The 227,241-nt window shown below is 31.1% G+C and carries 248 protein-coding genes, 6 tRNA genes and 2 riboswitches (2 of these 256 cut by a window edge); of the genes, 169 read left to right on the top strand and 85 right to left on the bottom strand.

Going from position 1 to position 227,241, the window contains the following annotated elements; translation table 11 throughout:
- From mrdA to msrB, 6 genes are all read left to right on the top strand, one after another.
- Nucleotides 1–982 carry the end of a penicillin-binding protein 2 gene (mrdA, locus tag AC5SL0_RS04900; protein WP_494618001.1) on the top strand. Its footprint begins 986 nt before the window's first position, so 982 of the gene's 1,968 nt are visible here — the last part of the coding sequence; the start codon falls outside the window, past its left edge; it ends in the stop codon at nt 980–982.
- Nucleotides 983–2,104, top strand: coding sequence for a rod shape-determining protein RodA (gene rodA, locus AC5SL0_RS04895; protein WP_494617999.1), 1,122 nt, complete (start codon nt 983–985; stop codon nt 2,102–2,104).
- A gap of 68 nt (nt 2,105–2,172) precedes the next feature.
- A complete protein-coding gene (locus AC5SL0_RS04890; RefSeq protein WP_494617998.1) occupies nt 2,173–3,414 on the top strand; it encodes an NAD(P)/FAD-dependent oxidoreductase in 1,242 nt (413 codons plus the stop codon).
- The gene (locus tag AC5SL0_RS04885; protein WP_006997917.1) at nt 3,415–4,314 is read left to right on the top strand and encodes a DMT family transporter; all 900 of its coding nucleotides are present in this window, start codon (nt 3,415–3,417) and stop codon (nt 4,312–4,314) included. It begins immediately after the preceding gene.
- Nucleotides 4,307–5,257, top strand: coding sequence for a D-2-hydroxyacid dehydrogenase family protein (locus AC5SL0_RS04880; RefSeq protein WP_494617997.1), 951 nt, complete (start codon nt 4,307–4,309; stop codon nt 5,255–5,257). Before AC5SL0_RS04885 ends, AC5SL0_RS04880 begins: the two co-directional genes overlap by 8 nt.
- 4 nt (nt 5,258–5,261) lie before the next feature.
- The gene (msrB, locus tag AC5SL0_RS04875) at nt 5,262–5,636 is read left to right on the top strand and encodes a peptide-methionine (R)-S-oxide reductase MsrB (RefSeq protein WP_494591420.1); all 375 of its coding nucleotides are present in this window, start codon (nt 5,262–5,264) and stop codon (nt 5,634–5,636) included.
- Nucleotide 5,637: 1 nt separating this feature from the next.
- Here the strand turns inward: msrB and grxC are convergent, their stop codons facing one another.
- Complete coding sequence (gene grxC / locus AC5SL0_RS04870) at nt 5,638–5,892, bottom strand: glutaredoxin 3 (protein WP_494617995.1); 255 nt, start codon at nt 5,890–5,892, stop codon at nt 5,638–5,640.
- Between the two features lie 3 nt (nt 5,893–5,895).
- A complete protein-coding gene (locus AC5SL0_RS04865; protein ID WP_271625945.1) occupies nt 5,896–6,192 on the bottom strand; it encodes a TIGR03643 family protein in 297 nt (98 codons plus the stop codon).
- A 137-nt stretch (nt 6,193–6,329) separates the two neighbouring features.
- Here AC5SL0_RS04865 and AC5SL0_RS04860 point away from each other — a divergent pair, with 137 nt between their 5' ends.
- The 16 genes from AC5SL0_RS04860 to AC5SL0_RS04785 all read left to right on the top strand — a co-directional run bounded on the left by AC5SL0_RS04860 (nt 6,330) and on the right by AC5SL0_RS04785 (nt 20,431).
- On the top strand, nt 6,330–6,944 hold the full coding sequence (locus tag AC5SL0_RS04860) for a LysE family translocator (RefSeq protein WP_494617993.1): 615 nt from the start codon (nt 6,330–6,332) through the stop codon (nt 6,942–6,944).
- 89 nt (nt 6,945–7,033) lie between these two features.
- Nucleotides 7,034–8,275, top strand: a complete 1,242-nt coding sequence (locus AC5SL0_RS04855; protein ID WP_006997923.1) for an amino acid ABC transporter substrate-binding protein — start codon at nt 7,034–7,036, stop codon at nt 8,273–8,275.
- Nucleotides 8,276–8,343: 68 nt separating this feature from the next.
- Nucleotides 8,344–9,237, top strand: a complete 894-nt coding sequence (locus AC5SL0_RS04850) for a branched-chain amino acid ABC transporter permease (protein ID WP_006997924.1) — start codon at nt 8,344–8,346, stop codon at nt 9,235–9,237.
- Entirely contained in the window at nt 9,237–10,289 is a 1,053-nt protein-coding gene (locus AC5SL0_RS04845; RefSeq protein ID WP_006997925.1) for a branched-chain amino acid ABC transporter permease, read from the top strand. Before AC5SL0_RS04850 ends, AC5SL0_RS04845 begins: the two co-directional genes overlap by 1 nt.
- Complete coding sequence (locus tag AC5SL0_RS04840; protein WP_006997926.1) at nt 10,289–11,029, top strand: ABC transporter ATP-binding protein; 741 nt, start codon at nt 10,289–10,291, stop codon at nt 11,027–11,029. Before AC5SL0_RS04845 ends, AC5SL0_RS04840 begins: the two co-directional genes overlap by 1 nt.
- Entirely contained in the window at nt 11,029–11,814 is a 786-nt protein-coding gene (locus tag AC5SL0_RS04835; protein WP_020169637.1) for an ABC transporter ATP-binding protein, read from the top strand. The genes AC5SL0_RS04840 and AC5SL0_RS04835 overlap by 1 nt, the downstream gene beginning before the upstream one ends.
- Entirely contained in the window at nt 11,814–12,518 is a 705-nt protein-coding gene (locus tag AC5SL0_RS04830) for an AzlC family ABC transporter permease (RefSeq protein ID WP_006997928.1), read from the top strand. The genes AC5SL0_RS04835 and AC5SL0_RS04830 overlap by 1 nt, the downstream gene beginning before the upstream one ends.
- Nucleotides 12,508–12,831 carry an AzlD domain-containing protein gene (locus tag AC5SL0_RS04825; protein WP_006997929.1) on the top strand — a complete coding sequence of 108 codons (324 nt, stop codon included), beginning with the start codon at nt 12,508–12,510 and terminating at the stop codon, nt 12,829–12,831. The genes AC5SL0_RS04830 and AC5SL0_RS04825 overlap by 11 nt, the downstream gene beginning before the upstream one ends.
- The gene (gene glaH / locus AC5SL0_RS04820) at nt 12,831–13,742 is read left to right on the top strand and encodes a glutarate dioxygenase GlaH (protein WP_494617991.1); all 912 of its coding nucleotides are present in this window, start codon (nt 12,831–12,833) and stop codon (nt 13,740–13,742) included. The genes AC5SL0_RS04825 and glaH overlap by 1 nt, the downstream gene beginning before the upstream one ends.
- Nucleotides 13,743–13,774: 32 nt before the next feature.
- Nucleotides 13,775–14,542, top strand: a complete 768-nt coding sequence (locus AC5SL0_RS04815) for a pyrroline-5-carboxylate reductase (protein ID WP_494617989.1) — start codon at nt 13,775–13,777, stop codon at nt 14,540–14,542.
- A 5-nt stretch (nt 14,543–14,547) separates the two neighbouring features.
- Complete coding sequence (locus tag AC5SL0_RS04810) at nt 14,548–15,342, top strand: ABC transporter ATP-binding protein (RefSeq protein WP_006997932.1); 795 nt, start codon at nt 14,548–14,550, stop codon at nt 15,340–15,342.
- Entirely contained in the window at nt 15,342–16,049 is a 708-nt protein-coding gene (locus tag AC5SL0_RS04805; protein ID WP_006997933.1) for an ABC transporter ATP-binding protein, read from the top strand. The genes AC5SL0_RS04810 and AC5SL0_RS04805 overlap by 1 nt, the downstream gene beginning before the upstream one ends.
- A 1-nt stretch (nt 16,050) precedes the next feature.
- Entirely contained in the window at nt 16,051–17,061 is a 1,011-nt protein-coding gene (locus AC5SL0_RS04800) for a branched-chain amino acid ABC transporter permease (protein ID WP_006997934.1), read from the top strand.
- A 35-nt stretch (nt 17,062–17,096) separates the two neighbouring features.
- Nucleotides 17,097–18,428 (top strand): branched-chain amino acid ABC transporter permease, encoded by a 1,332-nt coding sequence (locus AC5SL0_RS04795; RefSeq protein WP_006997935.1) that lies wholly within the window; start codon nt 17,097–17,099, stop codon nt 18,426–18,428.
- A gap of 76 nt (nt 18,429–18,504) precedes the next feature.
- Complete coding sequence (locus AC5SL0_RS04790; protein ID WP_018414314.1) at nt 18,505–19,668, top strand: MFS transporter; 1,164 nt, start codon at nt 18,505–18,507, stop codon at nt 19,666–19,668.
- Between the two features lies 1 nt (nt 19,669).
- A complete protein-coding gene (locus AC5SL0_RS04785; RefSeq protein WP_027307105.1) occupies nt 19,670–20,431 on the top strand; it encodes a sulfite exporter TauE/SafE family protein in 762 nt (253 codons plus the stop codon).
- A gap of 56 nt (nt 20,432–20,487) precedes the next feature.
- Here AC5SL0_RS04785 and AC5SL0_RS04780 read toward each other — a convergent pair whose 3' ends face one another.
- The 6 genes from AC5SL0_RS04780 to AC5SL0_RS04755 all read right to left on the bottom strand — a co-directional run bounded on the left by AC5SL0_RS04780 (nt 20,488) and on the right by AC5SL0_RS04755 (nt 26,631).
- Nucleotides 20,488–21,672, bottom strand: a complete 1,185-nt coding sequence (locus AC5SL0_RS04780) for an ABC transporter substrate-binding protein (RefSeq protein WP_494617985.1) — start codon at nt 21,670–21,672, stop codon at nt 20,488–20,490.
- A gap of 75 nt (nt 21,673–21,747) precedes the next feature.
- Entirely contained in the window at nt 21,748–22,605 is an 858-nt protein-coding gene (locus AC5SL0_RS04775; RefSeq protein WP_494617983.1) for a DMT family transporter, read from the bottom strand.
- Between the two features lie 3 nt (nt 22,606–22,608).
- Entirely contained in the window at nt 22,609–24,090 is a 1,482-nt protein-coding gene (locus AC5SL0_RS04770; protein WP_494617981.1) for an aldehyde dehydrogenase, read from the bottom strand.
- The gene (locus AC5SL0_RS04765; protein ID WP_494617979.1) at nt 24,091–24,873 is read right to left on the bottom strand and encodes an alpha/beta fold hydrolase; all 783 of its coding nucleotides are present in this window, start codon (nt 24,871–24,873) and stop codon (nt 24,091–24,093) included. It abuts the gene before it with no gap.
- A gap of 4 nt (nt 24,874–24,877) precedes the next feature.
- A complete protein-coding gene (locus AC5SL0_RS04760) occupies nt 24,878–25,465 on the bottom strand; it encodes an amino acid synthesis family protein (protein WP_494617977.1) in 588 nt (195 codons plus the stop codon).
- On the bottom strand, nt 25,465–26,631 hold the full coding sequence (locus AC5SL0_RS04755; RefSeq protein WP_006997943.1) for an LLM class flavin-dependent oxidoreductase: 1,167 nt from the start codon (nt 26,629–26,631) through the stop codon (nt 25,465–25,467). The genes AC5SL0_RS04760 and AC5SL0_RS04755 overlap by 1 nt, the downstream gene beginning before the upstream one ends.
- 167 nt (nt 26,632–26,798) lie before the next feature.
- Here AC5SL0_RS04755 and AC5SL0_RS04750 point away from each other — a divergent pair, with 167 nt between their 5' ends.
- From AC5SL0_RS04750 to AC5SL0_RS04720, 7 genes are all read left to right on the top strand, one after another.
- Nucleotides 26,799–27,545 (top strand): maleate cis-trans isomerase family protein, encoded by a 747-nt coding sequence (locus AC5SL0_RS04750; protein WP_027307101.1) that lies wholly within the window; start codon nt 26,799–26,801, stop codon nt 27,543–27,545.
- On the top strand, nt 27,546–28,712 hold the full coding sequence (locus tag AC5SL0_RS04745; protein WP_011282320.1) for a M24 family metallopeptidase: 1,167 nt from the start codon (nt 27,546–27,548) through the stop codon (nt 28,710–28,712). It abuts the gene before it with no gap.
- 58 nt (nt 28,713–28,770) lie between these two features.
- Nucleotides 28,771–29,859, top strand: a complete 1,089-nt coding sequence (locus tag AC5SL0_RS04740) for an ABC transporter ATP-binding protein (protein ID WP_011282319.1) — start codon at nt 28,771–28,773, stop codon at nt 29,857–29,859.
- Nucleotides 29,860–29,993: 134 nt separating this feature from the next.
- On the top strand, nt 29,994–31,115 hold the full coding sequence (locus tag AC5SL0_RS04735; RefSeq protein WP_494616946.1) for an extracellular solute-binding protein: 1,122 nt from the start codon (nt 29,994–29,996) through the stop codon (nt 31,113–31,115).
- Between the two features lie 83 nt (nt 31,116–31,198).
- A complete protein-coding gene (locus AC5SL0_RS04730) occupies nt 31,199–32,446 on the top strand; it encodes an ABC transporter permease (protein WP_494617975.1) in 1,248 nt (415 codons plus the stop codon).
- Nucleotides 32,447–32,449: 3 nt separating this feature from the next.
- Nucleotides 32,450–33,304: an ABC transporter permease gene (locus AC5SL0_RS04725; RefSeq protein ID WP_006997949.1), complete on the top strand. Its 855-nt coding sequence runs from the start codon at nt 32,450–32,452 to the stop codon at nt 33,302–33,304.
- 56 nt (nt 33,305–33,360) lie between these two features.
- Nucleotides 33,361–35,583 carry a 3-hydroxyacyl-CoA dehydrogenase/enoyl-CoA hydratase family protein gene (locus tag AC5SL0_RS04720; RefSeq protein WP_494617973.1) on the top strand — a complete coding sequence of 741 codons (2,223 nt, stop codon included), beginning with the start codon at nt 33,361–33,363 and terminating at the stop codon, nt 35,581–35,583.
- Here AC5SL0_RS04720 and AC5SL0_RS04715 read toward each other — a convergent pair.
- Both AC5SL0_RS04715 and AC5SL0_RS04710 read right to left on the bottom strand, forming a co-directional pair.
- Nucleotides 35,576–36,220 carry a peptidylprolyl isomerase gene (locus tag AC5SL0_RS04715; RefSeq protein WP_494617971.1) on the bottom strand — a complete coding sequence of 215 codons (645 nt, stop codon included), beginning with the start codon at nt 36,218–36,220 and terminating at the stop codon, nt 35,576–35,578. The two genes, AC5SL0_RS04720 and AC5SL0_RS04715, sit on opposite strands and share 8 nt — an antisense overlap.
- Nucleotides 36,220–36,957: a putative zinc-binding metallopeptidase gene (locus AC5SL0_RS04710; RefSeq protein ID WP_494616939.1), complete on the bottom strand. Its 738-nt coding sequence runs from the start codon at nt 36,955–36,957 to the stop codon at nt 36,220–36,222. The genes AC5SL0_RS04715 and AC5SL0_RS04710 overlap by 1 nt, the downstream gene beginning before the upstream one ends.
- Before the next feature lie 57 nt (nt 36,958–37,014).
- Between AC5SL0_RS04710 and speB the strand changes: the two genes are divergently transcribed.
- A complete protein-coding gene (gene speB, locus AC5SL0_RS04705) occupies nt 37,015–37,980 on the top strand; it encodes an agmatinase (RefSeq protein WP_271499193.1) in 966 nt (321 codons plus the stop codon).
- 14 nt (nt 37,981–37,994) lie between these two features.
- Nucleotides 37,995–39,431 carry an aldehyde dehydrogenase family protein gene (locus AC5SL0_RS04700; RefSeq protein ID WP_494587174.1) on the top strand — a complete coding sequence of 479 codons (1,437 nt, stop codon included), beginning with the start codon at nt 37,995–37,997 and terminating at the stop codon, nt 39,429–39,431.
- On the opposite strand, the gene argE is transcribed toward AC5SL0_RS04700, so the two are convergent.
- Entirely contained in the window at nt 39,428–40,618 is a 1,191-nt protein-coding gene (gene argE, locus AC5SL0_RS04695; protein ID WP_011282310.1) for an acetylornithine deacetylase, read from the bottom strand. The two genes, AC5SL0_RS04700 and argE, sit on opposite strands and share 4 nt — an antisense overlap.
- A 27-nt stretch (nt 40,619–40,645) precedes the next feature.
- Here argE and AC5SL0_RS04690 point away from each other — a divergent pair, with 27 nt between their 5' ends.
- Genes AC5SL0_RS04690 through AC5SL0_RS04655 form a run of 8 tightly spaced genes read left to right on the top strand, consistent with a single transcriptional unit; the run spans nt 40,646 to nt 48,094 of the window.
- Entirely contained in the window at nt 40,646–40,987 is a 342-nt protein-coding gene (locus AC5SL0_RS04690; protein WP_027307097.1) for a tRNA-binding protein, read from the top strand.
- Nucleotides 40,988–40,992: 5 nt separating this feature from the next.
- Nucleotides 40,993–41,580, top strand: coding sequence for a LysE family translocator (locus AC5SL0_RS04685; RefSeq protein WP_027307096.1), 588 nt, complete (start codon nt 40,993–40,995; stop codon nt 41,578–41,580).
- A gap of 5 nt (nt 41,581–41,585) precedes the next feature.
- Complete coding sequence (gene acnA, locus AC5SL0_RS04680) at nt 41,586–44,255, top strand: aconitate hydratase AcnA (protein ID WP_494617969.1); 2,670 nt, start codon at nt 41,586–41,588, stop codon at nt 44,253–44,255.
- Between the two features lie 2 nt (nt 44,256–44,257).
- Nucleotides 44,258–44,902 (top strand): hypothetical protein, encoded by a 645-nt coding sequence (locus AC5SL0_RS04675; RefSeq protein ID WP_494617967.1) that lies wholly within the window; start codon nt 44,258–44,260, stop codon nt 44,900–44,902.
- Nucleotides 44,895–46,193: a PQQ-binding-like beta-propeller repeat protein gene (locus tag AC5SL0_RS04670; RefSeq protein ID WP_494598620.1), complete on the top strand. Its 1,299-nt coding sequence runs from the start codon at nt 44,895–44,897 to the stop codon at nt 46,191–46,193. Before AC5SL0_RS04675 ends, AC5SL0_RS04670 begins: the two co-directional genes overlap by 8 nt.
- Before the next feature lie 2 nt (nt 46,194–46,195).
- Nucleotides 46,196–46,633, top strand: a complete 438-nt coding sequence (locus AC5SL0_RS04665; protein ID WP_011282304.1) for a hypothetical protein — start codon at nt 46,196–46,198, stop codon at nt 46,631–46,633.
- A complete protein-coding gene (zapE, locus tag AC5SL0_RS04660; RefSeq protein ID WP_494617965.1) occupies nt 46,620–47,678 on the top strand; it encodes a cell division protein ZapE in 1,059 nt (352 codons plus the stop codon). The genes AC5SL0_RS04665 and zapE overlap by 14 nt, the downstream gene beginning before the upstream one ends.
- Nucleotides 47,675–48,094, top strand: coding sequence for a secondary thiamine-phosphate synthase enzyme YjbQ (locus AC5SL0_RS04655; RefSeq protein WP_027307090.1), 420 nt, complete (start codon nt 47,675–47,677; stop codon nt 48,092–48,094). Before zapE ends, AC5SL0_RS04655 begins: the two co-directional genes overlap by 4 nt.
- Here the strand turns inward: AC5SL0_RS04655 and AC5SL0_RS04650 are convergent.
- The 17 genes from AC5SL0_RS04650 to AC5SL0_RS04570 form a co-directional block, all read right to left on the bottom strand.
- Nucleotides 48,091–49,512: a cryptochrome/photolyase family protein gene (locus AC5SL0_RS04650; RefSeq protein ID WP_494617962.1), complete on the bottom strand. Its 1,422-nt coding sequence runs from the start codon at nt 49,510–49,512 to the stop codon at nt 48,091–48,093. The two genes, AC5SL0_RS04655 and AC5SL0_RS04650, sit on opposite strands and share 4 nt — an antisense overlap.
- A gap of 6 nt (nt 49,513–49,518) precedes the next feature.
- The gene (locus AC5SL0_RS04645) at nt 49,519–50,661 is read right to left on the bottom strand and encodes a diaminopropionate ammonia-lyase (RefSeq protein ID WP_494617960.1); all 1,143 of its coding nucleotides are present in this window, start codon (nt 50,659–50,661) and stop codon (nt 49,519–49,521) included.
- Nucleotides 50,662–50,664: 3 nt separating this feature from the next.
- The gene (gene glnT, locus AC5SL0_RS04640; RefSeq protein WP_494617958.1) at nt 50,665–51,990 is read right to left on the bottom strand and encodes a type III glutamate--ammonia ligase; all 1,326 of its coding nucleotides are present in this window, start codon (nt 51,988–51,990) and stop codon (nt 50,665–50,667) included.
- 43 nt (nt 51,991–52,033) lie between these two features.
- Nucleotides 52,034–53,350: an FMN-binding glutamate synthase family protein gene (locus tag AC5SL0_RS04635; protein ID WP_006997972.1), complete on the bottom strand. Its 1,317-nt coding sequence runs from the start codon at nt 53,348–53,350 to the stop codon at nt 52,034–52,036.
- A 2-nt stretch (nt 53,351–53,352) separates the two neighbouring features.
- Nucleotides 53,353–54,033 carry a GltB/FmdC/FwdC-like GXGXG domain-containing protein gene (locus AC5SL0_RS04630; RefSeq protein WP_011282299.1) on the bottom strand — a complete coding sequence of 227 codons (681 nt, stop codon included), beginning with the start codon at nt 54,031–54,033 and terminating at the stop codon, nt 53,353–53,355.
- Between the two features lie 3 nt (nt 54,034–54,036).
- Nucleotides 54,037–54,915: a class II glutamine amidotransferase gene (locus tag AC5SL0_RS04625; protein WP_494617956.1), complete on the bottom strand. Its 879-nt coding sequence runs from the start codon at nt 54,913–54,915 to the stop codon at nt 54,037–54,039.
- A 12-nt stretch (nt 54,916–54,927) separates the two neighbouring features.
- Nucleotides 54,928–55,080: a hypothetical protein gene (locus AC5SL0_RS04620; RefSeq protein WP_271499107.1), complete on the bottom strand. Its 153-nt coding sequence runs from the start codon at nt 55,078–55,080 to the stop codon at nt 54,928–54,930.
- Nucleotides 55,081–55,140: 60 nt separating this feature from the next.
- Entirely contained in the window at nt 55,141–55,365 is a 225-nt protein-coding gene (locus AC5SL0_RS04615) for a hypothetical protein (RefSeq protein ID WP_006997976.1), read from the bottom strand.
- A 12-nt stretch (nt 55,366–55,377) separates the two neighbouring features.
- Nucleotides 55,378–56,778 (bottom strand): ammonium transporter, encoded by a 1,401-nt coding sequence (locus AC5SL0_RS04610; RefSeq protein WP_494617954.1) that lies wholly within the window; start codon nt 56,776–56,778, stop codon nt 55,378–55,380.
- A 125-nt stretch (nt 56,779–56,903) separates the two neighbouring features.
- Complete coding sequence (locus AC5SL0_RS04605) at nt 56,904–57,305, bottom strand: hypothetical protein (protein ID WP_006997978.1); 402 nt, start codon at nt 57,303–57,305, stop codon at nt 56,904–56,906.
- 9 nt (nt 57,306–57,314) lie between these two features.
- Nucleotides 57,315–58,739: an FMN-binding glutamate synthase family protein gene (locus AC5SL0_RS04600; RefSeq protein ID WP_271616929.1), complete on the bottom strand. Its 1,425-nt coding sequence runs from the start codon at nt 58,737–58,739 to the stop codon at nt 57,315–57,317.
- Entirely contained in the window at nt 58,739–59,593 is an 855-nt protein-coding gene (locus tag AC5SL0_RS04595; RefSeq protein ID WP_011282296.1) for a GltB/FmdC/FwdC-like GXGXG domain-containing protein, read from the bottom strand. The genes AC5SL0_RS04600 and AC5SL0_RS04595 overlap by 1 nt, the downstream gene beginning before the upstream one ends.
- The gene (locus tag AC5SL0_RS04590) at nt 59,581–60,525 is read right to left on the bottom strand and encodes a class II glutamine amidotransferase (RefSeq protein ID WP_011282295.1); all 945 of its coding nucleotides are present in this window, start codon (nt 60,523–60,525) and stop codon (nt 59,581–59,583) included. The genes AC5SL0_RS04595 and AC5SL0_RS04590 overlap by 13 nt, the downstream gene beginning before the upstream one ends.
- Before the next feature lie 24 nt (nt 60,526–60,549).
- Complete coding sequence (locus AC5SL0_RS04585) at nt 60,550–62,019, bottom strand: glutamine synthetase family protein (protein ID WP_494617952.1); 1,470 nt, start codon at nt 62,017–62,019, stop codon at nt 60,550–60,552.
- A gap of 71 nt (nt 62,020–62,090) precedes the next feature.
- Nucleotides 62,091–63,419 carry an NAD(P)/FAD-dependent oxidoreductase gene (locus tag AC5SL0_RS04580; RefSeq protein WP_494617950.1) on the bottom strand — a complete coding sequence of 443 codons (1,329 nt, stop codon included), beginning with the start codon at nt 63,417–63,419 and terminating at the stop codon, nt 62,091–62,093.
- Between the two features lie 100 nt (nt 63,420–63,519).
- Nucleotides 63,520–63,870, bottom strand: coding sequence for a hypothetical protein (locus tag AC5SL0_RS04575; RefSeq protein ID WP_494617948.1), 351 nt, complete (start codon nt 63,868–63,870; stop codon nt 63,520–63,522).
- 3 nt (nt 63,871–63,873) lie between these two features.
- The gene (locus AC5SL0_RS04570) at nt 63,874–66,201 is read right to left on the bottom strand and encodes a trimethylamine N-oxide demethylase (protein ID WP_494617946.1); all 2,328 of its coding nucleotides are present in this window, start codon (nt 66,199–66,201) and stop codon (nt 63,874–63,876) included.
- Between the two features lie 115 nt (nt 66,202–66,316).
- On the opposite strand from AC5SL0_RS04570, the gene tmoX reads away from it, so the two are divergent.
- The 6 genes from tmoX (at nt 66,317) to tmoV (ending at nt 72,064) form a co-directional block, all read left to right on the top strand.
- A complete protein-coding gene (gene tmoX, locus AC5SL0_RS04565) occupies nt 66,317–67,261 on the top strand; it encodes a trimethylamine N-oxide ABC transporter substrate-binding protein TmoX (RefSeq protein ID WP_006997986.1) in 945 nt (314 codons plus the stop codon).
- Between the two features lie 90 nt (nt 67,262–67,351).
- Entirely contained in the window at nt 67,352–67,831 is a 480-nt protein-coding gene (locus tag AC5SL0_RS04560) for a hypothetical protein (RefSeq protein ID WP_006997987.1), read from the top strand.
- A 34-nt stretch (nt 67,832–67,865) separates the two neighbouring features.
- Nucleotides 67,866–68,243 (top strand): MORN repeat-containing protein, encoded by a 378-nt coding sequence (locus AC5SL0_RS04555; protein ID WP_006997988.1) that lies wholly within the window; start codon nt 67,866–67,868, stop codon nt 68,241–68,243.
- Nucleotides 68,244–68,254: 11 nt separating this feature from the next.
- The gene (locus AC5SL0_RS04550; protein ID WP_011282290.1) at nt 68,255–68,803 is read left to right on the top strand and encodes a hypothetical protein; all 549 of its coding nucleotides are present in this window, start codon (nt 68,255–68,257) and stop codon (nt 68,801–68,803) included.
- A gap of 72 nt (nt 68,804–68,875) precedes the next feature.
- Nucleotides 68,876–69,901, top strand: coding sequence for a trimethylamine N-oxide ABC transporter ATP-binding protein TmoW (gene tmoW / locus AC5SL0_RS04545; RefSeq protein ID WP_006997990.1), 1,026 nt, complete (start codon nt 68,876–68,878; stop codon nt 69,899–69,901).
- Nucleotides 69,902–69,910: 9 nt separating this feature from the next.
- Nucleotides 69,911–72,064 carry a trimethylamine N-oxide ABC transporter permease protein TmoV gene (gene tmoV / locus AC5SL0_RS04540; RefSeq protein ID WP_494617944.1) on the top strand — a complete coding sequence of 718 codons (2,154 nt, stop codon included), beginning with the start codon at nt 69,911–69,913 and terminating at the stop codon, nt 72,062–72,064.
- Nucleotides 72,065–72,096: 32 nt separating this feature from the next.
- Here the strand turns inward: tmoV and AC5SL0_RS04535 are convergent, their stop codons facing one another.
- Nucleotides 72,097–73,428, bottom strand: a complete 1,332-nt coding sequence (locus AC5SL0_RS04535; RefSeq protein ID WP_027307082.1) for a trimethylamine monooxygenase — start codon at nt 73,426–73,428, stop codon at nt 72,097–72,099.
- A gap of 79 nt (nt 73,429–73,507) precedes the next feature.
- On the opposite strand from AC5SL0_RS04535, the gene AC5SL0_RS04530 reads away from it, so the two are divergent.
- The 5 genes from AC5SL0_RS04530 to AC5SL0_RS04510 all read left to right on the top strand — a co-directional run bounded on the left by AC5SL0_RS04530 (nt 73,508) and on the right by AC5SL0_RS04510 (nt 77,782).
- Entirely contained in the window at nt 73,508–74,536 is a 1,029-nt protein-coding gene (locus AC5SL0_RS04530; RefSeq protein WP_006997993.1) for a glycerol-3-phosphate dehydrogenase, read from the top strand.
- On the top strand, nt 74,530–74,724 hold the full coding sequence (locus AC5SL0_RS04525) for a hypothetical protein (protein WP_011282287.1): 195 nt from the start codon (nt 74,530–74,532) through the stop codon (nt 74,722–74,724). The genes AC5SL0_RS04530 and AC5SL0_RS04525 overlap by 7 nt, the downstream gene beginning before the upstream one ends.
- 6 nt (nt 74,725–74,730) lie before the next feature.
- Nucleotides 74,731–75,240 (top strand): TRAP transporter small permease subunit, encoded by a 510-nt coding sequence (locus AC5SL0_RS04520; protein ID WP_494617942.1) that lies wholly within the window; start codon nt 74,731–74,733, stop codon nt 75,238–75,240.
- The gene (locus tag AC5SL0_RS04515; protein ID WP_494617940.1) at nt 75,240–76,571 is read left to right on the top strand and encodes a TRAP transporter large permease; all 1,332 of its coding nucleotides are present in this window, start codon (nt 75,240–75,242) and stop codon (nt 76,569–76,571) included. Before AC5SL0_RS04520 ends, AC5SL0_RS04515 begins: the two co-directional genes overlap by 1 nt.
- A 134-nt stretch (nt 76,572–76,705) precedes the next feature.
- Nucleotides 76,706–77,782 carry a type 2 periplasmic-binding domain-containing protein gene (locus AC5SL0_RS04510; RefSeq protein ID WP_011282284.1) on the top strand — a complete coding sequence of 359 codons (1,077 nt, stop codon included), beginning with the start codon at nt 76,706–76,708 and terminating at the stop codon, nt 77,780–77,782.
- Nucleotides 77,783–77,829: 47 nt separating this feature from the next.
- On the opposite strand, the gene AC5SL0_RS04505 is transcribed toward AC5SL0_RS04510, so the two are convergent.
- The gene (locus tag AC5SL0_RS04505; RefSeq protein WP_027307077.1) at nt 77,830–78,585 is read right to left on the bottom strand and encodes an SDR family NAD(P)-dependent oxidoreductase; all 756 of its coding nucleotides are present in this window, start codon (nt 78,583–78,585) and stop codon (nt 77,830–77,832) included.
- 1 nt (nt 78,586) lies between these two features.
- The gene (locus tag AC5SL0_RS04500; protein WP_027307076.1) at nt 78,587–79,963 is read right to left on the bottom strand and encodes an aldehyde dehydrogenase family protein; all 1,377 of its coding nucleotides are present in this window, start codon (nt 79,961–79,963) and stop codon (nt 78,587–78,589) included.
- Between the two features lie 71 nt (nt 79,964–80,034).
- Between AC5SL0_RS04500 and AC5SL0_RS04495 the strand changes: the two genes are divergently transcribed.
- Both AC5SL0_RS04495 and AC5SL0_RS04490 read left to right on the top strand, forming a co-directional pair.
- Nucleotides 80,035–81,201 carry an iron-containing alcohol dehydrogenase gene (locus AC5SL0_RS04495; RefSeq protein ID WP_020169583.1) on the top strand — a complete coding sequence of 389 codons (1,167 nt, stop codon included), beginning with the start codon at nt 80,035–80,037 and terminating at the stop codon, nt 81,199–81,201.
- Nucleotides 81,198–81,989 (top strand): type 1 glutamine amidotransferase, encoded by a 792-nt coding sequence (locus tag AC5SL0_RS04490; protein ID WP_020169582.1) that lies wholly within the window; start codon nt 81,198–81,200, stop codon nt 81,987–81,989. The genes AC5SL0_RS04495 and AC5SL0_RS04490 overlap by 4 nt, the downstream gene beginning before the upstream one ends.
- A gap of 3 nt (nt 81,990–81,992) precedes the next feature.
- Here the strand turns inward: AC5SL0_RS04490 and AC5SL0_RS04485 are convergent, their stop codons facing one another.
- A complete protein-coding gene (locus AC5SL0_RS04485; RefSeq protein ID WP_020169581.1) occupies nt 81,993–83,678 on the bottom strand; it encodes a formate--tetrahydrofolate ligase in 1,686 nt (561 codons plus the stop codon).
- A 126-nt stretch (nt 83,679–83,804) separates the two neighbouring features.
- On the opposite strand from AC5SL0_RS04485, the gene AC5SL0_RS04480 reads away from it, so the two are divergent.
- The 4 genes from AC5SL0_RS04480 to AC5SL0_RS04465 are packed head-to-tail and all read left to right on the top strand — an operon-like array spanning nt 83,805 to nt 88,910.
- A complete protein-coding gene (locus tag AC5SL0_RS04480) occupies nt 83,805–85,061 on the top strand; it encodes a sarcosine oxidase subunit beta family protein (protein ID WP_011282278.1) in 1,257 nt (418 codons plus the stop codon).
- Nucleotides 85,062–85,328, top strand: coding sequence for a sarcosine oxidase subunit delta (locus AC5SL0_RS04475; RefSeq protein WP_006997999.1), 267 nt, complete (start codon nt 85,062–85,064; stop codon nt 85,326–85,328). It begins immediately after the preceding gene.
- Nucleotide 85,329: 1 nt separating this feature from the next.
- Nucleotides 85,330–88,326, top strand: coding sequence for a sarcosine oxidase subunit alpha family protein (locus AC5SL0_RS04470; protein WP_494617937.1), 2,997 nt, complete (start codon nt 85,330–85,332; stop codon nt 88,324–88,326).
- Nucleotides 88,323–88,910, top strand: coding sequence for a sarcosine oxidase subunit gamma family protein (locus AC5SL0_RS04465; RefSeq protein ID WP_494617935.1), 588 nt, complete (start codon nt 88,323–88,325; stop codon nt 88,908–88,910). The genes AC5SL0_RS04470 and AC5SL0_RS04465 overlap by 4 nt, the downstream gene beginning before the upstream one ends.
- Nucleotides 88,911–88,914: 4 nt before the next feature.
- Here the strand turns inward: AC5SL0_RS04465 and AC5SL0_RS04460 are convergent, their stop codons facing one another.
- Entirely contained in the window at nt 88,915–89,766 is an 852-nt protein-coding gene (locus AC5SL0_RS04460) for a DMT family transporter (protein WP_271579833.1), read from the bottom strand.
- Nucleotides 89,767–89,875: 109 nt separating this feature from the next.
- Between AC5SL0_RS04460 and AC5SL0_RS04455 the strand changes: the two genes are divergently transcribed.
- Nucleotides 89,876–90,187, top strand: coding sequence for a hypothetical protein (locus tag AC5SL0_RS04455; protein ID WP_494617933.1), 312 nt, complete (start codon nt 89,876–89,878; stop codon nt 90,185–90,187).
- Here AC5SL0_RS04455 and AC5SL0_RS04450 read toward each other — a convergent pair.
- From AC5SL0_RS04450 to AC5SL0_RS04440, 3 genes are read right to left on the bottom strand one after another with little or no spacing between them, the layout of a single operon-like run.
- Nucleotides 90,177–90,617: a hypothetical protein gene (locus tag AC5SL0_RS04450; protein ID WP_006998004.1), complete on the bottom strand. Its 441-nt coding sequence runs from the start codon at nt 90,615–90,617 to the stop codon at nt 90,177–90,179. The two genes, AC5SL0_RS04455 and AC5SL0_RS04450, sit on opposite strands and share 11 nt — an antisense overlap.
- A gap of 3 nt (nt 90,618–90,620) precedes the next feature.
- A complete protein-coding gene (locus tag AC5SL0_RS04445; RefSeq protein ID WP_494617931.1) occupies nt 90,621–91,367 on the bottom strand; it encodes an aspartate/glutamate racemase family protein in 747 nt (248 codons plus the stop codon).
- A gap of 37 nt (nt 91,368–91,404) precedes the next feature.
- Nucleotides 91,405–91,752: a cupin domain-containing protein gene (locus AC5SL0_RS04440; protein ID WP_006998006.1), complete on the bottom strand. Its 348-nt coding sequence runs from the start codon at nt 91,750–91,752 to the stop codon at nt 91,405–91,407.
- A 59-nt stretch (nt 91,753–91,811) separates the two neighbouring features.
- Between AC5SL0_RS04440 and AC5SL0_RS04435 the strand changes: the two genes are divergently transcribed.
- Nucleotides 91,812–92,570, top strand: coding sequence for an alpha/beta fold hydrolase (locus AC5SL0_RS04435; protein ID WP_006998007.1), 759 nt, complete (start codon nt 91,812–91,814; stop codon nt 92,568–92,570).
- Between the two features lie 81 nt (nt 92,571–92,651).
- Here AC5SL0_RS04435 and AC5SL0_RS04430 read toward each other — a convergent pair whose 3' ends face one another.
- The 4 genes from AC5SL0_RS04430 to purE all read right to left on the bottom strand — a co-directional run bounded on the left by AC5SL0_RS04430 (nt 92,652) and on the right by purE (nt 95,003).
- The gene (locus tag AC5SL0_RS04430; protein WP_006998008.1) at nt 92,652–92,858 is read right to left on the bottom strand and encodes a cold-shock protein; all 207 of its coding nucleotides are present in this window, start codon (nt 92,856–92,858) and stop codon (nt 92,652–92,654) included.
- A 118-nt stretch (nt 92,859–92,976) separates the two neighbouring features.
- The gene (locus tag AC5SL0_RS04425) at nt 92,977–93,444 is read right to left on the bottom strand and encodes a GNAT family N-acetyltransferase (RefSeq protein ID WP_018414294.1); all 468 of its coding nucleotides are present in this window, start codon (nt 93,442–93,444) and stop codon (nt 92,977–92,979) included.
- Between the two features lie 11 nt (nt 93,445–93,455).
- Nucleotides 93,456–94,502 carry a 5-(carboxyamino)imidazole ribonucleotide synthase gene (locus AC5SL0_RS04420; protein ID WP_494617929.1) on the bottom strand — a complete coding sequence of 349 codons (1,047 nt, stop codon included), beginning with the start codon at nt 94,500–94,502 and terminating at the stop codon, nt 93,456–93,458.
- Between the two features lie 9 nt (nt 94,503–94,511).
- Complete coding sequence (gene purE / locus AC5SL0_RS04415) at nt 94,512–95,003, bottom strand: 5-(carboxyamino)imidazole ribonucleotide mutase (protein WP_006998011.1); 492 nt, start codon at nt 95,001–95,003, stop codon at nt 94,512–94,514.
- Between the two features lie 114 nt (nt 95,004–95,117).
- On the opposite strand from purE, the gene AC5SL0_RS04410 reads away from it, so the two are divergent.
- Genes AC5SL0_RS04410 through AC5SL0_RS04395 form a run of 4 tightly spaced genes read left to right on the top strand, consistent with a single transcriptional unit; the run spans nt 95,118 to nt 98,518 of the window.
- A complete protein-coding gene (locus AC5SL0_RS04410; protein ID WP_494587157.1) occupies nt 95,118–96,089 on the top strand; it encodes a membrane dipeptidase in 972 nt (323 codons plus the stop codon).
- Nucleotides 96,086–97,738: a hypothetical protein gene (locus AC5SL0_RS04405; RefSeq protein ID WP_494587156.1), complete on the top strand. Its 1,653-nt coding sequence runs from the start codon at nt 96,086–96,088 to the stop codon at nt 97,736–97,738. The genes AC5SL0_RS04410 and AC5SL0_RS04405 overlap by 4 nt, the downstream gene beginning before the upstream one ends.
- Nucleotides 97,739–97,743: 5 nt before the next feature.
- Entirely contained in the window at nt 97,744–98,355 is a 612-nt protein-coding gene (locus AC5SL0_RS04400; RefSeq protein WP_271564501.1) for a DUF3726 domain-containing protein, read from the top strand.
- The gene (locus tag AC5SL0_RS04395) at nt 98,348–98,518 is read left to right on the top strand and encodes a hypothetical protein (protein WP_271563586.1); all 171 of its coding nucleotides are present in this window, start codon (nt 98,348–98,350) and stop codon (nt 98,516–98,518) included. The genes AC5SL0_RS04400 and AC5SL0_RS04395 overlap by 8 nt, the downstream gene beginning before the upstream one ends.
- Here AC5SL0_RS04395 and AC5SL0_RS04390 read toward each other — a convergent pair.
- The 3 genes from AC5SL0_RS04390 to AC5SL0_RS04380 form a co-directional block, all read right to left on the bottom strand.
- Nucleotides 98,515–99,060 carry a hypothetical protein gene (locus tag AC5SL0_RS04390; RefSeq protein ID WP_006998016.1) on the bottom strand — a complete coding sequence of 182 codons (546 nt, stop codon included), beginning with the start codon at nt 99,058–99,060 and terminating at the stop codon, nt 98,515–98,517. The genes AC5SL0_RS04395 and AC5SL0_RS04390 overlap by 4 nt on opposite strands.
- A gap of 149 nt (nt 99,061–99,209) precedes the next feature.
- Nucleotides 99,210–100,568, bottom strand: a complete 1,359-nt coding sequence (locus tag AC5SL0_RS04385) for a glycine cleavage T C-terminal barrel domain-containing protein (protein ID WP_494587155.1) — start codon at nt 100,566–100,568, stop codon at nt 99,210–99,212.
- The gene (locus tag AC5SL0_RS04380) at nt 100,561–101,289 is read right to left on the bottom strand and encodes a methylenetetrahydrofolate reductase (protein ID WP_006998018.1); all 729 of its coding nucleotides are present in this window, start codon (nt 101,287–101,289) and stop codon (nt 100,561–100,563) included. The genes AC5SL0_RS04385 and AC5SL0_RS04380 overlap by 8 nt, the downstream gene beginning before the upstream one ends.
- A gap of 100 nt (nt 101,290–101,389) precedes the next feature.
- Here AC5SL0_RS04380 and AC5SL0_RS04375 point away from each other — a divergent pair, with 100 nt between their 5' ends.
- The 7 genes from AC5SL0_RS04375 to AC5SL0_RS04345 are packed head-to-tail and all read left to right on the top strand — an operon-like array spanning nt 101,390 to nt 105,411.
- Nucleotides 101,390–102,583, top strand: a complete 1,194-nt coding sequence (locus AC5SL0_RS04375; protein ID WP_494617926.1) for an aromatic ring-hydroxylating oxygenase subunit alpha — start codon at nt 101,390–101,392, stop codon at nt 102,581–102,583.
- Nucleotide 102,584: 1 nt separating this feature from the next.
- Complete coding sequence (locus AC5SL0_RS04370; RefSeq protein ID WP_020169568.1) at nt 102,585–102,992, top strand: P-loop nucleotide/nucleoside kinase family protein; 408 nt, start codon at nt 102,585–102,587, stop codon at nt 102,990–102,992.
- On the top strand, nt 102,992–103,366 hold the full coding sequence (locus tag AC5SL0_RS04365; protein ID WP_006998022.1) for a hypothetical protein: 375 nt from the start codon (nt 102,992–102,994) through the stop codon (nt 103,364–103,366). Before AC5SL0_RS04370 ends, AC5SL0_RS04365 begins: the two co-directional genes overlap by 1 nt.
- On the top strand, nt 103,350–104,135 hold the full coding sequence (locus tag AC5SL0_RS04360) for an enoyl-CoA hydratase (protein ID WP_020169567.1): 786 nt from the start codon (nt 103,350–103,352) through the stop codon (nt 104,133–104,135). The genes AC5SL0_RS04365 and AC5SL0_RS04360 overlap by 17 nt, the downstream gene beginning before the upstream one ends.
- Nucleotides 104,135–104,572: a CoA-binding protein gene (locus AC5SL0_RS04355; protein WP_494617924.1), complete on the top strand. Its 438-nt coding sequence runs from the start codon at nt 104,135–104,137 to the stop codon at nt 104,570–104,572. The genes AC5SL0_RS04360 and AC5SL0_RS04355 overlap by 1 nt, the downstream gene beginning before the upstream one ends.
- Nucleotides 104,573–104,992 (top strand): YeeE/YedE family protein, encoded by a 420-nt coding sequence (locus AC5SL0_RS04350; RefSeq protein ID WP_494617922.1) that lies wholly within the window; start codon nt 104,573–104,575, stop codon nt 104,990–104,992. It begins immediately after the preceding gene.
- Nucleotides 104,989–105,411: a DUF6691 family protein gene (locus tag AC5SL0_RS04345; protein WP_494617920.1), complete on the top strand. Its 423-nt coding sequence runs from the start codon at nt 104,989–104,991 to the stop codon at nt 105,409–105,411. The genes AC5SL0_RS04350 and AC5SL0_RS04345 overlap by 4 nt, the downstream gene beginning before the upstream one ends.
- Here AC5SL0_RS04345 and AC5SL0_RS04340 read toward each other — a convergent pair.
- Entirely contained in the window at nt 105,369–105,566 is a 198-nt protein-coding gene (locus AC5SL0_RS04340; RefSeq protein ID WP_011282259.1) for a DUF4170 domain-containing protein, read from the bottom strand. The genes AC5SL0_RS04345 and AC5SL0_RS04340 overlap by 43 nt on opposite strands.
- Before the next feature lie 38 nt (nt 105,567–105,604).
- Between AC5SL0_RS04340 and AC5SL0_RS04335 the strand changes: the two genes are divergently transcribed.
- Genes AC5SL0_RS04335 through AC5SL0_RS04310 form a run of 6 tightly spaced genes read left to right on the top strand, consistent with a single transcriptional unit; the run spans nt 105,605 to nt 112,456 of the window.
- The gene (locus AC5SL0_RS04335; protein WP_494617918.1) at nt 105,605–106,174 is read left to right on the top strand and encodes an NAD(P)H-dependent oxidoreductase; all 570 of its coding nucleotides are present in this window, start codon (nt 105,605–105,607) and stop codon (nt 106,172–106,174) included.
- A complete protein-coding gene (locus tag AC5SL0_RS04330) occupies nt 106,119–106,619 on the top strand; it encodes a hypothetical protein (RefSeq protein ID WP_494617917.1) in 501 nt (166 codons plus the stop codon). The genes AC5SL0_RS04335 and AC5SL0_RS04330 overlap by 56 nt, the downstream gene beginning before the upstream one ends.
- Nucleotides 106,620–106,678: 59 nt before the next feature.
- A complete protein-coding gene (locus AC5SL0_RS04325) occupies nt 106,679–109,111 on the top strand; it encodes a GcvT family protein (protein WP_011282256.1) in 2,433 nt (810 codons plus the stop codon).
- A complete protein-coding gene (locus AC5SL0_RS04320; RefSeq protein ID WP_018414290.1) occupies nt 109,111–109,860 on the top strand; it encodes an electron transfer flavoprotein subunit beta/FixA family protein in 750 nt (249 codons plus the stop codon). The genes AC5SL0_RS04325 and AC5SL0_RS04320 overlap by 1 nt, the downstream gene beginning before the upstream one ends.
- Complete coding sequence (locus AC5SL0_RS04315; protein WP_011282254.1) at nt 109,860–110,813, top strand: electron transfer flavoprotein subunit alpha/FixB family protein; 954 nt, start codon at nt 109,860–109,862, stop codon at nt 110,811–110,813. The genes AC5SL0_RS04320 and AC5SL0_RS04315 overlap by 1 nt, the downstream gene beginning before the upstream one ends.
- Before the next feature lie 23 nt (nt 110,814–110,836).
- Nucleotides 110,837–112,456 (top strand): electron transfer flavoprotein-ubiquinone oxidoreductase, encoded by a 1,620-nt coding sequence (locus tag AC5SL0_RS04310; protein WP_018414289.1) that lies wholly within the window; start codon nt 110,837–110,839, stop codon nt 112,454–112,456.
- Here the strand turns inward: AC5SL0_RS04310 and AC5SL0_RS04305 are convergent, their stop codons facing one another.
- Nucleotides 112,457–112,675: a hypothetical protein gene (locus AC5SL0_RS04305; RefSeq protein WP_494617915.1), complete on the bottom strand. Its 219-nt coding sequence runs from the start codon at nt 112,673–112,675 to the stop codon at nt 112,457–112,459.
- Between the two features lie 104 nt (nt 112,676–112,779).
- Between AC5SL0_RS04305 and AC5SL0_RS04300 the strand changes: the two genes are divergently transcribed.
- Nucleotides 112,780–113,751: a hypothetical protein gene (locus tag AC5SL0_RS04300; protein WP_494617914.1), complete on the top strand. Its 972-nt coding sequence runs from the start codon at nt 112,780–112,782 to the stop codon at nt 113,749–113,751.
- A gap of 5 nt (nt 113,752–113,756) precedes the next feature.
- Here AC5SL0_RS04300 and AC5SL0_RS04295 read toward each other — a convergent pair whose 3' ends face one another.
- Together AC5SL0_RS04295 and hisI are read right to left on the bottom strand one after the other, a co-directional pair.
- Nucleotides 113,757–114,131, bottom strand: a complete 375-nt coding sequence (locus AC5SL0_RS04295) for a DUF2237 family protein (RefSeq protein ID WP_011282250.1) — start codon at nt 114,129–114,131, stop codon at nt 113,757–113,759.
- Entirely contained in the window at nt 114,132–114,599 is a 468-nt protein-coding gene (gene hisI / locus AC5SL0_RS04290; RefSeq protein WP_041185798.1) for a phosphoribosyl-AMP cyclohydrolase, read from the bottom strand.
- 77 nt (nt 114,600–114,676) lie between these two features.
- Between hisI and folE the strand changes: the two genes are divergently transcribed.
- Genes folE through AC5SL0_RS04275 form a run of 3 tightly spaced genes read left to right on the top strand, consistent with a single transcriptional unit; the run spans nt 114,677 to nt 117,197 of the window.
- Complete coding sequence (gene folE / locus AC5SL0_RS04285) at nt 114,677–115,285, top strand: GTP cyclohydrolase I FolE (protein WP_018414284.1); 609 nt, start codon at nt 114,677–114,679, stop codon at nt 115,283–115,285.
- 20 nt (nt 115,286–115,305) lie between these two features.
- Complete coding sequence (locus AC5SL0_RS04280; protein ID WP_494617913.1) at nt 115,306–116,307, top strand: oxidoreductase; 1,002 nt, start codon at nt 115,306–115,308, stop codon at nt 116,305–116,307.
- Nucleotides 116,307–117,197 (top strand): LysR family transcriptional regulator, encoded by an 891-nt coding sequence (locus AC5SL0_RS04275; protein WP_006996652.1) that lies wholly within the window; start codon nt 116,307–116,309, stop codon nt 117,195–117,197. Before AC5SL0_RS04280 ends, AC5SL0_RS04275 begins: the two co-directional genes overlap by 1 nt.
- Here the strand turns inward: AC5SL0_RS04275 and AC5SL0_RS04270 are convergent, their stop codons facing one another.
- Nucleotides 117,198–118,631 carry a helix-turn-helix domain-containing protein gene (locus AC5SL0_RS04270; RefSeq protein ID WP_494617912.1) on the bottom strand — a complete coding sequence of 478 codons (1,434 nt, stop codon included), beginning with the start codon at nt 118,629–118,631 and terminating at the stop codon, nt 117,198–117,200.
- Between the two features lie 111 nt (nt 118,632–118,742).
- Here AC5SL0_RS04270 and AC5SL0_RS04265 point away from each other — a divergent pair, with 111 nt between their 5' ends.
- The 10 genes from AC5SL0_RS04265 to AC5SL0_RS04220 all read left to right on the top strand — a co-directional run bounded on the left by AC5SL0_RS04265 (nt 118,743) and on the right by AC5SL0_RS04220 (nt 127,362).
- Nucleotides 118,743–118,904 carry a hypothetical protein gene (locus AC5SL0_RS04265; protein WP_006996654.1) on the top strand — a complete coding sequence of 54 codons (162 nt, stop codon included), beginning with the start codon at nt 118,743–118,745 and terminating at the stop codon, nt 118,902–118,904.
- A 45-nt stretch (nt 118,905–118,949) separates the two neighbouring features.
- The gene (gene aceA, locus AC5SL0_RS04260; RefSeq protein ID WP_494598608.1) at nt 118,950–120,224 is read left to right on the top strand and encodes an isocitrate lyase; all 1,275 of its coding nucleotides are present in this window, start codon (nt 118,950–118,952) and stop codon (nt 120,222–120,224) included.
- A gap of 435 nt (nt 120,225–120,659) precedes the next feature.
- Nucleotides 120,660–121,679 carry a Fe(3+) ABC transporter substrate-binding protein gene (locus AC5SL0_RS04255; protein ID WP_011282242.1) on the top strand — a complete coding sequence of 340 codons (1,020 nt, stop codon included), beginning with the start codon at nt 120,660–120,662 and terminating at the stop codon, nt 121,677–121,679.
- Nucleotides 121,680–121,753: 74 nt separating this feature from the next.
- Entirely contained in the window at nt 121,754–123,370 is a 1,617-nt protein-coding gene (locus AC5SL0_RS04250) for an ABC transporter permease (protein ID WP_006996658.1), read from the top strand.
- Between the two features lie 4 nt (nt 123,371–123,374).
- Nucleotides 123,375–124,433, top strand: coding sequence for an ABC transporter ATP-binding protein (locus AC5SL0_RS04245; protein WP_494617910.1), 1,059 nt, complete (start codon nt 123,375–123,377; stop codon nt 124,431–124,433).
- Between the two features lie 19 nt (nt 124,434–124,452).
- Nucleotides 124,453–125,151 (top strand): AzlC family ABC transporter permease, encoded by a 699-nt coding sequence (locus AC5SL0_RS04240; RefSeq protein WP_027307051.1) that lies wholly within the window; start codon nt 124,453–124,455, stop codon nt 125,149–125,151.
- Nucleotides 125,151–125,468 (top strand): AzlD domain-containing protein, encoded by a 318-nt coding sequence (locus AC5SL0_RS04235; RefSeq protein ID WP_006996661.1) that lies wholly within the window; start codon nt 125,151–125,153, stop codon nt 125,466–125,468. Before AC5SL0_RS04240 ends, AC5SL0_RS04235 begins: the two co-directional genes overlap by 1 nt.
- The gene (locus AC5SL0_RS04230) at nt 125,438–126,385 is read left to right on the top strand and encodes a DMT family transporter (RefSeq protein ID WP_027307050.1); all 948 of its coding nucleotides are present in this window, start codon (nt 125,438–125,440) and stop codon (nt 126,383–126,385) included. The genes AC5SL0_RS04235 and AC5SL0_RS04230 overlap by 31 nt, the downstream gene beginning before the upstream one ends.
- A 44-nt stretch (nt 126,386–126,429) precedes the next feature.
- Nucleotides 126,430–126,798: a TlpA family protein disulfide reductase gene (locus AC5SL0_RS04225; RefSeq protein ID WP_006996663.1), complete on the top strand. Its 369-nt coding sequence runs from the start codon at nt 126,430–126,432 to the stop codon at nt 126,796–126,798.
- Between the two features lie 138 nt (nt 126,799–126,936).
- Nucleotides 126,937–127,362 (top strand): SprT-like family protein, encoded by a 426-nt coding sequence (locus tag AC5SL0_RS04220; protein ID WP_494617909.1) that lies wholly within the window; start codon nt 126,937–126,939, stop codon nt 127,360–127,362.
- A gap of 9 nt (nt 127,363–127,371) precedes the next feature.
- On the opposite strand, the gene AC5SL0_RS04215 is transcribed toward AC5SL0_RS04220, so the two are convergent.
- The 3 genes from AC5SL0_RS04215 to AC5SL0_RS04205 are packed head-to-tail and all read right to left on the bottom strand — an operon-like array spanning nt 127,372 to nt 130,695.
- A complete protein-coding gene (locus tag AC5SL0_RS04215) occupies nt 127,372–128,385 on the bottom strand; it encodes an MBL fold metallo-hydrolase (protein WP_006996665.1) in 1,014 nt (337 codons plus the stop codon).
- A gap of 39 nt (nt 128,386–128,424) precedes the next feature.
- A complete protein-coding gene (locus tag AC5SL0_RS04210) occupies nt 128,425–129,741 on the bottom strand; it encodes an MATE family efflux transporter (RefSeq protein ID WP_006996666.1) in 1,317 nt (438 codons plus the stop codon).
- Complete coding sequence (locus AC5SL0_RS04205) at nt 129,742–130,695, bottom strand: ADP-ribosylglycohydrolase family protein (protein WP_006996667.1); 954 nt, start codon at nt 130,693–130,695, stop codon at nt 129,742–129,744.
- Between the two features lie 51 nt (nt 130,696–130,746).
- Between AC5SL0_RS04205 and AC5SL0_RS04200 the strand changes: the two genes are divergently transcribed.
- Nucleotides 130,747–131,460: a class I SAM-dependent methyltransferase gene (locus AC5SL0_RS04200; protein ID WP_494617907.1), complete on the top strand. Its 714-nt coding sequence runs from the start codon at nt 130,747–130,749 to the stop codon at nt 131,458–131,460.
- Nucleotides 131,436–132,140: a formylglycine-generating enzyme family protein gene (locus tag AC5SL0_RS04195; protein ID WP_011282232.1), complete on the top strand. Its 705-nt coding sequence runs from the start codon at nt 131,436–131,438 to the stop codon at nt 132,138–132,140. Before AC5SL0_RS04200 ends, AC5SL0_RS04195 begins: the two co-directional genes overlap by 25 nt.
- A gap of 3 nt (nt 132,141–132,143) precedes the next feature.
- On the opposite strand, the gene AC5SL0_RS04190 is transcribed toward AC5SL0_RS04195, so the two are convergent.
- Nucleotides 132,144–132,671: a cytochrome b gene (locus AC5SL0_RS04190; RefSeq protein ID WP_494616904.1), complete on the bottom strand. Its 528-nt coding sequence runs from the start codon at nt 132,669–132,671 to the stop codon at nt 132,144–132,146.
- Between the two features lie 18 nt (nt 132,672–132,689).
- Between AC5SL0_RS04190 and AC5SL0_RS04185 the strand changes: the two genes are divergently transcribed.
- The 4 genes from AC5SL0_RS04185 (at nt 132,690) to AC5SL0_RS04170 (ending at nt 136,034) form a co-directional block, all read left to right on the top strand.
- Nucleotides 132,690–133,133 (top strand): cytochrome c, encoded by a 444-nt coding sequence (locus AC5SL0_RS04185; RefSeq protein WP_006996671.1) that lies wholly within the window; start codon nt 132,690–132,692, stop codon nt 133,131–133,133.
- 46 nt (nt 133,134–133,179) lie between these two features.
- Nucleotides 133,180–135,624, top strand: a complete 2,445-nt coding sequence (locus AC5SL0_RS04180; protein ID WP_011282231.1) for a GcvT family protein — start codon at nt 133,180–133,182, stop codon at nt 135,622–135,624.
- Between the two features lie 41 nt (nt 135,625–135,665).
- Nucleotides 135,666–135,893, top strand: coding sequence for a hypothetical protein (locus AC5SL0_RS04175; RefSeq protein WP_006996673.1), 228 nt, complete (start codon nt 135,666–135,668; stop codon nt 135,891–135,893).
- Between the two features lie 64 nt (nt 135,894–135,957).
- A tRNA-Met gene (locus tag AC5SL0_RS04170) sits at nt 135,958–136,034 on the top strand.
- A gap of 141 nt (nt 136,035–136,175) precedes the next feature.
- Here AC5SL0_RS04170 and AC5SL0_RS04165 read toward each other — a convergent pair.
- The 4 genes from AC5SL0_RS04165 to AC5SL0_RS04150 all read right to left on the bottom strand — a co-directional run bounded on the left by AC5SL0_RS04165 (nt 136,176) and on the right by AC5SL0_RS04150 (nt 139,047).
- Nucleotides 136,176–136,934 (bottom strand): pilin, encoded by a 759-nt coding sequence (locus AC5SL0_RS04165; protein ID WP_011282230.1) that lies wholly within the window; start codon nt 136,932–136,934, stop codon nt 136,176–136,178.
- Between the two features lie 3 nt (nt 136,935–136,937).
- Nucleotides 136,938–137,804, bottom strand: a complete 867-nt coding sequence (locus AC5SL0_RS04160; protein ID WP_494617904.1) for a PP2C family protein-serine/threonine phosphatase — start codon at nt 137,802–137,804, stop codon at nt 136,938–136,940.
- A gap of 39 nt (nt 137,805–137,843) precedes the next feature.
- Nucleotides 137,844–138,203 (bottom strand): group I truncated hemoglobin, encoded by a 360-nt coding sequence (locus AC5SL0_RS04155; protein ID WP_006996981.1) that lies wholly within the window; start codon nt 138,201–138,203, stop codon nt 137,844–137,846.
- A 316-nt stretch (nt 138,204–138,519) separates the two neighbouring features.
- Entirely contained in the window at nt 138,520–139,047 is a 528-nt protein-coding gene (locus tag AC5SL0_RS04150) for an adenine phosphoribosyltransferase (protein WP_006996677.1), read from the bottom strand.
- A gap of 37 nt (nt 139,048–139,084) precedes the next feature.
- Between AC5SL0_RS04150 and AC5SL0_RS04145 the strand changes: the two genes are divergently transcribed.
- The 5 genes from AC5SL0_RS04145 (at nt 139,085) to AC5SL0_RS04125 (ending at nt 143,087) form a co-directional block, all read left to right on the top strand.
- Complete coding sequence (locus AC5SL0_RS04145; RefSeq protein WP_011282224.1) at nt 139,085–139,609, top strand: 5'-methylthioadenosine/S-adenosylhomocysteine nucleosidase; 525 nt, start codon at nt 139,085–139,087, stop codon at nt 139,607–139,609.
- A gap of 112 nt (nt 139,610–139,721) precedes the next feature.
- Nucleotides 139,722–140,762: an adenosylmethionine decarboxylase gene (speD, locus tag AC5SL0_RS04140; protein WP_011282223.1), complete on the top strand. Its 1,041-nt coding sequence runs from the start codon at nt 139,722–139,724 to the stop codon at nt 140,760–140,762.
- 61 nt (nt 140,763–140,823) lie between these two features.
- Nucleotides 140,824–141,675, top strand: coding sequence for a transporter substrate-binding domain-containing protein (locus AC5SL0_RS04135; protein WP_026225080.1), 852 nt, complete (start codon nt 140,824–140,826; stop codon nt 141,673–141,675).
- Nucleotides 141,676–141,720: 45 nt separating this feature from the next.
- The gene (locus AC5SL0_RS04130; RefSeq protein ID WP_006996681.1) at nt 141,721–142,413 is read left to right on the top strand and encodes an ABC transporter permease; all 693 of its coding nucleotides are present in this window, start codon (nt 141,721–141,723) and stop codon (nt 142,411–142,413) included.
- Nucleotides 142,413–143,087 carry an ABC transporter permease gene (locus AC5SL0_RS04125; RefSeq protein WP_006996682.1) on the top strand — a complete coding sequence of 225 codons (675 nt, stop codon included), beginning with the start codon at nt 142,413–142,415 and terminating at the stop codon, nt 143,085–143,087. The genes AC5SL0_RS04130 and AC5SL0_RS04125 overlap by 1 nt, the downstream gene beginning before the upstream one ends.
- On the opposite strand, the gene AC5SL0_RS04120 is transcribed toward AC5SL0_RS04125, so the two are convergent.
- The gene (locus AC5SL0_RS04120; protein WP_006996683.1) at nt 143,081–143,470 is read right to left on the bottom strand and encodes a DUF6165 family protein; all 390 of its coding nucleotides are present in this window, start codon (nt 143,468–143,470) and stop codon (nt 143,081–143,083) included. The genes AC5SL0_RS04125 and AC5SL0_RS04120 overlap by 7 nt on opposite strands.
- Before the next feature lie 32 nt (nt 143,471–143,502).
- On the opposite strand from AC5SL0_RS04120, the gene AC5SL0_RS04115 reads away from it, so the two are divergent.
- Nucleotides 143,503–144,435, top strand: coding sequence for a glycosyltransferase family 9 protein (locus tag AC5SL0_RS04115; protein ID WP_011282221.1), 933 nt, complete (start codon nt 143,503–143,505; stop codon nt 144,433–144,435).
- Here AC5SL0_RS04115 and AC5SL0_RS04110 read toward each other — a convergent pair.
- Complete coding sequence (locus AC5SL0_RS04110; protein ID WP_148193096.1) at nt 144,427–145,503, bottom strand: AbrB family transcriptional regulator; 1,077 nt, start codon at nt 145,501–145,503, stop codon at nt 144,427–144,429. The genes AC5SL0_RS04115 and AC5SL0_RS04110 overlap by 9 nt on opposite strands.
- A 221-nt stretch (nt 145,504–145,724) precedes the next feature.
- Between AC5SL0_RS04110 and AC5SL0_RS04105 the strand changes: the two genes are divergently transcribed.
- From AC5SL0_RS04105 to AC5SL0_RS04095, 3 genes are read left to right on the top strand one after another with little or no spacing between them, the layout of a single operon-like run.
- The gene (locus AC5SL0_RS04105) at nt 145,725–146,705 is read left to right on the top strand and encodes a tripartite tricarboxylate transporter substrate binding protein (protein ID WP_494593871.1); all 981 of its coding nucleotides are present in this window, start codon (nt 145,725–145,727) and stop codon (nt 146,703–146,705) included.
- 29 nt (nt 146,706–146,734) lie between these two features.
- Nucleotides 146,735–147,205 (top strand): tripartite tricarboxylate transporter TctB family protein, encoded by a 471-nt coding sequence (locus AC5SL0_RS04100; RefSeq protein ID WP_494617901.1) that lies wholly within the window; start codon nt 146,735–146,737, stop codon nt 147,203–147,205.
- The gene (locus AC5SL0_RS04095) at nt 147,202–148,704 is read left to right on the top strand and encodes a tripartite tricarboxylate transporter permease (protein ID WP_011282217.1); all 1,503 of its coding nucleotides are present in this window, start codon (nt 147,202–147,204) and stop codon (nt 148,702–148,704) included. Before AC5SL0_RS04100 ends, AC5SL0_RS04095 begins: the two co-directional genes overlap by 4 nt.
- Here the strand turns inward: AC5SL0_RS04095 and AC5SL0_RS04090 are convergent.
- Together AC5SL0_RS04090 and AC5SL0_RS04085 are read right to left on the bottom strand one after the other, a co-directional pair.
- A complete protein-coding gene (locus AC5SL0_RS04090; RefSeq protein ID WP_494617900.1) occupies nt 148,701–149,783 on the bottom strand; it encodes a glycosyltransferase family 4 protein in 1,083 nt (360 codons plus the stop codon). The two genes, AC5SL0_RS04095 and AC5SL0_RS04090, sit on opposite strands and share 4 nt — an antisense overlap.
- On the bottom strand, nt 149,783–150,337 hold the full coding sequence (locus AC5SL0_RS04085) for a thioredoxin family protein (protein WP_494617898.1): 555 nt from the start codon (nt 150,335–150,337) through the stop codon (nt 149,783–149,785). Before AC5SL0_RS04085 ends, AC5SL0_RS04090 begins: the two co-directional genes overlap by 1 nt.
- Nucleotides 150,338–150,357: 20 nt before the next feature.
- On the opposite strand from AC5SL0_RS04085, the gene AC5SL0_RS04080 reads away from it, so the two are divergent.
- Entirely contained in the window at nt 150,358–150,870 is a 513-nt protein-coding gene (locus AC5SL0_RS04080) for a gamma carbonic anhydrase family protein (RefSeq protein ID WP_006996692.1), read from the top strand.
- On the opposite strand, the gene AC5SL0_RS04075 is transcribed toward AC5SL0_RS04080, so the two are convergent.
- A complete protein-coding gene (locus AC5SL0_RS04075; RefSeq protein ID WP_494617896.1) occupies nt 150,867–151,466 on the bottom strand; it encodes a flavin-binding protein in 600 nt (199 codons plus the stop codon). The genes AC5SL0_RS04080 and AC5SL0_RS04075 overlap by 4 nt on opposite strands.
- 6 nt (nt 151,467–151,472) lie before the next feature.
- Nucleotides 151,473–152,339: an NAD(P)-dependent oxidoreductase gene (locus tag AC5SL0_RS04070; protein WP_271627163.1), complete on the bottom strand. Its 867-nt coding sequence runs from the start codon at nt 152,337–152,339 to the stop codon at nt 151,473–151,475.
- Between the two features lie 14 nt (nt 152,340–152,353).
- Between AC5SL0_RS04070 and AC5SL0_RS04065 the strand changes: the two genes are divergently transcribed.
- The 10 genes from AC5SL0_RS04065 to AC5SL0_RS04020 all read left to right on the top strand — a co-directional run bounded on the left by AC5SL0_RS04065 (nt 152,354) and on the right by AC5SL0_RS04020 (nt 160,974).
- Nucleotides 152,354–153,562 (top strand): MFS transporter, encoded by a 1,209-nt coding sequence (locus AC5SL0_RS04065; RefSeq protein WP_011282211.1) that lies wholly within the window; start codon nt 152,354–152,356, stop codon nt 153,560–153,562.
- A 43-nt stretch (nt 153,563–153,605) separates the two neighbouring features.
- Nucleotides 153,606–154,148 carry a DNA-directed RNA polymerase subunit omega gene (rpoZ, locus tag AC5SL0_RS04060; RefSeq protein ID WP_494577188.1) on the top strand — a complete coding sequence of 181 codons (543 nt, stop codon included), beginning with the start codon at nt 153,606–153,608 and terminating at the stop codon, nt 154,146–154,148.
- A gap of 22 nt (nt 154,149–154,170) precedes the next feature.
- Complete coding sequence (dusA, locus tag AC5SL0_RS04055) at nt 154,171–155,163, top strand: tRNA dihydrouridine(20/20a) synthase DusA (protein WP_018414250.1); 993 nt, start codon at nt 154,171–154,173, stop codon at nt 155,161–155,163.
- 40 nt (nt 155,164–155,203) lie between these two features.
- Complete coding sequence (locus tag AC5SL0_RS04050; RefSeq protein ID WP_006996698.1) at nt 155,204–155,989, top strand: sulfite exporter TauE/SafE family protein; 786 nt, start codon at nt 155,204–155,206, stop codon at nt 155,987–155,989.
- A 2-nt stretch (nt 155,990–155,991) separates the two neighbouring features.
- Nucleotides 155,992–156,396, top strand: a complete 405-nt coding sequence (locus AC5SL0_RS04045; RefSeq protein ID WP_011282207.1) for an HIT domain-containing protein — start codon at nt 155,992–155,994, stop codon at nt 156,394–156,396.
- 162 nt (nt 156,397–156,558) lie between these two features.
- Nucleotides 156,559–158,169, top strand: coding sequence for a SulP family inorganic anion transporter (locus AC5SL0_RS04040; RefSeq protein ID WP_494617894.1), 1,611 nt, complete (start codon nt 156,559–156,561; stop codon nt 158,167–158,169).
- Nucleotide 158,170: 1 nt separating this feature from the next.
- The gene (locus AC5SL0_RS04035; protein ID WP_271481457.1) at nt 158,171–158,464 is read left to right on the top strand and encodes a hypothetical protein; all 294 of its coding nucleotides are present in this window, start codon (nt 158,171–158,173) and stop codon (nt 158,462–158,464) included.
- Nucleotides 158,461–158,949 (top strand): hypothetical protein, encoded by a 489-nt coding sequence (locus AC5SL0_RS04030; RefSeq protein ID WP_494617893.1) that lies wholly within the window; start codon nt 158,461–158,463, stop codon nt 158,947–158,949. Before AC5SL0_RS04035 ends, AC5SL0_RS04030 begins: the two co-directional genes overlap by 4 nt.
- A gap of 17 nt (nt 158,950–158,966) precedes the next feature.
- Nucleotides 158,967–160,367, top strand: a complete 1,401-nt coding sequence (locus AC5SL0_RS04025) for a Glu/Leu/Phe/Val family dehydrogenase (RefSeq protein WP_494617891.1) — start codon at nt 158,967–158,969, stop codon at nt 160,365–160,367.
- A gap of 70 nt (nt 160,368–160,437) precedes the next feature.
- On the top strand, nt 160,438–160,974 hold the full coding sequence (locus tag AC5SL0_RS04020; protein ID WP_494617890.1) for a pentapeptide repeat-containing protein: 537 nt from the start codon (nt 160,438–160,440) through the stop codon (nt 160,972–160,974).
- A 14-nt stretch (nt 160,975–160,988) separates the two neighbouring features.
- On the opposite strand, the gene AC5SL0_RS04015 is transcribed toward AC5SL0_RS04020, so the two are convergent.
- Nucleotides 160,989–161,873: a DMT family transporter gene (locus AC5SL0_RS04015; RefSeq protein WP_494587112.1), complete on the bottom strand. Its 885-nt coding sequence runs from the start codon at nt 161,871–161,873 to the stop codon at nt 160,989–160,991.
- A gap of 78 nt (nt 161,874–161,951) precedes the next feature.
- Between AC5SL0_RS04015 and AC5SL0_RS04010 the strand changes: the two genes are divergently transcribed.
- Genes AC5SL0_RS04010 through AC5SL0_RS03995 form a run of 4 tightly spaced genes read left to right on the top strand, consistent with a single transcriptional unit; the run spans nt 161,952 to nt 163,174 of the window.
- Nucleotides 161,952–162,380 carry a c-type cytochrome gene (locus AC5SL0_RS04010; RefSeq protein ID WP_011282201.1) on the top strand — a complete coding sequence of 143 codons (429 nt, stop codon included), beginning with the start codon at nt 161,952–161,954 and terminating at the stop codon, nt 162,378–162,380.
- A gap of 5 nt (nt 162,381–162,385) precedes the next feature.
- The gene (locus AC5SL0_RS04005) at nt 162,386–162,823 is read left to right on the top strand and encodes a DUF4396 domain-containing protein (RefSeq protein WP_018414244.1); all 438 of its coding nucleotides are present in this window, start codon (nt 162,386–162,388) and stop codon (nt 162,821–162,823) included.
- 7 nt (nt 162,824–162,830) lie between these two features.
- Complete coding sequence (locus tag AC5SL0_RS04000) at nt 162,831–163,013, top strand: hypothetical protein (protein WP_494587111.1); 183 nt, start codon at nt 162,831–162,833, stop codon at nt 163,011–163,013.
- The gene (locus AC5SL0_RS03995) at nt 163,010–163,174 is read left to right on the top strand and encodes a hypothetical protein (RefSeq protein ID WP_006996709.1); all 165 of its coding nucleotides are present in this window, start codon (nt 163,010–163,012) and stop codon (nt 163,172–163,174) included. Before AC5SL0_RS04000 ends, AC5SL0_RS03995 begins: the two co-directional genes overlap by 4 nt.
- Before the next feature lie 107 nt (nt 163,175–163,281).
- Here AC5SL0_RS03995 and AC5SL0_RS03990 read toward each other — a convergent pair whose 3' ends face one another.
- A complete protein-coding gene (locus tag AC5SL0_RS03990; RefSeq protein WP_494617888.1) occupies nt 163,282–164,247 on the bottom strand; it encodes a hypothetical protein in 966 nt (321 codons plus the stop codon).
- Nucleotides 164,248–164,323: 76 nt separating this feature from the next.
- On the opposite strand from AC5SL0_RS03990, the gene AC5SL0_RS03985 reads away from it, so the two are divergent.
- The 13 genes from AC5SL0_RS03985 to AC5SL0_RS03925 all read left to right on the top strand — a co-directional run bounded on the left by AC5SL0_RS03985 (nt 164,324) and on the right by AC5SL0_RS03925 (nt 176,488).
- Nucleotides 164,324–165,367: an ATP-binding protein gene (locus tag AC5SL0_RS03985; protein WP_027307026.1), complete on the top strand. Its 1,044-nt coding sequence runs from the start codon at nt 164,324–164,326 to the stop codon at nt 165,365–165,367.
- Nucleotides 165,368–165,482: 115 nt separating this feature from the next.
- Nucleotides 165,483–166,499, top strand: a complete 1,017-nt coding sequence (locus AC5SL0_RS03980; protein WP_494617886.1) for a substrate-binding domain-containing protein — start codon at nt 165,483–165,485, stop codon at nt 166,497–166,499.
- A 117-nt stretch (nt 166,500–166,616) separates the two neighbouring features.
- On the top strand, nt 166,617–168,017 hold the full coding sequence (gene pstC / locus AC5SL0_RS03975) for a phosphate ABC transporter permease subunit PstC (protein ID WP_011282195.1): 1,401 nt from the start codon (nt 166,617–166,619) through the stop codon (nt 168,015–168,017).
- On the top strand, nt 168,010–169,269 hold the full coding sequence (gene pstA, locus AC5SL0_RS03970; protein WP_494617885.1) for a phosphate ABC transporter permease PstA: 1,260 nt from the start codon (nt 168,010–168,012) through the stop codon (nt 169,267–169,269). The genes pstC and pstA overlap by 8 nt, the downstream gene beginning before the upstream one ends.
- The gene (gene pstB, locus AC5SL0_RS03965) at nt 169,269–170,036 is read left to right on the top strand and encodes a phosphate ABC transporter ATP-binding protein PstB (RefSeq protein ID WP_020169518.1); all 768 of its coding nucleotides are present in this window, start codon (nt 169,269–169,271) and stop codon (nt 170,034–170,036) included. The genes pstA and pstB overlap by 1 nt, the downstream gene beginning before the upstream one ends.
- A 2-nt stretch (nt 170,037–170,038) precedes the next feature.
- Nucleotides 170,039–170,737 (top strand): phosphate signaling complex protein PhoU, encoded by a 699-nt coding sequence (phoU, locus tag AC5SL0_RS03960; RefSeq protein WP_011282192.1) that lies wholly within the window; start codon nt 170,039–170,041, stop codon nt 170,735–170,737.
- Entirely contained in the window at nt 170,737–171,417 is a 681-nt protein-coding gene (phoB, locus tag AC5SL0_RS03955; RefSeq protein ID WP_011282191.1) for a phosphate regulon transcriptional regulator PhoB, read from the top strand. Before phoU ends, phoB begins: the two co-directional genes overlap by 1 nt.
- A gap of 85 nt (nt 171,418–171,502) precedes the next feature.
- Nucleotides 171,503–171,709 carry a DUF1737 domain-containing protein gene (locus tag AC5SL0_RS03950; RefSeq protein ID WP_494617884.1) on the top strand — a complete coding sequence of 69 codons (207 nt, stop codon included), beginning with the start codon at nt 171,503–171,505 and terminating at the stop codon, nt 171,707–171,709.
- A gap of 292 nt (nt 171,710–172,001) precedes the next feature.
- Nucleotides 172,002–172,066, top strand: a riboswitch (SAM riboswitch).
- A gap of 66 nt (nt 172,067–172,132) precedes the next feature.
- Nucleotides 172,133–173,194: a homocysteine S-methyltransferase family protein gene (locus tag AC5SL0_RS03945; protein WP_020169516.1), complete on the top strand. Its 1,062-nt coding sequence runs from the start codon at nt 172,133–172,135 to the stop codon at nt 173,192–173,194.
- A 3-nt stretch (nt 173,195–173,197) separates the two neighbouring features.
- Nucleotides 173,198–173,262: riboswitch (SAM riboswitch) on the top strand.
- A 4-nt stretch (nt 173,263–173,266) separates the two neighbouring features.
- On the top strand, nt 173,267–173,818 hold the full coding sequence (locus tag AC5SL0_RS03940) for an OsmC family protein (RefSeq protein ID WP_494617883.1): 552 nt from the start codon (nt 173,267–173,269) through the stop codon (nt 173,816–173,818).
- A 117-nt stretch (nt 173,819–173,935) separates the two neighbouring features.
- Complete coding sequence (locus AC5SL0_RS03935) at nt 173,936–175,279, top strand: NAD(P)/FAD-dependent oxidoreductase (RefSeq protein ID WP_494617881.1); 1,344 nt, start codon at nt 173,936–173,938, stop codon at nt 175,277–175,279.
- A 25-nt stretch (nt 175,280–175,304) separates the two neighbouring features.
- Nucleotides 175,305–175,490 (top strand): hypothetical protein, encoded by a 186-nt coding sequence (locus AC5SL0_RS03930; protein ID WP_020169514.1) that lies wholly within the window; start codon nt 175,305–175,307, stop codon nt 175,488–175,490.
- 92 nt (nt 175,491–175,582) lie between these two features.
- Nucleotides 175,583–176,488 carry an aminotransferase class IV gene (locus AC5SL0_RS03925; RefSeq protein WP_494617880.1) on the top strand — a complete coding sequence of 302 codons (906 nt, stop codon included), beginning with the start codon at nt 175,583–175,585 and terminating at the stop codon, nt 176,486–176,488.
- 449 nt (nt 176,489–176,937) lie between these two features.
- Here AC5SL0_RS03925 and AC5SL0_RS03920 read toward each other — a convergent pair whose 3' ends face one another.
- Nucleotides 176,938–177,294: a hypothetical protein gene (locus AC5SL0_RS03920; RefSeq protein ID WP_494617879.1), complete on the bottom strand. Its 357-nt coding sequence runs from the start codon at nt 177,292–177,294 to the stop codon at nt 176,938–176,940.
- A gap of 162 nt (nt 177,295–177,456) precedes the next feature.
- On the opposite strand from AC5SL0_RS03920, the gene AC5SL0_RS03915 reads away from it, so the two are divergent.
- The 4 genes from AC5SL0_RS03915 to AC5SL0_RS03900 all read left to right on the top strand — a co-directional run bounded on the left by AC5SL0_RS03915 (nt 177,457) and on the right by AC5SL0_RS03900 (nt 179,672).
- Nucleotides 177,457–178,044 (top strand): hypothetical protein, encoded by a 588-nt coding sequence (locus AC5SL0_RS03915; protein ID WP_494617877.1) that lies wholly within the window; start codon nt 177,457–177,459, stop codon nt 178,042–178,044.
- A 62-nt stretch (nt 178,045–178,106) separates the two neighbouring features.
- Nucleotides 178,107–178,538 (top strand): hypothetical protein, encoded by a 432-nt coding sequence (locus AC5SL0_RS03910; protein ID WP_494617876.1) that lies wholly within the window; start codon nt 178,107–178,109, stop codon nt 178,536–178,538.
- Between the two features lie 5 nt (nt 178,539–178,543).
- On the top strand, nt 178,544–179,317 hold the full coding sequence (locus AC5SL0_RS03905; protein WP_494617875.1) for a hypothetical protein: 774 nt from the start codon (nt 178,544–178,546) through the stop codon (nt 179,315–179,317).
- Nucleotides 179,318–179,321: 4 nt separating this feature from the next.
- The gene (locus tag AC5SL0_RS03900) at nt 179,322–179,672 is read left to right on the top strand and encodes a hypothetical protein (protein ID WP_494617874.1); all 351 of its coding nucleotides are present in this window, start codon (nt 179,322–179,324) and stop codon (nt 179,670–179,672) included.
- A 394-nt stretch (nt 179,673–180,066) separates the two neighbouring features.
- Here the strand turns inward: AC5SL0_RS03900 and hydA are convergent, their stop codons facing one another.
- Both hydA and AC5SL0_RS03890 read right to left on the bottom strand, forming a co-directional pair.
- Complete coding sequence (gene hydA / locus AC5SL0_RS03895; RefSeq protein ID WP_494617873.1) at nt 180,067–181,470, bottom strand: dihydropyrimidinase; 1,404 nt, start codon at nt 181,468–181,470, stop codon at nt 180,067–180,069.
- A gap of 6 nt (nt 181,471–181,476) precedes the next feature.
- Complete coding sequence (locus AC5SL0_RS03890) at nt 181,477–182,199, bottom strand: maleate cis-trans isomerase family protein (RefSeq protein ID WP_494617871.1); 723 nt, start codon at nt 182,197–182,199, stop codon at nt 181,477–181,479.
- A 245-nt stretch (nt 182,200–182,444) separates the two neighbouring features.
- On the opposite strand from AC5SL0_RS03890, the gene AC5SL0_RS03885 reads away from it, so the two are divergent.
- From AC5SL0_RS03885 to AC5SL0_RS03865, 5 genes are all read left to right on the top strand, one after another.
- The gene (locus AC5SL0_RS03885) at nt 182,445–183,452 is read left to right on the top strand and encodes a TRAP transporter substrate-binding protein (protein ID WP_494617869.1); all 1,008 of its coding nucleotides are present in this window, start codon (nt 182,445–182,447) and stop codon (nt 183,450–183,452) included.
- 70 nt (nt 183,453–183,522) lie between these two features.
- Nucleotides 183,523–184,071 carry a TRAP transporter small permease subunit gene (locus tag AC5SL0_RS03880; protein WP_494617867.1) on the top strand — a complete coding sequence of 183 codons (549 nt, stop codon included), beginning with the start codon at nt 183,523–183,525 and terminating at the stop codon, nt 184,069–184,071.
- A complete protein-coding gene (locus AC5SL0_RS03875; protein ID WP_494617865.1) occupies nt 184,064–185,377 on the top strand; it encodes a TRAP transporter large permease in 1,314 nt (437 codons plus the stop codon). Before AC5SL0_RS03880 ends, AC5SL0_RS03875 begins: the two co-directional genes overlap by 8 nt.
- A gap of 544 nt (nt 185,378–185,921) precedes the next feature.
- Entirely contained in the window at nt 185,922–186,464 is a 543-nt protein-coding gene (locus AC5SL0_RS03870; protein ID WP_006996763.1) for a hypothetical protein, read from the top strand.
- The gene (locus AC5SL0_RS03865) at nt 186,464–186,979 is read left to right on the top strand and encodes a hypothetical protein (RefSeq protein WP_494617863.1); all 516 of its coding nucleotides are present in this window, start codon (nt 186,464–186,466) and stop codon (nt 186,977–186,979) included. The genes AC5SL0_RS03870 and AC5SL0_RS03865 overlap by 1 nt, the downstream gene beginning before the upstream one ends.
- 110 nt (nt 186,980–187,089) lie before the next feature.
- Here AC5SL0_RS03865 and AC5SL0_RS03860 read toward each other — a convergent pair whose 3' ends face one another.
- The 3 genes from AC5SL0_RS03860 to AC5SL0_RS03850 are packed head-to-tail and all read right to left on the bottom strand — an operon-like array spanning nt 187,090 to nt 189,991.
- A complete protein-coding gene (locus tag AC5SL0_RS03860) occupies nt 187,090–188,232 on the bottom strand; it encodes a glycine cleavage T C-terminal barrel domain-containing protein (RefSeq protein WP_494617861.1) in 1,143 nt (380 codons plus the stop codon).
- 45 nt (nt 188,233–188,277) lie between these two features.
- Nucleotides 188,278–188,553: a hypothetical protein gene (locus AC5SL0_RS03855; protein ID WP_494617859.1), complete on the bottom strand. Its 276-nt coding sequence runs from the start codon at nt 188,551–188,553 to the stop codon at nt 188,278–188,280.
- Entirely contained in the window at nt 188,537–189,991 is a 1,455-nt protein-coding gene (locus tag AC5SL0_RS03850; RefSeq protein ID WP_494617858.1) for a phosphomannomutase/phosphoglucomutase, read from the bottom strand. Before AC5SL0_RS03850 ends, AC5SL0_RS03855 begins: the two co-directional genes overlap by 17 nt.
- 155 nt (nt 189,992–190,146) lie before the next feature.
- Between AC5SL0_RS03850 and AC5SL0_RS03845 the strand changes: the two genes are divergently transcribed.
- The 3 genes from AC5SL0_RS03845 to AC5SL0_RS03835 are packed head-to-tail and all read left to right on the top strand — an operon-like array spanning nt 190,147 to nt 193,734.
- On the top strand, nt 190,147–192,084 hold the full coding sequence (locus tag AC5SL0_RS03845; RefSeq protein ID WP_494593932.1) for a ribonucleoside-diphosphate reductase subunit alpha: 1,938 nt from the start codon (nt 190,147–190,149) through the stop codon (nt 192,082–192,084).
- A 5-nt stretch (nt 192,085–192,089) separates the two neighbouring features.
- Entirely contained in the window at nt 192,090–193,103 is a 1,014-nt protein-coding gene (locus AC5SL0_RS03840; RefSeq protein WP_011282174.1) for a ribonucleotide-diphosphate reductase subunit beta, read from the top strand.
- A gap of 4 nt (nt 193,104–193,107) precedes the next feature.
- Complete coding sequence (locus tag AC5SL0_RS03835; protein ID WP_494617856.1) at nt 193,108–193,734, top strand: class I SAM-dependent methyltransferase; 627 nt, start codon at nt 193,108–193,110, stop codon at nt 193,732–193,734.
- On the opposite strand, the gene AC5SL0_RS03830 is transcribed toward AC5SL0_RS03835, so the two are convergent.
- Genes AC5SL0_RS03830 through AC5SL0_RS03815 form a run of 4 tightly spaced genes read right to left on the bottom strand, consistent with a single transcriptional unit; the run spans nt 193,735 to nt 197,997 of the window.
- The gene (locus tag AC5SL0_RS03830) at nt 193,735–194,859 is read right to left on the bottom strand and encodes a bifunctional 2-methylcitrate synthase/citrate synthase (protein ID WP_494617854.1); all 1,125 of its coding nucleotides are present in this window, start codon (nt 194,857–194,859) and stop codon (nt 193,735–193,737) included.
- Nucleotides 194,859–195,755, bottom strand: coding sequence for a methylisocitrate lyase (prpB, locus tag AC5SL0_RS03825; protein ID WP_494617852.1), 897 nt, complete (start codon nt 195,753–195,755; stop codon nt 194,859–194,861). The genes AC5SL0_RS03830 and prpB overlap by 1 nt, the downstream gene beginning before the upstream one ends.
- Nucleotides 195,755–197,257, bottom strand: a complete 1,503-nt coding sequence (locus AC5SL0_RS03820) for an MmgE/PrpD family protein (RefSeq protein WP_494617850.1) — start codon at nt 197,255–197,257, stop codon at nt 195,755–195,757. Before AC5SL0_RS03820 ends, prpB begins: the two co-directional genes overlap by 1 nt.
- Before the next feature lie 50 nt (nt 197,258–197,307).
- Nucleotides 197,308–197,997, bottom strand: coding sequence for an HAD hydrolase-like protein (locus tag AC5SL0_RS03815; protein WP_494617848.1), 690 nt, complete (start codon nt 197,995–197,997; stop codon nt 197,308–197,310).
- A 70-nt stretch (nt 197,998–198,067) separates the two neighbouring features.
- Here AC5SL0_RS03815 and AC5SL0_RS03810 point away from each other — a divergent pair, with 70 nt between their 5' ends.
- The 9 genes from AC5SL0_RS03810 (at nt 198,068) to AC5SL0_RS03770 (ending at nt 208,409) form a co-directional block, all read left to right on the top strand.
- Nucleotides 198,068–198,691 (top strand): DapH/DapD/GlmU-related protein, encoded by a 624-nt coding sequence (locus AC5SL0_RS03810; protein ID WP_027307015.1) that lies wholly within the window; start codon nt 198,068–198,070, stop codon nt 198,689–198,691.
- A gap of 1 nt (nt 198,692) precedes the next feature.
- On the top strand, nt 198,693–200,513 hold the full coding sequence (glmS, locus tag AC5SL0_RS03805) for a glutamine--fructose-6-phosphate transaminase (isomerizing) (protein ID WP_494617847.1): 1,821 nt from the start codon (nt 198,693–198,695) through the stop codon (nt 200,511–200,513).
- 35 nt (nt 200,514–200,548) lie between these two features.
- Nucleotides 200,549–201,928, top strand: a complete 1,380-nt coding sequence (locus AC5SL0_RS03800) for a class II 3-deoxy-7-phosphoheptulonate synthase (protein WP_006996777.1) — start codon at nt 200,549–200,551, stop codon at nt 201,926–201,928.
- A 39-nt stretch (nt 201,929–201,967) separates the two neighbouring features.
- The gene (nadE, locus tag AC5SL0_RS03795; RefSeq protein WP_271616368.1) at nt 201,968–202,705 is read left to right on the top strand and encodes an NAD(+) synthase; all 738 of its coding nucleotides are present in this window, start codon (nt 201,968–201,970) and stop codon (nt 202,703–202,705) included.
- A 45-nt stretch (nt 202,706–202,750) separates the two neighbouring features.
- Nucleotides 202,751–204,112 (top strand): cysteine--tRNA ligase, encoded by a 1,362-nt coding sequence (cysS, locus tag AC5SL0_RS03790; RefSeq protein WP_494618758.1) that lies wholly within the window; start codon nt 202,751–202,753, stop codon nt 204,110–204,112.
- Nucleotides 204,109–205,710 (top strand): citramalate synthase, encoded by a 1,602-nt coding sequence (gene cimA, locus AC5SL0_RS03785; protein ID WP_494617845.1) that lies wholly within the window; start codon nt 204,109–204,111, stop codon nt 205,708–205,710. Before cysS ends, cimA begins: the two co-directional genes overlap by 4 nt.
- Complete coding sequence (locus AC5SL0_RS03780; RefSeq protein WP_006996781.1) at nt 205,710–206,423, top strand: RNA methyltransferase; 714 nt, start codon at nt 205,710–205,712, stop codon at nt 206,421–206,423. Before cimA ends, AC5SL0_RS03780 begins: the two co-directional genes overlap by 1 nt.
- Before the next feature lie 40 nt (nt 206,424–206,463).
- The gene (gene rpsD, locus AC5SL0_RS03775; RefSeq protein ID WP_006996782.1) at nt 206,464–207,081 is read left to right on the top strand and encodes a 30S ribosomal protein S4; all 618 of its coding nucleotides are present in this window, start codon (nt 206,464–206,466) and stop codon (nt 207,079–207,081) included.
- Nucleotides 207,082–207,218: 137 nt separating this feature from the next.
- Nucleotides 207,219–208,409 carry a class I SAM-dependent methyltransferase gene (locus tag AC5SL0_RS03770; RefSeq protein WP_494587094.1) on the top strand — a complete coding sequence of 397 codons (1,191 nt, stop codon included), beginning with the start codon at nt 207,219–207,221 and terminating at the stop codon, nt 208,407–208,409.
- Nucleotides 208,410–208,413: 4 nt separating this feature from the next.
- On the opposite strand, the gene grxD is transcribed toward AC5SL0_RS03770, so the two are convergent.
- The 9 genes from grxD to sfsA are packed head-to-tail and all read right to left on the bottom strand — an operon-like array spanning nt 208,414 to nt 215,643.
- Nucleotides 208,414–208,746: a Grx4 family monothiol glutaredoxin gene (gene grxD / locus AC5SL0_RS03765; protein WP_494617843.1), complete on the bottom strand. Its 333-nt coding sequence runs from the start codon at nt 208,744–208,746 to the stop codon at nt 208,414–208,416.
- On the bottom strand, nt 208,746–208,976 hold the full coding sequence (locus tag AC5SL0_RS03760; protein WP_006996786.1) for a BolA/IbaG family iron-sulfur metabolism protein: 231 nt from the start codon (nt 208,974–208,976) through the stop codon (nt 208,746–208,748). The genes grxD and AC5SL0_RS03760 overlap by 1 nt, the downstream gene beginning before the upstream one ends.
- Before the next feature lies 1 nt (nt 208,977).
- On the bottom strand, nt 208,978–211,170 hold the full coding sequence (gene purL / locus AC5SL0_RS03755) for a phosphoribosylformylglycinamidine synthase subunit PurL (protein ID WP_494617842.1): 2,193 nt from the start codon (nt 211,168–211,170) through the stop codon (nt 208,978–208,980).
- On the bottom strand, nt 211,170–211,853 hold the full coding sequence (gene purQ / locus AC5SL0_RS03750; RefSeq protein WP_006996788.1) for a phosphoribosylformylglycinamidine synthase I: 684 nt from the start codon (nt 211,851–211,853) through the stop codon (nt 211,170–211,172). Before purQ ends, purL begins: the two co-directional genes overlap by 1 nt.
- 6 nt (nt 211,854–211,859) lie before the next feature.
- Entirely contained in the window at nt 211,860–212,102 is a 243-nt protein-coding gene (gene purS, locus AC5SL0_RS03745; protein ID WP_006996789.1) for a phosphoribosylformylglycinamidine synthase subunit PurS, read from the bottom strand.
- Nucleotide 212,103: 1 nt separating this feature from the next.
- On the bottom strand, nt 212,104–212,886 hold the full coding sequence (gene purC / locus AC5SL0_RS03740; RefSeq protein WP_006996790.1) for a phosphoribosylaminoimidazolesuccinocarboxamide synthase: 783 nt from the start codon (nt 212,884–212,886) through the stop codon (nt 212,104–212,106).
- Nucleotides 212,886–214,178, bottom strand: coding sequence for an adenylosuccinate lyase (gene purB, locus AC5SL0_RS03735; protein ID WP_006996791.1), 1,293 nt, complete (start codon nt 214,176–214,178; stop codon nt 212,886–212,888). Before purB ends, purC begins: the two co-directional genes overlap by 1 nt.
- A 3-nt stretch (nt 214,179–214,181) precedes the next feature.
- Nucleotides 214,182–214,952 (bottom strand): type I methionyl aminopeptidase, encoded by a 771-nt coding sequence (gene map / locus AC5SL0_RS03730; RefSeq protein WP_006996792.1) that lies wholly within the window; start codon nt 214,950–214,952, stop codon nt 214,182–214,184.
- Nucleotides 214,945–215,643: a DNA/RNA nuclease SfsA gene (gene sfsA / locus AC5SL0_RS03725; RefSeq protein WP_006996793.1), complete on the bottom strand. Its 699-nt coding sequence runs from the start codon at nt 215,641–215,643 to the stop codon at nt 214,945–214,947. Before sfsA ends, map begins: the two co-directional genes overlap by 8 nt.
- 21 nt (nt 215,644–215,664) lie before the next feature.
- Here sfsA and AC5SL0_RS03720 point away from each other — a divergent pair, with 21 nt between their 5' ends.
- The 4 genes from AC5SL0_RS03720 (at nt 215,665) to AC5SL0_RS03705 (ending at nt 217,768) form a co-directional block, all read left to right on the top strand.
- Nucleotides 215,665–216,414 carry a competence/damage-inducible protein A gene (locus tag AC5SL0_RS03720; RefSeq protein WP_006996794.1) on the top strand — a complete coding sequence of 250 codons (750 nt, stop codon included), beginning with the start codon at nt 215,665–215,667 and terminating at the stop codon, nt 216,412–216,414.
- A gap of 4 nt (nt 216,415–216,418) precedes the next feature.
- Nucleotides 216,419–216,820 carry a gamma-glutamylcyclotransferase family protein gene (locus AC5SL0_RS03715; protein ID WP_011282161.1) on the top strand — a complete coding sequence of 134 codons (402 nt, stop codon included), beginning with the start codon at nt 216,419–216,421 and terminating at the stop codon, nt 216,818–216,820.
- A 79-nt stretch (nt 216,821–216,899) separates the two neighbouring features.
- A tRNA-Leu gene (locus AC5SL0_RS03710) sits at nt 216,900–216,984 on the top strand.
- Nucleotides 216,985–216,988: 4 nt separating this feature from the next.
- Complete coding sequence (locus AC5SL0_RS03705; RefSeq protein WP_006996796.1) at nt 216,989–217,768, top strand: NAD kinase; 780 nt, start codon at nt 216,989–216,991, stop codon at nt 217,766–217,768.
- 4 nt (nt 217,769–217,772) lie between these two features.
- Here the strand turns inward: AC5SL0_RS03705 and AC5SL0_RS03700 are convergent.
- Together AC5SL0_RS03700 and rlmB are read right to left on the bottom strand one after the other, a co-directional pair.
- Nucleotides 217,773–217,848: transfer RNA gene (locus AC5SL0_RS03700), tRNA-Thr, on the bottom strand.
- A gap of 33 nt (nt 217,849–217,881) precedes the next feature.
- Nucleotides 217,882–218,625: a 23S rRNA (guanosine(2251)-2'-O)-methyltransferase RlmB gene (rlmB, locus tag AC5SL0_RS03695; protein WP_006996797.1), complete on the bottom strand. Its 744-nt coding sequence runs from the start codon at nt 218,623–218,625 to the stop codon at nt 217,882–217,884.
- Between the two features lie 131 nt (nt 218,626–218,756).
- Here rlmB and AC5SL0_RS03690 point away from each other — a divergent pair.
- From AC5SL0_RS03690 to rpoC, 12 genes are all read left to right on the top strand, one after another.
- Nucleotides 218,757–218,842: transfer RNA gene (locus AC5SL0_RS03690), tRNA-Tyr, on the top strand.
- A gap of 46 nt (nt 218,843–218,888) precedes the next feature.
- Nucleotides 218,889–218,962 (top strand) — tRNA-Gly (locus AC5SL0_RS03685).
- 47 nt (nt 218,963–219,009) lie between these two features.
- On the top strand, nt 219,010–220,200 hold the full coding sequence (gene tuf, locus AC5SL0_RS03680; protein WP_006996798.1) for an elongation factor Tu: 1,191 nt from the start codon (nt 219,010–219,012) through the stop codon (nt 220,198–220,200).
- 7 nt (nt 220,201–220,207) lie between these two features.
- Nucleotides 220,208–220,283, top strand: a tRNA-Trp gene (locus tag AC5SL0_RS03675).
- Nucleotides 220,284–220,302: 19 nt separating this feature from the next.
- Nucleotides 220,303–220,494, top strand: a complete 192-nt coding sequence (gene secE, locus AC5SL0_RS03670) for a preprotein translocase subunit SecE (RefSeq protein WP_006996799.1) — start codon at nt 220,303–220,305, stop codon at nt 220,492–220,494.
- Nucleotides 220,494–221,024 carry a transcription termination/antitermination protein NusG gene (gene nusG / locus AC5SL0_RS03665; RefSeq protein ID WP_006996800.1) on the top strand — a complete coding sequence of 177 codons (531 nt, stop codon included), beginning with the start codon at nt 220,494–220,496 and terminating at the stop codon, nt 221,022–221,024. Before secE ends, nusG begins: the two co-directional genes overlap by 1 nt.
- On the top strand, nt 221,024–221,449 hold the full coding sequence (gene rplK, locus AC5SL0_RS03660) for a 50S ribosomal protein L11 (protein ID WP_006996801.1): 426 nt from the start codon (nt 221,024–221,026) through the stop codon (nt 221,447–221,449). Before nusG ends, rplK begins: the two co-directional genes overlap by 1 nt.
- Entirely contained in the window at nt 221,449–222,138 is a 690-nt protein-coding gene (gene rplA, locus AC5SL0_RS03655; RefSeq protein WP_494593970.1) for a 50S ribosomal protein L1, read from the top strand. Before rplK ends, rplA begins: the two co-directional genes overlap by 1 nt.
- A 5-nt stretch (nt 222,139–222,143) precedes the next feature.
- Nucleotides 222,144–222,644: a 50S ribosomal protein L10 gene (gene rplJ / locus AC5SL0_RS03650; RefSeq protein WP_006996803.1), complete on the top strand. Its 501-nt coding sequence runs from the start codon at nt 222,144–222,146 to the stop codon at nt 222,642–222,644.
- 27 nt (nt 222,645–222,671) lie between these two features.
- Nucleotides 222,672–223,037: a 50S ribosomal protein L7/L12 gene (gene rplL, locus AC5SL0_RS03645; protein ID WP_006996804.1), complete on the top strand. Its 366-nt coding sequence runs from the start codon at nt 222,672–222,674 to the stop codon at nt 223,035–223,037.
- 55 nt (nt 223,038–223,092) lie between these two features.
- Nucleotides 223,093–227,184 carry a DNA-directed RNA polymerase subunit beta gene (gene rpoB / locus AC5SL0_RS03640; RefSeq protein WP_494617839.1) on the top strand — a complete coding sequence of 1,364 codons (4,092 nt, stop codon included), beginning with the start codon at nt 223,093–223,095 and terminating at the stop codon, nt 227,182–227,184.
- Between the two features lie 2 nt (nt 227,185–227,186).
- Nucleotides 227,187–227,241, top strand: partial view of a DNA-directed RNA polymerase subunit beta' gene (rpoC, locus tag AC5SL0_RS03635; RefSeq protein WP_006996806.1) — the 5' end (the start) only. Its footprint extends 4,115 nt past the window's final position; the window shows 55 of its 4,170 coding nt (coding positions 1–55); the start codon lies at nt 227,187–227,189; its stop codon lies off the right edge, out of view.

Below are 227,241 nucleotides of genomic sequence, written 5' to 3'. Positions count from 1 at the left end.
AATGGTAGCTTTATCAGCACTAGAAAATAAAATTATTGATGAAAATTTCAAAGTTAACTGTAAAGGAAAAATTGAAATGTATGGTCAAACTTATCATTGTTGGAAAAAAAAAGGACATGGCATTGTAGATTTAAAGAGCGCAATGAAGCAGTCTTGTGATACATATTTTTATGAGATTGCGAGAAAACTTGGTGTGGATCGATTAAAAGAAACATCTATAAAATTTGGCCTTGGTGAAAAAGTTTTAAATGAAACATTTAGTATTGAGAAAAAAGGGTTAATTCCTGACACCAAATGGAAAAAAAATAATTTAGGAAAAGGTTGGGTTATAGGTGAAACATTAATCACAGGAATTGGACAGGGCTATACTCAAACAACACCTCTACAATTATGCCAAATGACAGCTCAGCTTGCAAATGGAGGATTTAAGATTTATCCAAAAATAATAGTAGATGAGGATAGTAAAACTGCAGAAGAAATTAAATTCATAATGAATAAAAACAAAAAACAATTAAATAAAAAAGACAGTGGACTAAAAGAAACAACAGAAGAACTTTTAGAGTTTTTAGATAAAAAAGAACATGAAACTTTATTTAAAAGTTCTAAAAATATAAACTTAGTTCGTGAAGCGATGTTTGCATCTACAAATGAGGTCAGAGGGACTTCTTACAATTCACGTATCGAAGATCCCAAATACCAATTTGCTGGAAAGACAGGAACATCACAGGTTAAAAGAATAACTGAAGCTGCAAGAGAACTTGATTTAAGTACTTCTGAAATTCCATACAATGAGAGGGATCATGCTTTATACATAGCTTTTGGTCCATATAAGAATCCAAGATACGCATTAAGTATTGTTATAGAGCATGGTGGATCAGGTAGTTCAACTGCTGCACCGATTGCAAAAAAACTATTTAAATTAATTGTAGATAGACATGAACTAAGAGAGAAACAAACTAAGCAAAATGATTTAAAAATATAAATGCAATACAATTCATTTAATACACAACCCACTTTTTTTCAAAAATTAAGAAATTTTGATTACATTTTGTTAATTTGTATTTTATTACTTGGGTTAATTAGTGCTTTGTCCATGTACTCAACAGATGGGGGGGAAATCTTGTTTCATAGTAAAAGTCATATTTCAAAATTTTTAATTTTTTTCACAATGATGATTTTTATGTCATTTTTTAATATTAAATTTTGGCATTACTTTGCTTACTTATTTTATATTGTAGTTTTATTTTTTCTAGTCTGGGCTTCTTTATATGGCATTAAAGCTTCAGGATCACAAAGATGGATCAATCTATATTTTATTAATTTACAGCCATCTGAATTAATGAAAATTGCAATAATAGTATGCCTTGCTAAATATTATCACCGTATACAATTGAATAAAGTTAATAGTTTTCAGGTTATGTTTGTTGCTTTGGTAATTTTAATTTTACCAATCATGCTTGTTATTACTCAACCTGATTTGGGAACTTCAATTTTAATTGCTTTAAGTGGATTAGTTGTCATATGGCTTGCAGGAATTAATATTAAATATTTTGTTTATTCATTTATAACTTTATTAATTTCAATGCCTTTTGCCATTGCTTTTTTACAACCTTATCAAAAGCTTAGAATTTTGACTTTTCTTAATCCAGATAGGGATCCTCTAGGTGCAGGTTACCAAATTATCCAATCTAAAATAGCAGTTGGATCTGGAGGTTTAACTGGTAAAGGTTTTTTAAAAGGAACTCAAAGTTATTTAGAATTTTTACCAGAAAAACATACAGATTTCATTTTCACTTTATTTGCTGAGGAGCATGGTTTTTTAGGTTCACTAGTTTTATTGTTAATTTATATAATCATTATTCTTAGAGTATTAAGAGTTGGTGCAATCTCGAGGAGTTATTTCGCTAAACTTTTTTGCTACGGCTATGGGTCTGCAATATTTTTTTACGTAACAGTAAATATGTCAATGGTTTTAGGTTTACTGCCTATCGTTGGATCTCCCCTGCCAATTATGTCATATGGAGGGTCTTCAATGCTTGCAACCATGATTGGATTTGCAATTGTTATGAGCGCTAAAATTAATCATAAACAGCTAATAGCGTAAGTATTTTAATGTTTTACTTGTCGAATTTGTCGCGAGAATATTTAATTTTAAGAATTATATAAAGTGTCATGGAAAAAAATTTAAAAATTGGAATTGTTGGTGCTGGTATACAAGGTATTTCGAATGCTTTATTTTTACAAAAAAAAGGTTTTAGTGTAACAATTTTTGATAGAGATGAACCGGGAAGTCCTGCTGCATCCTACGGTAATGCAGGTCACTTTTCTCCATATGCTTCTGTTCCTATAAATAGACCTGATGTATTAACTGATGTCCCTGCAATGCTTTTAAGTTCTACAGGTCCACTTGCTTTAAAATGGAACTATGTTCCAAAAATGATGCCTTGGTTTTTACAATTTATAAGAAACTGTACTACAAAAAGAATGATGCATACCGCTAAAAACATGCATCAAATTTTAGATTTAGCATTACCTGCTTATGATGAATTATTTGATGAAGTAGAGCTTGGAGGACTGGTTGAAAAAAAAGGTATTTTATATATTTGGAACGATCAAAGTTTAAAAAGCAGGGAACTAGAGATTAAAGTTAGAAATGAACTGGGGGTTGATCAACAAGTAATTACTCCAAAAGAAATTCATGACTTAGAACCGAATATAAAACCTATCTATCATGGAGGTGTTTATTATCAATATGGCAGACATGCGAGAAACCCTAAGAAAATTCTTTTAAAACTTTATGATCTTTTTTTGAAAAAGGGGGGTAAGTTTTTAAAAATGAATATTAAAGACATAAATTTTAATGATGAAAAGCCAGTTATAAAAGCTGAATCACAAAGTTTTCTATTTGATAAAATTGTTATTGCCTGTGGTTCATTTTCAAAAAAATTAACAGATAATTTAGATGAAAAAATACCTCTAGATACTGAAAGAGGATATCATGTGCATTTTAAAAATTGTGATCATCTTTTAAGTAGACCCGTAATTTTCCAAAATAGAGGATTTGGTATTACACCCATGGAACAGGGACTTAGAGTTGTAGGTACGGTTGAATTTGGTGGATTAGACAACCCATTATCAAAATCAAGAGTTAAAAATTTAATTAATAATGCAAAATACATGATGGGTGATTTACCCGAACATGAAGATGAGTGGCTTGGTTTTAGACCTACATTACCAGACTACTTGCCTGTAATAGGACCTTCAAAAAAATATAAAAATGTTTTTTATTGCTTTGGTCATCATCATTTAGGATGGACATTAGGACCTATTTCAGGGAAAATAATCTCTGGAATGATTGCTGAAGAAAATACAAACTTAGATTTAAAGCCATATAGCTCTCTTAGGTTTAGCTAAGTGATAAATAAAAATAATGTTGCTTATATTTTTTTATTTTTAGCAGCTTTATTTTGGTCAGGAAATTTTTTAGTTGGAAAATTTGCTAGTCAATATCAAGTACCTCCATTTTCATTAAATTTTTATAGATGGCTTTTTGCTTGGTTGATCTTAGCTCCATTTACAATTCAAGAACTATTTAACAAAAGAAGTTATATCTTAGAAAATTATAAATATTACACAATTCTTGGAATAACGAGCGTTACTATCTTTAATTCAATTGTCTATTATTCTTTAAACTTTACGCAAGTAATCAGTGGAGTGTTGATGATATCAACAATACCAGTGATGATCATTTTCATTTCTTCAATTTTAAAAATTGAAAAAACTAATACTTTTCAAATAATGGGCGTTACATGTTCTTTTATTGGAGTTGTTTTAATTATAACCAAAGCAAATCTTGGAATATTAATGAATTTAGACTTTAACAAGGGTGATATCACGATGGTTTTTGGAATGCTTTCTTGGGCTACTTATTCAGCTCTTTTAAAGAAAAAAAAACACGAACTATCTCAACTAGGTTTACTAGAAGTAGTAATTTCATTTGGCTTTATTTTTTTAATACCAATTTACTTTATAGAGTATCAAATGGGCTTTAGAATTGTTTTAAATCAAAACTTTTACATGATTTTATTTTATGTAGTTCTATTTCCAGGTCTTGCTTCTTTTATTTTTTGGATAAAAGGAGTTGCTTTAATTGGTGCCAATAGAGCAGGTGTTTTTTTACACATGATGCCTATTTTAAGTGCAATTATGGCAATGATTATTTTTAATGAAAAATTTATGTTTTATCATATGTTAGGCGCAATATTTATTTTAACAGGAATTCTTTTATCAAATAGAAAAATTAAAAATGCTTAAAGTTGCTATCTTAGATGATTACCAAAACGTGTCTCATGAATTTGTTGATCTAAAAAAACTGTCAGGAGAATATGAATTTAAAATATTCAGTGAACCCTTTGAAGATGAGGCAGACGCCATAGAACAACTATCAGACTTTGAAGCATTATTGATAATGAGAGAACGAACTCCTATTACTAAAAATTTAATTGATAATTTAAATGATCTTAAATACATCATCACCAGTGGTTCAAGAAATAAAGCAATAGACCTAGCTGCTGCTAAAAAGAGAAAAATTACAGTGTGTGGAACGGAGATTAATTTTACTCCAACTTCAGAATTAACTTGGGGTTTAATTTTAGGATTGGCTAGAAACTTTAAGGAAGAAATCGACAATATGTATCAAGGGTACTGGCAAACAACTATTGGCTTTGAACTTAAGGGAAAGATTTTAGGGTTAGTTGGACTTGGAAGGGTTGGTTCACAAGTTGCTAAAATTGGTAAAGCTTTTGGCATGGAAGTTATGGCTTGGAGTGAAAATTTAAACTTGGATACCTGTAAAGAATTAGATGTTCTTCCATGCAGTAAAGAAGATTTACTTCAAAATTCTGATTTTCTATCTATCCATGTTCAAGGTGGTGAGAGATATAAAGAATTAATAAAATTAAAAGAGCTTGATATGATGAAGAAAACTGCTTTTTTAATTAACACATCAAGAGGATCAATTATTAATGAAGATGATTTAATTATCGCACTATCAACCAATGTTATTGCTGGAGCAGGACTTGATGTTTATGAAAAAGAACCTTTACCAGAAGGTAATAAACTAAGATTTTTACCAAATGCATTGTTAATGCCCCATGTTGGTTATGTAACAGCAGAAAATTATAGTATGTTTTATACACAAATGATTGAAGGTTTAGAGGCTTGTGTTGCAGGTAAACCCTTAAGAGTATTAGAATAAATTTATGACAAAAAAAATTAACAAAGATCTTACAGCTGAACAAAAATTAGTTTTATTTGAAGATGGAACTGAAGCACCAGGCACGAGTGAATTAAATCATGAAAAAAGAGAAGGTAGCTATCACTGTACTAATTGTGGTGAAAAATTATTTGATTCAAACACTAAATATGAAAGTGGTTCAGGTTGGCCATCGTTTTATCAATCATTACCAGATGCTTTTGAAACTAAAACAGATACTTTATTAGGGTACGAAAGAGTAGAATATCATTGTAAGAAATGTGGTGGTCATCATGGTCATATCTTTGAAGACGGACCCAAACCAACTGGTAAAAGATATTGTAATAATGGTGTTTGTCTGACTTTTAAACCTAAAAACTAATTTATTTTAAAAGTTCTAGTAATTTATTTTCTTTTTCAAGAGCCCTAACATCATCGTAACCACCAATATGATTTTCATCAAAAAAGATTTGAGGAATAGTTCTTTTTCCATTAGCTTTAGTAATCATTTCATCCATGGCACCATCGACTGTAGCAATGTTGATTTCTTTATATTCAACGTTGTTTCTAGTTAATAATTTCTTCGCTGCATCACAAAAAGCGCAAAGTGGACCTGTATAAATAGTTACTGATTTCATATCTTATAAATAATCATTCTTTTTAATTTTACTAGTAATTTCTTTTCTAGAGTATTCAAATTTTTTTCTATGTTTAATACTTTTTTGATTAACTCTTTTTCTCCACAATCTAAAAGAAACAGGCTTTATAGATCGTCTCATAATTTTGATTACTTCAGCTTCAGTCTTCCCAGTTTTTTGTTCTATTTCTTCAAAGGTAATTCGGTCAGCCCAAGCAGCCCAAATAATCCAATCAGGATCTGATATATGAGGTTCTGGGTTTTTAACTCTAGTTATGGGGGTGTGACCTTTTTTTTTCATAAATCCTTTATTTTCATTATATTTGAAAAAAATGATTAATGCATTTTATTTAGGCTCATGATAATATCATATTTAAGATAGTCCTATTTAGCCATCTTTAGCTCCCGGTTTTATTTAGGACTATCCAAACCTTTAAAATGCTTCCTTTAAATTATTTCCTTTTTTTACAGATTATTTTATTTATGTTTATCACTCCTGGTACTCCCAGAATTGTGATCATTTCTTACTCGATGAATTATGGAGTTCAAAAATGTATCTGGACTGCATTAGGGGATGTTACCGCAAATACAATTCAAGCAATTTTAGTGATTTTTTTTCTTGGATCTTTTTTTGTTGATAACCCAAATTTTCTAAATACCTTTAAATGGATAGGAATTGCATACTTACTCTATCTTGCTTATGATATTTATAACTCAAGACCTAAAGAGATAAATTCAAATAATAATTCTTCAAAAAGTATCTTTTCATTTTTTAAAGATGGATTTTTAGTTGCAGGATTAAGTCCTAAAGCTTGGATGTTTTTTCCTTTAATCTTTCCACAGTTTATAGATTTTAATTCAAATTATATTATCCAGTTTATAATTTTAACCACAACTTATGTTGTGTTAGATTTTTTATCTTTAATTGCTTACGCTGTGCTTGCTAAAAAATTAATTGTTTGGATAAAAGCAAACCCAAAAGTTATAAATACAATTTCAGCGTGTGTATTACTTATAATTGCAATAATTATAGCGTTTATTCAAAAATATTAGGTCGCATCTTTCCACTTGAGGGTTGTATGAAGTTTAATTTAAAGGTTTAATAATTTTTTAAATTTAAAACTAATAGAGGAAGAAATAAAATGAAAATCAGAAATATAATTATTACTTTAGTTTCTGCAATTGCTCTTTTAATTTCAGCTTCAACAATATCTTTCGCGAAGGTTGTTGGGGATAAAATTATTTTAGGTGCAGCTATTTCATTGACTGGAAAATACTCGTCAAATGGTGTTCATACTCAAAACGGCTATAACTTAGCAGTTGACAGAATAAATGACATGGGTGGTATTAAAGTTGGTGGAAAAACTTACAAGTTTGAAATCATTTATTACGATGATGAATCAAACTCTGGAAGAGCAGCACAACTTGCAGAAAGATTAATTCAACAAGATGGTGTTCAATATATGCTTGGACCTTATAGCTCAGGTTTGACTAAAGCTATGGCTCCTGTAACTGAAAAATATCAAGTTCCTATGGTTGAAGCAAACGGTGCGTCTAGATCGTTATTCACTAAGGGCTATAAATATTTATTTGCAGTACTAGCTCCAGCGAACTTATATCTTGATGTAGCAATTGATCTTGCAGTTGAAAAAAATGGTGGAAAACCAGTTAAGATTGCAATGGCATTTGAACAAGACGCTTTCTCTCAAGATGTGAGATTAGGTATTCTTGATGCTGCTAAAAGAACAGGTTCTAAAATCATTATAGATGACAAGTTACCAAAAGAGCTTAACGATATGGCTGCTACTTTATCTAAAGTAAAAGCTACTAATCCGGACGTTCTTGTAGTTTCAGGTCATACTAAAGGTGCTTTGACAGCTGTTAGACAAATCTCAGAGATGAAAGTTGATGTGAAAATGTTAGCAATGACTCACTGTGATGCTGCTAAATTATCTAAGCAACATGGTAAAGCATCTGAGTACGCGCTTTGTGCTTCTCAATGGCATAAGTCTCTATCTTACACAGATAACTTCTTTAAAGATGGTATGACATATGATGCAGACTTTACTAAAGCTTTCGGATATGCACCGCCATACCAAGCTGCTGAATCTTCTGCTGCTTTATTAGTTTTTAAAGATGCGTTCGAAAGAGCACAATCATTTGATACTAAAAAAGTTAGAGATGCTTTAGCTGCAACTGACATGCAAACTTTTTATGGAAACATAAAATTTGCTGAAGGTGGTCAAAACGTATCTAAGCCAATGGTGCTTTTCCAAGTATCATGTAACGATGATGGTAGTAAGTGTGAAAATAAAGTTGTTGCTCCTACAAAATGGGCATCAGCTGAGTTGGTACACCCAATTCCATCTTGGTCAAAAAGATAATACCTAATATGTAAAATGCTCCCTAGAAATAGGGGGCATTTTTTTATAAATAATAGAAAATAAAATTTATGGATTTCTTAATTTTCCAAGCCCCAATACTAATGGTCCAAGCTTCAATGGATGGAATACTACTTGGTATTTTATTTGCATTAATTGCTTATGGAATGGCTTTGCAGTGGGGAGTAATGAATATAATAAACATTGCTCAAGGAGAATTAGTAATCATGGGTGGATACATCGCTTACTTCATGTATTTATCAGGAATTCACCCAGCCTTTGGAGTAATTGTATCACCAATCATTATGTATTGTGTTGGTTGGGGAATGTACAAGCTTGTTATTAATAAAGTAGTAGACAAAGATTTATTTACATCAATTCTTGCAACTTTTGGAATTAGTATTTTAGCACAACAATTAATGAACTTTGCATTTGGTGCCGATGTAGTTGTTGCTCAATCAAATTTTGGAACAACAATGTTGTTTGATAATTCAGTGACACTACCTAATGCTAAGATATTTTCAGGAGCAATTTGTGTGATATCGGCAATTATTCTTGTCATCTACATGAAAAAATCAAAATTAGGCAGAGCTATTAGAGCAACCGCTCAAAATGCAAGAGCTGCTAAAATTTTAGGTGTTGATACTGAAAAAGTTTATGCAGCAACATTTGGAATAAATGCAGCACTATGTGGAATAGCAGGAGCATGTATTGCAATCACATTCACGTTGCACCCTTACACAGGACTACCTTACACAGTTAGATCTTTCATGATTGTAATTATTGCAGGACTTGGAAATTTACCAGCTGTTGCAATATCTGGTATGGGCCTTGGAATATTTGAGGAATGGGCAGATTATCTACTTGGAACAGAATTTAGAATAGCAGCTGTATTCTCGTTACTCGTATTAATCCTTGTTTATAGAAGATTTAAACTATCAAGAAAAAGAGAATATCTGAAATAATGAGTAAAAATACATTTCTATATGCAGGTTTAATAATTCTTGGTTTGGCTGGAGCATTCATATTCCCAGCTTATAAACTTCAGATGTCGTTTCTTTATATTTTAATTGTACTTGCGATGACTTGGGATGTTCAAGGGGGACAAATGGGTTACAACACATTTGGTAATATATTATTTTTTGGTGTTGGAATGTATGTTGCATCAAGCACTCAGATAGCAATGTTCTTTTCACTAGCTGAGTGGACAGATGCAGGGGGAGAAAAAACTTTTGTTCACACTATCCCACAATTTTTTCAAGGGTTCGGAGTTGGAATATTGTTAGCTGGAATTATTCCAACAATAATTGCTGGAGTAATTGGTTATGGAATTTTAGGTTTAAGAGGACACTACTTTGCAATTTGTACATTAGCTTTAGGAATAGCTGCTGGTGAAATTGCTGGTGGAATTGAAATTATTGGAGCAGGGCAAGGTATGACAGTTCCAGTTTGGCCAAAAGGTTTTGGAACGAATGCATCATCATCACAGTTTATGTACTATTTAAGTTTTGGTTTAGCAGTTGTAACTTTTATTACTTTAAAGTGGGCCTACAGCACAAGATTTGGATTGGTTTTAAACGCAATTAGAGACAATGAAGATAAAGCTGAAGCAATGGGTATTCATACTATGAGATATAAAATTATAGGTTGGATGGTATCAGCTTTCTTTGTTGGAATTGCAGGAGGACTAATGGGTCACATCAATGGTTATATTGAACCTACAGAAATTGCATTTGCAGGACCTACATTTGGAGTGTTCATGGTGTTAATGGCAATTCTTGGTGGTAAAGGAACTTTATGGGGACCACTAGTTGGTGCTGTTCTATTTCATTTATTTAAAGAAGGTTTTTGGACTTACTTCTTAGGCTGGCAGTATGTAGCTCTTGGAGTTTTAATTATTGTAATCGTTGTTTATTTTCCTGAAGGATTAATGGGATGGTTAAGAGAAAAATATCCTGAAAGATTTGGAGAAGTAATTGATGAAGCTGACCGAAAGGCACAGGTAGAATTAAAATAATGGCCATATTAGATATATCAAATGTAAGTAAATCTTTTGGCGGTGTTAAAGCCAACGTAGATATCTCTATGTCAGTTGAACAAGGTTCAATTGTAGGACTGATTGGCCCAAATGGTTCTGGAAAAACTACTTTATTTAACTCAATAGTTGGAACTTATCCAATTGATGGTGGATCAATTAAATTTAACGACAGAGAGGTATCTGAGTTACCAGTACCCGTTATTGCTAAACTTGGATTACTTAGAACTTTTCAGCAAACTCGAATTTATGGAAAATTAAACTGTATTCAAAATATGCTAATAAGCCACAAACCTGAAAACGATGGGATTTTAACAGTTTTCCAAAAAATACCTTCAGATTTAACTGATAAAGCAGAAACATTATTAAAGTTTGTAGGACTTCATCAAAAAAGAAAACTTAGAGCAGGAGATCTTTCTTTTGGTCAGCAAAAATTATTAGAACTAGCAATGGCCTTAATGAATGAGCCTAAAATGCTCTTGTTGGATGAGCCAACAGCTGGAATTAATCCAACATTAATTAATGGAATTATAGATCGTTTAATTAGTGTTAATAAAGATTATGGGATTACCCTGTTAGTTATAGAGCACAATATGAAAGTAATTATGAATTTAGCACAAAGAGTTTTTTGTTTAGCACATGGTCAAATGTTGGCAAACGGAACTCCAGATGAAATTAAAAATGATAAGCGTGTGCTAGACGCTTACTTGGGAGCACAATAATGTCAAATCAATATGATGTATTAGGAAAAGCACCAGGACCTGAAGAATTAAAAAAACTATCTCCAGACAATAACCACGTAACAATAAAAAAATTATCTGCTGGTTATGGTAAGATGGAAATTCTACATGATTTTGATTTGTGTGTAAGTAAAGCTCAATCACTATGTTTAATTGGTCCAAATGGAGCAGGTAAATCTACGATCCTTCATTCTATTTATGGATTTACAAACATTTTTTCAGGACAAATTGAAATTGATGGTAAAGAAATTACTCACTTAACCCCAGCTGAAAAACTTAGGTCATGTGGAATAGCATATATCCTACAAGATAATTCAGTCTTTCCAGATATGACTGTTGAAGAAAATTTACTAATGGGTGGTTATGCCAAAGAAAATACAGACGAGTCTTACCAAGAAGCAGAAAGAATTTTTGAAAAATATGAAAGATTAAGAAATAGAAGAAATCAACCAGCAAAAGTTTTATCTGGTGGTGAAAGAAGACTATTAGAAATTTCTAGAGCACTAGTTATGAAACCTTCTGTATTACTTGTTGATGAACCTTCAATTGGATTAGAGCCAAGATATATAGATATGGTTTTTGAAATATTAAGAGACCTTCAACAAACTGAAAAGAAAACTATTATCCTAGTGGAACAAAATGCAAAAAAAGGATTAGAGTTTGCAGATATTGGTTATGTTTTAGTATCAGGACAAACTGCTATTGCTGGCAAAGGGGATGATTTATTAAAAAATCCTGATGTTGGTAGATTATTCCTTGGCGGTTAATGATTAATAAAGAATTTTTCTTTAAAGGTTTCAAGTCTATTTTAGCTCCAGACAGTCCAGCCCTTGCGTTAGGATGTTGCTTCATCGCTATAGGTGCACTACTTAAAAATTTAGGATTTAATATTCAAGAAAGTATTTTTTCAACGATGCTTACTTATGCTTTGCCTGGATCACTAGTCATGGCTGAGTCGTTATTAGTTGGAGCTTCATTATTAAATATTTTTTTAGCTGTTTGGTTTGTTAATGCTCGTCTTTATCCAATGGCTGTTTCTTTGTTTCCATTAATGATGCATAAAAGCCAACCAAAATGGAAATATTACTTTTCATGTCATTTTATAGCAGTATCTGCATGGCTGATAATGAAGAGTAATTATAAAAGTATTGATAAAAAACATAGAATAGATTTTTGGATTGGAATTGGTTGTGCTACTTGGACTACAGCAGTAATAGGAACATTTATAGGTTTTTACGCGTCTGATTATTTGGATAAAAATATGATGATGGGTTTAGCAATTTTAAATCCAATTTATTTTTTATGCATGATGGTAGGTGCAATGAAAACTATTCAAATTACAGCTGCAGTAATTTTAGGTCTGGTATTAGGACCAATTTTTTATTTTCTATCTCCAGAGTGGTCAATTTTACTGGGTGGGCTTGTTGGTGGAACAATTGCTTATTTTATAGGAGAACTAAATGTCAACTAGTGTATTTCTTGCAATCTTAGTCACGTCCCTTGCAACTTTCTCTTCAAGGTTTTTAGGTGCAATTTCTTCACAAGGAATAAAAGAAACTTCAAAATTATTTAAGTGGTTTAACTGTCTTGCCTACTCAACTCTAGCAGCATTAATAGCAAGAACAATTATATTTCCAGTAGGTGTTTTGTCTGATGCAAGTTATTTAAGTAGAGTAACTGTTGTTTTATTTTGTTTATTTATATTTTTTATATCTAAAAGAAATTTTGTTTATCCTACTGTTATTTCTGCTATCATGATGGCGCTACTAAGTAATTATCTCTAATGGAAAATATCTCTGGAATAACAATAACAGAACATCAAAATTCAAAAAGAATAATTGATATTAGAATTGAAGATGAAATTTTAGATAAATTAATATTTCCATTTAATAAATTTGATATTACTGCTTTAGAGTACAAACCATTTACTAGATTTACTATTGCCAAAAGTTTAGATGATTTAACTTCTAATAAATTAAGCAAATTACTTAATTCAATAATTAGAGACAGAAACACAGGTTGTTTTATAATAGGACCAAAAAATATAAGTCCAAAAATTAATGATACTTTTTTAGTTAAACTATCAACAGCAATTGCATATTTAATTGGTAATCCAAACCATGACGCAATGGCTGGAAAATATTATGCAAGATTTTTCGTAAAGCATGAAGATAAAAGTGACTCGTATTTGAGAAAAGCTTACACAAATATGGATCTTCATACAGACGGGACATATGTCAAAGAGATCACAGATTGGCTGCTTATGACCAAAATTGAAGAACAAAATGTGCAGGGTGGAGAAACGGCAATGTTGCATCTTGATGACTGGGAACATTGTGAGGATTTATTTAATGATCCCATTGGAAAGCAAAAATTTGTATGGGGATCTCCTAAAAGTAAAAATATAGAATATAAAGTTGAGCATCCAGTTTTCACGACTGATGATAAGGGCAAGCCAAATATTTCATATATCGATCAATTCCCTGAGCCAAAAAATATGGATCAAGGAATTTTCTTACAAAAATTATCAGATGGTTTAGAGGAGAGTAAGAACAAGGTAATCACTAAATTAGGACCTGGATCAACTATTGTAGCTAATAATTATTTTTGGCTACATGGAAGAAAACCTTTTAAAGAAAATAAAGATTTAAGCAGAGAACTGTTGAGAATTAGAGGTTCTTTTTTTATTAATTAATTCACTAATATCACTATAAAGTAACTATATTTATGAAATTAGGCTTTATAGGAACAGGTAAAATTACATCTGCTGTCATCACTGGAATTTGTAGTTCTAGTATTTCATATAACAAAATAATCATCTCTCACAGAAATAAATCTACATCTAGTACTTTAAAAAAAAAATTTAAAAAGATAACTATTAGTAAAGATAACCAGGAAATTATTAATTCATCTGATTGGATATTTTTATCAGTAACTCCAACGGTGGGTGAAAAAATTATTAAAAATTTAAAGTTCAGATCAAATCAAACTATAATCAGTTTCATATCAACAATTACTTTAGCTCAACTTAAAAAAGCAATTAAAGTTAAAGCAAAAATTATAAGAGCTATACCATTGCCGCCAATATCTTTAAAAAAAGGACCCGTTCCTATTTGTCCACCCAATAAAAAAGTAAAAGATTTTTTTAATAAAATTGGCACTACTGTTGAAATAAAAAATGAAAAATCTTCAATCAATTTTTGGTCAACCTCTGGAATGATGGCACCATTTTATGAATTATTAAGAGTGATGACTGACTGGTTAGTTAAAAGAGGAGTTAAACGAAATAATGCTCAAAAATATATAACATCTTTATTTTTAGCATTATCAGAAGACGCGGTTGCAAACTCTAAAAAAGATTTAAAATATTTAGTAAAAGAGTCTCAAACACCTAAAGGATTAAACGAACAAGGTGTTAAAGAACTTACCAAAGCAGGTTTTTATAAATCTTTAGAAAAAACACTCAACAGTATACACAAAAGATTAAATAAATAAATTTCATGGATCAAGAGCAGAATATTTTACAAATTGAAAATCTATCTAAATATTTTGGAGGGTTGGCAGCAGTTTCAGATTGTTCTTTAAAGATTAAAAAAGGATCTATTACAGGTATCATAGGACCCAACGGCTCTGGTAAAACTACCTTATTTAATTTAATTGCTGGCAATTTAAAATCTTCACAAGGAAAAGTATTATTTAATAATGAAGACGTGACGGATGTTCCTTCATATGAATTATTTTCTAAAGGAATTTTAAGAACTTTTCAAATAGCACATGAGTTTACTAATCTTTCAGTACTTGAAAATTTAATGATGGTTCCTGCAAATCAGTCAGGTGAAAATTTAATGACAGCCTTACTGAAACCAAGTTTGGTTAGAACTGAAGAACTTAAAGTTAAACAAAAAGCTCAAGACGTAGTTGATTTTTTAAATCTGACGCATCTATCAAATGAATTAGCTGGCAACTTATCAGGGGGTCAAAAAAAATTATTAGAACTTGGAAGAACCATGATGGTTGATGCAAAACTAGTATTGCTTGATGAAGTAGGAGCGGGGGTTAATAGAACACTCCTTAAAGATCTAGGAACTGCAATTCTTAAGTTAAATAAGGAAGAAGGTTATACATTCTGTATGATCGAGCACGACATGGAGTTTATAAGCAGATTATGTGACCCAGTTATTGTTATGGCAGAAGGTTCAGTTTTATTTGAAGGGACTGCTGAAGAAGCTAAGAAAGATGAAAAAGTTATAGAAAGCTATTTAGGTAGAGGATCAAAATTAAAGGATGAGAATTAATGGCTTTTTTTGAAGGTTTAAAAATGACGGGTGGTTATGGTACTGGACCTGATATCATCAATTCTTGTTCTGTTGATGTGAACAGAGGTGAAATAGTTTCAATTCTTGGACCTAATGGTGCTGGTAAATCAACAGCCATGAAAGCAATGCTTGGTCTATTAAATTTAAAATCAGGCTCAGTAATAATTGATGGCAAAGATATTTCACAACTTTCACCACAAGATAGAGTGAGAGAAGGTATTTCATTTGTACCTCAGACAAAAAATGTATTTTCTGGAATGAGTGTTGAGGAAAATTTAGAGATGGGAGCTTATTTAAGAGATGACAATTATCAAAATATTATAGAAGAAATTTATGAACTATTTCCAATACTTAGGGAAAAAAGAAATCAATTAGTTGGAGAATTATCAGGAGGTCAAAGACAACAAGTGGCTCTTGGAAGAGCATTAATGATCAAACCATCTGTGTTAATGTTAGATGAGCCTACTGCTGGTGTTTCTCCAATAGTAATGGATGAATTATTTGATCATATCATCAAAGTAAAAAGAACTAATGTTGCAATTTTAATGGTAGAACAAAATGCTAAACAAGCGCTTAATATTTCTGATCGTGGATATGTACTAGTTACAGGTGAAAATAAGTATTCAGGAACAGGAAAAGAATTATTAAACGACCCAAGAGTAAGAAGCTCTTTTTTAGGTGGATAGTATGGAATTCTTAAACGCAATTATATTATTATTAAATTATATTTTTATGCCAGCTCTTACGTATGGCTCTCAACTAGCACTAGGTGCAATATTTGTAACTTTAATTTATGGAATTTTAAGGTTTGCTAATTTTGCAACTGGGGACATGATGGCTTTTGGTACGATGGTCACCATATTATTTACTTGGTATTTTCAATCACTTGGAATTTCTTTAGGTGTTTTACCAACAGCGTTACTTGCTATCCCTTTTGCAATTGTTTTAACAATTGGATATATGCTCTTAATTGATAAATTTGTTTTTAGATATTATAGAGTGAGCAAAAGTCCTCCTGTTCAACTTGCAATGGTTAGTATTGGTGTAATGTTTGTAACTCAAGCTGTTGTTAGAATAATAATCGGTCCATCAGATCAGAGGTTTTTTGATGGAGAAAAATTTATTATCAAAGCAGGTGAGTTTAAAGAAATGACAGGACTTAATGAAGGTTTAGCAATTAAATCTAGTCAGGTATTAACTATATTTGTAACAATTGTATTGGTTTCTATTTTATTTTGGTTTTTAAACAAAACTAAGACAGGAAAAAGCATGCGTGCTTATTCTGATAATGAGGATTTAGCTTTATTGTCTGGAATTGATCCTAAAAGAGTAGTTATGATTACTTGGATTATTGCAGGAATTTTAGCGACAATTGGTGGAGCTTTATATGGATTGGACAAAAGTTTTAAGCCATTTACCTACTTTAATAACATGTTGCCAATTTTTGCTGCAGCAATTGTTGGAGGTATTGGAAACCCCTTTGGAGCATTTTTAGGAGGATATGTCATAGCATTTTCAGAAATATTCCTAACTTATGCTTATAAAAAATTCTTTATGTATGTTTTGCCAGCAAGCATGGAGCCAGAAACGTTAGTTCAGTTATTATCAACAGATTATAAATTTGCTGTCTCATTTTCTATACTGGTGATTGTCTTACTTTATAGACCTAATGGAATATTCAAAGGGAAGGTACTGTGAGAAAGCACTTAAATGTAATTATAGCTTACGCAATCATGTTGGGGCTTATTATTTTAGTTGGAATATTTCAATCTTGGAATGTAGCTCTATCAATTTTTAATATGTGTTTAATTTCTGCTGTAATGACTATGGGAGCAAATATTCAATGGGGGTATGCAGGGTTAATCAATTTTGGTCTAATGGGTTATGCGGCATTAGGTGGATTAGCTGCAGTTTTAATTTCTGTTGAACCTGTACAAGAAGCATGGGTTGCGGGAGGTTTTAGTATTCTAATGTCTTTATGGTTAATTGTTGCAATGGTCCTTGCAATACGTTTTGTATTAAAAAATTTTGAAAAATCTAAAATTAGAACTTATGGTATTGCTACAATTATTATTGCTGGAATTATAATTATAAGAGTTACATCAGAGACAAGTATTGAAGCTATTGAAAATGTTAACCCAGCAACAACAGGATTTCTTGGTGGATTAGGATTGCCAATTATGTTTTCTTGGATCGTAGGTGCATTTTTTGCAGCAGGTCTAGCATTTATAGTTGGTAAAGTTGCTTTAGGTTTACGTGCAGACTATTTAGCTATTGCCACACTATTAATATCAGAAATAGTTATAGCCATAATCAAGCATGAAGATTGGTTAACAAGAGGTGTTAAAAATGTAATTGGACTGGATCGACCAGTGCCTTATGAAATTGAACTCCAAACTAAAGAATGGTTTATAAATTTAGTTGCAAAATTTAATTCTGGGAAATTAGATTTAATCTCCAGTATTACTGATAAACAATCAGCTCTTAACCAATTAGTAATTGAGGGATCATCAGTTTTTGTAAAACTTTGTTATTCAGGTTTATTTTTAATTGTTGTTATAGCTTTATTAATAGTCACTCAAAAAGCTCTTTACTCTCCATGGGGAAGAATGATGCGTGCGATAAGAGACAATGAAGAAGCTGCTAATGCAATGGGAAAAAATGTCGTCAAGCAACATTTATTAATCTTTATTTTAGGCTCAGCTATAGTTGGAATTGCTGGCGCTATGTTAGTCACTCAAGATGGTTTATTTACTCCAGGTAGTTACCAACCTATGAGATATACTTTTTTAATCTGGGTTATGGTTATTGTTGGAGGAAGTGGGAATAATTTTGGAGCAATTTTAGGAGGTTTTGCAGTCTGGTTTCTATGGATTGAGGCAGCGCCAATTGCATTATTCTTGATTAATTTATTTACAGCAGGTTTAGCAGATACACATTCATTAAAAATTCATTTAATTGAAAGCGTTCCTTACTTTAGATATTTAATGATGGGGATGGGTCTTCTGTTGATCATGAGGTATAGACCTAAAGGTATACTTCCTGAAAAAATCGAAATAAAATAAACCTTATTATGAAATATATTTTATTAGGGATGGCTCTAGGTTTTGCTCTTTATCTTAGTGATAAATACATTTTTTAATGAATAAAAATTTATGGTTGCTAATTTTAAGTCAAATTTTTGCTTTTACAGCAGCACCCGTAACAGTTTTCTTAAGTGGAATAATTGGCTCTCAGTTTAGTCCAGTAAAATCTTTAGCAACTTTACCGATGGCTTTATCAATTGTTGGTATTGCAATTTTTGCAATCTTTGCAGCAAAGGTTATGAGTATAATTGGTCGAAGAGCAGGCTTTATGTTTGCTTCTGTAGTGAGTTCCTTATCATCTGTTCTAGCGGCGTACTCAATAATTATTGAAAGTTTTATTCTTTTTAATTTTTCATGTTTTTTACTTGGTGCAGGAGTAGCCTTTAGTCATCAATATCGTTTTGCAGCAGTTGAGACTGTTAAAAAAGATATGGCACCAAAAGCTATTTCAATAATATTATTAGCAGGAATAGGTTCGGCTTTTATAGGACCAAATGTTGCTAATATAACAAAAGGTTTTATAGCCGAACATTTATATGCCGGATCTTATATTGCGCTTGCTGCTTTAACTCTTACTTCAACAATTTTTCTATTATTTTATGAGGATGGACATAAACCCAATCATGTTAACAAGAAAATCAAACGTAGTTATTTGGAGTTAATTTCTCAACCAAGATTTCTACAAGCATTAGTGGCTTCGGCATTTGCTTATGCAGTGATGTCATTTTTAATGACTGCAACTCCAATAAGTATGCATGTAATGGAAAAAATAAGTTTAACTAAAACAGGTTTTGTAATTCAACTTCATATCGCAGCTATGTTTTTACCTTCATTGATAACAGGTAATTTGATAAAAAAATTTGGACATAGTAAAATTATGTACGCTGGTGTTGTTTTATTTTTTATAACAATTTTGACTAGTTTATTTGAGCAAAATTTTATTAATTATTTAATTGCATTAATATTTTTAGGATTTGGTTGGAACTTTTTATTTATATCTGGAACAAGTTTACTAGTTTTATCTTATAGAGAGGATGAAAAATTTAAAGCACAAGGCTTTAATGATTTAATTGTTTATTCTATTCAGGCAGTAGCAAGCTTATCGGCTGGAGTTTTTTTAACCTTAACAAGTTGGAAAACAATGAATTTAGTTTGTATAATATTTTTAGTAATAATTATTTTATCAACATTAAGAGCAGACTTTAAAGAGAGAAAATAGAGTGGATTTTTTATCTAATCTTCAACTTAGTTTAATTGAAATCTATTTTGTAATATTTACCGTATTTATTGCATCTATTATAAGAGGTTTTAATGGCTTTGGCTTTTCCGCAACATGTATTTCTGGCTTTTCTTTTATTCTTCCAGCAATAGAGATAGTCCCAATTATTCTAATACTTGAGGTTATTATTAGTATTTTTATGGTTCCATATATATGGAACAAAATAGACTGGAATTTTGTTTTAAAATTATTGATAGGAATAATCATTGGGTCACCTATTGGGCTTTATTTATTGAAGTATTTATCTCCAGATACAACACACCTGTCAGTTTGCGCATTAGTTATATTTTTTTCATTTTTATTAATGAAAGGATATGAGAATAAAAAAATTAATAATAATTATGGAAAACTTATTACCGGAATAGTCTCTGGAACATTAAATGGATTAACCACATTAGGTGGAATGCCTGTGGCACTTTTTTTATTAGTTACAAGTATTCAACCAGCAGTAATTAGAGGTTCATTAGCAGCCTTATTCTTTTTAACAGATATTTATGCATTTACTCTTAGTTTTTTTGCAGGAATTGTAGATCTCACAACTATTTATAGAACTATTCCACTGATTATTATTTTACCAATAGGTGTTTATATTGGTGATAAATTTTTCGTTAAAAGCAAAGAGGAAACTTATAGAAAAGTTGTTTTTTATTTTCTTATATTAATTTCGATATTTGGTTTTTTTAGGATTATTAGTAATTTTTAAATAAAAAAAACCCCCAGCAATTTTCACTGCTGAGGGTTTTAAAATTAAGATTTTAATTATCTTTGTTTTTTATTTTTGAATTTTCCGCCTTTGATTTCTTTTTCTAGGAAAGAACCTTCAGCTTCACCTACGTTAGTAAAAGTAACACCAGTTGCACCTTCGTAGTCAACTTTTTTACCTTTAGCTAGTAAGTCTAAACCTTTTTTAAGTTCACCTGGATAAATCTTAGTTCCAGGGGCGTTAGCAACATCCATTACATTTTTTGCAATAGAAGCTCTATCAGCTGATCCACCTGCTTGCATCGCAAGAACGATTAAAGCTGCTGCATCATAAGATTCACCAGTGTAAGGTCCAGATGAGTCGATACCAGCTGCTTTAGCAACAGATGCAAAAGTACCTGCTGTTTTTTTATTCATTGAACCAGGCATTGAACCAAAAGATTTATTTAAATCTTTTCCAAAAGCATCAGTTAACGAGTCACCGATCATACCATCAGATAAAATAAATTTATCAAACGCACCAGAGTCTAAAGAACCTTGAATAATTCCTTTTCCACCTTGGTCTAGGTAACCAATTACTGCTACTGCATCACCACCTGCTGAAGCTAAAGTTGCTACTTCAGATGAGTAATCTGCTTTTCCATCTTCGTGTGCAGATACAGTTGTTACTTTAATACCATGAGCTTTTACTGCTGCTTCATAAACATCAGCTAAACCTTTTCCATAGTCATTGTTAGTGTAAGTAATCGCTACACTTTTGATTTTTCTGTCTTTAGTAATATCAGCTAAAATCTGACCACCTCTAGCATCAGATGGTGCTGTTCTAAAAAAGAACCCTTTATCATCTAAAGCTGTAAGTCCTGGCGAAGTTGCTGATGGTGAAATCATTACTACACCATTTGGTACAGCAACATTAGATGCGATAGCACCAGTTACACCTGAACAGTCAGCACCCATAATTGCTGCAACACCTTGTGCGATAACACCTTCTGCTGCTGCTGTTGCTGCTGCTGAATCAACACAAGTTGAGTCTGCTCTTACTACTGAAATAGTTTCTCCACCTAATAGTGAACCTGAATCAGAAGCTTCTTTAAATGCAAGCTCTGCAGATGCAGCCATAGCTGGTGTTAGAGATTCAATAGGACCAGTAAATCCTAAGATAATTCCCATCTTAACTTCTGCGAATGTATTCGTTGTAAACGTAGAAACGAATATAAATGCAGCAATAAATAGTTTTTTCATTATTTTCCTCTTTGATTGTTAACAATTTATAAAAATCAAATTAAAGACTATTTAGATGAATTTTCAATAGGAGAATTATCTAATTTTTTGAAGCCTATATACAGAAAATATTACAATTAAGCTGCCAATTGCACTAAGTAAAGTTGGGATTTCACCAAATATAAAGAATGTTAAGATTAAGCCAAATACAGGAAATAAAGAATAAAAAGGCATAACCTTATTAACTGAATAAAACTTATATAAGTAAAATAATGAGGTGTGTGCAATTACAGAAACCATTACCCCATTATGGAGTAATAAAAGCCAAGTATAAAAATTAATATTTAGTAATTGATTAACTGTATTTCCTTCAAAAAAAATTGAAAAAAGAAAAAGAAGTGTAAAACCAGTAAAGCCCATAATCGTATTAGTTAATTTCACATCTATATCTTTAATATATCTAGAAAATACATTCGCAACACCATAGAAAAAAGCAGAAATTGCACAAAGAAAAATTGCAAAAATTTCACTTTTTAAATTTGGATCATATCCAATTAGAAAAATTCCAAAAAAAGAAATAAATATTAATCCCCACATTTTAGGAGTTACCTTTTCACCTAAAAATAAAGAGCTTGCAAGAACTGCAAAAGGTATTGCTAGTTGAGCTCCAATAATTATAGGCGCTACCATAGTAGCTTTTTGTAGTGATAAATTTAAAAAGATAAAAACACCAAACCCCATGGTCAGAGAAAAACCGGCTAAGGGCAAATAGTATTTTTTATTTGGAATTTTAAATTTACAAAAAGGAACAAGACAAACAAAAAGTATAAACATTCTTAAGGAGGCTGCTAATACAGGCGTTAGAGATGTGTTTAATGCAAGTTTATTAATTGGATAAGAGCTTCCAAAAAGAAACATAATAAACAAAACTAATAAATAATGTCTGACAGTCAATTATTAACCCATTGTAAATGGATCAGTCATCGGTTTATCTGATGAATTTAACCATGTCGTTTTTATTCTTGTGTATTCTTTAATTGACTCAATTCCTGCTTCTTTTCCATATCCGCTATCTTTAATTCCTCCAAAAGGAGCCATTGGTGATATTAATCTATAAGTGTTTACAAAAGTTATTCCAGCTCTAATTGCCTTTGAAACTCTCAGGCCTCTACCAAAGTTAGATGTGTAAACTCCAGAGGATAATCCATATTTATTATCATTCATTAATTTAATAACTTCCTCTTCTGTTTCAAATTTCATAACAGATAAAACTGGACCAAATAGTTCATTTTCTGCTGTAGGTAAATTATGATTTTTACATTCAATAATTGTAGCTGGAAAATAATAACCTTTATTAGATATGTTAGATCTTTTACCTCCACATTTAATTTCCCCACCTTGCTCAACAGTAGCTTTAATGTTTTTTTCTATATTTTCTAATTGTTTGAAGCTATTTAAAGGACCCATTTGAGTATCCTTATCCATTGGGGCGCCTAATTTTATTTTTTCTGCTTTCGCGACTAATTTATCTAAAAATTCATCATAAATTTTTGATTGAATATAAAGTCTTGATCCAGCAATGCAGCTTTGTCCACTTGCAGCAAAAATACCAGCTGTTATTCCGTTCAATGCATTTTCTTGATCTGCATCATTAAAAAGAACTACGGGACTTTTCCCACCTAATTCTAAGCTTACTTGTGATAAATTTTCTGCAGAATTTCTGACTATATGTCTGGCGGTTTCAGGTCCTCCTGTGAAGGCAATTTTTTCCACCAAATCATGAGTGGTTAAAGCTTTTCCACATGGATCACCTAGCCCTGTAATTACATTTACTACACCCTTAGGCATACCTGATTTTTCAACCAATTTTGCAAATTCCAATAATGTTACAGGTGCAAGTTCTGAAGCTTTTATTACAACTGTATTACCCATTGCTAAAGCGGGTGCTAATTTTACAGCAGTCAAAAGCATCTGAGAGTTCCAAGGAATTATTGCTGCTATTACACCAATAGGTATTCTTGTTGTAGTAACTTGCATGTCTGGTTTATCAATTGGTACTACAGTTCCTTCAACTTTATCAGCAAGACCTGCAAAGTAATCATAGTATTCAGCAATATAATTAGCTTGTGTTTTAGTTTCTCTAAAAATTTTTCCTGTATCAATAGTTTCTATAGTACCAAGATGTTCAGCATTCTCTCTCAGTAATTTTGCTAGAGATCTTAAATATTTTGCTCTATCTCTTGGATGTAAATTAGACCAAGAGTTATCAAAAGCTTTTTGTGCAGCTTTAACCGCTTTATCTACATCTTTTGCATTTGCTTCAGGTACAGTTGCCCAAACTTCATTATTCTCTGGGTTTAAAGTTTCAATAGTTTTACCAGACTCAGATTCAACCCATTGACCATCTATATACATTTTAAAGTTTTGAATTTTTGTCATTTAATTACTAATAAAATTTTTAAGTCTTATATTTACATCATCCGCGCATTCTATACTACAAAGATGTTTTCCATTATTTATCTCAGTAAAACTTGAATTTATTAAATCATTAGATAAGGATTTTGACATTTCAACTGTTGAACCTAAATCATCTGATCCTGTCATCACCAGAGTTTTAGTTTTTATATTTTTAATCATACCGATATCATCTTGATGATAAGTAAATAGTTTATAGGCCTTTAAAAAATTTAAATGATCTTCATCTTTTTTTGTTAAGATCTTTATAAATTGATCATAAATTTCTGGATGGTCATTTAGATATTGATCTGTGAACCATCTTTTTAGTGCTTGTTTTGAAATAGGTTTATTTAACTTTGCTTGCTCAAATCTTTCTATGACTAAATTTCTTTGCTCTATAGTTCTTCCATATGTAGTTCCAAGTAATGTTAAGGTCTTTAATCTATCTTGAAATTTTGAAGCAAAGTCTAATGCAATTAATGAACCTAGAGAGAACCCAATTAGATTAATTTTATCTATTTTCAAAAATTGTAATAAATCATCTAATTGGTTTGAAAAATCATTCAAAGTAATTTCCTCTTTATCATAAGGAGTTCTTCCATGACCTAACAAGTCATAAGCAATTATTGAATGATCGTTTAAAGATTTAATTTGAGGCTCCCACATTCTATGATCTAGTCCAACACCATGAATGAATACTAATGGATCTGTATCATTATCAATAAATGAATAATAATTTTGATTTGAGTCAAAATTTTGAGACATTAATTTATTTAGGGTCTAGTCCCATTTCTTTCATATCTTGGTAACGGTCTCCTGTTCTAGCATGAGCTCTTCCAGAAGAGGCACCACCAATTGCTATAACAATTTCATCATCAAAAGGAGCATCATGAATCGTAAATTCATGAGTTAAATAATAAGGCCTTAGACCTGAATCTGTTTTATGCATCATTGGAATAGACATTTTTGATCCAGCAGGACCTCTGGTATTGGTAAAGCTTAAATAAGATGTTCCGCCAACCGCATCTCTAAATTTATTTCCAAATCTTAAAGTGTGAATAAATGCTGAGGCATGCTCAATTTCACCATCAAGTCCGACCGTACCAGCTTTTCCATACGCCAAAATTTTTTCAGGTGATCCAATCTCCTTTATTAACTCTGGAACTAAAATATCACCTAATTTAGGTGCTAAATCTAAAATAATTGGTTTTAAATCTTCAACAAAGCCTTTTCCATGCCATGGATTTTTAAATACAGCTGCAACAGAAACCATCAAAACAGGCTCTTTAGCTTCCTTACCACCTTCGATAAAAGTTTTATCTACAAATTTTGTAAACTTTCTAAGCTCTAATTTCATTAACTTGCCTTTTCGATACTTGAATTGTCTAAATTAATCTTTGGTATAACCTCATCATTAAACAGTTTTATACTTCTCATGCAAGCCTCATGATCTATTCCAGGAAAATTAGACCAAACTTGAAGATTTTGTAAATTTAATTCTGATTTTAATTCATTTATTTTATTAACAACATATTCTGGTGTTCCAAATAATAAATTTCTTTTATGTAAAAAATCATAATTAAGTAAGTCTAATTTATGTTTTGTTTCTGGTAGTTCTTCTCCTGGATCCATATGATTACCCAAACCTCTCCAATGACAAACCCATTTCATATAATTGATAATATGCTCACCAGCCATTTTTTCAGCTTCTTCCATAGTTTCAGCAACAAACATATCTCTAACTAAAGATATACCTTCTCCAAGCGGCACTTCTCTATTTTCAGTTTTTGATTTTGCATCTCTATAAATTTCAAACCTTTTCTTTAATGCTTTAACTGTAGGTATCCACATTATTGTATTTAAGCCATTCTGTGCCGCCCATTCAATTGAACGTGCACCATCCACAACTTGCCATATTGGCGGATGTGGCTCTTGTTTTGGTTTTGGTACAACGCTAATTTTTTTAATTTCATTTGTTTTTGTATCTAAAAACTTTTCACTAGGTGGACTCATGTCATGTTGCCAAGTAAAATTTGGTGATGGATAAGTGTAAAACTCACCCTGGTGACTAAAAAATTCTTCTGTCCAAGCTTTTTTCATTATGGTTAATGACTCATCAAACAACCTAAAATTTTTTGCCTGATCTTTTAAGTCAGCTTCTTTATTCATATTGATAGCTTCTCTTCCGTAAATTCCTCTTCCAATACCAACATCAACTCTTCCTCCAGACAATTGATCTAGCAAAGCTATATCTTCAGCTAGTCGGATAGGATTATGAAATGTAATTACATTACAAGCTTGACCAATTCTTATTTGTTTTGTTCTAGCGGCAGCATCCACTCCCATCATTAACGGGTTAGTACAAGATTCCATTCCTTCATGATTGAAGTGATGCTCTGTATACCAAATAGAGTCCCAATTATTTTCATCACAGTAAATTGTGATCTCTTGGGTTTCTTTTAATAGTTGATTGTATGGTTTATGATTCCAATTAGTAGTGTTACAAAAATATCCAAATTTCATTCAAACCCCCTTAAATAGTTAAATTTAAAGACGACTGATCCCACTTTCGTATTCTTTAGTACCGTTTAAACCTTAGGTAACGACGAGTTATGTACGCTTTTGTTAAACTTTATTTTAACTAGACTCCTTATTCAATATATATTTAATCCAAATATTACACATAATTTATGAAATTAAACAAGGTTGAGCCAAAATATATTTCAAAATCGAACCCAAGAATTGGTCTTATAACGCTTGGTAGCGATTTTAGAATTGAAAAGGATTTTAATAATGTGATCTATGGAAGAGATGTAGATCTGTATGTTAATCGAATACATTGTTACAATCCCTTGACCAACGAAACGTTAGCTAAAATGGCAGATGATATTACCGATGTCACTAAAGATATTTTACCAGATCAAAAAATAGATTGTGTTGCTTATGGATGTACATCAGGAACAATTGCAGCAGGTTATGATGTGATTGAAAAAAATGTGAAGTTAGCCAAGCCTGAAGCAAAAGTTACCACCCCAATTACATCTGCTATTAAGGCTTTAAAAGCTTTTAACATTAACAAAGTATCGGTTTTTACCCCTTATACAAAAAGTATAAACGATTCAGTTATAAATTATTTTAATAAAGAAAATATTGCAGTTAATGGATTAACATATTTTGATATTGAGTCTGATTTAGATATTGGAAAAGTAGATGAAGAATATTTATTTGAAGTTTTGTCAAAAATTAATTTAGAAGATAGTGAGGCATTATTTGTGTCTTGTACGGCATTACCAGTATTATCGATAATCGATAAGCTTGAAAAAAAAATGAATAAAGTCATTTTATCTAGCAATCAAACATTAATTTGGGAAAGTCTAAATGCTATTGGCTATAAAAATAGTATTGAAGGTTTTGGAAAACTATTTAAATTTAACTAAATGAATTTTACAAAAGAAGAATACAAAAATAGATTAAAGAAGGTTCAAAAATCAATGCAAGATAAAGGCATTGATGTATTAATCTCTCAGGATCCATCGAACATGAATTATTTAACAGGTTATGATGCTTGGTCATTCTATTATGCCCAATGTGTCATAGTTCATATTAATGCAGATGAGCCCTTATGTTTTGTTAGAGACCAAGATGCTGGTGGAGCATATATTAAAACTTATTTGAAAGATGAAAATATTATAAAGTATGGTGAAAAATATATTCATAATTGGCCGCTTCACCCTTATGAAGCTTTAACAGATATTATTAAAGAAAGAAAATGGGATAAACTTTCTATTGGAGTTGAAATGGACAGTCATTATTTTACTGCCTACTGTTATGAAAAAATAAAATCAGGTTTACCCAATGCAAAAATTTCAGATTGTGAAAGATTAGTCAACTGGGTTAGAGTTGTAAAATCAGATACTGAAATTAATTTAATGAAAGCTGCATCATTAATCGTTCAAACAGGAATGAAGAAAGCTTTTGAAGTAATCAATCCTGGGGTAAGACAATGTGATGCTGTATCAGAAATACAAGCGGCTCTAATAAAGGGAACTCCTGAGTTTGGTGGAGATTATGCGTCTATTGTTCCAATGCTTCCAACTGGCAAAGGTACATCAGCATCTCATTTAACATGGACAGAAGATAAATTTGTAGAAGGCGAAGCAACAATTATTGAACTTTCAGGTTCTCATAAAAAATACCATTGTCCTATGGCAAGAACAGTGCTTCTTGGAAAAGCTGACCAGCTTAAAATTGATACAATGAAAAAAACAAACGAAGCCTTGCAGGCAGGTATTGATGCTATCAAACCAGGAAAAACTGCAGATGATGTGGCTCAGGCATTTTGGAAGGTTCTAGATAAGTACGGTATAGAGAAAACCTCTCGTACTGGATATTCTATCGGAATTGGTTACCCACCTGATTGGGGGGAACACACTTTAAATATATCAAAAGGAGATATGACAATTTTAGAGCCAAATATTACTTTTCATATGATTGCTGTTATGCAATTTGGAAATTGGGGAGTTGAAGCTTCTGAAGCAATAAGAGTTACGGATCAAGGAAGTGAGCTATTTTGTAATTTTTCAAAAGATCTTCACATTAAATAATTAAAATAAAAAAACTTGATAAATAAGCTCACAAATGTTTTAAATCCATTTAGAAAATATGACTAAAAACAAAGAATTTGTAAAATTTGACAATGTAGACAAGAGCTATGATGGCAAAGTATTGGTCGTTAAAGGATTAAATCTAGACATTGAAGAAGGTGAGTTTGTAACTATGCTAGGACCCTCTGGTTCTGGTAAAACAACTTGTCTTATGATGCTGGCTGGTTTTGAAACACCAACTCATGGAGAAATTTATTTAGATGGTAAGGTTATTTCAAATATTCCACCTCACAAAAGAGGAATAGGAATGGTATTCCAGAACTATGCTTTATTTCCACACATGACTGTTTATGAAAATTTAGCTTTTCCATTAAGAGTTAGAAAAATTCCAAAAGATGAAGCTGATAAAAAAATAGATAAAGCTTTATCTATGGTTTCACTTCATGGTTTTGAAGCAAGAATGCCGATGCAATTATCAGGTGGACAACAACAGCGTGTTGCTGTTGCAAGATCATTAGTTTTTGATCCACAAGTAGTATTAATGGATGAACCACTTGGAGCATTAGACAAAAATTTAAGAGAAAGCATGCAATATGAAATTAAACATATTCACGAAAGTATTGGTGTAACAGTTGTGTATGTTACACACGATCAAACTGAAGCATTAACAATGTCAAACCGTATTGCAGTTTTCAATGATGGTAAAGTTCAGCAACTATCAAGTCCTGATGAATTGTATGAAAAACCGGTTAATTCGTTTGTTGCTGAGTTCATTGGAGAAAATAATAAATTTTCAGGACAAGTTTTAGATATTTCAGGAGATAAATGTAAAGTTAAATTAGAAAATGGCACAGAAATTTTAGCAAATCCAGTTGCTGTAAAAGCAAAAGGAGATAAGACTAAAGTTTCACTAAGACCTGAAAGAGCAATTATAGATCCTTCAGATAAGATGGATAATAATCATAAAGGAAAAATAGAAGAAATAATTTATCACGGCGATCACACAAGACTTAGAGTTGACTTACTAGGTAATAAAGATTTTATCCTTAAAGTACCAAATAGTACTGCAAGATTAGACCTTAAAAAGGGTAATGTACTAGATATAGGCTGGAATAGTATTGACTGTAGAGCCTTAGATCCAAAATAATTTAAAAACTATCCTAATAAAATATAAATAAAATAAAGGCAAATTAGCCATAATTGCCTGTTGACTAAAGTATCCTATATTGTTTTACTTTCACTTTATAAAATAACAAACGTTAACGTTAAATAGGAGAGAAAATGAAAAAATTAAGTAAATTATTACTTGCTCTATCTTTTGTACTTTCTATCACGACTTCAGCATTTGCAGTTACTGTAGTGTCTTGGGGTGGTGCTTATACTGAAAGTCAAAAATTAGGGTATGGTGATCCTACTGCTGCTAAATTAGGTATACCTGTAAACTGGGTAGACTACACTGGTGGATTATCAGAGATTAAAGCTCAAAAAGAAGCTGGAAAAATCACTTGGGACATCATTGATGTGTACGCAAAAGACACTATCATTGGATGTGACGAAGGTATTTTCCATGAATTCGATTTTGATAAAGACTTTGCACCTGCTCCAGATGGAACACCTGCAAGTCAGGACTTCTTTACAAGCATGCCTTCAAAATGTGCAGTTGGAAACATTCTGTACTCTTGGAACTATGCTTATAACGATGCAACAATCGGTGCTAAAAAGCCTAACTCATTGAAAGACTTTTTTGATACTAAAAACTTCCCTGGTAAAAGAGCAATTTACAAAGGTGCAATGTCTAACTTAGAGATTGCTATCACTGCAGACGGTGTAAACCCTGGTAAAGGTTCTGACTTAACTTACAGAAAACTTGAAGCAGATGGCGGTATTGATAGAGCTATGAACAAGCTTAAAGCACTTTGTACAGATCCAAATGGTGGATGTGTATTCTGGAATGCTGGAGCTCAACCACCAGAACTACTAGCTAATGGTGAAGTAGTAATGGCAACTGGTTGGAACGGTAGATTCTTTAATGCGCAAATGGAAGGAACTCCACTTGTACAAGTATGGGATGGACAAATTCTTGACTATGAATATTTTGCATTAGTTAAAGATGGTCCAGGTTATGCTGACGGTAGCGCTATGAAAGTACTTAGAGAAATGACTAGCTCAGAAGGTTTAGCTGGAAGTGCTAAGTATATTGCATACGCACCTTGGAGAAAATCTTCAATTGCTGTTATGGAAGCTGGAGAGCCTTGGTTTAAAGATGGTAAAACAAGTATGGTACCACATATGCCAACAGCACCTGCTAACACAAAAAGATACATTCTTATGAACCCTGATTTCTGGGCAGATAACCAAGATGAAATCGGTGAAAAATGGGAAGCAATGAAAGCTGGTCTATAATTTAGTTTTATAGATTAAGTTTTTGTTATAAAATATTAGGGCGGTTATAAAATAACCGCCCTTTTTTTTTAAGAATTTTAAATATGAGTACAGAAAAAATATTATCATCAGACGGGATACCTCTAGAGATAAGCCTAAAAAAAGCTGAGAGAAAAAATAAGCTAAAGGCTTTAATGCTTGTAGGTCCGTTATTTTTATTCCTTATAATTACATACATATTTCCAATAGGAGACATGCTATTTAGAAGTGTAGATGATCGTATGATCACACAAAAATTACCTAACACATTTGCTGCTTTAGAAAAATGGGATGGAAAAGAATTGCCTGATGAAGCAACTTATGAGGCGTTTTATAAAGATTTCTATCCATTGGCTATAAACAAAGAAGCTGGAAAATTATATCAGAGATTAAACTATGAAAAATCTGGTTTTAGTAGTGGATTAAAAAAAACAAATAGAAAAATTCAAAAATTTGAAAAAGCTAATTATAAAGAACAATTTATGGCAACCCATAAAATATGGAAAGACGTGGATTATTGGATTGCTTTAAAGAATACTGCTCCAAATTGGTCTTATGCAAAATATCTAAAAGGTCTTGATTTAAAATTTGATCAAGACAGAAATATTATTCAACAAGATGAAGACAGGAGAATTCATAAAATCCTCTGGTTAAGAACTATAAAAGTTGCATTTTGGGTAACTGTATTCTGCTTTTTGCTTGCTTACCCAATTTCACATTTATTGGCCACACTACCAATGAAATATAGTAATTTATTGATGATATGTGTGTTGTTGCCCTTTTGGACATCACTATTAGTTAGAACTTCTAGCTGGATGGTTTTACTTCAACAACAGGGCCCTATAAACGATCTAATTGTTTGGCTAGGTTGGGCTGCTGATGATAATAGACCTGAGTTAATGTATAATGTTGTTGGCACTTTTGTTGCAATGACACAAATTTTATTACCTTTTATGGTTTTGCCACTTTACAGTGTGATGAAAACAATATCTCCAAGTTTAATGAGAGCTGGAAAATCATTAGGTGGAACTCCATTTACTGCATTTAGACAAATTTATTTTCCATTAACAATTCCAGGAATTGGTGCAGGCTGTTTATTAGTTTTTATTTTAGCTATAGGTTACTATATCACTCCAGCATTAGTTGGTGGAGCGAGTGGATCATTGATTAGTAATACGATTGCGTATCATATGAAGAGTTCTTTAGATTGGTCGTTTGCTGCAGCATTAGGTTCTATGCTGTTAGTTGGAGTGTTAACAATCTACTGGATCTATAATAAATTAGTGGGAATTGATAATATTAAACTAGGATAAATTATGGCATTACCAACTTACACATCCTGGAATTATAGAATTTGGCATTATACTTATTTAACAATTTGTGGGTTGGTATTTTTCTTTTTAATAGCACCGCTATTTGTAATTTTACCACTTTCATTTAATGCAGAACAATACATTCACTTTTCCAAGGGAATGATAGCCCTTGACCCAGACGCATTTTCATTAAGATGGTACGAAGACATGATCTATGGGACTAAAAATCCTTGGGGACTTGCGACAAAAAACAGTTTAATAATAGCTTTCTTTGCTACAATTGGATCTACAGTACTTGGAACGGTAGCTGCTCTAGGGTTAAGTAGTAGGCATATGCCATATAAAGCAGCGTTCATGGCTTTATTAATATCTCCAATGATTGTGCCATTAATTATCTCAGGAACAGCAATATTCTTCTTTATGGCAAAAGTAGGTTTAGCTGCAACACATACAGGAATAATTTTATCTCATATTATTTTGGGTACACCGTTTGTAGTTATTACAGTTACAGCAACTTTAACAGGTTTTGATCATAGTGTAACACGTGCTGCATCAAGTTTAGGTAGTAATCCAGTTAATACTTTTATGAAAATAACATTGCCATTAATTTTACCTGGTGTTATTTCTGGTGCATTATTTGCCTTTGTAACTTCATTTGATGAAGTTGTTGTTGTGTTATTCTTAGCAGGACTTGAAAACACTACTATTCCAATTCAAATGTGGGTTGGTCTAAGGGAACAGCTAAGCCCAACAATAATGGCAGTGGCAACTTGTTTAATTATAATGTCCACATTAATTCTTGTTAGCGCAGAACTTTTAAGAAGAAGGTCTGAAAGACTAAGAGGAATTAATAGGTAATTGATTTACTAAGATTATTTTTTTTATTATAAACAATTCTTCAATTTTTAAATCTTATGGAAATTAAAAAAGTAGTAGTTATAGGTTCAGGAACTATGGGTAGTGGAATTGCAGCACATTTGTGTAATGCAAATATTCCAGTAACTTTATTGGATTTAAAAACTGAAATAAGTGAGCAAGCACGGGATAAAATTTACAAATCGAGACCACCACTTTTGTTAGATAAGTCCAAAATAAAAAACATTAAAGTAGGAAACATTTTAGATAATTTTGATGAAGTAAAAGAAGCTGACTGGGTAGTAGAAGCTGTTGTTGAAAGAATAGATATTAAACATGATATCTATAAAAAAATATTCAAAGAAAGAAAAAAAGGTGCGATAGTATCTTCAAACACATCATCTATTCCTATCAAAATATTATCTCAACACTTATCAGAGGAAGAAAAAAAAGATTTTTGTATTACTCACTTTTTTAATCCAGTCAGATACATGGGATTATTAGAGATAGTTAAAAATGAAAATAATGATTTAGATAAAATAAACTCTCTAAAAGCTTTTTGTGAAACAGAACTTGGAAAAGGTGCAATTATTTGTAATGACACGCCAGGCTTTTTAGGAAATAGAATAGGTGTTTATGCAATGCAAGTTGCAATGACTGAAGCTTTTAAAATGAAACTTAGCATAGAAGAAGCTGATGCAATTTTTGGAAGACCAATGGGTATACCAAAAACAGGTGTGTTTGGTCTTTATGACTTAATTGGTATTGATTTAATGGCTGATGTTTTAAAAAGTTTTATTAAAGAATTATCAGAAAATGACCCTTTTCAAGTAGTTGCAAAAGAAATTCCTTTAGTAAAAAAATTAATTGAAACAGGATATACCGGCAGAAAAGGCAAGGGTGGATTTTATAGAGTTAATAAAACTGGTGAAGTTAAGTTTATGGAAGCAATTAATCTTGAAACTGGAGAATACTCTGCAAGTAAAAAAATTAATATTAAATCAGACAAAATAGACCTTAAAGAATTAATTTCTAGAGAGGATAAGTATGGTGAGTATGCTTGGTCTGTTATTTCTAAGATTATCAAATATGCTTCTTCTTTAGTTCCATCAATTACAAAAGATTTCAATGATATTGATGAAGCAATGAGATTAGGTTTTAATTGGACTAAAGGTCCATTTGAAATGTTAGAAGAAATCGGAGTTGAAACTTTTTTTGGTAAAATAGACGACTTTAAGGGAAATGCTTTTTTAGAAAATTTATCTAAAAATAGAAATCAAGATTTTTATGGATCTAGACAAAAATACACTGACATTGAAACGTTTGGAAAAGCTAAAAAGAAAGCATTAAGTGTAGATGGAAACAGTTCAGCACAGATATATAGATTTAATGATTATAATATTGTTGAGTTTACCACTAAAGCAAATGCTCTAGATTATGATTCAATGGATGCTTTAAAAAAAGCTACAGACAAACCTTTGATTATAATAAATGAAAGCATGCAGTTTTCTGCTGGAGTAAACTTGAGTTATACAATGGATTTTGCGAACAAAAATGATTTTAAATCCATAGAAAAATTTATTAGATATTTTCAAGAAACCTGCAAGCATCTTAAGTATTCTAATCACCCGGTGATATCTGCACCATCAGGTTTAACTCTTGGAGGTGGATTTGAAGTAATGGTCCAAAGTAATTTTGTTGCTTCACATACAAATATTGTAGTTGGATTAGTGGAAACAATAGTTGGACTGATACCAGCTGGAGGTGGATGTAAGGAAATGTTGGCAAGATGGCTTGATACAGACGAGGCTAAAAAAGATCCTCATTATGCACCACTTAAAGTATTTGATATTATTGGTTATGGAAAAACAGCAACTTCACCAATTGAGGCAGAACCATTAAAATATTTAAGACCAGAAGATAAAAAAATAATGAATAGAAATAGTTTACTAGAAGTTTCAAAAAAGATCTTAGACGACAATAAAGAATTTAAAACTCCATCAGAGACTGAATTTAAACTACCAGGAAAAGAAATTTTAATAGAAATGAATAAAATTATAGAAAACCTTTATAATGAAAAAATAATTCGTGATCACGGTGTTACTGTTGCAAAAGAACTCGCTCATGTTTTGAGTGGAGGAGATACAACTATAGATAAAACTTTATCAGAAGATGATTTATTTAAATTAGAATTGGATGCTTTCATGAGATTAATAGAGACAAAAGAAACTCAAGACCGTATTAAACACACACTAGCAACAGGCAAACCTTTAATTAATTAAGCATTTTAAAGGAATTAATAAAATCTGGTCTTAATATATACTCTGAGCGTTTATCAGATTTTATCTTTTTCAATGCTTCGAAACCATAAAGAACTTTTCCAACAGGTGTATATTCACCTTCAAATAATGGTTCATCCTGTAGGATTATAAAAAATTGACTGTCTTCAGTATCATTCTTAAATGTTCGAGCTAACCCGACACTACCTATGGTATAATTAAACTCATTATCAATTTCTGATTTAATTGTACCTAAACCTGATTTTCCAGTTCCAATTTTTCCATAATCTAAATTTCCTTTTTTTCCAAACTCTAGGTCACCAGCCTGGATAAGTTTATTTTCGATTACTCTATGAAAAGCAATATTTTCATAAGCGTTAGATCTAATTAAAGTTACAAATCTTTGAACTGCATTAGGTGAAATGTTAGGATAAAGTTCTATAATTACATTTCCACAAGGTACATTTAAAATTGCAATATTATTTGGATTCTTAAAAGTAATATTCTTTGGATCAATATTTTTAACAAATAAACATTTATTTTTAATTATAAAATATGTGAAGAAAGTTGTGATAGCTAGTAGGATTAAAAAAATAAAAATAAGTTTTTCTGATTTAGAAGCTTTAATTTTTTTTATCATTAGAAAGTAAAAGAATTATCTATTTCTTTTACTTTATTTTCAATATATGAAATTTTATTATTTAAAATAGGATCTAATTTACGAATTTGATTAATTTCTTTTTTCTCTAAGAAGATCATATGCGAATAAACTTCTGCCATATCTTCTGAGGCTGTTGATTTAGAGTATTCTGTAAAAAACCCATCAGTCTCTTGATATTTTTCTAAAGATATATTCTTTGTGCATGTAGAGCATTCAGCGTATTTAAATTCAAAATTATTAAATTTAGCCCATTCTTCTTCATTAAAAATATTTTTGTGCTGAAGATGCATTACATGAAAAACTTCATGATGAATTACTCTTTCAAAATATTTCTCATTAAATTTGATATCTAGTATTAATGTTTTCATTATATTATCTGGAATACCAGCTGTATATAGTTCTGAGATAGATAAATTTTCACACATTACAATATATTTGAGATTAATTTTTTTTAGATAGTCATAAGAGTATCTATTAAGATTTTTATGAATAATCTTATATTTTAATTCTAAATCTTTCTTATTCGGATTTGAACAAACAATGTTTTTTTGAGTGCCTAGTTGGAAGGGTCTTGCTGCATAAAAATATCTAAGTTTATTTTTGGTATTTATTTCATAAATCTCTAAGTTAGGTATCTTAATTAAATTATAAATAGTATTTGCTTTTAGGGGTGTACTTAAAAAAATTAATAGTAAAATAGCTCTTATTAAGTTCATAATTTTAAAGATAGAAGATATTCCATTCTTAAAGAATGTGGTACATTTTATTTATAAATGAAAAAAGAAAGAAACAAAAATCCAGTACAACCAATAAGTGGAACTAAAGTTCCAAGATTTGCTGGGCCATCTACATTTGCGAGATTACCAGAATTAAGAGATGTTGAGAGTTGTGACGTAGCAATTGTTGGAATTCCATTTGATGCAGGCACCAGTTATAGACCTGGTGCGAGATTTGGACCCATGAGTATTAGACAGGCATCAAGACATTTAAGAACTAATTATCATCCAAGTTACGATGTTGAGCCATTTAAAGTTCAGCAAGTTGCTGATGCAGGCGACATCACATGTAACCCATTTAACATTGATGAAGCCATCAAACAAATAGAAGAGGGGGCTACGGAACTTTTAAATAAAGTAGGTGGCATTATTAGTTTAGGAGGTGATCACACAATTGCTCTTCCTTTGCTAAGAGCTATTAATAAAATGAATAATGGGCCAGTTGCTTTAGTACATTTTGATGCTCACCTAGATACATGGGACACATATTTTGGAGCGCCCTATACTCATGGAACTCCTTTTAGAAGAGCAAGAGAAGAAAATTTATTTTTAGATGATGCTTCAATGCATGTTGGGATTAGAGGTCCTCTTTACAGTAGAGATGATATTAAAAATGATGAAGAGTTTGGTTTTAAAATCATTCACTGTGATGAATTTCAAACACAAGGTACAGATAAAATTGCTGAAAGAATAAGAAAAAGAGTTGGTAACAATCCACTTTATTTATCTATTGACATAGATGTTTTGGATCCTGCTTTTGCACCAGGAACGGGTACACCCGAAATTGCAGGAATGACTACAAGAGAAATGGTTAATGTTATAAGAGGCCTTTCAGGTTTAAATTTAATTTCTGCGGATGTAGTTGAAGTGTCTCCAGCATATGACCATGCAGAAGTTACATCTTTAGCAGCAGCTACAATTGTTTATGAATTAACTAATTTGTTTGCAAAAGTTAAAAGATAATATAATTTTTAGAAATGCTAGATAAAAAAAAATTTTATATAAATGGAGAATGGGTTTCTCCAAAAAAATCAAATGATTTCAAAGTAATTGACCCTTCAACTGAAGAGGAATGCGCAGTTATATCTTTAGCTGGAGTTGATGATGTAAATGATGCTGTAAGTGCTGCAACTAGAGCATTTGAAACTTGGGCCTTTTCCACTAAAGAAGAAAGATTAAAGTATTTAGAAGCCCTTTATGAAGTTTATAAAAAAAGATGGAATGATATGGCTGAGGCAATCTCACTTGAAATGGGATCGCCGATAGATTTTTCAACACAATTACAAGCGGGAACTGGAGCTAGCCACATAAAATCCTATATAAAAGTTTTAAAAGAATACACATTTGAAGCAAAATTAGGAGAACATGCTCTTAATAATAATATTTTGCATGAACCAAAAGGAGTTTGTGCATTAATTACTCCATGGAATTGGCCAATGAATCAGGTTTGCTTGAAAGTGATTCCTGCTATAGCAGCTGGATGTACAATGGTTCTTAAACCATCTGAGATAGCTCCATTATCATCAATAATTTTAGCAGAAATGATTGACGAAATTAAACTACCAAAAGGCGTTTTTAATCTTATTAACGGAGATGGTGCTGTTGCTGGTAATGCACTTACTAGTCATCCAGATGTAAACATGGTTTCATTTACAGGATCAACTAGAGCAGGTGCTTTAATTTCTCAAAATGCTGCAAGTGATTTTAAAAGAATTAGTCTTGAACTTGGAGGGAAAGGTGCAAATATCATATTTAAAGATGCTGACGCTGAAGCAGTTGAAAGAGGTGCTTTAAGATGTTTTAGAAATTCAGGGCAATCATGTAATGCTCCAACAAGAATGTTAGTTGAAAAATCAATCTATGCAGATGCAGTGGAAAGAGTTAAAAATTTTGCTAACTCAATGAAAGTTGATGTTGCAACAAAAAATGGTGATCATATTGGTCCTGTTGTTTCAAAAACTCAATTTGAAAAAATTCAAACATTAATACAGATTGGAATTGACGAAGGTGCAAAATTAGTTGCTGGTGGAACAGGCAAACCAGATGGCCTTGATAAAGGTTATTTTGTTAAACCTACAGCATTTGCGGATGTTAATAACCAAATGCAGATTGCAAGAACAGAAATATTTGGTCCTGTTTTGTCAATTATACCTTTTGAAACTGAAGAAGAAGCTATTGCTATAGCTAATGACACTCCGTATGGATTATTAAATTTTATTCAAACTCAAGATCAAGAAAAAGCGAATAGAGTTGCTAGAAAATTAAGATCAGGAATGGTCGATATTAATGGTGCAGGCTTAGCTCCTGATGCCCCTTTTGGTGGATACAAACATTCAGGTATTGGCCGTGAAGCTGGTAAATTAGGTTTAGAAGAATATTTAGAAGTTAAGGTAGTTAGTGGTTGGAACGATTAATTTATTACAGATTTTTCTTTAATGCCATCAAGCAAGCTTAAACATTTTTTAAGCTCATCAAGAATTATAAATTCATCAATTTTGTGAGCTTGCTCAATCGAGCCTGGTCCACACACAACTGTGCTTATTCCTATTTCTTGAAATAAACCAGCTTCAGTTCCAAATGACACAACTTCTCTTGTGTTGTCTCCTGTTAAACTTGAAACTAGTTCACAAGCATTCGATTTTTCATCTCTATCAAAACCAGTGACTTCACCAATAATTTTTTTTTTAATTGATGCGTTAGGAAAAACTTTTTTCATATCTGGTAAAAGTATTTCATTTGCATATTTATCTATTTTTGCATTTAAAAAAACACCATCTTCTTTGACGACAGGTCTTGTTTCCCAATTCACATGACATTTATCCGCTATTACATTGTGTGCTATACCGCCAAAAATCCCTCCAATTGATAAAGTAGAGTGAGGAGGGTCAAAAATAGAGTCTTTAGGTGATCTTTCTTTTAATTCTTCTCTTAATTCAATTAGTTTATTCACATATCTTGATGCGTATTCAACAGCACTAACTCCCTTGTGTGGAGCAGAACTATGACCTGCTAAACCCTCAAAATAAGTTGTGTATTCGTAGCATCCTTTGTGTGCATCTATTATTTTCATATTAGTAGGCTCACCAATTATACAAATTCCATCTTTAACTCCTCTTTTTTTTAACTCTTCAATTAAAATTGGAGCCCCTATACAGGCAGTTTCTTCATCAAACGTATATGAGAAATGAATATCTCTATCCAAATTAGCTTTTGCATAAATAGGAGCAAAAGCTAATGTGCAAGCTATAAAACCTTTCATATCACAAGAACCTCTACCAAAAAGTTTGTCATCTTTTATTGTTGCAACAAATGGATCGGTACTCCATCCCTTAGAAACTGGAACAACATCAGTATGACCTGATAAAATTATAGGTTTTTTATTACTAGGTTTCTTTGCTTTAAGTGTAGCAAAAAGATTAACTCTTTTTTTTTCATCGTCAAAAGTTTTAAATGAAGTAGCACCTAGTTTGTTTAGAATTTCATCACAATAGTTAATTAATGAACTATTGTCTTCTCCAGATATAGTTTTGAAACTAATTAAATCAGTTAAGATTTTAACAGAGTTGTTGAATAATTGATCTGAACTATTTTCTGTACTCATAATATAGTTGTATTATATATTAAATTTATGAAAGAACAAATAACCTATGATATTTTTGACAAAATAGACATTAGAGTAGGCACTGTAATATCAGTTAAAAAAAATGAAAAAGCTAGAAAACCTTCACTAGTAATTGAAGTGGATTTTGGAAAAGATATAGGTGTTAAGCAATCATCCGCACAAATTACACATTATTACAATGAAGAAAATTTAAAAGGTAAACAAGTTATTGGCGTTTGTAACTTTCCAGAAAAAAATATTGCAGGTGTAGTTTCACAAGTTCTTATTTTAGGTTCGATTGATGATGAAGGCAAAGTTATACTAGTTCACCCATCTCAACAATCAGAGAATGGGCTTCCAATAGCTTAAACTTTATGCATCCTGAATTATTTTTATTGATTGGAATTTCTTGTTCATTAGGTTTTACACCAGGACCTAATAATGCTGTTGCTTCTTACTCAGGTTTTAATTTTGGTATAAAAAAAACAATTCCATTAATAATGGGAGTTTGGTTGGGTTATACTGTGTTAGTAATTTTGATCAATTTTGTATTGATATCAACTTTTATTAAATATCCACTAATCCAGGAAGTGATCAGAATATTAGGAACTTTATTCCTCATATATTTAGCTTATAAAATTTCATTTTCTGAAACATCCAAAGAGGGTAAAAAAATTAATCCAGTAAAATTTATTGATACTTTTACATTCCAGTTTTTAAATCCTAAAGGAGTAATGGCAGCTATTACATTAATCTCAAAATTTGTATTAGAAAACGATTACTTAAATAGTTCTTTAACAGTTATTGTCGTTTGCTCTTTGACAGCTCTAACAAGTATTACAGCATGGGCTTTTTTAGGTAAGTTTTTAAGGAATTTTGCGACAAATAATAATTTTATTAAACGATTTAATTATGCTATGTCCTTGCTACTTATTGTTTGTATAATAGGCTTCTATATCTAAATTAAATGAAACCAGGAAATCAAAATTCTTATAACTCCCTAAAAACTATCAGTATTAATGATAGGGACTACAAATATTATTCTTTAGTAGAAGCAGAAAAGAATGGTTTAGATGGAATTTCAAAACTTCCAAAGTCATTAAAAGTTTTGTTAGAAAACCTTTTAAGATACGAGGACGATCTGTCAGTAACTAAAAGTCAAATAGAAGCAATTAAAGAATGGCTAAAGACAAAAAAATCATTAACTGAGATAGCTTATAGACCAGCTAGAGTTTTGTTACAGGACTACACGGGAATACCAGCCGTTGCTGATCTTGCAGCTATGAGAGAAGCGGTTAAAGAAAAAAATAAAGATCCCAATACAATCAACCCACTTTCTGCAGTTGATCTAGTTATTGATCACTCTGTACAAGTAGATAAATCTGCAAACTCAGATTCATTTGAAAAAAATGTTGATATTGAATTTAAAAGAAATGGTGAGAGATATTCTTTTTTAAAATGGGGACAGCAAGCTTTTAATAACTTTAGAATTGTTCCTCCTGGAACTGGGATTTGTCACCAGGTTAATTTAGAATATTTATCAAAAGTAGTCTGGTCTGAAAAATTTCAAAACGAGAACTATTTATTTCCTGACACGTTAGTTGGTACTGATAGTCACACTACTATGGTTAATGGTTTATCAGTTCTTGGTTGGGGTGTTGGTGGAATAGAAGCTGAAGCTGGAATGTTAGGTCAGCCAATTTCAATGTTAATTCCAGAAGTAATAGGATTTGAAGTTAAAAATAAAATGCCAGAAGGTACTACTGCGACAGATTTAGTTTTAACAGTTGTAAAAATGTTAAGAGATAAAGGAGTTGTTGGAAAATTTGTTGAATTTTATGGAGAAGGCTTAAAGAATTTAACTCTTGCTGATAGAGCAACAATTGCAAATATGGCACCAGAATATGGAGCAACATGTGGCTTTTTCCCAATTGATGAAGAGACATTAAAGTATTTAAGATTCTCAGGTAGAGATGAGATCACAGTAAATATAGTTGAGAAATATGCAAAAGAACAAGGTTTATGGGCTAATGACCAAGTTGAATTTACTGATACCTTATCGTTAGATATGTCTACAGTTGTTCCAACTATTTCAGGACCTAAAAGACCTCAGGACAAAGTTTTATTAACAGATGCATCTACTGGATTTAAAAAAGTTTTTGAAGATGCAACTAATAGAAAAGAACAGCATATTTCAAAAGTATCAGGAACAGATTATGAAATTAAAGATGGCTCAATATTAATTGCAGCTATTACTTCATGTACAAATACATCCAATCCAAATGTATTAATTGGTGCTGGGTTATTAGCAAAAAAAGCAGTTGAACTTGGTTTAGAAACCAAACCTTGGGTTAAAACATCATTAGCACCAGGCTCACAAGTAGTTACAGATTATTTAGCAAAAGCAGGACTGAATGTATTTTTAGATAAACTTGGTTTCAATTTGGTTGGATATGGTTGCACGACTTGCATAGGAAATTCAGGCCCTTTACCAGAGGAAATTGTTAAAGCAATAGACAAGGAAAACATCTACGCTGTGTCAGTTTTATCTGGAAATAGAAATTTTGAAGGAAGAATTTCTCCACATATAAAAGCTAATTACTTAGCATCACCACCACTTGTAGTAGCTTATGCACTTGCTGGTCACATGGAATTTGATTTATACAAAGAGCCTTTAGGAAAAAGTAAAGATGGTAAAGATGTATTTTTAAAAGATATTTGGCCATCTAATAAGGAAATTGAAGACACATTAAGAGAATCTCTAAATGCAGAGATGTTTGTTAAAAGATATTCAAATGTTTCAGAAGGCCCTAAACAGTGGCAAGAAATTAAAACTGAAAATACCAGTATTTACAATTGGGATTCAAGTTCAACTTATGTAAAAAAACCACCATTTTTTGAAAATTTATCTGATCAACCTGAGGGATTTAAACCTATTAAAGATGCAAGACCACTTTTAATTTTAGGGGATATGGTTACAACTGATCATATTTCTCCAGCAGGAAATATTCAAAAAGAAAGCCCGACAGGTGAATATTTTATGGAACATCAAATACTTCCAACAGATTATAACTCTTACGGATCAAGAAGAGGAAACCATGAGGTAATGATGAGAGGAACTTTTGCAAATATTAGAATAAGAAATGAAATGGCACCAGGAACAGAAGGTGGGTTTACAAAATTATATCCAGAAGAAAAAGTAATGCCAGTTTATAATGCTGTAGAGGAATATAAAAAAAGAGGCACAGACCTTGTTGTTATAGGTGGAAAAGAATATGGAACAGGATCGTCAAGAGATTGGGCTGCCAAAGGAACAAAACTATTAGGTGTTAAAGTTGTAATAGCAGAAAGTTTTGAAAGAATTCATAGATCTAATTTAATTGGAATGGGTGTTTTACCTCTACAATTTACCGAAGGACACGATAGGGTAAACTTAAAATTAATTGGTTCAGAGTTGATAACAGTTCTTCAAATTGAAGAGGGTATAAATGCATCAGATCATGTTCAAGTTGAAATAAAATATGCCTCGGGAGACATTAAAAAGATCAAAACGCTATGTAGAATAGACACTAAAAACGAATTAGAGTATTATAAAAATGGTGGAATACTTCAGTATGTATTAAGGAATATGATATAGAAATGGACGAAGAAATTACAATCATAGATACAAACGCAAGAAATGAGAGAATAAAGAATTTTTTTATAGATAATAAAAAAAAACTTATAATAATTATTTCAATAATATTAATAATTATAATTGGCTATCTATCATTTGAAAATTCTAAAGAAAAAAATAAAATTAAATTAGCTAATCAATACAACTTAGCACTAATAGATCTTAATCCTGAAAATAAACAAAAAACAATTGATGAAATGGTTAATGTTGTAAAAAGTAATGATGCAACTTATTCTCCATTAGCTTTATACCATCTACTAGACAATAATTTATTAGAGAACAATGATGAGATAAATATATTATTTAATGAGTTAATTGAAAATACAAAACTTGATAATGAAATTAAGAATTTGATTATATATAAAAAAGCATTATTTAATTCAGACTTTGTTAGTGAAAATGAATTATTGAAAATACTTAATCCAGTAATTAATTCTGAAAGTATCTGGAAGTCCCATGCATTATACTTACTTGCAGAATTTTTTTATTCAAAAGATGAAAAACAAAAAGCTAAAGAATTTTTTAACCAAATTATAATTTTACCTAATGCTAACAGCACAATTAAAACTGAGTCACAAAAGAGACTAAACAGAGACCTTGGTGAATAAAGTACTATTATCAGTCCTAATCCTCTTAATTTTAAACAATTGCTCAACTAGTAAAAAAGCAGGTTTTTGGAATAAAGATGACAAAAATCAACAGCAAATTGAAAATAACAAAACTATTTTAACCAAACAAATAAGACCTGAAGAAGAATTTAATTCAAATCTTTATGTTAAAATATCAAATGGCAAGCTAAATCAAAACAGCTTGAATGATCAAAATGATACTGGCGAACTAACTTATGAAGGGGTCTTAGAAAAAATTGGAAAATATAACTTTTCTAAATTTAATGATTTTGATTTTATAAGTCCCAGCCCTTTATTTTATAATAATAATTTAGTTTTTTATGACAACAAAGGTGAAATAACTCTTTACGATGAAAACCAAAAAACTTTATGGAAAAATAATTTTTATAATAAAAGTGAAAAAAAAATTAGGCCAAGACTAAATTTTGCATTAAAAAACAATATATTAATTGTAACAGATGATGTGGCAAAATATTATGCAATTAATATTGATACAGGAGAGCTATTATGGACAAAAACAAACATAGTTCCTTTTAACTCTAACATTAAAATAAAAAATGATGTTTTTTATGTGGTCGATTATAAAAATATTCTAAGATCAATATCAATAAAAGATGGATCAGAAATATGGAATTTAAAAACTGAAGAGTCTTTAACAAAATCAAATACCCAAATATCAATTGCGCTCGATGATAAAAATATTTATTTTAATAATTCAATTGGAGACATCACAGCGGTAGATATAAAATCTGGTCAACTGGTGTGGCAACTACCCACACAAAATAATAATATTAGTCAAAATGCATTTCAATTATCTAATTCAGAATTAGTTATCAATGAAAACACAATATTTTTCTCTAATAATAAAAATGAATTTTATTCTATTGATAGTGCTACAGGATTAATTAATTGGAAAACTGAGATCAGCTCAGATCTTAAACCTGTTGTTATTGGCAAACTTATAATAACCATATCTGAAAAAGGATATTTATATATTATTGACAAAAAATCAGGGAATATAATAAGAATTAACGATTTATATAAAAACTATAAAGATAAAAAAAGAAACCAAATAAAACCTACTGGTTTTATCGTAGCTTTGAATAAAATATATTTAACTAATAGTGATGGAAAATTAATTATTGTAAATAGTAATGAAGGTAACATCTTGAATGTAGTAAAAGTTTCAGGAAGTAAAATTTTGCAGCCATTTATAAATGAAAATAATCTTTTTTTAATAAGCAACGGTTCTATTATTAAATTTAATTAGTAATGTTTCTTAAGTTACTCGATAAATTAGGAAGAAAAAAAGTTGTTTTAGATCGTGGACCTTCCCACCCCAAATTTAATGAAGCTAAACCCTGGATGAATAGATATTATGTTTTATTAAGACATAGGCCTAAATGGTTTCCATTTAATATTTTATTACATGAAATGTTAGCAGACGATCATGGGGAAGGGGTTCATAATCACACATTTCCTTACATAACTGTTATATTAAGAGGGGGGTATTGGGAAACGTTAAAAAATGGAAGATTTTGGAGACCGCCAGGATATATTGGTTTTAGATCAGCAAATAATTTACACAGAGTTGATCTTAAACCAGGAACAAGACCGCTTACATTATTTTTATCTGGTCCATTTGGATTAAGAAAAGGCCCTAGATCAGAATATGGTATAGATTTTAAAACAACAAATGAATTTAAATAAATTATTTCTTAGTTATTGTAAAATTAACAATTTAGAAATTAATTCCAATCAATTAGGCTCAATTGAAGATCTGAATTTATTTTATAATCAAAACTTTAATAAATCATTTTTAAAAAAAATATTTACTAAACAAAATTATAAAACAGGGTTTTATTTACAAGGAGATGTGGGTGTGGGTAAAACCATGATACTAAATTTTTTTTATAATAAATTTGATAAAACTAAACAAAGATTTCACTTTAACGAGTTTATGATTAGTTTTCATGACTTTGTATTTAAAAACAAAGAAAATAAACAAGAAAATATTATAGATAAATTTGTTCAAAAACTAAAAAATAAATCTAAATTAATTTATTTAGATGAGTTTCAGGTTACAAATATTGTAGATGCTATGATTTTAGGTAGCTTATTCAAAAAAATATTTGATGAGAATATTAAAGTTTTATTTTCATCAAATACTAAAATAAATGATCTTTACAAAGATGGATTACAAAGAGATCAATTTCTTCCCTTTATTAAAATAATGAAGGAAAGGTCTTATGAGACACAATTAATTATCCAAGATGATTATAGAAAGTCTGTAAAAAACAGAAATGAAAGATATTTTTATCCATTAAATGAATCAACTAATTTTAAACTTAATAAATTTTTTAGAAAAATAACAAAAAATCTTACTAATCAAGAAATGATCTTAAGTATTAAAGGTAGAAAGCTTACTATTAAGAATTACTTTAATGGAATAGCACGTTTTGATTTTAAAGAGTTATGTTCTAAAAATATTGGAGCTGAAGATTACATTAAAATAACTGAAGTATGCAATTTTATTGTTATAGAAAATATTCCAATTTTTAATAGTGATAATTCTAATCAACAACAAAGATTTATTACTTTAATTGATATTCTTTATGAAAAAAATATACCACTTATGATAACTTCTCAATTACAATTAGATTTATTAAGCTCTTCTGAAGATTTAAAAAAAATATTTAAAAGAACTATTAGTAGGTTGTATGAATTAACATCTATTAAGTATACAAAGTTATGAGACAAGAGTTTTTTAACTTAGAATTGAGTACTAATGGCCAGAGTCTCTATGAATTTACAAGTCAAACTAACAAATGGATCAAGGATAATGAATTTAATAATGGAATTATCAATATAAGCATTCAACACACCAGTGCTTCTTTAATAATTCAAGAGAATGCTGATCCAGATGTTCAAAGTGATTTAGTAAATTTTTTTAATAAGCTCGTACCTATGGACAATTCCCTTTACATCCATACAGCTGAGGGAAAAGATGACATGCCTGCACATATAAAATCTGCGTTAACTAATAATCAAATCTCTTTAAGCGTTAAAAACAATGAGTTATTACTTGGTACCTGGCAGGGTTTATATCTTTTTGAGCACAGAATTGAGAAGCAAAAAAGATTGATTATTCTTCATTATTTAGGAGATTAGTTTTTTTTAATTGTTTTAAAAGCATCTAGAGCAGCATTTCTTGCTTCAACGTGATCTATAATTGGTTTTGGATAGTTGATACCAACAATTACTTTAATCTGTTCTTGGTATTTGGTTTCAAGTTCCCATGGCTTGTATAAAAATTTATTAGGCATGTTTTTAAGTTCAGGAACCCACTTTTTTGTATAAATCCCATCTTTGTCAAATTTTTCACCCTGGAGAATAGGATTGAAGATTCTAAAGTAGGGAGCTGCATCTGCACCACATCCTGCAACCCATTGCCATTGAGCAACGTTACTAGCTTCATTATAATCAACTAAACAATTTTTAAAATGTTTTTCACCCTCCATCCAATGAATTCTTAAATGCTTAACAAGAAAAGAAGCAACAATCATTCGAACTCTATTGTGCATCCATCCTGTTTCGTATAGTTCTCTCATTCCAGCATCTACAATAGGGTATCCTGTCATGCCTGCTTTCCAAGCTTTAAGAAATTTATCATTTTTAACCCAAGGAAAATTGTCAAAATCTTTTCTAAGATTACCTTTTAACATTTGTGGAAAGTAATTAATTAAACTATGAGAAAATTCTCTCCATCCTAATTCATTAATATACTTTCTATATCCAATTTTTTTAACTTTAATGTCTTGGCATTTCTTCCAAATTGTTTCTACATGTATTTGACCAAATTTTAAGAAAGGAGATAACTTGGAGGTTCCATTAACACCTGGAATATCTCGTGCATCACCATAGTTCTCAATTTTATTATTTATTAATTCTTGTAAATATTTTTTAGCTTCTTTTTCAGATGGGTCCCAGTATTTCTCAAATTTTTTATGCCAATTTTTTTTAGGCAAAATTTTTTTTATAGAAATTGAATTTTTGAATATGTTTATCTTTTTAATTTTTGATTTAACTCGTATTAATTTTGAAGGAGCTTTTGAAATATAGTGCTGTTCAGTTTTTTTCCAAAATGGAGTGAATACTTTATAGGGAGTGCCATCGTCTTTAGTCATTTCTTGAAATTCTACAAGAATGTTTCCTTTAAAATATTTATATTGAATTTCATTCTTAATAAATAGATCTCTTATTTTTTTACCTTTATTAATTACATCTGGCTCATAAACCTTACTCCAATAAACAGTAACATCATCTTTCTTTTTTAAAATTGATAATACCTCTAGTTCATCACCTAACTGAACTTCCAATGTGATATTTAATTTCTTTAGATCTATACTTAAATTTTCTAATGATTTAGACAGCCACCATTTTTGGGCCTCTCTTTTTTTATCAAAGTTTTTTGGGTTATATATATAAATAGCACTTACATACTCATGATTTTGAGTTGCTGTCGCTAAGGCTTCGTTATATTCAATTCTAAAATCTTCTCTAATCCAAACAATGGCTTTTTTTGTCATATTTACTCAGATTTTTTGCAATCCATCACTTAGTAGTTTTTGATACATTGCACTATCAGTTAAACCTTCACAACCAAATAAAAGTACATTTGATTGTTCATTTAACTCTAGCTTATCTAAGTATTCTTTATTGTTAAATGAGCTTATTAACGCGATTATACCTGGGACCGCACATTCACCAGCTATTATTTTTTCATCGGATAAACGCTTTTCTGCTAGCAATGCTACAGTAGTTGAGATTGCTTCATCAGATATAGTTAAACAATAATTTGAAGAATTTTTTAAAATTTCCCAGGCAATACTTGATACATCACCACAAGACATTCCACCCATTACTGTTTCCTTTTTAATATCAACACTTGTGGGTTTATTATTCTTAATACTTTGAAATACACAGTCTGCATTTTCTGGTTCAACAATAATAAATTTCGGAATATTTTGTGATAATTTTGCAAAGCCAGCAATCATTGCTGCAGCCATCCCACCAACTCCAGCTTGAAGAAATACGTGTGATATTGAATTAGATTTTACTTCATCTAAAATTTCTTTAATCATTATAGTGTATCCAGCCATAATTAATTTTGGTACTTCCTTGTAACCTTCCCAAGACACATCTTGTACAATTTCCCAATTATTTTCTTTAGATTGTTTTATGCATTCTTTTAATGAATTATCATAATTACCTTTAACTCTAATCACTTCAGCATCCAATTTACGCATTGCTTCAGCTCTAGATTCACTAACAAATTCACTTATAAATATTTTACATTTTAATCCAAGTCTTTGAGCTCCCCAGGCTACAGATCGACCATGATTTCCAGCTGTTGCTGTTGATACAGTTATATTCTTTTTTTCACTGGCAATCTTATAAACAGCAAAAGCTCCACCTAAAGCTTTAAAAGATTTTAGATCAAACCGTTTATCCTCATCTTTGTAGTAAATATTTTTAAATTTTAATTCATCATTTAGTTTATTTAATTTAACCAATGGAGTGGGGGCATAATTATCCCAACTAGATATAGCCTTAATTGCTTCATCTATAAATTTTTCTGGAAGTTGCGTAAATATATTTTCTTTATTAAATTTATAATTTTTATTCTCTAAAAATGATGTAATAGACCAAAGGTTTTTCTGCATGATTGATTTCATTTATTAACAATCAAGAGTGCTATTTTTTTCCCAGTGAGTTACCGAACTTTTTTTATCAAATTTTTCTTCTTGATTAAAATCATTAATTTCAGACCTTTTTAACTTTAGATAGCTTTTAATAGTATCACCGCCAAATGCTTCCTTAATTTCTTTACTATTTTCTAGTTGATCTAATGCATCTTCAATTATGTCAGGTAATTTTTTTAGGTGAGGGTAATTTTTATGATCAGTGTACATATTACAAGATAAAGGTTCACCAGGATTTATTTTATTATTTATTCCATGTAAACCAGCAGCTATTACTCCAGCTTGAAGTAAATAAGGATTTACTGCTCCATCCATTAACCTTAATTCAAATCTACCTTTATCAGGAATTCTTATCATATGAGTTCTATTATTTCCTGTATAAGAAATACTACTAGGTGACCATGTAGCTCCTGATTTTGTTGGTGGTGCATTTATTCTTCTATAGCTATTAATTGTCGGATTAAAAAAAGCAGTTAAAGGCTGAGTAAGTTTCATAATTCCACCTAGAAAATTATATGCTAATTTGCTCAAACCTAATTTGTCTCCATTATCTAGAAATTTATTAATTTTTCCATTCCATAAAGAAATGTGAGCATGACAGCCATTACCAGTTAGATTGCTAAAAGGTTTTGGCATAAATGTTGCTCTAAGACCATGTTTTTCAGCTAATGATTTCACCATATATTTAAAGAATACATGTCTATCAGCAGTAGTTAAACAATCTGTATAATCCCAATTCATTTCAAACTGGCCATTAGCATCTTCATGATCATTTTGGTATGGGTTCCAACCCATAGTAATCATGCTATCACATATTTCTTTGATTAAATCATATCTCCTCATTAAAGCAGACTGATCGTAACAAGGTTTTGATTGAGTGTCTCTTGCATCAGCAATTTTACTCCCATCTTCTGATATCAAAAAATATTCACACTCTACACCTGACTTCATGACCAAATCTTTTTTATGTAATTTATTAATTTGCTCTTTGAGCATTACTCTAGGTGAAGCCTTAACAGGCTTACCATACATATATAAATCAGAAGCTAACCAGCCAATTTCTTTGTTCCAAGGCAATTGAATTAAACTTTTAGGATCTGGTAGAGCAAACATATCCCCATCTGCAGGAGACATATCTAGCCAAGTTGCAAAACCCGCAAAACCCGCCCCATTCTTTTGCATGTCTGCAATCGCTTGTGCTGGTACTAATTTTGATCTCAAGACACCAAAAAAATCTACAAAACTAATCAAAAAATATTTTATTTTTTTAGCTTTAGCAATTTTAGATAAATTAATAGGCATATTTTATTTCTTAATTTACAACTGTTAATTAGTCTTCACAATACTATTTTTTATTTTTTAGTCCTGGTATCCAATCTGTTCCAGCCAGCGGAACTCTTGCCATTGCTGCAGCTTCTACTGTTAAAGCTGCTAAATCTTCAGGTTCTAAATTTCTTACATCTGATTTTCCATTTGCTCTTGCTAATGTTTGCAACTCTAGGGTTAATGTGGATAAATAATTTTTTAATCTTTTACCCCCCTCTATAGGATTGAGTCTTTTTTCTAGTATAGGATCTTGTGTAGCAACACCTACAGGACATTTTCCTGTATGACAGTGATGACAGTAACCTGGCTCTGTTCCAAGTTTTTCGTAATCTTTTCTATAAAGATCTGCATTACAATTTAAAGCCATCATAGCAGCAGATCCTATTGATACAGCATCTGCTCCCATTGCAATTGCTTTTGCAACATCAGCACCAGTTCTAATTCCACCAGAAACAATTAATTGAACTTTTCTATGCATGTTCAATTCTTTTAAAGCATCTACAGATTCTCTTAAGGCACCAAGAGTTGGTATACCCACATGTTCTATAAAAACATCTTGTGTTGCAGCTGTTCCACCTTGCATTCCATCTAACACAACAACATCAGCGCCAGCTTTTACTGCTAAAGTCGTATCATAGTATGGTCTTGCTGCTCCAACTTTTATATAAATTGGTTTTTCCCAATTTGTAATTTCTCTCAATTCTTGAATTTTTATTTCTAAATCGTCAGGTCCTGTCCAATCTGGATGTCGACAAGCACTTCTTTGATCTATGCCCTCAGGTAAAGTTCTCATACCAGCAACTCTTTTATTAATTTTTTGTCCAAGAAGCATTCCACCCCCTCCAGGTTTTGCACCTTGTCCCACAACTATTTCTATAGCATCTGCTTTTCTTAAATCATCCGGATTCATACCGTATCGAGAAGGTAATAATTGATATACTAGATATTTAGAAGATCCTCTTTCTTCTTTTGTCATGCCTCCATCTCCAGTGGTTGTCGAAGTTCCCATAGCAGAAGCACCTCTGCCTAAAGCTTCCTTTGCATTGGCACCTAAAGCTCCAAAACTCATTCCAGCAATAGTAATTGGTATATCTAATTTAATAGGATTTTTTGCAAAACGGTCTCCAAGTATTACAGAGGTATTACATTTCTCTCTATAACCTTCTAATGGATATCTAGACATGGAAGCTCCTAAAAATACCAAGTCATCAAAGTCTGGAACTTTTCTTTTAGCACCCAATCCTCTAATTTGGTAAATTCCTTCCTTAGCAGCTCTTTGAATTTCTTTAATTGTTGAAGATGGAAACGTTTTAAATTCTTTTAAATCTTTTTTCATAACTAATATGAGCTCACATTATCAATTTTAAAATTATATAAATTTCTTGCAGATCCATATCTTTTAAATTTTTTTGCATCTTCAGATATATTCAAATCTTTAAAAATTTTATTTAATTCTTTTATATTTTTATCATCCATTTGTTTTTCTATACAATCAGAACCTAAACTTTTAACCTTACCTTTAACAAATATTTTTGCCTCATAAATTGAGTCTCCTAAATCAGCATCAGCGTCTCCCAAAATAATTAAATTACCTTTTTGTGCCATAAATGCTGACATATGACCAACAGACCCCTTTACTATAATGTTAATCCCCTTCATTGATATGCCACATCTTGAGCTAGCGTCTCCTTCAATAATTAAAGAACCGCCATGACCAGTTGCTCCAGCAGATTGAGAAGCATTGCCTTTGATAATTACTTTACCAGACATCATGTTTTCAGCTACACCCGTTCCAACATTTCCGTGTACGGTAATAGAAGCATTTTTATTCATCCCAGCACAATAATAGCCAGTGTGTCCTTTTATTGAAACTTCAATATCATCTTTTAAACCTGCACAAATAGCGTGTTGACCTTGGGGATTTAAAATTTGGAAACTTCTGTTATTTTTTTCTCTACCAACGTTTTGTAGTAGTTGATTAATTTCTCTTAGTTTTTTTTTATTTAGATCTAAATTCATAATTTACCAGTGATAAACAATACCAGGTTTTGGTTCAAAAATTTTAGCTGTGTTTACATTTGGCAAGTGCGCCATACATTGAAATTCTGAAGCAACCGCTACATAATCTTTTGTTTCTGCAACAACTGCTGGCTTGCAAGCTATTTCATCTCTCAACAATGCAAAACCATCTTTAGTACCAGCTATAAAGGTGTAGAAACCATCTAAATCTTTTAGGCTATTTTTTAGGGTTTCTTCTAGATTTTCTCCTTTTGAAATTTGATTAGAGATGTAACCAGCCGCAACCTCAGTATCATTTTCTGAATTAAATTTCTGACCTTCTTTTTTTAAAGACCTTCGTATGTTGTTATGATTTGAAAGAGATCCATTATGAACCAAGCACTCATCCTCTGATGTAGAGTAGGGGTGAGAACCTTGAGTTGTAATTGCACTTTCTGTTGCCATCCTAGTGTGTCCTATAGCATGAGTTCCTGAAAAAGAAGATAATTTAAATTTTCTAACCACGTCTTTAGGATTTCCTGTTTGTTTGAAGATATTAATACTTTTACCATAACCCACCAAAGAAACTTCTTTTAATTTAGAATCTAGGATTTCTAATACCTTTTCGGGTTTTTCCTCTGTTTCAAGAATTACATGATCCGAAAAAGTTTTAAGTGTTATTTTTTTTAAAAATTCAGATATTTTTTTTTTAAATTCTTTATCTGTTAATTGATTTAAACAAATAGAGTATTTAAATTTGTTTTTATTTTGTTTTGTGTATATTGCAAATCCAGCACTATCAGGGCCTCTAGTCGCCATACCATCAAGCATTCCAGATAAAAATTTACCAAGATCTTTTTCGTATTTTTTTGTTTTAAGATAAATTCCTACTATTCCACACATAGATTTTTAAGTTTATTTAATTAAGGATATTAAGAATTCTTTATAGTAGAAAATATTTCCTACTACAATGATGATAATAGCTGCTATTACTCCGTACTTTGCTTTTGGAAAAACAACACCTCTCATCTTACTTGGTCTTTGATTTTCTTGATTATTCTCATTCATATTGAATTTTTATAAAAAAAAGGGCGCCACAATTAAGTAGCGCCCAAAGTTTATTTAATATTACCAGTCGGTAATATTGCTTTTATGATCATTTGCACCATGTCTTTTCTTAGCTAATCTTGAAAGTTTTTCACTCTCAGATTTAGCTGTGATGACATGCCATCCAATCCAAAAAACTACACCAAGAATAACTAGCAAAGTTTCAGTGGATCCAGCTCCCGGATAAATGGCTCCGACAACCTCTTCTGCACTTAAATGATCTATCCAGTTTGTAACTGTAGCCATATTTTTTCTCCTTTACCTAGTTGAAGAGGCGACCGCTTTTTCAGCTTCTCTATCGTCCTCCATTATTTCATAGTCTAGTCCTGCTATTTCAACTTCACGCGGTATTCTTAATTTACCAAAAGCGCTTAGTATTCTAGCAATAACGTAGCCTGGTAACATTCCAAGAACTCCGAACATTATAATTGCTCCAAGGAATTGTCCCAGTGGATTGATTGATGCATAAGTTGATCCGTCCCACATAGCTCCAACACTGTATCCAGATGAAGGATAGCCATTTAAAACAAACCCACAAATTACAAGACCAACAAATCCTGCGTAACCATGTACCGCTACTGCACCAACTGCATCATCAATTTTGAACTTACGTTCAACCCAGTAATGCATTTTATATGAAATAACTACACCGATTGCACCAATAAGCATTGCTTGTATCGGGTGATACAAATCATTACCTGCAGATGCACAGATGATACCAGCCAGTCCACTTGAGTAAGTCCAGAATGGATCACCTTTAGCGACCACGTATCCAGCCAATAATCCACCTGATAGTGACATCAAGAAGTTATAGGTTATTCCACTCAGTGTGGTTGGGGTTACATATATGTTTGTTGCTGTCCAGTACGTTACGCCTTCCATTCCATACTCAGGTCCAAGATCAAATATTGGTATATTACATGCCGCATAAAATCCCCAGAAACCAGTATAGATTAAAAATAATCCAACTGTAACTAGCCATGGGTTTCTTGGTCCTATATTTCTTGGCTCACCACTTGATGAGAACTTTCCAATTCTAGGTCCTAAAACGATTAGAACACCTAAAGCAAACCCACCCGCAATTGCGTGAATTACTCCTGATGCGTAAGCGTCATGATACCCTAAAATTTTAAGCATCCATCCATCAAAGTGCCATCCCCAAGCAGCATCAATTACCCAGAAGCACGAACCAATTGCAATTGCTAAAATTCCAAATGCAAAAGTTGTAATTCTTTCAATGATTGCCCCAGAAACAATTGAAGCAGCTGTCCATGAAAATAGTAAGAATGCAGCCCAGAATACTCCACTTATACGATCACCTAAATTGACCGCCATAAATTCAGTATTTGCTACATACCATTTCGCACTAAAAGTACTTTCGTCAGTAATTAATGCTGAACTCTCATTCATTATTGAAGGTGCTATTCCCGGTCCTGTTGGGAAAGCCCAATAAATCCACCAACCAAAGAAAAACCAGGTTACCGTTACTAATGGTATTACCATGGTATTTTTCATTAAAGTATGTTGGTGATGTTTATATCGTGAGGCTCCAACTTCATACATACAAAACCCGACGTGAATCAGGAACATTAATACTACTGTTACCCAGTAGTAAAATTCTGTAAATATAACTGTAAGAGCGCCTAATTGATCATCCATAATCTCTCTCCTATTAGTTTTAAGAAAGACTATAAAATTTATAGAGACGTGACAAACTATACATTGCTTAAATAAGCAAGTAATAACTACAAGTTTTGAAAAATAATCAACCTTTGATTGAGGTACTAAAACTTAAGGTAAGCTTTTTTCAAATCAACAAGAGGGTGCTTTTTAGACATTTGAAACTTAACTAAAAGCTCTCTTGCGATCATATCTCTGTCTTGTTGGTTGTTTGGCAATTTGATTGATTTTGGAATTGTAACCCAGCCATTTGCATTTCTACAAAATACAGCAGGTCTATCTTCTTCATAACCCATGTGTATATCTTCTAGCCAATTAAGATCATCCCATCCCATTGCCTCAATATACTTTTTTAAGAATGGAGTAATTTTTTTATAATCAGGGAGTAAGTTAACATCATATCTATAACCAATATGTTGCCCAATCATTTTTTCTCTAGCAGTTTCTTTAGACTTTCCACCTAGATTTTCTTTTTTTACTTTTATTTTTGTTTTTTTCTTAACCATATTTACCTCTTATATTTTGTGATAGTTATCAACACCAACAGTGAAGTTGGTTCCTGTTAAAGGAACTTTTGCTAGTGCAGAAGCTTCCATTGTTAGAGCAGCTAAATCCTCTGGTTCTAATGAGTGAATATTAGTTTTACCACAAGCTCTTGCTAAAAGTTGAGCCTCTAATGTCATTGCATGCAAGTAATTATAAACTCTTAAAGCAGCATCATCAGGATTTAATCTAGCTCTTAATTTAGGATCTTGGGTTGCAACACCAACTGGACAACGACCAGTGTGGCAGTGATAACAGTCACCAGCCTTAACACCCATTTCTTTTTCAAAGTTTGCTTCTGGAATATCTTTATTACAGTTTAAGGCTATTAAAGCACCAGTTCCAATTGCTATTGCATCAGCACCTAGGGCTAAAGCCTTTGCCATATCAGCACCATCTCTAATACCACCTGCATAAATTAAAGTTACCTGTCCAGTTTTACCAACATCATCAATAGCTCTTCTTGCTTCTCTGATTGCAGCAATTCCAGGGATACCAGTGTTTGCAGCAGCTATATGTGGACCAGCTCCAGTTGAACCCTCCATACCATCTAAAAAGATTGAGTCAGGATTACATTTTGCAGCCATACGAACATCATCATAAACTTTTGATGCACCTAGTTTTAACTGAATTGGTACTTTGTTTTTTGTAAGTTGTCTTAATTCTTCAACTTTTAAAGCTAAATCATCTGGGCCTAGCCAGTCAGGGTGTCTTGCTGGAGATCTTTGATCAATACCAGATGGTAAAGACCTCATTTCTGCAACTTGATCAGTAACTTTTTGACCCATTAAATGTCCACCCATTCCAACTTTTTGTCCTTGACCAATAAACACTTCTATTGCATCAGCAAGTTGAGCGTGGTGAGGGTTAAACCCATATCTTGATTGAATACATTGGTAATACCATTTTTCGGAATACCTTCTTTCATCTGGAATCATTCCACCTTCTCCTGAACAAGTAGCACTTCCAGCCATTGTTGCTCCTCTTGCTAAAGCAGTTTTAGCTTCATAAGAAAGCGCACCAAAACTCATACCTGTAATATATACTGGTATATCTAGTTCAATTGGGTTTTCACAATTAGGACCAATAATAGTTTTTGTTTCACATTTTTCTCTATAACCTTCAATTACAAATCTAGTAAGAGTTCCTGGTAGGAATACTAAATCATCAAATGTTGGAATTTTTTTCATTAATGCCATTCCACGCATTCTGTATCTTCCAAGTTGAGCTTTGATGTGAATATCGTCTATAACCTCAGGAGTAAAAATAGCGTTGTGACCTAATAGACTTTTGTTTCTTTTACCATCTTCGTGTGTATGAACATCAGCTTTTCCACCAACACTTCCATTAGTTTTTTTTAATTTTTTACTATTTTTTTTAACTTTCTTTTTAGCCATTAGATAGCTCCTTTCTTTTCATGAGGTTCTAGATTGTCATAGTTCCAAAGTTTTTTACCAGCTACAATTTTAGTCATTTTACTAACATCAAATTTTTCACCAATTTCTGCAACTTTTAATTTTCGTTTTAACCAATCTTGATCACTAGCAGTTAGATCAGCAGGCACAGCATCACTTCCAAATGATCCTATTTTTCCACCAATAAAGATTGTGCCATCATACATAGAGTCACCCAAGTTTATTCCAACATCACCAAGAATAATTATTCTTCCTCTTTGCATCATAAAACCAGTGAACGCTCCAGCATCACCACCAACAATGATAGTTCCACCCTTCATGTCAATTCCAGTTCTTGCACCAACACTTCCTTTGCAAATTAAATCACCACCTCTTATAGCGGCACCAAAGCAAGACCCTGCATTTTTCTCTATAACAACTTTTCCTGCCATTAAGTTTTCTGCACAAGACCAACCAACTCTACCATTAATTCTAACAGTAGGTCCATCACACGAACCCATACCAAAATAACCTAAACTTCCCTCAAAAATTAAATTTAATTTATTTAAAATACCAACCCCTAAACTATGTTTACCTTGAGGGTTTTTAATAACAATTGTGCCAAATCCTTGGCTCATTAAGTTATCAATTTCTTTATTAGCTTCTGGAGCTGTCATATCTTTAACATCTAGCTCTGTTCTTTTATTAAAATCTACATCGTAAGTTCCAAAATAATAAAGGTTTTCACCTTCATCAGGATTAAAAAACTTTTGTTGAGTTCTTCCTGTTAAAACTTCTGAGTGCATACCCATTGACTGGGCTTTAGTTTTTTTCTCTGTATTCTTTAAATTTGCCATACTTTTACCTCTCCATCAAATGGATCATATGTATCTATCTCTTGTGGTAGAACTGATCTGATTGCTATTTCTTCTGAGCCCATTGCCACTAAATCATCTGACTCATAAAGAACCAAAGGTTTTGCAGCCATAGTATCTTTTGCCATTCCTAAAGAATCTTTAGTTGCAACAAAATATGTAAACACTCCATCAAGACCTGTTAATGAAGCTTTCATGCCCTCTTCAAGGCTTGCTCCTTCTTTCATTTTTTGAGCAATATAAACCGCTATTAATTCTGAATCGCACTCAGACATAAATCTCATGCCTTTATTTTCAAGCATTCTTCTATTGTTCCAATAGTTAGTTAACTGACCGTTATGAACTACTGATACATCACTGAAAGGATAACCCCAAAAAGGGTGGGCTGATTTAATATCTACACCAGATTCTGTAGCCATTCTTGCATGGCCAATTGCATGAGTTCCAACTACTTTACCTAAATCATACCTATCAAGAACCATTTGAGCATTTCCTAAATCTTTAATTACCTCTAAGGATTTTCCCATAGATAAAATTTCAACACCTGGAATACTTTCAATCTTTTGTGAAAATTCTAGTAGATCTTTTACATCATAATCAAGCTCATATCTCAAAGAGTAGGGTAAAATTCTTTCCTCTTTTACTATTTTAGCACCTAGTTCAGATAAATATTGATCAACAATTTTCTTTCTTTTGTCATAAACAGAAACATCTTCCATTATGGATGAACTTCCTTCACCAACATTTTCTCCAACTTTAAAACGCATGATAAAATTTTTACCATCAGTATCTCCATACAAAGCATAACCTGTAGAATCTTCTCCTCTATGTTTTAAAGCTTGAAGCATTCCTTGTAGTTCACTTCCTACATTTGATGATTTTCCTCTATGTATTAATCCTGCTATTCCACACATATATTTCCCCTATTTTATTAAAGATTACGGTAGACAATCTAGATAAGTATCTAGGTCCCACTGAGTTGTTGCCCCTAAAAATCTTTCCCATTCATCATTTTTATACCAATGGAAAACTTTATACATTTCATCTGGCATAGCCGCTTTGATCACTTCATCTTCTGCCAGACGATCTAAAGCTTCACCTAGACTTAAAGGTAATTTTTTAACTTCTTTACCAGCTGCCTGAGCATCGTACATACTTCTAGATTCTGGTTTTCCTGGATCAATATTATTTGTTATCCCATCATCAAAACATTTCAATAATCCTGAACCCATCAAGTAAGGATTATGCATTGAGTCAACTGAACGATATTCAAATCTTCCTGGTGCAGAAACTCTTAATCCACATGTTCTGTTTTGAAATCCCCAATCAGCATAAACAGGAGCCCAAAAACCTGTATCCCATAATCTTCTATAAGAGTTTACAGTTGATGATCCAATTGCAGTTAATGCACCTAAATGTTTCATTACTCCACCAATTGCTTTTAATCCAACCTTACCTGGTAACTGAATATCTTTAGTATCAGGCATAAAGTAATTAGTTCCACCTTCAACATAAGTGAAAACATCATCCATCGCTGGTATTGATTTGTGGGATAGTTTATTAACTTTATCTTTTCCACCTTTCCACAAAGACATATTAGTATGACAACCACTTGCAGATACTCCCATAAAAGGTTTTGTCATAAAGCAAGCTATCAAATTAAACTCTCTAGCAACCTGCGCACAAATTTGTCTATAAGTTGAAAGTCTATCTGCATTTCTTAATACGTCATCATACATCCAGTTTAATTCTAATTGTCCTGGTGCATCCTCATGGTCACCTTGAATCATGTCAAAGCCCATTGCTCTAGCGTATTCAAAAACTTTCATAAACACTGGTCTTAACGACTCGAATTGATCAATATGATAACAATAAGGTTTTGAAAAACCTTTTCCTGTTGGAGACCCATCTTCATTTTTAGTCAACCACATCATTTCTGGCTCTGTTCCAACTCTTAATTGGTAGCCGTGTTTCTTTTTAAATTCTTGAGCGTGTATTCTTAAATTTCCACGACAATCTGATGTTAAGTGTGCACCTGGGTTTTCTCTTTCTTCTCTATTTCTAAAGCAAGTAACAAACACTCTTGCAACTTTTTTATCCCAAGGGAGTTGGCAAAAAGTTTCAGGATCAGGAATACCAACTAGCTCTTTTGCTTCTGGACCATAACCAATATAATCTCCATGACGATCAACAAATAAGTTAGCTGTAGCACCGTAAACTAATTGAAAACCTTTTTCGCAAGTTCTTTCCCAGTGATCAGTAGGAATACCTTTACCTACAACTCTTCCAGTTACTGAAATAAATTGAAAAAAAATATATTCAACACCTAGTTCATTAATCTTAGCTCTAACTTGTTTTACTAATTTATCTCTACCAGGTTGCCTAACGTGTCTATCTAAATCTGTCATTATCTCTCCCTCTAATGAATTTTTATTTAACGAACCGTAACTGAAAAATTTATTAGTGTCTAGGCTTGAAGTTAACTCCAAGGGAATGGACTGTTAGAAGTTGGGTGAAGTTCACCTTTCTCGTAACGGTTGAATCTAAACGGTTTTAATAAATCACTTTCAGTTCCAAGAATTTCTTTTGCAACAAGTTCACCCACACCAATCATTTTGTAACCGTGGTTAGCATCAGCAATCATATAAACATTTTCTAAAAATTTATCAAAAATTGGAAACGAGTCTGGTGTCATACATCCAAGTCCACCTGAAGGACCTTTTCTATAAAGATCAGATTTTCCTTCAAATCTTTTTTGACAATGCGCTAAAGCAGAACACCACATGTCATTAAAAGCTTCAGTGGTTTGAAACTCTGGAGATTCAATTCCATATGGGTCAACATTAACTTTGTCAAAATGTTTATCAACTATGTAAGGGGATGTTCCGCCTTGTACACCTAAACCTTCAATATCAGGTTTATAATAAATTCCCCAAATCTTATCTGTAATTAATTTTTTTGTTTTATCTGAATATAAAGGAGCCGTAGAGTCGACATGAATTACAGGTGGTTGACCACCATTATCCATTTTTAAAAAATCTGCATCAACCCCAATTACACCTTCTTGTAACATCCAGTATTTCCACATTTCAGTTTCATGAAATTTACCGTCTTTATCTTTAATATTAGCTGTTTTTGGAAGCTCTAACATATTCCAAAAATCTCTCACCCAAGGACCAGCACCAACAACAACTTGATCGCACTCAATAATACCTTTGTCAGTTTCAACACCTGTAACAGCTTTACTGTTACTGCCTCTTTTAAAACCTGTGACAGTTACCCCTTTAACAACCTTAACACCATTTGATGTTGATTTTTCTTCAAGCGCTTTAATAGAATCTTTATTAAATGCATAACCACCTTTTTTTTCATGAAGAACTGAAGTTATCCCTTGAGCTTGCCAGTCACCAAACATATTTTTCATATACTTCATGCAGTCAGCTTCACCTTCTATAAATTCTGAATCATATCCTATTGCTTTTTGTTGTTTAGCTATTGAAGCAACATCTTCGTGCATAACTTCCGGTGAAATTTGCAAATAACCGACAGAGTTATATTTAAATGCTTTGGGATCACTTTCCCAAACCGATACTGAGTGAGCCATTAATTCTCTCATAGCGGGCTGAAAATAATTATTTCTAACAACACCACAAGCAATTCCACTTGCACCTGCTGCGATATCTTTTTTTTCTAGAACAACTATGTCATTTTCGTTTTTATAAGTTTCAGAAAGTTTCCATGCTGTACTTAAGCCATGAATTCCACCACCTATAATTACTACTTTTGCTTTTTTTGGTAAAGTTGACATACCCAAACATTATTTTTATGGATAAAAAAAAATACAATTTTTTATAGATCTATAAATTATATATATAAATTATATATTATAGATTTTTTTTAAAAAGTGACTAATAACTTATCTTTTTCAGCGTATCTAAATATTCTTTAAACTCATTAATAAAAGACTCGCTAGGCATTATGTTTTTTATTCGCTGGTCAGTTGAAGTCTTTTCAAGACGAAAGAATCCTTTTTCACAAGCTTCATTAATAATCAATGCAGATTTTGGTCTAGAAGTTTTGAATAGTTTTGTCTTTAGCCCTTCAACAGATAACTTTTCATTATGTTTGTAAGCTGACATTACAAGTAGCATCATATGATAATGAGAAGGGGATTTTCTAAAAAAATAGTTGCTTGAAGTATGGGATTGCTTCATTTGGTCTTCCCAAAAACTTAAAAGATCTTTACTGTTATTAGGCATTTATTACGCTCTAACTCTTGATTTTGTTGGATCGTAGAAAGGAAAAGGTACAACTTTCGCTCCAATTCTTTTTTGATGACCATCAAGTTTACCAATTTCAACTTCAGTTCCAATCTCAGAATATTTTACATCTATTCTACAAAGCGCAATATTTTTTCCAAGTTTAGGGGATAGCATTCCACTTGTTATCACACCTACTTGACCACGACCTACATGAACACAATCTCCATGTAATGCCGGTTCATGACCTACTAATTCCAGACCAACTAATTTTTTTTGTGGATTTGCTTTTCTTTTAATTAATTCTTCTTTACCTATAAAATCATCTTCCTTAGTTTTAAGTGGAACTGTAAAACCAATTCCTGCTTCAAAGGGATCTGTTTGATCATCAAACTCATAACCATAAAAAATAAGTCCAGCTTCAATACGAACCATATCTAAAGCTTCTAAACCTAATGGAGTAATATTAAATTCTTTTCCTGCTTCCCAAACTTTATCCCAAACTTCAGAAGCATCTTTTGGATGACACCATATTTCATAGCCAAGTTCACCAGTATACCCTGTTCTTGAAATCATAATTGGAGTTCCTGTTTCATGATCTATTCTTGCAATATTAAATTTAAACCATTCAAGTTCAGTGATTGATGGTTGGATTGGCGCCGTCCATACAAACTTTTCTAAAATTTTTCTACTATTTGGACCTTGAACGGCAATGTTATGAATATGATCTGTTGCAGATTTTATCCAAACTTTGTAATTTTTCTTCTTAGCTTGTTCTTTTAACCATTCACCACTGTATTCATCTCCACCGATCCACCTAAAATTATCTTGCCCCATTTTAAATAAGGTTCCATCATCCAGCATGCATCCATTTTCATAACACATAGCTGTATAAACAACTTGTCCGATAGATAGTTTTTTAACATTTCTAGTAAGAGTGTATTGCATTAAATTTTCTGCATCAGGTCCAAGAATTTCAAACTTTCTAAGAGGTGATAAGTCTGTTGCAATCGCACTTTCTCTACAAGCCGTATACTCTTTTATTGTTCCTGAATTTGTAAAATTATTAGCAAGCCAAAAACCTTTATACTCAACAAAATTTCTTGTTAGCTCAGAAGTTTTTTTATGAAACCCTGTCTCTTGTGTTAATTTAGGCTCTGAGTCTGTTTTCATTCTAAATGCTATTGCTTTTGAATATTTTTTTTCCTTTGAATAAGTCCTAACAAAAATATCAGTTGGATTCCAGCCATTTGCAGCATCTACATCACATGGGCAAGCAGAGGATATACAAGTTAAATCTTTTAAAGCCCTAAACAAAACATAATCCCCTGGTCTTGACCAAGGCTCATCAAAAGATGCAACATTATTAGCGTCAATAGCAGTATTGAAAAAAAGATTTATTGCAGACCAGCTTTTTCGAGAATTGATGTCATATTTATCCAGCCTATTATTAAAATTATCTGTACAATTTATGTGCCCCATATATCCCATGTCTTCATAGTATTTTGATGTGCAAGCAAGATTGAAAGTATCATGTCTTCCAACGGTATCTCTCACAACTTCAATCATAGCTTCATGATCGCCGTCATAAAACTTTGAAAATAATCCTGGCCCAGGGTAGGCACCACCCATAAAGGTTCGTGTTGTTTTATCATCAATAATGCTTTCAATACCGTCATTTAATTTTTGTGTATCAAAAGCTAAAAAATCAGAACACTGTCTTCCACCTGGATCAATTATTTGAATATATTCACCAGCTTTAACACTGTAGGTTTCAGCAGTTCTTCTTTTTACAAGTTGTTCTATAATTGGATCACTAAGTGGATCTGGTAAGATAAATTGTTCATCAGTTTCAATAAATTTAGCTTTATTTAAATAAATTGTTAAATCTGTTGGAGGATTTTGTTCATGAACATTCATTGCATCACCAGGTGCAGCAATCATTACAATGCATTTATCTTTTGAGGTTAGTGTTATTTTTTCACCCATCAAGCAATCATCGTTAAAAATGATAGATGCTTTAGCATTACTTAAATTTAAGTTTTTTTTCTTTAAAATTTTTGAAATTTTTTCATCGTTTGAGATAGTTTTTTTTGAAAAATCTGCGTTAGAATTTTCTTTTAAATTTAAAATAGACAAATCAGATTTACCTTTTGAATTAAAAACAATTATTTCACAAATTTGTTTTCCTTCTTCATTTATTATTTCTATTTTATCTTCTGGTAAAACTTCTATAATTGATAAACCTCCACCTCTTACAAAATATCTTTCAACTCCAGGTGGTAACGTTCTTAAACCAGGACTTCGTATATCTTTACTAGTATGTAGCATTGCCAGTGTAAATTTTGATAAATTACCTTAAGCATAATATATTCATAAGGGATTGACTATAAATTTAATAAATGAGAACATACTTTTATAACTTAATATTAAGGGAGAGAGAATAATGAAAAAAATAGTATCATTAATGTCTGCCCTAGTAATTTCAGTAGTAAGTTTCGCTGGAATTTCTAACGCAGCAGACAGTAAAAAGCCCATCGTAATTCCAACTCATAACTGGTCAAGCCAAATTGTAATGGCTCACGTTATTGGTGGAATTTTCGAAAGTATGGGAAATAACGTAAAATACGTAAATACTGATTCACAAGCTGTGTATGAGTCAATTCGTCTAGGTGATGTAAGTTTATCTCATGAAGTTTGGGAATCTGCTTTTGGTAAATCATTTACTACAGCGCTTGATAAAGGTGGTTTAGTTGATTGGGGAGATCATGAAGCTCGAACGCTTGAAGATATGGGATATCCAAACTGGGTTGCTGAAAAAGGATTATGTCCAGGTCTACCAGATTGGACTGCTTTAAAAAATCCAGCTTGTGCTAAAAACTTTACAACACCTGACTCAGGTGGAAAAGGAAGAATGTTAGAAGGACCTCAAACTTGGCATGGAGATTTGATACCTCAAAGGGTTGATGCTTTAGGCTTAGGAGATCTTTGGACAGTTAAATTTGCTGGAAGTGCAGATGCACTTTGGGCAGAATTAGTAGCTGCTGAAAAAGAAGGAAGAGGAACTATAATATTCAACTGGACACCAAACTTTACAGATGGTGCTGGTTTTACATTTATAGACTTCCCTCCATATACTGCTGGTTGTAGACCAGAAGATGGTGGTGACGGTAAATGTGGTTCGCCTGATGGTTACTTGAAAAAAGCTGTAAATGCAGACTTTCCAAAAACTCATCCAGCTGCGGCTGCAACGTTTAAAAAGATGTCATTCTCTACAAGTCACATTGGTGCAATGGCTGCTTTAGTTGACGTTGACAAAATGACTCACGAAGATGCAGCTAAAAAGTGGCTTGCAGATAATAAGTCAGTTTGGACTCCTTTTACTAAATAAGGATATAAACAAATAATTTAAGATCTCCCCCAATATTTATTGGGGGGGATTTTTTTATAGGTAATTTTTCAAGAAACATTCATATTATTAATGAAAAAAATTATACAAGTTATGAAATATTTTTTTTACATTTCCATAAGTTTATTTGTTTTTAATTTTTCTTTAGCACAAGATGTGAATATAGAGGAAAATATTAGTCTTAGCTTTGTATGTGAATTAGAAAAAAAAATAGTTAAGAATGCAGAATATAATTATCAAACTTTTTTAGCTAAGGATTTAGAGGATAAAGATTTAGATAAATTTGAAATCAATGCAAAACAACCAAAAACACTTTTAATAAATGGATTATCTTCATTTCTTTCAAAAAAAGAAAAACTAACAGTTAGAATAGTAAACAAAGACGTAGTTTTATTTAAAGCTATTGATGAAGAAAAAAACTACTCTGAATCAGGAATTATAAATAGAAAATCTGGTGAATTAATTCATGAAATTACAAGAGACATGAAAAGTGAAAACTCTGAAAAAGATATTTCTTTTTATTCATGTAAAAAAAATGAGAAAAAAGTCTGATTTTTTTTTATCTAATTTTGTGTAAAATATAATAATGAAAAAATATCTTATTTGTATTATTTTAAGTTTTTTAACCACATCTATAGCCCTAGCCCGAAGTACCGGATGTAAAGAGGGAAACTGTGAAAACGGCTTTGGAAAATGGGTGTACACAGATAAAACCACCTATGAAGGAGAGTGGGTTCAGACGCAAAAAGAGGGTAATGGAACTGAAACTTGGCCAAATGGCTATATTTATAAAGGTGAATTTAAAAATAGCGAATGGAGTGGTCAAGGTATTTTAACTTTTCCTGATGGCTCAACTTATGATGGGGAATGGACTAATGGCTTCATGAATGGTGAAGGAAAATTTACCTGGTCCGATGGAAAGGAAAAAATAGGAATTTGGAAAAATGGGAAGTTACAAGAATAATTAAAATAATAATGGAAAAAAAATATTTAGATAAATTAAGAAACTTACCTCATGCACTTAATCAATTTGTTGGTCTTATTTCAGTTACCGTTGTTGTAATTTTATTTTTTGTAACTCTAAATATCTTTTTTGGTCAAGGAGATGAATTAGTTAAAAAGATGAAAATAGAAGAAGAAAGAATTGCAAAAGAAAGAAAACTAAGTGAACTGACATCAAGTCTTCCATCAGGTATTTTAGTAACTTTTGATGGAACGAATCATTTTAAATTAACAGATGAATTGTATGAGGCAGTTTGTAATGCAACAAAACTTATTCCACAACGTGCAATTATGGGTGCAAATTTTTTAAATTTTAAGGCACATGAAATTTATACTAAGAATGGAAATCTAATTGATGAAACATTTGTTAAATGGGACAAAGACAAAAACAAATGTATTACAGGTTATACGGTAAGTGGAAATAACATTGGGATAGATGAAACAATTACTGTTACTGGTGAAGCTTTAAGTTTTTTAAGTACTGGTATTGATACAAGAGTTTATTTTATTAAAAATTTTTAAGGAGGAAAAACAATAAATAAAAATAATATACAGTGTATTTTATTTCTATTTCGTATAACTTATTAATACATTATGAGCGATCCTGTAATTAAATGTGAATCAGTTTACAAAATTTTTGGCTCTAACGCCAAGAAGATGCTTCATGAAGCAAATGGAAATGTGGATGCAAAAACATTTCAAGATAATGGGTGTATAGTTGGTGTAAATAATGCCTCTTTTGAAGTTGTAAAAGGTGAAATGTTAGTTGTGATGGGGCTATCTGGTTCAGGAAAATCAACATTACTAAGATGTATTTCTAGATTAACAGATGCAACAAGCGGAAAAATTTATATAGACGGTCAAGATTTACTTACACTAAATAATAAAGAATTAATTGAACTTAGAAGAAATAAGATGGGAATGGTTTTTCAAAGTTTTGCTTTACTGCCTCATAAAACAGTTGTTGAAAATATTGCTTTTCCACTTCAAATCAAAGGGATTAAAACTCAAGATAGCATCAATAAAGCAATGGAAATGGTTAAACTTGTAGGTCTTGATGGAAGAGAAAACTACTTTCCAAGAGAACTTTCTGGTGGACAACAACAAAGAGTAGGTATTGCTCGATCATTAGCGGTTGAGCCCGATATTTGGTTTTTAGATGAACCATTTTCTGCATTAGATCCATTAATTAGAAAAGAAATGCAGGATGAATTTTTAAGACTTCAAGAAAAGTTACAAAAAACAATTATGTTTATTACTCATGATTTTGATGAGGCATTAAGACTTGCTGACCGTATTGCAATTATGAAGGATGGAGTTATTGAGCAATTGGATACACCCGCCAACATTGTCTTAAATCCAGCAACTGAATATGTAAGAAAATTTACCGAAGAAGTACCTAGGGGAAAGGTTCTAAAAATAGCAGATCTAATGGAAAAACCAGAAACTGAAAATTTAAGTGATTTCAAAGTTTCGAAAAATGAAATAATTGAAAATGTGGCTGAAAAAATTTTAACTCAAGAAAAATCTGTAGCTGTTACAGATGAAAATAATAAAATTGTTGGAAGCGTTCACCCCTCAAAAATAATTCATACTGTTTTTTCAAGGGAGAAAAAATAAAGGCAAAATATGGAATTATTAAAAAAATATCCAAAATTTTTTCAATGGTTATTTTTGTTAATTGTATTTTTTAGCTTATGTTTTGCAATAGAAGTTCCTGAAACTTATAATTTTATAAGAGGCCAAGCCGAATTCATTAAAGACCCTAATCAAAGTACTTATACATTGTTTGGTGCAGAGGTAAGGTATTTTGCTTTTGATGTTTTATGGAGATTACCTCCTTTATTAGGATGGTTACCTATTTGGATTAACGATTCATTATTCTTTTTAATGAATGATTGGATGCCAATAGAATTTTGGAATGAAGACACTCAAGAATTTAGAACTCAACCCTTAGTCTTACAAATAACAAGAAATTTAACTTCATTTATGACATTTCTCATAGAGTTAATTAGAGAAATTTTATTAGGTGGAATGGAAACTATTGTTGCGTTCACTAGTTGGGATTGGATTGATGCTAATCCCTGGGCAGAATTACCAGGACTTCCATGGACAATTGTAGCGGCAGGAGCAGCTATATTAGGCTACAAGTTAAGTGGTAAGGGTCTTGCTTTGTTTGCAGGTTTAGTAATGATTTATATTTCTGTTTTTGGTCAATGGAAGCCATCAATGCAAACTCTTTCTTTTATATTGGTAGCCGCACCACTTTCTTTTATTTTTGGTTTAACTTTGGGTGTTATGGCATTCAAAAGCAAACGTGTTGAAAAACTTTTATATCCAATACTTTTAGTTATGCAGACTATGCCTCAATATGCTGTATTAGTTCCTGCAATTGTTCTTTTCGGTATTGGTGACCATGCTGCTGTTATCATAACTATGGTTGTGGCTGTTCCACCAATGATATTATTAACTTTGTTGGGTCTAAGAGGAATACCCCCTGAAGTTATTGAGGCCGGTAGAATGAGTGGGTGTAATAATTGGCAACTTATGACTAAAGTGTTAATTCCTACTGCTAGAAGAGACATTTTAATTGGAGTTAACCAGGTCATAATGGTGTGTTTTTCTATGGCAGTTATTTCAGCATTTATAGGCGCAAAAGGTTTAGGGTTTAATTTATTATTAGCATTAAACCAGCTAAATATTGGATTAGCATTAGAGGCTGGTTTATGTATTAGTTTGATTGCAATACTTTTGGATAAGATGTCCTTAGCTTGGGCAAATAAGCAAATAGATTATTTTGGTAACTTGACTTATTTTCAGCGTAATAAAAATATATTATTTTTTGCAGCTGCTGTAATTCTAGGAATTATTTTTTCATATCTGGGGTCATTTTATTTTAAAGATGGGTCTAATTATTTATTTGAAGTTCCTCACAATAAAGGAATATCAACAGCAGATTTTTGGAATAAAGGTGTGGATTGGATTTGGGATACTTTCTTTCATACTTTAAAGATTTTTAATACTTGGTTGATAGTAGATGTGTTGCAACCCATGAGAGCTTTATATTTAAGAATGCCAGCAGTTGCTACTTTAGTTTTAGTCATTGGGGCGGGTTATATAATTGGAGGAATTCGTTCAGCTATTGTTGTGGGTGGATTAACTTTATTTATCGCATTGAGTCCTTGGTGGGATAGAGCTTTAGTTACATTGTACATGGCAACTTTTGGAGTTTTTATATCCACTATAATTGGATTTACAGTTGGAATTATATCATTTCAAAACAAGCATACTGCAAATTTTATGCTGGGCGTTTGTGATATCTTTCAAACCTTCCCTTCGTTTGTATACTTAATTCCTGTGATGATGCTTTTTGGAGTTACAGATACTTCAGTATTAATTGCTGTAATAGTTTATGCAACTATACCTGCAACAAGGTATACTATTGAAGGTTTAAGAAGTGTTCCAGAAGCTTTACATGACGCTGCCACAATGTCAGGTGTAACTAAAGTACAAAGGTTATTAAAAATTGAATTCCCTTTAGCTTTTCCTCATATGATGCTTGGTTTAAATCAAACAATTGTATTTGCTTTGTTCATGGTAATTATCGGGGCTTTTATTGGAACAGAAGATTTAGGACAGTACATTCTAAAAGCTCTATCTGATAAAAAGGGTGCAGGTATAGGATTGACATTGGGACTTTGTGTTGCTTTTATTGGCCTAATATTTGACCATTTAATCAGAACGTGGGTTGGAAAAAGAAAAAAACACCTTGGTATAGGATAGCTAACATTTTCTTAAACTAGTTAATAAATTTTTTATTTATTTAAAAATGTTTTTAAAGAGTCGTCCATAGCTTCTTCCCATGGTGTATGGTGAATTGGTCCAACAGAGCCTGTCACTGGTGAAGCAAATGATTTATTTCTATAAGTCATTATATTTTCCACTTTATGATGTTCCCATTCTTTAAAAGTTTTTCTAATTAATTCAAAATCAATTTTAGGATAATCAGATAAATCATGAAGTTCTTTGGTGTACTCAGTTTGAAAATCTATCATTTGTTCAGGATTTTCTAATTTTTCTTCCATTGATACCCATTTATTAATATCTTTTTCAATTTCAGATTCATTTGGAACTTTAATTTTCCCCATTATAACATCCCTTGCAAACCAAGCCTGACAATCAAACATATTAAAAGTATGAAATTGATCTTGCATACCTAAATACATTAATTTGTGATTATTTTGCCAAACCACACCTTTGTATAGCATCGGAGGATACAATCTATTGCCAGTTTTTAATTTAAGATCTTCAGATATAAAAGGGAAATGATGAAGATATCCAGTACATAAAATTACAGCATCTGCTTCTTGCACGTGGCCATCTTTAAATATTGCCTTATTCCCCTCAAGTCTATCTAGATGAAAAACTTCTTTCATACCTTTGGGCCATTTAAATCCCATTGGATTGTGTCTATAACCAATAGTAACACTTTTTGCCCCATACTTATGACACTGAAGAGCAACATCTTCAGCAGAATAACTACTTCCTAAAACAACAACATTCTTGCCTCGAAATTCTTCTGCATCTCTAAAATCATGAGAATGCATTATTCTTCCAGGAAATGATTTCATTCCAGGATATTCTGGGATGAATGGAACCGAAAAATGACCAGTAGATACAATTACGTAATCAAAAATATCTTTCGAAATTTTGTCATTTTTTTTATCTCGATAAGTAACCTCAAAGTTACTGTTTACATAAGAAATATTAGTAACAGAGGTGTTAAATTTTATTTTAGATTTTATATTTCCCTTTTTAACTCTACCTAAAATATAATCATATAAAACTGCTCTAGGTGGAAAAGAAGGAATTGGTTTTCCAAAGTGTTCATCAAATGAGTAGTCAGCAAATTCTAAACATTCTTTAGGGCCGTTTGACCAAAGATATCGATACATACTATTAGGTACAGGGTCACCGTATTGATCAGATCCAGTTCTCCAACTGTAGTTCCATAATCCTCCCCAATCTTCTTGCTTATCAAAACAAACTATTTCAGGTATTTTTTCACCATTTTTTTCTGCTTGTTCAAAGGATCTTAAAGCGGACAAACCACAAGGGCCAGCGCCAATAATAGCTACTTTTGTCATAATATCATCTCTCTCTATAAATTTATAACTGTACTTTACCAACAAAATGCTAAAAATTAATATAAAAAAATACTAAATTATGAAAAAAATTATTATTATTGGTGCTGGAGCAATGGGATCAGCTTTTGCTGTACCATGTCTTGAAAACCAAAATGAGGTAACACTCGTTGGTACGCATTTAGAAGATGATTTAATAAATAATATTAAATCTAATAACAATCTTCATCCAGCTTTAAATATTGAATTACCATCAAAATTGAAGGTAGAAAAATTTGAAAAATTACAATCAATACTTGAAGAGGGAGTAGACATCATGGTTGCTGGAGTTAGCTCGGTAGGAATTGAATGGTTTGTTAAGCAAATTACAAAGAGCTACAAAAAAAATCTTCCCATTATTTTATTAACCAAAGGCCTGGCTATTGAGGGTAATGAATTAATAACACTTTCAGATAAAATTAAAAAACTTCTCAAAGATGAAGGTCATACACAAGTAAATATTTCAGCGATTAAAGGACCCTGTTTGGCAGCAGGTCTTGCATATAAAATGAGGACAGGCACAGTTATTGCAAACCCAGATATTAAAGAAACTGAAAAATTAAAAAAAATTATATCAACAGATTACTATTCAACAGAAGTATCAGATGACTTAACTGGCATTGAATTATCAGGTGCAATTAAAAATATTTATTCTATGTTAATTGGAGCCTCAGAAGGGTTAAGTAATTCAAAAGCACCTAAAGAAATTCAATCTAAATATTATTTAAATACATCAGCCTCATTAATTCATAGATCAATATCTGAAATGGTTGAGTTTGTTTCTTTCTATGGAGGAAGACCTGAAACTGTTTATGGCCTAGCTGGTTTAGGTGATTTATATGTTAGTGCAATAGGAGGAAGAAATAGCTTGATGGGAAAATATTTAGGTGAAGGATACCTTTATAAAGAAGCTAAAGAAAAATTTATGAAAAATATTACAGTTGAAGGTGCACAACTTGCATTGGAAATTGGTCCTAAAATTTTACAAGATCTTAATTCTAAACATTTTCCATTAATGTTTAGTATGTTAAATACTATATGCGATAATAAGAAATTAGAAATTCAATGGTAAAAAATATATTAATATTTGTTTTTATAATACTTGGAATGGTGGTTATTTTAAATTTTAGCGACCATAATCTTAAAAGAGCAGTAGATGCCTGTTTAGCTGGAAGCCAAAAACTATCTAAATCTAAAATTACTGATCTTGCGGAAGCTAAAAAATTTTGTGAAGAAGAAATTAAAAAAAATAAAAATTAGAAATTTATGCCAAAAATATTTTCAATTTATGTAAATATAATAGACAACATTTGTGTCAAAGTTGGCAGATTTGTAATGTACGGTGTTTTTTTTATGATGTTTCTTTTAATATTATCTTTCGTTACGAGAAACATTATTAACTATCCTTTAATGTGGATTATAGAGATGGCTCAATTTACTCTTACAGCGTATTATTTACTTGGGGGTGGCTACTCGATGATTACTGATGATCATGTTAGAATGGATTTATTCTATGGGAAACTATCTGCAAAAGGTAAAGCTAAAATGGATGTTTTTACCAGTATTTTCTTGATTTTTTTCTTGGTAATTCTCCTTTATGGCTCTATTTCAAGTTTACAATATACATTAGAGTATAAACAAAAACTTTTTACTGCATGGGCACCTTATCTTTGGCCAATAAAATCTTTGATGTTATTAGGTATTCTTTTGATGTTATTACAAGCTTTCTCAATGTTGATTAAAGACATTGCAAAAATTAAAAATATTAAAATATAATGTTAGCTCAATATCTAAGTTATGAATTTATTGCATTGTTTATGTTCATAACGATGTTGGCAATGATGTTTACTGGTCAAAGAGTATTTGGTGCAATTGGGTTTGTAGCTGTTATTTCAGCATTATTAGTTTGGGGAAATGGAGCTATCGAAATGCCATATACGGCTACATGGAAACTTTTTAAGTGGTATCCAATGCTTACACTTCCACTTTTTATTTACATGGGTTTTATGATTTCGGAGTCAGGTATTGCTAGTGATTTATATAAAATGTTTCATGTATTTTTTGGTGGAATAAAAGGAGGTTTAGCAATTGGCACAATGTTCATGATGGTTGGAATCTCAGCTATGAATGGATTAAGTGTTGCTGGTATGGCTATAGGGGCAACTATTGCTCTCCCTGAAATGTTAAAACGTAATTATGATAAAAGAATGATTACTGGTGTTGTTCAAGCAGGAAGTTCGTTAGGAATTTTAATACCTCCAAGTGTTGTAATGGTTCTTTATGGAATGATCGCACGTCAACCAGTAAGTAAACTTTGGCTTGCAGGACTTTTACCAGGTCTTTTAATGGCTACCTTATTTATAATTTATATTTATGTAAGATGTCGTCTTCAACCTGAGTTAGGTCCAGTATTAAGCGAAAAAGAAAGAGATATTCCATTTAAAGAAAAACTAAAACTTTTAACAGCTGGAATAATTCCATTTGTAATATTCATGTCTATGACTGGATTATTCTTAATGGGTATAGCAAGTTTAGTTGAATGTTCTGCTGTAGGTGCTTTACTTGCAACTTTAGCATCTATCTACAAAAAAAGATTTACTCGAAAAGTTCTTGATACAACACTTAGAAAAACTCTTGGTGTTTCCTGCATGTTTATGTGGATAATATTAGCTGCACTATGTTTTGGAGCGGTATTTGATGGCCTTGGTGCTGCGCGTGCAATTGAAACTTTATTTATAGAAAGATGGCATTTAACTCCTTGGGGAGTTTTAATTATGATGCAACTTTCATATATATTTATGGGAATGTTTTTAGATGATACAGCTATGTTAGTTATAGTGGCACCACTTTATGTACCTCTAATTATCTCACTGGGATTCGATCCTATCTGGTATGGTGTTCTTTATACAATTACATGTCAGATTGCGTATATGACTCCTCCGTTTGGTTATAATTTATTTCTTATGAGAGCTATGGCACCAAAAGAAATAACCTTATCTGATATTTATAGATCTATTACCCCGTTTCTCTTGGTGATGCTCTTAGCATTAATCTTGGTTATGGTTTTTCCTCAAATTGCAACTTATCTTCCAAATAAGTACTTATAAAAATAATAATGCAACTTTAAGTTTTAAAGTTGAAAAAATTAAGGTTTAATAAAAAAATAAATCATTTTTTAGTTTAATCATAATTTTTTTTATAATAGGCTTAACAAATACTTTTTAACTAACAGGGAGAGTTAATGAAAAAAGAAAAAAAAATAATAACAAGTAAAAGGCGATCGTTTATTAAGAAAGCTGGCTTGTTAACTTTTGGTGTAGCAGGAGCAAGTGTTGTTAAAGCACCTTACGCTTATTCTGCATCAAACCCAATTAAATGGAGGCTTCAAACATATTCAGGAGCTCCGCTTGGTGCACATGTTATCAAACCACAAATAGAAGCATTTAATAAAGCAGCTTATGGCGAAATGGAAATTGAACTGTATTATGCGGATCAATTAGTTCCTACCGATGAACTATTCAGAGCCATGCAAGCAGGAACTCTAGATGCCGTACAAAGTGATGATGCTACAATGGGATCACCAGTTGATATCTCAGTGTTTGGTGGATACTTTCCATTTGCAACTAGATACAGCTTAGACGTTCCAGCTTTATTTAAATATTATGGTTTAAATGAAATTTGGGATGAAGCTTATAGTGAGGTTGAAGGTGTTAAATGGTTGAGCACAAGTGCTTGGGATCCATGTCATCTTTTCACTGTAAACAAAAAAGTTACTTCTTTAGCAGATATGAAGGGCCTAAGAGTTTTTGGTGTTCCTACTGCTGGAAAATTCTTGGCGCAATACGGTCTAATACCAGTTACGGTTCCTTGGGATGATGTGGAAGTTGCTATGCAAACCGGAGAACTAGATGGTGTTGCTTGGTGCGGGTTTACTGAGGCATATGAAGTGGGTTGGGCTGATATCTGCAAGTATGCATTAACTAACTCTGTTACAGGAGCATGGTTTGGATCTTACTTTGCTAATCAAAAAGCTTGGGACAAATTAAGTCCAAAACTTCAAGCACTTTACAGAATGTCTATTAATGACTCTCATTATTATAGACAAGTTTGGTATTGGGGTGGAGAAGCTGATCTTCGTGTTAATGGGAAAAAAATGGAACTAACAAGTCTTCCTGATAATGAATGGGCTAAAGTCGTAAACGACTCTAAAGCATTCTGGGATGAGACTTCAAGTATTAGTCCAAGAGCTAAAAAAGTTGTGGATGCATTTAAGTTATATGCAAACACAATGGAAAAAGCTGGATACCCTTATAGATAATAAATATTTTTTAGGCGCCTCAAGAAAGAGGCGCCTAAAGTTAATAACTACGGATTAGCCGTAAGACCCCCATCAACAATCAATTCAGTTCCAGTAATATAATCTGCTTGATCACTTAATAAGAATAAAGAAGCATTTGAAATATCTTCGGGTTTACCTACTTTATTTAAAGGAATAAATTTTTCTAAATTTTTCTTTGTATTAGGATTTTTTTTCCATCTAATCTGCATACCCGTATCTATTGGCCCAGGTAAGATTATATTTGATCTAATTTTGTTAGATGCAAATTGAATGGCAAAGGACTTTGAAAGTCTAATCATTGCTGCTTTTGAAGCACCATAAGCGTCTTGAGGTTTGTCATCACCAGATAATGCATCAATGGAAGATATATGCACCATTGAACCAAATTTATTTTTAATCATTTTAGGTACAATAATTTTTGAAAGATACATCATAGATTTTAAATTTATTTCAAAAACTTTATCCCATACATTAAAATCTATATTTACCGCTGATACATCTTTATCAAACCAAAGAACACCAGTTGTATTAACTAGGTAGTCCAATCTTTTGTGTTTTTTATAAAAATTATCGATATATACTTTCAATTTATTAAAATTAGTTACATCAACTTTTTTAAATTCACATTTTTTATTATTATCTAAAAATTCTTTACTAGGACTTTTTAAATCTAACATTAAAACTGAAATATTGTTTTGAGATAGTTTTTTTGACATCTCTAAACCCATACCACCACTTGCACCAGTGATTACAGCAGTTTTACCTTTAAAATTTAATTTCATTTTATTGTTCTTTTCTTAAGTGAAAGCTTTTTGGTGAAGTTAATTTTTCATAAGCTACCTCAGATAGCGAACAACCTTTTCCGGTTTCATTAACACCAGTCCATGATAATGCAGGATCTAGATAATCACATCTATTCATATAAAACGTGCCTGTATTAATTTGATTGCCAATTTTTTGAGCAACATCAAGATCTTTTGTCCAAACTGAAGCTGTTAATCCATAAGGACTATCATTCATTAATTTAATTGCTTCATTATCATCTTTAACCTTCATAATCCCAACACAGGGTCCAAAAGTTTCTTCAGTCATAAAAGCCATATCATGGTTCACGTTTGTTAAAACCTGAGGAATTAAATAATTTTTATGTTCTTTTGAAAAGTTAAATTTACTTTCATCAATCATTTTTTTTGCACCTTTATCAATTGCAGAGTTTATTTGTTGTAAAATAAAATCAGCAGCTGATAGTTTAACCACAGGACCTAAGTTGGTTTCTTTTTCTAATGGATTTCCAAGTTTGTAATTATAAGTTTTTGAAACAAACAATTCTAAAAAATTATTATAAATTTTTTCATCAACATAAATTCTTTCTATTCCACAACATGATTGACCTGAGTTAAAAAAAGATCCATCAACCAAATTTTCAACTGTTTTTTCTAAGTCACAATCATATCTGGCATAAGCTGGATCTTTACCACCCAATTCTAAAGTCATATCAATAAATTTATTCTGAGTTGCTCTTTGAACATCGTAACCTGCTTTTACTGATCCAGTGAATGAGACAAAATTAATTCGCTTATCAGAAACAATTTTTAAACTATCTTCATGGTTTAAATGTAAATAATTAAAAATATCCTTAGGCAGAATTTTTTTAGCTGATTGGTAAAGTTGCTCAGAACATAAAGGGGTTTGAGCAGAATGTTTTAATATAACAGAATTACCTGCTGCCATAGCTGGTATTATAGAGTTTACTGCAACGAGGTATGGATAGTTCCATGGCGCTATTACAAAAACTACACCAAGAGCTTTTCTTTTTATATAACTTTTAAAATTATCATCTTTTGCTACATCAATATTTGATAATTTCTTTTCTGCAATAGATAGCATGTAATCGGCTCTTTCTTTAAAGCCCTTTAATTCACCAGCCGCTTGAGAAATAGGTCTACCAATTTGTCTACTTAGTTCTTCACAAATCAGATCGCTTCTTGATAAAAAATCTTCAACAAAACTTGTTAATAGTTTTACTCTTTCTTTAATATCTAGATCGGCCCACATTTTTTGAGCTTTCATTGAGCCATTAATAGTTTCTTCTATTTTAGCTCCATCATAATTTCTTTCGATATAAAGGGTATTATCAATAGGTGTAATAGTTTTTTGCATAAATATTTCGGTTAAAATTATTTTAGAAAGTGATATACATCAACCAACTTTATAAAACACTAAAACATAATATGCAAAAATACAACTGGAATTATCCTACTACAATGTGGGTAGGTGAAAATAGAATTAATGATGTTGCTTCAGCATGTAAAAATTTAAACATTAAAAAGCCACTGCTTGTTACTGATAATGGATTAGCTCAATCAGTTATTGTTAAAAACACTTTATCGATTTTAAAAGAGGGTGGAATTATTGCTGCATTATATTCAAATGTTGTTGGTAACCCAACTGGCACGAATGTTAATGAAGGTGTTGATAGTTATAAAAAAAACAATTGTGATGGTGTTATTGCGTTTGGAGGTGGTAGTGGTTTAGATGTTGGTAAAGCAGTTGCTTTTATGTCAGGTCAAAATCTACCTATTTGGGATTTCGAAGATGTTGGAGATAATTGGACTAAAGCAAACTCTGATAAGATTGCTCCCATTATTGCAGTACCTACTACTGCTGGCACTGGTTCTGAAACTGGCAGAGCATCAGTAATATTAAATGAAGAAACAGGCGTGAAAAATATTATTTTTCATCCAAAATTTTTACCCTCAATAGTTATTTTAGATCCAATTTTAACAGTTGGATTACCAGCAAAAATGACTGCAGCAACTGGAATGGATGCACTAGCACATAATTTAGAAGCCTATTGTGCACCAGGCTATCATCCGATGGCAGATGGAATTGCTTTAGAAGGAATGAGATTAATTGATAAGTGGCTATTAGAAGCTGTTAGCAATGGATCTAATATTGAAGCAAGAATGAATATGTTAACAGCAGCTAGTATGGGCTCAACTGCATTTCAAAAAGGACTAGGAGCAATTCACTCTCTAAGTCACCCTGTCAATGCATTAAATAATATTCATCACGGTTTATCTAATGCAATATTTATGCCTTACGTATTAACTTTTAACAAAGATGTAATTGAAAAGAAAATAATTAAAATTTGTGACTATTTAGAACTTAAAGACAGATCTTTTGATGGTTTTGTTAACTGGGTTTTAGATTTAAGAAAAAAACTTGATATGCCTCATAAATTATCAGAAGTGATTGATGAAAAAGATTTTGATATTGATAGATTATCAAAAATGGCTTTAGCAGACCCATCTACTGGAGGAAATCCAAAAAAATTAACTGAGGATGATATGAGGATAATGTACCAGAACAGTATGACAGGTGAATTGTTTAAATGAGTGATTTAAATATTTTAATTGTTGAAGGAAATATTAGAGAAGATAGTGAGTTTTTTATTAAAGCAGCTGGAGCTTCTGCAGCAGATAATTTAAAAAATTTAATCTTAAAAATAGAACCATCTGCAATTACTGAAATTATAAATCCTGGTAATGATGATGAGACTACGAATGCTCTAAAAGACATGAGTAAATATAATGGTATTGTCTTTACGGGTGGTGCAATGCGAATAAATGATATGACGGATGTGATTAAGAAACATATTAATTTTGCATCAAATTGTTTTACTCAAAAAAAGAAGATTTTAGCTATTTGTTGGGGATTACAAGTTTGTTCTACAGCAGCTGGAGGCAAGGTAAACCCTGGTAAAAATGGTGCTCACATTGGAATTGCATCAGATGTAATTATTAATAATGAAGGTGAGAAGCATTTTATTTACAAAGATAAGAAAAAGATTTTTACATCACCAGCATTTAATTTTGATGAAGTAAGTGAATTACCGGAAAATGCTATTCTTCTATCAAGTGATAAAGTTAACAATGTAATGGGCGTTAGTTTTAGTGCGGGAAACTCTGAAATTATTGGCTTACAGTATCATCCTGATTATGAGTACTTTCAGATGCTTAAACTTATTGAAGGTCGTAAAGAACGACTATTTGTAAATAAAAATTTTTTAAATGAAGAAGAGTATGAAAGTCATATCTCATACATAAAATCTCAAAACGAACTATTAGATTTTAATGACAGAACATGTGAAGTTAGAAACTGGCTTAATTATCTGCGTAACTAGTTTCTAAAATAGACCTTCAATTTCACCATCTTTATTTAGCTTAATTGAATCTGCTGCTGGAACTCTTGGTAACCCAGGCATCGTCATAACAGCTCCACATATAACAACAATAAACTCTGCTCCAGAAGAAAGTTTAATCTCCCTAATTGGTAAAGAGTGTCCTTTTGGTGCACCTTTTAAGCTTGGATCTGTTGAGAAGCTGTATTGGGTTTTTGCAATACAAATTGGAAAGTCACCATATCCAGCATCTTCAAAGCTTTTTAATTGATCTCTAATTTTAGTATCTGCAATAACCTCATCTGCTCTATAAATTTCTTTTGCAATTGTTTCTATTTTTTTAAATAGAGGAGTTTTACTTTCATATAAGAATTTGAATTTATCCTCATTTTTCTCACATAATTCAGCAACATGACTTGCAAGTTCTTTTGTACCTTCACCACCATTTGCCCAATGAGTACAAAGACTTGCTTTAACTCCAATAGTGTCACAAAATTCTATCAAAGCTTTTACTTCATTCTCTGTATCTTTAATAAAATGATTAACAGCTACTGCAACTGGTAAACCAAATTTTTTTACATTTTCTACATGTCTTTGAAGGTTAACTAGACCTTTTTTTAAGGCTTCTACATTTTCTGTTTTAAGATCATCTTTTGCTACACCACCATGCATTTTTAACGCTCTAATAGTTGCAACAATTACAACACAGCTAGGTTTTAAATCTGATTTTCTACATTTAATATCAAGGAATTTTTCTGCACCAAGGTCTGCACCAAATCCTGCTTCTGTAACAACATAGTCAGCAAGTTTTAGTCCAGTCTTTGTTGCAATTACAGAATTACAGCCATGAGCAATGTTAGCAAAAGGGCCACCATGAATAATTGCAGGATTATTTTCTAAAGTTTGAGTAACGTTAGGTCGAATTGCATCTTTTAATAATACTGTCATTGGACCTTGTGCTTTTAAATCTTTAGCATAAACAGGTTTTTTATCTCTAGTATAAGCAATTGTAATATTTCCTATTCTCTTTTCTAAATCTTCTAAATCATTTGATAAGCAGAAAATTGCCATGATTTCAGATGCAACAGTAATATCAAAACCATCTTCTCTTGGAAAACCATTTGCAACTCCACCTAAGTTTATATTTATAGATCTTAAAGAACGATCGTTCATATCCATTACTCTTTTCCAGACAATTCTTCTAACATCGATATCTAGTTTATTTCCCCAATAGATATGATTATCAATTAAGGCTGACAACAAATTATGAGCTGATGTTATTGCGTGAAAATCACCAGTAAAATGTAAATTAATTTGTTCCATTGGAACTACTTGAGCATAACCGCCACCAGCTGCTCCACCTTTCATTCCAAAAGAGGGACCAAGGCTTGGCTCTCTTAAACAAACAATAGATTTTTTTCCAATTTTGTTTAATCCATCATTTAAACCAACTGAAGTTGTGGTTTTTCCTTCACCAGCTGGTGTAGGAGTGATTGCCGTCACTAATACAAGTTTTCCATTTGGTTTATCTTTTAAAGTATCTAAATATTCTAAATTAATCTTTGCTATGTGTCTTCCCATTGGACTAAAAGCTGAGCTTTCATCAGGCACATTTATCTTGGCTAAAATATCATTTATAGGTTGCATTTTAGCTTCTCTAGCTATTTGAATGTCTGACTTAACTTCGCTCATTTTAAACTCCTATAAAATTAATTTTTAATGCCCAATTGATATCTTATTTTAAATTTTTGGAAACTTCTAAAAAATATATATAAAAAAAATAAGAACTATTTATATTCCTTTGTATAAAATTATTTTATGCAAAAATATTCTATATTTAATTTGATCAAAAATGCCTTCTCTGGTCATCAAAATTGGGATTTGGCTTGGAAAGATCCAACTCCTAAAAAAGAATATGATGTAGTTATAATTGGTGGAGGTGGTCACGGCCTAGCAACTGCTTATTATTTAGCTAAAGAGCACAATATTACAAACGTTGCTATCATCGAAAAAGGTTGGATCGGCGGTGGAAATGTTGGAAGAAATACCACAATCATTAGATCGAACTACATGCATGACGATAATGCATTGTTCAGTGAGTTTGGAATGGATTTGTGGAGAAAGATGAGTCAGGATTTAAATTACAATGTAATGTTTTCTCCAAGAGGAATTATTAACCTTGCTCACTCAGATGCCCAGATGAATGTTTTCGCAAGAAGAGGAAACTCAATGCGATTAAATGGTATCGATGCAGTTTTATTAAATAGAGAAGAGGTAAAAGAAATTATTCCAATGGCTGACTTTTCAGACAATGTAAGGTTTCCTATATTTGGTGGACTGATGCAACCAAGTGCTGGAACAGCAAGGCATGATGCTGTTGCATGGGGTTATGCACGTCAAGCAGATTCAATGGGTGTAGATATTATTCAAAATTGTGAAGTAACAGGTTTTGATGTCGTAGGTGGAAAAATTCAAGGTGTTAGAACTTCACGAGGGGATATTAAAGTTAAAAAAATTGGACTATGTGTTGCAGGTAGTACAAATATTTTAGCAGAGAAATTAAACATGACAGTACCAATTGAAACACATCTTTTACAAGCTTGTGTTTCAGAACCCGTTAAACCTGTTTTAGATAAAGTTGTAACTTTTGGTGCAGGACACTTTTATATTAGTCAGTCGGATAAAGGTGAGATGGTAATGGGAGGAGATTTGGATGGCTATAATAGCTATGCGCAAAGAGGAAACCTTCCAACCCTTCAACATGTTTTAACTGAAGGAATTGCGATGATGCCTTTTCTTAGCAAACTAAAAATGCTTAGAACTTGGGGTGGGATAATGGATATGTCTATGGACGGCTCGCCTATAATAGATAAAACTCATATTGAAGGATTATATTTAAATTGTGGATGGTGTTATGGTGGATTTAAAGCAACACCAGCATCAGGATGGACATTTGCACATACAATTGCACAAGATAGAGTTCACAAATTAAATGCTGGATATAGTTTAAATAGATTTCACACAGGTCACTTATTAGATGAAAAAGGACTTGGAACTAAAACGTGGATTTCATAAATGCTTCATATTAAATGTCCTCACTGTGGGATGAGATCTCAAAATGAATTTTCATATGGTGGTGATGCAACTGTTAAAAGACCAGAACTTAATAAAGAAGTTTCAGATCAAGATTGGGATAATTTTGTCTATAATAGAAAAAGTTTAAGAGGAAAACACAAAGAGCTATGGCAACATATATCAGGATGCAGACAGTGGATTAAAGTAGAAAGAGACACTGCAACTCACGAAATATTTAAAACCGTTAAAGCTAGCGAAGATATTTAATATGACACAAAATTATAGATTAGATAATATTGGACTAATAAATAGAGATAAAAAAATCTCATTTAAATTTAATGGTGTAACGTACTTTGGCTATGAGGGAGACACGTTAGCATCAGCATTACTTGCTAATGGAGTTCATTTAATAGGAAGAAGCTTTAAATATCATAGACCCAGAGGTTTTTTTGGTGCAGGTGTAGATGAGCCATATGCAATTGTTCAATTATACAGAAATAATGAAACTGAACCGAATGTAAAAGCTACAGAACAAGAGCTCTTTGAAGGTTTGGAAGCAACAAGTGTTAATTGTTGGCCAAGTGTTAATTTTGATATTGGTGCTATCAACAATTTGTTAAAAATATTTCTTCCAGCAGGATTTTATTACAAAACGTTTATGTGGCCAAAAAGTTTTTGGTACAAAGTTTATGAGCCATTTATAAGAAAAGCTGCAGGACTTGGAGTTGCATCAATCGAACATGACAAGGAAAGATACGAACATAAATATGAGTATTGTGATTTACTCATTGCAGGTTCAGGGCCTTCTGGTTTAGCAAGCGCATATGCTGCTGCTAAAAATGGAGCAAGAGTAATTTTGGCCGAAGATAAACCCAGATTTGGTGGAACTTTATTAACTAGTGAAGTTAATATTGGCAATCAAACAGGAAAAGAATGGGCAGAAAATATTATTTCTGAACTTAAAGAAATGCCTAATGTTATTGTTAAAAATAGATCTCAAGTATTTGGTTACTACGATCACAATATGTTAGTGATGTCAGAAAAATTAAGTGACCACTTACCTAAAACTAAAAAATATAATCCAAAACAAAGACTTTGGTATATTAGAGCAAAAGAAGTTTTAATTTCATCAGGATCAATTGAAAGACCTTTAGTATTTGGAAATAACGATACACCAGGTGTGATGCTGTCTTCTGCAGCAAAAGAATATTTAAAAGTTTATGGAGTGTTAGTTGGTAAAAAACCTTTAATATTTACCAATAATGATAGCGGATATGAAACGGCTATAGAGTTTAAAAAAAATGGTGTTGATCCAATTATTTTAGATACAAGAAAAGAACCAAAGTCAGAAATTATAGATGAAGCAAAAAAACTAGATGTTAAAATTAAATTTTCTTACGTAGTAGTTGCGGCTAAAGGGTATAAAAAAGTTAAATCTGCTGAAGTTGCTAAAATTTCTGATGATAAAAACGAACTAGGAACTTTAGAAAATATTAATTGTGATTGTATTTGTGTTTCAGGCTTTTGGACACCAACAATACATTTAGCTTCTCAATCGGGAAACAAAACTACTTTTAATAAGGATATAGATGCATTTGTACCTGGATTATCAAAACAAAATGAAACAACTTTAGGTGCTGCTAATGGAACTTTTACATTAGAAGAAACTTTAAAAAGTTCATTTGAAACTGGATATGAACTTTCAAAAAAAATTACTAATAATGATAACAAAACATCATCGCCAACAGTTATGGAAAAAAAATCTACCACACATGATAAATTTTGGTGTGTGCCTTTGCCTAAAGGAAAAACATATAAAAGATTTTTAGATTTTCAAAACGACGTAGCTGTTTCAGATGTAGAAATTGCACTAAAAGAAGGATATCGATCCATAGAACATGTAAAAAGATACACGACACTAGGAATGGCCACAGACCAAGGAAAAACAAGTAATCTCAACGGTTTGCAATTAGTTTCAAACATTGAAAATAAAATAGTGCCAGAAGTAGGTCATACAACTTTTAGACCTCCGTATACACCAGTTACTATTGGTGCAATTGTTGGAAGAGAAGTTGGAAAACATTCAAAACCAACAAGAAAATCACCAATGCACACTTGGCATGAAAAAAATAATGCTGTGTTTGTAGATGCAGGTGTTTGGTTGAGACCAAGATATTATAAAATTGGAGAAGAAACTTTATTTGAAGGTTCAAAAAGAGAAGCTAAAAACGTTAGAACAAATGTAGGTGTTTGTGACGTAACTACTTTAGGTAAAATTGACATTAAAGGACCTGATGCAGCAGAGCTACTAAATAGAGTTTACACTAATGCTTGGTTAAAACTACCAGTTGGTAAAGCAAGGTATGGTGTAATGTTAAGAGAAGATGGAATTGTTATGGATGATGGAACAACAACAAGAATTTCTGAAAACCATTATCATATGACAACAACCACAGCACAAGCAGCAAATGTTTTATCTCATCTTGAATATTATCTACAACTTGTATGGCCAGAACTAAATGTAAATGTGGTTTCAACTACAGAGCAATGGGCAGGAGCTGCAATTGCTGGGCCAAAATCTAGAGATTTATTACAAAAATTATTTCCAAATATTGATGCTTCAAATGAAGGATTACCTTTTATGGGATATTTAGAAGCAGATTTATTTGGAGTTCACGCACGAATTTTTAGAATTTCATTTTCAGGAGAGCTTGCTTATGAAGTTAATGTCGAATCTGATAATGGAAACTTTATGTGGGAGAAGATAATGGAAGTAGGACAAGAATTTAAAATTCAACCTTATGGCACTGAAGCATTATCAACTCTAAGAATTGAAATGGGTCACATTGCAGGATCAGAACTTGATGGCAGAACCATTCCTTATGATAACTCTTTAGAAGGACTTGTTAGTAAAAAGAAAGATTTTATAGGAAAACGCTCATTAGAAAGAGAAGCATTTATAGCTGAAGATAGACAAAAAGTAGTAGGGGTTGTTCCAATTGATAAGAAAACAAGTATCCCGGAAGGGTCTCATTTAGTTAAAGATGCAATGGCTCCAACACCAAATCCTAAATTAGGATATATTTCAGCATCTTGTTGGAGTGTTGAATACGATAATCCATTTTCACTAGCAATTCTTAAGGATGGAAAAAATATGATAGGGAAAAAACTATTTGCAATGTCTCCTTTAAAAAATAAAACAATACCAGTTGAGATTGTTTCATCGCATTATGTTGATCCAAAAGGTGAAAGAGTAAGATCATGACTTCAATTTCTGCTTTAAAGAATATTCATATCAAAGGTTTATTTGGTGATCATGAAGGAAAAAATGATAAAGAGCTGTTAAAAATAAGCGAATTAAGCGACTATCTAATCATTCAAATTGTTAAGTATAATAGTTCAGCAATAACTATTGAAAATATTAAGTTAGATGATTTGAACTTAAAAAATGAAACTCAAAATATAAGCTGTAACACCAATACAAGAATTTTATGGAATGGACCAAATAACTGGCTTTTAGTTTCTTCAAAGAAAGAAATTTTAAAAGAAATTAATGAAAAATTACCAGAAACAGATTTTGCCATAACAAATATATCTCATAGCAGAGCGATAATTCAAATAGAGGGAAAAAATACAAAAGAGATATTAAAAAAAGGATGTCCTTTTAATTTTAATGAATTGAAAAAAAATACTTGTTTAAATTCAATTTATAACGGAATGTCAGTCACAATTGATATGGTGTATGATAATCCAGACAAAGTTAGAATATTCACATTAAGAAGTTTTGGAGAATCTTTTTATCATTCTATTACTGATGCTTGCTTAGAATTTGGTTATAAAGGAATTTAAAAATTTATTGCTTTCTTGTTGCTATATAAACACCAAAAGTTGCCACAGCAAAACCAACTAAATCTAGATTATTCAATTTTTCATTCAAAAATATCCAAGCCATTATTGCGGTAGTAGGGGGTATTAAAAAAAATATAGAAACAGTTTTACTTGCTGAGTTGTTCTTAATTAAAAACATTAAGATTGTAAAAGCTCCAAAAGATACAAGGAATATCTGATGACTCATTGCTATTAAGAATGTGGATGTAAAATTAATATAAGGTTCACTAAAAATTAAAATAATTATTATGTGAAAAGAACAGCCACCTATTGCTTGATACATATTACTGACAGACAAAGGTAAATTATTACTTATTTTTTTTTGCCATAAAGTAGAAGTTGTGATCGCTAGAAGAGCCATAAAAGAAGCTATCACTCCAAAAACAGGAAGACTTGATCCAATATCAAAACCTAAAACTAAAGCTGCACCAATAAACCCAAGGATCACTCCAATCCATTGTTTAAAAGTAACTTTTTCACCTAAAAATTTTCCTGCTAAAGCATTGGTTAAAATTGGCTGTAAGGTTACAATTAATGCAGCGATACCGGTAGGCATTCCGATTGAAACTGAATAAAAAACACCTCCCAAATACACACCATGAAAAAGTACTCCACTAAAAAGTGATTGTAGAAGGTTTCTTAAATTTGTTAAAATTTTTTGTTTTGTATAAATTGAATAAATATAGAAACCAAAAGCTACCACAAAAAATCTAAATGCCAATGCTGCGAAGGGATCACTGTTATCTATTATTGGTTTTGTTGTCACAAAAGCTGAGGACCATAAAACAATAAAAATGAATGGAAAAATTTTAACCATACCAAGGTTATAGGCTATATTTTATACCAATATTAGAGATTAATATCCAAAATGAACACTTTCTCTCTTGAGTTGTGCTTTTAAATACTTAGGATTAAGGGGGAGTATAATGATTTTAAAAAAGATTTTCGCTGGATTATTTTTGCTATTTTTTCTTAATGGTTGTGTGCAAAGTACAGCCTTATTAGGACCTGCTTATACATTAGCTAGCTCTGGTAATATCTATCAAGCTGGCCTTTCATATGGTTCTAATCAAGCAGTTAAAGAAATTACTGGTAAGTCTCCTACTGAAAATATTAAAAGCTTTGTAGAAGATAAAAGATTAAAAGTTGAAGAAGAAGAAAGCCAAGAAGAGTTTTTTGCTTTAGTAAAAAGTAGAATAGAAAAAACAAGTAAAATTATTCAATTAGCTAATCAGTAATACCTAATAATAGCTGCTCTGATTGCCCAGTTTCTTTACACCACAGTTCATAACTTTCACACATACGCCATAAAAATTGTTGTGCTCTATTTGATGCTTCGATGAGAGTATTGTTTTCAGTCTCGTAAAGTTTAGGAATTTTAATTAAATTTTTAATAGTCATATCTTTTTGAATTTCTAAAAGTTTAATGGTTTCATCTGGTATTTTATTTCCAGTATCTTTGTCTAGATACTCATTTTTTTTTAATTCACCAAACCATTCGTCATGTAATGCACCAGTGCTTAATTTTATAAATTCATTAGTTTCCATGAATTTATTAATAGCTTGTTTTACATCAAGCTCCGGATCTTTATTTTTTTCAATAGAAACGTAGGAGTAAATAATTTCAGCCATATATATAACATATGGTTTTTTGACTTTTATATTCATTATCTATTTTTTATATTTTGCCATACAGGAGTTGGCTAATATTAAATTAGGATCAAGGTACAATTTTGAAACTTTAGCATTTTGTAAAGATTTATATGCAAAAATTGCAATAGGTATCTCAGTGCAGCCAAGTATTATTTTTTTACATTTTTGTTTGATTAAATATTTAATTGCAGGCTTAATAGTTTTTTCTGCTAGTTTTATATTGCCCATTTTTACATGTTTGATTGTTTTGTTTACTGAACTTGTTTGTAAATTACTTAAAGGTTTAATCAATACATAATCCTTTTTAAAAATTTTATCATAAATCTCAGTTTTTAAAGTTCCCTCTGTTGCAAGAAGTCCAATTTTAGAATTTTTTTTACAACTTTTTTTTGTTTGTATAAAAACTTCTTTAGGCATGTTAATGATCGGTATCTTGATTTTTTTCTTTAAATCTTCATACCAATAGTGTGCAGTGTTACAGGGTATAACAATAAATTTGCACCCACTTTTTTCTAATGATTTACATCCATCTAACAAACTTTTTAAAACTCTATTATATTTTTTTGTATTTTTTGAGTTTCTTGGAATTGTAGATAATGATTTAGTTTGAACACCAATAGATTCTGGTCTTCCAGGAATATTTGATTTGTTATAAAGTATGAATAAAGGGTATTCTTGATCACTTTTTCCTCTATTTAACATTGCGAGTTTATTGCAAAAATCAAGTCCCGCTTGAGTTCCCATTCCGCCTAAAATTCCAATCATAAATATATATTTTCTATTAAATTTATTTAATAATTCCTTAAAGAGGTTTGTTGATACCTCTCATAAAAACTAAAATTAAGCAACCATCTTTAGTAAAGGATGAGTGTGTAGAGCCTGGTTCAAAAGTAACAAAATCACCTTTTTTAAAAACTTTATTATCTGGATCAGTTAATTCACCTTCTAACATCAAAAATTCCTCAAAGCCTGTATGCACATGGGGCAAACTTTTAGCATTTGGTTCCATCTTTAAAAGATAAGTTCCATTACCACCATTTTCTTTATTATAGCTAATTTTATGCCAACTCATTCCAGGCACAACAACCCCATAATTATCAAATGGAGTGAATTCAACATCATAAAGGTCAGTTATTTTTCTATTTGTCATACTTGTTAGTTACTTATTATTAAATTGTTATATTCGATGATTATTAATAAAATATAAATATGCAAGATATATTTATTGAAGATATGGGAAGTGGCACTCCACTAGTGTTAGTGCATGGTTTTTTAGGATCATCTGAGATGTGGACTTTGCAAACTGACTTTTTTAAAAAGAATTTTAGAGTTTTGGCACCAGCATTACCCGGTTTTGGAAAAAGTAATAAAGTTAACTCATATAATTCAATTGAAGGTATGGCTAAATCTATATTGACAAGTTTAGAAAAAAAGAAAATAGAACGTTTTTATTTATTAGGTCACTCAATGGGTGGCATGATTGTGCAAGAAATGGCAAAGTTAGCAGGTGAAAAAATATTAAAGTTAATTTGTTATGGCACAGGACCAAGAGGAAATATACCTGGCAGGTTTGAAACCATAGATGCTTCCAGAGACAAACTAAAAACTAATGGACTGGATAATACAGCTTATAGAATTGCAAAAACATGGTTCATTGAAGAGGATAAATCTAAATATTTTTATTTATGTGAAGAAGCGGGTAAACAAACTTCTTTAGAGGCTGCGGACAATGCTCTTGTTGCTATGAAAAATTGGAGTGGTATTGAAAATTTAAAAAATATTAAGAACGAAACTTTGATAATTTGGGGAGATCAAGACAAAGCCTATAACTTCAACCAAGTAGAAACTTTAAAAGAAAATATTATAAATAGTGATCTAAGAATAGTTAATGGCTGCTCTCACAATGTTCATTTAGAGAAGCCAGATGAATTTAATACAATAGTGAGTGAATTTCTTAAAAAAAACTGATTGGTATTGGCTGAAATATTTAGCTAAATAATTAAAAAATTAATTTAATTAAAAAATCGCAGCCAATAGAAAGTGTGAATATTATGCAGTTTTTAAATTTACCGCTGAAGGACCTTTTGGACCATCTTCAACTTCAAAAGTCAAAGCTTGACCTTCATCTAAACCGTTCATACCAGCATCTCTAACAGCTGAAACGTGAACGAATACATCTTTTTCTTTATCTTCTCTTTCAATAAAACCAAAACCTTTAGTTGGATTGAACCATTTTACTTTTCCTTGTAGACTCATATTTATCTTCTTACTTTTTATTGTGTTACTTTTATTACTTATAATTAAGTAATTCACGCTTTGTTTAGATTTATTGAGGTTTTGTCAACTAAATTTAAAAGAATAAATAATTAAAGACTTATTTGTTGCTTATTAGCATGGTCATATAAATAGAGTTGATATCTTTTTTATAATGAGAGAAGGGCTCGCAGGGCTCAAAACCACACTTACTAAATAGTTTTCTGGCATTTAAAAAGAACTCACCAGCACCTGTTTCTAAACTTAATCTTTTAATATTAAGTTTTTTTGCCTCATTAATTAGATGATTTATGACTTTTGTACCATTTCCTTTACCTCTAAAGTTGTCACTAACCCTTATAGATTTGAATTCACCATGTTCATTATCTAGGAATTTTAATGCGCCACTTCCCATTAGGTTATTTTCTTCCCACAGGCTCCAAAATTTAATAGTTGGATCTTTTAATCCAGCTATATCAAGTACGTGAGCACTACCTTCAGGTGACACAGATCTTAACTCAATGAAATGCTTTATAAGTAGCTCATGAACTTCTGGATTATCAAAATTTCCTTCGATTGATTTTAGCATATGAGTAATATCTACTTAAGAAGAGTTGTTAGGTGCCCCATTTTTCTTTTTGGTTTAATTTCTTTTTTAAGATAATCAAAGAAAAATTCATTTTCATTGTGTTCTTTATTTCTGTAATTAGTAATTTGATCTCCAATTATATTTGTCATCATTGCATTGGATATTTTTTTAAGAGGTATTTGCTCTAGTTTACAAACTGCTCTTACATGATTTTCAAATTGACTTACATTATACGCATTAATTGTTAGATGCCCTGAGTTATGAACTCTTGGTGCAATTTCATTTACATAAAGGTTATCATTCCTGTCAATGAAAAACTCAACACACAAAGTTCCAACATATTTTAATTCTTCTGCAATTGTTGTAGCCCATAGTTTTGATTGTTCTAATATTTTATCACTAATCTCTGCTGGAATTTTAGAATTTCTTAAGATTTGATCTTCATGTTCATTTTCAATGGGTTCATAAATTTCATATTTTTGAATACCAAACCTAGTAATGATTATTGAAATTTCTTTTTTTAATTTTACTAATTTTTCTAAAATATAACCTTTTGAATAATCAACATCAATTGAGTCTAAATTTTCTAAACTGTTAATAGGGTGTTGACCTTTGCCATCATATCCTAATTTAGTAGTTTTGAGTATACCAGGTAATAAATCTTCAACAGAATCCATTTCAGATTTTTTTTCAATAGATACATATCTTGTAGTTCTTATATTTAGATTATTGATAAAATCTTTTTCTGCTAATCTATGCTGAATTATTCTATTTACAGAAGGTTTTGGTAAAACAGGTTTTATTTTATTAATTTCATTTAATGTTTCATAGGGAATATTTTCAAATTCATAAGTTACAACATCAACTTTACTCAAAAACTCATTAATCTTGTTTTTATCATTATATTCACCCTGTACAAAATCATTAGAAAAATTTTGGGCAGGAGCATCAATATCATTGCAAAAAATAACTGTTTTAATTTCAAGTTTATTTGCAGCAATAGCAAGCATACTACCTAACTGACCTCCCCCTATAATTCCAAGAATTGGTTTAGACATATTTTACAACTATTTGGGTTTTTTTTTAACAGATTTGCTTTGATTTAAACGAAACTGATTTAATTTTCTCTTAACAGTTAAATCACTAAGACCAATAATAGATGCAGCTAATAAGGCAGCATTAATTGCACCATCTTCTCCAATTGCTAATGTTCCAACAGGTATTCCTTTTGGCATTTGTGCAATGGATAGAAGACTATCAAGACCTTTCAGCTTTTTACTTTCAATTGGAACACCTAGTACCGGTAGAGAAGTAAGGGCTGAAATCATTCCTGGTAAATGTGCAGATCCACCAGCTCCAGCAATAATTACTGCAATACCATTTTTTTCAGCATTAATAGCAAATTCATACATTCTTTTAGGGGTTCTATGAGCTGATATTATTTTTGTTTCAAATTTTATGTTTAATTTTTTAAGAATATTTTGACAAAATGTCATGGTTTTGTAGTCAGATTGACTACCCATAACAATTGATACTTTGTTTAATTTATTTTTAGCCATTTGTTGTAATTTTATTCTAACGTAAATTGTTATTTCAAATTAAGCCTAAAATTTCAATAAAATTAATAGAATTTATCTATCTTATTGGTATTCTTTAAAACAAAGAAGATCACAATGAATTTTAAAATTGATAATTTACAATATTGTAACTGGTCTAGAGAAATTTTTCAGATCAATAAACAAGCAGGACTGGATGCAATCCATGTAACTATTGTTTACCACGAAGATTTTGATGAGCTAAAAACGGTATTAAAAAATTGGGAAAATCACTTTTCAGAAAATTCCGACTTAATTTTTCACGGTAAAAGTTTTAAAGATATTGAAAAAGCTAAATCTGAAAATAAAACTGCAGTTTTTTTTGGTTTTCAAAATTGTTCACCTATAGAAGATGATATTGGATTGGTTGAAAAAGTTTATGATTTAGGATGTAGGTTTATGCAGCTTACTTATAATAATCAGTCCTTACTAGCGACTGGATGTTATGAAGCAATAGATAGTGGGGTTACTAATTTTGGTAAAGAGGTAATTAAAGAGATGAATAGATTAGGTCTTGTAATAGACATGTCTCATTCAGCAGAAAAAAGTACAATTGATGCAATTGAGATAAGTGAAAAACCAATTGCAATAACTCATGCAAATCCATCATTTTGGCACCCAGCTAAGAGAAACAAATCAAACGAACTATTAAAAATTTTATCAGAACACAAAGGAATATTGGGCCTCTCTTTATACCCTCATCATTTAAAAGATGGAACAGATTGCTCTTTAGAAAGCTTTTGTGAAATGACAGCTAAGACAGCTGAGATTATGGGAGTTGAAAAAATTGGAATAGGTTCAGATCTTTGTTTAAACCAACCAGATACTATTGTTGAGTGGATGAGAAATGGTACTTGGACTAAAAGCAAAAATTATGGAGAAGGGTCTAAAAACAAACCTGGTTTTCCAAAACAACCTGATTGGTTTTTAGATGCAAGAGGATTTGAAAACTTAGAGATAGGACTTAAAAAAGTTGGTTTTTCAGAAAGTGAAGTAAATGGAATTCTTGGAAACAACTGGTACAATTTTTACAAAGAAATGAATCAATGAATATTTCTTTAAGAGATCCCAATGTAGTAATGAAGCTATCAAGACTTGGGTCTTTTCATCAATCTAAACTTTCATTTTTAAGAAGTTTTTTAAAAGAGTTTAAGGATTGGAATTACAAAAGAGATTTATTTGAATTAAACGAACATGGCTATGGTACTGCAGTTTATTCATTTAAGAAAAAAAATAGAGTGTATTCATTAATTTGTTTTGCAAATGAATTAGATGATAATGAAAGATCAGATAGAGTTATAGCTACCAAATGGGATGCAGCCTTCACACTTTTTGATGGTGTTCCAAAAAAACAAGATATTGAAAGATTAAAAAACGAAGTACCAAAACAAGAATTTGGCAGACTTTCTTATAAAGAATTAACTCTTTCAAGAGCTAATAAATCAGTAAGAGTTTTCAATCATGTGGTTGAATGTTTAAGCGAAGGTAAGCAGCCTGATAATGATTTGTTAACTAGTGTTGGTTATTTATATAGAACCACAGCAGTTTATGGGTCAGGTAAATTTGGCTTAGCAGACAGATTTAGAATTAAAGACCGAGAAGAAATATATGGTCCATTTAGATTGGAAATGATGTTGGTTTATCTGGTAAGACAATTTACTTTTGATCAAGTTAATCACGTTGCAAAAAGTAAGAATCCAAAAAAAGCTGTAAATCTTGATATAAATATTTGTAAAGGTTTAGGAATAGGAAATTCTACAGGTCTTGGAATGGCTCCATTTATTGTTAATCATCCAACTCTTTTAAATAACTGGATTTCAGCAAGAGAAATTTCTTTAAAAAAAATAAGAGAGATAAAAACAATATCAGAGAAAGATAAAAACTTATTTTTAGAATGTTTAAAAAAATCAATAAAGAATATCACTTCTTGGAATACTGAAAGTGAATATCAAATAAATAAGATTAAATCTTTATTGAAAGATCTTAATGAATTTATTGTCTATCTAGATAATGAATTTAATTTTAAGCAAGATTATGCCTTTAACGAATTATATCTGTATTTAGAAAAAAAATATTGTGAAGAATGCATTGAATATGTCGTCTCAATGATGATGGAACCTTATGATGATATAACGTCCCCGTTAATTAAAGAAATGAGCTCTGAAGAAGAAAAATATTTCAATATTCCAACTGAGCGAACGGTAGAAGACTTAAAGCTAATTTTAGAAAAAAAATATCCAGATATCTTAACAATAGATTTTACCAAAGATGAAAATAATTTAAATTTTTGGTTTATCTCAAAAAATAAAGAGGAACCTAGACTAGCAAATAGATTTGATGAAGTGGGTGCTGAGTTAGAGCAACCCTTAGCAATTGCAAGAGATATTAAAAAACTTTATGAATCGTTATCGGTTACTAAAAATAGTTGGACTATTGCTAAATTTTTATCAACCAATAATGAGTTAAGACACGTTGTAAGAAGAGCATTTATAGTGGAGAAATTTCCTTATTCGGAAATACAAGACAATACCATTGGCCAAAAAATAATGCCTATTGATATGCTGAGATTAAAGTTATCATTTTTTGGAGCTTTAAAATTTGATCCACGTTCTGATAAATGGTTAAGAATATGTATGTTTCAAGGAGCACCCTTACCAGAACAATTAAAAAACTATGATGAACATTGGGTTTATAATTAATCAACATGAGATCATTAAGTGAAATAGATACAGTTTCTAAAAGATCGAGCAGGGCTGCTGGATATTCATGGGGGATTGCGGAAGAGATTGGAAAAAATATAAGATTACTTGAGATTTTTAGCCTACCTGGAATTAAAAACTTAAATAGTTTTTTTAAGAAAAAAAAAGAATTAAGATTAGAGAATATCAGCATCATAAAGCAAGACAATGAAGCTAATAAAAATGAATATTGTCCAATAATTGCAGGGGTAAATTTTTTAGATCAGATTAAAACTTTAGAAACTTTAAACGAGATAACATTTAAAAAAGTCTCATATCCGTTACTTTTCTTACCATTTGTAAGTAGAGCAGCTGAGGTAATCGGTAAAAGAATATTCTTAAAAATTGATGACAGGGAGTTTTTATTAAACTTTAATAATAATATTTATTCTAATTACACTAAAAACGAAATAATCGAATCTGCTGAAAATATTTATTTAAAAATTTTAGAAAACAGAGACTCGTTTGAAGAAAAAGAATGGAATGAGCTTTATAAGCTTTCAGAAGAAACGTTTGTTGAAGAAAATGAAAGCTTAAAACAAGGTGGAGCAGGAGCTGGCCTTACTGATAATGACTAAAGACTTTAATGATCAAGATAATAGTGATGAAGAAGTTCTTCAATTAGATAATTTTTGTGAAGAGTGTAAAAAAGAAGACCCGAGTGTTTCTCAAAATTTAATTTTAACAGGATTTAAAACCTGTAATTCTTGTAAGCTTTCAAAAACTATATTTCCAATTTAACTGATATTGCTTATAGGCAAAGCATTCATTTTGCTCATTACAAAAGATATTGAAAGAAAAGCAATTATTAAAAAAGCTAAAAAGACTATTCCAAATGATTTAAAATTAGACTTTAGATTTAAAACTTGTTTTGTTGAAATGATTAATCCAGCAAATATCCAGAACTGAGTTAAAAATATAATTGGGATCATTAAATCTGGTGTTACAGCAAAAAATCTTAAAAGCCCTGGTGCATGAGCAAACCCAACAGCTGTTAAAACTTTTTTAAATGAAACTTTAGTATCTTTATCTGGAAATAATTTTACACCGATCACATAAATAAATAGTCCCCATACAAACCAAGTAAGAATGGCAGTTAAACCAGACATTGCAACAGCAGTTTTAATAACAGTGTTTGCTGCAACAGCTCCTGCTAACCCGTCTAGTATCATGATAAGGCCTGCAAAATATATTGCAGCTTCACCAAAGTTCTTATTATCTTTGTAAAGAGATTTATCTAATTTAATAGACCGAACAACTATATTTAAAAATTGACCAAACATTATTTATTTTTTTTACTATTTTTCTGCGCTTTATAAGAAACAAATAGTGGAAAGAGTATTAAAGCAATTATTATTATTATGCAAATTACGATTAGGAATGATTTTGTCATTATTAGTGGGGGAGAATTAACCTCCCCCAAATAATTAATTTAACCTTTAACGACTTCTCTTGTGTTTGCGTTAAACGATTCTGTAAATGGAATATCCACTACCACAGCATCAACAGGCGTTCCTGGTGTGTCAGAATATTTAGCAGGTAAGTGAACTTTGTACTTAGTTCCAACTTTACCTTTAGGGAAACCATTAGCATTTAATGTTCCATCAAATGGCACATATCCCATTGCTATATTTTGACCTTTTTCAGGGTGATACCAAGGTGATGTGATAAATCCTACAGGATCTCCACCACTCTCAGGTGACACTAACCAAAAGTCAGGAGCATATTCTTCAATTGGTTTTCCACCCAACTCAAGACCTACTAACTGAAGTTTATAAGGTTTTTGACCAGCCTTAAGATCTGCACCCATTTTCTCTAATGCAGCTTTTCCAACATAGTCAGCTTTTTTATTCCACTCGCCTTTACCTGATAGTGATACTTGGTAACCAAGGTTACACTGGAAAGGATTGTGTTGATGATCCATATCTTGTCCCCAAGAAAGAATTCCAGCTTGAATTCTTCTGTGGTGAGCAGGGGCTATAACCATTAGGCTATGTTTTTTTCCAGCTTCAAGAACAGCATTCCACATATCATCAGCGTATTTAGTTGCCTCTCTTAAGTAGATTTCATATCCAGCTTCACCTGAGAAACCAGATTGTGAAATAACACAACTTCTACCACCAACTTTTGCTTCAGCTAAACCATAGAAAGGCATGTTATCTAGATCCACTTGATCTCCAATAAGATCCTTCATTAAAGCTTTTGATTTAGGTCCTTGAATTTGCACTGGGCAAACATCAATTTCCTCAATAGTACAATCAAATCTTCCATCAGCGTTAACACCTTGAAGATACATTCCAATATCAGAGTCTGATAGAGAGAACCAAAATTCATCTTTTGAAATTCTAAGAAGAATAGGATCATTTAAAACGCCACCATAAGCATTACATAGAATTACATATCTTGCTCTCATGGGTGAGATTTTAGTTGCATCTCTAGTTATAACGTAGTCAGTAAACTTTTCTGCATCCGGACCTTTAACTCTAATTTGTCTTTCAACAGCAACGTTCCACATTGTAACGTGATTTTTAATTGCTTCATACTCAACCATCGCTCCACCATCTTCGGGCTTTACATATCCTCTTGGGTGATAAATACGATTGTATACAGTTGCTCTCCAACAACCTGCTTGCATTGATAAATGCCAATACGGAGATTTTCTTACTCTTGTTGAAATTAACATTTCAACTTTTGTAGGCCCACTCTGTCTTAAGTTGTATGGTACTTCACGATCTGATTGATCAACTGAAGTTACATGATTTAGTTTAGTATAGTCAAATTCATTAGACATAACCGTTCTCCTTCAACCACTTGTTTGTTTCCTTCAAGCCGCCGAATGTATAAATGTGGAAGTTACCAGTAAACTCTTTCACTTTCCCAATTAATTCATTAGGGTCTTTAGGTTTCAATAAATCTAATGCCTTACTAAAATTAGACTTAAGAAAATTTATAGAATTTTTCGCCCCGACAATATTAGCAAATTTAATTAAGCTAGTTATTTTCATTGGCCCAGTAATTCCTACATGCACTGGTACTGACTGCTTAGAAATGAAATCTACGATAGGTTGACTCTCTAATAACCACTGGGTCACTATATAGTCGGCGTAAGGTTTTTTATCTATCATAGCCTTTTCTAATTCTTTATCAGAAATATCCTGACTTCCCTCTGGATGTCCTGCTATTCCTATTTTAATTCCATCAAAAAATCCTGTTTCTAAAATTTGAATTGAACTATCAAATTTTCCAACTGGCTCTCTACTTCCTCCAATAACTAAAGCTTGTTTAGCACCCACATCTTTACATCTTACAATGTAATCTTTAAGCTGAGCATCATCCGTAATTGATCGTGCTGGAAAATGTGGAACTGGATTAAATCCTTTTTTAACTAACGCCGCTGTTTGGTTAGCTGTCTCTTTATAGTCTCCTCCTGGAAGCATAGTTACATAAACATCCTTAACGGGAGGCAGTGTATTAAGATCTGTTTGAGGTCCAACCTCAAGTGAAAAATTCATTTTTCCTGATGATTATCTTTTTTGTATATGCTGTCAAAGAAATTCATCTTGTGGATAAAATATTTGTTGCCAAAAATTGTGCTGGTGATAATTTTTTTTAATGTCTGAAAATCTTAAAAATCTTCAACTTTCAAAAATCTTGGACTTGGAAAAAATTAGAGTGGTTGGGAACCTCATCGAGAAAGCCCATGGCCTACCAAACGAGTGCTACACTAGCTCTGACTATCTAAGCATTGAAAGAGAGAGGATTTTCAGGGATAAATGGACGGTGATTGGCGTTGGAAGTTCTGTGCCAAATGTAGGAGATGCTCAACCTTATAATTTACTAGGCATCCCTCTTATTATTTTAAGAGATAAAGAGAAAAAAATAAGGGTATTTCACAATGTCTGCAGCCATAGAGGCTTCAAGCTTTTAGATGAGCCTTGTGCTTTGAAAAATGTCTTAAGATGTCCATACCACTCCTGGTCCTACGATTTTGATGGAAAGTTGGTTGCGACACCTCACATAGGAGGCTTAAATGTTCATGAGACAGAAAAATTCGATAAATCATCGAGCAATTTAAAAGAGGTTAAAACCAAAATTTGGATGGATATAATATTTGTCAATATAAATAGTAATGAATTAGAGTTTGATGAATATATCAAGCCTCTCGAAGAAAGATGGTCAAAATTTATATCTAAGGAAGATCAAAAATTACTTAAGCACTCAAAAGATCATGGATACTTCAGTCTTGATGTTAAGTGTAATTGGAAGTTTGCAATAGAGAATTACTGTGAAAGTTATCACTTGCCTTGGATACATCCTGAATTAAATAAAGTTTCAAATATTAGTGATCATTACGATATTCAAGGTTTACCAAATAGATTTGCTGGCCAAGGAACAAATAAATATGATCAACCTGTTAAAGGAAATCAAAGTTTCAATAATTTTCCAAATTGGCCTAAAGACTTATCCAGCAAAGCTGAGTATATTGCTTTATTTCCAAACGTAATGATTGGTCTTCATGTAGACCATTTTTATGTTTTTTGGTTAGAACCTAAATCTATTAGTGAAACTAAAGAGCATTTAATGATGTATTATGTTGGTGATGATAGTGCAAATGGATCTGAGTTTGCTGAGATGAGAAAAAAAAATTCAGAATTTTGGAAAGAAGTAATGATTGAGGATATAAAAGCTATTGAGGGTATGCAAGAAGGTAGAAATTCACCAGTATATAATGGTGGGAATTTTTCACCGATAATGGATAACCCTACACATGAATTTCATAAATGGGTTGCAACAAACTTAGTTTAAAATGAAAATAATATTAATTATGGGTCTTCCAGGATCTGGCAAAACAACTTTAGCCAATGAAATTGCTCCATTACTAAATGCTAAAAGACTTAATGCTGATGAAGTTAGAAAAGAAGCTAATGATTGGGATTTTTCAGAAGAAGGCAGAACAAGACAAGCAAGTAGAATGGCAGATTTTGCAAAAAAATTAAAAGATGATGGAAATTATGTTGTAGCAGACTTTGTTTGCCCAACACCGGAGGCAAGAAACTTGTTTCCTGCAGATTATATAGTTTGGGTAAATACAATAAAAGAAGGACGTTTTGACGATACTAACAAGATGTTTGTAAAGCCTGAAAAATTTGATTGTCAGGTTACAACTCAAGATGCTAAACATTGGGCACCAATAATAGTAAAGGAGATAAAATAATGGCTTACGAATGGGATAATAAAAAACCAACAGCACAAATGCTTGGCAGATGGCAACCATTTCATGATGGTCACTACGCTTTATTTCAAGAAATTATTAAAAAAACGGGACAAGTTTGCATTCAAATAAGAGATGTTCAAGGTGTTGACGATAATCCATTTGATTTTGACACAGTTAAAAAAAATATTGAAGAAAAGTTAAACCCAGAATTTGAAGGAAGATTTAAAATAATGATGGTTCCTAATATTACTAATATTTGTTATGGAAGAGGAGTTGGTTACAAAATAGAAGAAGTTGTTTTGTCAGAAGAAATTCAACAAATCTCTGCAACAAAAATTAGAGCCAAAATGAGAGAAGATGGCAAACTTAAGTAATATTAAAATTAAACTTTTAAATAAAGATATTGCCTCAATCATCATTAATGAACCAAAAACATATAACGCTCTTTCATTAAAAAATTTAGGAGATTTAATTAAAGCTTTTAAAAAATTAGATGAAGACAAAAATATTAAGGTAATAATTATTGAAGGGTCTGGAAAAGGTTTTAGTGCGGGTCACAATTTAAAAGAAGTAAGTGGATTAAAGAAAAGAGAAAAATATCAAAAACTTTTTAATCTTTGTTCAAAGTTGATGCTTCAAATAGTTGAAGGAAAAAAGCCAGTTATTGCAAAAGTTCATGGAGCAGCATTTGCAGCAGGTTGTCAGTTAGTTGCAAGCTGTGATCTAGCTTATAGTTCTAATGATGCAATTTTTGCAACACCAGGTGTAAATATCGGTTTATTTTGCAGCACGCCGATGGTTGCTGTTAGTAGAAAGGTTAATAGAAAAAGAATGATGCATATGCTGTTAACGGGAGAGCCTATTAAAGCAGATTACGCAAAAGAAATTGGACTAATTAACAATCATTTTTCTAAATCAAAATTAAACAATGAAGTGTTAAAAGTTGCTAAAACTATTGCTTCAAAATCAAGTCTTACAATTAAAATTGGAAAACAAACTTTTTATAATCAATTAGAAATGCCATTGAGAAAAGCTTACGCATACACTAGTAAAATGATGACTAAAAATATGATGGCAATGGATGCTAAAGAAGGCATATCAGCGTTTCTACAAAAGAGAAAACCTAAGTGGAAACATAAGTAGTGAACGATAAAATAAAAGAAATTCTCTCAAAGTATAAAACAATAGCGATGGTGGGTGTTAGTAAAGATGATAAAAAGCCATCAACAATAGTGATGAAGTATATGCAAAAATATGGTTTTAAAGTTATTCCAGTTAACCCAAGTGCCAAAGGTCAAAAGATTTTAGGAGAAGAGGTTTTTGAAAAACTTGAAGATATCAATATACCTATTGATATCGTAGATGTATTTAGACCATCAATAGAAGCTAACAAGTATGCTGAAGAGAGTGTTAAAATTGGAGCAAAAGTTCTTTGGTTACAACTTGGAATTAGAAGTAATGATGCCAAAGAATTGGTGGAGAGTAATGATATTGAGTATATTGAAAATAGATGTACAAAGATGGAATATCAAAAGCTTTTTTTAAATATAAACCCAGCTTTTCCAGTGTTACAAAGTTAAATGAATATAGTTAATTTTACTCCAATCTCTGCATTTCTAGGTGGATCCTTAATTGGTTTAGCGGTAGTTATTTTTTTTGTATTTAACGGTCGATTAATCGGAATAAGTGGAATTGCCAGTAATTTTTTAACCTCGAAAGTTAATAGATTTGATAATTTTTTATTTTTAATTGGATTAATTATTGGACCTATTGTTTATAAAATATTTACTCAACAGGAAATCAATATCACAATTTCAAACTCATTTTATTTATTAGCAGTTGCAGGCTTATTGGTTGGAGCTGGTACAAGAATAGGGGGAGGCTGTACTAGTGGACACGGCATCAGTGGTATTGGAAGATTTTCTTTAAGATCAATTATTGCAACAGTAACATTTATGATTGTTGGAATTTTAACTGTTTTGATAAAAAATTTAATATGAATAAGATTATATCTTTAATTTGTGGAATAATTTTTGGAATAGGTCTTACTGTTTCACAGATGATAGATCCCGCTAAAGTCTTAGGTTTTTTAAATATTTTTGGAGAATGGGACCCATCATTAGCATTTGTTATGATTGGAGCTTTAACAATATCCTCACCATTTTTTCATTTATTTAAAAATAATAAGAAACCAATTTTTGCTGATAAATTTTCTTATTCAAATAATAAAGAACTAAATAAGAAATTAATTATAGGTTCATCGCTTTTTGGTGCAGGCTGGGGCTTAGCTGGATTATGTCCAGGACCTGCAATAGCCTCACTGGCTTTATTAAATTTAAATTCTGTAAGCTTTGTAATTTTTATGTTTGTTGGGTTTTATTTGGTTAAATTATTAGATTTAACAATCCAAGCACGATGATAAAAATCATCTATATTTTTTTGAATTAAACTCTTAGCTAAATTATTAGCTTCAATCTCCTCAAAAGGTCCAAATTTTTTTTCTGTATCTTTAATGATAGTTTCAATTTTATTTGGATCTTTATGAATACCAGCAACTACGTAAAAATTTTTCATAGATTTTTAATTTTTCTAGTCTATACACCCTTAATGTAATGAAAAAAATATTTCTTTTATACGGACATTATAATGAAAATTCTTTTAATGCAGCTATTAGAGATACATTTATTAAAACAGCAGAAAAAAACGGTAATACAGTTGATTGTGTAGATTTATACAAAGATAAATTCAACCCAGTTTTTGCTGGTGAACAAGCTGGAGAAGATGTTCTAGATCATAGAAGACGTATTGAGAAATGTGATACTATTGTTCTAATTGCACCTATTTGGAACTTTAGAATGCCAGCTATTGTAGAAGGCTGGATAGATAAAGTTTTGTCACCCCCATGGGCTTACACATTTAAAAAATTAGTTGGAAATTATGGTTATCCAATGGGAAACTTAAAAGATAAAAAAGCTATAATCTTTTGTACCTATGGATCCCCAAGATTAGCTATTACAACATTTTTTTTGAACCTACCTATTAGAAGGCTAAAAAGAGGTGTATTTCACATGTGTGGCATTTATAATATTGTATACAGAAGATATTTTGCAGTACCGTTTGTAACAGATGAAAAACGAAAAGAATTTCTTGAGGACGTTAAAAAGACAGCAAATAATATATAAAACCTTATTAATTTACTTTCTAGGTCTTGCAATTTCACAAGCAGAATTAATAAAGCCTAATAGTAATATTGAGCCATACCAGGTTGTAGAAATTCAGTTGAAAAGTTTACAAAAAAACAACTCTCCCACTATAGATAATGGCATTGAACAAACCTGGGAATTTGCTCATCCTAGTAATAGAAAAAGCACAGGACCTTTAGATAGATTTAAGACCATGCTGAAGGGCAAGTCATATAAAATATTATTAGATCATTTAGATCATGAAATTGTTCAAGAAAACCTTAACAATTCAGTAGCCTTGTTTGAAGTTAGTGTTCTTGGAAAAGACAAATCCTATTACAAATTTAAATGGCAGGTTGAAAAGTATAAAATAGATGGTCCCTTCAAAGACTGCTGGTTGACCACAATGGTGTCCGCTCCAATGCCCCTAGGATCTTCAATTTAATTTAGAGGGTAAACGAATTTTGTTTCGTTCGTAATGAAAATTTAGTAGGAATCGTGTTAATGAAATCTAAAGCTAAAGTTGTTGTAGTTGGTGGTGGTGTAGTAGGAGTTAGTGCTCTTTATCACTTAGCAAAAAAAGGCTGGTCTGATGTTGTTTTAATTGAGAGAAAAGAATTAACATCTGGATCTACTTGGCATGCAGCAGGTCTACTTCCATTATTTAATATGAGTTATTCGGTTGGACAGCTTCATAAGTATGCAGTGGATCTTTATAAAAAATTAGAAGAAGAGACAGGACAAAATGTTGGTTTTAGTGTCGTATCAAATATTCGTTTAGCAAGCACTAAAGATAGAATGGATGAGTATCATCAATATGCAGGTGTTGCTCAAACAATTGGTGTGGATGTAAAATTTTTAACACCAGATCAAGTAAAAGAAATTTGGCCATTGTGCCGTACAGAAGATTTACTTGGAGCAATCCAACACCCTGAAGATGGATACATTCAGCCAGCTGACTTAACACAAGCAATGGCAACAGGTGCTAGAAATTTAGGTGCAGAGATTTATAGAAACACAGCTGTAGTTGGAATGAAACAAACTAAAGATGGCTGGATTGTTGAAACAGATAAAGGTGCTATTGAATGCGAACATGTAATTTCTTGTTCTGGAAACTTTGCTAGACAAACTGGAAAAATGGTTGGATTAGATATTCCAGTAATACCAGTTGAACACCAATATATTGTAACAGAACCTCATCCAGATATCGTAAAAAGAAAAAAAGATGGCTTACCTGAAATGGGAGTTTTAAGAGATAGCGACAGCAGATGGTATATGAGAGAAGAAGCAGGTGGATTAATATTAGGACCATACGAAGATGGTGCGCCAGCTTGTTATGTTGATGGGCCATCAAAAGATTCAGAGTATGAACTATTTCAAGAAGATTTAGATAGATTAGCACCGCATATAGAAGGAGCTATTCATCGTGTACCAGCTTTTGGAGAAGTTGGAGTTAAGAAAGTTTATAATGGTGCAATTTGTTATACACCAGATGGAAACCCAATTGTTGGACCTGCATGGGGATTGAAAAATTTTTGGATTAATGAAGGACACAGTTTTGGAATAACTGCAGCAGGAGGAGCGGGTTGGCAACTTGCAGAATGGATAATTGATGGTGAGCCAACAATAGATATGCTTGGAGTTGAACCAAGAAGGTTTGGTGATTATGCAACAAAATCTTATTTAAAAGAAAAAAATGAAGAAGCTTACAATCATGTATTTAAAGTTCACTACCCAGATGAAGAAAGAGAGGCTGCTAGAGAATTAAGAACATCACCTTGTTATGACAGAATGAAAGCATTAGGTGCAGTATTTGGTCAAAAATTTGGTTGGGAAAGACCTAACTTCTTCGCAATCGATGGGATGGAGCAAAAAGATGATTGGTCATTTAGAAGATCAAAATGGTTTAAAGCAATTGAGCAAGAATGTAAAAATGTAAAAGAGAATGTTGGTCTTTTAGATATGACGGCATTTGCTAAATGTAGAATTAAAGGACCTGGTGCTGAAGAGTTTTTAGATTATTTAGTTGCAAACAAACTTCCTAAAAAAATTGGAAGAATTGGATTATGTCATGCACTTAATACTAAGGGTGGAGTGCACTCTGAATTTACAATCATGAAAGAAGCTGATGGAAGTTACTATTTAGTTTCTGCAGGAGCAAACCAAAGATTAGATCATGACTGGATTCAAAAGTGGATGCCAACTGATGGTAGTGTTCAATTTGAAAATTTAACAAACAGTATGGGAGTTCTAGTTGTATCTGGTCCTAAAGCTAGAGAACTAATGAAAAGAGTTTCAAGAGATGATTTTTCAAATGAAAATTTTAAATGGTTGAGTGCAAAAAATATTGATGTTGGTAATGCACCAGTTAACGCTATGAGAGTAAACTTTGTAGGTGAGCTTGGCTGGGAATTGCATCATCCAATTGAATATCAAAATCACATCTTTGATAGATTAATGGAAGCTGGAAAAGATTTAGGTCTTAAGCCTTATGGAATTAGAGCAATGAATAGTTTGAGACTTGAAAAATCTTATAAACTTGTTGGCACAGAATTATCAATTGAATATTCACCTTACGAATCTGGGTTAGATAGATTTGTTCATCCCAACAAAGGAAATTTTATAGGATTGGATGCTTTGAATAAATGGAGAGAAAAAGGATTTTCAAATCAATTGGTTACCTTGGAAGTTCACAATATAGAGGATGCAGATGTTTTAGGGAATAATCCAATTTATGATAATGAAAAAGTTATAGGACGTGCAACTGGTGGAGATTTTGGATTTAGACTTGGAAAATCAATCGCATTAGGAATGGTCAAACCAGAGATTGCGACACCAGGGCAAAAATTGAAAATTGATATTCTTGGTAAAATGTACGATTGTACAATTTTAGAAGAAAGCCCATATGATCCTGAAAACAACTTATTAAGAGCATAATGAAAATATTAGTCGCTGTAAAAAGAGTTATTGATTACAATGTTCAAATCAGAGTTAAAGAAGATGGCACAGGAATTGTTACGGATAATGTTAAGATGTCAACCAACCCACCTGATGATAATGCAATTGAAGAGGCTGTAAAAATTAAAGAAGCAGGTAAAGCAACTGAAATAGTTGCGGTTACTATTGGTGAAGAAAAAGCACAAGAAACAGTTAGAAAAGCATTAGCTGTTGGTGCTGATCGAGGAATTCATGTTAAAGTAGATGGCGTAGTCGAACCCTTAGCAGTAGCTAAAATATTACAAAAAATTGTTGATAAAGAAAAACCTGATCTAGTATTTATGGGTAAACAAGCAATTGATGATGATTGCAACCAAACAGGACAAATGTTGAGTGCTTTATTGAACTGGCCTCAAGCAACTTTTGCATCAAAAATTGACATTAAAGACAATAAATTAGAAATAATTAGAGAAATTGATGAAGGCTTAGAAACTATTGAAGTTAACGTTCCAGCGGTAGTTACTTGTGATTTAAGATTAAATGAACCGCGTTATGCATCTCTACCAAATATTATGAAAGCTAAGAAGAAACCAATAGATCAAATGACAGCTGCAGATTTAGGTGTTGATGCAACACCAAGAGTTCAACAAATTAAAGTTGAAGAGCCACCAAAAAGAAAAGCTGGAATTAAAGTATCAAGTGTAGCTGAACTTGTGCAAAAGCTTAAAAATGAGGCGAAAGTTATATAATGTCAATTTTATTAATTGTTGAACATAACAATAAAGAATTAAGACCATTTACTCTTAACGCTATTACAGCTGCCTCTCAAATTGATGGCGATGTTCATGCATTACTAATAGGAAACAATTGCTCTGATGTTGCAAAAGTTTTATCTGAAATACCCTTGGTTAAAAAAGTAATACAAGTTGAAGCCACTCATTACGAAAATTTTCTACCGGAAAATTTTGCACCATTGATTGTTAAAGTTTCTGAAAATTATTCCCATGTAATTAGTTCGGCTAATACATTTGGTAAAAACTTAATGCCAAGAATAGCAGCTTTAATGGACACATCACAAGTTAGTGACATAATCAAAGTGGTATCTCCAGATACATTTATCAGACCTATTTATGCGGGAAATGCATTTGCAACTGTAAAAAGCACTGATGCAAAAAAATGTGTAACTATTAGACCAACTTCATTTGAACCTTGTGAAACTTCAGGTGGATCAGCACCCATTGAAAAAATGGATTCGGTAAAAGAGTTTACGTTATCTAAATTTATTAAAAGAGAAGAAGTTAAATCAGATAGACCAGAACTTGGAACTGCAAGAATTGTGATCTCAGGTGGAAGAGGTATGCAAAATGGTGACAATTTTAAATTAATTACTGATATTGCAGATAAATTAAATGCTGCAATAGGAGCTTCGCGTGCAGCTGTTGATGCAGGTTACATAAGTAACGAACATCAAGTTGGCCAAACGGGTAAAGTTGTAGTGCCAGATCTATATATTGCAGTTGGTATTTCTGGAGCAATTCAACATTTAGCTGGTATGAAAGAAAGTAAAATTATTGTCGCAATAAACAAAGATGGAGAGGCACCTATTTTTAGTGTTGCTGATTACGGTTTAGAAGCTGATTTGTTTGAAGCCCTTCCTCAATTCCTAGAAGAATTGAATAAATTAAACACTATACAAAAATAACAAATAATATAAAAAATTACCATATGCCTAGAGAAGCAATGGAGTATGACGTGGTAATTGTTGGTGGTGGCCCATCAGGACTATCGACTGCTATTAAACTCAAACAATTAGATCCAGAATTAAATATTTGCCTACTAGAAAAAGCATCCGAAATAGGAGCTCATATTTTAAGTGGCAATGTTTTTGAAACTAGAGCATTAGATGAGTTATTACCAAACTGGAAAGAACTTAATTCACCTATAAAAACTAAGGTTTCTAAAGAAAAATTCTTATTTTTAGGAAAATCTAAATCATTAAGCTGGCCAACATGGCTGCTTCCATCAGTTCAACAAAATCATAATAATTACATAATTAGTTTAGCAAATCTATGCAGATGGCTAGCAGAACAAGCAGAAGCTTTAGGTGTTGAAATATTTCCAGGTTTTCCCGCAAGTGAAATTTTATACAATGAAGATGGATCTGTTAAGGGAGTTGCAACTCAAGACATGGGAGTTGATAAAAATGGAAATAAAAAAGATGGCTTTGAACCAGGCATAGAACTATTAGGAAAAGTTACTGTGTTTGCAGAAGGATGTAGAGGGCATCTTGGAAAACAATTAATAGAAAAATATAATTTATCAGAAGGTAAAGATCCTCAACAATATGGAATAGGTTTTAAAGAAATCTGGGAAATCAGTGAAAAAAATCATGAAGAGGGAATGGTCATGCATACTGCAGGTTGGCCACTTGATAACAATACTTATGGTGGTAGCTTTATGTATCATGCAGAAAATAAACAAGTTTTTTTAGGATATGTAATTGGTCTTGATTATAAAAACCCACATCTTTCACCGTTTGATGAATTTCAAAGATTTAAAACTCACCCTGCAATTAAAAAGATAATTGAAGGTGGAAAACGTATTTCATATGGAGCAAGGGCTTTAATTGAAGGTGGACTTCAGAGTTTACCAAAAATGTTTATGCCTGGAGCTTTATTAATTGGTTGTGATGCGGGAACTTTGAATATGCCTAAGATTAAAGGATCACATACTGCAATGAAAAGTGGAATGATTGCTGCAGAAACAATAAACGAACATTTAAAAGAAAATAAAGATTTATCAATTTATGAGGATAAATTTAAAAAAAGTTGGATTTATGAGGAGCTCCACCAAGCTCGAAATGTTAAACCAAGTTTTAGCTGGGGTTTAATTCTTGGAATAATATTTACAGGAATTGATCAAATATTATTTAGAGGAAAATTACCTTTTACCTTAAGACATAAGCATGCTGACCATGAAACATTAAAACCAGCAAATGAAATGCCAAAAATTGATTACCCTAAACCAGATAATGTGATTACATTTGATAAAACAAGTTCTGTTTATTTAACAGGAACCAATCACACTGATAATCAACCTGTACACTTACAATTAAAAGATCCGAACTTACCGATAAATTATACTTTAGAAAAATTTGATGAACCTGCTCAAAGATATTGCCCCGCTGGCGTTTATGAAGTTCAAAATGAAAATGGTGTAAATAAATTTGTTATAAATTCTCAAAATTGTATTCATTGCAAAACTTGTGATATTAAAGAACCTTCTCAAAATATTACTTGGGTAACACCCGAAGGAAGTGGTGGGCCTAAATATGGAAATATGTAGTTAAAAGGATAAGATAATACCGGCAACAATAATTAAGCAAGACGTTAATCCAACAAAAACTAGGTTTGTTAGATTTTCTTTTTCTTTTTCTTTTCTAGCTCTATTTAAAAGAATATTAATATCTACTCTTCCAGATGATGAAACTTTCTCACTCTTTTCAGGGGTTGCTAAAGGAGGAAGATCATTTAACTCTATAGAACTTATTTTTTCAGCACTCATGCAGATAATAAACCATCAAAATACAAACAACACAAATCACTAGATGTTCATTTTGGGTTGACTATTGCTTAAATCATGTCCATTTTGGGTGGAAATATAATTTTATGAAGAAATTATTACCCGAAGTATCAAAGCAAATCCACAGTGAGAATATAAGAGAAGTAATTGAGAAAAACTTTGTTTCGATAATGCCTGTTTGGGTACCACTACAATTAGCTTGGGTTAATAATGTTTACAGAACTTTTCATGATTATGAAAAATTTATGATCATTATGCATTTATTAATGAACACATTTGAAGCTTATTCAAAGAATTTTGTGAAGTTAAATTATGAGGAGTATTTTGATCAAAATGAGGTTGAAATAGAAACAATAAATGTAATAGAGATATCCAAATCACTTAATATACCAAAAGAAACTACTAGAAGAAAAATTAATGAATTAGAAGAAATCGGTGTAATAAAAAGAGTAAATAGAAAGATTATAATTGATAGAAACACTTGGCCAAGCATTAAACCTGAAGAAACAATAAAAAGAATGACGAGATTTTTATCAACTCTTTCAAATATATGTGTTGAAGAAGGGATAATATCAGAACCATTCAGCAGTGAACGTTTAACAGAAACAAGCAAGGAATATTTTTCATTTGTTTGGAAACTTTATTATGAAATGCAAATGCCTATGTTATTAGGATATAAAAAAGTTTATGGCGATCTAGAATCCTTTCATATTCATGGCATTTGTTTAGTCAATCACGCTTTGCACTCAAAAAAAAATGATAATAGTGAAATGAATAAAGAATTTTACTTAGAAAAGTACTTCTTTGCTGAGCAAAAGGATGAAGTAGGTGTTAACGCAATGTCTATCTCAGATATTACAGGTATCCCAAGAGCTACAGTTATTAGAAAATTAAATATATTATTAAAACAAAAATTTTTAACAATAGATAGTAAAAAACATTATTTTATAACAGGAGTTTACCAAAAAAAAATATTAGACGTACAAAAAAACACCCTAAACAACTTATCTAAATTTTCTGCACGTATTTATAATTTAAGTTTAATGAAAGATAATTAAATTAATTAAGATAAATCAATAGCATTTTTCTTTAAAACCTCCATTGAAACAAGCTTTAAAGTTTTTTCATGTGTTCTTTTTAAATAAACAGGGCATGGTTTTCCAGCATCAGCAGCTCTTGCATACCAACTAGCACATACACACCAACCATCTCCAGCTTTTAGACCTGGAAACCCAAATTCAGGATGAGGAGTTATTAAATCATTACCAGCTTCTTTACACCACTCTAAAAATTCTGTTGTAACCTTTGCACAAACTGTATGAACACCGTGATCATTTTCATCAGTACTACAACAACCATCTCTATGCCATCCAGTTAAAGGATCGTTAGAACACTCTTCTAGATCTTCACCTAGAACATTTTTTTGATTGTCACTCATTTAAATTTTTGTAGGATTAGGTTGGCCTTTGTAGACAACCTCTGGATCAAATGATTTTTCTTTTTCTTCAAATTTCATTTCAATTTCTCTACCATTTTCAATTGGGCCGAGTGGAATTGATCTATAGAAACACGATCTATAACCAACATGACAGCTTGAACCATCTCCAATATCAACCGTTAACCAAATAGAGTCTTGATCATCATCAATTCTAATTTCAGTTACTTTTTGAGTAAAGCCACTAGTTTTGCCTTTGTGCCAAATTTGCTGTCTAGATCTACTAAAATAATGAGCTTCTTTAGTCTCAATGGTTTTTTTAAAAGCTTCAACATTCATGTAACCATGCATCAAAACATCTTTAGTTTTTGAACACATTGTAATAACTGGAATTAATCCATCATTATCAAATTTTGGTGAAAGGAGTTTGCCCTCTTCGATTTCAACTATATTTTCTCTTTTTTTAAACATAATTAGGTAATTATGTAGCATATTGTTAGATATATTAAATATTTTAAAAACAATGATTTACTGTATAAAGTTGCCTTATGAAATTAGTCGAAGACACAGATAGCAAGATTTTAGATACCAAAAAAGTTTCTGACAAAGAAGCTGAAGAGGCTTTTAAAACTATTTTAACTTGGATGGGTGAAGACCCTAGTAGAGAAGGGTTATTAGAAACTCCAAAAAGAGTTGTTAAAGCATTTAAAGAATATTTTGGTGGATACACTGAAGATGCTGAAAAAATTTTAGAGAAAACTTTCGGCGATGTTGAAGGTTATGATGACATGGTTGTTGAAAAAAATATTTCAGTATCAAGTCATTGTGAACATCATATGGCACCAATAGTTGGTACAGCACATGTTGCTTATATTCCAAATGAAAGAGTTGTAGGTTTAAGTAAACTTGCAAGAGTAGTAGAAGTTTTTTCAAAAAGATTACAGACACAAGAAAGATTAACAATGCAAGTTGCTCAAGCTTTAATGACTTCATTAGATGCAAAAGGAGTTGCTGTTACAATTGATGCAGCACACCAATGTATGACAATGAGAGGCATTAAAAAAGAAAATGCAACAACAGTTACAAATTATTTCTTAGGAGAATTTAAAAAAGATTTAAGTATTCAGAATAGATATTTAAGATTTATTAGTAAGTAACCTTCCTAAGGGAGAAAAGCATGTCGGATAATTTTAAAGCACTAGTTCTTAATCAAGAAGGTGAAAATTTTACACGAGAAGTAAAATCAATAGATAAATCATTTTTAAAACATGGTGATGTACTTGTTCAAGTAGATTATTCAGACTTAAACTATAAAGATGCACTTATTTTAAATAATGGGGCAAAATTAGTAAAAGAATTTCCACATATCCCAGGAATTGATTTCGCAGGCACTGTTTTAGAAAGTGATAATTCTAAATTTATAAAAGGGGATGAAGTAATCCTTACAGGTTGGAGAGTTGGCGAAATTTACTTTGGTGGCTATTCTCAGTTTGCTAAAGTTAATGGAGATTACTTAGTTAAAAAACCAAAAGATATCTCATCTAAACAAGCAATGATCTTAGGGACTGCTGGATTAACAGCATTGTTATGTTCTTTTGCAATCAAAGCTAGAGAAGAACTTTTGTTAGGTGAAAAAATAAAAGATGTTTTAGTTACTGGTGCATCCGGTGGTGTTGGAAGTATTGCAGTGATGATTTTAAATAAATTTGGTTATGATGTTACAGCTGTTACTGGAAAGGCAGAAAATGAAAAATATTTAAGATCATTAGGCGCTAAAAATATAATAAATAAAGCAGATTTAGATAAAGACGCTAGACCATTAGACAAAGGTTTATGGGACGGTGTTGTTGATACTGTTGGTGGAAAGATACTTGCTAATGCGCTTGCACAAACAAGAGACAATGGAATTGTTGCAGCTTGTGGAAATGCTTCTGATTATAAATTAAATACAACAGTTATGCCTTTTATTATTAGAGGTGTTAAACTTTGGGGAATTAATTCTGTTACAGCATCAATTAAAAGAAGAGAGTTTGTTTGGGGTGAAGTTAAAAGTCTTATTGATTTCGAACAATTAGAAAAATCAATAAAGACAGTAAGCTTAGAAGATTTAATAGACATATATCCAAAAATGTTAAAAGGTGAAACATCTGGAAGATATATAGTTGATCTTAATAAATAATGGATTGGGATAAATTAAAAATATTTCATGCAGTTGCAGAAGCGGGAAGCTTCACTAACGCAACAATAAACCTAAATTTAAGTCAATCAGCAATTAGTAGACAAATTCAATCGTTAGAACAAGATCTTAAAGTGCAACTCTTTGAAAGGCACGCTAGAGGTCTTACATTAACTGAAAATGGCGAATATTTATTCAAAACTGCTCATGATGTAATTAGTAAATTAAAAGAGGTTGAATCAACCCTGGGAGATCAAAAAAATAAACCAACAGGTAAATTAACCATTACAACAGTTAGAAGTTTTGGTACCCACTGGTTAACACCTCGTATTCAAGAATTTATGACTTTAAACCCTGAAATAGAAATTGAATTAATTTTTGAAGATAAGGAATTGGACTTAAGTACGAGACAGGCAGATATAGGTATTTTCATGAGAAGACCTAAGCAGCTTAATTATATTCAAAAAAAATTAGTGGATTTAAAATATTATATTTATGGCTCTAATAAATATTTAGAAAAACATGGGATGCCTAAAACCATTTCAGATCTTAATAAACATAAATTTATTTCATTTGGAAAAGGAGCTCCATCTCCCGTCTATGATCCAGATTGGGCTTTAAAGCTTGGAATTAAAGATGGTAAAAAAAGAAAACCAGTAATGAAAGTTAATAGTGTTATGGGTTTACTTTTAGCAGTTGAAGCTGGTGTAGGTCTTGCAGCACTTCCAGAGTATTTAGTTTCAAATTCAAATAATATAATAAAAGTACTTCCTAGTTCGGAAGGACCTATAACAGAGGCTCACTTTGTCTATCCTCAATCACTTAAAAACACAGCAAGAATAACCGCTTTTAGGAACTTTTTGTTTAGTAAAATTGGTGATTGGAAGTCTTAATTAACTAGACTTATCATTAACATAAACTGAAACACCTCTAGAATTGATATCTACATCAAATTTTTTGTGTAAAGGTGGAAACGCTCTTTGTGGACAATCCAATCTATCACAAGTTCTGCAAGATACACCAATGGGGATCTCTGACGTTTTATCACTTACATTAATGTTTTCAGTATAGACAAAATCTTTTGCATACTTTGCGTCACAACCTAGTCCAATTGATAAAATACTTTTTGATTGACCAAATCGTCCGACACCTTTTTCAACTGTTCTTGCAATACACACATATTTTTCACCATTAGTCATTTTACTAACTGCTGCTTGAATAACACCGGGTCTTGTGAAGGCTGAATAAACATTCCATCTAGGACATGCACCACCATATCTTGGTATATCAATTCCTGATAATGAAAATCTTTTTGAAATATTTCCAGCCATATCAACTCTTAACATGTGAAAAGGAATTCCAGGTAATTTTGGGTCTTGTAAACATGTTACACGGTGAGCAACTTGCTCAAAAGAAGTTGCAAATGTATTTTGTAAAAGTTCCAAGTCATATTTTAATTTTTTACATTCAGCATGAAAGGGCTTGTAAGGCATTAAAATTGCAGCACCACAATAATTCAATAATGCAACTTTAGTTAATTTTTTAGACTCATCTGATGGAAAAGAAAATTTTGATAAATAAATATCAATATCTTTCATTGCTCCTTCTTGAGCTATCTGAGCTGCTGCATGAAGTTTTTTTGTTTCTAGGGAACTATAATCACTTAACAAAAGTTCTTTTTTGCTCTTATTATAGATTTTAGAAAAAGGCTTTCCTTCTTCAGGTAAAATATCTTTTACTGTAATTGAATATTCTTTATTTAAATACTCACATAACGCAATATATCGAGTTCTATTATTTTTTTGAATTTTATCAAAAACTTTATTTGCAAATTCTTCTAATTTTGGAAAATAGTTTTTATGCTGTTGAAGAAAATCAGATATTACTTCGCCAGGAAAAGAGTTTTTTCTATTATCCACTATCTTACCTGAAATTTTTTCTATTTTATCAATTAGTTCGTGATCTTTCTTTTTAAGAATATCTCCTAATCTAACAAGGGCTCTACCGATCTTTGGGTTTGTGCCAACAAGGTCTTTAACTTCAGGACCAAGAATATCTAAGTCTTCAAATAATTTATCATCTAAAATTTCTGAAATTGTATTTTCTAAATTAATATCTGATTTTGAAGTTAAGTCTGAAAGTTGAATATTTAATTTTTCACAAACCTTAAGTAATAAATCTCCATCTATTTTTCTTTTTCCACTTTCAATTAAATTCAAATAGCTTGGAGAAATTCCTAGATCCTCTGAAAGTTTATTAGCTTGCAGTCCTAACTGCCTTCTAAAAGCTTTTATTTTTGGACCTATTTTAATATCTAATTGACTCATATAAGTTATTTGTAAATTTTGTAAATTTTAATTTACAATAAATTATGTTGTTTTACAAGGTTTTTAACGATTTTGTTGGAATTTGTAAATTTAGTAAATTATAAAGTTTACATGGACGATAAAATTAAAAATACTGAAAATGAAGCTCAAATCATAAGAGAAGAAGACATTTCTCAATATAATGCAAAAGGCATTTATATGAGAGATGATCACTGTGATTGGGGCTCAAGTGGAATGGATGCTTTAGTTGATCAAATCAACGACAGTAATTAATTCGTTCACTTAAAATATTTTCACAACATAACAGTAAAGGACTAAATGAGTGCTGAGAACATCTCATACGATTTAAAAAGATTTGCAGGAATTAAAAGAGATTATACCCCAGAAGAGGTTGAGAGATTAAGAGGTTCATTTAAAATTGAATACTCTATGTGTAAACACCAATCCAAAAAATTATGGGATTTGTTAAATTCAGAAAATTATATTAATACATTGGGATCTCTATCGGGAAACCATGCTATTCAACATGCAAAAGCTGGATTAAAAGCAATTTATTTAAGTGGATGGCAAGTAGCAGCTGATGCAAATACGGCTGGTGAAATGTATCCAGATCAATCCTTATATCCATATGATAGTGCGCCAAAATTAGTTGAGTCGATGAATAATGCATTAATTAGAGCAGATCAAATTCAGCATATGGAATTACAAGATGGTGAAATGAAATCAAAAGATAGAACAGATTATATGTTGCCTATTATTGCAGATGGTGAAGCAGGTTTTGGTGGTCCATTAAATGTTTTTGAATTAGCAAAAAAATTTATTAAAGCAGGTGCGGCTGGAGTTCACTTTGAAGATCAATTAGCTAGCGAAAAAAAATGTGGCCATATGGGTGGAAAAGTTTTAGTTCCAACTGGCACTATGATTAAAAACTTAAAAGCTGCAAGACTTGCAGCGGATATCGCAGATGTACCCTTAATAATTTTAGCAAGGACTGACGCTAATGCTGCAAAATTAATTACGAATGATTTTGATGAAAATGATAAACCATTTTTAACTGGTGAAAGATCACCAGAAGGTTTTTATTATGTTAAACACGGAATTGATCAAGCAATTTCCAGAGGTTTAGCATACGCGCCTTATTCAGATTTAATCTGGTGTGAAACTGCAACACCAAACTTAGAAGAGGCAAAAAAGTTTGCAGATGCAATTCATAAAAAGTTTCCTGGTAAATTATTAGCTTACAATTGCTCTCCCTCGTTCAATTGGAAAAAGCATTTATCAGATGCTGAGATTGCAACATTTCAGCAAAAAATTAGTGAGATGGGATATAAATTCCAATTTATAACCCTTGCAGGATTTCATACTCAAAATATTGCAATTTTTGAACTTGCTGAAAAATATAAAACAGAAGGAATGACTGCTTATTCTAAAATCCAAGAGCTTGAGTTTGCTAGAGAAAAAGATGGCTATACAAGTGTTAAACACCAACGAGAAGTTGGAACATCTTATTTTGATGCAGTTTCAAATACCATAAGTAGTGGAAAAAGTTCTACAACTGCTATGGCAGGATCAACAGAATCTGAACAGTTTTAATTAGTCTTTAATAAGCTTTCTAAATATGATTATATATTTGGATGTTTATAAGTAGTTTACTTTTAATTATTCTCTATATTTCTCACAGATACATTGTTGCTTGGATTATCTACTACAATAAGACAGATGAACGTTTTGGTAATTCTGTATGGCGTTGGTCATATGACTATCAAGTAATTGGAGAAAGAGATGTTTCAGACCTTGATGATAAGCCATTTGTAAGAAAAAGAAGAGTTAGAAACCGCACTGTTTCAATAATGTACTGTAATTTCTTTATAGGGTTCCTTGTATTCATGTCTTTTCTTAGTAATCTGCTTATCCGGATATTAACTTAATTAACCATTGTAAACTGCGTCAATAAATGCGATTGATAATCATTCGCAATGTTAATAATAAGCATTCTAAACTAATCAAGGGTAAAAAATAAAGGAAAAAATGAAAAAAATTATACTTATTATATTAACCTTGAGTTTTTTTAAAAGCATGACATTAGCTAATGAAGTTAATGTTTTTAGTGCAAGACATTACGATTCAGATATCCAGCTTTACAATAAATTTACATCTCAAACTGGAATTAAAGTGAATGTCATATCCGGCAAAGATAAATCTCTTCAAAAAAGAATTATAGAAGAAGGAAAAGATTCAAAAGCTGATCTTTATATTACAGCTGATGCTGGAAAGTTAGGACTTTTCGATTTAAAAGGGATGTTTCAAAACTCTATGTCGCCAGCAATTAAATCTGCAGTACCGGCAAACTTTAGATCTAAAAATTGGACAGGAATAGCTAAAAGAGCACGAATAATTTATTACTCTCCAGAGAGAGTAAGTGACAATGATCTTAATGGATTGACTTATGAAGGTCTTGCTGATCCTAAGTGGAAAGGTAGAATTGTTATAAGACAATCTAATAATATTTATAATCAATCTCTAGTAGCTTCATTAATAGATAATAATGGAAAAGAGAGAACTACTATTTGGGCAGAAAATTTGGTTAAGAATATGGCTAGAGACTCAAAGGGAAATGATAGAGCTCAGATTTTAGCTGTAGCAGCTGGCGAAGCTGATATTGCTGTTGCAAATACTTATTATTACGCACTTATGCTTTCTGGTAGTAAAGGTGCAGAGCAACAAGAGGCTGCAAAAAAAGTATTACCATTTTTCCCAAATCAGGGTGATAGAGGAACACATATGAATATTAGTGGAGGTGGAATATTAAAATATGCTCCAAATAAAGATAACGCAATTAAACTGTTAGAGTTTTTATTAACTAAAGATGCTCAACAACATATTGTTAATAATACGTATGAATATCCAATGATTGAAGGTGTTGAGCCTCATGGATTAATTACACAAATGGGGTTTAATTTTAAACAAGACCTTAAAACTAAAGTAGCTAATTACGGAAAAAATCAAGCTATCGCATTAGAGATAATGCTTAACGCGAAGTGGAAATAAAGAGGTTATAACACAGCGCGCTTTTAATATTAAGTTAATTACCCTGCTTGATGTTATTAGTGCGTTGTTAAAAAATGGGTAATAAGATTAACATTTGGTATTTTAGTTCTTTTGTCATATCCATAATTGTAGCTGTACCCATTATAACTGTATTCAGTAGTTTCTTTGAAACAACTGGAGACTACGTTTCAGTTTTAAAAAATACTTTTCTTTTAGATTATATTTATAATTCATTAATACTTTTGACAGGTGTTTTAACCTTAACTTTTATTATAGGAGTTGGTTGTGCTTATTTAGTTTCATTTTATAAATTTCCTGGTGTTAATTTCTTTAAATGGGCTTTAATCCTATCTTTTGCAGTACCAGCCTATATTTATGCATATTCATTAACTGCTTTTTTTGAAAACTATGGAACGGCTTTTTCAATTTTAAAAAACTTATTGGGCGAGGGAAATTACAACGCTCATATTCCAAAGTTTGATGGAATGTTAGGCGCAATAATTTCAATATCATTTTCACTATTTGGTTATATTTACGTATTAACTAGAGCATCATTTCATTATCAGTCACAAAACTTAATAGAACTTGGTAAAAACCTTGGCTTTTCTAAGCAAAAATCATTTTTTAAGATAATCTTACCTTCGGCAAGACCTGCAATAGTTGCTGGCCTTTCTTTGGTTGCAATGGAGACCTTATCAGATTTTGGTTCTGTTTCATTTTTTGGAGTGTCGACTTTAACAACAGGTATTTATAATGCATGGATATCTTTTGACGATCTTACTTTAGCAAACAGGTTATCATCTTACTTGTTAATTTTTATACTTGGACTTTTTGTTATAGAAAATCTATCTAGAAAAAAAGCTCAATATCACACATCATCAAAAGGAGGGTTTAAATCAAAATCTGTAGTTCATTTATATAATTATAAATCAATTTTAGCGTTTTTATTTTGTACGTTAGTATTTTTCTTAAGCTTTTTATTTCCAGTTTTTCAAATGTTATATTGGACAATTATTTTTCCAAAACACTTTTTAGATTTAAATTTAATTGAATTATTCTCAAATACAATGTTGTTAGTTTTTTTATCGTGTTGCTTATTAATATTATTAGCCTTTATTTCAAACTATGGAAACAGAGTTTCAAAAAGTAAATTTTTAGAAGCATTAAATACATTTTCTATTTCCGGATATGCAATACCTGGAATTATTTTAGCTGTTGCTTTTATAACATTTATTTCATGGCTAGATCTTAATATGATTAATTACCTTGGAACAGAATCGATAAAATCTATTTTCATTGGATCTATTTTAGGATTGGTTATAATTTATTTTATAAGATTTTATTCATTAGCTAATAACGGAATTAAATCTGGCTATCTAAAAATTAATTATTCTATAGATGAGAGCGCATATCTTCTTGGTTATTCAAAATTTAAAACATTTAGAAATATTCACCTTCCTTATTTAAAGAATTCAGTTTTATTAATAGGTATTTTGTTAACAATTGAAATAATCAAGGAATTACCGATTACCTTGATTATGAGACCATTTAACTTTGAAACCTTTGCAACAAAAGCGTATATTTATGCTTCCCAAGATTTACTTGAAGCTGCAGCAGCGCCATCATTACTGCTTATACTTATTGCAAGTTGCTTTATTTTAATTACATCTAGATATATCCTTAAAGATTAAACTTATGACAAAAAATTTCTTAGAAATAAATAATGTAACATTTGCAGCAAGTGCACAAAGTAAAGTGAACAATGTTTCTCTAACGATTGAAAATCAAGGAGACATTGTTTGTTTGTTAGGACCATCTGGTATTGGTAAAACTACTATACTTAGAACAATTGCAGGTTTAGAAAAAGTACAGTCTGGGAAAATTATCTTAAAAAATAAAATTTTGTCATCTGATAATACTCATATTGAACCTGAAAATAGAAATATTTCTATGGGGTTTCAGGACAATTCCCTTTTTCCCCATTATACAGTTTTAGAAAATATAAAATTTGGTGCAGATAGAAATAAAAAGAAGAAGAAAGGTTTAAATTTAAATGAAATAAATAAGCTTCTTCATATCGAGCACATTGTTGGTAAATACCCACACCAGATAAGTTCTGGAGAAGCTCAAAGAGCCTCATTAGCAAGGTCTTTGTTATCTAATCCTGATTTATTGTTATTAGACGAGCCTCTTTCAAATGTAGATCAGAACTTTAAAGAAGAAATACAGGTTAAATTAAAGCAAATTTTAACAGAGCATAAGATTACAACAATTATTGTAACACACGACTCTTATGAGGCTTTTTATTTGGGAACTAAATGTGGAATAATTTTAGATGGTCAACTTAAGCAATATGATGACCCATATAATGTTTACCATTTTCCAAACTCAATAGAGGTGGTTAATTTTCTAAATCGAGGGATCTTAATCCCAGCAAAAGTTACAGGTGAAAATAGTTTAGAAAATGATGATCTTGGAACAATAACTGGAGATTTTATAAAACATTATCCAAAAGGATCTGAAGTTCAGCTTTTATTACAGCCTGAGGATCTTGAGCATGATGACAAAAGTAATTTAAAATTAGAAGTTGTGGATAGAAAATTTAGAGGAACAAATTTTATCTATACTCTTAAAACTGCAAGTAATAGATTAGTACCTGTTTTTGTTCATTCACATCATATTCATCAGCATGAAGTTGACGAAAAATTTGGTATAAAGAGACCAATTAATATTGATCATATAGTTTGTTTCTAATACAAAATCCTAAATTAAAATGAATAAAAGATTTAAAACATTGTCCAAGGGGATTATTGATGTAAGCCCTTTAATGATACCGGTAGTTCCGTTTGGAATTATATACGGCGTTATTGGAATGGAAGTGGGTTTGAGTGCCTATATGACATTTGGTATGTCTATTATAATTTTTGGTGGAGCTTCTCAAATTGTTTTATTACAATTATTCTCTGGCGGTGCATCATCATTAGTTACAATCACATCAGTTACCGCAGTAAACTCTAGACATTTACTATATGGTGCGGTTTTTTCTGAATATCTTTCTCACTTAAAACTGAGATGGAAAATTATATTATCCTATGTATTAATTGATCAAGCATTTGCTGTTTCAAATATTTATTTTAAAAAAAATAAAGAAAATAAATTTAAACACTACCATTTATTAGGAGCTGGTTTTACCTGTTGGACTATTTGGCAGATATCAACAATTTTAGGTATAGTTCTTGGATCGGTAGTACCTGAAGAGTTAGGTTTAAGTTTTACTATTTCTTTAACATTTTTAGCTTTGTTAATTGATGATTTTAGAAAGTATAAAAATATTATTGTAATGTTAGTCTCAGGAATTGTTGCTACTGTTGGGTATAATACAATACCATTTCAAGCTTACATTATTATAGCAACACTGTCAGCTTTATCGGTTGCTACTATAATCACATTAATTGACCGGAAGAAAAAGTAATGCATTGGACGACAATTATTTATTGTGGAATTTTGACTTACCTAACTAGATTTTCTATGATTTTTTTCTTAAAAAAAGATATTCTAAACGAAAAGACAAAAAAAGTTTTGTCTTACGTTCCATCAGCCATTTTTCCGGCAATAATATTCCCTCCTATATTTCTTGATGCCACAGGATCTATAGATATTGATAGTAATCCCAAGATACTAGCAGCTATAATTGCGATAATTATTGGATATTTTAGTAGAAGTATTATTGTAACTATTCTTGTTGGACTTGCCTCATATTGGTTCTTGATTTTTGTATATTACCAATAAAAAAGCCTATATTTACTCACAAAATGTTTCCTAAAGTTAAAATTAACAATGAGTTATTGGGCATACTTTATATGCTTTTATGTCAGTTTTCATTTGCAACAAATGATGCTTTTGTAAAAAACATATATGAACATTTCGATGAAATATTTGTTTTAAATCAAATAATTTTTATAAGAGGGATTTTTACACTACTATTTATAGTATTATTTCTTTACATAAAAAAACAATTAAATTTTAAGTTAATTTTTTCTTCGACAGAACTAAAGATAAGAGGGCTTCTTGAATCTTTAGCCGCATTATTTTTTTTTATTGGTATTGCCTTACTACCGTTTGCAAAAGTTTATATTCTATTAAGTATGGCACCAATTATCTTAACTGCATTTGGGGCAATCTTTATGAATGAAAAAGTAAGATGGAGAAGATGGAGTGCTGTAATTTTAGGTTTTATTGGAGTGGTAGTAGTTGTTAATCCAGGGAAATTAGAGTTTGGTTATTATTTTATATTTCCAATCTTAGCAGCAATCATGCTTTCAATTAGAGACATGTACACAAAAAATTTTAAAAAAGATTATCACAGTCTTCAAACTGCATTTATGACATGTTTTGTTGTGACTATTTTTTTTGGAATATTAAGTATTTACAAATTTTATGATTTTACGTTAAAAGATATTTTTATTTTATTTATTTCTGCTTTTTTTTTAGCAATGGGTTATATTTTTTCAATTGCAACTATCAAGATTGCACTTGTGTCTGTTACATCAACTTTTAGATATTCAGTGATTTTATGGGGCATAATTTATGGATATTTTTTATTTGATGAAGTTCCTTCGACTAATAGTTATATTGGAGCATTAATTATTATAATTAGTGGTTTAATTATCATATCGAGACAGAAACAAATTGGGGTTATAAAATAAAACAATGAGTTGTTAATTAACCATGTATCTTATACATTAAGACTATGAAAAAAATATTCATCATAATTTTTACACTGATTTCATTTAACTCATTTGCTGTAGATAAAAGTACTACTTTTAATAATGAAATTTTTGAAAAAGCGCAACTTGATGGAAAAATAGTTGTTATAAATTCTTGGAATGAAACATGCACAACCTGTAAGGCTCAAATTAAGATCCTAAATCAAGCTGAAAAAGATTTCGAGGACATCCTCTTTTTAAGCTTCGAGCAAGAAAAGCATAAGACTATTGCAAAACAGCTAGGAATTGACTATTGGACAACAATTGTAATTTACCAAAATAACAAAGAGGTCTATAGAAGCATTGGTCAAATGAATAAAGACAAAATTTATTCTGCTATAAAATCTCTTTAATTTTTAAACAACATCAACATAGTAAAGTTAAAAATAATCGTATTTTAAAGATTTTATTATCTTGTATATTACAGTTTTAGTAGTAGATAATCAGAAATTATACCCATTTAATAACACTTATTTACACACTCTATAAAAATGCAAAAAAAGAAAATTGTTAAAGATAGCTACATTGTAAGAACAAAAAAAAGAATACTTAGAGACACAATAGAAACAGAAAAAAAATATACTACTAATTTTAAAGACATTAGAAATTACTTTAAGATTTTTAATAAATCTTTATTTAATAATAAACTCAACCCTTTTAATGATGTAATGATTAAAAGAATAGTAAGAGGATCAGGGCAATGTGTTGAATATATCTCTTATAGAAAAGGTACAAATAAATTTGTACTTGAGATGATGCCTAAATATAAAAATAAAATGGAATTTTTAAATACCTTGTCACATGAAATGGTTCACTTATGGCAACAAACAATTAAAAAAGATACTGGTAATCATAATAAATTATTTTTTAGTTTTAGAAATAAATTTAAAAGATTAAATTTAAAGTTAAGTTATTAAATTCTAATTTTATAAATCTAAACCTTCTTTTTTCCAATTCTTAAGACCACCAATTAAGTGAAAACAATTGGTAAATTGATAAGATTTTGATAATTGAACTGCTAGAGTTGATCTATGACCATGTGCGCAATAAAATAAAATTCTTTTATCTTTTAAAGTATTTTTGTTTTGTTGTAGATACTCGTTAATTTCTGGAAAACGAACCACTGTACTATTTTTAATCATACCATCTTTATCTATTTCATTTTGCTCTCTAAGATCAATTAAAATTGACTGAGCATCATTTTTAATTTCATTAAATTTTTCTGGTTCGACACCGTTATTTACTTTTTGTCTATTAAAATCTATTCCTAATTGTAAATTACTAGGAACTGCAACATCCATCATACTTGGATTAGGCAAATTTAAATTATTCATAATTTCGATATATTGATCTGCAGAACTTACCTGCAGTCTTGGGTTGAATTTTTTTTCTTCTATTATGGTACTGACCATCTCTCCTTTATAATCATGAGCAGGGTAAATTAATGTTTCATCTGGAAGTTTTAAAAGTTTATTAAAAATAGAATTATACGAATCTCTTGCATTTCCATTTTGAAAATCTGTTCTACCGGTTCCTCTAATTAATAATGCATCTCCAGTGAAAACCCTATCATTCATTAAGAAGCTAAAACTTTCTATGGTGTGACCTGGGGTATAAATTGCCTGTAATTCTAAGCCATCAATTTTAATTGTCTCTTCATCGGCAACTTGCATTGCAACCACATCAGCAGGGGTTTTGTCACCCATTACTGTAACGCAATTCGTTTTATCTCTTAGTTCGGCAATACCTGAGATATGGTCAGCATGGATATGAGTATCAATAACTTTTACTAACTTTAAATCTAGTTCTTTAAGGAGCTTAATATATTGTTCAACATTTTCTAACACTGGATCAATGATTAAAGCCTCTCTTCCTTTTGCAGAAGCTATTAGGTATGTAAATGTACTTGAGACTTTATCAAATAATTGTCGAAATAACATTGATTTACAATATCATTTTATTGAGGGTAGTTGAATTTATTAAGTAGTACGAAATCTTAAATAAATTTTGTCTAAATAATAAAATAAAGATAAAGCCCTTAGCACCATAAACAAGCATAGAGATATCCAGATACCTGTATTACCCATTAATTTTGTTAAATATAAAGACATTAATAGATAAGAAAATACAGAAAAAATCATGGCATTTCTAAGCTCTTTTGTTTGTGATGCACCAATAAATATTCCATCAAATTGATAACAAAATGATGAAATTAAAGGCATTAGTATTAGCCATACTGCATAAGAAGAACTTAGATTTCTAATAGTTTCAATATCAGACATTAGTGTAATGACGTGTTTGTTAATAAAAAAATAAATTATCGAAATAATTAATCCAGTAAGGGTGCTTAAAATAAAAGAGTTTTTAACAATTTTTTTAAACAAGCTTATATCTTTTTTACCTAAGGAATAACCAACCATACCTTCGGTTGAAAATGCATAAGCATCAAGAATGAAAGCAGACAAAAAGACCAGGTTAATAAGAATTGCATTTGCTGCAATGTAATCTTCACCTATTTGACTGCCAAGGTAAGTAAACCAAAAAAATGAAAAAGTTAGTAAAATGGTTCTAATAAATATATTTAGATTAATATTAAAAATGTTTTTAAGTTTATTTAGATCTATTAATTCATTAATATTGATATTGATTTTAGACATTTTATTTAGATACCAAAATGTATAAATTAAAAAAGATGTAGATATCAAAAGTGCAGAGACTAAAGTCCCATAAGCAACCCCTTTGATATTTAAATCAAATTTTGAAACAAAAATAATACTTAAAATTATATTTAGAATCGAAAAAAGACCAACAGCTAAACTTGAAATTTTAGTTTTCTGTAATCCAACAAATAAACCAGTTATAATGTAAAGGGTTAACTCACCAGGCGCTGAATAAATTCTTATTTGAAAGTAATCCTGGTAAAATTCCCTAGTAGTGTCTGATAAATTAAAAATACCCGCACTTAGATTAAATATAAAACTTTGTAATAAAATTAAGATCAATGAAATTAGCAAAACAAAAACTAAATTTCGAATAACAATATTAAATATTTCTGTATAATCTTCTTTTCCATAGGCTTGTGAAACCAATCCAACGGTTCCCATTCTTAAAAAACCAAAGCTCCAAAAAATCATAGAAAATAAATTAGCAGCCACTGAAGTTGCTGATAAATATGATAAGTTACCAAGGTTACCCATTAAACCAGTATCAATAATACCAACTAATGGAATAGCCAAATTTGCAAAGAAAATTGGAATAGATAATTTTAAAATGTATTTAATGGATGGGTTTTGCATTTAAGCAATAAATTTCAGTATAGATTTTGCAGGATTTGTTTTTTTTATCCAATCCTGAGGAATACCTTTTAAACCTTTATAAGCTGCAAAATAAGCACCGACAAAATTAGCACGAGAACAATTGCATCCACCAGCTTTAATTGTTTTAATAACCGCAGTTTTAAAACTTTTAGAGGTTATGATTGCATGTATTCCTCCATTAAAAGTACCTGGATAACTACATGCTTTACCAAATTTCTTTACAACAAAATTGTGGGGTTTTGATTTTACCTTTTTAACTTTTTTGATGTTTTCAATGACATTTTTAAAGTATTTATTTTTTATATTTTTTCTTAAAAAGCTATTAACTGGATCCTTGTCCCCCTTATCAGCTAAATCAATAATCTTAAGTTTTGCCAATGCAAATTGTTCGCTAATTTTACCATTAGCAACCGTTCTTATAATTTGTTTTGTTTTGTGGTCAGAATTATTTGAAAAATAAAAGGGTAGGCTTGCACAATACCCATCGGACTCGTTAACTTTAGTCCCACCTGTGATAGTTTTTTTTAATTTAATATTTTTGATAGTTTCTAAAATATTTTGATGGATCCATGGACCTTTCATGGCTGTTTTCCACTTAATCTTTTTGTATTTTTTTCTTAAAGATAAATTTTTCCAATATTTTGACCCTGGTCCAAAATTTTTGACAATATTCTTTTTAAAAAGTTTAATAACCTCTTTATGATTAGTGGTCTTAGTTAATGTTTTAAACATTACTTGACCCACATCATTATATCCTGAAACTTCACCTGTTTTAATAGAGTAGAATGGGGATCTATTTTGTTTAAAGAAAGCAATATTTTTTTTTCCTTTAATATAAGATTTTAGTTTTTTTTCATCATAGACCCAATGCAAAGGTCGGGCTGCTGCATCTGCAACAGTTGCGCCAAGAAATATATGCAACTTTTTAAACATGAGTTACTAATACTTTATTTAAATATAAGTTAAAATGTTTTAAATTAGGTAATGTTAAGTATAAAAAATTGGGATAATAAAACTTGGATTTCATCAGCTAAATATATCCAGTCCTTTAATAATTTTTTATTAAAGCAAAAAAAACTAACTAAATACTCAAAAATTCTAGATATTGGTTGTGGCCGAGGTAAGATAATGGGTTCGTTATCCTCTAAACTCAAATTAATTAATAAGCCTGTTGGACTTGATATTGAAAATCACAAAGATTTTGACAAAAGAATTAGTTTTAAAAAAATAAATGCAATTCAATATCTAGGAAATAATAAAAAGAAATTTGATTTAATATTAATTAAACAAACTATTCATTTATTTAATCTAAAAGATATTAAGAAAATTTTAACTTATGCATACTCTAGTTTAGAAGTAGGAGGGATTATTTTAATTTTAACTTTAGATACAAAAGATAATGAAATACCCACATTTTCCTTGATGAAACAAAAACTTAACCAATCTTTTAAAAGAGATAGTCTTATTTGGAAAAAACTACTTAAGCTTAATATAAAAAAAAGTACTGCTAGCTTTAACTTTAAAGTTAATATTAAGAAAAACGTATATTTAAAAATGATAAAACAACGCTATATATCTACTTTATTAAAATTTAATTCACTTCAAATTTCTAACGGAATTAATGAGATTAATCTAAATTATAAAAAAAATATTTTATTCAACGATAAGCTTAAATGCATAATATTTACAAAACTATAAAGTATTTCTCGATATTTATATTAATCTTACCAATTAAAGTATTTAGTTTTGAAAATGAGAAAATTAACTTTGGAAAATTTTCACTAAATAAATATGAAGTAACAATTATGGAGTTTAATAATTATACAATTAAAAACGAAGTCATTACAGAAGCTGAAAAAAATGGTGGAGGTTACGAATGGGGTGCTGGTTGGGTTAAACGTGATAATTGGAATTATAAAACACCTTATGGAAAAAAACCTGATAGTGAATTAGAGCCCGCTGTTCATCTAAGTAGATTTGAAGTTGAGAATTATTGCAAATTTATAAATGGCCGATTGCCTACATTTGAGGAATGGTCTTATGCAGCTTACACTCAAATATTTGCATCCAATAAATTTGATAAAGATAAAACTTATAGATACCCTAGTGGAGATATAGCTAAAGAAATGAACTCCCAAGGTTTATTAAATTATGACAAGCATGTTGATGTAACAACATTACCAGAAGGTATAAATGGGCTAGTCGCAATGGGTGGTAATGTGTGGGAATGGGTCGATGATCAGGAAAAAAATAACTCTTTAACAGCAGGGGCCTCCTGGTGGTATGGAGGTTCAAAGACCAGTATTAATGGAGCTCAATATAAACCCTCGAACTTTTATGCAATCTATGTTGGTTTTAGATGTGCATTTGATAATTAAAAATTATAAAATTCTCTTTAAAATATTTTCCCTTAATAAAAATTTATGAAACAGTACTGCTAAAATATGTAATGCAATTAATCCAATTAATACATAATTTGCTAATACATGAATTGAATAAAACTGTTCTGAGAGTTCAAAATTATAAGTTAGATTAACTTTTTTGAAAAAAATAACTAAACTTTCACCATTAAATAATTTCTTAAAAATACCCGATATAGTTATTGTTAATAAAGCTAAATATAAAAAAAAGTGGTTTAACTTTGCTAAAACTTTTTGACCAGGAAAAGCATTGTCATTGAAATTTGGTGTAGGAGATAATAGTTTAAAAGTTAGCCTTATTAGAGTTGTGTAAAATAGGATTAATCCAAATAATATATGATAATTTTCTATATCAACCCTAAATTGATCAAAGTCTAAATCAACCAAATAAAACCCCAAAGGTATTTGAATTAGTAATCCTGCGGCAGTTAGCCAATGGATTAATTTGGCAAGTAATCCATATTTTGATATGTTATTAAATATAGACATGTTTAAATTAAACATATTATGACATTAATTAAAAACACTTTATTTTTTATATTTATATTATTTTATAGCTTCAGTGCTTTTTCAGAACAAACGGTTGAAGAGATTATCAAAGAAAGAAAATCTATTTTTAGTAAAAATTACAAAACTGCCAAAAGAGTCCAAGGTCTTGCTTCTAATGGAAGTTTAGACGAAGCAAAAAAACTAATGATTGAAATGAGCGATAATTATAAAAGATTAATTGATCTTTTTCCTGAAAATTCAAAAGTAGGATTTAAAACAGAGGCTTTACCTTCTATTTGGGAAAATAAAGATGAATTTAATTTATTAATGACAAAAGCTTCAAGCAATATGATCGAGTTAACGTCTGTCATTGATGGGGCAGAAGATATGAAGGCAACTCTTGGAAAATATATGTGGAGTAGCTGTAAAGCTTGTCACTCAAAATTTAGAGCTGAACATTAAGATTTAGTTGTTTGTATTTAAAAATTTTAATATTGTTTAAATATAAATGTCAGCCGTATTACCAAAATCAGCTAAAGTAGTAGTTATTGGAGGGGGTGTTGCTGGCTGTTCTGTTGCTTATCACCTTGCAAAATACGGTTGGAAAGACACTATATTATTAGAAAGAGATCAACTTACTTCAGGAACTACTTGGCATGCAGCAGGACTTGTTGGTCAATTAGGAGCATCAGCCACTATTACACGGCTTAGAAAATATTCCTTAAATCTTTATAAAGAATTAGAAAAAAAAACTGGATTATCAACTGGATTAAAACAAAATGGTGCAATCACAGTTGCAAGTACACCCGAAAGATTACAAGAATTATTAAGACAAGCAACAGCTGCGCAGTTGTTTGATGTTAATGTTGAAAGCGTTAATAAACAAAGAATAAAAGAACTCTATCCCGTTATAAATGATGATGACATTTTAGGTGGAGTTTATATGCCAGAAGATGGTCAGGCAGATCCTATAGGGGTTACTAATGTATTAGCTAAAGCTGCAAAGATGGAAGGGGCTCAGATATTTGAGAAAACTCCTGTTGAAAAAATATTGGTTAAAGACAAAAAAATTGTTGGTGTTCAAACTAAATTTGGCAAAATTGATTGTGAATACGTTGTAATTGCAACTGGGATGTGGTCGAGGCAAATTGGAGAAGATATTGGTGTAAGTATTCCATTATATCCAAATGAGCACTTTTACATAATCACAGAACCATTAGATAAATTACCTAAAAACTTACCAGTTTTGAGAGACTATAATTCCTGTCTTTATTTAAAAGAAGATGCTGGGAAAATGTTAGTTGGAATATTTGAACCTAATGCAAAACCTGCATTTAAAGACAAAGGAGTGGTGCCACTGGACTTTTCTTTTGGAGAGTTTCCAGATGATTTTGATCACTTTGAGCCTTATCTTGAAAAATCATTTCAAAGATTACCCATGTTAGAAACTGCTGGAATTAGAAAATTTTTTTCAGGGCCTGAATCTTTTACCCCTGACACGCAATATCTTTTAGGAGAAACTCCTGAAGTGAATAACCTTTTTACGTGTTGTGGATTTAATAGCATTGGGATCGCAAGTTCTGGGGGTGCGGGCAGAGTTACTGCTGAATGGATGATTAATGGATATATGAATGAAGATTTATTTTCACTCGATATTAAAAGATTTCAAAAATTTCATTCATCTAAAAAATTTATTATGGAAAGGGTAACGGAAACTCTTGGTGATTTATATGGAATGCACTGGCCCTATAAACAACATAACACATCAAGAAATCAAAGACTTTTACCTTATCATGAAGAGTTAAAAAAAGAGGGAGCATGCTTTGGTGTATCAGGTGAATACGAAAGACCGATGTGGTATGCAAAAAGTAATGAAAAAGCAGAATACAAATATAGTTTTGATTATCAAAATTGGTACCCTTCAGTTGAATTTGAAACAAAAAATACAATCACCAATGTTGGTCTTTTTGAACTCTCTCCTTTTTCTAAATATGAAATAAAAGGAGAAAATGCACACAGTGAATTACAAAGAATATGTACAGCAAATATTAAAAATGAAATAGGAAGATCAACTTACACCCAAATGTTAAATGAGGGTGGAGGAATTGAAACAGACTTAACAGTTATTTGTATTGATAAAAATCATTTTAGAATAATAAGCTCAGCTGCAACAAGAACTCACGACAAAGCACATATTTTAAAACATTTATCACCTAATTTAGAATTTAAAGATATTACGGATGATCTTGTTTGTTTGGGAATTTTTGGACCAAAAAGTAGAAATTTAATTTCAAAAATTTCAAATGATGATTTTAGCAATGAAACATTTAAATTTGGTTATGGCAAATTTGTAACGCTTGGTTCAAAAAAAATTTGGGCCCAAAGATTATCTTATGTGGGTGAGTTAGGATTTGAACTTTATATTGAAAATAAAGATGCTAAAGAAATTTATCAATTAATTATTGAAGAGGGAAAAAATCATAATTTATCTCATTGTGGTTCTCATGCAATGGATACTATGAGAATGGAAAGTGGTTTTTTACATTGGGGTCATGATATTTCACCTGAAGAAAACCAATACGAGGCAGGATTAAATTTTGCAATAAGCTATAAAAAAGAAACCAATTTTATTGGTAAAGAAAGCTTATTAAAAATAAAAGATCAAAAGCTAAATAGAAGATTTATTATACTGTCACTTAAAGATAGTAAGCCAGGCACACCTCTATTACTACATGAAGAGCCAATTTATCTAGAAGATAAGATTATTGGGAGAACAACATCCGGCAATTATTCCTTTAATTATAAAAAAAACTTGTCTTTTGGATATGTAAGCTCAATACATTCAAATGAAGAACTTTCAAAAATGAACCTATATATTGAAGTTGCTAAACAGAAATTACCAGCACTAGTAGAGATCGCTCCCCTAAAAGATAAACGTGCTAGATTGTTATAATTTTAGTTGCCGAGTTTAATAATTGATGGTTAAATAATCTCATGCAAAAAACTTATTTTCATGACAGAAAACATACCAGTGAAAAAAAAGTTCATAAAAAAACTATTCCAGTACAGTATATTGATCAAAAGAGAATTGTAGACATCAATAAATTATTGAACCGAGTAAAAATAGATAAGAAAAACGAAACTAAAAGACAAATCGTTTTTTATAGTTCAGTAATTTTAGCATTAACTCTTTTTTCAACTTTTATAGTGGTTATAAAATAATCATATTGATCAAAAGTTGATTGATCTAAATTAAAAACCTATTATAAATCATCAAGAATTAAGTGGCGGGGTAGCTCAGTCGGTTAGAGCGCAGGACTCATAAGCCTGAGGTCAGTGGTTCGATTCCACTTCCCGCTACCAATTAACAAGCCTTATTTAAGGTTGAACATTTTCAAATATTAATTGCTCCACTCATGCTCCAATGAGAATTGGTCATTGCGTTATCTAGAAGAAGAAATAACAAGTGAGAAGCACGTGTTAGATAACAGATTAATTAAAAATTTAAGAACAAGGTGTTCCACTTGAACCTGAACATTTTCCACCTGCTTCATCTCTGATACTATTTTGATTTACTGCCCAAGAGCCATGGATACTTGAATCCCAACCACAATCAGATTGTGCTTGAGCTTGACTTTCTCTTTGGTCTCCACCTACAAGTATTTGATTATAACAATCATTTACAAATTCTCTCTTATTACGTTGCCAGCCATCACCAGTGGTTGAAACAATTGTATTATCACACTTTCCATCAGGTGTATTCCATCGTCCTCTATCTTCTTTATAAGCAATCAACAACAATCTACATGCATCAGATGAAATAGGACATCCTCCACCGTCACCGAAACTTGCAAAATGTGAATAGCACACTAATTGAATTTGTCCTTTCCTATGTTGTGATTGCGCTAATGTATCAACTGTTACAGATTCCCATTCTAGATTGTATGGGTTTTTAAAATGACTAAAATGTTGTTGGACTGAAAATGCAAAATTATTACAAGTTGTATTTCCATCCATTTTTTCACTAACCATATTTCCATCTTCATCATATTCTGCAATAAAACTATCAAGACCATTGTTTGCAGCAGCTAATTCTAACTCAATTACTTTTGAAATTGTTTTCCAATTTGCAACAAGCACCCTATTCTTTGCCATTTTAGTGTAACCTTGAAAACTAACAATACCTACACTTGCAAGAATACCAATGATGGCAACTACCACCAATAATTCAATTAAGGTAAAACCATTTTTAATTTTTTTCATTGATTAAATATTTTTCCCATTAATAGCTAAAATTGTAAGATCATCCTTAATTATACTTTGTTCTTCATTTGACATATTTTGCAATGCACCAAACGCGGAAATTTCTATAAAAATATTTTCCAATTGTGTTGCAATATCGTGATCTTTATTCTTATTTAACAAATCTATTATACCCTCAGCTTCAATTTCATTTCCTTCAAAATCTTTACTTTCGCTTAAGCCATCGCTGTATATATAAAAAATTTTATCCTTCAATGAAATTTTATTTAAAACACTATTTAAATCAAGATTAATAGGCTGAACTCCAAGCGGCGGAATTTTGCTAGAAACATGTTCGGTAATTTTTTTATTCTCTGAAATTATACTTTCTGAATGGCCAGCATTAATAAATTCAAGATTTTTAGATTTTTTATCGTATACAGCAAATATTCCTGTTAAAAATTTTCCTGAACGTAAATTATATAAATTATCATTTATTAATGACACAATTTCAATAAGACTCTTTTTTTCCTCAACAAGGATTTCAAACAATGAGGTAACTCTTGCCATAATGAGTCCTGCATCCACTCCTTTGCCAGAAACATCGCCAAGAGTAAAAAAGATTTTATCTTCTAAATTTTTGAAATTATAAAAATCACCAGAAACATCCAAAGAAGGTACATTTTTTGCTAAAAGAATATTTTTCTCATTATTCTTTGGAAACATGAGTCTTTGTACTCTTGTTCCTTTTTTAAGTTCTTTTTCTGCTGAACTTTTTCTATTTAAAAATTTTAGATTTGTTTTTTCAATTCTTTCCCATGCTTCCTTAGGTGTAAGCCCTTGTTCTTTTGCTAACGCTATTAAGTCTTCCCAATTATTTATTTTTATCATTAAATAAATATTATCAAAATTTATTAATTATGAATTCTGTTATTTTGATACAATATGTTCTGAAAGTGGAGCGACAACACCAATGATGGTGTCAACATCTTGGCTTTCAACATTTAGTTCTTCCAAGGTTTGTTTTAGATGTCCAGCAACTCCATTAAAGTCTTCTTGAGATATTTTCATGCCTTGATGAGCAGTTTTCATATCAAGACCAGTATATTCTTTTGGTCCACCTAAAGCTTGAGAAATGAAATTAGTTTGGTGTGAAATTAAAACTTTCATGTCAGAATTTGTAAAAAACTTTTTCAAATTTTCATCAGCCATAAGCTTTTGATAAAAGTTAATAACAATTTGACCAACTGTTTTTTTTCCACCATATTTTTCAAAAAGTGTTTGAGTCATATTTTTAAAATATACTTATGTTTAATGTAATTAAAGTCATATTATGTTTATTTTGGGTTTTATTTGAAAGCTTTTAATAATTTTGATAAGTTAAAGCTGTTAGTGATTGGAACTAACTTTTTTTGCTCCACTCATGCTCCAATGCTCCAATAGAAGTTGACTAGAGTCTAAGTTTATGTAAATCTGAGTCTAGAAAGAAAAGAGCAGAGACAAAGAAGTTTTGAAGATGTTCTTGCAGGATGCGTTGGCTCCAAGGGTCATGGCGCAGGACTCATAAGCCTGAGGTCAGTGGTTCGATTCCACTTCCCGCTACCAATTAATGCCCTGGAAAATCCATTAAGTTTTCAACCTTATAACCTTTTTTAACTAAATTATCAGATCCACCTAGGTCAAAAAGATTAATTGCAAAAACAAATGCAGCAATTTTGGCATTAGACATTTCCACAAGTTTAGCTGCTGCTTCAGCTGTTCCACCTGTTGCTATTAAATCATCTATAATTAAAACTGAATCATCTTTGTCAATTGAATCTTTATGAACTTCAATAGTTGCAGTTCCATACTCCAATTCAAAATCAACTGAATGAGTTTCAGCCGGAAGTTTGTTTTTCTTTCTAAACATAATAAAAGGTTTTTTAAGAAGATAAGAAACAGCAGAAGCAAATACAAATCCTCTTGACTCAATTGCAGCAATTTTATCTATTTTATAATTTTTTGATCTTTCAATTATTTGATTAATACATTCTTCAAATGCATCTGCGTCTTTAATTAAAGTTGTAATATCTCTAAATAAAATTCCTTTTTTTGGATAATCTGGAATAGATCTAATATAATCTTTTAAATTCATGATATTAATATATTTATATCTTTAGTAAAAAAAATCTATGGACAAATTATTCCTAGCAGCAATTAAAGAAGAAACGATTGGATTAGACTATTTTAACCATGTTGGAGTTGGAAAAATTAATGCAACTTATAACACATTAAAGTTAATCAATATTTACAAACCAAAACTAATTATCAATTATGGTACTGCAGGTGCAATTAATACTAAGTTAAAAGGAATCGTTGAATGCACCAAATTTTATCAAAGAGATATGGATGTTAGAGGGTTAGATTTTGAATTAGGTGAGACACCTTTTGATAAAATTAAAGAAATTATTACATCAAAAGAAGGTTATTCTTGTGGAACAGGAGATAGTTTTGTTAATAAAAAAATAGATATAGAAGTTGATGTAGTTGATATGGAGGCCTACGCTATTGCAAAAGTTTGCAAGTTAGAGAAAATTGAATTTAAATGTTTTAAATACATATCTGATAATGCAGATGAAAATGCTGATAATGATTGGAACAAAAATCTAGCAAAAGGGGCTAGTGCATTTGCTAGTTTAATTAATACTCAGTTTTAATTTAATTAAGTAAAATATCAAAAAATTGATTAATTGTTGAAAATTATCAATACACCTATATAAAACCGAGCAACTTAATATTAATAAAAAATTATAAGAGGGAATAATTTTTATGACTAAAGTAGGCGAGCATATAACTTTAGACATCATAGGCACTACTCAAGAGTATGACCCTTCAGTTTACGAGAACGTAATTCGTAAAATTGCAAAAGCTGCAGAAGTTACAATTCTTGAAATTTCAAAGTATAAATTTGAACCGCAAGGTTTTACTATCCTTGCCTTATTAGCGGAAAGTCATATCAGTTTTCATACGTTTCCAGAAAAAGGAATTATTAGTTTTGATTTTTTCACATGCGGGAAGGTAAGTCCTTCTATCGCCCTCGATATTGTTAAAAAAGAATTTAAACATAAGAGAATTGTCACAAAAGCTTTTGATAGGGATACTAAGTCTTTATATCATGACATTTACAGTTCGCCTGGATTACAAAAATCGTATGTTGTAAATGAAGTTTTAGAGGATTTTAAATCTAAAGTAGGTCAACATATTGAAATATTAGATTTAGAACAATTTGGTAAATCATTATTTATTGATAACGAAATTCAAGTCGCAACAAATGATGAAGTTTTGTATAGCTCAACATTTGTAAACGCTGCTTTAAAATTAAATAAAGACATGGGAACAGCTGCTATCATTGGTGGTGGTGATGGAGGAGTTGCAAGAGAGTGTACGTCTAAAGGTTTTGATTTTATAGACTGGTATGAACTTGATCCAGAAGTAGTTGAGGTTTGCAATAAACACCTTGGAAGCATTGGCAATAAATCAACTGAGAAAAATTCAGTTAAATGTATTTGGGGAGATGCTTTTGAAAGTATAAAGTCTGTTGAAGACGATAAGTACGATAAAATTTTTGTAGATCTTAACGATGATCAGTTTTGTATTGATCTTGCTGCCAAAAATATGGACTCATTAATTAGAATATTAAAACCTAATGGAGTAATTACCGCTCAAGTGGGTAGCCAAGATAAGAAACCAGAGCAAGTAGAGAAATGGTTAGATGTTTTCAATAAGAATTTTGGAAATACAACTTTGGATAGGGTTTACATCCCAAGTTTTGACTGTTCTTGGAACTTTTCATCATCAATTAATCACTAAAAATTTCTTTTTAAATTATTAAAATTGTGAAATAAATCCTCATAATCATATGGAGGAAAAAATGAATATATTTAAAAAAACAATATTAAGTGTTCTTGCTTCTTTATTATTAATCGGAAATGTTTACGCTGATAAAATAAAGATTGGAACAGAAGGTGCTTACCCACCATGGAACTCTAAGGATGCTTCAGGTGCTCTTATTGGTTTTGAGGTTGAGTTAGCAGAAGAGCTATGCAAAATCATGGGTCACGAGTGTACTATCGTTGAACAAGATTGGGATGGAATGATTCCAGCCTTGTTAATGAGAAAGTTCGATGCGATCATGGCAGGAATGTCAATTACTGCTGAAAGACAAAAAACAATTACTTTTTCACAAGGTTATGCAGACGAAGTTGCAGCCCTTGCGGTAATGAAAGGTTCTAGTTTAGAGGGCATGGATACACCAGAAGGAATTAATTTAACTTTAGGTGGAAGTGCTGTTAAGAAAACTCTTAAGACTTTAACTGCTGCGCTTGCTGGAAAAACTGTTTGTACACAAACTGGAACTATTCACCAAAACTTTTTAGAGTCTGGTGATGTAGGTAAAGTAAATGTTAGAACTTACAAAACTCAAGATGAAGTAAACTTAGACTTAACTTCTGGTAGATGTGATGTTGCATTAGCTGCAGCTGTTGCATTCACTGATTATGCGGATAAATCAGGAAAACCAGTAGTATTAGTTGGACCTACTTTTTCAGGTGGTGCTTTTGGTAATGGTGTTGGTGTTGGAATTAGACAAGGTGGAGATGATGCAATCGGTACAAGAGATGCAAAACTTCTTAAAGATTTCAACAAAGCAATTAACACTGCTAGAAAACAAGGAATCATCAGCAAATTAGCGATCAAGCATTTTGGCTTTGACGCTTCTATGTAAATAATATTTTGAAAAGGCGACTATTTAATTAGTCGCCCTTTCGATATGGATCTTTTATCATTCGGAAAAACAGGCTGGGGAGATGAGTTGTTTTATGCAACTCTAATGACAATTGCAGTAGCAGTTACTGCAATGTTAATTGGTTTTTTATTTTCATTAATCTTTACGCCATTAAAATTATCAAATAATAAATTTTTAAATTTTATTGGCAATACGTACACCACAGTCATCAGAGGGGTTCCAGAATTATTAGTAATTTACCTTTTCTTTTTTGGGGGAAGTGGAGCGATTATGTATGTTGCTTCAATTTTTGGATACTTTGAATACATTGAGATTAATGCATTTATTACTGGTTCAGTTGCAATCGGTATTATATCTGGCGCTTATTCAACAGAAGTATTTAGAGGAGCGATACAATCAATAGATAAAGGTCAATTTGAAGCTGCTAAAGTTTTAGGGGTTAGTAAATTTGTACAATTTTATAAAATAATTCTACCTCAAATGTTAAGACTTGCTATTCCAAACTTAAGTAATGTTTGGCAAATCACTTTAAAAGATACATCTTTAATATCAGTTACAGGTTTAGTTGAGATTATGAGACAATCTTATATTGCAGCAGGTTCTACTAGAGATCCCTTATTCTTTTACTGTTTTGCGGCAGTTTTATATTTGATGCTTACGTTTTTAAGTATGAAGTTAATTAATAGACTTGAAGTCAAATATAGCAGGGGCTTTTAATGGATTTTGATTTAATGATCACAAGTTTACCAAAGTTACTTAGTGCTGCAGTTATAACTTTAAAATTGTTATCAGCATCATTAATCATTGGTTTATTTATTGGATTTTTATTTGCAGTTTTAAGATTAAACAAAAACCCATTTATTAATAAATTTGCTTATGGATATTCTTATTTATTTAGAGGAACTCCATTACTAGTTCAAATATTTATAATTTATTATGGTCTTGGACAAATCGAGTGGTTAAGATCAACTTTTCTTTGGGTCATTTTAAAAGAACCCTATTGGTGCGCAATTATTGCATTTGCCTTAAATACTGGGGCCTATACTTCAGAAATTTTAAGATCAGCTTTTCAAACTATAAAACCTGGAATAATTGAAGCGGGTAAAAGTTTAGGGATATCAAGTAAAATTATTTTATATAAAATTCAAATTCCTGTAGCGATCAGACAATCTTTACCAGCTTATGGTAATGAGATTATATTAATGATGAAGGGCACATCTCTTGCAAGCACGGTAACCTTAATGGATATTACAGGAGTTGCAAAACATATTGTATCAACGACTTATAAACCTTTAGAAGTGTTTCTTTTAGCAGGTGGAATTTATTTATTTATGACTTTTATTTTTCACAACTTGATAAAATATTTAGAAAAGAAATATAGTTTTCAATAAGAAGTATATTCTTTAATCTCTTTAATCTTAGAGCCTGTGTGATTATTCATCTCTAATTTTATTTTAGCACGATCATCATTTAAAAAATGAACATCCCTTGATAATTTTATAAATTTTTCAGTAAAATCAGAATTTTTTTCACACAATCGTTTGTCATCTTCTATCACCCATAATTTTGCATTAATATCTTTCAGGGATTGAAAAAGTGTATTAAGTTTTTCATCAGATTTAACATTGCTATCTAATTGATTTTTTAAAATACTGTGCTCATCATTAATAAATTTTAATTTTTCAGGATCTTTAATTTTTTCTTGTTTAATCTCTAAAATAGAAATTTTATCTAAAAGTTCACCAACTGATACTTCAACTAGAATTTTATTCATAAAAATTTATACTATGTTAAGTTGTTAGAAATATGTCTAATATTTTAGTTATCAAACATGGTTCTTTAGGAGATATAGCCCAAGCTTGTGGGGCAATTCAAGATATTTCTGAAAACCACCCTGAAGATCAAATACATATCTTAACAACAAAACCTTATTTTGAATTATTTAGGAAAAACCCATTTGTACACAATGTTATTTTAGACAAACGTAAATCAAGATTTAATTTAATTTATCTATATATGTTAATGAGAAACTTGAAAAAGAAGAATTTTAGAAAAGTTTATGATTTACAAAACTCATCTAGAACAAAATTTTATAAAAATATTTTATTTCCAAAAGCAAATTTTAATACTTGGTCTAGCTCAGAAACAACTTTACCAAGTAATATTTCAAAAGATGAATTTGATAAAGACCCAGTTTTAAATAGATTTGATCATCAACTTAAAACCTCTGGAATTAAAACAGAGTACACCATGAAACCAAACTTTAGTTGGGCTGTGACTAACATTGATCATATTAAACAAGAATTTAAGTTAGACAAATACATTGTCTTATTTCCATTTTGTTCAGCGCATCTAACACATAAAAAGTGGCCCCATTATAATGAGCTAATAGAATTAATTAAAAATAAATATAAAGATCAAATTAAAGTTATTGTAGCACCTGGACCCTCTGAAATCGATGATGCAAAAAACATTAATGCCATTTCAATTTTAGATAAAGGTAAAGCTTTAGATATTTCTCAACTTGCAAGCTTGATTAAAGAAAGCTTATTTGTTATTGCAAATGATACAGGACCAGCTCATATGACTGCTCATCTTGGAGTAAAAGGTTTGACTTTATTTGGTAAACATACAACAGCTTTTAAAGTTAGTATTGAGCGAGAAAACTTTAAAGCAATACAAGTTGATGATTTAGAAAAATTAAGTGCAGCTAAAGTTTTAGAAAAAATATTAATTTAATTTCTTACCAATAATTTTCAATATTACAGGAACAGTGAAGAGTATCATCAGTAATCTAATAATATGATGAAATGCTACAAAGTTAGGGTCTAAATCAAAAGCAATTGCTATAACTGCTACTTCATAAATTCCCCCAGGAGAAAAAGATAAAAGTAGAGTTAAGAAATTGGTATCAACAAAATATGTTGCAACAATTGCAGCTAATAATCCAAGAGCTACAAGTATTACAGTTGCAACTAAACTATGAAATGAATTACCCGCAACTTCTTTTAATGATTTATCTGCAAAACGACAACCCACAGAGGCACCTAAAATAAGCAAACAAAAATTTATACTTTCATCCGGCAGTTTGTAGGAGGCAACTTCCGTTATTTGTAAAATTCCACTTGCAACTAATGTCCCAGATAATAATGCAGCAGGCACACCAATTTTATCAAATAAGAAAATTAATAAAATCGAACCTATTAAGAGAATTAAAAGATGAAAATGGTTTTGATCAAGATAATTAAATTTTTCAATTGTTAGGGCTTCATTTGTTGAGTAATTAACAACAAAAAAGGGAATGACAGTTATTATTATAATTAATCTAATTAAATGTGATGTAGCAACTTGCGATAAGTCAGATTTTTCATGCTCTGCTAATATCATTAAAGGTCCTAAAGCGCCTGGTGCTGCTGAAAAAATAGAAGTTTTGACATTATAGCCTGAAAATTTTTGTAAATATTTTGAAACAATTAAAATACTTATTAAAATATAGACAAACATTATTATTGAAGTCCACACCCATTCAGTCATCTGATTGATTAAATTTTGATCGATATAATTTCCAATATGAAGACCAAGAACTATTAAAATTGAACTTAAAGCTAGTTTTGGCATTTTAATTTTTAATCCACTTAAGGCTGCAACTGAAACTGCAAGCATAGGACCAAGCATCCACGCTAATGGGATATTAAAATAGTCAGCTACAATTGCGCTCGGGATAGAAATTAAAATAACTAATAGAAATTTTTTAGAAAATAATTCTTTAATGTTAAAGGAATTAAATTGAATAGAAGAATTTTTCATTAACAAATATTCTTTTATCATTTACTTTAAAAAAGATAACAGAAAAGAAACTTCCGTAATTAAAGATATCTATTTTTTTATAAATAAAATATTTGAGATAACACTTACTTATTTCCTAAGGAAAGAAAATCAACTTTAAGTTGCATTCTATTCAAAAACTTGCTTTCAAGACCATAGTATAATTAACTGCAAATATTAAAAACTAACAATAGAGGAATATAATGAAAAACATTAAAAAATTAGTTTCAGTATTATTCTCAGCAATTCTATTATTCTCTGCAACAGCAACAAATTCAATCGCAATGGAAAAAATCCATTTCGTAATTGGTGGTGGTGCTGGTGGTGGATGGGATGGAACTGCTAGAGGTACTGGAGAAGCTTTAACAAAATCAGGAATGTTAAAAAGTGCATCATTTGAAAATATGTCAGGTGGTGGTGGAGGAAAAGCTTTAGCTTTCATGATTAATACTCAACCTAAAAATACAATTTTAGTACAATCTACGCCGCTAGTTTTAAGATCTATTACTAGACACGAAGGTTATGTTACAGGATCTGGAGTTTTATCTTATAAAGATGTTACACCGATCGCTGGTGTAATTGGTGACTACGGTGCGATTGCAGTTGCAAAAGACTCACCTTACAAAAACTTTAAAGATGTAGTTGATGCATATAAAAAGAATCCAAGCTCTATTAAGATGGCTGGTGGATCAGTAAGAGGAAGTATGGACCATTTAATTGGTGCTTTAGCTTTCCAAGCTGCTGGTGCTAATCCAAATGATGTTGCTTATATTCCTTATGATGCTGGTGGAAAAGCGTTAGCTGGACTTTTATCTGGAGAAACTCAAATTATCTCTACAGGTTTAGGTGAACTTATGGGTGCAAGAGACCAAGTAAGAATTATTGGTATTACTGCTCCTTCAAGAATAGCTGATGCACCAGATGCACCAACTCTAAAAGAACAAGGATATGATGTTCAGTTCGTAAACTGGAGAGGATTTTTTGGACCTCCAAATATGAGCAATAAAGATAAAAAAGCTTTATCTACAATGTTAGGTAAAGTGATGGAAACTCCTGAATGGGAAGCTGTTAGAAAAAGAAATGCTTGGGTTAATATTTATAACTCAGATAAGGATTTTGTTAAATTCTTAGATGCACAAACTGTAGAAATGACAGCTCTTATGAAGAAATTAGGAGTTATATAATCCTTTAGGATTATTTAAAAATTAGAGCAGTGAATATAAATACTACTAAAATTATATCACTGCTCTTTTTTATTTTCTCAGCATTCTATTTATATATCGCGTATCAAATTCAAGTTTTTTCATTTGATGAAAAGGCACCTTTCAATGCCAGAACATTTCCAATTTACTTAGGTTATGCAGGTTTATTTTTTTCTGGTTTAAAAATTATTTTACCAGAGCCCAATACCATTAAAGTTAATCATAAAAACTTAGAGTATAAAAAAACAGCTATACTTGTGCTCATAGCAATTATTTATGGAGTAACTATATTAAAAGTAGGTTATTTTTTAACGACCTCTCTATTTCTAGCATCTTCTTATTATGCGTTAGGTGAGAGAAGGTGGAAGTTAATATTTTTACTCTCTTTCCCTTTTGTGGGTGCTTTTATGTATCTATTGCATGGAGTGCTTGAAATTTATTTAAGAGATCCATTTTTAAAACTAATTGGAGTTATGGGATGATTGAAGGAATTTTAATTGGTTTAAAAACAGCTCTTACATTTCAAAACATATTTATGGTTATGATTGGCTGTTTTTTTGGAACCATCATTGGAATGCTCCCAGGTCTTGGACCAATGACAGCAATTGCATTAATGATACCTATTACTTATGGTTTTGATCCAGCTACTGGATTAATTTTAATGGCAGGTGTTTATTATGGTGCAGTGTTTGGTGGATCAACTTCATCAATTTTATTAAATGCTCCAGGCGTTCCTGGAACTGTTGCAACATCATTTGATGGATATCCAATGGCTCAACAAGGAAAAGCTGGAAAAGCATTAGCGATTGCTGCTTGGAGTTCTTTTGCAGGTGGAACCCTTGCTTCAATTTATTTATTATTTCTTGCACCAAGCTTATCTAAAGTAAGCTTATCTTTCAGATCACCAGATTATTTTGCTTTAATGATTTTAGGTTTAACAGCAATTGCAGCTTTTTCATCAAAGGGGCAATTTTTAAAAGCAATGATGATGGTTGTTTTAGGTTTAATGTTAGCGTCAGTCGGTCAAGATTCTTTATCTGATATTTCAAGATTTACATTTAACAATATGAATTTATCTGATGGGATAAGTTTCGTTTTAGTTGTAATGGCAACTTTTGCTATGAGTGAAGCTTTAACAATTATTTTAAAACGAAATGATCCATCTGCAGTTGCCAAACAAGTTTCATTAACAGAGCTTGGTTCGATTAAAATTAACAAGGAAGAAAGAACCAAAATGTTAAAAGCTATTCCTCGAAACTCAGTTATTGGTTTTTTAATTGGAGTTTTACCAGGAGCGGGTGCAACTATTGCATCATTTCTAGCCTATGGAATGGAAAGAAATTTTGTTAGTGATGAAGAGAAAGAAAAATTTGGTAAAGGTAGTGTTCATGGCTTAACTGCACCAGAAACTGCAAACAATGCAGCATGTTCTGGAGCTTTTGTGCCTTTATTAACTTTAGGAATACCTGGAAGTGGAACAACCGCTGTAATGCTTGGTGCTTTATTAGGATTTGGAATTCAACCAGGCCCTAGACTTTATATAACTAATCCTGAAATCTTTTGGTCAGTTATTATGTCGATGTATATTGGAATGGTAGTATTACTTATTCTAAACTTGCCCTTAATACCTTACATAGCAAGAATACTTGCTGTACCTAAAAATTATTTAATTCCACTTATTTTATTTTTTTCAATTACAGGAATTTACGTAATGTCATTTAATAATTTTGACATTTATTTAATGATTGGAATTGCAGTTGTTGCAACTTTTATGCGCTTATATGATTTTCCAATGCCACCGCTTATATTAGCCTTTGTCCTCGGTGGATTAATGGAAGAAAATTTAAGAAGATCTTTATTAATAAGTGATGGTTCTTGGACTTTTTTATGGGACAGACCTCTTACCGCATCAATTATAGGAGTTACAATTCTAATTGTTAGTTGGCAAATTTATAAAACAATTAAAAATAAAAAAATTTAGTTTAGAATTTTTTTATATTCTTCAATAATTATATTCCACTTAAATTTAGCAGAATTTTCTTTGGCAGCTTTTCCATACTCTTGGAATTTATTATTTTCTAACATTAAATTAATTGATGAATACACTTCATCTAATTCATTGCCATTACAGATTAAACCTGTTTTTTCATGCTCGATTGCATCTGCTGCACCTCCATCTTTTCCACCAAGAGAGGGCAATCCATATTGAGCAGCTTCAACATAAGCTATCCCAAATCCTTCAACAGATTTTTTATGAACAATAGATGGCATTACAAAAATATTAGATTTAGCAACTAGTGCATTTTTTAATTCGTTAGAAATATCTTTAAAAAACATCACTTGTGGCTGAAGGCCCAATTCTGCTACTAATTTTTTAATATTTTCCTCTTCATCGCCGTAACCCACACAAATGTAAATAATACTAGGGTAGATTTGTTTTAAATTTCGAAGCGCCATGATTACTTTTTCATGGTTTTTTCTTTTATCAAATCTAGAAACAGTAATTAATTTTGGAGACTTATGTTTTAATAAATTCTCTACTTTATCTAAAGTTTTTTTATCTAATTCTTCAACAGGATCAACACCTGGATTTATAACTACAATTTTATCTTGCTGAACTCCCAATGAAATAGCTAAATTTTTAGTGTACTCAGAATTAGCAACGATGGTTTCAACACTATCTAAAACCTCCAATACTCTTTTATTAAGAGAGGTACCTTTTTCATGATTAATTTCTTTACCATGGATCAAGCATATCTTTTTTTTATTAGTTTTAAGATGTTCTAAACTTTTCCAATGATCAGCAATTATACCATCAATTTTATTTTCTTTAATAAATTCATTAATCAATTGAGCTTTTCTATATTTTCTAAGAAGTTTTATGCCACCAACACGCTCTATTGAAAAAGAAACTTGCTCATCAAATAATTTATGATTTTCATGATAATCAGCGAATACTTTTATCATGTAATGTTTTGAAAGTTCATTTGCTAAACCCCACATTAAATTCTGCATACCTCCAACTTCTGGAGGGAACGTTTTTGTAACTATTAAGTACATTAATTATCTAACCATTTGATACTACAGCCAACACTTGGAATTTGCATTTCAGGACCTTTACCAGTCTCAGCTATTTGTTTCATTGCACTATATAAATCACTATCACCAGCTCTTACCGGTTTTAAATTGACTAATTCTCTTATTCGACCTCTGTATTGTAATTCTAAATGATTATTATACCCAAAAAAATCAGGTGTGCACACTGCATCATAACTTTTTGCAACATTTTGAGTTTCATCAAATAAATAAGGGAAACTAAACTGATGTTTTTTTGAAAATTCAATCATATTTTCAAAACTATCTTCAGGATAATTTATTGGATCATTTGCTGAAATAGCTACTGCTTTTACCCCATGTTTTTCTAAATTTTTGCAATCTTCAACAATGTCTTTAATAACTGCTTTTACATAAGGACAGTGGTTACAAATAAACATAACCAAAGTTCCATTTGTCCCTTTAACATCATTTAATTTAATAATTTCGTTATTAGTGGACTTTAATTCAAAGCTTTTAGCTGCTTGTCCGAAATCACATATTGGAGTTTTTAACGGCATGTTATAATAATATATAAGTTATGTTTTATGATTTGGAAGATAAAAAAGTTAAAAATTTAGGTGATAATTGGTCTGCATCTAATGCATCCATCATTGGTGATGTAACTTTAGAAAAAAATACCAGCATTTGGTTTAATGTAACTTTAAGAGGGGATGTTGAAAATATTCATATCGGTGAAGGCTCCAATATACAAGATGGCAGTGTATTGCATACCGATCCAGGTTACCCATTAAAAATTGGTAAAGATGTAACTATTGGTCATTTGGTTATGCTGCATGGCTGCACGATTGAAGACAATTCTTTAATTGGAATTGGTGCTGTAATTTTAAATGGTGCAAAGATTGGAAAAAATTGCATCATAGGAGCTAATGCATTGATCACAGAAAACAAAGTCATTCCTGACAATTCTTTAGTGGTTGGATCCCCTGGCAAAATTGTAAGACAAGTCTCAAAAGAAGAGGCAAAGTCAATTACTGAAAATGCAATTCATTACCAAGATAATTGGAAAAAATATTCTAAATCAGTTTTTTAAGGAATTAACCAGGTATCCTTGTTATTTTCTAAATCGAATTTAGCACGACGGTGACCTTTGGCTGCTAAATAAAGCCATTCCATACTTTTAATTTTACATTGAATAACAGTAAAATTTTTATATCCCACTTCACTTTGCTCCATTGTAAATTCAAAATTATCTAGTTCAGGCTTTAGTCCTGAAGTAGGGGTTTCAGATAATGTTCCTGGTCCGTTATCAACTAAATAACATTTTCTACTCATGTGTCCTGTTTTTAACCAGGACTGTTTTGTAATATCATTTTCATGATTAACGGTGCACTCAACTTTAAGTCTAACTTGTATCTTCTCATCCTTGTCATAAAATAACATTGATGCATTCTTATTTGCTTTTAATTTAGCAATTTTATCTGATCTGATATCACTATGGTATTGGATAATATTGTTTTCTCTATCTGATTTTCTAAGGACTACAATTCTTCCATCAAAGTCATCTTGACCACCACAAATAAATACAGGAATTCTAAATTGAGACCCTCTATCTTTGATAGCATTATCCAGCATGGACCAGATTTTATTTTTGATCTCCACAAAATCTTCGTAGTACGCTGGTTGCATACGAGATTATTTACTTAGTCTTCTAATTAAACTGGAAGTATCCCAACGGTTTCCACCCATTTCTTGAACTTCACCGTAATATTTATCAACGATTTCAGTTACAGGAAGTTGAGAGCCATTATTTTTAGCTTCATCCATAGCAATTTTTAAATCTTTTCTCATCCAATCAACTGCAAAACCAAATTCAAACTGATCATCAATCATCGTTTTATATCTGTTTTCCATTTGCCAAGATTGAGCAGCACCTTTAGATATAACTTCAATTACATCTTCCATATTTAAACCTGCTTTTTTTCCAAAGTTAATTGCTTCTGATAAACCTTGAACAAGACCTGCAATACAAATTTGATTAACCATTTTTGCTAATTGACCATTACCAGCACCACCTAATAATTTCATCTTTTTGCTGTAACAATCAATAATGTCTTTTGCTTTATCAAAGTTTGCTTGATCTCCACCAATCATAACAGTTAGAGCACCATTTTCAGCACCAGCTTGTCCACCTGATACCGGTGCATCTAAGAAACCAAATTCACTTTTTAATGAATGCTCATAAATTTCTCTAGCAATCGTTGCAGAAGCGGTTGTGTTATCAATGTAAACTGAGCCTTTTTTAATTGTTTTAAAGATACCGTTGTCACCGAAAGTTACTTCTCTTAAATCATTATCATTACCAACGCAGGTAAATATAAAATCTGCACCTTCTGCAGCTTTTGCAGGAGTATCTGCTTTTGACCCTTTATATTCAGCAACCCATTTATCAGCTTTTGCAGCTGTTCTATTATAAACAGTTACATTGTGACCTGCTTTTGATATATATCCTGCCATTGGATAACCCATGACACCTAAACCTATAAATGCAACATTGCTCATAATTTCTATTTCCTATGTTTAAAAGTTTGAATTTTAAAGTAATTTTATTTGGTTTTATATTTACATTTTTTTCAAGCTTTGGACAGAGTTTTTTTCTAGGACTGTTTAATTCAAGCATAAGAGACGCGCTTTCTATCACGCATGGTCAGTTTGGATCTATCTATGCATCTGCTACTCTATTAAGTAGTTTTATACTTGTTTGGGTTGGTAAAAAAATAGATGACTTTAATATTTTAAAATTTGCATCTTATGTCATTGCGTTACTAGCGATCTCTTGTTTTTTATTTTCTAAAATTTCATCAGTCGCTTTCTTATTTTTATCAATTTTCTTAATGAGGTTATCAGGTCAAGGACTAATGTCTCACACTGCAACCACAACAATATCAAGATTTTTTGAAAAGACTAGGGGACGTGCATTAAGCACAACTTGGCTTGGTTTATCGTTAGCTGAATTTATTTTACCCTTATTAATTATTTTTTTATTAACTTTTATTGATTGGAGAAATATTTGGATAGCCATATCAATTTCAGTTATTATCATTTTACCTATTGTCATTGTTACATTAGTTAAAAACGTTAAATTAGACTCAAGAGAAACATCTATTGCCACAAATATTAAAACTAAAGATATAAAACAATGGACGAGAGGTGAAGTTTTAAAAGATTATCGCTTTTATATTATATGTTTAAGCATGTTAGCGATGCCTTGGATTGCAACGGGTACATTTGTTTATCAATCTTTTATAGTGTCATCTAAAGGTTGGGGACCTTATGTTATTGCCCAATCCTTTATGGTGTATTCAATTTTATCAGTGATTACTTTATTTTTAACAGGCTTTTTAATTGATAAGTTTAGTAGTCGAAAATTAATAATTTATATGAACATTCCTTTATTAGTTGCAACGTTTGTGCTTTATTATTTTAACTCACCAATTTCATCATTTGTATTTTTAGGTTTAATTGGAATTTCAAATGGACTAGCAAATGTTCTAGGTTCTGCTACTTGGGCTGAGATTTATGGAGTAAGATATATTGGTTCCATTAAAGCATTAACCACAGCGTTAATGGTATTTTCAACTGCATTTGGTACAGCACTCTTTGGAATTTTGATTGATAATAGTCTTTCTATTGAGCAAATTGCTCTTGTTTCAGGATCTTATATTTTAATAGCAATATTGTTGTTATTCCTTGTAAAGAACAAGCTTAATCCTGATTATTTATAGAATTATCCTTGATTTTTTTTTAACTACTGTATAGATACTGCGCATGGCTAGAGTAACAGTAGAAGATTGCATAGATAAAGTAGAAAGTCCTTACGAATTAGTTTTAGTTGCTAAAGAAAGAGCAGTTCAATTAAATTCTGGTTTAGAACCAACTTTAGATAGAGATAATGACAAAAACACAGTTATATCTTTAAGAGAAATTGCAGCAGAAACTATTAAAGTTTCAGACTTAACAGATAGCGCTGTACACAAACTTAGAAAACACGTTGAGCAAGTTGACGATGGCACTGATGATGATGAAATTATTGGTGATGATTTTGAAAGTATGTACAAAGGTGAAATTTCTAAAAGTGGAACTCCTATTTTACCATCTAAAAGAGCTAGAAAAATTCCTGAAAAAATTCAAGTATCCTCTGATGATTTAGAAGAATTAACTGCAAAGGCAGAGCCAGAAGTTGACGTTGATGCAGAGTTAGAAGTGGGAGATGAAGAGACAGCAGTTTCTTTAGATCAAATAGCTGAAGCTGAAACAGAAGCTGAAACAACTGAAGAAAACTCTGACGATTCAGAGACTACAAATAGCTAAAAAAATAATATAAAAGTTTAGTATGAACAGGAAAGTATCCGTTGCACCTATGATGGATTGCACTGATCGTCATGAACGTTTTTTTTTAAGACTGATTAGTAAAAATACATTGCTCTATAGTGAGATGGTTGTCTCTGAAGCTATTCATCGAGGGGATAAAAAAAAACTATTAGAATTTAATATAAATGAAAAACCAATAGCCCTTCAAATTGGTGGATCGTCTCCAACTTTACTTGCAGAGGCTACCAAAGCAGGTGAAGACTTTGGTTATGATGAGATAAATTTAAACCTTGGTTGCCCTTCAAAAAAAGTTGAGAAAAATAAATTTGGGGCATGCTTAATGAAAGAACCAAATTTAGTTGCAGATTGCTTAAGTAAAATGCAATCGGTTACAAAGTTGCCGGTCACGATTAAAACAAGAATTGGTTATGATGACACCGAGGATTATGAAAATTTACATCATTTTATTTCAACTTTAAAAAGCACTGGTGTTAAAACTTTCATCATTCATGCAAGAAAAGCTATTCTTGGAAAATTTACTCCTAAACAAAATCTAAACATCCCTCCTTTAAAGTATGATTTTGTCTACAGATTAAAAAAAGATTTCCCTAATGAAGAAATTATTATCAATGGTGGAATTACCACAACTGATCAAATGAAAGATCACTTAGATAAAGTTGATGGAGTTATGATCGGACGTGCTGCTTACCATACTCCTTATTTATTAGCTGATATTGAAAGAGATATATTTAATAATGAAAATGTACCAAGTCGACAAGATGTAATTGAACAGTTGCTACCGTACGTTAGAGAAGAAATAAAAAAAGGAACACGTTTAAATCAAATTATGAGACATACACTTGGATTATTTCATGGTCAAACAGGATCTAGCTTTTGGAAAAGGTATTTAAGCGAAAATATGTGTGTTAGAGATGCCGATGTTAAAAAGATTGATCACATCATGGATAAGATTAAATATAACAATGTCGACACGTCGGTAAGTCAATCTGCTTAGTTCTCTTTTATCTAACGAGTACATATACTTTAGCCTACTAATGGCCTTAACCGCTATTCCTGTGGGATTTGTTGCAGGTTTATTTGGTATTGGCGGTGGATTAATTACAGTTCCATTTTTGTTTTATATTTTTAATTCTTTAGGGATTGATCAACAATATGTCATGCACCTTGCAGTTGGAACATCATTTGCAATCATAATACCAACCTCAACTGTCTCAGTTTTAACTCATCATAAATTTAAAGCAGTGGATTTTGATATAGTTAAAAGTTATGGAATATTTGTAGTACTTGGTGTTATTTTTGGAACAATTTTTGCAGCAACTCTTAAAACTAAAACCTTAGTTCTTTTCTTTGCAATCGTAATATTTTTATTAAGTATTTATCTTTTATTATTAAAAGAAAAGGAAAAAAATATAACTCTTAAAATTAAGCTTCATTTGAAAATTATTTTAGGATTTTTAGTAGGTTTTATCTCGGCACCCATGGGTATTGGAGGGGCTGTTATGAATGTTCCAATTCTAAAGTTTTTTGGTTACTCAATTAATAGAGCTATAGGTAGCGCTGCAGCTATTGGTTTTTTAATAGCATTATTTGGCGCAATCGGATTTTTGATAACTGGCAGTTATTTAAAAACAAATATTCCATTAAGTATTGGTTTTTTAAATATTCCTGCTTTTTTAATTTTTATACCGATTACAACCTTTATGGCTAGAATTGGTGCAAGAACAGTTCATACAATTGATAAGAATAGAATTAGTAAATATTTTGGAATATTTTTACTTATCATTGCTGCAAAATTTTTATATGAATATTTCAAACTGTAGTTATGGCAAATAAAGTAAGTAAAAGTTTTCTAAAAGATTCTCATTTAATAACTGAATTAAAATTATGCAGTATTCGTTTAATTGATAATGCTAAATTTCCTTGGATCATTTTAATTCCAAAGCGAAAAAATATAACCGATATCTCAGAACTTAATTCAAAAGATCAAATGTTATTAATGAAAGAAATTGTTCATTGCAGCAAGTTAATGAAAAAAATTTTTAAAACAAAAAAACTTAATGTTGAAAAAATTGGCAATATTGTTCCTCAATTACATATTCATATTATTGCAAGATCTACTAAAGACAGTACGTGGCCACTATCGGTTTGGGTTATTAAAGGAAAACCTTATTCAAAAGTTCTATTAGCGAAAACTATTTCAAAAATTAAAAAGTATTTTAAGGGATAAAGACAGAGGTAGTTTTAGTCTCCCGCCACTACCTCTTAATCATTATGTATCTGATTCGTCCCAAATTTGTTAACACGTATTAATTGAAACTAGACTTTATCAACTGCTTGCTTTACTAAATAGATAACACACCGACTCATAAATAATTAAAATTTAAACACATTGATTAAAACCACACTCTCATCATTTGCAAAATCTATTGGTTTTAATTCACAAAATTATATTCCAAAAGAAGGGGCATCCTTTTCTTTATTTAGAATTGAAGTTTTATCTGGTTTAACAGTTGCTTTAGCGTTAGTTCCTGAAGCTATTGCCTTTGCTTTTGTTGCAGGAGTTGCACCTTTATCAGGGCTTTATGCAGCTTTTATTGTTGGTTTAATTACAGCTGTGTTTGGTGGAAGACCTGGAATGATTTCAGGAGCAACCGGTGCTTTAGCTGTTGTTATGGTGTCCCTTGTTATGGATCACGGTGCACAGTATTTGTTTGCAACCGTAGTTTTGATGGGAATTTTACAATTATTAGCGGGTGTCTTTAAGCTTGGAAAATTTATTAGAATGGTACCCCAACCGGTAATGTTAGGTTTTGTTAATGGCCTTGCAATTGTTATTGGTATTTCACAACTTAGTCAGTTTAAAACCCTTAATGCAATGGGGCAATTAGAATGGATTTCAGGAAACACTTTATATTATTCAGTAGGGTTCGTTATTTTAACGATGTTAATCATTTGGTTACTACCAAAGATTACTAAAGCGGTTCCAGCAACACTTGCTGCAATTTTAGTTACATCTTTATTAGTGTTAGCATTAAAGATTGATATTCCAAGTGTTGGAGATCTTGCAAGTGTTAAAGGAGGATTACCAATATTTTCAATTCCAAGTGTTCCTTTAAACTTTGAAACTTTAAAAATTATCTTCCCTTATGCATTTATATTGTCAGCCATTGGCTTAATTGAAAGCCTGTTAACCCTTAACTTAGTTGGTGAAATTACTAATAAAAGAGGTGGGGCTAGTCAGGAATGCTTAGCTCAAGGCTTTGCAAATACAGTCACTGGTTTTTTTGGGGGTATGGGTGGATGTGCGATGATTGGTCAATCTATGATTAATGTAAAGTCAGGTGGCAGAACAAGAATAGCAGGAATAGCTGCTGCATTATTCTTATTAATTTTTATTTTATATACATCAAGCTATATAGAGATGATCCCAATTGCAGCACTTGTTGGTGTTATGTTTATGGTAGTAATTGGAACCTTTGCCTGGAACTCTTTAAAGATATTATTTTTTGTACCAAAGAGTGATGCGTTAGTTATTGTTCTCGTAACTGTTGTAACTGTTTTAGAAGATTTAGCTGTTGCCGTAATTGTTGGAGTGATTGTATCTGCATTAGTTTTTGCTTGGAAATCTGCGTCAAGAATTAGAGCAGTTGAGAGACCATCTATTAGAGAACAAGGTGCTAAAGTTTATGAAATAGAAGGACCATTATTTTTTAGTTCAACGGATAGCTTTTTAGAATTATTTAAACCAGAAGAAGATCCTGAAGTAATCATTATAGATTTTGCAGGATCAAAAGTAATTGATCAATCAGCATTAAAAGCAATTGAAGACATTGCTGATAAATATAATAGTTTTGGAAAAAAAGTTAAACTTAGACATCTAACTAAAGATTGTCATAGACTATTAAGTAAAGCAGGTCAGCTAGTAGTTGATAGTGATGATGATCCTGATTATGGAATTGCAGTTGATTATGATGTTAAATTAGGTATTTTTGGCAGATAACATGAGCAAAGAGATTAAAACAGATGATGTTATTTTCAATTTCTTCAAGCAAGTTTGTGATGAGAAAGATGATGTTAAATGTGTTGAACTTGGTAATGGTTGGATTAGTGCCATGGAAACCAATCTTGCTAACATGGAAAAAAATCTAGAAGAAACTGATAAAGTTAAATACCAAGAAAGCATTAATAGTAACAAGCAACAGCTTGATAGTCTTAAAGGCAAAACTGCTAGTGAATGGCGTGAATACGCAACTCAGTGTATGGTTGAGATCTTAGATCATAAAACTAAATCGTGAATTTCTTTAAAAGATTATTTTCAAGTAGCAATTTAGAATTACAAATCAATGATGGAGGTAGAGCTGCGGCTGGATATAAAGGTAAAGCTGGAGACTGTGTAGTTAGATCTATAGCAATTGTATCAGGCCTTCCTTATCAAAAAATTTATGATGATCTTTATAAGGCAAATGAAGAATTTAGAACTACATCAAGAACAAGACTTGCAAGAAGTTTAAAACAAAAAAATGACAGCCCAAGATCAGGTACGCATAGAGTGGTGGTTAAGAAATACCTTGAAAAACTAGGTTGGCAGTGGACGCCGACTATGTTTATTGGTCAAGGCTGTAAAGTTCATTTAAAAAAAGATGAACTTCCAAGTGGGACTTTAATTGTATCTTGTTCAAAACACATAACCGTTGTTAAAGATGGTGTCTTACATGATACTTATGATTGTTCTAGACGGGGCACACGTTGTGTTTATGGTTATTGGAAAAAAATAAATTAAAGATATAATAATTATTAATGAGCTTTAAAGATAACGTTAATTTACATGTAGATAAATCAGCTAAATTACTAAACTTTAGTGATGACTTACTTGAGCATTTAAAATCTACTCACTCATTAATTAAAGTAAATGTGGGTGTTGTCTTAGATGGCAAAATTAATAACTTTACTGGATGGAGAGCGGTTCATTCAGAACATATTCTTCCAACTAAAGGTGGGCTAAGATATTCAGAAACGGTTGATCAAGACGACACAGAAGCTTTGGCATCTTTAATGACTTACAAATGTGCAATAGTTAATATTCCTTTTGGAGGTGCTAAAGGCGGTTTAAAGATTAGCCCTAAGAATTACACCATGCCCCAACTTAGAGAAATTACTAAAGCCTTTGCTAGTAAACTAATTAATAAAGGTTTTATTTCTCCAGCATTAAATGTACCAGCTCCAGATGTTGGAACTTCTCAACGAGAAATGGAATGGATTTTAGAGACTTATAAAACACTTAAACCAGATGATATAAATTATAGAGGTTGTGTAACAGGTAAACCCTTACACAGAGGAGGTATTGCTGGCAGAACAGAAGCAACCGGTAGAGGTATTGAAGAAGTAGTTAGAGAAATATTTAGACACGAAGACGTCGTTAAAGAAGCTGGTTTAAAAAATGAATTAAAAGATAATGAAATTATAGTTCAAGGCTTTGGTAATGTTGGAAGTAATTTAGCCAAACATTTATATAATAGAGATAATGCAAAGATTATAGCCATAGGTGAGTTTGATGGTTATTTATATAATAAAAAAGGCATTGATATAAATGCACTAATTGAATTTTATAAAACAAATAAAAGTATCAATAATCCTAAACTTGGAGAATTTAAAGATAATCCAAGTGAACTTTTAGAATTAGATTGTGATATTTTAATTCCAGCTGCATTAGAAAATGCAATCACCATTGATAATGTAGATAAAATTAAAACAAAATTAATAATTGAGGCTGCAAATGGACCCATTTCATTTGAGGCGGATCAAAAATTATTTGAAAAAGGCGTTATGATTATTCCTGATATCTATGTCAATGCAGGGGGTGTTGTAGTTTCTTATTTTGAGTGGGTAAAAGATATTTCTCATATACGTTTTGGTAGAGTTGAAAAAAGATTTCAAGAACAAAAAATATTAGACATTATTGATTTGATAGATAAAAAAACTAATACTAAAACAGATTTTGACACCATTAAAAAAATTATTCATGGTGCTGATGAAGAAGACTTAGCTTTTTCAGGCCTAGAAGATAGTATGAGAAATGCATTTATTGAAATTTATAATGCTAAAAAACAAATTAAAAAATCATTTAGAGATAGCGCTTATTATGTATCTCTAAAGAAGATAAGAAATTTTTATACAGTAGAAGGCTTTCCTAAACGATAAATAGTGGCTTAATTTTACCTATAATTAAATTAATAGAAGACTCTCAATCTATGATTTGTTAGCATTTGACATGATAAAATTAATAAGAGCAGGTTTTATGAGCAAGCTTTTTACCATTTTAGTCTTAAGCTTATTATTAACTAGTGGTGCTAAAGCTGGTTGTGATGATGCTCCAACTGATGGAGTGGATTATTCTAATTGCCAATTTTCAGAAGGCCAAGATCTAAGTAGAGCTTATATACCAAACTCTAATCTTTCCTTTATTAGCTTTATTAAAGTTACCTTTGATAAAGGGGTAATGATGAATGCAACATTAGCTAACGGTAATTTTGTAGAATCTTCTTTTATTAGAACGAATTTATATGAAGCAAATCTTGAAGGGGGTATTTTTGAGAAAGCTAACTTTTCAAGTGCCAACTTAACAAGAGTAAATTTTAAAGGCTCATCATTAATTGAGACAAATTTTACTAATAGTAATCTTTTTGAAGCAGATTTAATGGGTGCTAATATCTTAAATGCCACTTTTGAAGGTGCTAATCTTAATAACGCTGTTTGGATTGATGGAACTAAATGTTTACTAGGCTCTATCGGTAAATGTAATAAATAAAAAAATCTTAGAAATTATTTTATAGGTTTAATTTTCTGATTAATCACGAGCACTGCACCAATTATTAAAATCGGTAAGCCTATAATTAAATCTTGCTGCCATTCTAAGTTTTCAAATATTGTTGAGATTAATAAAGCAAGTACAGGCATAACAACTCCTACATAACCAGCTCGTCCAGCTCCTACTTTTTCTAATAATCTTAAGTAAAAGATAAAAGCAAATATCGAGCCAACTATTGATAGATAAGCAAGGGATGCGATATAACTGAAGCTATATTCAAATAATAGTTCAGTACCTTTTATTTGAGTGATTAATAGAGTAACTAATGATCCATAAAGCATTGAATATGCAAGTGTTGGTATTAAGGAAAAGTTATTATTTAAGTTTCTCTGATGAACCATATTTCCTGTTGATGCAGAAAATGTACCAAGTAAGGCTAAAAATAATCCAACATGAGTTCCATTAGCAAAGCTGAAATTGAAAATCTCATCATTGAAAATGATTATAATTCCAATCATCCCAATAGTTGCTCCAAGTAAAGTTTTTAAAGAAGGTTTCTTTTTAAAATAAAAGCCTTCTCCTAAAATATTCATAATAACTACCGTTGAAAAGACAACTGCTGGAAATGCGCTTATTAAATAAGTGTTTGATAGATAAAAGAAAACATAGTTTAGTGAGTAGAGACAAACACCAAAGAGTAAAAACCAAAGATGCTGATTTAAAGAAAACTTAAGATTTTTCTTCTTATAAATTAGATAAACAAAAATAACTATTGCAGCTATCAAAAATCTATAAAACACCGATACTAATGGATCAACGTAACCTAATTGAAACTTGATGACATACCAAGTAGGGGACCAGCAAAAAAGTGTGACAATAAATAAGAAAAAATTGTTCATTATTAAGGACTATAATCAATCAATCTTAAAAAAATATAAGATTAATCTAACAATTTTTAATATATAAATTTATAAGTTATGAAAAAAATACTTCTAATTTCAACTCTACTTATATCATTAAGTAGCATTTCTTATTCTGATAATCATTATCCAATCACAAGAGATTCTCAATTAATGATTGCTAGAGGTAAAATTGCCTACCAAAATAATTGTGTAAGCTGTCATCAAGTTAATTTGTCAGGTGCTGAAAATTGGAAGGGTGTTGATGAAGACGGCCATAGAAAAGCGCCGCCTTTAAATGGTACAGGTCACACTTGGCACCATGATGATGAGACATTACATAAAATTATTAAATATGGTTTAGTTGGAATAATTAGTGACTATGAAGGAAAAATGGGTGCCTTTGGAGATAAATTAAATGACAAAGATATAGATTCAGTTTTAGCCTACATTAAAAGTTTTTGGCCAGATGATTATTACAAACATCAAATAAATTTAAGTAAATAAATTAAATGGCAACAGACACATTTCATTGGTCGTGTAAACACACGTGGAGAAAAAGTGCTAAGAATACGATGTGGTGTGTTATCGGCTGTGCAATTGGTGACTTTGGAACCATACTATTTTTTCAATTAAGTAAAATTCCTTTTCCAGTATTGGGCATTATGACTTTAGCAATCATAAATGGTTTATTAACCAGCATTATGCTTGAAACTTTTATTTTAATGAGACAAAATTTTAAATTAATTAATGCTTTAAAGACCGCCTGTGGAATGAGTTTCATCTCAATGGTTAGTATGGAAATTTCTATGAACGCTACAGATTATTTTTTAACCGGTGGAGCGATGCTAACTTGGTGGGTGGTACCTATTATGTTAACTGCGGGATTTTTAACACCCTGGCCTTATAATTATTGGAGACTTAAAAAATTCAATCAAGCCTGTCATTAAATATTAAATGGTTACAACTTCTGAAATCATATTAGCAATTATTATCGTTGCCTTATCTGTTGTTATGCCTATCTATTATTATTACCAAAGGAAGAAAAACCCCAAACAAGATAATAAAGCTCAAGATAACCCTGAGATAAAAAATTATATTGATAGAATTAATGAGATAACACGTAATAAACGTAAATGAAGAAACGTTTATCAGGGTGTAGTGAGTGTGGAGATGATACAGCCATCTTAACACAAGTAAGCTCAGGACCAGAGGTGATCTTACTTTGCACAGATTGTTATAACCTGAAACATTCAAACGAAACACAAAACCATATTGGCTATGAAGAAGAAAAAAGCTAAAAAATTAAAGACTAAAAAACCTGCACCTAATTTCTATGGTCTTGGGAAATTTAATTACTTTATCTTTAAGTTTTTGTGCTCAAGGTTTAAGCTTAAATAATTAATACTTAAAACCAATTATTTGGAATTATGATGTAGTGAATTGCAAGTACAATTCCAACTGACACACTTAATCCGAATATCATTTTAAGAAAGTCTTTACCAATTAGTGGAAACACATATTTGAACTTATAGTCTTTATTCATTGATGCGATTGCTAACTCTCTTCCACATAATAGACCAACAAATACCCAGGTTGTTGACATGGGTAAATCATTAAGCTCTTTAAAGTAGTAAAGTACAGCTGCATAAATAATATTGATTATAGTTGCTGATCTTGCATATCTTGTTCCAGTTTTCTCTAAGACAACCTTTTGAATAGCCCCTCCATGAATGTAGAAGATATAAAAAAGTAGTGCTGTAAAGTAACCCAGAACAACTAATAAAAGAGAAACATCTAATTGTCTTGGAAGATATACAGCAATGTTTGCTACATCATGAGATAACCAAACCCACCATAACCAGCCTGAAGTTATCCAAACAGAGTTACGCCAAAAGGAAATCCATTTGTCATTAACTTCATCTAATTTTTCATTAATAAATTTAGAGATAACGATCCAGCAAATATAAGCAGCAGCTGCAGCAAGACCATAGCCGACAACACTTTTCATAAGCATCTTTTCAAGTACTACCGTTGATGCAAAAGCTGATAAAACTAAGAAGGTTGTTGAAACAGGTATACCTACTCTTGTTAATACAAGAAGTATTCCTGGTGCCACAGCGTGATACCATTGTATTTCTTGGAAAGGTATTCTTGTTAGTCTGCCGTAAGAGATATCTCCATCATTACTGTACCAGCCCCAAGTAATAGCAAGTATCATTACAAATGATGCTGCACTAGCAAGAGTGTACCATTTAAACCATTTTTGTTTTGACGCGATAAAAGTTCCCAATGTTTGAATTGAGTCATTTGCAATAACACTGTACCCCGCTAAAGCAAAGCCGACGATTGTATAAAACAGTGTAAGAGTCATTAAAACTTTCTATATAATTAATTATTAATTACAAATTTATTTTTAGAGTTATAATACTACCTCTGGTTTTAAAATTATGAGCTCTGATATTAAAATAAAAGATCAAAAAATGATATTTCTTGATGAGATGATGGATCAAGTAATTATCCTTGATAAATTTAAAAATGTTTTTTTTGCAAATAAAAGCGCTGTTGCTAGATTTGGTAATGATATTATTGGTAAAAATATTTCATTAATTTTAAGAGATGCTAATTTATTAGAAAGTATTGATCTTGCAATTCAGGATAAAAGTTCACAAGTTTTAGATGTGGAAATTAAACTTCCTATTTTTCAATTCTATAATGTAAATATTATCTCTGAGTCTTTAAATGAATCTGAAGATGAACATTCTGTAATAATATTTTTAAAAGATTTAACTGAAATATATAAGACACAACAATTTAAATCAGATTTTGTTGCTAATGTTTCTCATGAGTTAAGAACACCCTTACAGTCAATTAAGTTAGGATTAGAGACAATAAATGATGGTCATGCTTCAAATGATTTTGAAATGCAAAAGAAATTTTTACCCATTATGATGCAACAAACAGAGCGTATGGAAAATTTGATTAATGATTTACTTTCATTGTCAAAAATCGAATTACAAGAACATATTAGACCCACCACTGAGTTAGATTTAAAAGAAATAATAACTCACGTGATTAAATTGAATTCAGAGCTTGTTAAGAAAAAAAAGATAAAAATAGAAAACAATATTACAGATGATACTTATAAAATTTCTGGAGATAGAAATAGATTAATAGAAATTTTTACTAATTTAATTGATAATGCTTGCAAGTATAGCGATAGTGATACTGTCATTAAAATTTCCTTGGTTAAGAAAATGGACACTATTTTGTTTTCTATTAAAGACCAAGGGGTTGGAATTCCTAAAAAATATTTATCCCGAATCACTGAGCGTTTTTTCAGAGTAGATCCTGCAAGAAGCAAAGATGCAGGGGGTACTGGTTTAGGATTGGCTATTGTTAAACATATAGTAAATCAACACCGTGCAACTATGGATATTATCAGTACTGAAGGAAAAGGTACTGAATTTACCATTGAATTTCCAAAAGTATAAAATTTTAGAAGATAATAAAATATTCTTTGTCATAAAAGTTTCATAAACTTGTAATAAAATTGAAACAAAGAAATTTTATAAGAATTAAATATAAATAAACAAAGGAAAAATAAAAATGAAAAATGTTAAAATTATTTTATCAATCTTGACGGTGATGCTATTTGCGTCAAATGTTCAAGCAAGAGATCAAATCCGGATAGTGGGGTCATCAACTGTTTACCCATATGCAACTGTTGTTGCTGAAAATTTTGGTAAAACAGAAAAATTTAAAACGCCCGTAATTGAAAGCACTGGAACGGGTGGGGGTATGAAATTATTTTGTGCTGGAGTTGGCACTGATCACCCAGATATTACTAATGCATCAAGAGCTATAAAATCTAAAGAAAAAGCACTATGTGAAAAAAATGGTGTAACTGAAATTATAGAAATTATTGTAGGAAATGACGGTATTTCTTTAGCTCACGCAGTAGATTCTCCAGATTCAAATTTTACTAAAGAACAACTTTGGAGAGCACTAGCAAATGAAGTAGATGTAGATGGTAAATTGGTTGCTAATCCATATAAACAATGGAGCGACATTGATCCATCACTTCCTTCTAAAAAGATAGAAATTCTTATTGCTCCACCAACATCAGGTACAAGAGATGCATGGAATTCTTTAGTTATGAGCAAAGGTTGTTCTAAAGAGGCAAAAGCACTTTTTGGTGACAAAGCTAGTAGCGAATGTACTAAAATCCGTGAAGACAGTTATGCAGTAGAAGCGGGTGAAAACGATACTCTAATTGTTCAAAAACTAGCATCAAATCCTGACGCATACGGCTTTTTTGGTTATAGCTATTTAGTTGGCAATAAAGACAAGGTGAAAGCTGCAGCTATAGAAGGAGTTAAACCTAGTCTTGAAGGTATTCAAGATTACTCATATCCAATAGCTAGACCTTTATTCTTTTATGTAAAAAAAGCACATATTGGAGTAGTTCCTGGAATTGACGCATTTATTAAAGATTTTACGTCAAAAAAAGCAATGGGACCAAGAGGTTACTTAGCTGAGATCGGTTTAGTACCTTTAGCTAAAGCAAAATATGATGTTGTAAGAACTGCAGCGGTCGAATTAAACACTATTAGCATCAAGTAATTTAAATTCCTCAAACACAATCAAGGCCAGAATAAACTTCTGGCCTTTTTTATTAGTACAATTTGTAGTTTAAAATTGTAACAAATCTGTAACATTAAAACTGTAATACATAAGCTCATGAATATTATAATTTTATTATTAGTTACAATATTTAGCTATCTATCATTTTTATATGGTCGCTCTAGAATAAGAAAAATTACATCAACACAATCTATAAAGATTAACGCTCTACCAAATTATTATGGTTATTATCTAGCTTTATGGTGCGCGTTACCAGCATTAATTATATTATTATTTTGGTCTATATTTGAACCAGCGATTATTAAATATTTGATCTCACAAACTTTAATTCAAAACGATTTAAATTATTCAGGGGACCAACTTAATTTACTTTATCAAAAAATTAGATCACTTTATGAGGGTAATTTTTCAGGAACCTTAACTGAAGAAATTAAAATAGGCGTTAAGAATTATGAAAATTTACAAACAATTGCTCAAAATTCTAAAATTGTTTTATTATTATCAACTTTTATTGCTGCTATCTCATATGGGATTTTTAGAATTTCAAAAAATAATAAAGCAAGACATGATGTTGAAAAAATTTTAACAGGATTACTTTTTGTATGTTCTCTAGTTGCTATATTAACAACAATGGGAATTATTTTCTCTCTTTTATTTGAAAGTTTAAAATTTTTTTCAGCAATTAATATTTTTGATTTTTTGTTTGGAATGAATTGGAGTCCTCAAAGAGCTTTCGTTAGTGATGCCTCAGCAATTACAGCTTTAGAATATGAAAATTTAAAAGGTGCTTTTGGTTCTGTTCCTTTATTTGCTGGTACAGCATTTATAGCTCTCATTGCAATGCTTGTAGCTGTTCCTATTGGATTATTTTCTGGAATTTATATGGCAGAGTACGCAAGTTCTAAAGTTAGAAAATATTCTAAACCAATTATTGAAATCTTGGCTGGAATTCCAACAGTTGTATATGGCTTTTTTGCAGCGCTTACTGTTGGCCCCTTTTTTAGAGAATTAGGTGAAAAGTTAAACTTAGAGGTATCTTCTGAAAGTGCTCTTGCTGCAGGATTGGTAATGGGAGTTATGATTATTCCTTATGTGTCTTCATTATCTGATGACGTGATTAATGCAGTCCCTCAATCTTTAAGAGATGGATCTTATGCAATTGGAGCAACCAAATCAGAAACTATTAAAAATGTTGTAATTCCTGCTGCATTACCAGGGATTGTGGGCTCGGTGTTATTAGCTGTATCAAGAGCCATTGGTGAAACAATGATTGTGGTAATGGCTGCTGGTTTAGCCGCAAATCTAACCATTAATCCACTTGAGTCTACCACTACCATCACCACTCAAATTGTAATGTTATTAATTGGCGATCAGGAGTTCGATAGTCCAAAAACACAATCTGCTTTTGCATTGGGCTTAACACTTTTCTTTGCAACATTAATTTTAAACTACATAGCCTTAAGATTTGTTAAAAAATATAGAGAAAAATATGAATAAAGAGCAACGATTAAAAAAACGACATAATGCTGAAAAAAGATTTAAGCTCTATGGATTAACTTCTATTTTACTAGCAATTTTTTTTGTAATCTTTTTATTAAATGCTATCTTTTCAAAAGGCAGTGGCGCATTTTTAAAAACAACTATAGATGTTGAGGTAAATTTTGATGCTGATACTTTAGAATTAAGTGAATCGCCTCCACTCGAAGATTTAGAAAATACAGATTACTATGAACTAGCAATTGATAGTATTCTTAAAGTAAAAAAAGTTAATGGTTTAACCGAAGAAAAGTTATTAATTAATTTATTTAGTCCTGATTATGAATATGAAATAAGAAACTTTTTACTTGATAATCCAAAAGCTTTAAATCAAACCACTGTATTAAAACTAACTGCATCAGATGATTTTGATCAATTGCATAAAGGTAATTACCCTAGAGAACTTCCAGAAGAGCGAAGACGGATTAATAATTTTCAATTAAATCTTTATGACGAATTAGTTAATGAAGGAAAAGTTAATAAAATATTTAACTCATATTTGTTTACTAAAGGAGATTCAAGAAACCCTGAACTTGCAGGAATTGGTGGAGCCTTAGTGGGTTCATTTTTTACCATTGTAATTACTTTATTATTATCTTTTCCAATCGCTATTGCAGCTTCAGTTTATTTAGAGGAATTTGCTCCTAAAAATAAAATTACTGATTTTATAGAAATTAATATAAATAATTTAGCAGCAGTACCTTCCATTGTATTTGGATTATTAGGTTTGGGTATTTTGCTTGGGACCTTTCATCTACCAAGATCAACTCCATTAATTGCAGGAATTACTTTAGCCTTAATGACTTTACCAAGAATTATTATTCCATGTAGAGCTTCCTTAAAAGCAGTACCTCCTTCAATTAGAGAAGGAGCGCTTGCAATTGGCGCATCTAAAGTTCAATCAGTTACGCATCATGTTCTGCCTTTAGCAATTCCAGGCACTTTGTCAGGAACTATTATTGGTTTGGCCCAAGCGCTTGGGGAAACAGCGCCCTTAATATTGATTGGTATGGTTGCTTTTGTGGTCGATATTCCATCTATTCCAACGGATCCATCAGCTTCGTTGCCAGTACAGGTTTATTTATGGTCTGAACAAGCAGAAAGAGGGTTTGTAGAAAAAACATCAGCAACTATTATGGTTCTTTTAAGTTTTTTAATTACATTAAATTTTATAGCAGTTTACTTACGACAAAAATTTGAAAGGAAGTGGTAATGAAAAATAATAAAATAAAAATTAAAAGCAGTAATTTAAATGTGCATTATGGAGAAAAACAAGCACTCTTTGATGTAGATTTGGATATCTATGACAAAGAAGTTACAGCTTTAATCGGTCCTTCTGGATGTGGAAAATCAACCTTCATAAGATGCATAAACAGAATGAATGATGTTATTGATATTTGTAAAGTTGAAGGATCAATTACAATAGATGATGAAGAGATCATTGACAAAAATCTGGATGTTGTAGGGCTTCGAGAGAAAATTGGTATGGTTTTTCAAAAACCCAATCCTTTTCCAAAAAGTATTTATGATAATATTTCTTATGGACCAACCATTCATGGTTTAGCAGAAAATAAAACAGATATGGATGAAATTGTTGAGAATAGTTTAAAAAAAGCAGCTTTATGGAACGAAGTTAAAGACAGGTTAAATGAAGCAGGCACAGGTTTATCTGGAGGTCAGCAGCAAAGATTATGTATTGCAAGAGCCATATCAGTAAATCCTCAAGTTATTTTAATGGATGAACCGTGTTCGGCACTAGACCCTATTGCCACTGCTAAAATTGAAGAATTAATTGATGAACTTAAAAAAAGTTATACAATAGTCATTGTTACTCATTCAATGTCCCAAGCCGTAAGAGTTTCTCAAAGAACTGGCTTTTTCCATTTAGGAAAAATAATTGAAGTGGATACAACAGAGAAAATATTTAAAAACCCTGGAAATAAAATGACCCAGGATTATATTACAGGGAGGTTTGGTTAATTATGTCAGATATTACACATATTGTTAAATCCTACGAGGATGAATTACAAAGTTTAAATGATAACTTAATTAAAATGGGTAGCTTAGTTGAAGCTCAGTTGACAGATTCAATGGAGGCCATCATCAAAGTTGATAAAGAAGCTGCTGAAAACATTATTAAAAATGATGAAAAAATTAATGAGTTAAGAGCAACTATTGAAGAGCAGATTGTAACAGTACTCGTTAAAAGAGCCCCGATGGCAATTGATTTAAGATTAACTATTTCAACTTTAAAAATTTCAAGTGATCTTGAACGTATTGGTGATTTAGCAAAAAGTGTTGCTAAAAAGATCAAACCTTTACCACGCGATCTTCCAGAAGAGTTAATTGCCAGTTTAAAAAGATTAGGGGAGTTAGTTCAAAGACAATTGAAAGATGTTTTGGATGCTTATCTTAACCAGTCAAAAGAAGCTGCTGTTAAAATTTGGAAATCAGATGAGAGAGTAGATGATTTAACACATATCGCAATGAATGAAGTTGCAAATTTCTTAAGCAAAGATAAAAAAAATTTAGATCTAGCAACACACTTATTGTTTGTGACTAAAAATATTGAAAGAGCAGGAGATCATATTACTAATATCGCTGAAGCTTTATTTTATCTAATCGAGGGAGAGCATATTGAAGGAGCAAGACCTAAAGGTAAAGATTTTGATCCAAACTAATGAGCGTTAGCATTCATATTGTAGAAGACGAACAACCCATTATCACTTTAGTTAAATATAACCTTGAAAAAGAAGGTTATAAAGTTTCATCATCAGACAATGGCAATGAGGGTATTGAAGATATTAAAAAATTATTTCCTGATCTTGTTTTATTAGACTGGATGTTACCTGATTTTTCTGGCGTAGAAATTTGTAAAATTTTAAAAAAAGAAAAAAAATTTAAAGAAATTCCAATCATAATGCTTACTGCTAAGGGTGAGGATGAAGATAAGATTAAAGGGTTAAACTCTGGTGCAGATGATTACATCACCAAACCCTTTAGTTTCCCAGAATTACTTGCAAGAATAAAAGCGCTACTTCGAAGATCTAAGCCCTCATTAGTTTCTGATATTGTTGAATTCGAAGACCTTAAGGTGGATAGATTAACACGACGTGTTTTTAGAAAAAACAAAGAAATTCATTTGGGACCCAAGGAATATGATTTAATCAATTTTTTTATTAAAAACCCTAAACGTGTTTACTCAAGAGATCAAATTCTAGAGAATGTTTGGTCTGATAATATCAATGTTGAAACAAGAACAGTTGATGTTCATATAAGAAGACTTAGACAAAGTATTAATATTGATGGATTTAAAGAATTAATTAGAACCGTAAGATCAGCTGGCTATTCATTAAATTAGTAATGACTGTAGAAGCATAAAGACTTAAAATAATAATAATAAACTGAACATAGACACATGATTTAGGACTTGTTAAGGTCTGATTATGAAAGGTTATAGATTTATTACAAGTGACGACACTTCAGAATTTTGCCATCGTGTAACGGAGGCCATATCCAATGGATGGAAATTGTATGGTGATCCCAAAATGACTTTTGATAAAAAAAGAGGGGTCATGCGTTGTGCTCAAGCAGTTATAAAAAATTCACCTCAGAAAAAGTATTCCAAAAAGATGAAGCTATCATCGATATAAATGGCAGATCAGATAATACCCTTTGTTTATATGCTAGGGATACTCTTATTAGTACTCCCAGCTTTTCTACAATCTAATTCTAAATTAAAGCAGTTTTTAACTAATCTTACTATTTGGATTGTCATTATCCTTCTAATTCTAACCATCATCTATTTCATTTGACATTTTGAGAGAAAGTTGATTATATTTGGTTGCGCTGATTTAAGTTAAATTGCAGAGCGCGTTATAAATCCTGCTAAAGCGACGCTTCAACCACCGCTTTAGACAGGTGGTTTTTTTTTATCTTTCATAAAATTAAGCCGGGCAGTTGAACCATATTGTGCGCCCTGCATTTGCTTAAGCACTAAAAAGGAGAAAAGAGGCCTATGAATATAACCTCTTATTATTTTGTGACCTTTTTTCCCCAAAACAAGAGGAAAAAAAATGAGCACAAATAAATTAAAAGAAAGATTAGATAAAGGACCTGTTATATGCGCAGAAGGTTTTTTATTTGAGATAGAAAGACGTGGCTACATGTCATCAGGGGAATTTGTTCCAATGGTGTCATTAGATCATCCTGAAGTTTTAGAGAACTTACATAGAGAATTTCAACACGCAGGATCTGATGTAGTTGAGGCCTTTACTTATAATGGACACAGAGAAAAAATGCGTGTTATTGGTAAAGAAGAACTTCTTGAACCACTAAATCGTTCAGCATTAAAAATTGCTAAAAAAGTAGCATTAGATACTCCTAAAGGATCAAAACCAAATTTGATGGCAGGTAATATTTCAAATTCAAATATCTGGAAACATAATGATCCACAATCTCAAAAAGAAGTTGAAGGAATGTTTACAGAAATGATTGGTTGGGCCGTTGAAGAAGGTGCTGATATGTTAATTGGTGAAACTTTTTATTATGCTGAAGAAGCTTTTAAAGCTTTAGAAGTTATGAAAAAAACAGGTTTACCAACTGTATTAACCATATCTCCAATGGGTGAAAATAAAATGAGAGATGGAAAATCAGTTGTTGATACCTGTAAAGAGCTAGAGCAATTAGGGGCTGATGTTGTTGGTTTAAATTGTTTTAGAGGACCTGCTACCATGTTTCCTTTTTTAAAAGAAATTAGAAAAGCAGTTAAATGTCATGTTGGAGCTTTACCTATTCCTTATAGAACCAGTGAAGATTACCCAACATTTTTTAATCTACCGGACAGAAGTAATTGTGCATGTCCATCACCTCATGGAAGAACGTTTCCAACAGCATTGGACCCACACTTTTGTAATAGATATGAAATAGGTAAATTTGCAAAAGATGCTTATGAGCTAGGTATTAATTACCTTGGAGTATGTTGTGGAGCAAACCCAATGTTGATTAGGGAAGTTGCTGAGTCAATTGGTTTAACTGTTCCAGCAAGTAAATATCGAGAGAACATGGAAAATCATTTTATGTATGGAAAAAATAAAAGAATTCCAAAACATATGACTGAATATGGAGACAAAGCGTAAATAAATTAAGAAGGGCATTTAACTAAATTGTGCGCCTGACATATGTCGAAGCACTAAAACAGGAGAAAACAAATGAGTAACAATCTAAAAGAAACAATAAGTAATCTACAGAAGGATTTTACAGCCAACCCCAAAAATGCTTTGGTCCAATATGAAAGCAACTCAATTCTTAAAGAAGGACTTCAATCTGTAGTCACTCTTAGAGAGCATAAATTAGTTGTTGATGAACCCAAAAGTTTTGGTGGAAAAGATGAGGGACCCAGCCCAGTAGAGTTAATATTAGCAGCGCTAGCAACGTGTCAGGAGATAACCTATAAAGCATTTGCTACAGCAGCGGGTATTAATATTGAGAGTGTTAGTGTTAAATTAAAAGGTGAATTAGATCTTCAGGGTTTTTTAGCTTTAAATAAAAACACTAGACCTGGCTTTCAATCAATCTCTGGAACTGTTGACATTAAATCTTCATCACCAAAAGCAGAAATAGATAAATTGATTGATACGGTAAATACACATTGTCCGGTATTAGATATTTTATCAAATGGAGTTCCTATTAAATTATTTCAAAAGGTTTCTTCAAACTCTTATAATGAAGAGCACATAGAGCAAAGAGTAAGTGCTGCTTAACTAATTAACTCAAGCCCTATGAAAAATAGGGCTTGAGTCTTTTAAGTTCATTTCAAATCCTAAAAAATTAGAAGTTTGACTAGAATTAAGTATTAATTGCGTGCTAGGGTCTTGTTAATGAAAAATATTTATCATTCTGATATTTATCAATTTAACACCCCAGTTAGTAGTTATTGGGAAGATCATTCAAGCGAAAATTTAAATCTAGATAAACTTAATAAAGATATCAGCTCAGAAATTGTTGTAATAGGTGGAGGGTACACTGGTTTATCTTGTGCAATTAATTTAATAGAAAATCATAATTTAGATGTCATTTTAGTTGAAGCTGGAAAAATAGGTTGGGGGGCTTCATCTCGTAATGCAGGTTTTTGTTGTCTGCCACCAAGTAAGATGTCTTTTAAAAAAATGCAATCTATTTACGGTAATGATGAAACTAAAAAATTCTTTAAAAACTCTGTTGAAGGCTCAAATTATACAAAAGATATTATACAAGGATATAATATTGATTGTGATGTAACGGGAGATAGTAATTACGTAGTCGCCCATCATCCAAATAAGTTTAAAGATATTCAAGAGCAAGCCAAAGCTTACAAAGAAGAGTTTGGCATTGAAACTGAAATTTATTCTAAAGAAGACTTTGATAAAATTGGCCATGGAGGCACAGAGCAATTTGGAGCTTTTTCATATAAACCTGGTTTTGCAATCAATCCTCTTAAGTTTGTTAATGGCATTGCAAAATACGCTTTATCTAAACAATTAAAAATCTTTGAGCACACTAAAGTTGATAAAATTGATAAAGATAAGGGCACTTATATTTTAAGGACGAAAGAAGGATCTATTCGTTCAAAAAAAATAGTCGTTGCAACAAACGGGTTTTATCAAGAAGGCTTAATCCCGGAGATGAATTCAAGAATTTTACCAGTAATTTCAAATATTATTGTCACCAGAGCCTTAACGAAGCAAGAAATTGACCAACATAATTTTAAAACATTTTCCCCAATAGCTAATACTAAAAATCTTTTATATTATTATCGAAAGTTACCTGACAACCGAATTTTATTTGGCACTAGAGGAGATTTAAGTGGCAGTGATCAATCTAATTTAAATATGTCTAAGAAAATGGAAAAATTTTTAAAGGACATTTTTCCTCAATGGAAAGATATTAATATTGATTATAATTGGCGAGGATTAATTGCTTTATCTCAAAAATTAACTCCTTCTATTGGTAAAATTGATAATGAAGAGATTTATTATGGATTTGGTTATAATGGGGTTGGAGTGAGTGCTGCTCCTTGGACTGGAAAACAATTGTCTAAGTTAGTATTATCAAACAGTAAAGAGTTGGATATTTCAAAAATTTATAAAGGATTACCTAAGAAATTTATCTTCCCCCAGTTAAGAACGTTTTATTTTAGATTAGGGGTGTGGTTTTATGCAATTAAAGACAGATTTAATATTTAAGAAAATATATGATAAAAATTAATTTATGAATGTATTTATAATTTTATCAGTATTGGTAATTATTCTAGGAGTTATTTTATTGGTTGCATCTCCAGCTGCGTTATTTACTTTGAATTGGAAAGAAAAGTCAGGAAAAGACAAATTTCTAATGTTCTTATTTTATGGTATTTTGGTTTATATAATAAATATCATTTTTTGGATTATTAAATAACAATATTAACCATTCTCAAGATCTCTTTATCCTTATTTAGTGTTAGCTAATTCCATCACCTAGACACCTGATTTGAATATTGGTAGGGTTGGATGGTGAGTGATATTTTTCCAAAAGGATCGGCATGGATGAACGGTGAATTCATTCAACTTTCTGAAGCTAAAATTCCTATTTTAGATTGGGGTTTTCTAAGATCTGATGCCACATATGATGTTGTCCATGTTTGGAAGGATAGATTTTTTCAATTAGATAAACATATTGATCGTTTTTTTAAATCAACAGAAAAACTGAGAATGCCATGCAGACTTAGTCGTGAAGAAATAAAAAAAATATTAGCAGGCTGTGTTAAAAAAGCTGATCTTGAAGATTCTTATGTTGAAATGATACAAACAAGAGGAATGTCTCCAAACTTTGTTAGAGATCCTCGTAAAGCGACACCACGTTTTATGGCTTTTGCAGTACCCTTTGGTTGGATACTTAAACCAGAAGATTTTGAAAAAGGATTAGATGTATATTTAACTGATATAACAAGAATTCCTCCAAGTTCAGTTGATCCTACTATTAAAAATTATCATTGGATGGATTTAGTCACCGGTATGCTTGATGCTTATGAGAGAGGACATCATACTGCTTTATTAGTAGATGAGGATAATAATATCTCAGAAGGCCCAGGCTTTAATATTTTCTCTGTTGATGAAAATGGAATTAATACCCCAGACCATGGAGTACTAGAAGGAATTACAAGACAAACCGTTATTGATTTAGCAAAAGAATTAAATATTAACGTTAATAAAAAATCTATAACGATTGAAATGTTAAAATCATCTAAAGAATTATTTGCAACTTCAACAGCAGGAGGGGTAATGCCAATAACAAAAGTAAGTGGGGAAAATATTAAACAAGGAACGGTAGGGGATATTACAAGAAAAATTCACAAACTCTATTGGGATAAGCATTCAGATCCTATGTGGAGCACATCTATAAATGACATATTGTAAAAAATGAACATTAAACAAACAGTTATCTTTGTCTTCATTCCATCAACTGGACACCTGATTTAAGGTTTGGTAGGTTTAAATTATGTCTGGACTTGAAATACTATTAGCCATTGAACTTACTTATTTAGCTTACACAATAATTATGGATTTATGATCAAATATATTCTGCCAGCTATAATAATCTTCTTGATCGTATTATTCTGGGAAAAGATTACTGAAATAGTCTTTAAAAAATTTAATATTAGATTGAATTATATTATTGTCAGTGCTGTGTTAATTGCTGTAGCTATAATAGTTTTATTAATCAATATTTAAAATCTACGATCTTTTAGTTGATTAACTCTCATTCCTTCACCTAGACACCTTATTTAGGATTTGGTTAGTGAATAATTAAAGAATAAATATAAATATTTAATAATAAATTATTTTAACAAAATGTTAATTTAACCCTAAACACTATTTAGTGCTGATTTGAAGGTCTGAATCCATTCATTAAACTCTTGTATTGTAAGTTGAGTGGGTTCAATTAATGTAATACGATTATCAGATATACTTTTCTTCCTTATTATTAATTGTTCATTTTCAAGTTCAGTTAAAATAAGGCTTATAGTTTTTCTAGAAGCATTTTTAGATAAAAAAACCATTATAGTTTCTGTTGTGGTGTCTATTTTATTTAAATAGTTGTCCAATATTAAGAGCCATAACTTATAATGTATTGGTCCTTTACGAAATTTATTAATTGAGCGTAAACTTTTTTTTTCATCAAAATCATTTGCAAGAACTGATGCATATGTTTTAATTCTCATAATTTAAATTTAAAGAATTTTAAGTAAAAATAAAATAAAATTCTTAAAGGTAATTCTTTTACATGTATTTATTACATGTAATTATTACATGTAATAGTTTCTCTATTTATTTATTTTATTGTTTATAGGGTAGAAACTTAATTAATTAATTAAAGGAAAAAAATGAAAAAAATACTATTAACTATTATTATTATTTTTGGATTCTCAAACTTAACTTACGCTACTGAAGAAGGTCAATTTAGATTTGGTGTTGAATTAGGTTGGTCTCCAATAGAATTAGAAGCAGATGATACAGCGCAAGCAATAGCTAACGCTTTGGGAGAAACTGTAACAGCAACTTACGATAAAGGAGTTTTTGTTGGAAGGTTATTTGGTGAATATGGTCTTGCTTCGAATATGGCTATTGAGGCAGGTTATTTTAAAACCTCAAGTGCTGATGCTAAATATGCTGCTGCAAGTGGAACGGCATCGGAGTCATATGATGTATCTGGATTTGATATAGCGCTTGCTTTAAAATCTTCTGAAGGATTTTTTGGAAAAGTAGGTATGCATAGTTCGACAGTAGATGGTGCTGCTAATGTTACAATTGGTGGAACAAGTTATGCTGCTACTGGTTCTGCAGATGGTACTGGTCTTTTAATTGGTGCGGGATATGAAGTAGACAATATTAGGTATGCTATTACAAGATACAATGATGTTGGTGGAATAGATACTAGCGTAACTTACTTATCAGTTGGTTTTTTATTTTAATTAACCCTTAATTGGCCTTCTAAATATTAATTTATTATGAAGGCTAATTAAATTAAACCTGCATGAAATCTATTAATACTAAAAAAATAAAGTTTTTAATTATATTACTAATCATTCCAATATTATCATCTTGCTCCGGCACAGGTAGTAAAAACCGACCAACAATAAGCACAACAGGTACTGGAAGTACAACCATCTATTTTACCAGAGAAGGAGGGTTTGTTGCAAGTGGTGTCTTGGCTAAAATTGAAGTCAATGGTTCTGAAATTGCACAACTTGGAGTAAATGAATATACAACTAGTAATGTGACTGGTAATTATAGAATTAAAGTTTCTGGAGCAGGAATAGGTGGATTTGGTATGGGTACTGACTCAACTTCAGGAGTTGCAGATGGAAAAAATTATTTTTATATTATAGGGGTTAAGCAAAGTCTGTTTTCAACAAAATTTACTATTAATGAAACCACAGAGTCAGGATATAAACAATCCCAATAAAAATTATGAAAAAAAATTACATAGTATTATTAAGTGTGCTCTTTTTGAATTTATCTATTTCTAACGTAAAAAGCTTTGAAAATAAAAAAAGTGAAATAGGTGCATATTTTGGAACAAAAATTTATGAAGAAAGGCATCCTGTAGATAATAGTTTTTTTATGTCACAAGATGGTTGGATGATCGGCATTAATACTAATTCAGAAACTTATAGTGACGAAACATACTTTGGGTTTAAAAATAGACTTGGAGTGGGTGAGGTTAATTATACTTCTGCAGGTACAGGCACGATGACAGGTATTCCTGACTATCAATTTGAAACAACTGGTTATTTTGGAATTCCAATGGAAAGATCAAACTCCAGAACAACAATATTTTCGGGTTTGGGTTTTAGGTACTTATTAAATGCTAGTGGTCTAAAACAATCATCAACAGGACACTTGGGTTATGACAGAGAGTCTAGGTATGTATATTTACCAATTGGTGTTAACCACGAAAGTGGCTCATGGGAATTTAGAGGAGAATATTTATATTTTTTATACGGCCAACAAACCAGTAAAATCAGCCAAGTTAGTGCTAATTATAGCGATATAACAAATGATCAAGAAGACGGCTCAGGAATAAAACTTACTGCAAAATATTATTCTGATAAAAATTTTGGTTATGAGCTTTACATGGATTATTGGGATATAGCAGACTCAAAACTTGATGTATCAGGTAATTTTATGGAACCAAGAAATACTACATCAGAAACTGGGCTTAGAGTTTTCTGGCATTATTAATAACATGAAAAAAATTTTAGGAATAGTATTTATAGGTTTGTTGTTAGCTGGATGTACAACTGTTAAACCAACAGGTGGTCTTTATAAAGAAACAACATTAGAATCTGGAAAATCAAAGATTATTATTTTAAGAAAAGGTGGATCTTTAATATCCGCAGATATTCCAACGATTGGAATTTTAGGTCATGGCTCATATTTTTTACCAAGCAAATCTTATATTCAAGCTGATGTAGATCCTGGAAATTATAATATTAATGTATATGAAACAGCAGGTCTTGTATGGAGATTTGAGCCTTTTGATATAGATGTTACTGCAAATAAGAATGAGACCATATATTTAGAACTTATAACTTAGTCTGTAGGTTTAGTGAGTAGAGCAAAATTAGAGACTGTCGAAAAAGCATATGCATTAGATAAATTAAAAATGTTTGAGAGAACTTTATTTTCAGATAGTATTCAATAATCTAAATGCCAACCACAGGCTGAAAAAATTAATTTAAAGACCAATCAGCATTATAAATAAAGAAAAGTAGAGGATATGGTAGGGGCGTTCCATGAACCAAGCTACCCCCACAAAGCAAAAAGCAACTGAAATTATAGACGATTGACTCATAAAAACTAATCCCAATACATCAAAGACTCTGTATCCGATATCAAGTATCATGAAGACTGTGCCCCAGATCCTGGTTTCTATAATTGAAACTCTAATTTTTTAATATGATGAACGAGATAATGACCGAGTATTTTTTCTAGTAAACAAAATCTGAAATTTCAGATTTTAAAAATTTTCCATGGCCCATTTTGCTTAATAATTTTTGGTTATTAACTACAATCGTTCCTCTTGAAATAACAGTATTAGCCAAGGTATTAATTTCTTTACCTTCATAGGGAGTGTAATCAACATTATGGTGTAGATCTTTATTTGTAATCTTCTTTTTGACTTTTGTATTCCATATAACTAGGTCAGCATCAGACCCAACAGCAATAGTTCCTTTTCTAGGATATAGTCCATAAATTTTAGCTGGATTAGTTGAAGTTAACTCAACAAATTTATTTATTGATATTTTATTCTTCAAAACTCCATAAGTAAATAATAGAGGAAGTCTTGTTTCAAGACCTGGAAGTCCGTTAGGAATTTTTCCAAAAGAAGAATTTTTTCCATTCAGCATTTTTCCTTTATTGTCATTAAATTTAAAAGCTGCATGGTCAGAAGAAAAAATTTGAAATGTTCCATTATTCAGTCCTTGCCAAACATGTTGTTGGTCCTCAACTGTTCTTGGTGGTGGGCTACATATATATTTTGCGCCCTCAAAGTCATCCCTGTCCAAATCATCCTTGGTTAGAAATAAGTACTGAGGACAAGTTTCTGCTAAAATTTTAAATCCTCTGCTTTGAGCATTTCTAATAATGTCTATAGTTTCTTTACCAGAAACATGAACAAATAATATTGGTGTATTTACAATTCTAGATAATGAGATGGCTCTATTAGTTGCTTCCGATTCAACGACATCCGGTCTAGATAACGAATGATATTTTGGTGATGTTTTTCCTTTTTCTTCTAATTTTTCTGTTAACCAAGAAATACAATCATCATTTTCAGCATGCACCATCACAACAGCTTTTTCTTTGCCTGCAATTTCTAAAATATTAAGTATATCTTTATCGTTAAGTTTTAAATCTTCATAAGTCATGTAAATTTTAAAATGACTATAGCCATCCTTAATGATTGCTGGAAGTTCTTGACCTAAAACTTTTTTATTAACATCACTAATTATTGTGTGAAATGCATAATCAATATATGATTTATTTTCTGCTCTTTGATGATAATCCTTGATCACCTCTCTTAAGCTTTCACCTTTATATTGACAAGCAAACGGAATTATTGTTGTTGTGCCACCGAAAGCAGCAGATAGTGAGCCTGTTTCAAAATTATCGGCCATTACAGAGCCATCTTTCATTGGTTGATCTATATGACAATGGGCGTCAATACCTCCTGGTAAGACAAAATTATTATTAGCATCAATAATTTTTTGTGACTTATGTTTTGTGTCTTTTTCTAAGAAAGTAATTTTTTCTTTATTAATGCCTATGTCACAAATAAAAATATCTGAAGCTGTAACTACTTGAGCATTTTTTATTATTAAATCAACCATTTAATATTACTGCTTAAATAAACGTCCCCAACCTTTTATTACTTCAGTTTTAATATTACACATTTTTAAACATTTCCATAATGTTATATTAACACTGTCATATATAGGTATGCCTAATTCTTCTTCTAAAGAATGAACTACTTCAGCTCCTCTAAAATTTGTACATAATACAACTATTGCATCAGGTTTAGTTTTGGCAACTTCTCTAATTAATCCTTCAATTAATTCAGGACTATATTCTGAAAATGAAAAATTACCTTTATCATTTAAGTGTTTTTCACCCACACAATTAAAACCACTTTTCTTGTAATTGGAAATTATTTTTTTTTGTATGTCCTCTAAATACGGCGTGACTAAACCAAAATTTTTTATTGAATTCATCTTAAAAATTTCATTCAATGTTAAGACAGTGGTAGTTGCATTTATCCCTGTTGCTTTTTTTATTTCTTTACATAAGTTTTCATCTGACTCGAAACCTAACCATCCAGCTGAAGTTCCATTCCATGCAATCACATCAACTTTAGCATCAGCTAGTAATTTTGCAGATTCAATTATTTTAGAGTAATTAAATTGATTTAATGAGTTAGGGTTTGATGAGATTTCAGTAACCGTAAATCTACTAAAGTGTGCAGTTACATTATCAATAGAATTTAAAATTTTATTAGTAATAGGTTCTAGAACAGTATTTGATGATGGGGTTAGCATGCCTATATATTTTCTATTATTCATTATATAATTTTATCATTAAGCTAAAAATAGATCAATTTATATAAGAACATTTAGTGATGTTCACTCATTATAAAATTATAAAACTACCATAAGTAGAAAAATTGTTTATCCAAGATTCTTATATTTAAGTATGTAAGAATCCAGGCTCATTATTTTTAAAAAAACCTATTATATATCTTCAGGCATTGACTGTTATTTAAAATAACTACATACTATAATACTAAATAAACAAGGGAGAGAAAAAAATGAAAAATATAATATCGACATTATTTATTTCAATTTTGCTTTTATCTAGCGCTAATTCTGCAGCATTAAAAGTTGCAGGTAATTTTACAAAGAATGTAAAACATGTTGCTATTGAAAAAGCTTATTTTGAAAGTATTAATGCTAATTACAATCCAATGGACGTTATTGGCATAAAGGCACCAGATGCATTAAGACTTATTAAAGCTGGAACATTCGATGTTATGTCGGTTCAAATTGGAATGGCATCAAGAGATGAACCACTTTTTGAAGGTATAGATCTTATTGGAGTTTCAACAGACATGGTTAAATTAAAAAAAGCTGTAGAATCTTACAGGGCTGTTTTTGATCAAAAGCTTCAAGAAAAGTTTAACGCCAAGGTAATGACTTTATGGCCGTTTGGACCACAAATGTTTTATTGTAACGCAGAAATAAAAGGTGTGAATGATTTAAAAGGTTTAAAAATTAGAAGTTTTACACCTTCAATGTCTGCAATGCTCGAATATTTTGGTGCTACACCAGTAACATTAGGATTTTCTGAAGTTTATCCAGCGCTACAAAAAGGAGTAGTAAGTTGTGGAGTTACGTCGCCAACATCAGCTAACACTGGTAAGTGGATGGAAGTAACAACTCACTTCATGCCACTATCTGTTTCTGGTGCCGTTCAAGGTCACTTTATGAATTTAGATTCATGGAATAAATTGTCATCAAGTGAACAAGCTAAATTAGAAAAAGGTTTTAAAAAACTAGAAAATGACCTTTGGGATTTGGCTAATACAGTCAACGATGATGCTATTAGGTGTATTGTCGGTGAAGAACCTTGTGAAAAACATACTAAATATAATTTGAAAAGAGTTATATTAAGTGACTCTGATACAGCTAAAGTAAAAGAAGCTGCTTTAAAAGTAGTTTTACCAACATGGAAAAAAACATGTAACAATGTAGATAAAAATTGCACTGATACTTGGAATAAAACTGTTGGAAAAGTTGCAGGTATGACAATCAAATAATACAAATGTCTTTTTGTGGGTGGAATATATTAAATCCACCCACAAAAGTTAAAATCATTTTAAACAATTAATGAAGAAACTTAAGTTAGCATCAAATATATTAACTATTTTAACCGGATACTCTTTATTAATTTTATCTTTTGGAATAGTTTTAGAAATTTTTTTAAGGGCTGTCTTTAATTTTTCTCTACAAGGAGTAGATGAGTATGGTGGTTATGTGGTTGCGATTTTAGTTGCTTTTGGAATTTCACAAAATTTACTTTTAAGAGGACATATTAGAATAGATTTTTTCTTTGATAAATTAAGTTTTACAGTTCAAGCATATTTGAATTTATTAACTTATTTTTTATTTTTTATTTTTTCATGTTTTTTTTTATTTAGAAGTTTAGGTACATTAAGAGATAGCATTGATTATAAAAGTTTATCTGGTACGCCTTTAGAGACCCCTTTGTGGATACCGCAATTTATATGGGTTTTGGGCCTTTTATTTTTTGTTATTACTTCAACAATTGTATTTTTTCACGCTGTTAAAGCTTTTTTAAAAAATAAGCCACTATTTAATCAAGAATTTGGCCCACCATCCATAGCCCAAAAAGTTATTAAAAAAGATTATGATTAGTTTTAGTGCTGCAGTTATAGGTTTTGTAATTTTTCTTGGTATGCTTTTTTTAGCTATACCAGTTGCTCTTTCTATATTTTTTACATGTTTTTTAGCAGCAGTTATCTATGTTGGTTTGCCTTCTTTAGTAACATTCGGAAGCACAGCTTGGAGTACTTTGAATAATTTTATTCTAACAGCAATCCCTTTATTTATTTTGCTTGGGGAATTATTAATTAAAAGTTCAATTACTCACAGGATGTATAACTCACTTTCAAAATTAATAACTTTTTTACCAGGAAAACTTTTTCATACAAATATATTAGCATCAGGTTTGTTTGCTTCTGTATCTGGATCTTCAGTAGCAACCACTGCAACGATAGGCACTATTGCACTCCCAGAACTTTCAAAAAGAAAATATGATGAAAGAATCAACCTTGGCTCAATAGCTGCGGGAGCAACACTTGGTATTCTAATACCACCCTCTATTAATATGATAATTTATGGTTCTATGACCAATACATCAATAGGAAATCTATTTATTGCAGGTTTTATACCGGGAGTTTTATTAATGATTTTATTTATGTCTTATATAATTATCAGAACAAAAATTAATCCAAGCCTAGCAGGAGAATCAATGGAAGAGAATACCTTAAAAGAAAAATTCTTTATGCTTTTAGATTTGTTACCACCTTTATTTATTTTTTTACTTGTTATGGGTTCAATTTATCTAGGTTATGCCACACCAACTGAGTCTGCTTCAATGGGTGTTGTGGGTGCTTTTTTATTATTAATTCTTTATAAAAAGTTTTCTTTTAAAGTCCTACATGAAGCTTTCATGTCCACAGTAAAAGTCAGCTCAATGATAATATTTATCATGCTATGTGCTCAATTTTTCAATTTTATAATTGGGATGTTAGGCTTACCCAGGGTTTTAGTCGAACAGATATCTTCAATGACAACAAATAAGTATGTTTTACTTATAACATTAATTATTTTTTACATGATTCTAGGTTGTTTTTTAGAAACTCTTTCTATGATGATTGCAACAGTCCCAATTATAATTCCATTAATTTTATTTTATGAAATTGACCCAGTATGGTTTGGTATTTTTTTCGTATTAATTATGCAAATAAGTTTAATAACCCCACCCGTTGGAATGAATTTATATGTCTTACAGGGCTTGAGAGAAACAGGAAAAATTGCAGATGTAATATATGGATCCCTTCCTTTTGTTTTAATTATGGTATTGCTAATTATTCTGTTAATTATTTTCCCTGAGATAGCACTATGGCTACCTAATAAGGTTGGATTCCAAACACAATAATTAAATAAGTTTTACTATTTAGGAACTGTATTAATAATGACTTAGGTCGGAGATTGTGTAAATCCGTCCCCTCAGCCCTGTACTATGAACCAGGCTACCCCCACAAAGCAACAATGCAACAGGAATGGGGAATGGGAATAATTATTACAGAAGTACACCTAAAGATTACACCTAAAGTTTTAATGGGTAATGACATAACTTGAAGGGCTTTTAGAATTTGTAAAATATTTTTTAATCCTTATATTTACACTATCATTTAGTGATGAAACTTTTGCTGGGGCTTCAAGATAGTTGCTCAAACTTTTTCGAAGTCCCAGTTTAATTCCCAATAATTTTCTGAAAAATTGCAATAAAATTTTATATTGATATTTATTTTATATGTTCAATTAATGTTCTGTTGAATATTTAAAATATGTATAGTATAAAGAAATTCATAGTTAAAACTATGCGGCCTTAAATTATTGCCTTCGGGTGAGCCACTAAATCTCAAAAAATAACAACTTTCATAGAGATATCTCTATGATTTAAATTTAATGGAGGCCACATGGCAACAGCGAAGCAATTACTTGCAAATAAAAATAATGCAAGAAAATCTACTGGACCTAAAAGTGCAGCAGGCAAATTAAAATCAAGTCAAAATGCTATCAAGCATGGATTGTGTACTGAAAAATTCATGGTTATTGGTGAAAAAGTTGATGAACTTGATTATGTTAAAGACGAATTAACTAATCAACTAAAACCCATTGGTATTCATCAAGAAATCATTGTCTCTAAAATGATTGATGTTGCAATACGAATGAAAAGAGTTCCAATTATTGAAGCAGGCATATTAAACCATGAAATGCTTGAGTATGAAGCAGATACTTACAAGAATAAAGTTGCAAGTAAAATAGAAGGGGACGAAAACAAAGATGGTGTTTTATCTTCTAATATTATCGTTCGCAAGACAGGTTTATCTTTTGCTAGAGACTGCAATCAAGGAAGTTCTCTTTTAAAACTTAATACCATAGAGGACAAATTGCTTTCTAAGTATTTCAAGCTTTTAAATGAATTGAGAAGTGAACAAAATAAAAAAGGAGGTTTTTAATGAAAAAACATAAAAGTGATCAATCTAAAAAGTCCTCTTCTAGAAAAAGACAATTTGGCAGAACGAACCCAAATCATCGATACTTCATGGGATTACTAAAGACTGAGACAGAAGAATATTTAAAAGATAATAAAGAAAAGTTGTTAAGAGAAAAACCTGAAATTTATTATCAAATGATAAATAGAAAACTTCCTAAGAAGTATCAAGAAAAACCTAAAGTTCAAACAACCCCTGTTAATGCTTTTGTACCCCCTCAATCAAAACTTAGTAAAGAAGAGTTAGATGCTCAAATGGTAAAAGAGGCTGAAGAGAGACGTATTAAGGAAAATGCTGCAAGGGAAAAGCAAAGGATAGATAAGCTAGAAGAAGAGAGAATTGAACGTAATAACGCAGCTGCTTTGAGGGAAAGAAGCCTTATTTATTGGACTAATCCTCATGACCAAGGAAACTATAGGAGCATCCATTCAGAGGAATATCAGAGCAGATATAAGAAGAAAAAATACGAATATTACTAGAAATAAAGACGGTACATGAAGTTAACCGAGACAACCGTTAGAACAATTACGAGTAAGTAAAGAGAGATATAATCTTTTGGAGTTAACATGGTTTATAATTACTAGACTTACTAAGAACTTGCTAGCTTCTTTTTAGGATCATAGAAAGGTTTTTCAACAACGGTTGCTTTAATGATTTTGTCATTCATTTTAACATCGAGCACTGTTCCAATCTCTGAATTGTTAATTGTAACCATTGCAAGAGCTATGTTTTGTTTTAGTCTTGGTGAATAAACGGCAGATGTAATTTTACCAACTATTTGTTTGTCTTTTAAGATTTCCCAAAAAGTAGTGTTAGGTCCAGTTAAAGGATCACAATCTAAAATCATTCCAACTTGTTTTCTCTTAACACCATCCTTGTTTATTTTTTGTAAAGCATCTTTTCCAATAAAGTTTATATCAGTATCTAAATTAACAAGTCTTCCTAAATTTAGTTCATAAGGGTTAGTGTTAATATCAGCATCAGCATGGTATGATAACATTCCACCTTCAATACGTCTAATTGATGATGTATGACCTGGTTTTAATCCATAAGATTTACCAGCTGCCATTATTTTTTCCCAAAGTTCATCTCCCTTAGAACCGTCTCTTAAATATAACTCGTAACCTAGTTCACTTGACCAACCGGTACGGGACACAATTAAAGGAATGCCGTCTAAATCTAATTCACGTAACCAATAATATTTAAGATCATTAATACTTTCACCAAATAAAGCCTCCATAATTTTTCCAGAGTTTGGTCCTTGTAATTGAAGAGGGGAGACATCGGGCTCAGAAATTTTAACATTAAGACCTGAATTGATTGCAACCCCTTGTGCCCATAATAAAATATCACTATCAGCAAGGGATAACCAATAATGGTTTTCTTTTAATCTTAATAAAACTGGATCGTTTAAAATTCCACCATCATTATTAACTATTAAAACATATTTACATTGTCCAACTGCAAGCTTTGATAAATCTCGAGGGGTTAACAGTTGAATAAATTTTGTAGCATCGGGTCCTGTAATCTCAACCTGTCGCTCTACTGCAACATCACATAAAATTGCTTCATTGACTAAATTCCAAAAATTTTGTTCAGGAGAACCAAAATCACGAGGAATATACATGTGATTGTAAACTGAAAAGCCAGTTGCACCCCATTTAACCGTTGAATTAAAGTAAGGGGATTTTCTAATCTGTGTTCCAAAACCGAAGTTTTTTTTATCTTCCATTTTCAAAACCTATTAATTATTTGATTATTTTAAAAGCTTTAATTATTATTTTTCACAATCTTCTGTCGCAAATGCTGTTTGCTCCATAATCTCTTCAGGCTCTTTGCTGAAAACTTCATCCATCTCTTCATCACTAAATTTTGCACTTAATTTATCAACGGTGCACTGACAGTATATTTTAGCACCATCCGGGCCAATATATGCTTTAGAGTTAGAGTAACAGCCAATGTACAATTCCTTCTCATATTCAGGGCTTAAAGCCTGACTTTTAGAGGTAAACAGGAGGATAAAAATTAATAAATATTTATATTTTTTGATCATATTCGCCAACTTTGCCAGTTTTTTGTAAAAGATCATCAATAAAATCAAAGATCTTTTTCTTTCTCTCATTCGATGTTGGACTTTCAGTAACAATTACAAGAGATGGTTTATTAGATGAGGCTCTAATTAATCCCCATGAACCATCTTTAAATGAAAATCTGATACCATTCACGGTTAAGACTTCACTTATCTCTTGATCATCAATTTTAGTTTTATTATCTTTTAATTCATTTACTTGTTTAACTAACTCTTCAACTACTTGATATTTCTCTTCATCTTTACAAAAGGGTGCCATGGTTGGTGTTTGAAAAGTGTTAGGTAGTTCTTTTATAATCTCATTCATCGATTTGTTTTCATTATCTAATAAATGACACACTTGAATTGCAGAATTTATTCCATCATCATAACCAAAACCTAAAGGTTGGTTAAAGAAAAAGTGACCACTTTTCTCAAATCCAGCTAGTGCTTTTTCAGTATTAACTTTTCTTTTAATGTGTGAGTGACCTGTCTTCCAATAAATGGTTTCACAGTCATTTGCTTTTAAAACTTTGTCAGTTGCATACAGTCCTGTTGATTTAACATCGACAATAAACTTAGAATTTTTATGAGTTTTAGATAAGTTTCTTGCAATCAATAATCCAATTTTATCTGAAAAGATTTCATCTCCAATGTTGTCTATCACACCAACTCTGTCACCATCACCATCAAAGCCAAAACCAATATCAGCATTATTATCTTTTACAGCTTTTGCGATTGCATGTAACATTTCTAAATCTTCTGGATTTGGATTATATTTTGGAAAAGTCCAATCAAGATCACAATCAAGCTCTATTACTTCACAACCAATTCCTCTTAAAATTTCAGGGGCAAATATTCCAGCGGTACCATTTCCACATGCAACAACTGCTTTAATTTTTTTTGTTATTTTATTTTTATTTATTAAATCATCTTTATAAATTTGTTGAAAACCTTCTATTTGTTTTTCAACTCCTTCACCTTTTGTAAAATTTTCATTTAAAGTTATCTCTTTTAATTCTTTCATCTCTTCAGGCGCATGGGTTAAACCTTTTTTGATACCCATTTTAACTCCAGTCCAACCATTTTCATTGTGACTAGCAGTAACCATTGCAACAGCATCAGCATCTAAATTAAATTGTGCGAAATAAACAGTAGGGGATAATGATAAACCGATGTCTTCAACATTGCATCCAGTTGAAAGCAGACCTTTTTTAAGAGCAGATTTTATTTCTTCACTGTAAGATCTATAATCGTGACCTACAATTACTCTTGGATTCGCTTTTTTTGTATGTTTAATAATTTGAGTGCCTAAACCTTTGCCTAGATTCTCTATTCCGATTCTGTTTATGTCCTTCTCATACAACCACCTCGCGTCATACTCCCTGAAGCCATATGGATCTATTTTTAATTCTGTTGTCATTGCTTATGTTTCTACAATCAATTTAATTTTTTTATTGATATTTTTTTTCTATGTTCTATAAACGTTCTGTTGAATAATGATTTATATGGTGTATCAATGCTTTCAGCATACAACATATAGTTGTTTTGTTAAAAAAACTAAAATAAACTTAAAATATGAACAAAATTCTATCACAGGCACTCAAGAAAGCTGTCTCCGAATATAGCCCAGATAATAGCGAACTTTCAAAAAATAAAGGACCAGATTTATTTTCACTTAGCAATGACACTGAACTTTTTCAAAATGAAAAAGGTATCATTATTAAAATTGATAGATCAAGAGACAATAAATTAACAGACTTTGGTAGAGCAACTTTAAAAGATAGATATTTGGGTCATAATGAATCTTATCAAGATTTGTTTGCTCGTGTTGCAAGTTCATATGCAGATGACAATTTACATGCACAAAGAATTTATAACTACATCAGCAATTTGTGGTTCATGCCAGCAACTCCAGTTTTATCAAATGGAGGAACTAAAAGAGGTTTACCAATTTCATGTTTTTTAAATGAAGCATCAGACAGCTTAAATGGAATACTTGATTTATGGAGTGAGAATGTTTGGTTAGCTGCTAAAGGTGGTGGGATCGGAAGTTACTGGGGTAACCTTAGATCTATTGGAGAAAAAATTGGTAAAGTTGGAAAGACATCAGGAATAATTCCTTTTATTAAAGTAATGGACTCGTTGACGATGGCAATTAGTCAAGGTTCATTAAGAAGAGGATCTGCTGCTTGTTATCTTCCAATTGAACATCCTGAAATTGAAGAATTTATTGAAATGAGAAGACCCACAGGTGGAGATCCAAATAGAAAAGCTCTGAACCTTCATCATGGTGTTTTAGTATCTGATGCGTTTATGAGAGCAGTTGAGACAGATGAGCAGTGGGCACTAAAAAGTCCTGCTGATGGAACTGTTCAACAAACGATCTCTGCAAGAAATTTATGGATTAGATTATTAACTGCAAGAATTGAAACAGGTGAACCTTATATTATCTATATCGATACAGTTAACAGACAAATTCCACAACACCATAAGTTAGCAAATCTAACTGTTAAAACTTCTAATCTTTGTAGTGAGATCACATTACCTACTGGAATAGATAAAAATGGAAGAGATAGAACTGCTGTTTGTTGTTTATCATCTTTAAACTTAGAAAAGTATGATGAGTGGAAAGACGATAACGTTATGATCAATGATGTTATGAGATTTTTAGATAACGTATTAACTGATTTTATTGAAAGAGCTCCAGAGCAATTTGATGATGCAAAATATTCTGCTGAAAAAGAAAGAAGTGTTGGCCTAGGTGTTATGGGTTTCCATTCTTATTTGCAAAAGCATAGTATTCCACTTGAATCTGTGATGAGTAAAGCTTGGAATAAAAAGATATTCAAACATATTCAAGAACATGTTGATCAAGCCTCAAAAGATTTAGCTGATGAAAGAGGAGCTTGTCCAGATGCTGCTGACTATGGTTATAATGAAAGATTTTCTAACAAAACTGCGATTGCACCCACAGCTTCTATTTCTATTATCTGTGGTGGAGCATCCCCTGGAGTAGAGCCAGTTGCAGCAAATAGTTACACACACAAAACTTTATCTGGATCATTTAATGTTAGAAACAGATACTTAGTTGAATTATTAGAAAAACATGGGAAAAATACTGATGATGTTTGGTCTGGTATTACAACAAACCAAGGATCTGTTTCTCATTTAGATTTTTTAACTGATTTAGAAAAAGATGTTTTCAAAACTGCTTTTGAGTTGGATCAAAAATGGATTATTGAATTAAGTGGAGATAGAACGCCGTATATTTCTCAAGCTCAATCAATTAACTTATTCGTGCCAGCTGATATTCACAAAAGAGAATTACACAAAATTCATTTTGATGCTTGGAAAAAAGGTTTAAAGAGCCTTTATTACTGTAGATCAAAATCAATTCAACGTGCGGAAAATGTTAATGACACTAAAGCAACAGATGTTAACGCAAATGTTTACAAATCAAAACCACAAACAACTGAACAACCAGAATACGAGGAGTGCCTATCATGTCAGTAGAAAAAATGAATACTAAAATTATTCAACCACCAAAAGAGGAAATAGTTAAACCCCAAAAAATGGGACTACTAGTTGAAAACCCAGTTTACAAACCTTTTAGATATCCATGGTGTTATGATGCTTGGTTAACTCAACAAAGAATTCATTGGTTACCAGAGGAAGTGCCTCTTGGTGATGATGTTAGAGATTGGCAGAAAAATTTAACTCAGTCTGAAAAAAATTTATTAACACAAATTTTTAGATTTTTTACTCAAGCTGATGTTGAAGTGCAAAATTGTTATTTAAGACATTACACAACTGTGTTTAAACCTACAGAAGTTTTAATGATGATGACTGCTTTTGCTTCAATGGAAACAGTTCACATTGCAGCTTATTCTCATTTACTTGATACGATTGGAATGCCTGAGTCTGAATATTCTGCATTCATGAAATATAAAGAGATGAAAGATAAATATGACTACATGCAAAATTTTGACATGAGTTCAAAAAAAGATATTGCATTAACAGTAGCTGTATTTAGTGCGTTCACTGAAGGCTTACAATTGTTTGCAAGTTTTGCAATCTTACTTAACTTCCCAAGACATAATAAAATGAAAGGGATGGGCCAAATTGTTACTTGGTCAGTAAGAGATGAAACGTTGCACTGTAATTCTATGATTAGATTGTTTAAAGAGTTCATTCATGAGAACCCAGAAATCTGGACTCCTGAATTAAAAGCAGAACTTTACAAAGCATGTAGAACAATCATTGAGCATGAAGATGCTTTCATTGATTTAGCTTTTGAAATGGGTCCTATGCAAGGTCTTACAGCACAAGATGTAAAACTTTATATAAGATTTATTGCTAACAGAAGATTATCTCAGCTTGGATTAGAGCCAATTTATGATGTGGACAAAAATCCACTTACTTGGTTAGATTCTATGTTGAATGCGGTTGAGCATATGAACTTCTTTGAAGGTCGTTCTACTGAATATTCTAAAGCAGCAACTCAAGGAACTTGGACAGAAGCTTTTAGTTAATCTTTTGAAATATAAGAAATATTTTAGAAAAACTAGCCTTAAACAAGAAGGTATTGGAGAGCAATTTCTTAATGAAATAGCCTCCAAGAAACCTAAAAATTTCCTTGAGATTGGTGTGTTTCATGGTGTTACTGCACGAAATGTTTGTGAGTTATTACACAGCATTCATGGAAATGATTTCAAATATATAGGATTAGATTTGTTTGGTGAAAGTGCTGAAAATGCTAATGAAGTTATACCAAACACTAAGTTTAATAATCCGTTAAAGCAAATATATTTTAAATATATCTTAAGACAAGATCCATACTCAGTTGAGGCGGTAACCTATCTTTTAAAAAAATTTAAAGAAAATATTCATTTAATTAAAGGGAATTCAAATTTACTTTTAAAAAAGATGGATATGTCTCAAATTGACTATGTCTTTTTAGATGGAGGACATGCTTATGAGACGGTTAAAAATGATCTTCATTATTCAAAACCAGTTCTAGATAATAATGGAACTATTCTTTGTGATGACTATAACTTAAGTCAAGCACCAGGGGTTAAACAAGCCATAGATGAATTTGTTAGAGATAACAATCTCAAATCAGAAATTATTTTCGAAAGATTTGCTAAAATAGAAAAAAATTAATTATCTTTGGTTAAGCTGTATTACTTTTCTGTGCTTACTACCTTTATAACTTGCAAGTGGTCTAATTAATTTATTAGCAGCATGTTGTTCCATAATATGAGCTGACCAACCTGTAATTCTTGAAATTACAAATATTGGGGTAAAGAAATCAGTATCAAAACCCATTAAATGGTAAGTAGGTCCTGTTGGGTAATCAACATTTGGATAAATATTTTTTTCTTTAATCATTACCTTTTCAACAATGTCATAAATCTTTTCAAATGTTTTATCTTTTTTAATGATAGCTACTCTTTTAAAGTATTCTCTCATGGTTGGAACTCTTGAATCTCCACTTTTGTAAACTCTATGACCAAATCCCATCACTACATCTTTGTTTTTTAAAGCTTTAGTAATCCATTTTAAAGCATTCTCAGGCTTTTTAATTTTCTTCATCATGTGCATTACTTCTTCATTAGCGCCACCATGAAGAGGACCTTTTAAACTAGCAATCGCACCTGTGATTGCTCCATGAATGTCAGATAGACTACTGGTAATAGTTCTTGCAGTAAATGTTGATACGTTAAAACTATGCTCAGCGTATAAAATTAGTGATACATCGAAAGCTTTAACGATTTCTTTTTCAGGAACTTTCCCAAAGCACATATGGAAAAAGTTTTCAGAAAAAGTAAGATTTTTCTTTGGTGCTATAATTTTTTTTCCTTTTCGAAGTCTGTAAAAAGCAGCTAAGGCAGTAGGTGTTTTTGCAAGAATTCTAATCGCCTTTCTTAAATTTGCTTTTGGAGAGTTATCTTTAGTTTCTTTGTCTTCAAGACCCATGACACTAACAGCTGTTCTTGCAACATCCATTGGATGAGAATTTTTAGGTATTTTTTTTAAAATACTTAATAAATTTTTAGATAAAGTTATTTCTTTAGATAATTCTTTCTTAAATACTTTTAATTGTTTTTTATTAGGTAATTCTTTATTTAAAATTAAATATGCAACTTCTTCAAAATCACATCTTGCACATAAATCTTGAGCTGCATAACCTCTATAAGTAAGAGAGTTGATTTCTGGCATAACTTTTGAAATTTCTGTTTCATCAACAACTATCCCTAGTAAACCTTTTTTAATATCATCACTCATTATTCATGTCCTTCCGTACTAAAGTTATAAATTTTTTCATCTAACGAATTGTACTTTTCATATTCTACTAATTCGTAAAGTCTTTTTCTAGTTTGCATTTTATCAATAATGTTGTTCTGATGTCCATTCACAAAAATGTCTCTAAGACCATCTTCTACATTTTTCATGGCTAATCTTTGTGTAGTTACTGGATAAATCACAATATTATACCCAAAGTTTTCTAATTCTTTGTAATTGAATAGCTTAGATTTTCCAAATTCCGTCATATTCGCTAACAAGTAACAGGATAATTCTTTTCTAACTTTTTCAAAATCTTTTTCATCTTGCAAAGCTTCTGGGAAAATAATTTCAGCTCCAGCATCAATATATGCCTTACATCTATCAATCATCTTATCTATTCCCTCAACTCCTTTAGCATCAGATCTTGCTATAATCTTAAAATTTTCATCTTGTTTAGCTGCAACACATTCTTTAATTTTTTTAACCATTGCTTCTGTTGAAATTAATTCTTTGTTATCTAAGTGCCCACATCTTTTTCGTTCTACTTGATCTTCTAAGTGAACTGCTGACACCCCAAATTCTTCAAAAGTTTTAATAGTTTCTTCACAAGACTTAAAACCAGTGTCGATATCAACGATGGTAGGTAAACTTGTAACTCTAGATATTAAATAAGATCTAGTACTAACATCTTGCAGCGTAGTTAAACCTATATCAGGAAATCCTAAATCATTAGCCATAACTCCACCTGATACATAAACTGCATCATACCCAATTTCTTCAATTAGTTTTGCTGTTAGTGGGTTATAAGCACCAGGAACTCTTAAAATTTTATTTGATTTTAGTTTACTAACAAAGTCAGCTCTTTTTTGACTGGACTCTTTTTCTACAAAATGCATTAAAAAATTCCTTGTTTCGTATTTTTCTTTATCTGACTTCTTTTAACCTGGATGTTTAATTTATTTAACTCTCCAGCTTTCAGGTTTTTAAGATTTTGAACAACTTTTAAGAAACGTGCACTCTCTTTTTTATCTAAGATACCATCTGTTAACGTTAAAAACTTATTTATATAATTTTGTCTTTTAAACGGACGTGCTCCATATGGATGAGCATCTGCTCTATCTAATTGTTCTGTAATTTTTTTACCATTATTTAAAGTAACTACAACTCTTGCACCAAATGATTTATTTTTTGGATTAGGATCATGATATTTTTTAGTCCATTTTTTATCTTCAAACGTCGTAATTGATTTCCAAATTTTTATAGTACTTTTTCTATTAGCTCTTTGTTTAGTATATGATTTAACATGGTGCCAATCAGCATCCTCAAGTGCTACTGCAAAAATGTACATAATAGAGTGATCAAGTGTTTCTCTACTTGCATTAGGATCCATTTTTTGAGGATCATTTGCACCAGTTCCAATTACGTAATGAGTGTGATGACTTGTATAAATATCAATTTTTTTAATTTGATTTAAATTAGGAATTTTCTTATTAAGTTTTTTAGCAATATCTATTAGTGCTTGAGATTGATATTCAGCTGAATATTCTTTTGTATAGGTCTCAAGTATCGCTCTCTTAGATTCTTTTTTCTTAGGCAGAGGAACATTATATAAAGCTTTCTTCCCATCTAATATTCTAGCTATAACACTGTCTTCTCCTTCATAAATAGGACTTGGCGCACCTTCACCACGCATTGCTCTATCAACTGCTTCAATTGCAAGTTTACCAGCATGAGCAGGGGCGTAAGCTTTCCAACTAGAGATTTCACCTTTTCTAGATTGTCTTGTTGAAACTGTTGTATGTAGAGCTTGTTGAACTGCTTGATAAATTGTTTCAGTGTTAAGTTTTAACATTGTACCCAAACCTGCAGCAACACTTGGTCCTAAGTGTGCTATGTGATCTATTTTATGTTTATGCAAACAAATTCCTTTAACTAAATTAACCTGAACTTCATAACCTGTGATAATTCCTCTTAACAAATCTAGTCCACTTTTTTTAGTTTGTTGAGCAACACTTAAAATGGGTGGAATGTTATCTCCAGGATGACTGTAATCTTCTGCTAAAAAAGTATCATGAAAATCAAGCTCTCTAACAGCTGTTCCATTGGACCAAGCAGCCCATTCACAATCAAATTTTAATTTTGAATCAATACCAAATAAATTTGCACCATTTTTTCTAGGATGCTTTAGGGCCATTTCTCTTGAAGAGATAACCGCTCTTCTATTTAAAGAAGCAATGGCAACTGAAGCATTATCAATTATTCTATTAATAACCATCTCAATGGCTGCCTTATCTAACTTTGCATTATCAGAAGCAATTTCAGCAATTTTCCATGCTAATTGATTTTTTTTAGGTAAATCAATTTTTGATGGGTAAACTTTAACTCTATGTGAAATCATTAGGCCTCCTTAATTGTGCAAACCTATTAATAGTAAGAAAAAAAATTAAATCAATCTTTTAAGTAAGTTGAAACTATTTTTTCAACACCAATAAAGTCTTTTATTAAATGATTATGGTAAATTTCATTAGAATTTTTTTCCGTATAACCATTTTCTAATAAAATAACAGGAACAGAGGCAGCCATTGCTGCATTTGCATCAGTTTCACTATCCCCAAACATTAGAGATTTTTTTATATCACCCCCGATGATTTCAATTATACTTGTTATGTGTCTAGGATCGGGTTTGCAATAATCAAACGTATCTGAACCAGCAACGTACTCAAAGTAATCATAAATTCCAATCTTTTTTAAAAGATCAATTGCTAAGTGTTCTTGTTTATTGGTACAAACTGCCATTGAAATTTCTTTTTCTTTACACCATTTTAGAAATTCTTTTACCCCATTAATAAGTGTGCTTTCTTTAATAATATTTTTTCCATAAAAATTAACAAAATCTTTTACCATTTCAGCTTTAATTTTTTGATCATCAATTTTACCAAACTCTTTTTTTGCTTGTCCCCATATAGATCTACCAATCATTGCTCCAGCGCCTTGACCTACTAAATTTCTAATGTCAGCAGTAGATTTGGTAGGATAACCATATTTTCTCATTACATGATTATGAGCATTCATTAAATCAGGTGCGGTATCGACTAATGTTCCATCTAGGTCAAATAATATTGAGTATTTTTGAGTCATTAATAAAGTATTTTTAAGAAATAAATTGTGAATTAAGCTATCTATACACTTAATATAAAAATATTTCCAGATGAAACAAATAAATTCTAATATTGAACAAGAAAAACTTCGTAAATTTTTTATCAAGTCTGGTGTAAAGATGATTGGTCCTGAAACTATTTTTTTTTCAAAAGACACAAAGATTGGAAAAAACGTTACTATTAATCCATATGTAGTCATTGGGAAAAAAGTTAAAATTGGCAACAATGTAACCATCAATTCATTTTCACATTTAGAAGACTGTAAAATAAAAAATAAAGTTGAAGTCGGACCTTATGCACGACTAAGACCAGGAACTATTCTTGAAGAAGGATCAAAAATTGGAAATTTTGTAGAAGTTAAGAAAAGTTCAGTTGGGAAAAAATCAAAAATTAATCATTTATCCTACATTGGTGATAGTGAATTGGGTAAAGGTGTAAATGTTGGAGCTGGTACAATTACCTGCAATTATGACGGTGTTAAAAAAAGTAAAACAAAAATTAGAGATAATGTATTTATAGGATCTAACTCATCATTAGTTGCACCAATTACTCTTGAAAAAAATAGTATTGTTGGGGCAGGATCAGTTATTACAAAGAAAGTTAAAAAAAATTCATTAGCTTTAACTAGAAGCGCTCAAACAGAAGTTAAAAACTATAAAAGAAGAACGAAATAAAATGTGTGGAATAATAGGTATAGCTAGTAATAAACCGGTTTCATCTACAATTATTAATTCTCTTAAAAAATTAGAATATAGAGGATACGACTCTGCAGGAATTGCCACATTATCAAATGGAATTGTAAGTGAAGCAAAATCAGAAGGTAGAGTTGATATTTTAGAAAAAAACCTTGCTGTTAAGAATATGTCAGGCCCCATTGGAATTGGGCATGTTAGATGGGCAACGCACGGTATTCCAAATACTATTAATGCACATCCTCATTCTTCAGAGAGTGTATCGGTTGTACATAATGGGATTATTGAAAATTCTACACTTTTAAAAAAGTATTTAATAAACAAGGGTCATGTATTTAAATCTCAAACAGATACTGAGGTAATTGTACATTTAATAACAGAGTATTTAAAAGAACTAAATTTAAAAGAGGCAATTATTAAAACCCTTAAACAATTACATGGAAGTTTTGCTTTAGGTATAATTTTTAAAGATCAACCAAATCTTATAGTGGGTGCTAGAAGAGGGTCTCCACTTGCAGTTGGCTATGGTCCTAACGAAAATTATCTAGGCTCAGACTCTTACGCTTTAAAGTCTATGACTAATAAAATTTCATATTTAAATGATGGAGAGTTTTGCATTATAAAAAAAGACCAAGTTGAGTTTTTTGATGAAGAAGGCTTAAAAGTTAATAAGAAAGTTTTAGAATTATCTTCAAAAGAACAGGATTATGACAAAGGTGATTTTAAACATTTTATGGCAAAAGAGATTGAAGAACAGCCAACAACATTAAAGAACTGTATAAACGAGTATGTTGATACAATTAACAACGACATCAACATCTATAATTTTCCATGGAATATTAAGGAAATTTCTTCAGTTACTTTAATTGGTTGTGGTACAGCTTATCACTCTTGTTTAATGGCAAAGTATTGGTTTGAAGAAAATACTACACTTGATGTAACAATTGATATTGCATCCGAGTTTAGATACCGAAAAAATAGATTTAAAGATGATAATTTATATATTTTTGTTTCTCAGTCTGGTGAAACTGCAGACACTTATGCGGCCCTAGATTTATGTAATAAAAACAACATGAAAACTTGTAGTGTAGTTAATGTTATAGAAAGCTCTATTGCAAGGGACTCTAACTTTGTTTTACCCATTCATTGTGGGCAAGAAATTGGTGTTGCATCCACAAAAGCTTTTATGGGTCAAATGTTGGTTTTATATATTTTAATATTAAAATTAGGAATTTTAAGAAAAGACTTGGATAAAGATTTATTTTTAAACAAAATTAAAGATTTAAAATTATTACCTAAATTAGTTGAGCAAACTTTACTAACAGAAAGTAAAATCCAGACAGTCTCAAGCTCATTTACTGATGCAAAAGGTTCGATGTTTTTAGGGAGAGGCTTTTCTTACCCAATTGCATTAGAAGGGGCGTTAAAATTAAAAGAATTAGCTTACGTTCATGCTGAAGGGTACCCTGCAGGTGAGATGAAACATGGTCCATTAGCCTTAATTGAAGATGGAATGCCAGTTGTTGTCTTAGCTCCAAGAGATAATTATTATAAAAAAACAATTTCCAATATGCAGGAAGTAATAGCAAGAGGGGCTAAAGTTTTATTGATTACTAACAAGAGCAAAGACGAAGTTTTTTCAGAAAATATTTGGGAAACGGTATTAGTTGAAAGTGCCAATGATGACTTATTACCTTTTTTATTAACTGTTCCATTGCAAAAATTAGCTTATTATTCAGCTCTTAAAAAAGGGTATGACATTGATAAACCTAGAAATTTAGCAAAATCAGTCACAGTTGAATAATAATTAAACTCTGCTACAACACCCCTAGGTTGAATATGAAAAATTGGAAAATAAATAGCTGGAGAAATTATCCTGTAAAACACATTCCTGAATATCCCGATCAAAAAGAATTGGATGGTGTTTTAAGTAAAATTAAAGATTTCCCACCATTAGTTTTTGCTGGTGAGACGAGACATTTAAAAGAACAATTAGCTGATGTTGTCGATGGAAAAGCTTTTTTATTACAAGGTGGAGATTGTGCAGAAAGTTTTGCAGAATTTCATCCTGATAACATTAGAGATACATTTAAACTGATACTGCAAATGTCGTTAGTGCTTACTTATTCGGCATCATTACCAGTTATTAAACTTGGAAGAATTGCTGGACAGTTTTCCAAACCAAGAAGTTCTCCTGTTGAAAATATTGATGGTGTTGAACTGCCTAGTTACTTAGGTGATAATATTAATGGAATGGAATTTAATGAAAAATCAAGAGTTCCTGATCCAAAAAGACTTTTTAAAGCTTATTCTCAATCTGCATCAACGCTTAACCTTATAAGAGCCTTCTCTCATGGAGGTTTTGCTGATCTTAAAAAAGTACATACTTGGAACTTAGGGTTTATTAAAAACTCTCCAGCTGCAAAAAAATTTAAAGATTTAGAAGATAGAATTGCAGATGCCTTAGCATTTATGGATGCTTGTGGAATTAATTCTGACTTTAATAGAAGATTAAAAACAGTAAACTTTTGGACTTCACATGAGGCTTTATTACTTCCTTTTGAACAAGCAATGACAAGAGTAGATTCTACTACAGGTGAATATCACGATACCTCAGCTCACTTTGTTTGGATAGGAGATAGAACAAGACAACTAGATGGTGGACATGTTGAGTTTTGTAGAGGAATTGAAAATCCAATTGGAATTAAATGTGGACCAACATTAAAAGCTGAAGACTTGATAAACCTTTGTAATAAAATTAATCCAACAAATGAAAAAGGTAAAATAACTTTAATTTCTAGATTTGGTCATGAAAATGTTTCTAAATTTTTACCAAAATTAATTAGAGCAATTAAAAAAGAAGGTTTAAATGTAATATGGTCATGTGATCCTTGTCATGGAAATACAATTAAAGCTACAACTGGATTTAAAACAAGACCATTTAATAGTGTTGTCAAAGAAGTAAAAAATGTTTTTGAATGTCACCAAAGTGAAGGAAGTTATGCAGGTGGATTACACATTGAAATGACCGGTCAAGACGTTACTGAATGCACAGGGGGTGCTCAGAAAATATCTGACCAAGATTTATCTAGCCGTTACCACACTCATTGCGATCCAAGACTTAATGCTAACCAAGCGTTAGAGTTAGCTTTTTTAATTTCTGATGAGATTAAAAAAAATGCTGCTTATTCTAAAAAAAATATTAAAGCGGCATCTTAAAGCATTGTATTGAATACAATTTCGTTTAAATTTTAGGAAATGAAACCATTAGAAAAAGCACAATTTATAAGTAATTGGATTAAAGATTATGTGAACAAGATGCCAAGTAAGGCTCAATCTTTAATCATTGGAATTTCTGGGGGAATAGATTCTTCTGTATCAAGTACATTGAGCGCAATGACAGGTATTAAAACAATTGTTTTATCAATGCCCATTAAACAAAAATCATCACAACATGACTTAAGCTTAAAACATCAAGAATGGCTTGTTAAAAACTTTGATAATGTTGAAGCGCACACAATAAATTTAGATAAATTATTTGAAACCTTTGAGAGTACGTTATCAAATTTTGATAGTGAACTTGGAATGGCAAATTCTAGAGCAAGAATTAGAATGACCACTCTTTATCAAGTAGCAGCTGCAAACAAAGGTATTGTGGTTGGTACTGGAAATAAAGTTGAGGATTTTGGAGTGGGGTTTTATACAAAATATGGAGATGGTGGAGTTGATATATCCCCTATTGCGGATTGTAATAAATCAGAAGTATGGGAAATAGGTAAATCTATTAATATTCTTCAAGAGATAATTGATGCTGCTCCAACAGATGGATTATGGGATGATGGCAGAACTGATGAAGGTCAGTTAGGTCTTAAATACGAGGAATTAGAAGAAGCTATGAACAATGTTAATTCAATAAATCGTCAAAAATACGAAAAAATAAGAAAGATGAACTTGCATAAAATGGAACCAATCCCAGTTTGCAAGATTCCCAACTAATCTTATAGATTCACAAATCTATAATTAAAGTATAATTCTAAGATAATAAACATGGATATTTTTTTAACAAATAATCTAAAGAATAAAAAAGAAAAATTTGTTCCTATAAATAAAGAAAACATTGGAATGTATGTTTGTGGTCCAACTGTTTATGACAACCCACACATAGGTAATGCTAGACCTCTTGTTATTTTTGATATTTTGTTCAAAGTTTTAAAATCAAAATATGGTCATGATAAAATAAATTATATAAGAAATATTACAGATGTTGATGATAAGATAATTAAATCAGCAAAAGAAAAAAATCTTTCAATATCTGAATTAACAAACAATGTTATTAAAGATTTTAATGATGATTGTAATTACTTAAATTTAGATAATCCAACCCAACAGCCAAAAGCTACAGATCATATTGATCTCATGATTAAAATGATATCAACTTTAATAGAAAAAGATTTTGCCTATGAGGCAAACAACCATGTTTATTTTGAAGTTAGCAAATTTGATGATTATGGAAAGCTATCGAATAAGAAATTAGAAGATTTAATTGCAGGATCTAGAGTAGAAGTTTCAGATAATAAAAAAAAATCAGAAGATTTTGTTTTATGGAAACCCTCTAAGGATGATGAGCCTTCTTGGGATTCTTCTTGGGGTAAAGGAAGACCTGGTTGGCATTTAGAATGTTCAGCAATGTCAAAGAAATACCTAGGAAACGTATTTGATATTCATGGTGGAGGAATTGATCTAATTTTTCCACATCACGAAAATGAAATTGCACAATCAAGATGTGCGAATGATAGTAAAGTTTTTGCAAATTATTGGATCCATAACGCATTTATTACTATGTCCAATGAAAAAATGGCTAAATCAACTGGCAACATACTTAAGATTAAAGATTTTAAAGATAATGTTGATGGACAAGTTTTAAAACTTGCTCTTATGAGTGCTCACTACAAACAACCATTAGACTGGAACGAAAAGCTCTTGGAAGATTGCAAAAATACTATTGATAAATGGTATGAAGTTTATTCACTCCCAAAAGACAAAATAGTTTTAGATGAAGATATTTTGTCTCCATTATATGATGATTTGAATACACCTGGCTACATTGCAAAGTTACATCAACTTTATGATAAGGCCTTAAAAGGAGGAAATGAAGAGAAAAGTTTATTTGTATTAGCGTGTAATTTTATTGGCATTTTAAATAAAACAAAAGAAGAGTGGATTGAATTTAAAAAGAAAAAATCATCCATTAATGAAGATGATATTTTAGAAATGATTTCACTTAGAAACAAAGCAAGAGAAGATAAGAATTATAAAGAAGCTGATATTATTAGAGATAAGCTTTTAGATAAAGGGGTTTTAATAGAAGACAAAGATGGTAAAACAATTTGGAAACTAAAATGAGTAAAGAACAACTTTTTATATTTGATACAACATTAAGAGATGGTGCACAAACACAAGGTGTAGACTTTTCTGTAGATGATAAATTGAAAATTGCCTCAGCTTTAGATAATTTAGGTGTTGATTATATTGAGGGTGGGTGGCCAGGAGCCAACCCTACGGATACTGAATTTTTTCAAAAAAAACATTCATTTAATAATGCTAAACTAACATCTTTTGGTATGACCAAAAGAACTGGTCGTAGTGCCGATAATGATCCTGGACTATCAGCACTTTTAAACTCAAACACACCGGCAGTTTGTATTGTAGGAAAATCTTGGGATTTTCATGTTGATATAGCACTTGGGATTTCTAATGAAGAAAACTTAGAAAACATTAAAGAGACAGCAAAACACTTTGTTAAAATGAATAAAGAATTCATGTTTGATGCAGAACATTTCTTTGATGGATACAAAGCCAATCCAAATTATGCTTTATCATGTCTTAAAGCAGCATTTGATGAGGGAGCAAGGTGGATTGTTTTATGTGACACTAATGGTGGAACCTTACCTCATGAAATTACAAAAATAGTTACAGAAGTTTCTAAAACTATACCTGGAAAAAATTTAGGGATACATGCACACAATGATACTGGTAATGCAGTTGCGAATTCTTTAGCTGCAGTTTGGGCTGGAGTTAGACAGGTGCAAGGAACCATTAATGGTTTAGGTGAAAGGTGTGGTAATGCTAATTTAATGTCACTAATCCCTACTTTTTTTTTAAAAGAAGATTTTGCAACTAATTTTGAATTAAAAATTAAACCAGACAATATTAAAAAATTAACAGAATGTTCTAGATTACTGGATGAAATTTTAAATAGAAAACCTAACAAACATCTTCCATACGTTGGTGCTGCTGCTTTTTCTCATAAAGGTGGCCTTCATGTATCAGCGGTTCAAAAAGATCCAAAAACTTACGAACATATTGATCCAGTAGAAGTTGGAAATTCTCGAAACATAGTAGTTTCAGATCAATCTGGAAAATCCAATATAATCTCAAGATTAAAAATTATTGGTATAGAAATAGAGGAGAGTGACCCTAAAATTAAAAAACTTTTAGATGAAGTAAAAGATAGAGAATTTATAGGCTATAGTTATGATGGTGCTGACGCATCTTTTGAATTATTAGCCAGAAGGATTATTAGCAAAATACCAAGGTATATATTGATTAAAGAATATGATGTTTCTGTTAAAAAAGATTCATCAGGCACAATTGTTTCTTCTGCAAAAGCTCAGCTTGAAGTTGATGGTGAAAAAATTATGTGTACCGGTGAAGGAAATGGTCCTGTTAATGCACTAGATAATGCTATTAGACAAAATGTAGATCGATTAAATAAATACTCTAAATATTTAAAAGATTTAAAATTAGTTGATTATAAAGTTAGAATTTTAAATACAGGTACTGAGGCAATCACTAGAGTTTCAATAGAAAGCACAGACTCAAAAGGCAAAAATTGGTTCACCATTGGTGTTTCAGCAAATATAATTGATGCTTCATTTAAAGCATTGGTGGATAGTTTAGATTATAAATTATTTAAAGATAAAGCTCCAGCAAGTCTTTAATGTCTTTTAGCAATATATCATTTATCTTACATCAACCTCAATTATCTGAAAATATTGGAGCCTGTGCGAGAGCTCTTAAAAACTTTAATTTTAAAAAGCTAGTTATTGTTAAACCAAAACCAATTTTTCCAAATGATAAAATTTTAGCAACGTCAGTTGGTGCAAAAAATCTAATTATTAATGCTAAAGTACATGAAACTTTAGAATCTGCTGTAAAAAAAGTAGATTGTGTTATTGCAACATCTGCAAGATTTAGAAATAAAAATATTAAACATATTAATTTAGACGATTTAAAAAAAATTGATTTTAATAAAAAGATAGCTTTTTTATTTGGTTCTGAGGCGTCTGGTTTATCTAATAATGAGATCAGTTATGCTAATTACACTATGCAAATTCCAACTAACCCTGATTTTAAATCTTTAAACCTGTCACATAGTGTTATTATTATTGCTCATACAGTAGCAAGCATCATTAATCTAAAAGGTGTAAAATATTCTAAATCAAAAAAAGTAACCTTAGCTAGCAAAAAGGATATTCAAGCTATGACTAACTTGTGCATCAAAAAACTAGAGGAAAAACACTTTTTTAAACCCTTGGAGAAGAGACCTATTATGCTTGAAAACTTAAGAAGCATTTTTTCTAAAATGGAGCTTTCTGAGAAAGAAACACGTATTTTATCCAGTGTATTTGCAAGTTTGTCCAAAAAAGGTTGATTGACAAAATAATGAGTAAGTTTATAAACCCACCTATCAAATGACAAAAAGAATAAGCGCTAAACATAAAATAGATAGAAGGTTAAAAATTAACCTATGGGGCAGACCCAAAAGTCCTTTTAATAAAAGGGATTATGGTCCAGGACAACATGGACAAGGTAGAAAAGGAAAACCTTCTGATTACGGAATTCAGCTACAAGCTAAACAAAAATTAAAAGGTTACTACGGTAACATTAACGAAAGACAATTCAGAAATATTTATAAAAAAGCTACCATGTTAAAAGGGGATACCGGTGAAAATTTAATTGGTTTGCTTGAAAGAAGATTAGATTCTGTTGTTTATAGAGCAAGATTTTCAACAACAGTATTTTCAGCGAGACAACTTATTAACCATGGTCACGTAAGAGTTAACGGTAAAAAAGTTAACATTGGAAGTTACGTTGTTAAAGAAGAAGATATAATTGAAATTAGAGATAAATCTAAACAGTTGGCTATAATTGATATTGCTCTAGCTAGTAAAGAAAGAGAAACTCCTGAATACATTAATTTAGATGAAAAAAATAAAAAAGTTACTTTTGTTAGAACACCTAAGTTCGACGAAGTTCCTTATCCAGTAATAATGGAACCTAATCTAGTAATTGAATATTACTCTAGATAATAAATATCCTTTTTTTTAAATAATTCTTTTAATATTGTTCTTAAAATTCCAATAAAATTGTGAATTAATCCTAAGTGAATTTTACATAAATTCATTATATATTTTTTCTTATAAATAAAATTTTTATGAGATTTTAAATGCAACTGGCAAGATATCTAAATAAATTGTTCCAGAAAGATGGTTTTTTATTAATTGATGCAAATTCTAATAAATATATCATAGGCACACCAAAAAATAAAACTCCAATTACAGTTAAGATTTTAGATAAGAAACTCCATTATAAATTATTTTTTAGGCCAGATTTATATTTTGGAGAAGCTTATTCTAATGGAGATATACAAATTGAAAACGGAAGTTTAACTGATTTCTTAGATATAGCGCTTATGAATATAGGAAGAGGTGAATTAAATTTTTTTAGTATGTTGATAAATAAGCTTTATGGATCTTATAGATATTTAACAAACTTTAACTTTATAAAAAAATCAAAAATGAATGTGGCACATCATTATGATCTCTCAGATGATTTATACAGTTTATTTTTAGATCCTAAAAAACAATACTCGTGTGGGTATTTTATAAATGAAAATGATACTTTAGAAGATGCTCAAAATAATAAAATACAACACATAATAAAAAAACTTAATATAAAGCCAAATCAAAAAGTTCTTGATATAGGTTGTGGCTGGGGATCTTTAGCTATTGATATTGCAAAAAGTAATAATTGTGAAGTTACAGGGATTACTCTATCTGAAAATCAGTTTAACTACTGTGTTAAAAAAGCCAAAAAACTTAATTTAGAAAACCAAGTTACCTTTAAATTAATAGATTATCGTCAGTTAGATGAAAAGTTTGATAGAATTGTAAGTGTTGGAATGTTTGAACATGTGGGTAGGAAGTTTTATAAAAATTTTTTTAAGAAGATTAATAATTTGCTTAATGATGATGGTGTTTCACTAGTTCACACTATTGGCTCAGTTAATCCTCCTAGAGACCCACACCCTTGGATAACTAAGTATATTTTTCCAGGTGGTTATACGCCTAGTCTCAGTGAGGTGGTAACACCTGTTGAGAAAGCTGGATTAATAGTATCTGACATAGAGGTTCTTAAATTACATTATGCTCACACTCTAAGGCACTGGAAAGAAAATTGTATTAAAAATAAAATCCAAATAATTAATATGTTTGATGAAAAGTTTTTTAGGATGTGGGAATTTTATTTAGCTAGCTGTGAAAGTGCTTTTAAATGGGGAGATCAAGTTGTTTATCAGTTCCAACTAACAAAGAACTATATGTCAACTCCTAATACTAGAGATTATATTTATAAGTAATAAATTATTTTTTAAAATTAATTCCTTTATCCTCAAGAACTTTTTTGAGCTCACCGTTTTCATACATTTCCTTAACGATGTCACAGCCACCAACAAATTGACCTTTAATATAAACTTGTGGAATAGTAGGCCAGTCACTAAATTCTTTTATACCTTCTCTCAAAGACTGAGACTCAAGAACATTTATTCCTTTGTAATTTACTTCTAAAATTTTTAACATATTTGACACAGCCATAGAAAATCCACATTGAGGAGCATCTGGCGTTCCTTTCATAAATAAACATACTTCGTTGGTGTCTATATGAGTTTGAATTAAATTTTTTGTGCTATCGTCCATTATTGTTCCTTTGTTTTAATTGCTAATGCATGAAGTTCGTTACCCATTTTCCCTTTTAAAGAATTGTATACCATTTTGTGTTGTTCAATTTTACTTTTTCCTGAAAATTCTTTAGACGTTATCGTTGCTGAGTAGTGATTGCTATCTCCAGCAAGATCTTGAATTTCTATTATAGCATCTGGTAAAGCTTCTTTAATGAGTGTTTCAACTTCTTTTATATCCATTGCCATTTTAATTTTCCATGTAGTTCGTTAACCAATTTGTATGTGATTTAATTAAATCGTCAATTGATACTTTTGTCTTGTCGTCAATTATTAAACTATCCTCATTTACTAACCCAAGTTCATCAAAATGTACTGAGTTTTCTTGAAGTATTTTAGTAGCATTTTCTAGATCATCTTTACTAATTTCAATAATGTATCTTCCTTGATCTTCACCAAATAAGTATTCAAATTGATTAATTAAGTAATTAGATTTTTTAAGAGTTGCACCTTTTTTACCTTTAATACACATTTTAGAAAGAGCAGTAATTATTCCACCTAAAGAAACATCGTGAGCAGATTTTATAAATTTTTTATCACTAAGCTTTAAAATTGTTTCACCATTATTTTTTTCATTAAAAAGATTAATTTCAGGAGGAGGTCCATTTTTTTCATTTAGAATATCTCTTGCAAATAAACTTTGATCCAAGTGACCTTCAGTTTTACCAATAACTAAAAGTATATTATCAGCTTCTTTTAAATCCATTGTAACCATGTTTTGGTAATCTTTAATTAAACCAACCCCCCCAATTGCTGGTGTAGGTTTAATCCCAATATCTTTAGTTTGGTTGTAAAATGAAACGTTTCCAGAAACTACTGGAAACTCTAAGTAAGCACTCGCTTCCCCTAAACCTTGAACACACTCAACAAACTCACCCATATTTTCTTCATTTTCAGGACTACCAAAATTTAAGCAATTAGTAATAGCAATTGGTTTAGCACCAACTGAAATTAAGTTTCTCCAGCTTTCACAAACAATTTGCTTTCCACCACTCAATGGATGAGCCCAACAATATACAGCAGATGAATCTACAGATGCAGCAACAGCTTTATTGGTACCATGAACTCTAACAACACCAGCATCTCCGCCAGGTTTTTGAATAGTATCACCCATAACGGTATGATCGTATTGTTGCCAAATCCACTCTTTGCTACAAACATTTGGATTAGATAATATTTTATTTAAAACATTTTTTACTTTTAAGGTTTTAAATTGTTCTTTATCAACTTTAATTCTTTTAGGTAATTTAGCTTTTTTCCATTTACGGTCATACATAGGTGAGTTCTCAACTAATGTGTTAACAGGAATATCTGCTACTTTTTCTTCATTAAAATAAAGTTCAATTTTTTTACTTTTTGTTGTTTGACCAATTACAGCAAAATCTAAATTCCATTTATCAAATATTTTTTTAGCCATTTCTTCTTTGCCATTTTCTAAAACAATAAGCATTCGCTCTTGGCTTTCTGATAACATAATTTCATAAGGTGACATGTTTGCCTCTCTACAAGGAACTTTACTTAAATTGATCTCAATTCCTAAATTTCCTTTTGAAGCCATTTCAATACTTGAAGAAGTTAATCCTGCAGCACCCATATCCTGAATAGCAATAATCGAATCTCCTGCCATTAATTCTAAACAAGCTTCTAATAATAGTTTTTCTGTAAAAGGATCACCAACTTGAACAGTCGGTTTTTTTTCTTCAATTTTATCATCAAATGAAGCTGATGCCATGCTTGCACCATGAATTCCATCTCGACCTGTTTTTGAACCAACATAGATCACAGGTTTCCCTAAACCTGCAGCTTTTGAATAAAAAATTTTATCTTTTTTTACATGACCTAGGGTCATAGCATTTACTAAAATATTACCATTATAAGATTCGTCAAAACTAGTTTGACCAGCAATTGTTGGAACCCCCATACAATTACCATATCCACCTATACCGTGAACAACTCCACGTAATAAATTCTTAGTTTTTTTATGCTGAGGTGAGCCAAAATGAATTGAGTTTAAATTAGCTATTGGTCTTGCTCCCATTGTAAAGACATCTCTCATAATTCCACCAACACCCGTTGCGGCACCTTGATAAGGTTCAATAAATGAAGGGTGATTATGACTTTCAATTTTAAATACTATTGCATCATCATCGCCAATATCAATAACACCAGCATTTTCACCAGGACCTTGAATTACGTTTTTTCCTTTAGTAGGTAAGTTTTTAAGATGAAATCTTGAAGATTTATAAGAACAATGCTCATTCCACATTGCTGAGAAAATACCAAGCTCAGTAATATTGGGAACTCTTTTTAACAAATCACAGATTTTTTTATATTCATCTTTTTTTAAACCATGATCAATTGCAAGCTGTTCGTTAACTATCATTATTTTAAATTATTAATTAAGTTTTGAAAAAAAATTGAACCATCTTCACCTGAAAGAGCAGGGTCTATCATTCTTTCTGGATGAGGCATCATTCCTAAAACATTTTTTTGTTTATTAAACACACCAGCTATATTTTGTAATGAACCATTTGGATTAGATTGTTCATTAACATTTCCGTTTTCATCTGAATAAAATAAAGCTATTTGGTTATTGTCATTAATTTCTTTAATTTGATCATTAGAGCAAAAGTAATTTCCCTCATTATGAGCTATATGAAACTCGTAGATGTTTTTTTTATCATCTTTAAAATAAGAGTTATCTTTATTGTTAGCTTTAACAAAAACATTTTTGCAAATAAATTCTAAATATTTATTTCTAAGCAGCACACCAGGCAGTAATCCAGATTCAACTAAAATTTGAAACCCATTACAAACTCCCATAACTTTACCACCCCCTTGAGCAAAGTTTAGAACCGATTTCATAATTTTTGATTTTGATGCCATACTTCCACATCTAAGGTAATCCCCGTATGAAAAACCACCTGGTAAAACTACTAAATCACTTTTTGGCAGCTCAACATCGTCATGCCAAACCATTTTGTTTTTAAAACCAAACTTCTTTAAAGCAACATCCATGTCTCTATCACAATTAGATCCAGGAAAGGTTATTACAGATGAATGCATTTTTTATTATTGTGATCCAATAATTTTAAAGTCTTCTATCACTAAGTTTGCTAAAAGTTTCTTACACATTTCTTCAACTTTTTTTTCAGCTTTTTTCTTATCGTCTTCTTTAGTGTCAATTTCAAAATATTTTCCTTGTCTTACTTCATTAATCCCTTCAAATCCCATACCGTCCAGGGTTTGATGGATAACTTTACCTTGAGGATCTAAAACATCTTTTTTAAGTGTTATAATTACAGATATTTTCATATTATTTTCTTTTTTTAACTGATCTTAACTTTGTAACATTAACAGCACTTAAATTTGATTGCTCATGCAATATACCAAGTCTTTTTGCAACTTCAGTATATGCAGGTATTAAATCACCCAAATCTTTACGAAATCTATCTTTATCTAGTTTTTTATCAGTAATACTGTCCCATAATCTGCAAGTGTCAGGACTAATCTCATCAGCCAGAATAACCTCATTTTTCCCATTTTCTTTAAGTCTTCCAAATTCAAGTTTGAAATCAATTAGTTTAATCCCAACTCCTCTAAACATTCCAATCATAAAATCATTAATTCTAAGAATCATTTTTTTAACTTTTTCTAATTCAGATTTTGTAGCCCAATCAAAAGCTAAAATATGCTCTTCAGCAATAAGTGGATCACCTAATTTATCATCTTTAAGGCAATACTCTAATAGTGGCTGTTTTAGAACTGTTCCATCCTCGATACCTAATCTTTTAGTAATAGAGCCTGTTGCAACATTACGAACAATGAATTCAATAGGTATAATTTCAACTAATTTGATAATTTGTTCTCTCATATTTAGTCTTTTTACTAAATGATTTTTAATCCCAATTTGAGTTAAGTTTGATAAAATATGTTCTGAAATTCTATTGTTTAAAACACCTTTGCCTTCAATTGTTGATTTTTTCAAATTATTAAAAGCAGTTGCATCATCTTTGAAATATTGAATAACCAAATTTTTATCAGATGTTGCGTAAATTATTTTAGCTTTACCTTCGTATAATTTTTTACCTTTTTTCATTATTTGAATACTCTTCTAAAAATTAAATCTACGTTTTTAAAATGCGATGAATAATTGAATATAGCCCTTAATCTTTTTGATGAAATTTTAGCCATTATGAATTTATCATCTGATATAACATCAAATAAATTTAGATTTTCTGCAAAACATTTTTTTGCATAATTTTGAACCATTTTGTAAGATTGTTCTCTACTTAAACCTGATTTTGTTAGCTCTAACATTACTTCTTGTGAAAAAATTAAACCTTTAGTTATATTTAAATTTTCAATCATTTTTTTTGGATAGACAATCATTTTATCTAAAATATTACTTAGTCTTGCTAAAGCAAAATCTAAGGTAATATTTGCGTCTGGACCAATATTTCTTTCAACACTTGAGTGAGAAATATCTCTTTCATGCCATAGTGCAATATTTTCAAGAGCAGGGATAACAGCACTTCGAACCATTCTAGCAAGTCCTGTTAAATTTTCACTTAAGATTGGATTTTTTTTATGAGGCATTGCAGAAGAACCTTTTTGATCCTTTGAAAAAAACTCTTGCACTTCATAAACTTCAGTTCTCTGTAAATGTCTAATCTCAACTGCAACTCTTTCAACTGATCCTGCAATAATTCCAAGAATTGAAAAATAAAAAGCATGCCTATCTCTTGGTATTACCTGTGTTGATATAGGCTCAACTTTTAATCCAAGTTTTTTTGCTACATGTTTTTCAACATTAGGATTAATATTTGCAAATGTGCCAACAGCACCAGAGATTGCGCATGTTGAAATTTCATCAATTGCATCAACTAATCTTTTTCTATTTCTCTTAAACTCCTCATAAAATGATGCTAATTTTAAACCAAAAGTTATAGGTTCAGCGTGAATTCCGTGACTTCTACCCATGCAAGGAGTGTATTTGTATTTTTTGGCTTGTTTCTTTAAAACTTTTAGAATTTGATCAATATCACTGAGTAGAATTTTACCTGATTGAACTAATTGAATATTTAAACTGGTATCCAAAACATCAGAAGAGGTCATACCTTGGTGAAGGTATCTTGCTTTAATCCCTGCTTTTTCAGTAATAGAGGTTAAAAATGCTATTACATCGTGCTTAACTTTACTCTCAATTTGATGAATTCTTTTAACGTTTATTTTAGCTTTTTTTCTAACAACTGATGCAACACCTTTAGGAATTTGACCTAATTTTTCCATGGCTTCTGCTGCTGCAACCTCTACATCGAGCCAAATTTGGTATTTGTTTTGTTCTGACCATATGTCAGTTAGTTGTTTTCTAGAATATCGTTCAATCATTAATTATAAGTAAGGGGGCTTAGAATAACCTTTAACAGATTCTGTAAAGATTTCATAACCATTTTCAGTAATACCTAGCGTATGCTCAAATTGTGCTGATAAAGATTTGTCTTTTGTAACTGCTGTCCAGCCATCTTTTAGCATCTTCACATCCCATTCACCGATATTTATCATAGGCTCAATTGTAAAAGTCATTCCAGGTCTAAGTTCCATCCCTGTATTTCTTCTTCCATAATGTAAAATATTAGGTGGTTCGTGGAATGTTGTGCTTATTCCATGACCACAAAAATCTCTAACAACTGAGTAGCCTTTTTTTTCAATAAAAGATTGTATTTCATATCCAATGTCACCTAATTTTAATCCTGGCTTTAATAAATTAATTGCTCTCATCATCGACTCGTATGTAGCATCAATTAAGTTATTAACTTTAACAGGAGTTTTTCCAATACAAAACATTCGACTTGTATCACCATAATGTTCATCAACTATAGCGGTTACATCAACATTTAAAGCATCACCTTCAACTAAAACTCTATCAGAAGGTATACCGTGACAGACAACATGATTTAAAGAAGTGCATAATGATTTTTTAAAACCTCTATAAAAAAGTGGAGCTGAGTAACCACCATTGTCCCTAATAAATTCATATCCTAATTTATCTACAAACTCTGTGGTTACACCTGGCTTAATATTATCTGTAAGCATATCAAGAGTTCTTGCTGCAAGATTTCCAGCAACTCTCATCTTTTCAAATTTTTCTAAATAATCAGGCATTAATAATTTTAATTTTTTTATCTATTTTAATTTCTTTTGAATTTATTTTACATTGATAAGCCAAAAAGTTAACTCCAGCTTTTTTTGCAAGTAAATAATTTTCATAATATTCTTTATCAATGTCTTTTGCTATTTTAAAATTATCCACACCCTCTATTTGGACTAAAAATAATAGATAGGATTTATAGCCCTTTTTAACCGCCTCTATAAGTGTTTTTAAATGCTTTGACCCTCTAGTGGTAACGGCATCTGGAAATTCTGCAGTTTTTTCTTCTCTGAATAAAGTAACATTTTTAACTTCTACAAATATTTTTTGTTTATTTTTTTCAACTAAAAAATCAAACCGTGTTTCTTTATCAAAAAATACCTCAGCCTTGATACTGTCATTGTTTGCAACTTCTTTAACTAGATTATTTACTAAACCATGGAAGGCAATTTTATTTGCAAAATGAGTATTAACACCAACTAAATTTTTTTTAACTTTAATTATTTCAAGGGTATATTTTAACTTTCTTTTTGGGTCATCATTTTTAGATACATAAACCATATTTCCTTCATCTAATAAGCCCTTCATAGATCCAGTATTAGGGCAATGTGCCGTAACAATTTCTTTGCCAATTTTAACGTCTGCAAAAAACCTCTTATAACGTTTGATCAGTTTGCCTTTTATTAAAGCTTTGGTAAATTCCATATTTAAATTGTATATTTAATAATGACCCAAAATACAAAATTTAATGCAGCAATACTTATTATAGGTAATGAGATCCTATCTGGAAGAACGCAAGACACTAATACCAGCACAATAGCACAATGGCTAAACTCAATTGGTGTAAAAGTTAATGAAGTTAGGGTTATTCCAGATATAGAAAATACAATTATTGAGACCGTTAATCATTTAAGAAAGGTTAATAATTATGTATTTACAACTGGTGGTATAGGACCAACTCATGATGATATTACTGCTCAGTCTATTTCTAAAGCATTTAATCTTGAGTATGAAATTCATAAAGAAGCTTTTAAAATATTAGAATCTTACTACAAAGTGGGTGAATTTAATGAAGGTCGACAAAAAATGGTATGGATGCCACGTAATGCTAATTTAATATTAAATCCAACAAGTGGTGCCCCGGGATTTTATATAGAAAACGTTTTTTGCTTACCGGGAGTTCCTTCAATTTTAAAATCAATGTTGGGTGGATTAAAAAACAAGATAGTAGGGGGAGATCCAATATTAAGCCATACAATAAGTTTAAAAACAGTTGAAAGTGAAATTGCAAACTCTTTAACCAATGTTCAAGATAACAATAAAGATGTTGAAATTGGAAGTTATCCATTTTTTCATGCAGGAAAATTAGGAGTATCAATAGTAATAAGATCTGAAGACCAACTTAAAATTGATAAGTGCAGTTCTGAAGTATTAGAGTTTGTTAATCTAAAAAAAATAGAAGTAGTTGTTAGATAGTTTAATGCTTTATTTTGCTTACGGAAGTAATCTTAATCATTTTCAAATGAAAAGAAGATGCAAGGACAGTGTCTTTTTAAAAAAAATTAATTTAACTAATTTTAAACTAACCTTTAGAAGCAAATATAGAGCTGCTGATATAGAACCTAAAAAAAACTCAATTGTTCCTGGTGCTTTATTTGAAATATCTAAAAGTGATGAAAAAAAATTAGATGTTTATGAAGATTATCCAGTTCTATATAAAAAATATTATTTTACTTATTATGGTAAAAAAGTAATGACCTATACCATGACTAAAAAAACTTTATTTGCATATCCAACAGAACGATATTTAAATGTTGTAAAGAGAGGTTATAAAGATTGTAATTTAGATAATCGTATTCTTAAAAAAGCATTAAAAGCTTAATTAAAATATTGATATGATTTGTTAACAAAAAGAAGTTGAGTTATAAATAAAAACAGTTAAACAAATGAAAATAGTACATGCCCTCGTGGTGAAATTGGTAGACACAACGGACTTAAAATCCGTGCCTTTTTGGAGTGCCAGTTCGAGTCTGGCCGAGGGCACCACTAAATGAGAGATAAAGTATATTTAGTATTTGATAAAACCAAAGTCTCTCTTAAGATTAAATCAATTCTTATTAAAAAAGTTAACATTACATCTTTAAGAAAATCCAACATAATAATTGTTCTAGGAGGAGATGGTTTCATGCTTCAAACTTTAAAAAAATTACATAAATATAAAAAACCTTTCTATGGAATTAATTCTGGAAACTATGGTTTTTTGATGAATAAGTTTTCTAATGAAAACTTTATTAAAAATTTGAATATCTCTAATAGTGTTAAAATTTATCCTCTACAAATGACTGTGACTAATAAAAAAAATCAAACAAAAAAATCAATAGCTATCAATGAGGTGTCAATATTAAGACAAAGTAAGCAAGCATCATCAATTTCGATTACTGCTAATAATAAAAATATTATTAAAAATCTAATCTCTGATGGCGTTTTAGTTTCAACACCTGCAGGTAGTACGGCTTATAATTTATCAGCACATGGACCAATTCTAAATTTAGATTCAAGAAAGCTAGCAGTAACTCCGATTAGTCCTTTTAGACCTAGAAGATGGAAGGGTACAATTATTAGTGATAAATCTAAAATTTTAATAAAAAATTTAGATACAAATAAAAGACCTATCAGCGCTGTTGCAGATAATTTTGAGGTTAGAAATGCAAAAACAATTAAAATTCAAGCCAATAAAAAAATTAGCTTTGAATTATTATATGATAAAAATAACAGTCTTCACAAAAAAATAAAGATTGAACAAACGCGTAAAGAAACTTCAAATAATTAAGTGATGGTGCCCCCGCACGGAGTCGAACCGCGGACCTATTGATTACAAATCAATTGCTCTACCAGCTGAGCTACAAGGGCATAAACGATTTCTATTAAGAAATCTTAGACTAATCAAGAATTTTTTTTCAAATAACTTAAATGATGAAACACAATCGCTGCACTATTTGAGATATTTAAGCTTTCTACATCCTTATTTATGTCAATCTTCACAAAAAAATCTGTGTACTTTCCAGTATGTTCTCTCATACCGAAACCTTCAGATCCAAATAAAAGAACATTCTTTCCTTCCCATTTAATTTCTGTAAAGTCTTTTTCTCCTCTTGCATCAAACCCATAAACCCAAAAATTCTTTTCTCTTAAATTTTTAAGTGTTGAATTTATGTTTGATACTTCAAAAATATTAATATGCTCCATGCATCCACTTGCGGCTTTATACATAAGCTTACTATCAGACGGGAATTGTCTTTCTTTAACTATTAATCCATCTATATGAAATGAAGAAGCACTTCTAATTAACGATCCAATATTTCTAGGATCTGTTACTTCATCTATGCAAACAAATGTTAATTCATTTTTTCCTTTTATAAATTCTTTTAAGTCGGGTTGATCGATATGCTCAACTTCTGCAATGTACCCACCGTGCATAATTTGATCTTTAGAGGTATACTTATCTAATTCTTTTTTTGATTTAAAATAGACTTTAACGTCTTCAAGGACATTCTTCTTTGGGTTTTTTCTATGAATATTTTTTTTACTTTCTTCTGTTAAAAAAACTTTTAAAACCTTTCTTTTTGGGTTTCTTAAAGCCTCAATTACAGCATGTTGACCAACGATTAAAAAAGATGATTTATTCATAAAATTATCTTTGTTTTATACGTATTTTCCTCCATTTTCACAGTAAATCTCGTGTTGCAATTGCATAATAAAAATATATAAAACGCATGTTGTTTGAAGCTTTATTGAGCAAGGGGACACTTCCCCAAAAAGGAGGGGTTCCAGAGCGGTCAAATGGGGCGGGCTGTAAACCCGTTGACTTCGGTCTTCGAAAGTTCGAATCTTTCCCCCTCCACCAATCAATAAAATTTTTTATAACAATGGAGTGTTATTCTTGATGTTGTGCGGGTGTAGTTCAATGGTAGAACGCTAGCCTTCCAAGCTGGATGTAAGAGTTCGATTCTCTTTACCCGCTCCAAGAAAAAAAGAAATTATTAATAAAACTAAAACTGAGGTAAAAACGTAATGTCAAAAGAAAAGTTCGTAAGAAATAAACCACACTGTAACATCGGTACAATTGGTCATGTCGACCATGGTAAGACAACATTAACAGCTGCTATCACAATTACATTAGCAGAACTTGGTGGAGGAAAAGCTGTTGCTTACGATCAGATTGATAAAGCCCCTGAAGAAAAAGAAAGAGGGATTACAATTTCAACTGCTCACGTTGAATATGAAACTGAAAAAAGACACTACGCACACGTTGATTGCCCAGGTCACGCTGACTATGTAAAAAACATGATTACCGGTGCAGCTCAAATGGATGGAGCTATCTTAGTGGTTAATGCTGCTGATGGTCCTATGCCTCAAACTAGAGAACACATTCTTTTAGGAAGACAAGTTGGTATTCCTGCAATTGTTGTTTACTTAAATAAAGTAGATCAAGTTGATGATAAAGATATGATTGAACTTGTTGAAGAAGAAATTAGAGAACTTTTAACTTCATACAAATATCCAGGTGATAAAACTCCTATCGTTAAAGGATCTGCATTAGCTGCTGTTGAAGGTAGAGATGAAGAAATTGGAAAAAATTCTATTATAGAATTAATGAAAGCTGTTGATGAATTTATTCCTCAACCAACTAGAGATATTGACAAACCTTTCCTAATGCCTGTTGAGGATGTTTTCTCAATTTCAGGTAGAGGAACTGTTGCAACTGGAAGAATTGAATCTGGTGTTATTAAAACTGGTGAAGAAGTTGAAATTGTAGGGGTTACTGCAACTAAAAAATCAGTTTGTACTGGTGTTGAAATGTTCAGAAAACTTTTAGATTCTGGTGAAGCAGGGGATAACGTTGGTATACTATTAAGAGGTGTTGAACGTGATGACATTCAAAGAGGACAAGTTCTTTGTAAACCTGCTTCAATTACACCACACACTAAATTTGAAGCTCAGGCCTATGTACTTAAAAAAGATGAGGGTGGAAGACACACTCCTTTCTTTACTAAATACAGACCTCAGTTTTACTTTAGAACAACTGATGTAACTGGAGAAGTTACATTACCAGCTGGAACTGAAATGGTTATGCCTGGTGATGACGCTAAATTCACTGTTACATTAATTACTCCAATTGCGATGAGCGAAAAATTAAACTTTGCTATTCGTGAAGGTGGTAGAACAGTTGGAGCTGGAGTAGTAACTAAAATTATAGAGTAAACTCTATAGGAGTGTAGCTCAATTGGTAGAGTGCCGGTCTCCAAAACCGGAGGTTGAGGGTTCGATTCCCTCCGCTCCTGCCAATAAGCTAAACAGTATATTATGAAAAACCCGATAAAATTTATCCAAGAAGTTAAACAAGAAGCCTTTAAAGTTTCTTGGCCTACCGGAAAAGAGACAATGCAAGGTGCATTAATGGTATTTGCTATGGCAGTTATTATGTCTCTTTTCTTTTTGCTTCTTGATCAAGTACTTAAATTTTTATTGGAAGCTTTACTAAAGGTAAGTATTTAATGAAAAATTGGTATATTGTTCAATCACACTCAAATTTTGAGAATAAAGTTGCTGGATTAATTAAGGAAGAAGCTGAAAAAGCAAAAATTTCTGACAAAATTGAAGAAATTGTTGTTCCAACACACGATGTAACAGAAGTAAAAAGAGGAAAGAGAATTCAGAGAAAAAAGAAATACTTTCCTGGTTATGTTTTGATTAAAAGTGAAATGGATAATGATCTTTATCATTTAATTAAAAACTTAAAGCGTGTGAGTGGGTTTTTAGGTTCAAAGGGCATTCCTGTTCCTGTTTCAGATAAAGAAATAGAAAAGATTTTAGGACAAATAAAAGATGGTGTAGCTCAGCCAAAATCTGGTATAGAATACAGCATTGGTGAAAAAGTTCAGGTCGTTGACGGTCCTTTTGCATCATTCAGCGGTATGGTTGAAGATATAGATGAAGAGAAATCAAGACTTAAGGTTTCAGTTTCAATATTTGGAAGACCAACACCAGTTGATTTAGAGTATAACCAAGTAGAGAAAGCAAGTTAATGGCAAAAGAAATTAGTGGATATATAAAGTTACAAATTATGGGTGGCCAAGCAAATCCAGCACCCCCAGTTGGTCCTGCGTTAGGTCAACGTGGAATTAATATAATGGAATTTTGTAAAGCTTTTAACGATAAAACAAAAGCATTTGCTGGAAAACCAATTCCAGTAGTTATTACTGTATATAAAGATAAAAAATTTGATTTTGAAATTAAATCACCGCCAGCATCACATTTTATTAAGGAAGCTGCTAAACTTAAAGGTGGATCTAAAGAACCAGGCAGAAGTATCGCTGGATCAATTACAAAAAAACAAGCAGAAGAAATTGCAACCCAAAAAATGAAAGATCTTAATGCTCACGATCTTGAGCAAGCAGTAAAAATTATTGCAGGATCAGCAAGATCAATGGGGATAGAGGTTAAAGACTAATGCCATCAAAAAGATTTAAACAATTACCTGAAAAAACAAAAGATTTAACTGCTGATGTTATTGAAAATTTATTAGCGACTGTTAAAAAAAATTGTACTACAAAATTTGATGAATCAATTGACTTAAGCTTTCAAGTAAACAACAAACAAAAAAAAGGTGAAGTAAATATTAGAACTGTAGTTAACTTACCTGGTGGAACAGGTAAAAAAGTAAAAGTAGCTGTTGTTTGTGAGGATACAAAAGCTAAAGAAGCCAAAGATGCTGGTGCTGATGTAGTTGGTAGCGATGAATTTATAGATAAAATTAAAGCAGGTGAACTTAATTTTGAAAAATTAATCTGTACACCAGGTATGATGGTTAAATTATCTAAGCTTGGAAAAGTTTTAGGACCAAAAGGATTAATGCCTAACCCTAAATTAGGATCAGTTTCAGAGGATATTAAGCAAGCTGTAACAAATGCTAAATCTGGACAAGCAGAAATTAGAAACGATAAAGATGGAAATATTGGTGTAAGTATAGGTAAGAAATCTTTTCATGATGATCAATTACTTAAAAATTTTCATGCTATTTTAGATACTTTAGAAAAAGAAAAAGGAAACCTAACTTTAAAAGGTGATTTAATAAAAAATACTTTTATAACGTCAAGCATGGGTGTTTCGTATAAAGTTAAATTAGGAAAAGCTATATAGTTATGATGAACAAGGAACAAAAAAAGAATTACATTAGTGAAATGGAAACACAGTTTCAGAATAATGAAGCTGTAATGGTAACTCACTACCAAGGACTTACAATGTCTCAACTTGATGAACTTAGAGCGCAAATGAGAGAACATGGCATTAAGTTCACTATAACAAAAAATAGAATTACAAAAATTGCACTAGAAAAAACTAAGTGTAAGGAGCTATCAAATTTATTTACAGGCGCTACTGCAGTTGCTTTTTCTAATGACGCGATAATATCAGCTAGAATTTTATCTAAATTTGCCAAAACAAACGAAAGTTTGAAACTTTTAGGTGGAATTATGGGTAATGAGGTATTAGACCAAGCTGCAGTTCAAAATGTAGCAAATTTACCAACACTTGATGAAGCAAGAGCTAACCTTGTGGGAATTTTGGCTACACCAGCATCAAAATTAGTAAGTATTTTACTTGCACGATCCGAAAAAATGAGTAGTTTGAGCCCAGAAAATTCTTAAAAAACAACCTAAAGAGTAAAAAAAAATATGCCTGATCTAAATAAAATTATTGAAGACTTATCAAGTTTAACTGTTGTTGAAGCAGCTGAACTTTCAAAACAGCTTGAAGAAAAGTGGGGTGTTACAGCTATGGCTGCAGCAGCACCAGCAGCAGCAGCAGGTGGAGCAGCTGAAGAAGCAAAAGATGATTTTACAATCATGTTAATTTCTGCAGGTGATAAAAAAATTAATGTTATTAAAGAAGTTAGAGCAGCAACATCTTTAGGTCTTAAAGAAGCAAAAGATTTAGTTGAGGGTGCACCAAAAGAAGTTAAGTCTGGTGTAAACAAAAAAGATGCTGAAGAGATCAAGGCTAAGTTGGAAGCAGCTGGCGCAAAAGTAGAACTTAAATAAATTAATTAGAAAGATTTCATAACTGGTTAATTTATTAATCAGTGATTAGTAATAAATGCAATTATCTTTTACTCAAAAGAAAAATGTAAGAAAAAGCTTTGGAAAGCTTGCGGAAACATTATCTATTCCAAATTTAATTGAAGTTCAAAAAAATTCATACAAACAACTTACTGATTTTGACAGTGAAGCTGGAGATTTATCAAAAGGATTTGATAGAGTTTTTAAAAGTATTTTTCCGATAGAAGATTTAAATGATAAAGCCACATTAGAATACGTTTCTTATAGACTTGAAAAACCAAAATTTGATACTGAAGAATGTATTCAAAGAGGATTATCTTTTACGTCAGCACTAAAATGTACTTTAAGATTGGTTGTTTACGAAATTGACCAAGAAAACAATACTAAAGATATTTTATCTGCCAAAGAGCAGGAAGTTTATATGGGTGAAGTGCCTATGATGACTGATAGTGGAACTTTTATAACAAACGGTGTTCAAAGAGTTGTTGTAAACCAAATGCATAGAAGTCCCGGTGTTTTCTTTGATCATGATAAAGGCAAATCACATGCAAGTGGTAAACTATTATTTAATTGCAGAGTTATTCCTAACAGAGGATCTTGGTTAGATTTAGAATACGATGTTAAAGATTTTTTATATTTTAAGATTGATAGAAAGAAAAAAATATTTGCTTCAACTCTTTTGATGGCTTTAGGTTTAACTAAATCAGAAATTGCTGATGAGTTTTATGATAAAGACACTTATTCATTTGATGCAAAAACAGGAAAATGGAAAACAAAATTTAATCCTGAAAATTACAAAGCAAAAAATTTTTCTGAAGAAGTTACTGATGCTAAAACAGGAGATGTTGTAATTAAACTTGGTGATAAAATTAATTTTTTAACTGCTAAAAAGTTAGCTTCAGATGGGCTTAAAGACATTCTAGTATCTCAAGAGTCTTTAATTGGAAAATATTTACATAATGAAGTTAAAGTTAGTGATGATGAAGAAGAAGGTACTTTTGGAATAGGTACAGAATTAAATGACACTATTATTAAGCAAATTTTAGAGGCTAATATTAGCTCAATTGAAATTTCTATTACTAATTCTATTAATAAAGGACCTTATTTATTAACAACAATATTAAATGATAAAAATAATTCAAAAAATGATGCAATTACTGAAATTTACAAGGTTTTAAGACCAGGTGAACCGCCAACAGTTGAGATTGCTACACAGATATTTAACAACTTGTTCTTTAGTTCAGACAGATATGATCTTTCTGATGTTGGTAGAGTTAAGATGAACTCGAGACTTAACCTTGAGTGTTCTGATAAAATTACAATTTTAAGAAATGACGACATAATTGCTATCGTTCATAAAATGTTAGATTTACGAGATGGTAAAGATGAAGTTGATGATATTGATCATTTGGGCAACAGAAGAGTAAGATCTGTTGGTGAACTTGTTGAAAACCAAGCGCGTATTGGTGTTTACAGAATGGAAAGAGCGATTAAAGAAAAAATGACAACTCTTGATATTGAATCAGCAATGCCACAAGATTTGATTAACGCAAAACCATTAACAGTTTCTCTTAAAGATTTTTTTGTAAGTTCACAACTTTCTCAATTTATGGATCAAACAAATCCATTATCAGAAATTACACATAAAAGAAGAGTTTCAGCTTTAGGACCAGGTGGGTTAACTAGAGAAAGAGCTGGATTTGAAGTACGTGACGTTCACCCAACTCACTACGGAAGAATTTGTCCAATTGAAACGCCTGAAGGACCGAATATTGGTTTGATTAATAGCTTATCTACTTATGCTAAGATTAATAAATATGGTTTCATTGAAAGTCCTTATAAAAAAGTTCTAAACGGTGTAGTTCAAGATAAAGTTGAATATCTTTCAGCAATGGAAGAAACAAAATATACAATTGCTCAAGCTAATGCAAAAATAGATAAATCTGGAAAAATTTTAGAAGAACTTGTTCCTTGTAGAGAAAATTTAAACTTCGTTTTGTCAAATCCAAGTAAAATTGATTATATTGATGTTTCACCTAAACAATTAGTTTCTGTTGCAGCCTCTCTAATCCCTTTCTTAGAAAATGATGATGCGAACAGAGCTCTAATGGGATCTAACATGATGAGACAAGCGGTTCCTTTATTAAAACCAGAGTCTCCTTTAGTTGGTACTGGAATTGAAAGTGATGTTGCTCTTGATTCAGGTGTAACTATTGTTGCTAGTCGTGATGGTACAGTAGATAAAATTGATGGAAAAAGAATTGTAATCAAAGCAACTGAAGAAACAGATTTCACTAAATCAGGTGTGGATATTTATAACCTGCAAAAATTTAAAAGATCAAACCAAAATACATGTATTAATCAAAAACCACTTGTTAGAGTAGGTGATAAAGTTAAATCAGGAGATATTATTGCTGACGGACCATCTACTAAACTAGGTGAGTTAGCACTCGGAAAAAATGTGACAGTAGCATTTATGCCTTGGCAAGGTTACAATTTTGAGGATTCTATTTTAATATCAGAAAGATGTGTCACGGATGATGTATTTACATCAGTTCATATTGTTGAATATGAAGTTATGGCTAGAGATACAAAATTGGGTGAAGAAGAAATCACTAGAGATATTCCAAATGTAAATGAAGAAGCCCTAAAAAACCTTGATGAATCTGGAATTGTTTATATAGGCGCTGAAGTAAAAGCTGGCGATATATTAGTTGGTAAAGTTACACCTAAAGGAGATTCAGCATCTGGACCTGAGGAAAAATTATTAAGATCTATTTTTGGTGAAAAAGCAATCGATGTAACTGATACATCATTAAAAATGTCTCGAGGAAGCAGTGGAACGGTTGTTGATGTAAGAGTATTTAATAGACATGGTATAGAAAAAGATGAAAGATCTATTACAATTGAAAGAGCAGAAATTGATACTGTTCAACAAGACAAAATTGTAGAGGAAGAAATTCTAGAAAGAAGCATAAAACAAAGAGCTAATCAAATTTTATCAGGAGCTTCTTTATCTAAAAAAATAAAAGATTTAGACGAGGGCACCAAACTTGATCTTGAGACAATTAATAAAATTAATATTAACGATGTATTCAAAATAACAGTAGGCAATGTTAATGATGAAGCGAGTATTGCTCAATTAAAAGATCAATACAATCAAGCAAAACAAGATATTCAAGAAAGATTTGAAGATAAGGTTTTAAAAATTAGAAGTGGTGACGATTTATTACCAAGTGTTATGAAAATGGTAAAAGTTTTCGTTGCGATTAAAAGGAGATTAAGACCAGGTGATAAAATGTCAGGTAGACACGGAAACAAAGGTGTAGTCAGTAAAATTGTACCTGTTGAAGATATGCCTTATAGAGAAGATGGCAGACCTGTTGACATTGTATTGAATCCACTTGGAGTTCCAAGTCGTATGAACGTAGGTCAAATCCTAGAGACTCACCTTGGTTGGGCTTGTAAAGAATTTGGTGAAGAAGTTAAAAGATTAGTTAATGAAAATAATAAAAAATTTGAAAAAACTGAAAAAATTTCATCATTCCTAAAATCTGTTTATGGTAATGAAGTGTTTGATGGAGGAATTGACAAATTAAACAAAACCGAATTTTCAGATTTATGTGAAAACTTACAAAATGGTATAGCTATTTCAACTCCAGTATTTGATGGAGCTAAAGAAAAAGATGTTTCTGAAATGCTTGAATTAGCAAAATTACCTACTTCAGGTCAAACTAACTTATGGGATGGCAGAACAGGTGAAATGTTTGATAGACCTGTAACCGTTGGTATTATTTATATGCTTAAACTGCATCACTTGGTTGAGGATAAAATTCATGCAAGATCTACTGGCCCTTATAGTCTTGTTACACAGCAGCCATTGGGTGGTAAAGCACAACTTGGTGGACAAAGATTTGGTGAAATGGAAGTGTGGGCTCTTGAAGCATATGGAGCTTCGTACACATTACAAGAAATTTTAACAGTTAAGTCAGATGATGTTGCTGGAAGAGTTAAAGTTTACGAAACAATTGTTAAAGGTGAAGAGAATTTTGAGTCTGGTATTCCAGAGTCATTCAATGTTCTAGTTAAAGAAATTAAATCATTAGCACTAAACATAGAGTTAAATTAAATATGAAAAAAGAATTAACAGATTTATTTAAAAATAGTGAAGTTTCTGAAGCACAAA

Source organism: Candidatus Pelagibacter sp. PS_16 (assembly GCF_059417965.1).
The sequence above is the reverse complement of the archived record's forward strand: the minus strand, read 5'-3'. Positions and strand labels throughout refer to the sequence as shown.

Bases quoted from the DNA above. Each gene is read 5' to 3' on its own strand.
- rpoZ (WP_494577188.1), top strand. From the start codon at position 153,606: ATGGCTAGAGTAACAGTAGAAGATTGCATAGATAAAGTAGAAAGTCCT.
- AC5SL0_RS03875 (WP_494617865.1), top strand. From the start codon at position 184,064: ATGATTAGTTTTAGTGCTGCAGTTATAGGTTTTGTAATTTTTCTTGGT.
- AC5SL0_RS04770 (WP_494617981.1), bottom strand. From the start codon at position 24,090: ATGACAAAAATTCAAAACTTTAAAATGTATATAGATGGTCAATGGGTT.
- AC5SL0_RS04270 (WP_494617912.1), bottom strand. From the start codon at position 118,631: ATGAGTCAATTAGATATTAAAATAGGTCCAAAAATAAAAGCTTTTAGA.
- AC5SL0_RS04360 (WP_020169567.1), top strand. From the start codon at position 103,350: ATGGCAAACTTAAGTAATATTAAAATTAAACTTTTAAATAAAGATATT.
- rplK (WP_006996801.1), top strand. From the start codon at position 221,024: ATGGCAAAAGAAATTAGTGGATATATAAAGTTACAAATTATGGGTGGC.
- AC5SL0_RS04475 (WP_006997999.1), top strand. From the start codon at position 85,062: ATGCTTCATATTAAATGTCCTCACTGTGGGATGAGATCTCAAAATGAA.
- pstB (WP_020169518.1), top strand. From the start codon at position 169,269: ATGAAAAATAATAAAATAAAAATTAAAAGCAGTAATTTAAATGTGCAT.
- AC5SL0_RS04745 (WP_011282320.1), top strand. From the start codon at position 27,546: ATGAATTTTACAAAAGAAGAATACAAAAATAGATTAAAGAAGGTTCAA.
- AC5SL0_RS04725 (WP_006997949.1), top strand. From the start codon at position 32,450: ATGGCATTACCAACTTACACATCCTGGAATTATAGAATTTGGCATTAT.
- purB (WP_006996791.1), bottom strand. From the start codon at position 214,178: ATGATTGAACGATATTCTAGAAAACAACTAACTGACATATGGTCAGAA.
- AC5SL0_RS04345 (WP_494617920.1), top strand. From the start codon at position 104,989: ATGAATAAGATTATATCTTTAATTTGTGGAATAATTTTTGGAATAGGT.
- AC5SL0_RS03760 (WP_006996786.1), bottom strand. From the start codon at position 208,976: ATGGCAATGGATATAAAAGAAGTTGAAACACTCATTAAAGAAGCTTTA.
- AC5SL0_RS04120 (WP_006996683.1), bottom strand. From the start codon at position 143,470: ATGAATAAAATTCTAGTTGAAGTATCAGTTGGTGAACTTTTAGATAAA.
- AC5SL0_RS03845 (WP_494593932.1), top strand. From the start codon at position 190,147: ATGAACAAAATTCTATCACAGGCACTCAAGAAAGCTGTCTCCGAATAT.
- AC5SL0_RS04860 (WP_494617993.1), top strand. From the start codon at position 6,330: ATGCTTCCTTTAAATTATTTCCTTTTTTTACAGATTATTTTATTTATG.
- AC5SL0_RS04800 (WP_006997934.1), top strand. From the start codon at position 16,051: ATGGAATTCTTAAACGCAATTATATTATTATTAAATTATATTTTTATG.
- cimA (WP_494617845.1), top strand. From the start codon at position 204,109: ATGAGTAAAGAACAACTTTTTATATTTGATACAACATTAAGAGATGGT.
- folE (WP_018414284.1), top strand. From the start codon at position 114,677: ATGAAATTAGTCGAAGACACAGATAGCAAGATTTTAGATACCAAAAAA.
- AC5SL0_RS04395 (WP_271563586.1), top strand. From the start codon at position 98,348: ATGACTAAAGACTTTAATGATCAAGATAATAGTGATGAAGAAGTTCTT.
- AC5SL0_RS04075 (WP_494617896.1), bottom strand. From the start codon at position 151,466: ATGCAACCAGCGTACTACGAAGATTTTGTGGAGATCAAAAATAAAATC.
- hydA (WP_494617873.1), bottom strand. From the start codon at position 181,470: ATGGTTGATTTAATAATAAAAAATGCTCAAGTAGTTACAGCTTCAGAT.
- AC5SL0_RS04245 (WP_494617910.1), top strand. From the start codon at position 123,375: ATGACAAAAAATTTCTTAGAAATAAATAATGTAACATTTGCAGCAAGT.
- dusA (WP_018414250.1), top strand. From the start codon at position 154,171: ATGAACAGGAAAGTATCCGTTGCACCTATGATGGATTGCACTGATCGT.
- rplA (WP_494593970.1), top strand. From the start codon at position 221,449: ATGCCATCAAAAAGATTTAAACAATTACCTGAAAAAACAAAAGATTTA.
- prpB (WP_494617852.1), bottom strand. From the start codon at position 195,755: ATGCATTTTGTAGAAAAAGAGTCCAGTCAAAAAAGAGCTGACTTTGTT.
- rodA (WP_494617999.1), top strand. From the start codon at position 983: ATGCAATACAATTCATTTAATACACAACCCACTTTTTTTCAAAAATTA.
- tuf (WP_006996798.1), top strand. From the start codon at position 219,010: ATGTCAAAAGAAAAGTTCGTAAGAAATAAACCACACTGTAACATCGGT.
- AC5SL0_RS04750 (WP_027307101.1), top strand. From the start codon at position 26,799: ATGAAATTAAACAAGGTTGAGCCAAAATATATTTCAAAATCGAACCCA.
- speD (WP_011282223.1), top strand. From the start codon at position 139,722: ATGACTAAAGTAGGCGAGCATATAACTTTAGACATCATAGGCACTACT.
- AC5SL0_RS04755 (WP_006997943.1), bottom strand. From the start codon at position 26,631: ATGAAATTTGGATATTTTTGTAACACTACTAATTGGAATCATAAACCA.
- AC5SL0_RS04890 (WP_494617998.1), top strand. From the start codon at position 2,173: ATGGAAAAAAATTTAAAAATTGGAATTGTTGGTGCTGGTATACAAGGT.
- AC5SL0_RS04115 (WP_011282221.1), top strand. From the start codon at position 143,503: ATGTCTAATATTTTAGTTATCAAACATGGTTCTTTAGGAGATATAGCC.
- AC5SL0_RS04635 (WP_006997972.1), bottom strand. From the start codon at position 53,350: ATGAAAAAAGATTTAAAAGAATTTAAAACGTTTCCATCTTCAACAATT.
- AC5SL0_RS04110 (WP_148193096.1), bottom strand. From the start codon at position 145,503: ATGAAAAATTCTTCTATTCAATTTAATTCCTTTAACATTAAAGAATTA.
- acnA (WP_494617969.1), top strand. From the start codon at position 41,586: ATGAAACCAGGAAATCAAAATTCTTATAACTCCCTAAAAACTATCAGT.
- AC5SL0_RS04455 (WP_494617933.1), top strand. From the start codon at position 89,876: ATGATTTTAAAAAAGATTTTCGCTGGATTATTTTTGCTATTTTTTCTT.
- tmoX (WP_006997986.1), top strand. From the start codon at position 66,317: ATGAAAAAAATAGTATCATTAATGTCTGCCCTAGTAATTTCAGTAGTA.
- AC5SL0_RS04460 (WP_271579833.1), bottom strand. From the start codon at position 89,766: ATGGTTAAAATTTTTCCATTCATTTTTATTGTTTTATGGTCCTCAGCT.
- rpsD (WP_006996782.1), top strand. From the start codon at position 206,464: ATGACAAAAAGAATAAGCGCTAAACATAAAATAGATAGAAGGTTAAAA.
- AC5SL0_RS03985 (WP_027307026.1), top strand. From the start codon at position 164,324: ATGAGCTCTGATATTAAAATAAAAGATCAAAAAATGATATTTCTTGAT.
- hisI (WP_041185798.1), bottom strand. From the start codon at position 114,599: ATGTTTAAAAAAAGAGAAAATATAGTTGAAATCGAAGAGGGCAAACTC.
- AC5SL0_RS04250 (WP_006996658.1), top strand. From the start codon at position 121,754: ATGGGTAATAAGATTAACATTTGGTATTTTAGTTCTTTTGTCATATCC.
- AC5SL0_RS04525 (WP_011282287.1), top strand. From the start codon at position 74,530: ATGGTAAAAAATATATTAATATTTGTTTTTATAATACTTGGAATGGTG.
- tmoW (WP_006997990.1), top strand. From the start codon at position 68,876: ATGAGCGATCCTGTAATTAAATGTGAATCAGTTTACAAAATTTTTGGC.
- AC5SL0_RS04215 (WP_006996665.1), bottom strand. From the start codon at position 128,385: ATGTTATTTCGACAATTATTTGATAAAGTCTCAAGTACATTTACATAC.
- AC5SL0_RS04365 (WP_006998022.1), top strand. From the start codon at position 102,992: ATGGCTTACGAATGGGATAATAAAAAACCAACAGCACAAATGCTTGGC.
- AC5SL0_RS04195 (WP_011282232.1), top strand. From the start codon at position 131,436: ATGCATAATATTTACAAAACTATAAAGTATTTCTCGATATTTATATTA.
- AC5SL0_RS04410 (WP_494587157.1), top strand. From the start codon at position 95,118: ATGAATTTTAAAATTGATAATTTACAATATTGTAACTGGTCTAGAGAA.
- AC5SL0_RS04730 (WP_494617975.1), top strand. From the start codon at position 31,199: ATGAGTACAGAAAAAATATTATCATCAGACGGGATACCTCTAGAGATA.
- speB (WP_271499193.1), top strand. From the start codon at position 37,015: ATGAAAAAAGAAAGAAACAAAAATCCAGTACAACCAATAAGTGGAACT.
- AC5SL0_RS04315 (WP_011282254.1), top strand. From the start codon at position 109,860: ATGTCAATTTTATTAATTGTTGAACATAACAATAAAGAATTAAGACCA.
- phoB (WP_011282191.1), top strand. From the start codon at position 170,737: ATGAGCGTTAGCATTCATATTGTAGAAGACGAACAACCCATTATCACT.
- AC5SL0_RS03945 (WP_020169516.1), top strand. From the start codon at position 172,133: ATGAGCACAAATAAATTAAAAGAAAGATTAGATAAAGGACCTGTTATA.
- AC5SL0_RS04010 (WP_011282201.1), top strand. From the start codon at position 161,952: ATGAAAAAAATACTTCTAATTTCAACTCTACTTATATCATTAAGTAGC.
- nadE (WP_271616368.1), top strand. From the start codon at position 201,968: ATGAAACCATTAGAAAAAGCACAATTTATAAGTAATTGGATTAAAGAT.
- AC5SL0_RS04155 (WP_006996981.1), bottom strand. From the start codon at position 138,203: ATGACTCAAACACTTTTTGAAAAATATGGTGGAAAAAAAACAGTTGGT.
- AC5SL0_RS04235 (WP_006996661.1), top strand. From the start codon at position 125,151: ATGCATTGGACGACAATTATTTATTGTGGAATTTTGACTTACCTAACT.
- AC5SL0_RS04505 (WP_027307077.1), bottom strand. From the start codon at position 78,585: ATGAAATTAAATTTTAAAGGTAAAACTGCTGTAATCACTGGTGCAAGT.
- AC5SL0_RS04690 (WP_027307097.1), top strand. From the start codon at position 40,646: ATGAAAGAACAAATAACCTATGATATTTTTGACAAAATAGACATTAGA.
- AC5SL0_RS04585 (WP_494617952.1), bottom strand. From the start codon at position 62,019: ATGACAGATTTAGATAGACACGTTAGGCAACCTGGTAGAGATAAATTA.
- AC5SL0_RS03990 (WP_494617888.1), bottom strand. From the start codon at position 164,247: ATGACTCTTACACTGTTTTATACAATCGTCGGCTTTGCTTTAGCGGGG.
- AC5SL0_RS04205 (WP_006996667.1), bottom strand. From the start codon at position 130,695: ATGTTTAAAAAGTTGCATATATTTCTTGGCGCAACTGTTGCAGATGCA.
- AC5SL0_RS04325 (WP_011282256.1), top strand. From the start codon at position 106,679: ATGAAATCTAAAGCTAAAGTTGTTGTAGTTGGTGGTGGTGTAGTAGGA.
- AC5SL0_RS04200 (WP_494617907.1), top strand. From the start codon at position 130,747: ATGTTAAGTATAAAAAATTGGGATAATAAAACTTGGATTTCATCAGCT.
- AC5SL0_RS04515 (WP_494617940.1), top strand. From the start codon at position 75,240: ATGTTAGCTCAATATCTAAGTTATGAATTTATTGCATTGTTTATGTTC.
- AC5SL0_RS04580 (WP_494617950.1), bottom strand. From the start codon at position 63,419: ATGTCAACTTTACCAAAAAAAGCAAAAGTAGTAATTATAGGTGGTGGA.
- AC5SL0_RS04385 (WP_494587155.1), bottom strand. From the start codon at position 100,568: ATGTCTAATGAATTTGACTATACTAAACTAAATCATGTAACTTCAGTT.
- AC5SL0_RS03800 (WP_006996777.1), top strand. From the start codon at position 200,549: ATGAAAAATTGGAAAATAAATAGCTGGAGAAATTATCCTGTAAAACAC.
- grxD (WP_494617843.1), bottom strand. From the start codon at position 208,746: ATGGACGATAGCACAAAAAATTTAATTCAAACTCATATAGACACCAAC.
- AC5SL0_RS04445 (WP_494617931.1), bottom strand. From the start codon at position 91,367: ATGATTGGAATTTTAGGCGGAATGGGAACTCAAGCGGGACTTGATTTT.
- AC5SL0_RS04600 (WP_271616929.1), bottom strand. From the start codon at position 58,739: ATGGCTAAAAAGAAAGTTAAAAAAAATAGTAAAAAATTAAAAAAAACT.
- AC5SL0_RS04495 (WP_020169583.1), top strand. From the start codon at position 80,035: ATGCAAAAATACAACTGGAATTATCCTACTACAATGTGGGTAGGTGAA.
- AC5SL0_RS04595 (WP_011282296.1), bottom strand. From the start codon at position 59,593: ATGGCAAATTTAAAGAATACAGAGAAAAAAACTAAAGCCCAGTCAATG.
- AC5SL0_RS04675 (WP_494617967.1), top strand. From the start codon at position 44,258: ATGGACGAAGAAATTACAATCATAGATACAAACGCAAGAAATGAGAGA.
- AC5SL0_RS04240 (WP_027307051.1), top strand. From the start codon at position 124,453: ATGAATAAAAGATTTAAAACATTGTCCAAGGGGATTATTGATGTAAGC.
- AC5SL0_RS04685 (WP_027307096.1), top strand. From the start codon at position 40,993: ATGCATCCTGAATTATTTTTATTGATTGGAATTTCTTGTTCATTAGGT.
- AC5SL0_RS04470 (WP_494617937.1), top strand. From the start codon at position 85,330: ATGACACAAAATTATAGATTAGATAATATTGGACTAATAAATAGAGAT.
- AC5SL0_RS04605 (WP_006997978.1), bottom strand. From the start codon at position 57,305: ATGGTTAAGAAAAAAACAAAAATAAAAGTAAAAAAAGAAAATCTAGGT.
- AC5SL0_RS04295 (WP_011282250.1), bottom strand. From the start codon at position 114,131: ATGAGTGACAATCAAAAAAATGTTCTAGGTGAAGATCTAGAAGAGTGT.
- AC5SL0_RS03885 (WP_494617869.1), top strand. From the start codon at position 182,445: ATGAAAAATATAATATCGACATTATTTATTTCAATTTTGCTTTTATCT.
- AC5SL0_RS04550 (WP_011282290.1), top strand. From the start codon at position 68,255: ATGGAAAAAAAATATTTAGATAAATTAAGAAACTTACCTCATGCACTT.
- phoU (WP_011282192.1), top strand. From the start codon at position 170,039: ATGTCAGATATTACACATATTGTTAAATCCTACGAGGATGAATTACAA.
- AC5SL0_RS04655 (WP_027307090.1), top strand. From the start codon at position 47,675: ATGAGACAAGAGTTTTTTAACTTAGAATTGAGTACTAATGGCCAGAGT.
- AC5SL0_RS03840 (WP_011282174.1), top strand. From the start codon at position 192,090: ATGAATACTAAAATTATTCAACCACCAAAAGAGGAAATAGTTAAACCC.
- AC5SL0_RS04850 (WP_006997924.1), top strand. From the start codon at position 8,344: ATGGATTTCTTAATTTTCCAAGCCCCAATACTAATGGTCCAAGCTTCA.
- AC5SL0_RS03915 (WP_494617877.1), top strand. From the start codon at position 177,457: ATGAAAAAAATACTATTAACTATTATTATTATTTTTGGATTCTCAAAC.
- rplJ (WP_006996803.1), top strand. From the start codon at position 222,144: ATGAACAAGGAACAAAAAAAGAATTACATTAGTGAAATGGAAACACAG.
- AC5SL0_RS04880 (WP_494617997.1), top strand. From the start codon at position 4,307: ATGCTTAAAGTTGCTATCTTAGATGATTACCAAAACGTGTCTCATGAA.
- AC5SL0_RS04105 (WP_494593871.1), top strand. From the start codon at position 145,725: ATGAAAAACATTAAAAAATTAGTTTCAGTATTATTCTCAGCAATTCTA.
- AC5SL0_RS04465 (WP_494617935.1), top strand. From the start codon at position 88,323: ATGACTTCAATTTCTGCTTTAAAGAATATTCATATCAAAGGTTTATTT.
- purS (WP_006996789.1), bottom strand. From the start codon at position 212,102: ATGAAAATATCTGTAATTATAACACTTAAAAAAGATGTTTTAGATCCT.
- purL (WP_494617842.1), bottom strand. From the start codon at position 211,170: ATGATAGTTAACGAACAGCTTGCAATTGATCATGGTTTAAAAAAAGAT.
- AC5SL0_RS04005 (WP_018414244.1), top strand. From the start codon at position 162,386: ATGGCAACAGACACATTTCATTGGTCGTGTAAACACACGTGGAGAAAA.
- AC5SL0_RS03770 (WP_494587094.1), top strand. From the start codon at position 207,219: ATGCAACTGGCAAGATATCTAAATAAATTGTTCCAGAAAGATGGTTTT.
- AC5SL0_RS04840 (WP_006997926.1), top strand. From the start codon at position 10,289: ATGGCCATATTAGATATATCAAATGTAAGTAAATCTTTTGGCGGTGTT.
- glnT (WP_494617958.1), bottom strand. From the start codon at position 51,990: ATGCCTATTAATTTATCTAAAATTGCTAAAGCTAAAAAAATAAAATAT.
- AC5SL0_RS04720 (WP_494617973.1), top strand. From the start codon at position 33,361: ATGGAAATTAAAAAAGTAGTAGTTATAGGTTCAGGAACTATGGGTAGT.
- AC5SL0_RS04700 (WP_494587174.1), top strand. From the start codon at position 37,995: ATGCTAGATAAAAAAAAATTTTATATAAATGGAGAATGGGTTTCTCCA.
- AC5SL0_RS04320 (WP_018414290.1), top strand. From the start codon at position 109,111: ATGAAAATATTAGTCGCTGTAAAAAGAGTTATTGATTACAATGTTCAA.
- AC5SL0_RS04795 (WP_006997935.1), top strand. From the start codon at position 17,097: ATGTTGGGGCTTATTATTTTAGTTGGAATATTTCAATCTTGGAATGTA.
- AC5SL0_RS04280 (WP_494617913.1), top strand. From the start codon at position 115,306: ATGTCGGATAATTTTAAAGCACTAGTTCTTAATCAAGAAGGTGAAAAT.
- AC5SL0_RS03950 (WP_494617884.1), top strand. From the start codon at position 171,503: ATGAAAGGTTATAGATTTATTACAAGTGACGACACTTCAGAATTTTGC.
- zapE (WP_494617965.1), top strand. From the start codon at position 46,620: ATGAATTTAAATAAATTATTTCTTAGTTATTGTAAAATTAACAATTTA.
- AC5SL0_RS04275 (WP_006996652.1), top strand. From the start codon at position 116,307: ATGGATTGGGATAAATTAAAAATATTTCATGCAGTTGCAGAAGCGGGA.
- nusG (WP_006996800.1), top strand. From the start codon at position 220,494: ATGAAAAATTGGTATATTGTTCAATCACACTCAAATTTTGAGAATAAA.
- AC5SL0_RS04570 (WP_494617946.1), bottom strand. From the start codon at position 66,201: ATGCTACATACTAGTAAAGATATACGAAGTCCTGGTTTAAGAACGTTA.
- AC5SL0_RS04080 (WP_006996692.1), top strand. From the start codon at position 150,358: ATGTTTTATGATTTGGAAGATAAAAAAGTTAAAAATTTAGGTGATAAT.
- AC5SL0_RS03925 (WP_494617880.1), top strand. From the start codon at position 175,583: ATGGTGAGTGATATTTTTCCAAAAGGATCGGCATGGATGAACGGTGAA.
- AC5SL0_RS04335 (WP_494617918.1), top strand. From the start codon at position 105,605: ATGAAAAAAATATTTCTTTTATACGGACATTATAATGAAAATTCTTTT.
- AC5SL0_RS04185 (WP_006996671.1), top strand. From the start codon at position 132,690: ATGACATTAATTAAAAACACTTTATTTTTTATATTTATATTATTTTAT.
- AC5SL0_RS04370 (WP_020169568.1), top strand. From the start codon at position 102,585: ATGAAAATAATATTAATTATGGGTCTTCCAGGATCTGGCAAAACAACT.
- AC5SL0_RS04135 (WP_026225080.1), top strand. From the start codon at position 140,824: ATGAATATATTTAAAAAAACAATATTAAGTGTTCTTGCTTCTTTATTA.
- AC5SL0_RS03855 (WP_494617859.1), bottom strand. From the start codon at position 188,553: ATGATCAAAAAATATAAATATTTATTAATTTTTATCCTCCTGTTTACC.
- AC5SL0_RS04145 (WP_011282224.1), top strand. From the start codon at position 139,085: ATGGACAAATTATTCCTAGCAGCAATTAAAGAAGAAACGATTGGATTA.
- AC5SL0_RS03935 (WP_494617881.1), top strand. From the start codon at position 173,936: ATGAAAAATATTTATCATTCTGATATTTATCAATTTAACACCCCAGTT.
- AC5SL0_RS04085 (WP_494617898.1), bottom strand. From the start codon at position 150,337: ATGCCGTTAAAAACTCCAATATGTGATTTCGGACAAGCAGCTAAAAGC.
- AC5SL0_RS04220 (WP_494617909.1), top strand. From the start codon at position 126,937: ATGCAAAAAAAGAAAATTGTTAAAGATAGCTACATTGTAAGAACAAAA.
- AC5SL0_RS04350 (WP_494617922.1), top strand. From the start codon at position 104,573: ATGAATATAGTTAATTTTACTCCAATCTCTGCATTTCTAGGTGGATCC.
- msrB (WP_494591420.1), top strand. From the start codon at position 5,262: ATGACAAAAAAAATTAACAAAGATCTTACAGCTGAACAAAAATTAGTT.
- AC5SL0_RS04125 (WP_006996682.1), top strand. From the start codon at position 142,413: ATGGATTTTGATTTAATGATCACAAGTTTACCAAAGTTACTTAGTGCT.
- AC5SL0_RS04175 (WP_006996673.1), top strand. From the start codon at position 135,666: ATGCAAAAAACTTATTTTCATGACAGAAAACATACCAGTGAAAAAAAA.
- AC5SL0_RS04735 (WP_494616946.1), top strand. From the start codon at position 29,994: ATGAAAAAATTAAGTAAATTATTACTTGCTCTATCTTTTGTACTTTCT.
- AC5SL0_RS04015 (WP_494587112.1), bottom strand. From the start codon at position 161,873: ATGAACAATTTTTTCTTATTTATTGTCACACTTTTTTGCTGGTCCCCT.
- secE (WP_006996799.1), top strand. From the start codon at position 220,303: ATGAAAAACCCGATAAAATTTATCCAAGAAGTTAAACAAGAAGCCTTT.
- glmS (WP_494617847.1), top strand. From the start codon at position 198,693: ATGTGTGGAATAATAGGTATAGCTAGTAATAAACCGGTTTCATCTACA.
- AC5SL0_RS04225 (WP_006996663.1), top strand. From the start codon at position 126,430: ATGAAAAAAATATTCATCATAATTTTTACACTGATTTCATTTAACTCA.
- AC5SL0_RS04835 (WP_020169637.1), top strand. From the start codon at position 11,029: ATGTCAAATCAATATGATGTATTAGGAAAAGCACCAGGACCTGAAGAA.
- AC5SL0_RS03890 (WP_494617871.1), bottom strand. From the start codon at position 182,199: ATGAATAATAGAAAATATATAGGCATGCTAACCCCATCATCAAATACT.
- AC5SL0_RS04045 (WP_011282207.1), top strand. From the start codon at position 155,992: ATGGCAAATAAAGTAAGTAAAAGTTTTCTAAAAGATTCTCATTTAATA.
- purQ (WP_006996788.1), bottom strand. From the start codon at position 211,853: ATGCATTCATCTGTAATAACCTTTCCTGGATCTAATTGTGATAGAGAC.
- AC5SL0_RS04760 (WP_494617977.1), bottom strand. From the start codon at position 25,465: ATGAAATTAGAGCTTAGAAAGTTTACAAAATTTGTAGATAAAACTTTT.
- rlmB (WP_006996797.1), bottom strand. From the start codon at position 218,625: ATGAATAAATCATCTTTTTTAATCGTTGGTCAACATGCTGTAATTGAG.
- AC5SL0_RS04555 (WP_006997988.1), top strand. From the start codon at position 67,866: ATGAAAAAATATCTTATTTGTATTATTTTAAGTTTTTTAACCACATCT.
- AC5SL0_RS03900 (WP_494617874.1), top strand. From the start codon at position 179,322: ATGAAAAAAATTTTAGGAATAGTATTTATAGGTTTGTTGTTAGCTGGA.
- AC5SL0_RS04070 (WP_271627163.1), bottom strand. From the start codon at position 152,339: ATGAGCAATGTTGCATTTATAGGTTTAGGTGTCATGGGTTATCCAATG.
- AC5SL0_RS04065 (WP_011282211.1), top strand. From the start codon at position 152,354: ATGTTTAAAAGTTTGAATTTTAAAGTAATTTTATTTGGTTTTATATTT.
- AC5SL0_RS04825 (WP_006997929.1), top strand. From the start codon at position 12,508: ATGTCAACTAGTGTATTTCTTGCAATCTTAGTCACGTCCCTTGCAACT.
- AC5SL0_RS04300 (WP_494617914.1), top strand. From the start codon at position 112,780: ATGAAGAAATTATTACCCGAAGTATCAAAGCAAATCCACAGTGAGAAT.
- AC5SL0_RS04480 (WP_011282278.1), top strand. From the start codon at position 83,805: ATGCAAAAATATTCTATATTTAATTTGATCAAAAATGCCTTCTCTGGT.
- AC5SL0_RS04510 (WP_011282284.1), top strand. From the start codon at position 76,706: ATGAAAAAAGAAAAAAAAATAATAACAAGTAAAAGGCGATCGTTTATT.
- AC5SL0_RS04035 (WP_271481457.1), top strand. From the start codon at position 158,171: ATGAGCAAAGAGATTAAAACAGATGATGTTATTTTCAATTTCTTCAAG.
- rplL (WP_006996804.1), top strand. From the start codon at position 222,672: ATGCCTGATCTAAATAAAATTATTGAAGACTTATCAAGTTTAACTGTT.
- AC5SL0_RS03830 (WP_494617854.1), bottom strand. From the start codon at position 194,859: ATGAGTGATGATATTAAAAAAGGTTTACTAGGGATAGTTGTTGATGAA.
- AC5SL0_RS04765 (WP_494617979.1), bottom strand. From the start codon at position 24,873: ATGTCTCAAAATTTTGACTCAAATCAAAATTATTATTCATTTATTGAT.
- AC5SL0_RS03820 (WP_494617850.1), bottom strand. From the start codon at position 197,257: ATGATTTCACATAGAGTTAAAGTTTACCCATCAAAAATTGATTTACCT.
- AC5SL0_RS03930 (WP_020169514.1), top strand. From the start codon at position 175,305: ATGAATGTATTTATAATTTTATCAGTATTGGTAATTATTCTAGGAGTT.
- tmoV (WP_494617944.1), top strand. From the start codon at position 69,911: ATGGAATTATTAAAAAAATATCCAAAATTTTTTCAATGGTTATTTTTG.
- AC5SL0_RS03815 (WP_494617848.1), bottom strand. From the start codon at position 197,997: ATGACTCAAAAATACTCAATATTATTTGACCTAGATGGAACATTAGTC.
- AC5SL0_RS03870 (WP_006996763.1), top strand. From the start codon at position 185,922: ATGGCAACAGCGAAGCAATTACTTGCAAATAAAAATAATGCAAGAAAA.
- AC5SL0_RS04265 (WP_006996654.1), top strand. From the start codon at position 118,743: ATGGACGATAAAATTAAAAATACTGAAAATGAAGCTCAAATCATAAGA.
- AC5SL0_RS04590 (WP_011282295.1), bottom strand. From the start codon at position 60,525: ATGTGTGGAATAGCAGGATTAATACATAGAGGAAAATCATCAAATGTA.
- AC5SL0_RS04810 (WP_006997932.1), top strand. From the start codon at position 14,548: ATGGATCAAGAGCAGAATATTTTACAAATTGAAAATCTATCTAAATAT.
- pstA (WP_494617885.1), top strand. From the start codon at position 168,010: ATGAATAAAGAGCAACGATTAAAAAAACGACATAATGCTGAAAAAAGA.
- AC5SL0_RS04020 (WP_494617890.1), top strand. From the start codon at position 160,438: ATGATAAAATTAATAAGAGCAGGTTTTATGAGCAAGCTTTTTACCATT.
- AC5SL0_RS04420 (WP_494617929.1), bottom strand. From the start codon at position 94,502: ATGTCTAAACCAATTCTTGGAATTATAGGGGGAGGTCAGTTAGGTAGT.
- AC5SL0_RS04095 (WP_011282217.1), top strand. From the start codon at position 147,202: ATGATTGAAGGAATTTTAATTGGTTTAAAAACAGCTCTTACATTTCAA.
- AC5SL0_RS04150 (WP_006996677.1), bottom strand. From the start codon at position 139,047: ATGAATTTAAAAGATTATATTAGATCTATTCCAGATTATCCAAAAAAA.
- purE (WP_006998011.1), bottom strand. From the start codon at position 95,003: ATGGCTAAAAATAAATTAAACAAAGTATCAATTGTTATGGGTAGTCAA.
- AC5SL0_RS04575 (WP_494617948.1), bottom strand. From the start codon at position 63,870: ATGCCTAATAACAGTAAAGATCTTTTAAGTTTTTGGGAAGACCAAATG.
- AC5SL0_RS04025 (WP_494617891.1), top strand. From the start codon at position 158,967: ATGAGCTTTAAAGATAACGTTAATTTACATGTAGATAAATCAGCTAAA.
- AC5SL0_RS04715 (WP_494617971.1), bottom strand. From the start codon at position 36,220: ATGATAAAAAAAATTAAAGCTTCTAAATCAGAAAAACTTATTTTTATT.
- AC5SL0_RS04610 (WP_494617954.1), bottom strand. From the start codon at position 56,778: ATGGATGATCAATTAGGCGCTCTTACAGTTATATTTACAGAATTTTAC.
- AC5SL0_RS04340 (WP_011282259.1), bottom strand. From the start codon at position 105,566: ATGAAAAATTTTTACGTAGTTGCTGGTATTCATAAAGATCCAAATAAA.
- AC5SL0_RS03780 (WP_006996781.1), top strand. From the start codon at position 205,710: ATGTCTTTTAGCAATATATCATTTATCTTACATCAACCTCAATTATCT.
- AC5SL0_RS04160 (WP_494617904.1), bottom strand. From the start codon at position 137,804: ATGATAAAAATAAATAATTGGGAAGACTTAATAGCGTTAGCAAAAGAA.
- AC5SL0_RS04865 (WP_271625945.1), bottom strand. From the start codon at position 6,192: ATGAAAAAAAAAGGTCACACCCCCATAACTAGAGTTAAAAACCCAGAA.
- aceA (WP_494598608.1), top strand. From the start codon at position 118,950: ATGAGTGCTGAGAACATCTCATACGATTTAAAAAGATTTGCAGGAATT.
- AC5SL0_RS04190 (WP_494616904.1), bottom strand. From the start codon at position 132,671: ATGTCTATATTTAATAACATATCAAAATATGGATTACTTGCCAAATTA.
- AC5SL0_RS03850 (WP_494617858.1), bottom strand. From the start codon at position 189,991: ATGACAACAGAATTAAAAATAGATCCATATGGCTTCAGGGAGTATGAC.
- AC5SL0_RS04165 (WP_011282230.1), bottom strand. From the start codon at position 136,934: ATGAAAAAAATTAAAAATGGTTTTACCTTAATTGAATTATTGGTGGTA.
- AC5SL0_RS04740 (WP_011282319.1), top strand. From the start codon at position 28,771: ATGACTAAAAACAAAGAATTTGTAAAATTTGACAATGTAGACAAGAGC.
- AC5SL0_RS03910 (WP_494617876.1), top strand. From the start codon at position 178,107: ATGAAATCTATTAATACTAAAAAAATAAAGTTTTTAATTATATTACTA.
- AC5SL0_RS04830 (WP_006997928.1), top strand. From the start codon at position 11,814: ATGATTAATAAAGAATTTTTCTTTAAAGGTTTCAAGTCTATTTTAGCT.
- AC5SL0_RS04405 (WP_494587156.1), top strand. From the start codon at position 96,086: ATGAATATTTCTTTAAGAGATCCCAATGTAGTAATGAAGCTATCAAGA.
- sfsA (WP_006996793.1), bottom strand. From the start codon at position 215,643: ATGGAATTTACCAAAGCTTTAATAAAAGGCAAACTGATCAAACGTTAT.
- purC (WP_006996790.1), bottom strand. From the start codon at position 212,886: ATGAAAAAAGGTAAAAAATTATACGAAGGTAAAGCTAAAATAATTTAC.
- AC5SL0_RS03810 (WP_027307015.1), top strand. From the start codon at position 198,068: ATGAAACAAATAAATTCTAATATTGAACAAGAAAAACTTCGTAAATTT.
- AC5SL0_RS04390 (WP_006998016.1), bottom strand. From the start codon at position 99,060: ATGTTTGGTCAATTTTTAAATATAGTTGTTCGGTCTATTAAATTAGAT.
- AC5SL0_RS04535 (WP_027307082.1), bottom strand. From the start codon at position 73,428: ATGACAAAAGTAGCTATTATTGGCGCTGGCCCTTGTGGTTTGTCCGCT.
- AC5SL0_RS03720 (WP_006996794.1), top strand. From the start codon at position 215,665: ATGACCCAAAATACAAAATTTAATGCAGCAATACTTATTATAGGTAAT.
- AC5SL0_RS03865 (WP_494617863.1), top strand. From the start codon at position 186,464: ATGAAAAAACATAAAAGTGATCAATCTAAAAAGTCCTCTTCTAGAAAA.
- AC5SL0_RS04435 (WP_006998007.1), top strand. From the start codon at position 91,812: ATGCAAGATATATTTATTGAAGATATGGGAAGTGGCACTCCACTAGTG.
- rpoB (WP_494617839.1), top strand. From the start codon at position 223,093: ATGCAATTATCTTTTACTCAAAAGAAAAATGTAAGAAAAAGCTTTGGA.
- AC5SL0_RS04530 (WP_006997993.1), top strand. From the start codon at position 73,508: ATGAAAAAAATTATTATTATTGGTGCTGGAGCAATGGGATCAGCTTTT.
- AC5SL0_RS04450 (WP_006998004.1), bottom strand. From the start codon at position 90,617: ATGAATATAAAAGTCAAAAAACCATATGTTATATATATGGCTGAAATT.
- AC5SL0_RS04425 (WP_018414294.1), bottom strand. From the start codon at position 93,444: ATGCTAAAATCAATCGAAGGAAATTTTGATAATCCAGAAGTTCATGAG.
- AC5SL0_RS04780 (WP_494617985.1), bottom strand. From the start codon at position 21,672: ATGAAAAAACTATTTATTGCTGCATTTATATTCGTTTCTACGTTTACA.
- AC5SL0_RS04210 (WP_006996666.1), bottom strand. From the start codon at position 129,741: ATGCAAAACCCATCCATTAAATACATTTTAAAATTATCTATTCCAATT.
- AC5SL0_RS04380 (WP_006998018.1), bottom strand. From the start codon at position 101,289: ATGAATTTTTCACTTGAGGTTGGACCTCAAACAGATCTTAATACACTG.
- AC5SL0_RS04255 (WP_011282242.1), top strand. From the start codon at position 120,660: ATGAAAAAAATTATACTTATTATATTAACCTTGAGTTTTTTTAAAAGC.
- AC5SL0_RS03920 (WP_494617879.1), bottom strand. From the start codon at position 177,294: ATGAGAATTAAAACATATGCATCAGTTCTTGCAAATGATTTTGATGAA.
- AC5SL0_RS04710 (WP_494616939.1), bottom strand. From the start codon at position 36,957: ATGAACTTAATAAGAGCTATTTTACTATTAATTTTTTTAAGTACACCC.
- AC5SL0_RS04560 (WP_006997987.1), top strand. From the start codon at position 67,352: ATGAAAAAAATTATACAAGTTATGAAATATTTTTTTTACATTTCCATA.
- AC5SL0_RS04645 (WP_494617960.1), bottom strand. From the start codon at position 50,661: ATGAAATCAATCATGCAGAAAAACCTTTGGTCTATTACATCATTTTTA.
- AC5SL0_RS04855 (WP_006997923.1), top strand. From the start codon at position 7,034: ATGAAAATCAGAAATATAATTATTACTTTAGTTTCTGCAATTGCTCTT.
- AC5SL0_RS04650 (WP_494617962.1), bottom strand. From the start codon at position 49,512: ATGACAAAAAAAGCCATTGTTTGGATTAGAGAAGATTTTAGAATTGAA.
- AC5SL0_RS04310 (WP_018414289.1), top strand. From the start codon at position 110,837: ATGCCTAGAGAAGCAATGGAGTATGACGTGGTAATTGTTGGTGGTGGC.
- AC5SL0_RS04815 (WP_494617989.1), top strand. From the start codon at position 13,775: ATGAAATTAGGCTTTATAGGAACAGGTAAAATTACATCTGCTGTCATC.
- AC5SL0_RS04180 (WP_011282231.1), top strand. From the start codon at position 133,180: ATGTCAGCCGTATTACCAAAATCAGCTAAAGTAGTAGTTATTGGAGGG.
- AC5SL0_RS03980 (WP_494617886.1), top strand. From the start codon at position 165,483: ATGAAAAATGTTAAAATTATTTTATCAATCTTGACGGTGATGCTATTT.
- grxC (WP_494617995.1), bottom strand. From the start codon at position 5,892: ATGAAATCAGTAACTATTTATACAGGTCCACTTTGCGCTTTTTGTGAT.
- AC5SL0_RS04805 (WP_006997933.1), top strand. From the start codon at position 15,342: ATGGCTTTTTTTGAAGGTTTAAAAATGACGGGTGGTTATGGTACTGGA.
- AC5SL0_RS04490 (WP_020169582.1), top strand. From the start codon at position 81,198: ATGAGTGATTTAAATATTTTAATTGTTGAAGGAAATATTAGAGAAGAT.
- AC5SL0_RS04330 (WP_494617917.1), top strand. From the start codon at position 106,119: ATGAAAAACGAAAAGAATTTCTTGAGGACGTTAAAAAGACAGCAAATA.
- AC5SL0_RS04620 (WP_271499107.1), bottom strand. From the start codon at position 55,080: ATGAATGAGAATAATCAAGAAAATCAAAGACCAAGTAAGATGAGAGGT.
- argE (WP_011282310.1), bottom strand. From the start codon at position 40,618: ATGAGTACAGAAAATAGTTCAGATCAATTATTCAACAACTCTGTTAAA.
- AC5SL0_RS04500 (WP_027307076.1), bottom strand. From the start codon at position 79,963: ATGCAAAAAACTATTACACCTATTGATAATACCCTTTATATCGAAAGA.
- AC5SL0_RS03995 (WP_006996709.1), top strand. From the start codon at position 163,010: ATGAAGAAACGTTTATCAGGGTGTAGTGAGTGTGGAGATGATACAGCC.
- AC5SL0_RS04485 (WP_020169581.1), bottom strand. From the start codon at position 83,678: ATGAGCGAAGTTAAGTCAGACATTCAAATAGCTAGAGAAGCTAAAATG.
- AC5SL0_RS04375 (WP_494617926.1), top strand. From the start codon at position 101,390: ATGTCTGAAAATCTTAAAAATCTTCAACTTTCAAAAATCTTGGACTTG.
- AC5SL0_RS04845 (WP_006997925.1), top strand. From the start codon at position 9,237: ATGAGTAAAAATACATTTCTATATGCAGGTTTAATAATTCTTGGTTTG.
- map (WP_006996792.1), bottom strand. From the start codon at position 214,952: ATGCCTGATTATTTAGAAAAATTTGAAAAGATGAGAGTTGCTGGAAAT.
- AC5SL0_RS03705 (WP_006996796.1), top strand. From the start codon at position 216,989: ATGAGAGATAAAGTATATTTAGTATTTGATAAAACCAAAGTCTCTCTT.
- AC5SL0_RS04440 (WP_006998006.1), bottom strand. From the start codon at position 91,752: ATGACAAATAGAAAAATAACTGACCTTTATGATGTTGAATTCACTCCA.
- AC5SL0_RS04130 (WP_006996681.1), top strand. From the start codon at position 141,721: ATGGATCTTTTATCATTCGGAAAAACAGGCTGGGGAGATGAGTTGTTT.
- AC5SL0_RS03905 (WP_494617875.1), top strand. From the start codon at position 178,544: ATGAAAAAAAATTACATAGTATTATTAAGTGTGCTCTTTTTGAATTTA.
- AC5SL0_RS03940 (WP_494617883.1), top strand. From the start codon at position 173,267: ATGAGTAACAATCTAAAAGAAACAATAAGTAATCTACAGAAGGATTTT.
- AC5SL0_RS04430 (WP_006998008.1), bottom strand. From the start codon at position 92,858: ATGAGTCTACAAGGAAAAGTAAAATGGTTCAATCCAACTAAAGGTTTT.
- AC5SL0_RS04400 (WP_271564501.1), top strand. From the start codon at position 97,744: ATGAGATCATTAAGTGAAATAGATACAGTTTCTAAAAGATCGAGCAGG.
- AC5SL0_RS03860 (WP_494617861.1), bottom strand. From the start codon at position 188,232: ATGGAAGATAAAAAAAACTTCGGTTTTGGAACACAGATTAGAAAATCC.
- AC5SL0_RS03880 (WP_494617867.1), top strand. From the start codon at position 183,523: ATGAAGAAACTTAAGTTAGCATCAAATATATTAACTATTTTAACCGGA.
- glaH (WP_494617991.1), top strand. From the start codon at position 12,831: ATGGAAAATATCTCTGGAATAACAATAACAGAACATCAAAATTCAAAA.
- AC5SL0_RS04305 (WP_494617915.1), bottom strand. From the start codon at position 112,675: ATGAGTGCTGAAAAAATAAGTTCTATAGAGTTAAATGATCTTCCTCCT.
- AC5SL0_RS04000 (WP_494587111.1), top strand. From the start codon at position 162,831: ATGGTTACAACTTCTGAAATCATATTAGCAATTATTATCGTTGCCTTA.
- AC5SL0_RS04630 (WP_011282299.1), bottom strand. From the start codon at position 54,033: ATGAATTTAGATCTAAATAAAAAAAAACTAAGAGAAATTAATCAACTA.
- AC5SL0_RS03715 (WP_011282161.1), top strand. From the start codon at position 216,419: ATGCTTTATTTTGCTTACGGAAGTAATCTTAATCATTTTCAAATGAAA.
- AC5SL0_RS04520 (WP_494617942.1), top strand. From the start codon at position 74,731: ATGCCAAAAATATTTTCAATTTATGTAAATATAATAGACAACATTTGT.
- AC5SL0_RS04625 (WP_494617956.1), bottom strand. From the start codon at position 54,915: ATGTGTGGAATAGTAGGAATTTATCTTAAAACAAAAAAATACGAAAAA.
- AC5SL0_RS04665 (WP_011282304.1), top strand. From the start codon at position 46,196: ATGTTTCTTAAGTTACTCGATAAATTAGGAAGAAAAAAAGTTGTTTTA.
- AC5SL0_RS04790 (WP_018414314.1), top strand. From the start codon at position 18,505: ATGAATAAAAATTTATGGTTGCTAATTTTAAGTCAAATTTTTGCTTTT.
- AC5SL0_RS04615 (WP_006997976.1), bottom strand. From the start codon at position 55,365: ATGGCTACAGTTACAAACTGGATAGATCATTTAAGTGCAGAAGAGGTT.
- pstC (WP_011282195.1), top strand. From the start codon at position 166,617: ATGAATATTATAATTTTATTATTAGTTACAATATTTAGCTATCTATCA.
- AC5SL0_RS04050 (WP_006996698.1), top strand. From the start codon at position 155,204: ATGGCCTTAACCGCTATTCCTGTGGGATTTGTTGCAGGTTTATTTGGT.
- AC5SL0_RS04090 (WP_494617900.1), bottom strand. From the start codon at position 149,783: ATGTACTTAATAGTTACAAAAACGTTCCCTCCAGAAGTTGGAGGTATG.